Annotated in this window: 189 protein-coding genes (2 of these 189 running past the window's edge); 92 read left to right on the top strand and 97 right to left on the bottom strand. The window is 46.1% G+C overall.

Translation table 11 applies throughout. The annotated features are described in order from the left end of the window. The 3 genes from AR543_RS14620 to AR543_RS14610 all read left to right on the top strand — a co-directional run. Positions 1 to 748, top strand: the 3' end of a protein-coding gene (locus AR543_RS14620; protein ID WP_060535212.1) for an ABC transporter substrate-binding protein. The gene continues 1,013 nt to the left of window position 1, outside the view; the window shows 748 of its 1,761 coding nt (coding positions 1,014-1,761); the start codon falls outside the window, past its left edge; it ends in the stop codon at positions 746 to 748. A 15-nt stretch (positions 749 to 763) separates the two neighbouring features. Continuing rightward, a complete protein-coding gene (locus AR543_RS14615) occupies positions 764 to 1,393 on the top strand; it encodes an NUDIX hydrolase (RefSeq protein WP_060535211.1) in 630 nt (209 codons plus the stop codon). Positions 1,394 to 1,607: 214 nt separating this feature from the next. Then, complete coding sequence (locus tag AR543_RS14610; protein ID WP_060535210.1) at positions 1,608 to 2,123, top strand: hypothetical protein; 516 nt, start codon at positions 1,608 to 1,610, stop codon at positions 2,121 to 2,123. Positions 2,124 to 2,294: 171 nt separating this feature from the next. Here AR543_RS14610 and AR543_RS14605 read toward each other — a convergent pair whose 3' ends face one another. The 9 genes from AR543_RS14605 to AR543_RS14570 all read right to left on the bottom strand — a co-directional run bounded on the left by AR543_RS14605 (position 2,295) and on the right by AR543_RS14570 (position 9,089). Next, the gene (locus AR543_RS14605) at positions 2,295 to 2,813 is read right to left on the bottom strand and encodes a GNAT family N-acetyltransferase (RefSeq protein WP_060535209.1); all 519 of its coding nucleotides are present in this window, start codon (positions 2,811 to 2,813) and stop codon (positions 2,295 to 2,297) included. Between the two features lie 68 nt (positions 2,814 to 2,881). Beyond that, the gene (locus AR543_RS14600; RefSeq protein WP_060535208.1) at positions 2,882 to 3,373 is read right to left on the bottom strand and encodes a DedA family protein; all 492 of its coding nucleotides are present in this window, start codon (positions 3,371 to 3,373) and stop codon (positions 2,882 to 2,884) included. A gap of 6 nt (positions 3,374 to 3,379) precedes the next feature. Further along, positions 3,380 to 3,904, bottom strand: coding sequence for a CDP-diacylglycerol--serine O-phosphatidyltransferase (gene pssA, locus AR543_RS14595; protein ID WP_060535207.1), 525 nt, complete (start codon positions 3,902 to 3,904; stop codon positions 3,380 to 3,382). Positions 3,905 to 3,948: 44 nt separating this feature from the next. Then, entirely contained in the window at positions 3,949 to 4,629 is a 681-nt protein-coding gene (locus tag AR543_RS14590; protein WP_060535206.1) for a response regulator transcription factor, read from the bottom strand. 57 nt (positions 4,630 to 4,686) lie between these two features. Then, positions 4,687 to 4,896 carry an ATP-binding protein gene (locus AR543_RS24725; RefSeq protein ID WP_227871756.1) on the bottom strand — a complete coding sequence of 70 codons (210 nt, stop codon included), beginning with the start codon at positions 4,894 to 4,896 and terminating at the stop codon, positions 4,687 to 4,689. Next, positions 4,826 to 6,430: a sensor histidine kinase gene (locus tag AR543_RS14585; RefSeq protein WP_227871755.1), complete on the bottom strand. Its 1,605-nt coding sequence runs from the start codon at positions 6,428 to 6,430 to the stop codon at positions 4,826 to 4,828. The genes AR543_RS24725 and AR543_RS14585 overlap by 71 nt, the downstream gene beginning before the upstream one ends. Before the next feature lie 72 nt (positions 6,431 to 6,502). Then, positions 6,503 to 6,919 (bottom strand): phosphate-starvation-inducible protein PsiE, encoded by a 417-nt coding sequence (gene psiE / locus AR543_RS14580; protein ID WP_060536791.1) that lies wholly within the window; start codon positions 6,917 to 6,919, stop codon positions 6,503 to 6,505. A 224-nt stretch (positions 6,920 to 7,143) separates the two neighbouring features. Continuing rightward, entirely contained in the window at positions 7,144 to 8,388 is a 1,245-nt protein-coding gene (locus tag AR543_RS14575) for a sensor histidine kinase (protein ID WP_060535205.1), read from the bottom strand. Then, the gene (locus AR543_RS14570; protein ID WP_227871754.1) at positions 8,385 to 9,089 is read right to left on the bottom strand and encodes a response regulator transcription factor; all 705 of its coding nucleotides are present in this window, start codon (positions 9,087 to 9,089) and stop codon (positions 8,385 to 8,387) included. Before AR543_RS14570 ends, AR543_RS14575 begins: the two co-directional genes overlap by 4 nt. Before the next feature lie 187 nt (positions 9,090 to 9,276). Between AR543_RS14570 and AR543_RS14565 the strand changes: the two genes are divergently transcribed. The 5 genes from AR543_RS14565 (at position 9,277) to AR543_RS14545 (ending at position 16,527) form a co-directional block, all read left to right on the top strand. Next, positions 9,277 to 9,693, top strand: a complete 417-nt coding sequence (locus AR543_RS14565; protein WP_064505590.1) for a hypothetical protein — start codon at positions 9,277 to 9,279, stop codon at positions 9,691 to 9,693. A 110-nt stretch (positions 9,694 to 9,803) separates the two neighbouring features. Next, the gene (locus AR543_RS14560) at positions 9,804 to 11,543 is read left to right on the top strand and encodes an ABC transporter ATP-binding protein (protein WP_060535203.1); all 1,740 of its coding nucleotides are present in this window, start codon (positions 9,804 to 9,806) and stop codon (positions 11,541 to 11,543) included. Continuing rightward, the gene (locus tag AR543_RS14555; protein ID WP_060535202.1) at positions 11,530 to 13,374 is read left to right on the top strand and encodes an ABC transporter ATP-binding protein; all 1,845 of its coding nucleotides are present in this window, start codon (positions 11,530 to 11,532) and stop codon (positions 13,372 to 13,374) included. Before AR543_RS14560 ends, AR543_RS14555 begins: the two co-directional genes overlap by 14 nt. 72 nt (positions 13,375 to 13,446) lie before the next feature. Then, entirely contained in the window at positions 13,447 to 15,525 is a 2,079-nt protein-coding gene (locus tag AR543_RS14550; RefSeq protein WP_064505589.1) for a subtype B tannase, read from the top strand. Between the two features lie 396 nt (positions 15,526 to 15,921). Then, on the top strand, positions 15,922 to 16,527 hold the full coding sequence (locus AR543_RS14545) for a pentapeptide repeat-containing protein (protein WP_060535201.1): 606 nt from the start codon (positions 15,922 to 15,924) through the stop codon (positions 16,525 to 16,527). Positions 16,528 to 17,070: 543 nt separating this feature from the next. Here AR543_RS14545 and AR543_RS14540 read toward each other — a convergent pair. From AR543_RS14540 to AR543_RS14520, 5 genes are all read right to left on the bottom strand, one after another. Continuing rightward, on the bottom strand, positions 17,071 to 17,373 hold the full coding sequence (locus AR543_RS14540; protein ID WP_060535200.1) for a Dabb family protein: 303 nt from the start codon (positions 17,371 to 17,373) through the stop codon (positions 17,071 to 17,073). Between the two features lie 41 nt (positions 17,374 to 17,414). Further along, complete coding sequence (locus AR543_RS14535; protein ID WP_060535199.1) at positions 17,415 to 18,197, bottom strand: arylamine N-acetyltransferase family protein; 783 nt, start codon at positions 18,195 to 18,197, stop codon at positions 17,415 to 17,417. Between the two features lie 433 nt (positions 18,198 to 18,630). After that, the gene (locus AR543_RS14530) at positions 18,631 to 19,032 is read right to left on the bottom strand and encodes a cupin domain-containing protein (protein ID WP_060535198.1); all 402 of its coding nucleotides are present in this window, start codon (positions 19,030 to 19,032) and stop codon (positions 18,631 to 18,633) included. Beyond that, the gene (locus AR543_RS14525; RefSeq protein ID WP_060535197.1) at positions 19,025 to 19,372 is read right to left on the bottom strand and encodes a carboxymuconolactone decarboxylase family protein; all 348 of its coding nucleotides are present in this window, start codon (positions 19,370 to 19,372) and stop codon (positions 19,025 to 19,027) included. Before AR543_RS14525 ends, AR543_RS14530 begins: the two co-directional genes overlap by 8 nt. A 175-nt stretch (positions 19,373 to 19,547) precedes the next feature. After that, positions 19,548 to 20,459: a LysR family transcriptional regulator gene (locus tag AR543_RS14520; RefSeq protein ID WP_060535196.1), complete on the bottom strand. Its 912-nt coding sequence runs from the start codon at positions 20,457 to 20,459 to the stop codon at positions 19,548 to 19,550. Positions 20,460 to 20,639: 180 nt separating this feature from the next. On the opposite strand from AR543_RS14520, the gene AR543_RS14515 reads away from it, so the two are divergent. Both AR543_RS14515 and AR543_RS14510 read left to right on the top strand, forming a co-directional pair. Next, positions 20,640 to 21,734: an alpha/beta hydrolase gene (locus AR543_RS14515; RefSeq protein ID WP_060535195.1), complete on the top strand. Its 1,095-nt coding sequence runs from the start codon at positions 20,640 to 20,642 to the stop codon at positions 21,732 to 21,734. A gap of 126 nt (positions 21,735 to 21,860) precedes the next feature. Beyond that, a complete protein-coding gene (locus AR543_RS14510) occupies positions 21,861 to 23,033 on the top strand; it encodes an MFS transporter (RefSeq protein ID WP_060535194.1) in 1,173 nt (390 codons plus the stop codon). A 76-nt stretch (positions 23,034 to 23,109) separates the two neighbouring features. Here the strand turns inward: AR543_RS14510 and AR543_RS14505 are convergent, their stop codons facing one another. Then, positions 23,110 to 24,027 (bottom strand): AraC family transcriptional regulator, encoded by a 918-nt coding sequence (locus AR543_RS14505; protein WP_060535193.1) that lies wholly within the window; start codon positions 24,025 to 24,027, stop codon positions 23,110 to 23,112. A 169-nt stretch (positions 24,028 to 24,196) separates the two neighbouring features. Between AR543_RS14505 and AR543_RS24315 the strand changes: the two genes are divergently transcribed. Further along, positions 24,197 to 24,340 (top strand): hypothetical protein, encoded by a 144-nt coding sequence (locus AR543_RS24315; RefSeq protein ID WP_158523975.1) that lies wholly within the window; start codon positions 24,197 to 24,199, stop codon positions 24,338 to 24,340. Between the two features lie 155 nt (positions 24,341 to 24,495). After that, positions 24,496 to 25,476, top strand: coding sequence for an aldo/keto reductase (locus AR543_RS14500; RefSeq protein ID WP_060535192.1), 981 nt, complete (start codon positions 24,496 to 24,498; stop codon positions 25,474 to 25,476). A gap of 204 nt (positions 25,477 to 25,680) precedes the next feature. Here the strand turns inward: AR543_RS14500 and AR543_RS14495 are convergent, their stop codons facing one another. Further along, positions 25,681 to 26,238, bottom strand: a complete 558-nt coding sequence (locus AR543_RS14495; protein ID WP_060535191.1) for a TetR/AcrR family transcriptional regulator — start codon at positions 26,236 to 26,238, stop codon at positions 25,681 to 25,683. Positions 26,239 to 26,406: 168 nt separating this feature from the next. Here AR543_RS14495 and AR543_RS14490 point away from each other — a divergent pair, with 168 nt between their 5' ends. The 19 genes from AR543_RS14490 (at position 26,407) to AR543_RS14400 (ending at position 52,296) form a co-directional block, all read left to right on the top strand. After that, positions 26,407 to 27,090, top strand: a complete 684-nt coding sequence (locus AR543_RS14490; RefSeq protein WP_060535190.1) for an NAD(P)-dependent oxidoreductase — start codon at positions 26,407 to 26,409, stop codon at positions 27,088 to 27,090. A 733-nt stretch (positions 27,091 to 27,823) separates the two neighbouring features. Further along, positions 27,824 to 30,058, top strand: a complete 2,235-nt coding sequence (locus AR543_RS14485) for a TerD family protein (RefSeq protein ID WP_060535189.1) — start codon at positions 27,824 to 27,826, stop codon at positions 30,056 to 30,058. Between the two features lie 90 nt (positions 30,059 to 30,148). Then, positions 30,149 to 30,655, top strand: coding sequence for a HEAT repeat domain-containing protein (locus AR543_RS14480; protein WP_060535188.1), 507 nt, complete (start codon positions 30,149 to 30,151; stop codon positions 30,653 to 30,655). Positions 30,656 to 30,794: 139 nt separating this feature from the next. After that, a complete protein-coding gene (locus AR543_RS14475) occupies positions 30,795 to 31,670 on the top strand; it encodes an aldo/keto reductase (protein WP_060535187.1) in 876 nt (291 codons plus the stop codon). A gap of 289 nt (positions 31,671 to 31,959) precedes the next feature. Next, positions 31,960 to 32,520, top strand: coding sequence for a LysE family translocator (locus AR543_RS14470; RefSeq protein ID WP_335582695.1), 561 nt, complete (start codon positions 31,960 to 31,962; stop codon positions 32,518 to 32,520). A 24-nt stretch (positions 32,521 to 32,544) separates the two neighbouring features. After that, complete coding sequence (locus tag AR543_RS14465) at positions 32,545 to 33,321, top strand: AraC family transcriptional regulator (RefSeq protein ID WP_060535185.1); 777 nt, start codon at positions 32,545 to 32,547, stop codon at positions 33,319 to 33,321. Positions 33,322 to 33,406: 85 nt separating this feature from the next. Continuing rightward, positions 33,407 to 34,456 carry a serine hydrolase domain-containing protein gene (locus AR543_RS14460; RefSeq protein ID WP_060535184.1) on the top strand — a complete coding sequence of 350 codons (1,050 nt, stop codon included), beginning with the start codon at positions 33,407 to 33,409 and terminating at the stop codon, positions 34,454 to 34,456. A 296-nt stretch (positions 34,457 to 34,752) separates the two neighbouring features. Beyond that, positions 34,753 to 37,926, top strand: coding sequence for a GNAT family N-acetyltransferase (locus AR543_RS14455; protein ID WP_087071273.1), 3,174 nt, complete (start codon positions 34,753 to 34,755; stop codon positions 37,924 to 37,926). Further along, the gene (locus tag AR543_RS14450; protein WP_060535183.1) at positions 37,923 to 38,786 is read left to right on the top strand and encodes an amidohydrolase family protein; all 864 of its coding nucleotides are present in this window, start codon (positions 37,923 to 37,925) and stop codon (positions 38,784 to 38,786) included. The genes AR543_RS14455 and AR543_RS14450 overlap by 4 nt, the downstream gene beginning before the upstream one ends. A gap of 273 nt (positions 38,787 to 39,059) precedes the next feature. Further along, positions 39,060 to 39,758, top strand: a complete 699-nt coding sequence (locus tag AR543_RS14445) for a response regulator transcription factor (RefSeq protein WP_060535182.1) — start codon at positions 39,060 to 39,062, stop codon at positions 39,756 to 39,758. 2 nt (positions 39,759 to 39,760) lie between these two features. Next, positions 39,761 to 41,224 (top strand): HAMP domain-containing sensor histidine kinase, encoded by a 1,464-nt coding sequence (locus tag AR543_RS14440; RefSeq protein ID WP_060535181.1) that lies wholly within the window; start codon positions 39,761 to 39,763, stop codon positions 41,222 to 41,224. Further along, positions 41,221 to 42,366: a hypothetical protein gene (locus tag AR543_RS14435; RefSeq protein WP_060535180.1), complete on the top strand. Its 1,146-nt coding sequence runs from the start codon at positions 41,221 to 41,223 to the stop codon at positions 42,364 to 42,366. The genes AR543_RS14440 and AR543_RS14435 overlap by 4 nt, the downstream gene beginning before the upstream one ends. 262 nt (positions 42,367 to 42,628) lie before the next feature. Then, positions 42,629 to 44,461: an acyltransferase family protein gene (locus AR543_RS14430; protein WP_060535179.1), complete on the top strand. Its 1,833-nt coding sequence runs from the start codon at positions 42,629 to 42,631 to the stop codon at positions 44,459 to 44,461. Positions 44,462 to 44,488: 27 nt separating this feature from the next. After that, a complete protein-coding gene (locus AR543_RS14425) occupies positions 44,489 to 45,169 on the top strand; it encodes an SGNH/GDSL hydrolase family protein (RefSeq protein ID WP_060535178.1) in 681 nt (226 codons plus the stop codon). 54 nt (positions 45,170 to 45,223) lie between these two features. Further along, positions 45,224 to 46,237 carry an LCP family protein gene (locus tag AR543_RS14420; RefSeq protein ID WP_060535177.1) on the top strand — a complete coding sequence of 338 codons (1,014 nt, stop codon included), beginning with the start codon at positions 45,224 to 45,226 and terminating at the stop codon, positions 46,235 to 46,237. A gap of 89 nt (positions 46,238 to 46,326) precedes the next feature. Then, on the top strand, positions 46,327 to 49,143 hold the full coding sequence (locus tag AR543_RS14415; protein WP_060535176.1) for a M14 family metallopeptidase: 2,817 nt from the start codon (positions 46,327 to 46,329) through the stop codon (positions 49,141 to 49,143). 316 nt (positions 49,144 to 49,459) lie between these two features. Further along, entirely contained in the window at positions 49,460 to 50,749 is a 1,290-nt protein-coding gene (locus tag AR543_RS14410; protein ID WP_227871753.1) for a DUF418 domain-containing protein, read from the top strand. Positions 50,750 to 50,914: 165 nt separating this feature from the next. Beyond that, positions 50,915 to 51,655, top strand: coding sequence for a sulfite exporter TauE/SafE family protein (locus AR543_RS14405; RefSeq protein ID WP_060535174.1), 741 nt, complete (start codon positions 50,915 to 50,917; stop codon positions 51,653 to 51,655). 191 nt (positions 51,656 to 51,846) lie between these two features. Beyond that, complete coding sequence (locus tag AR543_RS14400) at positions 51,847 to 52,296, top strand: hypothetical protein (protein ID WP_060535173.1); 450 nt, start codon at positions 51,847 to 51,849, stop codon at positions 52,294 to 52,296. A 103-nt stretch (positions 52,297 to 52,399) separates the two neighbouring features. Here the strand turns inward: AR543_RS14400 and AR543_RS14395 are convergent, their stop codons facing one another. After that, on the bottom strand, positions 52,400 to 53,896 hold the full coding sequence (locus AR543_RS14395; RefSeq protein ID WP_060535172.1) for a glycoside hydrolase family 43 protein: 1,497 nt from the start codon (positions 53,894 to 53,896) through the stop codon (positions 52,400 to 52,402). Between the two features lie 198 nt (positions 53,897 to 54,094). Between AR543_RS14395 and AR543_RS14390 the strand changes: the two genes are divergently transcribed. The 6 genes from AR543_RS14390 to AR543_RS14365 all read left to right on the top strand — a co-directional run bounded on the left by AR543_RS14390 (position 54,095) and on the right by AR543_RS14365 (position 60,099). Continuing rightward, positions 54,095 to 55,000 (top strand): ArsR/SmtB family transcription factor, encoded by a 906-nt coding sequence (locus tag AR543_RS14390; RefSeq protein WP_060535171.1) that lies wholly within the window; start codon positions 54,095 to 54,097, stop codon positions 54,998 to 55,000. An 894-nt stretch (positions 55,001 to 55,894) separates the two neighbouring features. Continuing rightward, positions 55,895 to 56,254: a hypothetical protein gene (locus AR543_RS14385; protein ID WP_060535170.1), complete on the top strand. Its 360-nt coding sequence runs from the start codon at positions 55,895 to 55,897 to the stop codon at positions 56,252 to 56,254. A 300-nt stretch (positions 56,255 to 56,554) separates the two neighbouring features. Then, positions 56,555 to 57,028, top strand: coding sequence for a hypothetical protein (locus AR543_RS14380; protein ID WP_060535169.1), 474 nt, complete (start codon positions 56,555 to 56,557; stop codon positions 57,026 to 57,028). Between the two features lie 83 nt (positions 57,029 to 57,111). After that, positions 57,112 to 57,792 carry a response regulator transcription factor gene (locus AR543_RS14375; protein ID WP_060535168.1) on the top strand — a complete coding sequence of 227 codons (681 nt, stop codon included), beginning with the start codon at positions 57,112 to 57,114 and terminating at the stop codon, positions 57,790 to 57,792. Between the two features lie 32 nt (positions 57,793 to 57,824). Further along, entirely contained in the window at positions 57,825 to 59,576 is a 1,752-nt protein-coding gene (locus AR543_RS14370; protein WP_158523974.1) for a sensor histidine kinase, read from the top strand. Next, a complete protein-coding gene (locus AR543_RS14365; protein ID WP_060535166.1) occupies positions 59,542 to 60,099 on the top strand; it encodes a hypothetical protein in 558 nt (185 codons plus the stop codon). The genes AR543_RS14370 and AR543_RS14365 overlap by 35 nt, the downstream gene beginning before the upstream one ends. A 147-nt stretch (positions 60,100 to 60,246) precedes the next feature. Here AR543_RS14365 and exlX read toward each other — a convergent pair whose 3' ends face one another. Continuing rightward, positions 60,247 to 60,927, bottom strand: coding sequence for an expansin ExlX (gene exlX / locus AR543_RS14360; protein ID WP_087071317.1), 681 nt, complete (start codon positions 60,925 to 60,927; stop codon positions 60,247 to 60,249). 335 nt (positions 60,928 to 61,262) lie between these two features. Here exlX and AR543_RS14355 point away from each other — a divergent pair, with 335 nt between their 5' ends. The 17 genes from AR543_RS14355 to pelA all read left to right on the top strand — a co-directional run bounded on the left by AR543_RS14355 (position 61,263) and on the right by pelA (position 85,652). Then, positions 61,263 to 65,066 carry an S-layer homology domain-containing protein gene (locus AR543_RS14355; RefSeq protein ID WP_060535164.1) on the top strand — a complete coding sequence of 1,268 codons (3,804 nt, stop codon included), beginning with the start codon at positions 61,263 to 61,265 and terminating at the stop codon, positions 65,064 to 65,066. A gap of 294 nt (positions 65,067 to 65,360) precedes the next feature. Continuing rightward, a complete protein-coding gene (locus tag AR543_RS24310) occupies positions 65,361 to 65,504 on the top strand; it encodes a hypothetical protein (protein ID WP_158523973.1) in 144 nt (47 codons plus the stop codon). A gap of 219 nt (positions 65,505 to 65,723) precedes the next feature. Next, the gene (locus AR543_RS14345; RefSeq protein WP_060535162.1) at positions 65,724 to 66,092 is read left to right on the top strand and encodes a hypothetical protein; all 369 of its coding nucleotides are present in this window, start codon (positions 65,724 to 65,726) and stop codon (positions 66,090 to 66,092) included. Positions 66,093 to 66,791: 699 nt separating this feature from the next. Continuing rightward, on the top strand, positions 66,792 to 67,613 hold the full coding sequence (locus AR543_RS14340; protein ID WP_060535161.1) for a cyanophycinase: 822 nt from the start codon (positions 66,792 to 66,794) through the stop codon (positions 67,611 to 67,613). After that, a complete protein-coding gene (cphA, locus tag AR543_RS14335) occupies positions 67,606 to 70,389 on the top strand; it encodes a cyanophycin synthetase (RefSeq protein ID WP_064505588.1) in 2,784 nt (927 codons plus the stop codon). The genes AR543_RS14340 and cphA overlap by 8 nt, the downstream gene beginning before the upstream one ends. After that, positions 70,382 to 71,410, top strand: a complete 1,029-nt coding sequence (locus AR543_RS14330) for an asparaginase (protein WP_060535160.1) — start codon at positions 70,382 to 70,384, stop codon at positions 71,408 to 71,410. Before cphA ends, AR543_RS14330 begins: the two co-directional genes overlap by 8 nt. Positions 71,411 to 71,533: 123 nt before the next feature. Then, entirely contained in the window at positions 71,534 to 71,773 is a 240-nt protein-coding gene (locus AR543_RS14325; RefSeq protein WP_060535159.1) for a YkuS family protein, read from the top strand. A 113-nt stretch (positions 71,774 to 71,886) separates the two neighbouring features. Continuing rightward, a complete protein-coding gene (locus tag AR543_RS14320; protein ID WP_060535158.1) occupies positions 71,887 to 73,077 on the top strand; it encodes an alpha/beta hydrolase in 1,191 nt (396 codons plus the stop codon). Between the two features lie 31 nt (positions 73,078 to 73,108). Beyond that, entirely contained in the window at positions 73,109 to 74,056 is a 948-nt protein-coding gene (locus AR543_RS14315; protein WP_060535157.1) for an alpha/beta hydrolase, read from the top strand. A gap of 22 nt (positions 74,057 to 74,078) precedes the next feature. After that, positions 74,079 to 74,441 carry a response regulator gene (locus tag AR543_RS14310; protein ID WP_060535156.1) on the top strand — a complete coding sequence of 121 codons (363 nt, stop codon included), beginning with the start codon at positions 74,079 to 74,081 and terminating at the stop codon, positions 74,439 to 74,441. Between the two features lie 1,829 nt (positions 74,442 to 76,270). Next, on the top strand, positions 76,271 to 77,014 hold the full coding sequence (locus AR543_RS14305; RefSeq protein WP_060535155.1) for a GNAT family N-acetyltransferase: 744 nt from the start codon (positions 76,271 to 76,273) through the stop codon (positions 77,012 to 77,014). 392 nt (positions 77,015 to 77,406) lie between these two features. Beyond that, complete coding sequence (poxB, locus tag AR543_RS14300; RefSeq protein ID WP_060535154.1) at positions 77,407 to 79,137, top strand: ubiquinone-dependent pyruvate dehydrogenase; 1,731 nt, start codon at positions 77,407 to 77,409, stop codon at positions 79,135 to 79,137. 263 nt (positions 79,138 to 79,400) lie between these two features. Next, the gene (locus AR543_RS14295; RefSeq protein ID WP_060535153.1) at positions 79,401 to 80,228 is read left to right on the top strand and encodes an alpha/beta fold hydrolase; all 828 of its coding nucleotides are present in this window, start codon (positions 79,401 to 79,403) and stop codon (positions 80,226 to 80,228) included. After that, on the top strand, positions 80,228 to 80,785 hold the full coding sequence (locus AR543_RS14290) for a hypothetical protein (protein ID WP_060535152.1): 558 nt from the start codon (positions 80,228 to 80,230) through the stop codon (positions 80,783 to 80,785). The genes AR543_RS14295 and AR543_RS14290 overlap by 1 nt, the downstream gene beginning before the upstream one ends. A 392-nt stretch (positions 80,786 to 81,177) precedes the next feature. Then, entirely contained in the window at positions 81,178 to 83,019 is a 1,842-nt protein-coding gene (locus tag AR543_RS14285; protein WP_060535151.1) for a proline--tRNA ligase, read from the top strand. Between the two features lie 108 nt (positions 83,020 to 83,127). Next, positions 83,128 to 84,360 (top strand): MFS transporter, encoded by a 1,233-nt coding sequence (locus tag AR543_RS14280; RefSeq protein WP_060536790.1) that lies wholly within the window; start codon positions 83,128 to 83,130, stop codon positions 84,358 to 84,360. Positions 84,361 to 84,689: 329 nt separating this feature from the next. Continuing rightward, positions 84,690 to 85,652, top strand: a complete 963-nt coding sequence (pelA, locus tag AR543_RS14275) for a pectate lyase (RefSeq protein ID WP_060535150.1) — start codon at positions 84,690 to 84,692, stop codon at positions 85,650 to 85,652. 110 nt (positions 85,653 to 85,762) lie between these two features. Here pelA and AR543_RS14270 read toward each other — a convergent pair whose 3' ends face one another. Next, positions 85,763 to 86,578 carry a M15 family metallopeptidase gene (locus AR543_RS14270; RefSeq protein WP_060535149.1) on the bottom strand — a complete coding sequence of 272 codons (816 nt, stop codon included), beginning with the start codon at positions 86,576 to 86,578 and terminating at the stop codon, positions 85,763 to 85,765. A 250-nt stretch (positions 86,579 to 86,828) separates the two neighbouring features. Here AR543_RS14270 and AR543_RS14265 point away from each other — a divergent pair, with 250 nt between their 5' ends. Together AR543_RS14265 and AR543_RS14260 are read left to right on the top strand one after the other, a co-directional pair. After that, positions 86,829 to 87,962, top strand: coding sequence for an NAD(P)/FAD-dependent oxidoreductase (locus tag AR543_RS14265; RefSeq protein ID WP_060535148.1), 1,134 nt, complete (start codon positions 86,829 to 86,831; stop codon positions 87,960 to 87,962). Between the two features lie 311 nt (positions 87,963 to 88,273). Further along, complete coding sequence (locus AR543_RS14260) at positions 88,274 to 95,320, top strand: non-ribosomal peptide synthetase (protein WP_060535147.1); 7,047 nt, start codon at positions 88,274 to 88,276, stop codon at positions 95,318 to 95,320. Here the strand turns inward: AR543_RS14260 and AR543_RS24890 are convergent. The 3 genes from AR543_RS24890 to AR543_RS14250 form a co-directional block, all read right to left on the bottom strand. Continuing rightward, positions 95,292 to 95,417, bottom strand: coding sequence for a hypothetical protein (locus AR543_RS24890; RefSeq protein ID WP_257790503.1), 126 nt, complete (start codon positions 95,415 to 95,417; stop codon positions 95,292 to 95,294). The two genes, AR543_RS14260 and AR543_RS24890, sit on opposite strands and share 29 nt — an antisense overlap. A 255-nt stretch (positions 95,418 to 95,672) precedes the next feature. Continuing rightward, positions 95,673 to 96,137: a hypothetical protein gene (locus tag AR543_RS14255; protein ID WP_060535146.1), complete on the bottom strand. Its 465-nt coding sequence runs from the start codon at positions 96,135 to 96,137 to the stop codon at positions 95,673 to 95,675. Positions 96,138 to 96,272: 135 nt separating this feature from the next. After that, on the bottom strand, positions 96,273 to 96,737 hold the full coding sequence (locus tag AR543_RS14250) for a hypothetical protein (protein ID WP_060535145.1): 465 nt from the start codon (positions 96,735 to 96,737) through the stop codon (positions 96,273 to 96,275). Between the two features lie 292 nt (positions 96,738 to 97,029). Here AR543_RS14250 and AR543_RS14245 point away from each other — a divergent pair, with 292 nt between their 5' ends. Beyond that, positions 97,030 to 97,272, top strand: a complete 243-nt coding sequence (locus tag AR543_RS14245; protein ID WP_060535144.1) for a hypothetical protein — start codon at positions 97,030 to 97,032, stop codon at positions 97,270 to 97,272. A gap of 106 nt (positions 97,273 to 97,378) precedes the next feature. Next, the gene (locus AR543_RS14240; RefSeq protein ID WP_060535143.1) at positions 97,379 to 98,641 is read left to right on the top strand and encodes an FAD-binding protein; all 1,263 of its coding nucleotides are present in this window, start codon (positions 97,379 to 97,381) and stop codon (positions 98,639 to 98,641) included. Between the two features lie 177 nt (positions 98,642 to 98,818). On the opposite strand, the gene AR543_RS14235 is transcribed toward AR543_RS14240, so the two are convergent. Then, a complete protein-coding gene (locus tag AR543_RS14235) occupies positions 98,819 to 99,541 on the bottom strand; it encodes a PA5033 family protein (RefSeq protein WP_060535142.1) in 723 nt (240 codons plus the stop codon). 317 nt (positions 99,542 to 99,858) lie between these two features. On the opposite strand from AR543_RS14235, the gene AR543_RS14230 reads away from it, so the two are divergent. The 4 genes from AR543_RS14230 (at position 99,859) to AR543_RS14215 (ending at position 103,574) form a co-directional block, all read left to right on the top strand. Further along, positions 99,859 to 101,049: a glycine C-acetyltransferase gene (locus AR543_RS14230; RefSeq protein WP_060535141.1), complete on the top strand. Its 1,191-nt coding sequence runs from the start codon at positions 99,859 to 99,861 to the stop codon at positions 101,047 to 101,049. Between the two features lie 37 nt (positions 101,050 to 101,086). Then, positions 101,087 to 102,046: an L-threonine 3-dehydrogenase gene (locus AR543_RS14225; protein ID WP_060535140.1), complete on the top strand. Its 960-nt coding sequence runs from the start codon at positions 101,087 to 101,089 to the stop codon at positions 102,044 to 102,046. Between the two features lie 265 nt (positions 102,047 to 102,311). Then, positions 102,312 to 102,677 carry an ArsR/SmtB family transcription factor gene (locus tag AR543_RS14220; protein WP_060535139.1) on the top strand — a complete coding sequence of 122 codons (366 nt, stop codon included), beginning with the start codon at positions 102,312 to 102,314 and terminating at the stop codon, positions 102,675 to 102,677. 96 nt (positions 102,678 to 102,773) lie between these two features. After that, positions 102,774 to 103,574: an SDR family NAD(P)-dependent oxidoreductase gene (locus tag AR543_RS14215; RefSeq protein ID WP_060535138.1), complete on the top strand. Its 801-nt coding sequence runs from the start codon at positions 102,774 to 102,776 to the stop codon at positions 103,572 to 103,574. Here the strand turns inward: AR543_RS14215 and AR543_RS14210 are convergent, their stop codons facing one another. Then, positions 103,575 to 104,060 carry a nucleoside deaminase gene (locus AR543_RS14210; RefSeq protein ID WP_060535137.1) on the bottom strand — a complete coding sequence of 162 codons (486 nt, stop codon included), beginning with the start codon at positions 104,058 to 104,060 and terminating at the stop codon, positions 103,575 to 103,577. 254 nt (positions 104,061 to 104,314) lie between these two features. Here AR543_RS14210 and AR543_RS14205 point away from each other — a divergent pair, with 254 nt between their 5' ends. The 9 genes from AR543_RS14205 (at position 104,315) to AR543_RS14170 (ending at position 114,302) form a co-directional block, all read left to right on the top strand. After that, a complete protein-coding gene (locus AR543_RS14205) occupies positions 104,315 to 105,259 on the top strand; it encodes an alpha/beta hydrolase (RefSeq protein WP_335582694.1) in 945 nt (314 codons plus the stop codon). Between the two features lie 70 nt (positions 105,260 to 105,329). Further along, entirely contained in the window at positions 105,330 to 106,838 is a 1,509-nt protein-coding gene (locus AR543_RS14200) for a phytoene desaturase family protein (protein ID WP_060535136.1), read from the top strand. Further along, positions 106,825 to 108,222 (top strand): aldehyde dehydrogenase family protein, encoded by a 1,398-nt coding sequence (locus tag AR543_RS14195; protein WP_060535135.1) that lies wholly within the window; start codon positions 106,825 to 106,827, stop codon positions 108,220 to 108,222. The genes AR543_RS14200 and AR543_RS14195 overlap by 14 nt, the downstream gene beginning before the upstream one ends. Positions 108,223 to 108,273: 51 nt before the next feature. Then, complete coding sequence (locus AR543_RS24840) at positions 108,274 to 108,450, top strand: FAD-dependent oxidoreductase (protein WP_237087968.1); 177 nt, start codon at positions 108,274 to 108,276, stop codon at positions 108,448 to 108,450. Then, entirely contained in the window at positions 108,450 to 109,802 is a 1,353-nt protein-coding gene (locus tag AR543_RS14190; protein ID WP_237087967.1) for a phytoene desaturase family protein, read from the top strand. Before AR543_RS24840 ends, AR543_RS14190 begins: the two co-directional genes overlap by 1 nt. A 26-nt stretch (positions 109,803 to 109,828) precedes the next feature. Continuing rightward, a complete protein-coding gene (locus AR543_RS14185; protein ID WP_227871752.1) occupies positions 109,829 to 110,581 on the top strand; it encodes a glycosyltransferase in 753 nt (250 codons plus the stop codon). 810 nt (positions 110,582 to 111,391) lie between these two features. Continuing rightward, positions 111,392 to 111,748, top strand: coding sequence for a hypothetical protein (locus tag AR543_RS14180; protein ID WP_060535134.1), 357 nt, complete (start codon positions 111,392 to 111,394; stop codon positions 111,746 to 111,748). 294 nt (positions 111,749 to 112,042) lie between these two features. Beyond that, on the top strand, positions 112,043 to 112,975 hold the full coding sequence (locus tag AR543_RS14175) for an AraC family transcriptional regulator (RefSeq protein WP_060535133.1): 933 nt from the start codon (positions 112,043 to 112,045) through the stop codon (positions 112,973 to 112,975). 361 nt (positions 112,976 to 113,336) lie between these two features. Continuing rightward, positions 113,337 to 114,302: an SDR family oxidoreductase gene (locus tag AR543_RS14170; RefSeq protein ID WP_060535132.1), complete on the top strand. Its 966-nt coding sequence runs from the start codon at positions 113,337 to 113,339 to the stop codon at positions 114,300 to 114,302. 781 nt (positions 114,303 to 115,083) lie between these two features. Here the strand turns inward: AR543_RS14170 and AR543_RS24075 are convergent. The 8 genes from AR543_RS24075 to AR543_RS14130 all read right to left on the bottom strand — a co-directional run bounded on the left by AR543_RS24075 (position 115,084) and on the right by AR543_RS14130 (position 124,675). Continuing rightward, on the bottom strand, positions 115,084 to 115,305 hold the full coding sequence (locus AR543_RS24075; RefSeq protein ID WP_145953921.1) for a hypothetical protein: 222 nt from the start codon (positions 115,303 to 115,305) through the stop codon (positions 115,084 to 115,086). A 307-nt stretch (positions 115,306 to 115,612) separates the two neighbouring features. Further along, on the bottom strand, positions 115,613 to 116,089 hold the full coding sequence (locus AR543_RS14160) for a hypothetical protein (RefSeq protein ID WP_060535130.1): 477 nt from the start codon (positions 116,087 to 116,089) through the stop codon (positions 115,613 to 115,615). Further along, positions 116,064 to 117,515 carry a site-specific integrase gene (locus AR543_RS14155; RefSeq protein WP_060535129.1) on the bottom strand — a complete coding sequence of 484 codons (1,452 nt, stop codon included), beginning with the start codon at positions 117,513 to 117,515 and terminating at the stop codon, positions 116,064 to 116,066. The genes AR543_RS14160 and AR543_RS14155 overlap by 26 nt, the downstream gene beginning before the upstream one ends. 51 nt (positions 117,516 to 117,566) lie before the next feature. Next, a complete protein-coding gene (locus tag AR543_RS14150) occupies positions 117,567 to 118,163 on the bottom strand; it encodes a hypothetical protein (protein ID WP_060535128.1) in 597 nt (198 codons plus the stop codon). Beyond that, positions 118,163 to 119,512, bottom strand: coding sequence for a tyrosine-type recombinase/integrase (locus AR543_RS14145; RefSeq protein WP_060535127.1), 1,350 nt, complete (start codon positions 119,510 to 119,512; stop codon positions 118,163 to 118,165). The genes AR543_RS14150 and AR543_RS14145 overlap by 1 nt, the downstream gene beginning before the upstream one ends. 474 nt (positions 119,513 to 119,986) lie before the next feature. Continuing rightward, positions 119,987 to 120,817 (bottom strand): imm11 family protein, encoded by an 831-nt coding sequence (locus tag AR543_RS14140; RefSeq protein WP_060535126.1) that lies wholly within the window; start codon positions 120,815 to 120,817, stop codon positions 119,987 to 119,989. Positions 120,818 to 121,199: 382 nt separating this feature from the next. Beyond that, a complete protein-coding gene (locus tag AR543_RS14135) occupies positions 121,200 to 123,476 on the bottom strand; it encodes an ATP-binding cassette domain-containing protein (protein ID WP_060536788.1) in 2,277 nt (758 codons plus the stop codon). Positions 123,477 to 123,625: 149 nt separating this feature from the next. Beyond that, entirely contained in the window at positions 123,626 to 124,675 is a 1,050-nt protein-coding gene (locus AR543_RS14130) for a LysR family transcriptional regulator (protein WP_158523972.1), read from the bottom strand. Between AR543_RS14130 and AR543_RS14125 the strand changes: the two genes are divergently transcribed. Next, a complete protein-coding gene (locus AR543_RS14125) occupies positions 124,642 to 125,835 on the top strand; it encodes an MFS transporter (RefSeq protein ID WP_064505587.1) in 1,194 nt (397 codons plus the stop codon). The genes AR543_RS14130 and AR543_RS14125 overlap by 34 nt on opposite strands. Positions 125,836 to 125,975: 140 nt before the next feature. Here the strand turns inward: AR543_RS14125 and AR543_RS14120 are convergent, their stop codons facing one another. The 7 genes from AR543_RS14120 to AR543_RS14090 all read right to left on the bottom strand — a co-directional run bounded on the left by AR543_RS14120 (position 125,976) and on the right by AR543_RS14090 (position 134,384). After that, positions 125,976 to 127,331: a glucoamylase family protein gene (locus AR543_RS14120; RefSeq protein WP_060535123.1), complete on the bottom strand. Its 1,356-nt coding sequence runs from the start codon at positions 127,329 to 127,331 to the stop codon at positions 125,976 to 125,978. A 224-nt stretch (positions 127,332 to 127,555) separates the two neighbouring features. Beyond that, positions 127,556 to 128,239: an SOS response-associated peptidase gene (locus AR543_RS14115; RefSeq protein WP_060535122.1), complete on the bottom strand. Its 684-nt coding sequence runs from the start codon at positions 128,237 to 128,239 to the stop codon at positions 127,556 to 127,558. Between the two features lie 145 nt (positions 128,240 to 128,384). Beyond that, positions 128,385 to 129,098 (bottom strand): beta-glucanase, encoded by a 714-nt coding sequence (gene bglS / locus AR543_RS14110; RefSeq protein ID WP_060535121.1) that lies wholly within the window; start codon positions 129,096 to 129,098, stop codon positions 128,385 to 128,387. Positions 129,099 to 129,206: 108 nt separating this feature from the next. Further along, positions 129,207 to 130,883, bottom strand: a complete 1,677-nt coding sequence (locus tag AR543_RS14105) for a glycoside hydrolase family 43 protein (RefSeq protein WP_082472234.1) — start codon at positions 130,881 to 130,883, stop codon at positions 129,207 to 129,209. Positions 130,884 to 131,282: 399 nt separating this feature from the next. Next, positions 131,283 to 131,921 (bottom strand): sugar O-acetyltransferase, encoded by a 639-nt coding sequence (locus AR543_RS14100; protein WP_060535120.1) that lies wholly within the window; start codon positions 131,919 to 131,921, stop codon positions 131,283 to 131,285. Positions 131,922 to 132,104: 183 nt separating this feature from the next. Next, the gene (locus AR543_RS14095) at positions 132,105 to 133,217 is read right to left on the bottom strand and encodes a glycoside hydrolase family 88 protein (protein WP_060535119.1); all 1,113 of its coding nucleotides are present in this window, start codon (positions 133,215 to 133,217) and stop codon (positions 132,105 to 132,107) included. A 24-nt stretch (positions 133,218 to 133,241) separates the two neighbouring features. Beyond that, positions 133,242 to 134,384, bottom strand: coding sequence for a DUF2264 domain-containing protein (locus AR543_RS14090; protein ID WP_060535118.1), 1,143 nt, complete (start codon positions 134,382 to 134,384; stop codon positions 133,242 to 133,244). Between the two features lie 118 nt (positions 134,385 to 134,502). Here AR543_RS14090 and AR543_RS14085 point away from each other — a divergent pair, with 118 nt between their 5' ends. Then, a complete protein-coding gene (locus tag AR543_RS14085) occupies positions 134,503 to 135,306 on the top strand; it encodes a helix-turn-helix transcriptional regulator (RefSeq protein ID WP_060535117.1) in 804 nt (267 codons plus the stop codon). 104 nt (positions 135,307 to 135,410) lie between these two features. Further along, positions 135,411 to 136,598: a macrolide family glycosyltransferase gene (locus AR543_RS14080; RefSeq protein WP_060535116.1), complete on the top strand. Its 1,188-nt coding sequence runs from the start codon at positions 135,411 to 135,413 to the stop codon at positions 136,596 to 136,598. 183 nt (positions 136,599 to 136,781) lie between these two features. Here the strand turns inward: AR543_RS14080 and AR543_RS24920 are convergent, their stop codons facing one another. The 7 genes from AR543_RS24920 to AR543_RS14045 all read right to left on the bottom strand — a co-directional run bounded on the left by AR543_RS24920 (position 136,782) and on the right by AR543_RS14045 (position 147,938). Continuing rightward, positions 136,782 to 139,883, bottom strand: coding sequence for a rhamnogalacturonan lyase family protein (locus AR543_RS24920; RefSeq protein WP_060535115.1), 3,102 nt, complete (start codon positions 139,881 to 139,883; stop codon positions 136,782 to 136,784). Between the two features lie 477 nt (positions 139,884 to 140,360). Beyond that, entirely contained in the window at positions 140,361 to 141,599 is a 1,239-nt protein-coding gene (locus AR543_RS14070; RefSeq protein WP_060535114.1) for an extracellular solute-binding protein, read from the bottom strand. After that, complete coding sequence (locus AR543_RS14065; RefSeq protein ID WP_174703747.1) at positions 141,596 to 143,272, bottom strand: methyl-accepting chemotaxis protein; 1,677 nt, start codon at positions 143,270 to 143,272, stop codon at positions 141,596 to 141,598. The genes AR543_RS14070 and AR543_RS14065 overlap by 4 nt, the downstream gene beginning before the upstream one ends. A 431-nt stretch (positions 143,273 to 143,703) precedes the next feature. Next, positions 143,704 to 144,537: a uroporphyrinogen-III synthase gene (locus tag AR543_RS14060; RefSeq protein WP_060535112.1), complete on the bottom strand. Its 834-nt coding sequence runs from the start codon at positions 144,535 to 144,537 to the stop codon at positions 143,704 to 143,706. Beyond that, positions 144,521 to 144,895 (bottom strand): nitrite reductase (NAD(P)H) small subunit, encoded by a 375-nt coding sequence (locus tag AR543_RS14055; protein ID WP_060535111.1) that lies wholly within the window; start codon positions 144,893 to 144,895, stop codon positions 144,521 to 144,523. Before AR543_RS14055 ends, AR543_RS14060 begins: the two co-directional genes overlap by 17 nt. A 14-nt stretch (positions 144,896 to 144,909) precedes the next feature. Beyond that, on the bottom strand, positions 144,910 to 147,351 hold the full coding sequence (gene nirB, locus AR543_RS14050; protein ID WP_060535110.1) for a nitrite reductase large subunit NirB: 2,442 nt from the start codon (positions 147,349 to 147,351) through the stop codon (positions 144,910 to 144,912). A gap of 95 nt (positions 147,352 to 147,446) precedes the next feature. Continuing rightward, entirely contained in the window at positions 147,447 to 147,938 is a 492-nt protein-coding gene (locus AR543_RS14045; protein WP_060535109.1) for a DUF4188 domain-containing protein, read from the bottom strand. A gap of 290 nt (positions 147,939 to 148,228) precedes the next feature. On the opposite strand from AR543_RS14045, the gene AR543_RS14040 reads away from it, so the two are divergent. After that, positions 148,229 to 149,125 (top strand): hypothetical protein, encoded by an 897-nt coding sequence (locus AR543_RS14040; RefSeq protein ID WP_060535108.1) that lies wholly within the window; start codon positions 148,229 to 148,231, stop codon positions 149,123 to 149,125. Between the two features lie 80 nt (positions 149,126 to 149,205). Next, the gene (locus AR543_RS14035; RefSeq protein ID WP_060535107.1) at positions 149,206 to 150,435 is read left to right on the top strand and encodes a S8 family peptidase; all 1,230 of its coding nucleotides are present in this window, start codon (positions 149,206 to 149,208) and stop codon (positions 150,433 to 150,435) included. A gap of 81 nt (positions 150,436 to 150,516) precedes the next feature. Here AR543_RS14035 and AR543_RS14030 read toward each other — a convergent pair whose 3' ends face one another. Further along, on the bottom strand, positions 150,517 to 151,404 hold the full coding sequence (locus AR543_RS14030) for a LysR family transcriptional regulator (protein ID WP_060535106.1): 888 nt from the start codon (positions 151,402 to 151,404) through the stop codon (positions 150,517 to 150,519). 115 nt (positions 151,405 to 151,519) lie between these two features. Here AR543_RS14030 and AR543_RS14025 point away from each other — a divergent pair, with 115 nt between their 5' ends. Further along, positions 151,520 to 152,917: an MFS transporter gene (locus AR543_RS14025; protein WP_060535105.1), complete on the top strand. Its 1,398-nt coding sequence runs from the start codon at positions 151,520 to 151,522 to the stop codon at positions 152,915 to 152,917. Between the two features lie 73 nt (positions 152,918 to 152,990). Here AR543_RS14025 and AR543_RS14020 read toward each other — a convergent pair whose 3' ends face one another. The 4 genes from AR543_RS14020 to AR543_RS14005 all read right to left on the bottom strand — a co-directional run bounded on the left by AR543_RS14020 (position 152,991) and on the right by AR543_RS14005 (position 158,392). After that, positions 152,991 to 153,341, bottom strand: coding sequence for an MmcQ/YjbR family DNA-binding protein (locus AR543_RS14020; RefSeq protein ID WP_060535104.1), 351 nt, complete (start codon positions 153,339 to 153,341; stop codon positions 152,991 to 152,993). A gap of 291 nt (positions 153,342 to 153,632) precedes the next feature. Further along, the gene (locus tag AR543_RS14015) at positions 153,633 to 154,976 is read right to left on the bottom strand and encodes a dihydrolipoyl dehydrogenase family protein (RefSeq protein ID WP_060535103.1); all 1,344 of its coding nucleotides are present in this window, start codon (positions 154,974 to 154,976) and stop codon (positions 153,633 to 153,635) included. A gap of 195 nt (positions 154,977 to 155,171) precedes the next feature. After that, on the bottom strand, positions 155,172 to 156,032 hold the full coding sequence (locus tag AR543_RS14010) for a Cof-type HAD-IIB family hydrolase (RefSeq protein ID WP_060535102.1): 861 nt from the start codon (positions 156,030 to 156,032) through the stop codon (positions 155,172 to 155,174). Between the two features lie 350 nt (positions 156,033 to 156,382). Beyond that, positions 156,383 to 158,392, bottom strand: a complete 2,010-nt coding sequence (locus AR543_RS14005) for a TerD family protein (protein ID WP_060535101.1) — start codon at positions 158,390 to 158,392, stop codon at positions 156,383 to 156,385. A gap of 260 nt (positions 158,393 to 158,652) precedes the next feature. Here AR543_RS14005 and AR543_RS14000 point away from each other — a divergent pair, with 260 nt between their 5' ends. Beyond that, on the top strand, positions 158,653 to 159,390 hold the full coding sequence (locus AR543_RS14000) for a GTP pyrophosphokinase (RefSeq protein ID WP_174703746.1): 738 nt from the start codon (positions 158,653 to 158,655) through the stop codon (positions 159,388 to 159,390). A 224-nt stretch (positions 159,391 to 159,614) separates the two neighbouring features. On the opposite strand, the gene AR543_RS13995 is transcribed toward AR543_RS14000, so the two are convergent. Then, entirely contained in the window at positions 159,615 to 160,055 is a 441-nt protein-coding gene (locus AR543_RS13995; RefSeq protein ID WP_060535100.1) for a GNAT family N-acetyltransferase, read from the bottom strand. Positions 160,056 to 160,268: 213 nt separating this feature from the next. On the opposite strand from AR543_RS13995, the gene pdxR reads away from it, so the two are divergent. Together pdxR and AR543_RS13985 are read left to right on the top strand one after the other, a co-directional pair. Beyond that, positions 160,269 to 161,663 carry a MocR-like pyridoxine biosynthesis transcription factor PdxR gene (gene pdxR / locus AR543_RS13990; RefSeq protein WP_060535099.1) on the top strand — a complete coding sequence of 465 codons (1,395 nt, stop codon included), beginning with the start codon at positions 160,269 to 160,271 and terminating at the stop codon, positions 161,661 to 161,663. Positions 161,664 to 161,799: 136 nt separating this feature from the next. After that, the gene (locus AR543_RS13985; protein WP_060535098.1) at positions 161,800 to 162,780 is read left to right on the top strand and encodes an NAD(P)H-quinone oxidoreductase; all 981 of its coding nucleotides are present in this window, start codon (positions 161,800 to 161,802) and stop codon (positions 162,778 to 162,780) included. A gap of 236 nt (positions 162,781 to 163,016) precedes the next feature. Here AR543_RS13985 and AR543_RS13980 read toward each other — a convergent pair whose 3' ends face one another. The 3 genes from AR543_RS13980 to desA form a co-directional block, all read right to left on the bottom strand. Beyond that, positions 163,017 to 163,628 carry a response regulator transcription factor gene (locus AR543_RS13980; RefSeq protein ID WP_060535097.1) on the bottom strand — a complete coding sequence of 204 codons (612 nt, stop codon included), beginning with the start codon at positions 163,626 to 163,628 and terminating at the stop codon, positions 163,017 to 163,019. Positions 163,629 to 163,646: 18 nt separating this feature from the next. Beyond that, positions 163,647 to 164,771: a sensor histidine kinase gene (locus AR543_RS13975; protein ID WP_060536786.1), complete on the bottom strand. Its 1,125-nt coding sequence runs from the start codon at positions 164,769 to 164,771 to the stop codon at positions 163,647 to 163,649. An 84-nt stretch (positions 164,772 to 164,855) separates the two neighbouring features. Beyond that, a complete protein-coding gene (gene desA, locus AR543_RS13970) occupies positions 164,856 to 165,914 on the bottom strand; it encodes a Delta(5) desaturase DesA (RefSeq protein WP_060535096.1) in 1,059 nt (352 codons plus the stop codon). Positions 165,915 to 166,177: 263 nt separating this feature from the next. On the opposite strand from desA, the gene bla reads away from it, so the two are divergent. Further along, positions 166,178 to 167,170 (top strand): class A beta-lactamase, encoded by a 993-nt coding sequence (gene bla / locus AR543_RS13965; RefSeq protein WP_060535095.1) that lies wholly within the window; start codon positions 166,178 to 166,180, stop codon positions 167,168 to 167,170. A 78-nt stretch (positions 167,171 to 167,248) separates the two neighbouring features. Here the strand turns inward: bla and AR543_RS13960 are convergent, their stop codons facing one another. Next, positions 167,249 to 167,830, bottom strand: coding sequence for a TetR/AcrR family transcriptional regulator (locus AR543_RS13960; protein ID WP_060535094.1), 582 nt, complete (start codon positions 167,828 to 167,830; stop codon positions 167,249 to 167,251). A 249-nt stretch (positions 167,831 to 168,079) separates the two neighbouring features. Here AR543_RS13960 and AR543_RS13955 point away from each other — a divergent pair, with 249 nt between their 5' ends. Next, complete coding sequence (locus AR543_RS13955; RefSeq protein WP_082472233.1) at positions 168,080 to 169,360, top strand: MFS transporter; 1,281 nt, start codon at positions 168,080 to 168,082, stop codon at positions 169,358 to 169,360. 196 nt (positions 169,361 to 169,556) lie between these two features. On the opposite strand, the gene AR543_RS13950 is transcribed toward AR543_RS13955, so the two are convergent. From AR543_RS13950 to AR543_RS13940, 3 genes are all read right to left on the bottom strand, one after another. Further along, complete coding sequence (locus AR543_RS13950) at positions 169,557 to 170,444, bottom strand: class I SAM-dependent methyltransferase (RefSeq protein WP_060535093.1); 888 nt, start codon at positions 170,442 to 170,444, stop codon at positions 169,557 to 169,559. A gap of 30 nt (positions 170,445 to 170,474) precedes the next feature. Then, the gene (locus AR543_RS13945) at positions 170,475 to 171,380 is read right to left on the bottom strand and encodes an NAD(P)/FAD-dependent oxidoreductase (RefSeq protein WP_060535092.1); all 906 of its coding nucleotides are present in this window, start codon (positions 171,378 to 171,380) and stop codon (positions 170,475 to 170,477) included. 71 nt (positions 171,381 to 171,451) lie between these two features. Beyond that, positions 171,452 to 171,853, bottom strand: a complete 402-nt coding sequence (locus tag AR543_RS13940; protein ID WP_060535091.1) for an Rrf2 family transcriptional regulator — start codon at positions 171,851 to 171,853, stop codon at positions 171,452 to 171,454. Positions 171,854 to 172,223: 370 nt separating this feature from the next. Here AR543_RS13940 and AR543_RS13935 point away from each other — a divergent pair, with 370 nt between their 5' ends. Beyond that, on the top strand, positions 172,224 to 173,087 hold the full coding sequence (locus AR543_RS13935) for an alpha/beta fold hydrolase (protein ID WP_227871751.1): 864 nt from the start codon (positions 172,224 to 172,226) through the stop codon (positions 173,085 to 173,087). Positions 173,088 to 173,227: 140 nt separating this feature from the next. Here AR543_RS13935 and AR543_RS13930 read toward each other — a convergent pair whose 3' ends face one another. Together AR543_RS13930 and AR543_RS13925 are read right to left on the bottom strand one after the other, a co-directional pair. After that, the gene (locus AR543_RS13930) at positions 173,228 to 173,629 is read right to left on the bottom strand and encodes an NUDIX hydrolase (protein ID WP_060535089.1); all 402 of its coding nucleotides are present in this window, start codon (positions 173,627 to 173,629) and stop codon (positions 173,228 to 173,230) included. A gap of 140 nt (positions 173,630 to 173,769) precedes the next feature. Further along, positions 173,770 to 174,465, bottom strand: coding sequence for a Crp/Fnr family transcriptional regulator (locus AR543_RS13925; RefSeq protein ID WP_060535088.1), 696 nt, complete (start codon positions 174,463 to 174,465; stop codon positions 173,770 to 173,772). A gap of 258 nt (positions 174,466 to 174,723) precedes the next feature. Between AR543_RS13925 and AR543_RS13920 the strand changes: the two genes are divergently transcribed. Next, the gene (locus tag AR543_RS13920; protein ID WP_060535087.1) at positions 174,724 to 175,290 is read left to right on the top strand and encodes a GNAT family N-acetyltransferase; all 567 of its coding nucleotides are present in this window, start codon (positions 174,724 to 174,726) and stop codon (positions 175,288 to 175,290) included. Between the two features lie 111 nt (positions 175,291 to 175,401). On the opposite strand, the gene AR543_RS13915 is transcribed toward AR543_RS13920, so the two are convergent. After that, positions 175,402 to 175,830, bottom strand: coding sequence for a DMT family transporter (locus AR543_RS13915; RefSeq protein ID WP_060535086.1), 429 nt, complete (start codon positions 175,828 to 175,830; stop codon positions 175,402 to 175,404). A 106-nt stretch (positions 175,831 to 175,936) separates the two neighbouring features. Then, a complete protein-coding gene (locus AR543_RS13910; protein ID WP_227871750.1) occupies positions 175,937 to 176,587 on the bottom strand; it encodes a serine/threonine protein kinase in 651 nt (216 codons plus the stop codon). 486 nt (positions 176,588 to 177,073) lie between these two features. Here AR543_RS13910 and AR543_RS13905 point away from each other — a divergent pair, with 486 nt between their 5' ends. Both AR543_RS13905 and AR543_RS13900 read left to right on the top strand, forming a co-directional pair. Next, positions 177,074 to 177,538 carry a MarR family transcriptional regulator gene (locus tag AR543_RS13905; RefSeq protein WP_060535084.1) on the top strand — a complete coding sequence of 155 codons (465 nt, stop codon included), beginning with the start codon at positions 177,074 to 177,076 and terminating at the stop codon, positions 177,536 to 177,538. A 116-nt stretch (positions 177,539 to 177,654) separates the two neighbouring features. Then, a complete protein-coding gene (locus AR543_RS13900; RefSeq protein WP_060535083.1) occupies positions 177,655 to 178,068 on the top strand; it encodes a hypothetical protein in 414 nt (137 codons plus the stop codon). A 447-nt stretch (positions 178,069 to 178,515) separates the two neighbouring features. On the opposite strand, the gene AR543_RS13895 is transcribed toward AR543_RS13900, so the two are convergent. From AR543_RS13895 to AR543_RS13855, 9 genes are all read right to left on the bottom strand, one after another. After that, a complete protein-coding gene (locus AR543_RS13895) occupies positions 178,516 to 180,351 on the bottom strand; it encodes a UbiD family decarboxylase (protein ID WP_060535082.1) in 1,836 nt (611 codons plus the stop codon). Between the two features lie 95 nt (positions 180,352 to 180,446). Further along, the gene (locus AR543_RS13890) at positions 180,447 to 181,976 is read right to left on the bottom strand and encodes a serine hydrolase domain-containing protein (protein ID WP_060535081.1); all 1,530 of its coding nucleotides are present in this window, start codon (positions 181,974 to 181,976) and stop codon (positions 180,447 to 180,449) included. A gap of 165 nt (positions 181,977 to 182,141) precedes the next feature. Beyond that, positions 182,142 to 182,609, bottom strand: a complete 468-nt coding sequence (locus AR543_RS13885) for a DinB family protein (protein WP_060535080.1) — start codon at positions 182,607 to 182,609, stop codon at positions 182,142 to 182,144. A gap of 117 nt (positions 182,610 to 182,726) precedes the next feature. Then, positions 182,727 to 183,680 carry an MBL fold metallo-hydrolase gene (locus AR543_RS13880; protein ID WP_060535079.1) on the bottom strand — a complete coding sequence of 318 codons (954 nt, stop codon included), beginning with the start codon at positions 183,678 to 183,680 and terminating at the stop codon, positions 182,727 to 182,729. 112 nt (positions 183,681 to 183,792) lie between these two features. Next, entirely contained in the window at positions 183,793 to 184,836 is a 1,044-nt protein-coding gene (locus tag AR543_RS13875; RefSeq protein ID WP_060535078.1) for a threonine aldolase family protein, read from the bottom strand. A gap of 214 nt (positions 184,837 to 185,050) precedes the next feature. Then, a complete protein-coding gene (locus tag AR543_RS13870; RefSeq protein WP_060535077.1) occupies positions 185,051 to 185,707 on the bottom strand; it encodes an S-layer homology domain-containing protein in 657 nt (218 codons plus the stop codon). 182 nt (positions 185,708 to 185,889) lie between these two features. Beyond that, positions 185,890 to 186,618 (bottom strand): YebC/PmpR family DNA-binding transcriptional regulator, encoded by a 729-nt coding sequence (locus AR543_RS13865; RefSeq protein WP_060535076.1) that lies wholly within the window; start codon positions 186,616 to 186,618, stop codon positions 185,890 to 185,892. Between the two features lie 364 nt (positions 186,619 to 186,982). Beyond that, a complete protein-coding gene (locus AR543_RS13860) occupies positions 186,983 to 187,387 on the bottom strand; it encodes an NUDIX domain-containing protein (protein WP_060535075.1) in 405 nt (134 codons plus the stop codon). Between the two features lie 161 nt (positions 187,388 to 187,548). Then, positions 187,549 to 189,105 (bottom strand): ABC-F family ATP-binding cassette domain-containing protein, encoded by a 1,557-nt coding sequence (locus tag AR543_RS13855; RefSeq protein WP_060535074.1) that lies wholly within the window; start codon positions 189,103 to 189,105, stop codon positions 187,549 to 187,551. A 438-nt stretch (positions 189,106 to 189,543) separates the two neighbouring features. On the opposite strand from AR543_RS13855, the gene AR543_RS13850 reads away from it, so the two are divergent. From AR543_RS13850 to AR543_RS13840, 3 genes are read left to right on the top strand one after another with little or no spacing between them, the layout of a single operon-like run. Continuing rightward, entirely contained in the window at positions 189,544 to 190,011 is a 468-nt protein-coding gene (locus tag AR543_RS13850; RefSeq protein ID WP_237087966.1) for a sigma-70 family RNA polymerase sigma factor, read from the top strand. After that, a complete protein-coding gene (locus AR543_RS13845) occupies positions 190,008 to 190,382 on the top strand; it encodes a hypothetical protein (RefSeq protein ID WP_060535072.1) in 375 nt (124 codons plus the stop codon). Before AR543_RS13850 ends, AR543_RS13845 begins: the two co-directional genes overlap by 4 nt. Beyond that, positions 190,372 to 192,654, top strand: a complete 2,283-nt coding sequence (locus tag AR543_RS13840) for a hypothetical protein (RefSeq protein WP_060535071.1) — start codon at positions 190,372 to 190,374, stop codon at positions 192,652 to 192,654. The genes AR543_RS13845 and AR543_RS13840 overlap by 11 nt, the downstream gene beginning before the upstream one ends. A 183-nt stretch (positions 192,655 to 192,837) precedes the next feature. On the opposite strand, the gene AR543_RS13835 is transcribed toward AR543_RS13840, so the two are convergent. The 14 genes from AR543_RS13835 to AR543_RS13770 form a co-directional block, all read right to left on the bottom strand. Next, positions 192,838 to 194,013 (bottom strand): sugar ABC transporter permease, encoded by a 1,176-nt coding sequence (locus AR543_RS13835; protein WP_060535070.1) that lies wholly within the window; start codon positions 194,011 to 194,013, stop codon positions 192,838 to 192,840. Positions 194,014 to 194,024: 11 nt separating this feature from the next. Continuing rightward, positions 194,025 to 195,545, bottom strand: coding sequence for a sugar ABC transporter ATP-binding protein (locus AR543_RS13830; RefSeq protein ID WP_060535069.1), 1,521 nt, complete (start codon positions 195,543 to 195,545; stop codon positions 194,025 to 194,027). Between the two features lie 115 nt (positions 195,546 to 195,660). Next, positions 195,661 to 196,788, bottom strand: a complete 1,128-nt coding sequence (locus tag AR543_RS13825; protein ID WP_060535068.1) for a sugar ABC transporter substrate-binding protein — start codon at positions 196,786 to 196,788, stop codon at positions 195,661 to 195,663. Positions 196,789 to 197,022: 234 nt separating this feature from the next. Beyond that, positions 197,023 to 198,063 (bottom strand): D-xylose ABC transporter substrate-binding protein, encoded by a 1,041-nt coding sequence (xylF, locus tag AR543_RS13820; RefSeq protein ID WP_418304225.1) that lies wholly within the window; start codon positions 198,061 to 198,063, stop codon positions 197,023 to 197,025. Positions 198,064 to 198,176: 113 nt separating this feature from the next. Further along, a complete protein-coding gene (locus tag AR543_RS13815; RefSeq protein ID WP_060535066.1) occupies positions 198,177 to 199,724 on the bottom strand; it encodes a response regulator in 1,548 nt (515 codons plus the stop codon). Beyond that, positions 199,699 to 201,165 (bottom strand): sensor histidine kinase, encoded by a 1,467-nt coding sequence (locus AR543_RS13810; RefSeq protein WP_060535065.1) that lies wholly within the window; start codon positions 201,163 to 201,165, stop codon positions 199,699 to 199,701. The genes AR543_RS13815 and AR543_RS13810 overlap by 26 nt, the downstream gene beginning before the upstream one ends. After that, the gene (locus tag AR543_RS13805) at positions 201,162 to 202,142 is read right to left on the bottom strand and encodes a sugar ABC transporter substrate-binding protein (protein WP_174703745.1); all 981 of its coding nucleotides are present in this window, start codon (positions 202,140 to 202,142) and stop codon (positions 201,162 to 201,164) included. Before AR543_RS13805 ends, AR543_RS13810 begins: the two co-directional genes overlap by 4 nt. 449 nt (positions 202,143 to 202,591) lie before the next feature. Further along, the gene (cysI, locus tag AR543_RS13800) at positions 202,592 to 204,313 is read right to left on the bottom strand and encodes an assimilatory sulfite reductase (NADPH) hemoprotein subunit (protein ID WP_060535063.1); all 1,722 of its coding nucleotides are present in this window, start codon (positions 204,311 to 204,313) and stop codon (positions 202,592 to 202,594) included. Between the two features lie 36 nt (positions 204,314 to 204,349). Beyond that, positions 204,350 to 206,197, bottom strand: coding sequence for an assimilatory sulfite reductase (NADPH) flavoprotein subunit (locus tag AR543_RS13795; RefSeq protein ID WP_060535062.1), 1,848 nt, complete (start codon positions 206,195 to 206,197; stop codon positions 204,350 to 204,352). Between the two features lie 718 nt (positions 206,198 to 206,915). Beyond that, positions 206,916 to 207,755, bottom strand: a complete 840-nt coding sequence (locus AR543_RS13790; protein WP_060535061.1) for a hypothetical protein — start codon at positions 207,753 to 207,755, stop codon at positions 206,916 to 206,918. A 293-nt stretch (positions 207,756 to 208,048) separates the two neighbouring features. After that, a complete protein-coding gene (locus AR543_RS13785; RefSeq protein WP_060535060.1) occupies positions 208,049 to 208,594 on the bottom strand; it encodes a GrpB family protein in 546 nt (181 codons plus the stop codon). Positions 208,595 to 208,679: 85 nt separating this feature from the next. Further along, positions 208,680 to 209,870, bottom strand: coding sequence for an alanyl-tRNA editing protein (locus AR543_RS13780; protein ID WP_060535059.1), 1,191 nt, complete (start codon positions 209,868 to 209,870; stop codon positions 208,680 to 208,682). 81 nt (positions 209,871 to 209,951) lie between these two features. Further along, the gene (locus tag AR543_RS13775; RefSeq protein ID WP_060535058.1) at positions 209,952 to 210,407 is read right to left on the bottom strand and encodes a GNAT family N-acetyltransferase; all 456 of its coding nucleotides are present in this window, start codon (positions 210,405 to 210,407) and stop codon (positions 209,952 to 209,954) included. 240 nt (positions 210,408 to 210,647) lie between these two features. After that, the gene (locus AR543_RS13770; protein ID WP_060535057.1) at positions 210,648 to 213,467 is read right to left on the bottom strand and encodes a hypothetical protein; all 2,820 of its coding nucleotides are present in this window, start codon (positions 213,465 to 213,467) and stop codon (positions 210,648 to 210,650) included. Between the two features lie 373 nt (positions 213,468 to 213,840). On the opposite strand from AR543_RS13770, the gene AR543_RS13765 reads away from it, so the two are divergent. Further along, entirely contained in the window at positions 213,841 to 215,433 is a 1,593-nt protein-coding gene (locus AR543_RS13765; RefSeq protein ID WP_158523971.1) for a methyl-accepting chemotaxis protein, read from the top strand. Between the two features lie 188 nt (positions 215,434 to 215,621). Here the strand turns inward: AR543_RS13765 and AR543_RS13760 are convergent, their stop codons facing one another. From AR543_RS13760 to AR543_RS13745, 4 genes are all read right to left on the bottom strand, one after another. Next, on the bottom strand, positions 215,622 to 216,449 hold the full coding sequence (locus tag AR543_RS13760) for an aldo/keto reductase (protein WP_060535055.1): 828 nt from the start codon (positions 216,447 to 216,449) through the stop codon (positions 215,622 to 215,624). 208 nt (positions 216,450 to 216,657) lie between these two features. Next, entirely contained in the window at positions 216,658 to 217,686 is a 1,029-nt protein-coding gene (locus AR543_RS13755) for an acyltransferase family protein (protein ID WP_060535054.1), read from the bottom strand. A 473-nt stretch (positions 217,687 to 218,159) separates the two neighbouring features. Continuing rightward, the gene (locus AR543_RS13750; RefSeq protein WP_060535053.1) at positions 218,160 to 219,209 is read right to left on the bottom strand and encodes an LLM class flavin-dependent oxidoreductase; all 1,050 of its coding nucleotides are present in this window, start codon (positions 219,207 to 219,209) and stop codon (positions 218,160 to 218,162) included. An 85-nt stretch (positions 219,210 to 219,294) separates the two neighbouring features. After that, complete coding sequence (locus AR543_RS13745) at positions 219,295 to 220,941, bottom strand: tetratricopeptide repeat-containing diguanylate cyclase (protein ID WP_060535052.1); 1,647 nt, start codon at positions 220,939 to 220,941, stop codon at positions 219,295 to 219,297. 284 nt (positions 220,942 to 221,225) lie between these two features. Here AR543_RS13745 and coaA point away from each other — a divergent pair, with 284 nt between their 5' ends. Together coaA and AR543_RS13735 are read left to right on the top strand one after the other, a co-directional pair. Next, complete coding sequence (coaA, locus tag AR543_RS13740) at positions 221,226 to 222,155, top strand: type I pantothenate kinase (protein WP_060535051.1); 930 nt, start codon at positions 221,226 to 221,228, stop codon at positions 222,153 to 222,155. A 160-nt stretch (positions 222,156 to 222,315) separates the two neighbouring features. After that, on the top strand, positions 222,316 to 222,684 hold the full coding sequence (locus AR543_RS13735) for a DUF423 domain-containing protein (protein WP_060535050.1): 369 nt from the start codon (positions 222,316 to 222,318) through the stop codon (positions 222,682 to 222,684). 198 nt (positions 222,685 to 222,882) lie between these two features. On the opposite strand, the gene AR543_RS13730 is transcribed toward AR543_RS13735, so the two are convergent. The 7 genes from AR543_RS13730 to AR543_RS13700 form a co-directional block, all read right to left on the bottom strand. Then, a complete protein-coding gene (locus AR543_RS13730) occupies positions 222,883 to 225,699 on the bottom strand; it encodes a chitinase N-terminal domain-containing protein (protein ID WP_060535049.1) in 2,817 nt (938 codons plus the stop codon). Positions 225,700 to 225,965: 266 nt separating this feature from the next. Beyond that, positions 225,966 to 227,033 carry an AI-2E family transporter gene (locus AR543_RS13725; protein WP_060535048.1) on the bottom strand — a complete coding sequence of 356 codons (1,068 nt, stop codon included), beginning with the start codon at positions 227,031 to 227,033 and terminating at the stop codon, positions 225,966 to 225,968. A gap of 145 nt (positions 227,034 to 227,178) precedes the next feature. Continuing rightward, a complete protein-coding gene (locus AR543_RS13720; RefSeq protein ID WP_060535047.1) occupies positions 227,179 to 228,066 on the bottom strand; it encodes a fumarylacetoacetate hydrolase family protein in 888 nt (295 codons plus the stop codon). 90 nt (positions 228,067 to 228,156) lie between these two features. Further along, positions 228,157 to 228,468, bottom strand: a complete 312-nt coding sequence (locus tag AR543_RS13715) for an L-rhamnose mutarotase (RefSeq protein WP_060535046.1) — start codon at positions 228,466 to 228,468, stop codon at positions 228,157 to 228,159. 292 nt (positions 228,469 to 228,760) lie between these two features. Continuing rightward, complete coding sequence (locus AR543_RS13710) at positions 228,761 to 229,657, bottom strand: MBL fold metallo-hydrolase (RefSeq protein WP_060535045.1); 897 nt, start codon at positions 229,655 to 229,657, stop codon at positions 228,761 to 228,763. Between the two features lie 210 nt (positions 229,658 to 229,867). Further along, positions 229,868 to 230,551 carry a bacillithiol biosynthesis deacetylase BshB2 gene (bshB2, locus tag AR543_RS13705; RefSeq protein ID WP_060535044.1) on the bottom strand — a complete coding sequence of 228 codons (684 nt, stop codon included), beginning with the start codon at positions 230,549 to 230,551 and terminating at the stop codon, positions 229,868 to 229,870. Between the two features lie 20 nt (positions 230,552 to 230,571). Further along, on the bottom strand, positions 230,572 to 230,686 hold the final stretch of the coding sequence (locus AR543_RS13700) for a YojF family protein (RefSeq protein ID WP_026136063.1). 233 nt of this gene lie beyond the right edge of the window; only the last 115 of its 348 coding nucleotides appear in the window; the start codon falls outside the window, past its right edge; the stop codon is at positions 230,572 to 230,574.

Genomic DNA, 230,686 nt, shown 5'->3' with positions numbered 1-230,686 from the left:
AATGGCCAGCCGCCAGATTAATCATCCGGTGCTGGGTTGCCGCTACCTGCGGTTTGATTTTCGCAGTGCGGGTATTCAGCATCACCCCCGGTTCCGCGAATGTATTCGTCATCTGTATGATGGGAATAAAATGATGCGGGAGCTGGGTGGTGACCGGATTGCAGCAGCCTACAGCCTGCTTCCCTGGAAAAGTGCAAGCTATCGTCCCCTACAGGAAGGGTCGCTGACTGTAGCAGAGCAGCTGCTTCGACAGAGCGGGTATGATGGCAGCGAGCTGGGACTTTCTTTTCTCGATAAAAAGGAAGAGCAGATCGAAGCGCAATGGCTGCAGCAGCAGGCTGCCCGGATAGGTCTTCGCTTGCGGCTGCTTCCTTGCACCCAATCGTATGGTACGATGCTGTATGGCAGGGATAGAGGAGAAATCATGCTTGGTATGGAAATACTGGAGGATGACTGGGAATGGGATATGATCAATTTTTTTGGCAATGAAGGCAATTATCTGTACCATGCTCTGGGCCATGAGCAGCAGCTTCAGCTGAAAAGTATGCTGGAAGGCATCATGCAGCTGGAGCAGGAGCAGCGTGAAGAGATATTGGACCGGATCGAACGGCGGATGAGGGAAGAGAACTGGGTCATATATGGTAATCACCTGAATCAGCAGGCCTATTTCAATCGCAATCTGTATGGACTGCATATCGAGTCGTTCGGCTTTCCGAATCTGTCGGCGCTCTGGATCAGAAAGAAATAAAAAGGAGTGTCACACATGACCGCGATAGAGATACTTGATGTTTTTAATGAACAGATGGAAAAGACAGGTACTGCTACACGGGAGGAAGTACATGCGCAAGGATTATGGCATCAGACCTTTCATTGCTGGATCGTCTCCGGTTCTGCCGAAGCGGGATGGCAGCTACTGTTTCAGCTGCGTCATCCGGACAAGGAGACTTTTCCCGACAAGCTGGATACCTCCAGTGCCGGACATCTGATGACAGGTGAATCACCGGAGGATGGGGTACGAGAGCTGGAAGAGGAATTGGGACTATCCGTAACTTTTGCAGAGCTGACGTACTGCGGAACACACAGGGACGAGTATCGAATCTCGGAGCATTATATGGATCGGGAATTTACTCATGTCTATCTATATGTATGTGACCGCTCTCTGGAGGAATACCAGGTTCAGCATAGCGAAGTGACCGGATTATTCTGGATTGAAGCAGACTCTTTCCGGTCGCTGATTCATGGTGACTGTGATAATGTAACTGCAGAGGGAATGCTTTATCCCGCTGCAGAACAGTCTGCGACAAGAGAGCGGCGCTTGGTCACTTTGGACGATTTTACTGCCAATACCGAAGCGTATTATGATTTGTTATTTCATGCATTAGGATATAAATGAGCAAAAAACGTCTATATCATCTATGATGAAGAAGATAGCACTTCCTTTTTGGGTAAATAAAGCGCAATAAATGTAGAAATTACGGTTTTTTTCTCTATTTATCGCTAATAAATAATATACAATGGAAAATATGGGGTAAATACATCAAAGAAAAGACTCTTGATATAGTCGAGAGGCAGCAGAACTGATATCTCTTATGAAGCGGGGGTAAAACATGATTTATTTTATCAAAAAAAATAAAATGGATCAGCTGCCTGAAGACAGCAGAGAACTCGATAATTATCTTCAGCAGATGGTTCGGGATAATGAAGCGATTCTGATCGACAGAATACCGGCTGAGATGCAGATGCAGAGCATGGAGCTGCTGCTGGGCAATCCGGCATTTACACTAATTCATATTCAGGAATCTCATATTGATCGTTTTATCCGTTCACCTCTTCATGGTCATGCCAGTGAAGTATATCAGGAATCGCTGGATATCGTGACCAGTTATATACGGGATCTGCAATTCGAGATCGAAAAAGGCGCAGCAGCGCTGGCGAACTACCAACAGGGCGAAAAAGCAGGAATGGTCAAAGACAGCCTACGGCGGGCACTCAGTAATCTGGGCGAGCGCCGCGAAGTGACCAGTATGATCCTCCAGGAGCTGCATCACCGGCTGGGCAAACAGGCCGAGCGGGAGAATAGCAGACCGAGCGAGCGATTTACCGATAACGAATGGAATACTTAATCCGGAAATAGCAGAAAATTATACAAAACAGACACCGCCCGATCCTCTCTTGCAGAAGAGGTGATCGGGCGGTGTCTATTATTTTTATTTGAACATATATTCCGATTCCGAGAGATGCAAAATGAGCATGAAGTACAAATCTTTGGCATGGAATATAGATACTTATTGTAGTTAGCGACTGCGCAGCGAACCGAGCAGCAGACGCAGCGGCTGCCATGGCTGTGGATCTTCCGCAGGCTCTACATCCAATTCCATTACCTGACCAGTAAATGTACCGACATCATCCGTTTCCCCTGTAGATCTGAAGCCGAGTGATTGGGCAAAACGCCGGCCAGCTCGATCTTCCGGATGGATACTGATCATTACCTTTTCATAATGGAAGCGCTGGTGCAAATAATCCAGCAGCAGCGGGAAGAACCGGCGACCATAGCCTCTGCCCTGAAATTCGGCATCGATCATAAAGCGTTCGATCCATAGACTGTCGCTCTCCTCGCAATACCAGCCATACATCGCATAACCGACCAGCATGATACCGTCATACAGACAAACCGAAGTCGCATTGTACTCATATTTGGATTCGGCGAGCGAAAAAGCATTGCTCTCCATATACGGACGCTGGGCTTCTGTAACCTGCAGTGCAGCTGCAGCCCGCCAATTCATCCCTGTTACTTCCTTGATCATCAAACTCATGTTACCCAATCCTTCTTTCCATTCATTTTCCCCTTTTGAATGGGTTAGTATCGTAGTAGAGGTAGCAGTCAAACGACTACTTTTAACCCTACGACATATCCGATAGAAATAAATAATACTGTCCATACGACAGCACCGATGGTACAAATCAGCAAATATTTGCGGAAAGGCATAGCGCTGATTCCCGCAATATAACCTGCTGCATGGCGGACTCCCGGCACAAAGTAGGAGAAGAGCACGGTCCAAAGGCCGTAACGAACAAACCACTTCTGTACCCGGTCAAACCGCTTGGGATTCAATCCAATCCATTTGCCGTATTTGTCTAAAACCCTGAAACCAAGCTTGTTGCCTATGGTATAACTGATTAACATGCCGGCAACCGAGCCTATAAAGCTGAACAGGAGGCACATAAAATAATTTAGTACACCTGTCGAAGCCAGATAGCCGATAAAAAGCATTAATGTCTCATCCGGTATAGGCAGACCGATAATGCCAAGTGCAAGCAGTATTGTAATGGCGATATAACCGTACTGGGCGATATATTCTGCAGCCAGATCCATGCGTACTCACTTCCTCACCATTTTATTTTTGAAGGCGGGAAATGGGATGCGGCTGATCATCAGCAGTGACATAACAGCCATCAATATAATGGTCCAGTAGCTGGGCAGATCGGGGCCGGACAGGGAGGACAGTGCAAGTAGTGTCCCCGCAGCCGTAATAGGCAGTCCGGTAAATCCGTTGATCGAGCCGGATATATTAAATCGTGCCAGCCGCAGTGCGCCGCAGATCACGAACAAAATAACGGCTGCCGGACCAAGCCAGCGGTCATCGTCCAGCTGGTACAGCAGAACCAGCATAGCCGGAGCTGCACCAAACGAGATCAGATCGGCTAGAGAATCCAGCTGTTTGCCAAATTCACTCGTACAGTGGAGCAGGCGGGCAAGCAGTCCATCCAGTACATCAAAAACAGCTGCCATGGCAATCCAGATCAGTGCCAGTCGGTAATGTCCATTAACAGTGAGTAGTAGTGAAGCTGTTCCTGCACCCAGATTCAGTACAGTACACAGCGTAGGGAGCCATGTCGGGTTCATAAAATTGTTTTCCTTTCTTGGTGCAAAATGGCGGCATTTATCAATCAGGATGTCAGTTCAAACCGATACCCTGTACCAATCACGGTGCGAATATGACGCGACTCGTAGCCGAGTTTGGCGCGGAGCTTTTTGATATGGGAATCAACTACCCGGGTATCGCCTTCAAATTCAAGACCCCATACCCGGTTCAGAATAGAATCCCGGGAAATAACAATATTTTTGTTCTGAATAAGCAGCAGAAGCAGATCGTATTCTTTGGGAGTCAGTTCAATCTGCGTACCGTCGACTTCCAACCGATGAGCAAGCGTATTAAGTACGGCAGAGCCAAAAGTAATCATATGCCCCTGAGGCTGGTAATTCTCGGTTACCCGCTTCATAAGCGAGTTGGCACGGGCGATCAGCACTTTGGGACTGAAAGGCTTGGTAACATAATCGTCTGCCCCCAGTTCAAATCCGAGTACTTTATCCTGATCTGCGGATTTGGCAGTCAGCAGGATAATCGGAACTCCCGAACGGGTACGCACCTGGCGACATACTTCAAATCCATCCATCCGAGGCATCATAATATCAAGGATGACCAGTTCGGGCTGCAGTGTATCGAGCCATTCCAGTGCATCCGGGCCATTATCCGACTGATGCACTTCCCAGCCATCCTGTTCAAAGTAATCCGATACTACTTCGCGTATTCGCGCTTCATCTTCGATCAGAAGCACTTTTCGTGCCATCGTGCATCCCTCTTTCTATAAGGTAATATCCATTATCGTTCTATACCGTAAACACCTTTATCGTTCGAAAATAATGGAGAAGCAGACACCCTTCTCCCGATTGTTTACTTCATAACGGAACCCGTGCAGGTCCAGAATCTGTCGTGAAATAGATAATCCAAGGCCCGTTCCGCCGGTCTGGCGATTGCGTGAAGCTTCACCCCGATAGAATCGTTCCCAGATCTGAGCCAGCTGATCTTCCGGTATCGGTTCCCCCTTTATTTTCAACAGAAAAACGGGTAGATTGCGGATCGCTGACCATTTCGATAACGATCGTACTGCCTTCATCGGCATGACGAATCGCATTTACAATAAAATTACGGATGACCTGTTCAATCCAGTCCGGATCGGCGATAACAGGAAGTTCATTGACCGGAATAATCATAATTTCCAGCTGGCGAGCCTGTAACAGATGCACCAGTCGATCTGCGACCTTTTCGGTCAGCTCGCTGAGCATAAAGGAAGTCTTGTGCAGCCGGATCGTTCCCGATTCCAGCCGTGCCAGATCGAGCATGTCCTTGATCAGCATTTCCATTTTGTCTGCTTCTTCAATAATGACAGAGATATAATGATCCTGTTTATTGATATTAACCCCGTCCTGCAGTCCTTCCGCAAAACTTTTGACAATACTGAGCGGTGTTTTCAGTTCGTGGGAAGCATTGGTGAAAAAGCTCTGCTGCATCAACTCGATTTTTTGCTTTTGTTCCATATCCTGCTGCAACTGCTGATTGGCTTCCTGAAGCTCGCGCAGTGCCTTGTCGAGGCTGATCGACATCGTGTACATGCTGCTGGCAAGACTGCCCAGCTCATCATTTTGCCGGACAGGAGGCGGATCTGCGCTAAAGTCCAGCTTGACGATCCGCTTCGCCATAGCATTCAGTGCAATCAGCGGCCTTGTAATAATTTTGGAGAAAAACAGCGACAAAATCAGGATTAATACAAAACCGCCGATTCCCAGATAGAGATAGAACCAGCGCAGTGCTTCTGTGGTGTCGCTGATCTCCTGCAGAGATGTGAGAGCGAACAGCAGCTCCACATTCTGGTTGGAACGTTTTACTGGCTGAATCATAATCACATTGTGTGTTCCGCTCCAGGATTCCGTCCACTCATACTGCAACGGTTTCATCGCCAGCAGCTGCTCCTGCTGACTATCCGATAATGGAAAGGCACGATATAGTGCTTCCATAAGCAGCCCCTGCCGCTGGTTCCAGTTCTTGGGCGTAGGCAGTACAATCTCGGTCACTGTACCGGATATATCCGGTATATACGATGTAGTCCGTGGTTGATGTTTTTCGATTTGTTCCGGTGTAAATACGATTTGCGACTGATTTACCTGAGTGTCTGCATTTCCCCACAGATCCAGCTTGTCACCGGTACGAATATTCAGCGCCCGGAAGGAATCTTCATTCAGATTCATGTAGAGCGAGAGGGAGACAGACACTTTTTGTCCGTTGTCTTTACGAAGAACCAGGTGATATGGATCTTCCAGCACCATCTGCCCATCCATGTTGACTATAGTAAGCTGACTTTTGTTACGGTTCATAAACTGCAGTACTTCATTGGACATCTGCCTTGAATGATCCCCGGATTTTGTATAAACAGCCGCCAGCCTCTCCAGATCGTTTTCTGCTTTATTGACTTTGTGCTCTTCATAAAAATTGTTAAAAAACAATAATTGACTAAGTATAACCATCCCGTAAAAACATACGAAAAACAGGACAGTCATCAGAAAAAGTTTAAAGGTAATACTGCGATTTTTCATGAATTCTCCTTCATCTGAGCGATATTCCGGATATGGTTGCATCCTCCTAAGAATACCACTGGATTAGCGGAATTAGTGATCTTTTCGCACGACACGGGTATTGGCCAGGAATAATGAGCCAATCAGCACCAGAATAGCCATCGACCACCAGAACGTACTGAGTGCCTCTTCATGATCAACGATAATCAGTCGTACAATCGCTGTAATCCCGATATAGATAAAATAGCGCAGCGGGAAGTGGAAGTTGGACTTGAAATATTTGACGATCAAAGCGATAAATTCAAAGTACAAAAAGAAAACAAGCAGCTCATCGGTAAAAGCAAAATAACTGTCGATTTCTTCTGATGACAGAAAAACCGAAGAGAAAATACTCCATGTTTCCTTCATCAGCAGCACACTCAGCACAATCGCCATCAGAAACAAGCTGATATTCAGTACAATTTGCAGCAGTTCCGGCAGCTTGCGTGTCTGCATCATAATAAATTTCATTTTCATTGTTCATCTCTCCTGTGAGCTATTCGCCTAGCTCATTCATTAACTCATCTTATTATAAAAGAGCGGTTTGTCCTCTATGTGTCCTTTGGGGTATCCAAGGGATCAAGTTTTCCGGTTGCTCCCAGCGATCAAAAGCATAAATCATGTAAATGCAAAAAAGCCAAGACTATTGTGGAAGCTCACATTTGTCTTGGCATCAGATATATTCATTTTGGCAATCAAGCTCTTCTGAGTGTAAAAAAGAAAGTAGTGCCCTGTCCCGGCTGGCTGTTTACGTATATTTCTTCATCCAGTCCTTGTACAATTTCGTAGGCGATAGACAATCCCAATCCACTTCCATTGCCCTGATGAGCCTGGTCACTTTTGTAGAATCGTTCAAAGATAAAGGGCAGGCTTTCTCTATCAATCCCAGGCCCATTGTCGTTGATGCTGATGATGATTGTTTTGGATCGAATCTCTGCCTCCAGCGTAATAATGCCGTCTTCGTCGACAAATTTCATTGCATTATCCATCAGGATATTAATTAGCTGTGTAATTTTGTCCGGGTTGGACAATACCGGCGGAAGAGATCTGGCTTGATCACCGATGCGGAATTCAATCCCGAGCTCTTCCGCAAGAAAAGAATACCTTGATTCAATATAAGCTATCCATTTTCCGGTATCCAGTTTTTGCTTTTCCCATATGTGCTGTTGATTCTGCATGCTGGATAAATCGAGTACATCCTGAATCAGCCGCTGCAGCCGTGCACATTCAGACAGAATGATACTGTAATAGTTATGTTTTTTCTCTTCATCATGCACCATTCTATCGGCAAGCGTCTCGGTTAAAGCGCGAATCGAAGCAATTGGGGATTTAAGCTCATGACTGATATTCGCTACATAATCCCGCCGAGTCTTTTCCAGCCGCTTCATCTCTTTCAGATAGGAGGATAAAAAGTAACCAATGCAGAGGGTACACACTACCAGCATTACTGTAAATACAAGATAAAATCCATTCAGTACAGCCTGATATTCACTTGAGGGCTCCATCAGAAAAACAACTCCTGTATGCTTGCCCTGGCGCACAATCGGTACGCCGACAACAATTGAATCATTAGGCAGTCCCTTAATCTCCCGGGTAATCGCCATCTGATGGTCACGAAGAACCTGCGGAATATAACCGGTAAGAACATCCTTGAACTGCTTGGCGCTAACCTGAAACATATTTGGAGGATGCTCATTACCAAGTGAAATTTCATTACCATCAAGATCATAGGCTTTAAGAATAAATTGTCCCGAATGAATAATATCGGTTTTGCCCTTGGCAATACTGCTGGCAGCCATGGTTGCCTGGGGATACATATCCCTGAGTTTGTAATTGATAAATAAATACTTGATCACCAGCGTTCCCGCCAGCTGTCCGACAATAAAGCAAATCAGAATTGCTATATAAATGCCTCTTCGATGCGTAGTCCAGGATTTCATAGTACAGTCTCCAGTTTGTATCCCATACCGTAGATGGACTTGATCTCAAAGCCAGCGGGTTCTTTCGGGAATTTTTTGCGTATGCGCTTGATTAGATGATCGACAGCACGGGTGTCGCCGGGATAATCATATCCCCAGACTTTGTTCAGAATCTGCTCCCGTGAAAGAATTTTGCCTTTGTTATAGAGAAATAATGTAAGCAGTTCAATTTCTTTGACAGTGAATTCGATTCGTTGTTCTTCAATATATACTTCCTGTGTATTCGGGTTGATGGTCATCTTGCCAGCTTGCAGCAGCTCTGCCTGCGGCGCAGGTGCATAATGCGTGCGTTTAAGAATCGTTTTGATTCGGATGATTACTTCTCTTGGGGAAAATGGCTTGGTGATATAATCATCCGCGCCCAATTCGAGCCCGGTAATTCGATCCATTTCTTCTCCTTTGGCGCTCAGCATAATAATAGGAATAGTGCTGGACATCCGGATTTGCCGGCATACCTCCGTACCAAACAGACCTGGCAGCATAATATCAAGAATAACAAGATCAAATTTTCCTTTTTCCAGCATAAGTAGTGCTTGCTTGCCATTAAAGGCAGAAGCAAATTCCATATGCTCTGCCTGCAAATATGCGGATATACTTTCATGAACTGCAATATGATCATCGCAGATCAGAATATTCAATGGATGGTTTCTTGTCATCATCATAGCCTCCTAAACTATTACAATAGCTTTTCCTGACTATTACGTTTTATTTGAAAAATGCTCTTATTACTATTTCGTATATTCAGCTTCTCAAGTGAAATCTATATTGACAATTTTTTTGCTAGTGTATACATTTGTATACGTAAATTATGTGTATACAAATGTATACAAAAATAGGGGTGATGTAAAGATGCGTGAAGGAAAGCATGAACATAGAGGACGTTCTCATGATGAACATCGGGAAAGAAAAGGGCGTAACCCGGAAGATAAAAAGCATTTCCGTAGTGCGCAGACTTTCCGGCGCGGGCGCGCTCTGGCTTTTCTGGAAAGATTGAATATTAGACGCAATACCCTGCTGACTCAGCTGGAGCAACCGGAATACGAATCAATCCGGCAGGTGATCAGTGGTGAACTCAAAGCAACAGATACGATTATTCAGGAATTTATCCATATGTTTGAACTCGTAGAAAAGGATGAGGACATGAATCAGCCGGATCGTGACAGTCGGATCGGCAAAAATCACGAAGCGGAAGATCAGGAAAACAAAATCGAAAATCCTGTTATCCAGATAAACGAAGATACTGATCCGGAAGGAAAGGATGCGTAGATAGCCAATGAAGCGACAAGATCATATGAAGATAAATAATATCTGCTTCATAAGAACAAGCCGAGCTATATCATTGCAGACCGTAGTTCGTTTCAATAAGGGGAACAATCATGTGGAAGCTTAGGGTATTACTCAAACCCTATTGGCTCTGGTGCATACTGGCACCACTACTTATGGTGTTGGAAGTAAGCATGGATCTGCTTCAGCCAACCCTGATGGCGAGTATTGTGGATAAAGGGTTAATGAAAAATGATCTTTCACATATTATATCGACCGGGGGCATTATGTTGGGAGTTGCGCTGATTGGGTTGCTCGGTGGGGTAGGATGTACGATTTTTTCGAGTATTGCTTCCCAGAATTTTGGTAATGATCTGCGAATTCGGCTGTTTGAACATATTCAGACATTCTCCAATCGCAATCTGGATCAGCTCAAGACAGGATCGCTGATCACGCGTTTGACCAATGATGTGGTACAGATGCAGAATTTTGTCCAGCTGGTACTGCGGACAATTCGTTCTCCGCTGCTGTTGGTCGGCAGTCTGGTTATGGCGATTCGGATCAGTCCAGCACTAACGCTGATATTGCTCGTATCGGTGCCGGTGCTATTTATTATACTGTATGCGCTTATTCGTTTTTCTTTCCCTTTGTTTACAAAAATGCAGAGTAGGCTGGATGGAGTAAATACAGTACTGCAGGAAAATCTGGCAGGGATTCGGGTCATTAAGGCATTTGTACGAGCCGAACATGAGCAGCAGCGCTTCGATCGGGCTAATCAGGAATATACGGATACGGCAATTCGAGCCGTACGCCTGCTGGCACTAAATATGCCGATAATGATGCTGATTCTCAATATAAGTATTGTTGCTGTATTATGGTTCGGTGGTATACAGAGCTGGAAAGGGCAGCTGTCTGTCGGCGAATTGATCGCATTTATTAACTATGTGACCCAGCTGCTTATGTCGATGCTGATGCTGAGTAGTCGGCTGACGATGGTATCCCGTGCCAAAGTCTCCGCTGACCGTATCAATGAAGTACTGGATACACGCAGTGAAATTTCAGATGATTCTAACCAAGAAAAGGTAATGATCAGGAAAGGACAGATCGAGTTTCATAATGTTTCCTTTGCTTATGATCGGGCAGATGAGAATCTGGTGCTGGAACATATCAGCTTTACCGCCCGGCCAGGGGAGACCGTTGCTATTCTTGGTGCTACCGGTGCCGGCAAGTCGACGCTGGTAAGCCTGATTCCAAGATTATATGAGGTGAACGCAGGTTCGATTACTATTGATGATACTGATATTCGTATGATTCCAATCGACCATCTGCGAAGCCGGATTGGTCTGGTGATGCAGCAGAGCATTCTGTTCAGTGGAACCATCCGCGATAATATCCGTTATGGACGACCCGATGCCACGGAAGAAGAAGTCGAGCAGGCAGCAAGGGCTGCTGAAGCGCATTCATTCATATCCAGTCTGCCAAATGGATACGATACGCTGCTTGGACAACGCGGAATTAACCTGTCCGGTGGACAGAAGCAGCGTCTGTCTATTGCCAGAGCGCTGTTAATTCAACCGGCGATTCTGATTATGGATGACAGTACAAGTGCGCTTGATGCAGTAACCGAATCGCGGATTCGCCTACTGCTCCGACATAAAATGAAAGAAAGTACCAATATTCTGATTGCCCAGCGGGTATCATCCATTATTGATGCAGATCATATCCTGGTTCTGGATAACGGACGCATCGCAGCACAGGGTACACATCAGGAGTTGATGTCCAGCAGTGCCATTTACCGGGATATACGGCAATCCCAGCTGGGAGAAGAGGAGGTAGCCTATGTCCAGTCGTAACGCTCAATCTCCAATAGGATTGTCTGGCTCACCCGGTATGGGGAATAGACCGGTACGAGGCAATATACCCAAAGTACGTGCCAAAAATCGCTCTGCTACTCTGAAGCGATTATGGATATATTTGAACCGACAGCGTAAAGGATTGATCACCGTCTATATCTTTACCGTGCTCAATGCTATTGTTTCGCTGATCGGCCCCTATTTACTGGGTAAAATCATCGACCGGGCGATTATTCCTCACGACTGGGATATGCTGGTACGCCTGAGTCTGCTTTTGCTCGGTCTGTATCTGCTGGGAAGTTCAGTATCCTGGGTGCAAGCTTATGTGATGACGAGTGTCTCACAGTATACGGTATCCGAGCTGCGACGTGATCTATTCAGCCGGTATCAGAAGCTGCCTGTGTCATTCTTTGACACACATGCGACCGGAGAATTGATGAGCCGGGCAACCAATGATATTGATAACGTCTCCAATACGCTGAATCAGAGTGTCACCCAGCTGCTCAACAGTCTGATTACCCTAAGCGGTTCGCTTATTATCATGCTGATGCTGAATATTCCGCTGACGCTAGTGGCTATGCTAACAGTTCCGCTCGTGCTGCTCGCCACACGCCGAATTGCAGGACTCAGCCGGACATATTTTAAAAATCAGCAGCAGCATCTGGGTGAATTAAATGGATTTATCGAAGAGTCGATTGGCGGCCAGAAGGTGATCAAGCAGTATCGCAGGGAGAAAACCGAAACAGAGCGGTTCCGCGGGATCAGTAATAATCTCAATCGTGCCGGAATCAAGGCACAGATCATGTCCGGCTTCGTCGGACCAACCATGAATATGATCAGTAATCTGGATTATGCACTAATCGCGAGTATTGGTGGCTGGATGGCTTTTCATGGCATGGCTACCGTGGGGATTATTGTCAGCTTTCTGAATTATTCCAAGCAATTTGGACGACCGATAGCCGAACTTGCAGATCAGTACAATATGATTCAATCCGCGATTGCCGGAGCAGAACGTGTATTCGAGATTATGGATGAAGCATCCGAGTATTCTGAGCAGAGAGGAGTGCTTTTGGATGATATACAGGGAAGAGTCGTATTTGATAATGTGTCTTTTGGCTATACAACGAATTCCCTTAATTTGAAAGGAGTAACCTTTGAAGCTCGACCTGGCGAGAAGATTGCGCTGGTCGGTCCTACAGGTGCCGGTAAAACAACCATCATTAATCTGCTGACCCGTTTTTATGAAACGAATGAAGGAACAATCTTTATTGATGGTCATCCTATTCATGAACTAGATAAAAATGCACTGCGTAGCCAGATCGGTATGGTATTGCAGGATGCGCATGTCTTCTCGGGGACTATTCGTGAAAATATCCGCTTTGGACGACTGGAAGCGACAGATGCGGATGTGGAAGAGGCTGCGCGACAGGCCAGTGCAGAAGGCTTTATTGCCAGACTGCCGCATGGTCTTGATACCGTATTGAATGCGGAAGGCAGCAATCTGAGCCATGGGCAGCGGCAGCTGCTGACGATTGCACGGGCTATTCTCGCCAATCCGTCTATTCTGATTCTCGATGAAGCGACCAGCAGTGTAGATACACGAACCGAAATGCATATCCAGCAGGGGATGAGAGCGCTGATGCATGGACGTACCAGCTTTGTGATTGCCCACCGACTCAGCACGATTCGCGATGCAGACCGGATTCTGGTTATCCAGGATGGACAGATTGCAGAGCAGGGCAGCCATGATCAGTTGTTATCCATGGAGGGAGTCTATTACGATCTGTATCAGAGTCAGTTCAGACAAGCGATGCAAACTGATGTCTCCTGATGCCATTTTTCTGCCACAATCTTGGGGTATATTTCAGCTATACAACACATTCACAGAAAAAGGAGATAACAAATGAAAGCTCAAAAATGGTTTGCCTCTCTTCTGGTGTCGTCTATGCTGATTATGCCCTTGAATTCCATATCTGCAGCATCGGATACAACATCAGGCCAGTACAGCTTGGACTTCAGTACAGCCTCATATACACAGAAAACAATGACAGTTAATGGACAATCCATCACATTTCGTGCCTATGAAAATGTAGTTTATGTTAGCAATCCGGTAGATACCAAATATGAAATCATGAATATCTATGTACCCGAGCAATACTATGAAGGTGGAACGATCGGCAGTTACTCGGCGGATACCGCACCCATTTTCTTTCCAAATTCCATCGGCGGATATATGCCGGCTGAACCGGGCAGCCCTGGTCAGGGTATGGGAGGAGGCAATAACGCTGCCCTGCTCGCATTGTCCAAAGGCTATGTAGTCGCTTCTCCAGGAGCACGAGGTCGTACTACTCAGGACGAAAGTGGCACTTACACCGGTAAAGCGCCTGCGGCGATCGTGGATCTAAAAGCAGCTGTACGCTATCTGCGCCACAATGACAAGATCATGCCGGGTGATGCCGAGAAGATCATTTCCAATGGTACAAGTGCAGGTGGCGCCCTGTCCGCATTGCTCGGAGCAAGCGGGAATAATCCAGACTATGAGCCTTATTTGCAAGCGATCGGCGCCGCAGATGAGCGCGATGATATCTTCGCAGTATCAGCCTATACGCCAATTACAAATCTCGATAATGCAAATGCCGCATATGAGTGGGAATTTAGTGGTATCAATGATTATAGCAAGCTGGAAATCTCCACCGATACGGATTACCATATCCAGCGTAAAACAGTAAAAGGGACCCTGACTGCTGATCAGATCCAGGTCTCCAATGAACTAAGTGCCATGTTCCCTGCCTATGTCAACAGCCTGAATCTGAAAAACGCAAACGGCAATGCACTGACATTGGATGAAAATGGCGAAGGGACATTCCGGGATTATCTCAAATCATTGGTTATTTCTTCTGCGCAGAAAGCTCTCGACAGTGGGACCGATCTGTCCGACAAGAGCTGGATTACGATCTCCAATGGCAAAGTTACCGATATCAATTATGATCAGTATGTTCAATATTTGGGCCGGATGAAGACACCGGGTGCCTTTGATGCACTGGATCTGAGTGCAGGGGAGAATCAGCTGTTCGGTACAGCAACGACGGATACCCAGCATTTTACCGAATACGCCCAGGCACATAGTACAGTAGCAGACAGCACCATGGCAGATGCCACGACTATTAAGTTGATGAATCCGATGAACTATATCGGTACGGAAAGCACAGACACCTCCAAAAACTGGAGAATTCGCTTTGGCACCAAGGACAGCGATACCGCAAATGCCATATCGGCAATTCTCGCAACGACTCTGAAGAACAAAGGGTATGCGGTAGACTTTGCACTGCCGTGGGACGTACCTCATAGTGGTGACTATGATTTGCAGGAACTCTTTACCTGGATGGCTGACCTTACAGGAGGGAATGCAGTCAATTCCGGGGCAGCTTCTGACACATCTACAACAAGTACAGGAGGTACTAACGCCGGTATGCCGGGTACTCCTCCTGACGAAAATGCAGGTTCAGGCACAGATTCAGCAGTCCCAACAATATCAACTACAGCAACTTCTGTAACAGCAAGGGTCACTACAGCTGTCGTTATGGTCGCTGATCAAAAAGCGACTACAAACGGTTATAATATCAAAGGTAGCAACTATTTCCCTCTGGAAAATATGGCAGCTGTTCTCTCTAGTACCCTCAAACGCTTTGATGTGACGACAGGACAGCAGAGCAGCAAGATCCAGCTGACTTCAGGTCAGTCGTATACGGATAGCTATAATATCTCTACTCTTGCCGATTCCCAAAAAGCTGCGCCTATCCAGACAGCAGTCTATCTGGATGGCAAGCCAATATCGATCAGCGGCTATACAGTGAATGGTAATTCTTATTTTAAAATGCGGGATATCGCGAAAGCATTGAATTTTAACGTGACATGGGATTCTGCCAGCAGTACCCTTCAGTTGGATACTTCTTCCGCATATCAGGAAGAAGTGAACGGATAAGAGTAGTTGAAAAAATCAAAAAATGGATTGCAAAGATTTCGATGACCATCCAGAATAATTATTTCACAAAATGAACCACTATCCTCACCCGATCGAGACAATGTATCAATAACTGTCTTGGTCGGGCTTTGTTTATTTTAAAGATGTTTTCCTCATGCTTTATAGATTTCTCTGAAATATACGTAGTGTATAAAGCTGATAATAAATGAGATGCTCACGGAGCAAAGTCAGAGAGAAAATACGATTGACTTTGATTAGAGCTTATGCAGGGGCTTGACACCTGTATGGTATTATAGAAACGCGAATATACTGATTTCGCCAGCCATTCATGAAGGATGAAATAGAAATGAGTGATCGGCCAGTATATGCATCAGCACAGAACACAGGAGGAACAATATGTACCAGTATAGTGATCAGAAATATGACTCGGTTCGATTTGATGGGCAGGATCTGAGATATGGAGAGATTGTGCGCTGTACCTTTCAGAACTGCACATTTATGAATACAGCAATGGATGAGATTGATACCAGTCACTGCCGGTTTATCGAATGTGATTTTCGCGGGGTGACGCTGAACGGATCGATTCATACGGAGTCAGCGTTCGAGAACTGCCGGTTTGACGGAGCCAATCTGTTTGCTGCAAAATTCAGCATGTGCAAAATGACCGGTTCGGATTTTGCCGGCGCGCAGATGGATGGCATCACCCTGAGCGGTGGAGACTGGACATATACGAATCTGAGTCATACCAAACTGGGACGTCAGGATCTGAGAGGCATTCGTTTCTATGAAACGGACTTTTCCAATTCGGATCTGGCAAAGGCAGATTTGCGCGACTGTGATATGACGGGTGTCAGTCTGGCAGGGACCAAGCTGCAGGGAACAGATCTGCGTGGAGCAGTGCTGGAAGGCATTGATCTAAAGTCAATTAACGTGCAGGGAGCGAGGATGGATCGGGAGCAGGCTGTGCTGTTTATGCGGTCGTATGGTGCCAAGGTAGACTGAGGCATTTGACGCATTTAGCACATTTTGCATGTTTTGAGGGTTCGAGTTTGTTGTGGGGCGGTATTACTGCAAAGGGTTATTAAAGGGTTATGTAGGATAGAAAGAAGTGCTGGTTGGTGTTCTTGCTTCATCCACTCCAGAAAAGAATAAGAGCATGTCCTCCGGTTAAGCCTGGAGATCCTCGAATGGGTATTGGAAATGAGGATCTCCAGGCTTAAATGTCGTCCATTGCTCTTATTTCTTTTCTTGCGTTCAGTGGAGGGAAGTAGGTTTGCTTATTGTGCTTATACGCATTAGGCTGCATTTTTTGACTATTCTTTTATAAAGGATAGAATATCCAATTTAATGACGTGAACTAACTTACGCATCAAAATAAACTAAACATGCTTATTTGATAATGTGTCTTTGCAAAACCTTTGTGATTTACCTTATTTGGCTTATAGCTGGTAGTTATTTATATAAAGGCACTGCATGTATATGATTCGATAAGGATGTAATTGTATTTAAAATATCTCAGATTTCAAGCTTTTTATTCGTATCTTTCTATTCGTATAGAACTACATCAATTTCCTGAAAAGAGCGAACTTCCTTTTCCCAGCGCTCTTTTACATAGGTCACATGCGCCGGATGTTGATTGTATGCATCATATGCTGCTTGATCGGCGAATACCATGGAGAACATGTAATCATGGTCGTTTTTGCCGCTGGTTTGAAGGAAGACCTGAAATTGCTGAACACCAGGGATCTCTGCTAGCGTCTGCTTGCTTATATTCAGGAATGCCTCGGCTTGCTCATTATCCTTACCACTATGAAGCGAGAATGTTACCATATGCTTGATTGTACTCATTAGTTACTCCTCCTTATGGATGCCCAAATCAATTACATCCATTATACATCCAATTGGAAAGTATCACGCACGAGAATGGCAAATTGTTTTTCGTCAATTGTCTCTTTTTGAATATCACCATTTTTTACAACCGTATAGGAATGATCGGTTAGTGTCATGCTGCCTATCTCCGTGCAGCGGGTAATGAGCACCGACTTGTTGAATTTGGAATCAGGGTGCTGTCGGACCAATTGCTGAATATCATTTACTACTGGTTCATTAATAATATCCTCCAACCGGAAACGATAGCATATCTGCCAGTCAGGGCTTTGGTATAGCTGTTTTTGATTGAGTATACAGTATCCATCTTCATTCGTTATACTGAATTCGCCGTTACGGCTGACCACAATATCGCCATTTAAAGGAACAGCGCGCAAAGGCAAACGGATACCAAATCCATTATCGATAAGATACTGCTGATCGTTATGCTGCAGAATAATCATTATGTGCGAATTGCCCATGCTTAACCAGTCGCCAAGTGCTGCGTCGTAGACCTGCCCATGTACAAGCGATACATTCATATCTTGGGCAGATAGCACATAGTACAGCAGTGTATTTAGCTCATAACAGAGACCGCCACTACGATTCAGTAATAGCCGCTCCAGCAGCGAGTCACGGTCAATGGTATATGCATCCTCCGCAAGTAATCTTCGATTCTCAAACGGAAGTACTAGCGCCATTTGTTCCAATAATTCGTTCAATTGTTCCAACTGCATAGGTTCATTCGATAAAGCTCCTTCATCCATATGTAATCGTTTCTCAAACAGTGAAATGATTGATTTCATGTAATTTCCTCCTTTGGATTATGATTCCCATTATAAGCGTGAATTTTTTTAATATGTGAATATTCATGCAAACTACATAAACACCTCATTTTCTTATGGGAACTTATATAGCCAAACTTAATAAGCAAAGTAGGAAAATACAAGGATCAACATTAATGCTGTATGCCAGAATAGCTAACTGAAAGCTGAAGTATATTGCCGATTCTGTAGCTTTGTTGGATCTGAAAATTGAAAAGCACCAACTCCATTTGAGTTAGGTGCTTTCATGGATGATATAGTTTCACCTGAACTTATCATCTATTAACTTCTTTTTTGTAAATCATGATCGTCTTCCTCTTTTATGAAAACATTTTGAGAATAGAACTCCAAAACAGCTTGGAATCGCATAAATTTTATTAGTAACTCACGATAATTATCGCTTATCGTTGTTCTCTCATAAGGACAATTGCTTATACCATTCATCATCGACCGGTTCCAGCCATTCGGTCTGGCCAGGAGTGATTGCCAGGTGGACAAACCAGCTGTCGGCGGTAGCGCCGTGCCAGTGCTTGACGTTGGGCGGGATATTGATCACGTCGCCGGTTTTGATCCGTTGAGCATCTTTGCCTTCTTCCTGGTACCAGCCTTCGCCACCGGTGACCAGTAGTACCTGGCCGACCGTATGACTGTGCCAGTTATTGCGTGCGCCGGGTGCGAAAGTGACATTGCCGATACCTGCATTGAGCGGAGCCGGGTCGGTAAATACCATTTGCAGATAAGCGTCTCCCACAAAATAGGATTCTACTTTTTCACCGAGTGGAAAGATAGTACTGCTGCTTAGATGTTCATTACTCATGGTTGATCCCTTCTTTCTGTTCGTCTTGGTAAATCTCTTTGGCGATGTTAAATGCAGACCAGGCTTTGGGCCAGCCGGCGTAAAAAGAGAGATGAGTGATAATCTCTGCGATTTCCTCGCGGGTGACGCCGTTTGCTTTGGCTTTATGCAGATGGGGGGTTAGTTGTTCAAAATTGCCTCCGGCGATGAGGGCGGAGACGGTAATTATGCTGCGGTCGCGTGGGGATAATTCCTTTTCCCGGGACCAGATCTGTCCGAATAGAACATCATCATTCAATTCAGCAAATTGAGGTGCAAATTCGCCTAATATATCTCTGCCTGCGGTTTGTTTCTCTGCCATTCGTACTCCTCCATTCTGGATTTCTGCTATGCGGTTTATGCGGCGCATATGCTAACTATTATAGAACCGTTACATACTTGTGCAATTGTTAGATTAGCGGAATCTGTCCATTAATGAACAAAATGGAGAAAGTTGTTGATTTACGTTGTTGATTTATTTGCCCTGGATCGTCGCTTTACTTCTCTGTACGGTCCAACTTGGTAAACTGCGTTTGGACTTTTTGGAGAAAGAGATCTGCGGCTGCGGAAAATACCTGGTGCTTTTTCCAGACCATATTAAGTCCGGATTCCAATCTTGGCTCCAGCGGTCTAAAACAGAGGTTGCTGTCCGCAGAAGTATTAACTATTTTATCAAGAACGATAGCATAACCGATGCCTTCATCGACCATAATCGAAGCATTGTAAGCCAGATTATAGGTAGTAACGACATTCAACTTATCAAAATCCTCGCCAAACCAGTCCGCAAATTCATTATGGGAAAAGGTTCGTTTCATTACCTGACGGGAGCAAATGACAGGAACATTTAATAAATCAGCAGGCCGAATAACGTCTTGACGGGCGAGTGGGCTGTCTCTGCGCATGATTACACCCCACACATCGTGGACCGGAATATGGACATGATTATATTTGGATAAATCGGCAGGTTGAATAAGAATCCCGAAATCAAGCAGTCCTTTGTCGAGCCTTTCCGCCACATCATCTTCATTTCCACTGTACAGATGATACCGGATATGAGGATGAGTGGACTGCAAATTTTTGACGACCCGGGCGATCTGCCTCATGGCATCTGTCTCCCCGCCGCCGATATATACATCTCCTCCTACCGTTTCTTCCATTGAGCTGAACTCGGCTTCCAATTTGGTGACCATATCGACCAGTTCTTCTGCTCGCTTACGCAAAAGCATGCCTTCATCTGTCAGCATAATACTATGGTTGCTGCGTACAAATAATTTTTTGCCTAGTTCCTGTTCCAGATCTTTCAGCTGTCTGGATAGTGTAGGCTGCGTAATATGCAGAAAATCAGCTGCAGCTGTAATACTTCCTTCTCTGGCTATCGCAAGAAAATAGCGCAATACCCTTAGTTCCATACCGATCCCTCCCTTATAAGGGATGAGTATACCTGCATAAGATATGCCTGTAAAGCATATCTGGATATCAGATATAAGCAATAGGACATAACCGGAAATTGTTTTAGAATAGGCAGTAGAGGAGAACATACGATCTCTCAAGACATCAACTATTCAAATTGGAGAGGATGATATTTACAAATGAGAAAAAAATGGATGAGCAGTCCTTTGCTTAAACTGGCGGGATTGGGATTACTGTTGGTTACAACGGTCGGTGCAGCGGGAGCAGCAGAGGAAAAGATTGCAGCTTCGGCAACAGCACCACGTCAACAAGTTTGGGACAAGACGTTTCCTGCCAACAAGCAGGTAACGCTTCAAAAAGTCTCCTATACCAACAGACTGGGTATCAAAATAGTGGCCGATATGTATTCCCCCAAAAATATGAATAAGACACAGAAATCTGCCGCCCTGATCGTTGGCCCTCCGTTCACCGGCGTAAAGGAACAGACTGCTGGTCTGTATGCCCAGGAGATGGCGGCACGCGGTTTTGTTACGCTCGCTTTTGATCCATCTTATACAGGCGAGAGTGGTGGACAGCCGCGTAATATCGCAGTTCCGGACATTATGGTGGAAGACTTTAGCGCTGCAGTGGACTTTTTGGGAACACGTCCATTTGTGGATCGTAACCGAATCGGTGTAATCGGAGTATGTGCCAGCGGTGGATTTGCCCTCAGTGCGGCGCAGCTGGATCCACGGCTTCAGGCAATTGCGACAGTAAGCATGTACGATATGGGACGTGCTTATCGTGAAGGCATGGGATTGGCTGCGATTCCGGAAGAAAGAATGACCGAAGCGGAACGCTCCAAAGCACTTCAGGAAGCTGCCGAGCAGCGCTGGACCGAATTTGGAAGTGGAAAATCCAAATATGGCACAGGATCTGCTGTGGAAATGAAAGCTTCGCAGCAGGCGGCGGCCGCAGAATTTGCTGAATATTACGGTACTCCAAGAGGACAGCATCCCCGTTCCATGCCTTACAGCATGACCAGCACCGGAGCATTGATGAATTTCTTCCCGATGGAACAGCTCGGTCGGATTACTCCGCGTCCGCTCCTGCTGATTGCAGGCGAGAATGCGCATTCCAGATATTATAGCGACGATGCCTACCAACTGGCTGCCGAACCGAAAGAGCTCTATATTGTTCCGGGTGCAGGACATGTCGATCTGTATGACAAAAAAGAGTATATCCCGTTTAGCAAGCTGGAGTCTTTCTTTGACGAGAATTTGAAGAAGAAGTAAGAAGGAGATTCAGGCCCGCCAAGGGTTGGGGCTCCAGATCATATGCAATCAAGCGGAAGTGTGAATCCTGCGAGCCTTATAAGGATTCACACTTCCGTATTTTCAAGGAAGAAGGAATCGTATTCTATGTATAAACAAAATAAGCTGCTTATCCTGATCTTGATGATAGGCGCCTTTGGCATTATCAATACAGAAATGGGCGTTATCGGGATACTGCCCTATATTGCCGAGCGTTTTGATATTAGTGTATCAAGAGCGGGGTGGTTGGTCAGTTTGTTTGCGCTCACCGTAGCTGTCTCAGGGCCGACCATGCCGCTTTTGTTTTCAGGAATAAATGGCAAGAAAGCGATGCTGCTGGTACTCGGAGTGTTCGTAGTAAGCAATATTGTCGCCATATTTACATCGAATTTTGCAGTTGCTATGATTGCACGCGTGATTCCGGCTATTTTTCATCCTGTTTATTTTTCGGCGGCTTTTACGATAGCGGCGGAATCTGTTCACAAAAAAGAAGCGCCAAAAGCAATCTCCAAAGTCTTTATTGGCGTGTCGGCAGGTATGGTACTCGGCGTACCGATCGCGAGTTTCCTTGCCAGTGCCATTTCCTATCAAATCTCAATGTCTTTTTTCGCAATCGTCAATGCAATCGTATTTGTCGCTATTCTGGCTTTTTTCCCTTCGATGCCTGTCAAAGAAAAACTTTCGTATGGAGCCCAGCTCTCTGTATTGAAAAAGCCCGCCATATGGCTTTCGATCGGTGCGGTCATTTTGCTGAATTCGGCAGTGTTTGGAGTATACAGCTATCTAGCGGAGTATCTCGGAACGGTTACTCGGATGTCCGGCAGTTGGATCAGCATTATGCTGGCAGTATTCGGGGGAGCCAATATTATAGGCAATATCGTGGCAGGCAAGCTGCTTACGAATAATGCCAACCGATCCGTCGTTGTATTTCCTTTTGTATTGGGATTCGTTTATTTGCTATTATTGTTGTTGGGACAATTCACGGTACCGATGGCTATCATTACGGTGTTCTGGGGAATATTGGCCGGTATCGCGGGCAATATTAATCAGTACTGGATTACTTCTGCAGCACGGAAAGCGCCCGAATTTGCAAACGGTCTATTTTTGGCTTCTGTGAACCTGGGTACTACGATAGGAACAGCGGCAGGTGGACTGTTCATCTCGACATGGGGGAACCCATACGTTGTATGGGTAGGCATCCTGTCGCTGATATTAAGTGCAGTGTTCATTATGCTTAGAATCTCCCTATATGATCCGGTCAAGTCAGTGTCCAGGCAATAAAGCTGTTCCACAGCCTGCATACTCGCTATAGGATTGCACAGCTGCTTCACCTTCTGCGTTGAAGAGATGTAAGGGCTCAGGCGTTAAGAGCCTTTTCATACTGTTCCTTCAGCCGTTTAATATCGGTTCGAGGCGGAGCTCCGAACATACGAGAATATTCCCGGCTAAATTGTGACGCACTCTCGTATCCTACGCGAAAAGCCACATCTGCTGCATCCGACGATTCGGCGAGCAGCAGACGACGGGCCTCCTGCAGGCGCAGCTGCTTCTGGAACTGGAGCGGACTCATCGCGGTTACTTCCTTGAAATTGCGGTGGAAGGAAGAGACGCTCATGCTCGCCAGCTCGGCCAGCTCCTCGATACGCAGCGGCTGGTCATAATGACGGGTGATCTGCTCGATTGCGTCGCGAATCCGGTAAGTGCTGGTGCCTTCCATGGCAATCTGTGCAAGGGTAGAACCATAAGGTCCCTGCAGCAGCCGGTACAATATTTCCTTGCTGAACATCGGCGCGAGAAAAGGGATATCCTGCGGCCGATCGAGCAGCCTGGCCAGCCGCAGGACAGCATCCAGCAGATCGGAACCGATATCGCCAACGAATAATGCCCTGCTTGTATGTTGCCTTGGAACAGGAGGCAGCTCAAAGCTGTTCAGTACCTCAATGATCTCATTCTGTGTAAATTCCAGCTTAAAAGCCAGGTAAGGATTATCCGGTGCTGCCTGTATCACCTGTCCAACGACCGGAAGATCCATTGTAGCGACCAGAAAGTCGGAAGGACCGTAGTTATAGCGTTCTTTTGCCAGAAATATATCTTTGTGACCGTTCGCAATATAACAAAAGCATGGATTGTACAGGCTGTGTACAGGTTCGGTAGTGTGAGAATAACGAATAAGGAACAAGGATGGAATCCCGGTTGACTGCACTCCTTCGTGGATGCAGTGCCGCCGGATCAGATCCTTGATCTCTGACTGCTGCTTCAGCATTTGTTCGCTCATGGGTACCTCCTTTGGCAGGCAGGGATGTCTTGTTCTTTTCTCATTATAGGCACATAAAGGGGCTCATGTTAATCCACATGAGAGAATCAGGCAATCATTTAAGACAATCGAGATAACGGTATAACTTCCAGCTATTGCATAATAACTGTGAAAGAGGAGGGAGAGCCAGATGGAGAAATTCATTAAGTGGCTGGACAGAGCAATGATCCGCAGATTGACGGATATGATTGCGCTGGAGCAGGAAGCCGTCTACAGGGACATCTATAGAAATTCCCTGAATGAACTGTATACCAAATACAGTCGTACATTCTGAGCAGTACACCGTACAATTCGATTCCAGTAGTATATCATCATAATAGAACAAGCCTGCAGAAGCGTATTGCTATTAAGCGTACATCAGTAAATCAAATGTATACACATACCATCAGCTATTCTACATCACTATAATCGATCAAAGGAGTGTACAGCATGGAATATACCAAGCTTGGAAACACAGGTCTGGATGTATCGCGAATCTGTCTGGGATGTATGGGATTTGGCGACGCCAATAAATGGGTCCACCCATGGGTACTGGATGAGGAGAATAGTCGTCCGGTTATCCAAAAGGCGCTGGAGCTGGGGATTAACTTTTTTGATACAGCTAATGTCTATTCGCTGGGCGCAAGTGAAGAATATCTGGGACGCGCGCTCAAGGACTATGCCAACCGTGACGAGATTGTTATTGCCACCAAAGTATTCAGTCGCATGCATGAGGGACCGAATGGTGCAGGCCTGTCCCGCAAAGCCATCATGAGCGAGATCGACAAAAGTCTGCAGCGGCTGGGTACCGATTATGTCGATCTATATCAGATTCATCGATGGGACTATAACACACCGATCGAAGAGACGATGGAGGCGCTGCATGATCTGGTCAAAATAGGCAAGGTTCGTTATATCGGCGCTTCGGCAATGTATGCCTGGCAGTTCCAGAAAGCGCTACATGTCGCAGAAAAGAACAATTGGACCCGCTTTGTATCAATGCAGAATCACCTGAATCTACTGTACCGTGAAGAAGAACGGGAAATGCTGCCGCTGTGCCGCGAGGAAGGTATTGGTGTTATTCCGTACAGCCCACTTGCTTCCGGACGACTGACACGCGATCTGGAACAATCGACCCTGCGCTCGGAAACGGATCAGATTCAGAAGTCCAAATACGATTCCACCATGAACACCGACCGTGTGATCATTGAGCGTGTTGCTGAAATGGCCGGCCGTTACGGCGTCCCCCGTGCACAGATTGCTACAGCATGGATTCTGCAAAAAAGCCCGGTAAGCGCACCGATCATCGGAGCGACCAAAATAGCGCATCTGGAAGATGCCGTTCAGGCGCTGGATGTGAAGCTGACAGCGGAAGATGTGGCTTTTCTGGAGGAGCCGTATGTACCGCATCCCGTCGTAGGTGCTAATTAGAATAGTTGTTAGATAGGTTGCAAATAGTAAGCAGTCATCCCGATTACAAAGAGATAAAGCCGCTCCTGTTGAATGGTTACTACGCAGGATCGGCTCTTTATTACATAGCTGAATCTATTGAATAGAGCGCTCGTCTAATTGATTTTATATACTCTATGTTGTGATACAAGGCGAAAACATCTTATTTTGCCGATACCAGATCGATTATAAATTCCTTTCTAACAATGCTCCTACCCGTTGTGCCATATGGTGAGGGGAGGAAGGTTTTTCCTTTTTGAACCACGCTTCGACTACCCCTACAATAGCAGATCCAAAAAATTGAATGATCACATCTTCATCTTCACCATCGTTTAATTCTGGAGAACTTCCTTCGGTCAGGCTTTCTACACTTTTCAACTCCTGGAGGACAAATTCAAGGAATCGGCTGCGAAAAAAAGGTCCTCCTTGATTCGCGAGCATCGTGGAAAAGAACAAGTAATGACTCTCAAAGTACTCGAACCATAACAATACCGTATCAAAATAACCAGTGTTATCCTCTGATTCACAGAGCTTCCGCAGTTCGCAAATATGTTCTTCGATTAGATGATCCAGCAGATCAAATTTATCTATGTAGTGCAGATAAACCGTTCTTCGGCTAACATTTGCCCTGTCAGAAATTTCTTGGATTGTGATTTGGTCAAATTTTTTGTTGATCATCAGCTCAATAAGGGCTGTTTTTATCGCTTCTTGAGATTTGATTATTCTTCTATCTACCTTGGACACTATAAGTCACCATACTTTCCGAAATAAATTACACACTTTCAAATGATCTGTGAAGAAATACACGAATTGCGGTTATTTGGCAATTGCTGGCACATTATTTTATTGGTTATGATTATATACAGTTGTTACTTAATACACCAGTGTGTATTTTGAAGGGGGAGCTACATAATGAAGATAGCGGTAATAGGAGCAACAGGAGCGACTGGCAGGAAAGTGGTAGAGCGAGCACTTGATTCAGGACATGAAGTGATAGCCGTAGCTCGTCGGCCAGAAACCATCGCTTCCACAGTGCGTCTCAGCGTCCGACAGGGCAATGTACTTGATAGGACGAGTATTACCAACGCTTTGGCCGATACAGATGTGGTGATTAGTTGCCTGGGTCCTACAGGGAATTTTCCGCAAGGTATCGTCACATCGGAGGGAATCTCGAACATCCGTAAAAACTTTTCGCCAGGCACTACCATGTCGGTGGGGATTACGAATATTCTGGCGGCCTGCGAGAGCAAGGGAGTGAAGCGCTTTGTGATGCAGAGTGGCATTGGTCTGAGCGATGGAAAAGAACTCTCAGCATTAAATCGCCTGGCCATACATATCTCGGGTCGCATTTTCACGAAGGCGGTGGAGGATAAAGCTATTGCCGAGCGTGCAGTACAACAGAGCGGATTAGATTGGATTATTGTACGACCGCCAGCTCTCAGCGACACCGCGGCTACTTCGAAATATACAGCGGGCCCTTTGATCCGCATTTCTCCGCTAAGACCGCTTTCTTTCGCAGATTGCGCGGACTGTCTCGTGAGAGCGGCCACGAATGAGCCAACCTGGGTTAGGAAAATCGTTAATGTTGGGCGATAATGGGTTTATTTTTAACAGAATCATATGGTTAACCAGGCGTAAATCGATTTTTTGCGACTTTTGAAAGGTTTGATCACAGCATTTGACTAAATAATGAATGCTTGGCCACATTAAAAAATGAAAAAGAACGTTTTTTAGAAGCAAATGAGTAGTTTGCTTCTTTTTTACGTCGTATTTGCGAAAATGAACGAATGTAATAGATGATTTTAATGAAGGAAGAGAACAATTGTGAACAAATCAATTTTGAAATTACAACCTACAATATTTACTGAAATAAATATTTCAATATATGAAAAATTCACAATAGTAAAACAAATTATACTTAGCTACTACCTGCAAACCAGAAACATAGACGCACCAAATTTAAAAAAGAAAATTTACGCAATCCTATCTTGATAAGCAACAAAAATATGCGATAAATTATCAATATTATCTCTAGTGCAAGCTTACTATTCTAAAAAAAGCATGCTATCGCCATACTTGTGCCCTGTTCGCTGTCTTTGTAATCAACTACACTAAAGTCAACAGATAAGCCGCAGGCTATTGGAGTGCTTCCTTCTAAACACATCCCAAGTATAGCGTTCCAGCTCTCCTGCAGCTTATACGTTCATCAGTGAATTGTTAAACTATACAACTCAATCGGCTGCAGGCTATCGGAGTACTTCCTTCTAAAACATTGGACGTCAGTGTTCCGGCTCTCCTGCAGTCTCTTTTTTTAAAGGAGGTTTTACATATGAATATCCAGAATGTCGATACAGCTGCATTACTTCAGATAATGAATCCTGTTTTTCTGCGGCGTAGTCAAAAGATCATACTGCCACCTGCTGGAACGTTAACCAAACGACTGCCCGCCGATCGAAGCGTACTCGCTGCGCTGCTTAAAAATATCGAGAGTCTAGGATATACCTTTTCAGCACAACTCACCCTGGCAGCCGAATCCCTGAATCAGGAACAGATGGTTACTCTATATGAGACGATCCTGCCAGTACTGCAAAAAATACTCGGAGCACATGTACAGCATCGTCCGATGTATCCTAATTTCCCCGATGAGGTAATGGAAGCCTCTGAAGTAGAACTATATCTGAATGCAGTACTTCACTATACGCATGGTCTACTGCCAAATACAGAAGTCAAGAAACGCCCTTTGAGCCTGGATCACAAAAAGCTGAAAGTGATTGATCTTGGCACAGAGCAGCAGTTCACTCAAATGATGCGCAGTCTTGCCGGTGCCAACGGTTCATTGTCCGACGAGGACAAAGCTGATCTGGCCACTGCATTGACTTATATACCTGATATAGATGATATTCTGCCCGATGAGATTCCTTATAAGGAAAATGCCGCATGGATCGCATCCGTATTGCTGACACAGAAGCGGGCGAGCACAGAGCGATTATCCCGTTACTTCCGGACAGCAACCGATGTACTGCGTCTGGCAGCAGGATTATCGGGATTGGATACCAGTCTGTACTGGGCCAAGCGAATTCCGCAGCTAACGCAGCCTTTTCAGAATATATACAATATGAACCAGGGTATGAATGTGCAGGTGACTCCTGATCAGCAGACAGCACCCGTCTACCATTTTCGCAAATTCAAGCGGGCAGAGCGTCGTTTTCTGCTCGGATTACTGGAAAAAACATCGCAGCCACTTGAAGATATGGTATTGTACCGGGAATTGTGGAAGCGTCTCGGCGAGATTCTGCATCCTGGTGAAATGCGTAATCAGTATCCTCATGCCTTCGAGGCATTTACACGGCTGCGCCGGGAAAAACATATTCCCACATTTCGCAGTGAAGTAGAGCAGGGACTGTATCACCGGGACGCAGCAGTTATCGCGAGACTGGCTTCACGTCCAGGCGAACTCGCACGCCGACTTGACCTGCTGCTTCGTTCCCAGCCGCAGGCAGCCGAAGAGATATTGAATTCTTTTAATTCTGTGATTAGCCAGATAGCGGTACCGTTATTACTGCAGCTGATGGCTCATTTCAAGCACCGTAATGAGCATCGCGATTATCGGGTCTTTTTCCCGAAAGGCAATATGGGCAAGGCTGTTGCCATATATAATCATCTGCCGTCTCTGAATACGGCATGGTCTGCAGAAATTGTACAGCAGATTGAAAAGGAACTCCGAACACGCTTTGCAGACCGGCCGGCACTGGGCCGAGTCTATATTGATCCGGTATTGGCTAAAGTTCCGGTACCATTCTCCCAGCGATCTGCCAGTCAATCGCTTCGTCCGCTGCCACGCGGCAGCCGGGTAGCTATGCCAAGCGGAGAGACAGTACGGCTATTCTGCTGGTGGACCAATCTTCGTACGGGTGAAAAGAATCAGCGCCGAGTCGACGTCGATCTATCCCTCGTGTTAATGGATGAAGATTGGAATCCTGTCGAGACTCTCGCATTTTATAATCTCAAGGAATCGTATGGGGTACACAGCGGTGATATTACAGATGCAGGCAAAGAGGGCGCTTCCGAATTTATCGATCTGCACATCCAGGCTGTACGGGAGGCAACAAAAGCTCGCTATGCGATGATGCAGGTGGCTTGCTTTACCGGTCAGGCATTTGCCGAACTGCCGGAATGTTTTGCCGGATTCATGATGCGAACCTACAGCCAGACCGGCAAGATCTATGACCCACGCACCGTGGAGACCCGGTTCGATCTGACTGTCGAAGCCCAGCAAGCTGTTCCACTGGCGCTCGATCTGGAAAAGCGTGAAATGATCTGGATGGATGCGGTCCTCAAAAATCGAAGCTTTGCTATTACCGCCGAGCAGAACATGAGCGGCATGCAGCTGCTCGGACATGCCTTTGCCGATTTGCACAAAACAACGCTGATAGAACTATTCACGCTGCATGGCGAATCGCGCGGTACTCTGGTGGATTCCATAGAAGAAGCGGATACTGTGTTTGCTATGGAAGAGGGAATAACGCCTTATCATACGGATGTAATTCTGAGCGAATATCTTTGAGGAAAACAGTTTGGGTAATCGGGCGAAAAGTAGTCATTATCCAGAATAATTTTCTAATACATCAAACACATTCTTAAAGGAGCGATAACCATGGCTTCTGAATCTATGCGATATACCAGCTACACCAGGCGGCACATGGATATCATCCAATCTGGTGTTGAGAGTATCAGAGAATTTTTGGAAAAGGAAAGCCAGCAGGAAAAGCAGAATCTGGTGTTTTGCATGGATCGGTTTCTTGATCCTTGGTTTGGTTACGATCTTCCTTATACTGATCAGATTATTCTTTTGCTGCAGCAGCACTTATTCATAGAGGAATCTTCCGATATCCAAATGGATATTCTGGATTTGCTATGTCAATATGGTCAGCATAATCTGGATATTCTGGCACAGCATATTGGAAAGTTAGAACCGGATCTTCAAGCCGCTCCTGCAGACCCTTCCAAACTGGAGCTATTAGCCAATGCTTTATATGCACTGGGGCTTACTTATAATCGCAAATATATCCCGGTTGTCGCAGCGTATGAATCCTATGACAATCCGGTCATTCAAAAAGCTGCTATCGAAGCACTACATGAGCTACATCAGGCCAAATCATGAGGATGCCGATCAGTCATATAAAACCCCCTCGAAAAATAATCAGCCCTTTATCGATAAAAAGATGATATTAAGGGTAAATATATAATTAGGTATAGAATGGTAAGTACAGCCTAATCCAAAAACGAGGGGAGCTTTTCATATGACAACCGAAAACCTGAATGCAGCCGCTTCCGGAACGTTCAAGATTGGCGGCGATCTGGAAGTTAATCGTCTTGGTTATGGAAGTATGCAATTGACCGGCAAAGGAGTATGGGGAGATCCCAAAGATCCCGATGAAGCGGTACGTGTATTACAACGGGCGGTAGAACTGGGTGTTAATTTTATCGATACGGCAGACTCCTACGGTCCGTTTGTAGCCGAACAACTAATCCGTAAAGCGCTGCATCCCTATACAGATGGATTGATTATTGCAACCAAAGCAGGACTGACCCGTTCCGGCCCGGATGACTGGCGTCCTGTTGGCCGTCCGGAATATTTGCGGCAGCAGGCGGAACTGAGCTTGCGGAACCTGGGGCTGGAGCGAATCGATCTTTTCCAACTGCACCGCATCGACCCCAAAGTGCCGCTGGAAGAGCAGCTTGGCGAATTGGAAAAGCTGCGCCAGGAAGGCAAAATTCGCCACATCGGTCTGAGTGAGGTTGATGTAGAGCAGCTACAGGAAGCCAGCAAAATTACCAAAATTGCTTCCGTGCAAAACCTGTACAATCTATCTACCCGCAAATCAGAAGATTTACTTAACGAAGCGGAAAAACAAAATATTGCCTTTATCCCATGGTTCCCGCTCGCAACCGGTAAACTCGCCCGCGAAGGTGGTCCGCTGGACGAAATCTCCAAAAAGCTGAATGCCAAACCGGCCCAGGTCGCACTTGCCTGGCTGCTGCGCCGCTCTCCGGTCATTCTGCCGATTCCAGGCACATCGACCGTATCCCATCTGGATGAAAATATTGAAGCAGCGAATTTGCAGCTGAGCGATGAAGACTTTGCTACACTGGACAAGCTTTCTGAACAGGAATAACAGAGTTAAACCAACTATATGACCTATCTGTTTGGTCTATAGTATAGATACAAAAGTACAGATACAAAAGCCCGAATTCCGTGACATGGATTTCGGGTTTTTGTATCTGTATATCCAGCTGAAAATGATGCAAGATGGAACACCTGCTATGTTCTGTGTAAAATACTTTGCTTGATCATCCCATCTGCAATAATGTACTATAGCGATTCTCCAAAGACAGGTATAGTGATGTAAAAACACCGACAACACGCAGAGAGGGGTTTTTCATATCAGTATCCTGTCTTTTTTATTGTATTGCTTTATCGTTACCTTCACACCCGGACCGAGCAACATTATCATTCTCTCCATTTCGCAAAAGGAAGGAACTGCCCAAGCACTTCGTTACACATATGGTGCCACATTGGCATTCGGATTACTGTTAACAGCGTCGGCACTGCTCAGCGGTATACTGGCAGTCATTTTGCCCAAAATCCTGATCGGGATGCAGATGATCGGCAGCCTGTATATGCTATATCTGGCATACCAGATTTCACGCAAGTCGAAATCTTCTGCATCCAGTACATCCGATGGAATGGGTACATTTCGCTCCGGCTTTATTACCCAGTTCGTCAATCCCAAGGTGATCCTGTTTACGATGACGGTTATTCCGACCTTTATCATTCCGTATAATCCGCAGGTTACCGGACTGATGGCAGGTGTGATAGGCATTACCTGTATTGGATTTCTTGCCTATGCAACATGGGTGATGTTTGGTACAATTTTTAAACAGTTTTTGCAGCGGCATCAGCGGATCGCCAATTGGGTGATGACTCTGTTTCTGATCTATGCGGCCATCATGCTATGGATATAATTCACTGCTGAAGAGGTGATTATTGTGGAGAAGTTCATTTACAAACAATCGGCTGGTATCACGGCGCTATCTGCGAGTATTACTGATTTTACGTACAAACGCCATTCCCATCAGGAATATGCGATGGGTGTTACACTACGGGGAATCCAGCATTTTACGATGGACGGCAGTCTGCAGCTGTCTCATCAGAACGGTGTGATGCTGTTTAATCCCGAGCAGGCGCATGACGGTATGGCACATGATCGCACAGGACTGGATTATGTGATGTTGTATATCGATCCGCCACTGCTGCTAGAAGCCATGGAGAAAAAGGAAGTCATGCGCTTTGCTGCGCCGATCGTATATGATCAGACGCTCAAACAGCGGATTATCGCACTGTCGAACGCTATTTTGAGTGAAAAAGAGGAAGCTCTTTGCAGTGAGCTACTCGTGTTGCTGACAGACGGACTAGCAGAAACCAATCTATCTACCAGCTACAAGGCAGACAATGGCATGCTTCGGGCAGCCAAGCACATGATCCACGACAATCTGGAAACCGTACTGCGGCTGGAGGAAATCTGTGGAGAACTGGGATTGTCCAAATTCCAGTTTATTCGTTTCTTCAAAATGCATACGGGAATCTCGCCATATCAGTACTTTTTGAATTGCAAAATTGAACGCGCCAAGCGATTGATCGAGAAGAATCGTGATATCTACTCAGCGGTAGCAGAGTGTGGATTTGTAGATCTGGCGCATTTGAACAAGCATTTCAAAAGTGTATATGGGACAACAGCATTTGAATATATGACTCATCTTGGTTAAAGGTATTGAACCGATCCTGTCGAATGGTTATCATACAGGATTGGTTTTTTTATTTTTATTACATATGCAGAAATGAGTGAGTAACATGCACAACCTTACACAGCTTGAAGAAGTAGTAAATGTAGCTGTAGAAGAAATTGCTTTTTCAGGTTGTATTCAGTTGTACCAACATGGTCGGCTGCTACTGGAAGTTTCGTCAGAATGGCGGAATCGGGCAGAGCAGCTCCCGAATGAACGACATACACGCTTTGGGATAGCTTCAGGCTGCAAGATATTTACAGCTGTAGCGATCTGTCAGCTGATAGAGCAAGGCCGGCTGACCACAGAGACTCGGTTGCAGGATTGTTTGTCTATTCCGTTTCCTCATTTTGATCCCGAGATTACATTACATCATTTATTGACGCATACTTCGGGTATACCAGATTATTTTGATGAAGACGTTATGGATAATTTTGAAGAACTATGGAAGGATCATCCGGTATACCAAATGCGTTCACTTCAGGATTTTGTACCTTTGTTTGCTGACCAGCAGATGAAGTTCACACCAGGCGCACAATTTCACTACAACAATGCTGGCTTTATCGTACTCGGGCTGGTCGTTGAACAGCAAAGCGGCATAGATTTTACAGAATATGTACAAAAGCATATTTTTGATGCTTGCGGGATGAATAAATCAGGTTATTTTGCTGCTGATCGTCTGCCGCCCAACACAGCGCTGGGATATATCTATGACAAAGTCGGTTCTTGGCGCACGAATATCTTTTCTATTCCGGTGAGAGGTGGTGCAGATGGAGGTGCTTATACGAATGGCCCGGATATGCACAAATTCTGGCAGGGGCTGATCACTCATCAGTTGATCGGAAAGGAAATGACAGAGCGATTACTGAGCGCACATGTCCACTGTAATGATGATGAAGATTATTATGGATACGGGATATGGATGACTCGCAGAAAAGCTCAGCCTTTTAAATTTCATCTTATGGGATACGATCCAGGGGTCAGCTTCAATTCTTCCGTATATGAAGAAGATGGAATGATACTGATCATTACTTCTAATGAAGATCAGGGACCATACATAATAACCGAAGCAATAGAATCGGTGTTGTATCCGATGCATACAACAGAGATAGATTAAATATCCTTGGAGCAGGAATTCCACCTGCTCTATTATTTACAGCTGCAGGTGCAATTATCCCTATTTTTCTATATAATACAGGAAATCAAAACTTCCGAATCTTACCATGGAATAGTTTTTGATTGCGCTTACAAAAGTGGTGGTTGGATGGTCACTTATGCCGACTAATCCATCTAACAAAATTAGATAGAACTCACCTACCTAAGACACGAAAATCCAAGATCTCAAAGACCTACCTATCTAACGAACCAACCCAGTAAGTACTTCTATTTTATTGTATTGGAGGGATTGACGAGATGAATCAAGCCAACGACATCCGTATTGTAGAGTACGAACCACGCTATGCCGCTTCGATCGCGGATATGTGGAATGCCAGCCATGAGAGCTGGGGAGGCGATAGCGCCATACAAACCGAGCAGATGATTCTCAAAGAGCACCATAACAGCACCCACCTGCATGTATTTCTTGCAGTAAATGGCGAAGAGGTCGTAGGCTACTGCAGCTTTTCCCATTACAAAGAAGATGCCGGCGCACTCTATATCCCACTGCTGAATGTACGTCCGGATTATCATGGACGCAAAGTAGGCAAACGACTCGTACTGCATGCGGTACAGCAAACGATCACACTCGGTTGGCCCCGGCTGGATCTGTACACATGGCCAGGGAATGTCAAAGCCGTCCCGACCTACAAGAAAGCAGGATTCTTCTGGGAGAAACGCGATGACACAACGCATCTGATCAATCTGATTCCTTCGGTACTGCAGACACCGGCAGTCCGCCATTATTTTGACCGGATCGATTGGTATACAGACAGTACGCGAACCATTGATACAAGCCCGGATGGACGACAAGAGTATGGATTCGATTATTTTACTTATGAATGGAAAAAGGATGACATCTATCTGCGCATGGAATATGAACGTACCGGCCGTGGATTGCGTCTGATCGAGACCGAAGACTATCTGATCCAGGCATCGATTCCTGCAGCGCATCGCCTGCCGTTTGGCAGCAGTTATCCGATCCAGTACGAGATTATTAACAAGACCGGCAAGCCGCTGTCTGTTGAAGTACAAGCAAAAGGCAATCCGGCTATTGATTTTGAACTACAAGCCTCTACAGTTGTCACTTCCCGCGAAGTCATCGAAGGAAGTTTCCATATTCAACCAATCACAGAAGAGCAAAATCCATTTCAGACGCATCCGGTCGTGGAAGCGGAAGTACTTATTAATGGACTGCCTGCTGTATTCAAGATCGGTGTAGAACCCCGTTTCCCTGTACGATTGAAGCTGCAGGCACCACACCGTAATCTGTATGCAGGCGAAAAGGTTGAATTGGAGCTCAGTGTCGAAAACGAACAACATGCTGACTACACCTATTATATCGAGTGGCCAGAAAGTACACTGCTATCTTTTCAGGAATCAACTATTGCTATCGATGTTCCTGCGAACTCCCGGCGCTCGATCAAAGTATACGCAAAATTGCTGGATTACGGGATCTGGCATCATCAGATTTCTATATATAACGATACCAACCGCACCGCCAATTCCAAAGTGCTGGATCAATACATAAGCCTTGTCCTACCTGGAGTCACGAATGCTTTTGGCGGTGAGACTTCCGAAGAATGGACCATCTGTAACGGTCTATACAGCGCACGCTTGAACAAACAGAGCAATAATCTGGACCTGTACGAAGGCAATAAAATAAAGACGAAACTATATCCACCCAAGTTTGGTCTGCCCTACAGTAATGAATTTCATAAAGATCGTGCAGTGTCTGTAACTTTCCGCGAAGAAGATGCGATGATTATGGAAGCGCAGTACGAGTTCACTTCTTATTCACTGCTGCTGACTACAATAGTCAAGGTACACCGCAATGGTCTGATCAGTCGCCATCACCAGGTGCAAATGCAGGAAGATGCCGAAGCCCGTACAGAACCACTGCTTTTAAAAGAACGTTTTGATTTCTCTCTGGAAAATAGCATTCTGCCCTATCGTAATCGTTATATCCATACCTCCGAAGGACCGGATGCTGCTTCTGTTGACTATTGGGAGACCAGTGAATTCACGGAGAATTGGATATTCGCGCAGGACAAGCAATCATCGCTGGGGGTCACCTGGCCAGCTGAACTTCCACTACTGCTCGAAATATGGCAGTATGCCATTGAGCATCCTATCCATCATGCAGCTGGGGCTGTTATAGAGACTTCGCCTCTTCAGCTGGCTATCGGTACATGGAATAAATGGCAGGATTTCCGTACATTTGCGCTGCAGCAGGGGACATCAGAACGATTGTCTGCGCAACCGTCACTGGAGCTGTTCCTAAATAGCGGCAACCCATTTGCTGCCCAAGCTCCCGAATTGAACATTGTAGAGCATAAAAACACGGTATTGGATGGCCATATTTATGTCTCTTCCCACCATGGAAGTATACAAGAACAGCTGAATGTATCGGCTGAAGAAAGTGTGCAGCAGTACAGTACGCAGCTGTCCCTGCCTGCCGGGCAGGAAATGGAATTGGTTCATGTACATCTGGATATGGACACGTATGAGATTAAATATGCGCGGGCATTGTTCCCGGTACTATCATCAAACAAGGTCGACTCCCGTATTGTACAAACCGAACAGGGCGATGTTCATACCGTTCATAACGGTGTACTGCAATTTCAGGTGAATACTTCCTTTGCACCGACCCTGTTCTCGCTGCAGCATCATGGGGTGGAATGGTTGGATTCCTCGTATCCGAAGCCTGGTCCGCGTTCATGGCTGAATCCATGGTTTGGCGGTATCCATTTACAGGTGCGGGGACTGGCAGACGCGAATTTGCAGAATGAGGAACGTCAGGTCGATTTCGTAGACGTACGGGATCAGTTCGGCAATTTGTGGTCCGGTATTCGCATTACTATTCATATTCGGCATAACCTCAAATTTAAAGGATTGTCGGTGGAACAGTATTATGTGACACAGCCGGGTGTGCCGGTACTGGCAACCTTTGCCCGAATCGATCAATGCACCGGTACTTCCTTGTTCCCACTGGCTATTCAATGCTTTAACTTTTACAAAGCTAGCGAGGATCTGCTGGATACTCGTGCGCATTTTCGTAATGAAGCGGGTGAATCGGTTACCTACAAAGCAGGAAGAGTGCAGTACGATGAGCAGTCTACAAGCCAAATCATTCGTTACACTTCAGCCGAACGACAGCAGCAACTTACCTGGGTTGCACATCCAGAAGCTTCTTACAGCGGAGTATTTCTAAATACGCATTTTGCAGCAGCACTGGCGATTGACAATCTGTATCTATATGATCAGCAGCAGGCAGATAACCGGCCGCAGTTCCACATCATCTCGGATGTGCCTATTCCGGACGAGGCATTAACGGATCTGCGCAATATCCGCTTTGGTGAAGTTATACACTCATCCGGCTCCATAAATACTGCTGGCACAGATGTAGATGTAGAAAGGAGTGTAACATGAAGATTATCGATGCACATGTCCATTTTTCGGAAATCGAGTCTTTTCATGAGACTGCACGCACGCTGGCTTCAATCGACTACAGTACAGAGGGGCTGCTGGCTGAATTTGCCCGTTCCAACGTGGTTGCGGGTGTAGGCATGGGGGTTACAGAGACGAAACCCGGTGCATTCCCGGATCAAGCCGCGGCTAATCCGATGCTGCTCAATCTGAATGACCGGATGCCGGAGAATTTGTTTACCTGTGTAGGCATTAATCCGGAGACGCTGCATCTGGAAGGACAACTGGAAGCACTGGAACACTCCCTGCAGTCCGATTCGGTCGTCGGTATCAAGCTGTATGCCGGCTATTATCACTATAATGTGGGCGACGCTATCTATGATCCGGTCTATCGACTGGCTCGTCAGTACAGACTGCCGATCGTGATTCATGGCGGATTAACCTACGCGGATAGCGGCTTGCTCAAATACTCGCATCCGCTGTCGATGGAAGAGACCTTCCTGAAGTATCGGGATATTACATTCATGCTCTGCCATCTGGGCGATCCGTGGGTAATGGATACAGCTGCTTTGCTGGAAAAGAACCCTAATCTGTATGCCGATCTGTCCGGCTGGATCGTGGGCGATACCGCCAAAGTGCAGCGTCTGATGGGTGAACAGACGTATGTGGATCATTTCCGGCGTGCGATTGTATTTGCGGAAAAGTATGATCGGCTTGTATTCGGTACCGACTGGCCGTTGGTACCGCTGGACGCGTATATTGCCTTTGTGAAAAATCTGATTCCCGAGAAACATTGGGAGGATGTATTTTACCATAATGCACTGACTGTTTTTCCAAAAGTAAAACAGTGGGTGGAAGCCTGATCAGAGGGATATGGTGAATCGAAAAAAAGGAAGAAGCAAACAGGAGCGCTGCTTGTATAAGAGTCGCTCCTGTTTGCTGTGGGACGAACGGGCAAGCTTTTTTACAGATTTTTTATGGATTTATATGAGGATTTTGGCCTGTTATTTCATTCGGACAATCCTTGAATAACAAAAATGTGACAAATCTATATTTGATTGTTGGTTAAGGACTCGTTAATATAATGGACGATACCTTACAAGATGGAATGATTCAAAACAGAGACGAGGATTACGATGAACAAAGCCAAAATTCTAATTATTGAAGATGATATGCCGATTGCCGATTTGCTTTCTTATGGACTTTCGATGGAGGGATTCCAGACACGAACAGCGGGGAATGGAGCAATTGGAATGCGTGAGTTGGAGTCTTTCCAGCCGGATTTATTGCTGCTCGATTGGATGCTGCCCGACCAGAGCGGACTCGATATTTGCAAACAGGTAACGGCCAACCATAATATTCCTATTATGATGATTACCGCCAAATCCGATATTACCGATAAAATACTCGGTCTTGAATTCGGAGCAGACGATTATATTACCAAACCATTTGACCTGCGCGAAGTCGTTGCACGGATTCGTACCATTCTGCGCAGAGTCGAGCAGGCGGGCAGCCCTAATCAGGCCGAAGCTGCACCTGTTGTAATCCAATACAGGCATATCGAGATTGTCGAAGCAGAGCGGCTGGTGCAAAAAGAAGGACAGCCTGTTGAATTAACGCCCAAAGAATATGATTTGCTGCTTATGCTGATCAAGCATCAGGGCAAAACCTTTACACGTGCAGAGCTGCTTGATCTAGTATGGGGTTACCATTTTGTGGGCGACACACGTACGATAGATACGCATATCCAGCGGCTGCGCAAAAAGCTCGATGCCAACTCGCTGATTACGACCGTCTTTGGAATAGGATACAAATTTGAGAAATTGGGTGGCTGAGCATGATACGTAAAATCAGCATCAAGTTTCTGATCGGTTTTTTTCTGATTTTCTCGCTTTCGTTTGTGGTGCTTCATCAGACGGTCAAGGAGTTTATCCAGACCAGCAACCAGAATCTGGTCAGCTCCGAACTGGACGGACTCAAAAGCAACAGCAATGTCTATATCCGCCAGGCTTTTCTGATCAACCACTTCACCAGCAATGAGTTATACTTTGGAGAGATTGCCCAGGAGATTGCAAGCGATCTGACCCACACCACCGATAGCAGCGTAGGGGTATACACCGTAGAGGGCAAATTGCTCTATGCGTCAGACAAATCCCGTTTTCCTGCCCAGATGCAGAGCGATCTGCAGCAGGCAGTGAGTGGCAATACCGCCTACAGTATTACAACCGGTAATGGCAAGACTACTGTGTTATTCTCCTATCCAGTCGTTATTGACGGTTCCAAAGTAGGGATTCTTCGCTTTTACCGGGATTTCAGCTCACTTTATGAACAGACGAATCAAGTTTTGCAGGTTACCCTCTATATTGCACTGGCGATTTTTGCAGCTGCATTTCTGTTCTCCTATATTCTGTCCCGGCATATTACGATTCCCCTGACCAAGCTGACCCGCGCTTCGACCGAGGTTAAAAACGGCAATCTGGATATACGCCTGCATTTCCGGCGCAAGGACGAGATCGGTCATTTGGCTGAGAACTTCAACGACATGATCGGTCAAATTAGCAACCAGATCCATATTATCGAAAAGGATCGGGATCACCTCAAGGAGCTGCATCAGCAAGAAAAGCGATTTTTCGATAATATTACCCATGAACTGAAGACGCCGCTAACGTCCATTCTCGGCTATGCGGAGTTGATCCGGCTGAATGGTGAGAAAGACCGTGCTTTTTTTGACAAAGGCATGAATCATATCATAGAGGAAAGCAGACGTCTGCATACGATGGTACTCAAGCTCCTCGAAGTGTCGCGCAATAGCAATATGCAGCACGAGCTGGAACCTGTAGATGCGGGGATGATCCTGCAGGATGTATGTGAAACTATGACTATTCGGGCTAGGCGGTACAAGAAGGCTATTCAATACGAGATTGGTGAAGGACTGATCTGTCTGGCTCATAGTGACAGGATCAGGCAGCTATTCATCAATCTGATCGATAATGCGATCAAATATAGTCTTCCATTATCCACCGTATCTGTTCAGGCACAGCGGGAAGAGGAGACTATTCGCTTTGTATTCAGCAATCCAAGCGATCCTATCGAGACAGAGCATCTGTCGAGACTGTTCCAGCCATTTTATCCGGCACATCCCAACAGTCCCGAAGAAGGAAGTGTAGGACTGGGATTAAGCATCGTCAAAGCAATCGTGGAAGAATGTGAAGGTTCCATTTTTATTACCAGTGAGCATAACCATACAGTAGTTACTGTGGAATTAGCCGCTCTGGATATAGTAGGAAGTGAGAACAAATGATGAAATACAATTCTATTAGAACTTTGGCCGGACTGATTATTCTTATGATGTGTGTATCAGCATGCAGTGCAGAACCTCATACCGAGACGTTTGTCATGTCAAGCGGTAACGAAGTGACCAGCGTCGAACAGAGTTCCCGGCCTTTTCAGATTCACAAAATCTATCGTCTGCCTGAATCATTGACAAATACAGTGCGATTGCTTGGCTGGTCGTCTTCCGATTCGGTTGTTGTGGCTGACAGGGATATAAGTGTACTGGATCAGGGAAATGTGAAACGCCTGGTGCGTCCCTATGAGCAAAGTAAGCTGATCTCAGGACTGCCTTATGTTAATTCTCATAGTACGCTTTCTCCGAATGGGAAATATATTTCCAGCACTTCTTCGACCACTACCAAAAGCAGATTGAAACTGATCAATCTGCAGGATGGTACAGAAAAGGAAATCGCCAGCTTTAATGCATCGAACAGCTATATACAATACATTTCGTGGTCCAATAATAGTGCATATCTCAGCTATCTCGTAGAAAGAATGAATGGTCTCCAGCCGGATTATTTATATATTTATGATATGAAGACTCAAACATCCAAAAAGTACGAGCTCACAAAATCCAGGCAGGGAGATACACTGTTAAATGTAATGATTTCAAATGACGGCCGCAGCGTCCTGCTGCAGACGATTCGGGAAAATGAACACCAGCGTGTCACCCTGATCACGGGGAAAGTCTCCGGCCGCAGCGTAGATATTCAGTACGAACGCGTTGTAGGTGGCGGAGAACAAACAACCTGGCTGAGTAACGATCAGTTTGTATTTCTTGGAGTCGATGGCACCCTGTACGAGTATGATCAGCGTAATGGTGAACTCTCGGTTCTGCTTGAAAAAATACTCACCTTTAAATTCTCGCCAGATCGGAAAAATATTGCCTACACGACTTATGATGAGCAGACGATTACTTACGTAGGTAAACTACAGGGAAGAAATATACTGTACAATGAGGCCGTGTATCGTGGAATTCTGTTAAATGACATGTACTGGAGTCCGGATAATCAAAGTCTGCTGATTCAAGGACAAAAGCTGTTCGATCCTTCACTGAGTACATCGACAGAATCGGTGACCAAAGAAGCTTTTGTAATTGAACTAAAATAGGGAACAGGATGGTAGAGGTTCCCAGAAGATAAAACAAGCATCAGCCCTGTATCGGCGTTTCGCCGGAACAGGGCTTTTTGCTTTGGGCTATTTTGCGCATTTTTTGTTGGCTTCATAGCAATATGGCTTGATCTGCCAACAGTCACGAAGATATGGCGCTTGTGACAACTTGTTTACATGTCCGTCAAACTTCTGCGACATCTATTTCCTATAGTGAATAGAGTAAGAACATTAGCTCACCACAGACAAGGAAGGAACTACAATGAATGGGAAGCTTTATCCGAATCATGCAATGAAGCGTTATATGACTGGACTGGATGGTCTAAGAGCTATTTCTGTCCTTGCCGTGATCGCCTATCACCTTCATTTGAAATGGGCACAGGGCGGATTGCTCGGCGTAGAGATTTTCTTCGTCATCTCCGGTTATCTGATTACAGACCAGCTTCTGTACGAATGGAAAACGTTTGGCCGAATATCGCTTCTGCAGTTCTGGGTGAAGCGAATGAGAAGATTGCTGCCAGCCATGCTCGGTATGCTGTTGGTAGTAGCAATGTGGCTGCTCCTTACCGATCCATCCCGGTTGATATCTTTGAAGGGAGATTTTTTTACTTCCATTTTCTATATCAATAACTGGTATCTGATTTTTCATGATGTTTCCTATTTTGAAAGTTTTGGACCTCCATCGCCGATCGGTCATCTCTGGTCACTTGCGATTGAAGAGCAGTTTTATATCCTATGGCCGCTGGTACTGCTGATTGGTATATTTCTGGCACCAAGACGCGGCAAGCTGACACTGCTCATTCTGATCGGTGCCGCTGTATCAGCTGCAGCCATGGCTATCCTGTATGAACCCGGCAGTGATCCCAGCAGAGTCTATTACGGAACCGATACACGGGCATTTGCCATTCTGATCGGTGCAGCGCTCGCTGTATTATGGCCAAGCAGCAAGTTGAATTCGCATATTTCTTCGCCAGCCAGGAATGTTCTGGGCACCCTTGGCGTGATAGGGATTGCTCTGTTGCTTATACAAATTCACCAGACCAATGAGTATGATGATGCGCTGTATCCTACCGGATTCATTTATCTCTCGATCCTAACTGCCATTGTGATCGCCGTGCTCGTTCATCCGGCCAATAGGCTAGAGAAAATTATGGGTTGTCGTCCGCTCAGTTGGATCGGCAAACGTTCCTATAGTCTGTACATCTGGCATTATCCGGTGATTATCCTATCCAGTCCCGAAGTAAATACAGAAGATGTCAGCTATACACGTATTATTCTCCAGCTGGCTGTTAGTCTCGTGATGGCAGCCATTTCCTATAAATATATTGAAGAACCGATTCGCCGTAAAACGCTGCGGGGCTATCTGTACTCTATCCGCCGATCAGGCTATGGCAGTCAGCTGGGTCTGGTAGCTGCCATGATGATTACTACTGTCATTCTGGCTTCCTGGCTCATGGGCTGGCAGGGGTGGAATTCCAGCTCTTCGGCCAGCCCTGTCATAGATTCGACAATAAGCAGCCAGGAAGCTGTTCAGCCACAATCGCTGCAATATGATCCTGCGAAAGAAACGAATCAAGCAATGCCGGCAGATCCGGTTACAAAAGATTCGTCTGGCAGCGGCGAAGGCATTACAGCTATTGGAGATTCCGTCATTCTCGATGCGGCCCCTTTCCTCGAGAAAAAGCTGCCTGGCATTGTTATTGACGGCAAAGTAGGCCGACAGATGACACAGGTGGATGACGTGATAGACAGCCTGAAGTCTCAGGGTAAACTCGGACAGACGCTGATTATCGAGCTGGGTACGAATGGAGTCTTTAACGAGACCCAGCTGCGATCACTGCTGACTTCACTGCAGGACACTCGTCAAATCTATCTGGTCAATACCAGAGTCCCGCGCGACTGGCAGGATCGCGTCAATGCCAGTATACAAAAAGTGGCTGACGATTTTCACAACGTACAGGTAATCGACTGGTATACAGCTAGTGCGAATAAGGATCAATTCTTTTACCAGGATGGCGTTCATCTCAAGCCGGAGGGCGCAGAATATTACGCGTCTCTGTTGGCCGATACGCTGCAGCAGAACCATACCTACTAATACAAGAATGAAAAGGATGATAAACCTATGAATAAAAAGAAAAGAAACCGAGTATTGGGCTTACTGATTATTATGGTGGCTGCAGGAGTGTTCGGAGTGCATTGGTACGCTCAAAAGCAGTCCGCCAAGGACGGGGAAAGTCAGCAGGGTATATCCGTATACCATGTCGATTCAGTCCAGCCGATTGCCCAGAAGCGTGGACAGGCTCATGGAGGAGCTTCATCTACCTCCAGTCAGCTAACAGGCAAGGGAGTCACCATGATCGGTGATTCGGTCACTGTAGGTGTAGCTCCCTATCTCAAAGAGCAGATGCCCGATATTACTGTGGATGGTAAAGTAGGACGGCAGATGTCCCAGGCAGGCAAGGTTCTTCGCGAACTGGCAGCCCAGGGTAATCTGGGCGATCGAGTCATTATTGAATTGGGGACTAACGGCCCTTTTAGTAAAGATCAGCTGCGCAGTGTACTGCAGACACTATCCAATGCCAAGCAGGTACTGCTGGTCACGACCCGTGTTCCCAGAGGTTGGCAGGATACAGTCAATGACACGATGGAGCAGACTGCCAGTGAGTTCAAAAATGTGCAGGTAGTCGATTGGTATGCAGCGAGTCAGGGTAAAGACCAATTCTTTTACAAGGATGGCATCCATTTAAAACCGGATGGCAGCAGATATTATACCTCACTGCTCGTTCAAGCCCTAAAATCCTAAAGACAGATAACAACGATCTCCCATTATTAATAGGTCTGAAGAAAGGAAATAACCATGGAACAGAAAAAGAAGAAAAATAGAAGGCGGACATTTATCGCCCTGATCCTGATTATTATAGCAGCCAGTATCCTTTATTATTTCTTTTCAATTTATCAGGGACTGGATGGACTGAACAAAGGGGTAAATCATTCCCCGTTGACCACAATCAGTGCCGCTCAAGAAGCACCTGTCAAAGCACCCGAGTGGCTCGGTACCGAACCGGTCAATATCCTGCTGATGGGCGTGGATGCACGAGGAATTCAGAAAGGCGAAGTTCCCCGCTCCGACAGCATGATGGTCATTTCGATGGATCCGGTCAGGAAGCATATTCATGTATTCTCTATCCTGCGGGATACGTATACCGATATTCCGGGATATGACAAAAACCGGATCAATACTGCAATCACCCATGGTCCTGATACAGCCATGAAGGCAGCCAGTGAACTGCTTGGCATCCCTGTACAGTTTTATGTGTATACGGATTTTCAGGGATTCATCAAGCTGGTGGATGCCGTAGGCGGAGTAGACTTTTATGTGGAAAAAAATATGCACTATGAAAGTGCAGCCGATCATCACGAATATGATATTAATCTCAAGCAGGGCAATCAGCACTTTGACGGCAAAACGGCGCTTCAGTATGTCCGATTCCGTCATGATGCGCTATCCGATTACTCCCGGACAGAGCGTCAACGCCAATTTACCAAGGCACTGGCAGACAAATTGAAAACAACGACTTCGATTATGAAGCTGCCTTCGATCCTGGATCAGATAAGCCCCTATATCGATACCAATCTAACCGTATCGGATATGTGGAATCTGGCTTCTGTCGGATATCAGAGCACCATGAAGGGAAGCGAACAGATTCCACCGATGAAGCTGCTAAAAGAAACCTATGTTGGCCGGGCAGCTGTACTCGATATATCGAATCGCCAGGCACTCAAGCAATTTGTACAGGACACCATTACATCGGACAAGCCGGATACTGACAAAGATACCAAGAACCCCAACAAATCGGAACAACCGCTGTAATCAGCATCTCCGATCAATAAGATTGGCAGTGTCGATCTTACACTTCAGCATCCCGGTAAGGCGATTTTAATTTCAAAGGAGACAAAGCGATGACCCGAAAATTCAATATCCCGTTTTATTCCGCGCTAACTCTATCTATTAGCGTATTGATCGGCACAGCAATGCCTTATAACGCCATGGCCCAGTCTGCACAGAGCGCACAGACAATTACCCCGATGCATCCGCATCAATCAGCACCCGGTAAATCTACTGCACCAACTTTGAATATTCAGACACTGAAGCTGGACAAGCATACTGCATCCATGACCCAGAAGCGTACTTTCAAAGCAGCGTTCCGTCTCCCTCAGGGTGTTGATCCCAAAAAGGTCACCTGGACCTATGGCGGCAAACCGCTATCTGAATGGAAAAAATACAAAAATGGAAAATATGAAGGAGCTCCTTTTATTACAGCATCACCGGTTCGACTGGTAAATGGACAAGCGACAGCTGCAATTACCTTTGATCTTCCTTACGGTACAGAGAATTTGTCAGAACCTTTTCTTCAAAGACCTCTGTACAAGTCACTTATGGGTACATTCAGCCTATCTGCCACAGTAAATGGCAAAGTTATTGCCCGCACCCCCGTCAAGCTGACTCCTTACGAAAGTTATCATACGTATGAGGAGCTCAAACCGGAGATTGACGCTATCACTGCACAGGCTGCACATCAAAACAACAGGTATATTCACACTCTGTCCATCGGCAAATCCGTAGAAGGCCGGGATATTTATATGACGATTGTAGCCAGGGACAAGGCGGTAGTGGAAAAGTATCAAACGATCACTCATCCAGCAATGATGAATGATCCGGCACAGCTGCAAAAAGATATCGAGTCCGGAGCGTTTGGAGATTATCAGGTTCCTGTCTGGCTTAATAATATCCACCCCAATGAAGCGCCTGGAGTCGATTCGATCGTGAATTATTTTAAAACGGCTGCTCTGGCCAAAGAGATTACTTACAAGACCAAAACATCGGATAATCAGCCGAATACAGTGCATATGAATATGGATGATGCGCTGAATCATGTGTTTTTCCTTCTTGTCTATACGGATAATCCGGATGGCAGAGTGCATCTTGAACGCACCAATGCCGCCTATTTTGATCTGAATAGGGATAATTCTTATCAGACCCAGCCGGAGACACGCAGTGTTACCGAGCAGATTGCCAAATGGTCACCGATATCCTTTCTGGATATGCATGGATTCGACAAGAACTTTCTGATCGAGCCGGCTACACCGCCGCATGATCCGAATATCGAATATGATTTGCTGATCGACCATATGGTGCAGCAGGCCAAAGCCATGGGTGAAGCCGGTATCGCCAATACCAAATATGATTATTACCATATTCCATATGAAGAACACCGGAAAACGGTAGAAAACCCTGGCTATGTATCCAAAGGAACATCGTCTGGCTGGGATGATGCTTCTGCTGCCTATACTGCTGTATTTGCCATGCATCATGGTGCAATGGGACATACTCTGGAGATTCCAGAGACGAATGAAGATTCTACCAGCGCACTCTATTATAGCGCGGCGGCAGCAACTCATTATGTGATGGAAAACAAACAGGATCTTTTCCTCAATCAGCTCAAAATCTATGAACGAGGTATCAACAATATAGACAGCCGCACGGTAGATCCGTATCTCGTAAATGCCAAAAACAAGGTCATTGGTCGTCCGCGTCATGGTAAAGATAACTTTTTCCCGGAATATTATGTGCTGCCGATCGATAAAGCATTGCAAAAGAACCCACTGGAAACCTACCGGATGATCAAGCACTTCCTTCGTAATGGGGTGAAGGTAGAGCGTTCTATCGAACCGGTAACGACAGGAGGTCACACTTATCCGGCAGGATCATTCGTCGTGAATATGCATCAGGCAGAACATGGTATCGCGAATATGGTTCTATATGATGGAGTGGATGTATCCGATTATCCTTCTGTAGCTGGCGAGATGGTACAGGACTTTCCGGATCTGCGCGGATTCAGCAGCTACGCTGTCCGGGATATGGGAGCTTTTACAGGTAAAACATCGGCTGTAACTTCGGTATTCGTACCCGCTGCGCAAATACCTGCTCATGCTACCTATACTGTTATCCGGAATACCAATAATGATGCGATACAAGTAGTGAATCATCTGCTTGCTTCTGGTAAAAAGGTAACCATGCTAACCAGCAGCCAGTCAGGGATAGAAGCCGGTGACTTTGTAGCAGTCACCGATGATCTGAAGCCGCTTGTGTCCAAATACTATATTGATACAGCTGCATTCCAAGGTAGCAAGCCACAGGGCAAGGTGCTCAAGCCCTCTGTCGTAGCCGCTCTTGGCGAGTCTGCTTATGTACTCAAAAATCTCGGATTCAAAGTAACCGACAATCAGCAGCGTGCCGATGTACTGGTTAATACCTTTGATTCGGATAAGCTTGTAGCTGGCGGTAAGCCGTATATCGCCTATGGCAACATGGGCATGGTGAATATAAAGGACTGGATTCCCGGATTTTCCTTTGCCGGTCCGACATGGGAGCGATACGAGGGCGTATTCCGGACCGATATCAAGCAGGACAATCCGATTACTGCATCCTATGATGCTCAGGAATACTTGTACACCTTGTCCGGTTCCTATGTCACCGCCGTACCGAAAACAGCCAAAGTACTTGCAGTGATCAGCAAACAGCCTGACTTTTACAAAGGAGGCTGGTGGCCTAAGCATGATCAAGCCAAAGGCAAAATTCTTGCTTTTACCTATAAGGATAAAAATAAAAATGTAACTGTATTTGCCAATGATCTGACAAGTGACGCACATTCACAGCATCAGTTCCGCCTATTGGCCAACTCTGTATTTCATGCTGCCCCTGGTGCATCCGAATAAAGACAACCTCATAAATATAGAGAACCAGCAACCTTACTCCGGCGATCTGTCAGGGTAAGGTTGCTTTTCTGATGGCATTCGCTTGGGAGGAGTCGAGAAGAAGGAGATATTGCCGCGACCTGCATCATGAACAGTTACCGTTCCCTGCTGCCTATGACCTGCTGCCGTACCTGACGTTTGTGACATCTTGTTTACAAGTTGATCAAACTTTGGCGACATCTGCGAAGTATATTGAATGAAGAACGCACATCACGCCTGTAGCTACAGGATTAGGATGCAAGTAATGAAGTTGGAATGGAATAAGGAGGAGTTCAAGTTGTTAAGCAGTATTCAGCGGACAGACAGGTCCGTCAGAGAATATGTAGAAAACGTTGACCCATCGGGTACAGAATCAGCCAATAGGGAGCCATCCAGAGGAGATATGGTGGCGAATCAACCGAATGAAGAAGTCGTAGATAACGCGGCACCGATAAAATCGCGTTCTCGCAGCACAACCACAGTATCCAGACGAAAAGGGGCTGGACGATTGATCGCTCTGGATGCAGCCCGTGGCCTGGCTGTACTGGGGATGTATTTGCAGCATTTCGGCTCCAATTTGACTATTTCGTCTATTGTAGCAGGTAACACGACACTGCTGTTTGTATTGTGCGGAGGAATATCCTATTCCATCATGGCTCAGCGCATGATGGAAAGAGGATCGGAGCCGGTAGCGTTCCGCGCACGCATGATTGCCCGTGCGGTGTTTGTGGATATCATCGGTTACCTGCTGATTATGCTCAATACCCCGTATGGCATTATATTGCCTGCCTATGCCGCTTTGTTTGTGCTGGCGCTGTTATTGGTTAGGCGCTCGACACGTACCATTGTAACAACTGCCGTACTGTTGCTATTTTTTGCACCGCCATTAATGCTGTTTGGGATGAGCATATTTAAAGGGGCTTATCTATTGAGTGATATTGCCGGCGGCCCTATATCTGCACTTGCTTTGGCTCCTGCTTTTGTAGCGGGTATGGCTATCGGACGTATAGATCTGACTCGTATCCAAACAGGAGTATTGCTAACCATTAGTGGTATTGTGATGCTGGTAGTTGGCAAGCTGCTGGGTGCTTTTGTGCTGCCGGGTTGGAGCGCGCGCTGGGAGCAGTGGTTATTGAGTGTGATTAACTACAATGCTACACCACCGGATGAATATGCAATCTGGCCGTTTAACACCGAAATACCACTCTGGCATACGCTGTTTTTGACAGCACCACATACGGCAACGACTTTTCAGACACTGATTGGACTGGGAATGGCATTTGTTGTATTGGGTATAGCATGTCTGGTAGCACAGAAGTTTGCAGCCATTTTGATTCCGTTTGCCGCTGTAGGACGTGTAGCTTTGACAATGTATGCACTCCAATTTGTTATTGTCTGGATCTTCAGTGTACTGAAAATAGATTACAATATGCCAGGTTTGCCGCTGCATGACTTGATCATTGTACTGCTTGGTCTGCTGATCGGCTGGTTATTTTCCCGGATGCCTTCAGGTCCACTGGAGAATATGATGCGACGCTTTGATACATTGTTCAGCTCGGCAAAGCCGGTAACTACACCTGTAAAGTAACTGCTGAGCTACCAGCGAAATAAAGAGACAAAGACTCATAATACACTACCCTAAAGAGAACTCTGTGTGATATAAGAGTTCTCTTTTTTGTGTACAATAGTAGTATGATCATACAGTGCGCTATAGATTATGCTGATTATGACAACTCAACAAGAAGGAGTATATATGATTACATTACAGGCTATTTTGATAGGAGCCGGCATTATTCTGGTTGCGAGCTTTGTGCAGGGGCTGACCAGTTTTGGATTTGCATTAATCGCACTGCCGCTGCTTAGTTTGTTTATGCCGATCCAGCGAGCGGTACCGATTATCGTTATTTTGAGTATGTTGATTTGTCTCTCCGTATTCCTGTCGATTCACCGGGATGCCAATATCCGCAAAATTGCTTTGTTGATTATAGCGAGTGTAATTACAGCGCCGCTGGGTACTTTATTTCTGATTATTATAAGTGGGAATACGCTTAAGATCATCACAGGTATACTGATCACCGTGTTTGCCATTTTTCTGATCAGCGGCCGATCTATTCCGATTGCGAATGAAAAAGTGGCTTATATCTCCGCCGGTGCGATTAGCGGTGTGCTGAATGGGAGTATATCGGTCAGCGGCCCGCCCATGGCATTGATGTTATCGAATCAGGGCATGTCGAAGCAGATGTTTCGGGCAAATCTGGCTCTGGTAGGCGTGATCTTGAATGCTGTCACTACCGTCACGTTTGCCTATAGCGGATTGATCGATCAAGAGCTGAGTGTGTATCTTTTGTGGATGCTGCCGGTGATGTTTATCGGGACATGGATCGGAGCCAAAGCGGTACGACGTTTAAATGAACAAAAATTCAAAAAATACTCGCTGGGTCTGATTATACTATCGGGTATCTGGACATTACTCACAGGTCTGGGAATATTCTAAGCTCCATTTTTTTGTTGTATATATGATGTCACGAAGTCGTATCGTGTGTACGCAATATTATTTCCACTTAATTTACACAAACCATAAATTATCACATGGTTAATATGGTAAAATAAGTATAAATTCGGTTTACTTCTCTGCTGCTCCCACATCCGGAAACCGGAATTTCTCAATTATGAGGGAGGTTGATTATGAAGGGTATAAACAGGTTTTTGTTTATCGCTTTATTATTGGTGCTGTCGTTGTCCGGAAGTGGAACGGTTGGAGCAGAGGGAACAGATGCAGAGCGAGGCGTGTCTCCACAAGCAGGCATGGGAATTATTTATGAATACTATGAGCTTCAGCCGGGTGACTTGCAGTTCGCTGCGGATGTATACGCAGTTGCCGATGCATGGGTGTATATTGAAGTACACCAGCCGGAGGAAGCCAGAACTGTTATCTCCTATGAGCGGTATAGCCAGCAAAAAGGGGAATGGGTACCTGTGCATGTAGATATTGTGGAAAATGGCGAACGAGGAAGCAGTGTTAATTTTCAGCCAGAAGAGGGCACTGAAGGTCTAACTGAATATCGGGTAGCCATTTCGGCAGATTCCAGGGTGTATATCAATATAGAAGGAACCTATCAGGCGAACGAAGGATAACGAAGTATTCGAACAATCACAAAAATTAAGCCCCAGAACCTTTGTTTAAAGGTCTTGGGGCTTCTTTTCATAAAATGGATCTGTCGATATAACTACTGATTCTTCATATATATTGTATTTGGAAATTGGAAAATGTCGCCGTTGAGCCTATGCCCGACGCATACAAGCCGATAACCACACCTGTAAATCCGCCCGCTACTTCGGAAGAAAGATACTTCGTCTGCGCGCTGCCCAGCGGAATCTCCTGATCCTCTATACAAGCGAAGAATCTATATCGTTCACGTTCTGCCCGGATGATGAGTGTCACTGATTGATTATTATCCAGCGCAAAAGCTGCTTCATTCGGTATGGAGCGGATACTGCCAATCGTGAGCTGCTGGATGACCTTGCATCCCGAATCATCTCTATCCACACTCAAATCATAATGATGCTGCTCATCCATATAGAGGGTGATTCCTGCCTGTCCGGCGTGAACTTGCAAGTCACACGAGATCTCTGCATCAAAATCCTTTTGCCGGATACCGATGAAAGTAGGCGAACCCGCCTCGTTCAGCGTAGTTTCATTTCCACGCAATAAAAGTCTATTAGGCTCCAATGTATAATTGGCGAACGAAGGGTGACGAAGATAACACCAGTCAATATTCCAATCAGTATTATCAAAGGTATACAGCTTCTGTTCCGCTTGGATCAGACTGTCCGGAAGACGATCACTTTCAAATGTCATCAAAGTCGTACCTTCATGACCTGCCGTAAACCAACCCTCTTCATCAAAAGTGACCGGAGTCAAAAACACTTCGCGACCCAAGTGATGATAAGTCTGCCAGCGCCCAATCTGTCTGAATGCCAGATGCAGCAGCCACCAGTTTCCTTGACGATCTTCGATCAGATCCGCGTGGCCCACACCTTGCAGCTCATAACCACCTAGATTCCGATTGGTCAGCACCGGATTGAGTGGATAAGCTTCAAAAGGGCCATTTACCGAGTGACTGCGGGCGTATGTCTCCATATGTCCATACTCGGTGCCACCTTCTGCAGCGAGCAGGTAATAGCGGCCATTGATTTTGTACATATGCGGACTCTCAAGATACCGCCCGCCGGATCCCTGCCAGATTGTGCGACTTGGCGTCAACTTGCGCCCGGATGCAATATCAATCTGGCACTGCACAATGCCAGGAATACCCTCATCATCTTCGCCATTACTCATGAAATACACACGATCTTCTTCGAAATAAAGGTCGGGATCGATTCCGCCCTGATCTACAAATACCGGCTCCGACCATTCGCCATAAATATTATCGGTCCATATATAAAAATTCTGTCTGGTTGTGTCATTGGTTGTTGTTACATAAAAGCGCCCCTGATCGTAGCGGATTGTAGGCGCAAACACACCACCCGAGCTGCTTATCTGTTCCAGCTGAATCTGAGTAGGACGGGTCAGGCAGTGTCCGATTTGCTTCCAATTAATCAAATCCTTACTTTCAAATAAGGGAATGCCCGGAAAGTACTGAAACGAACTGCAGACGAGATAATAAGTATCGTCCACCTTGCATACACTTGGATCAGGGTAAAATCCTTTGATAACCGGATTGTTGTAACGCACGCTGTCACCTCATTGTATTGTGCTGTCTAATCGTCGAGAAGTATGGTTGTCAGATGAATTCATTCAAAGGCTGCAGCCCTTATCATTAAACACCAGCAGCAGATCACTTTCAATACATTGAGCGTTGCTTCATTAACCGAATTGAGTTAAATTCATATAAATGTGAATTCATCACTCGAGCTGAAGGGGAATATATCCATGTTAAAAACGGATGGCCAATTGCAATATCTACCTGTATATGAAGCACTAGCAAGCGAGGTCAGATGGAAGATCATGGAGTTCCTCGTGAGCAGTGAGAAAAGTGTCAAGGAAATCGCCGCCATGCTGCAGCTCAGTCCATCTATAGTAACTATGCATGTACGCAAATTGGAGGCGGCAGGAATAATAAGCAGTCGCAGGGTGCGAAGAGAGGGAGGGACCCATAAACTGTGCTTTCTTGTACAGGACAGTATTCAGATTATGCTGCCTTCCTCTTCACGCTTGAATGGCATCACAGAGCATCATATTCCGGTAGGTCATTATACCGGTTGTGAAGTGTATCCAACCTGCGGAATCGGTACGTTGGAAAAAGAACTGGGGGTATGGGATGATCCGGGTTATTTTCACGACCCTGAACGTGTACAGGCTGCTATTCTTTGGTTCGCCAAAGGGTATGTGGAATACAAGCTGCGCAATCCACTGAAGCGGGAACAGATTGTGGAACAGATCGAGATCTCGATGGAAATCGCTTCGGAAGCGCCAGGACTGAGAGACACCTGGCTGTCGGATATCACTTTTACATTCAATGGCACTCGGCTCGGTACATGGACCAGCCCGGCGGATTTCGGCAGAGCCGCACGCGGCAAATATACTCCGGAGTGGTGGCATCGGAATCTGAATCAGTACGGCTTGCTCAAGACGATTCGCATGGATAGATCGGGAACGTATATGGATGAAGAACGGATGTCGGATGTAACGATCGCTGATCTGAATTTGCAGGAATCTTATTGGACGTTGCGCTTTGCCGTGGAAGAGGATGCAGCTCACGTAGGAGGGTTAACTCTGTATGGCGCGGGATTTGGTAACCATGATCAAGATATTGTGGTTCGTACTTATTATGTATAAGAAGGACTGGATATGAAGCCGGTGAATGACGTGATAGTTCATGCAATTGCGTTGAGCGTTTGGGGCCGAGTAGCGGAGGGGATTACTGTAATAATGGGCAAAACGATAACGAAATAGATAATGATTCAACATTCATCACTTTAATCGATTGGGGAGCTACCGAAGTCTATCCAGTACCGCGTGGTGATTTGATCCGATTAATTCTGACACAGTATCGCGATGGCACACCTGACGAGGAAGGGTTCCATGCTTTTTGTGAAGGTTACGGTTTGAATGTTTCTATACTCAGAGAGACAACAAAACTACTACTGCTTCGATCGTTTGAGAAACTTAGATGGGTACTTGATTGTAGTCCAGGGCATATTAAAGAGTGTACTAAATTTGCGAAGTATTGCTTACAGTATACAGATGATTTACTGGAAGAGATACAGAGAGTGAGTAGAATCTTCGGAAAGAATTGTTTTTCTTTGCAAATAGCTAATCTTAGATCCATAGAATATCCGCCCCAAAAAATAGCGTATAATATAAATTATACGCTATTTTTGTTTTAAGGGCATATAAACATCCGTCGTGACCACTTGTTAACTTATTTTTTATTTAATAAAAATCCATTAATGTATTTTATATCCAAATTATTATTTTAATCAGTTGATTTCTTACGAGACAGATTTTATAAAATCTTTAGAATTTTTACTGTTACATTTTCTCGTTTTTTTAATTAACATATTATTAATTATGTAAACTATAAATATGTCACAAGAGCGATCCAAGCTAGTTAATCTGTTTTAGCGCTATCAGTTGGATGGATTACGGGTAAGGAGTAGAGAAAACTACTTTGTTTCTTTAACAAAGTAGTAATACGTAACTGGAAGATCAGACAAGGAGGAAAACATTATGGGTTTTAATCTTGGAGATTTGAAAGGGTTGCTTAACAATAAAGGTGAGGGTGGCAATTCATCCGGCGGAATGATGGGAATGCTAGGCAAGTTGCCTCTGGATCAGATTATTCAAAAGCTGCCGCTCGACAAACTGCTAACTCCGGAATTTATGCAAAAGCATACTCCGTTCCAATCGATCGGCGAGTTGCTACAGAAAACAGGCCTTGGCTCAACTACGGATTCTCCGGAAAAGATCAAACAGGTGCCCGCTGAACAAATGGACAGCCAGGTGAGTCAGAATACCCAGTTTGGTTCCTTACAGCAAATGCTGCAAAAAGCGGCTGAATTCTACACAGCCCGCAAAGGTGGACAATAATGGTAGAGTATAGCCATTCTACAGTAGTATAGCTAATCAGACTGGTTGCTATCGGCCGGCATGGCTTAGTATGAATTGTTTTAAATAAATCCTTTTAATCAGGTGAATGATTTTATTAGTAGGACAGCCACCTTGCCTATAATCGGTAAGGTGGCTATTTTATACCGTTAAGTTTACATAACTATTATTATGTATATAATTATTATCTTTTATACACATGATGTACACTTGAAGTACACAACGTACCTGTATAGTGATTCATGTAGACTAATTACACCAACTACAGGGAGGAACTAAATAATGAAACAAAGAATGTACAAACCAACCATTATACTCGGCGCCGCTTTACTGTCTGTATCCATGGGAAGTCAGGTATCCGCGCAGTCCGCTATTCATTCTGCAAAGCCGATCGTAGCGTCTTCTGCAGCTGTAGCCAATCCATATGCCAATGCAGGCATAGATAGCCCAGCTCAATTCCATACTTTTTTCAATCATTTAAAGTATGCTGTACAGCATAACAATAAAAAAGCTGTTGCTACTATGGTCAACTACCCGCTACGCATGAACAGCGATGGCCAAACGATGAAAATCAAAAACAAAAGCCAATTCATCCAAAAGTACAATCAGATTCTAACTCCTGAAGTCAGAAAAGCACTCTTGGTTCAAAGAGAGAAGAACCTGATTGTAAACTGGCAAGGCGTAGGACTGGAGCGGGGTGCTATCTGGATGGGATTATTTGATGGAACAATCAAAATATTCGCTGTTAATAAATAATCGGTCAGCATCCAGCTGGCTTGACATGAATTCACGACTTTATTTACGTTAAAGGCGGCAAACGAAAAAGGTGGAATAGAGAGATGAAACGAACAATACTGCTGGTAGAAGACGATATGCTAATACGTGAATTCATGACGGATTACTTTAACAGGGAGCAGTGGATTGTGATCGAAGCTGAAGACGGACGACAGGCAATGGAGCTGTTCGAGCTGCATGCTATTGATCTGGTCGTACTGGACATTATGATTCCATATATTGATGGATGGTCGGTATGCAGGCGGCTGCGGCAGCAGTCGGATGTACCGATTATCATTATTACAGCACGTACAGAGGATGATGATCAGATTATGGGCTTTGAGCTGGGAGCAGATGAGTATGTGACCAAGCCGTTCAGCCCCAAGGTGCTGGTAGCGCGGGCGAATGCACTATTGAAGCGCACCGAGGGGACGATGGGACGCGAAGATGATATGGTACGGTATGGCCAGATTCAGATTAACCGTCGCTCCCACATGGTGACTGTACAGCAGGAGCCGGTGACATTATCACCCAAAGAGTATGAACTTCTGCTATACCTGACCAAGAATAACGGCAGCGTACTGCCGCGCGATGCCATTTTGAACGCCGTATGGGGATTCGATTATTTTGGTGATCCGAGAGCTGTCGATACGCATATCAAAAAGCTGCGCGCCAAGCTGGGTGAAGAAGGCCGTTATATTCGTACCATTATTCGTACCGGTTACAAGTTTGAGTTGGAACAATGAAGAGACACAGTATCGTTAATCGTCTTTTCGTTGTGACGTCACTATTTATTCTTGTTTTTTTTGCTCTCGTCATGCTGGCCGAAGGCATATTTTTTGAACGATTTTACCAGAATTCCAAAGTGAATGGATTGAACCAGGCGGTTCATGAATTCCAGAAGCAGTACAATGAGGTGAGCAATGACTCCACTGCACGGTCAAGGCTGCTCGTACAGCTGATGAATGATCATCATGCCAGTGCCGTCCTACTCGATCGGCAGCTGCGGCAGGTAGCACTCGATCCCTTTTTTATTACTCTGAAGACTTCGTCAGGACCTGTGACATTGCGGTTTCCGGCAAATGGAACAACGCTCTCGCAGATCCCCGATCACCTGGAGCAGGGCAAATCGCTTACAGCAGACGGAATCTTCATGGACCAGCAGAATCGGGTAATGCAGGTAACCGAGTTGGAACCGCAGACGAGTACTCCGGTAGATGGAGAAACCCGGATCAAAGGTACCGTTACAGAACTGGCTATCCCACGGCAGCTGGCTTTTGATCCTTTTTACCAGTATACGCTGGTCGATAAAGCGATCAGTTATATGCAAGAGCAGTCGTATCCGTATATACAGCGTCTGGAAGCGGGCGAAAATGTAGAGCTGAACTGGCAGGATGATTGGAGTGGCGGTCGGTATGTATTGATGATTGGGCCGCTGGCTCACGATAAGGGCACAGGGCGCTATATCGCCGTGATGACTTCGATGCAGCCTGTCAATGAAGCTGTGGTCATTGTACAGCGCTACTTTGTTTTTCTCGCTCCTGTTATTGTGCTGCTGGTGCTGCTTCTGTCGCTGGTCTACTCCAGAATGATTTCTCGTCCGCTGATCCGGCTCAGTCAGACAGCCACCCGGATGGCAAGGCTTGATTTCAGAGGACCGGCCGCACTTGATTCCAGAAATGAATTTGGACAGCTGTCCCGCAGTCTGGATACACTGGCCCATAATCTGGATCATACGCTGAACCAGCTTCAGGCTTCCAATAACGCCCTGCAGACGGAAGTAAATGCCCGTGAGCACTCCGAGCAGCTGCGCAAAGAATTGGTAGGTAACATTTCCCATGAACTCAAAACACCATTGGGTATTGTCAAAGGATTTGCAGAGGGATTGCAGGATGAAGTGGCTGCCGACAAGAAAGAGCGGTACTTACAGCTGATTATCAATGAAACGGACCGGATGAACGCATTGATTATAGATATGCTGGAATTGTCCCGCTATGAGGTCCAGGCGATCAAGTTGCAGCCACAGGTTATCCGGCTAGACCGGCTGCTGGCCAAGCTGATCCCTGCATTTACCACGCAGATGGAGAGCAAGCAGCTTCATGTGCAGATCAATGGGAAGCAGGATGTTCTCCTATGGGCAGACGCCCGCAGGCTGGAGCAGGTATGGATCAATCTACTGAGTAATGCGATACGTCATGCCAGAGCCAATACCACTATTTATATCCGCACACATCAGATCTCGACGAGTGACCTGCGTATAGCTATCGAAAATAAAGGCAATCCTATTCCTGCTCCGGATCTGGACAGGCTATGGGACAAATTTTATCGTAATGATCGTGCAGAAGAGCGGCAATCGCGCAGTACGGGACTGGGACTTGCGATCGTGAAGCACATTCTGGAGCTTCATAACAGCCAATATGGTGTGCGCAATACCGAAGATGGAGTGGAGTTTTATTACACCTTACCACTCATACAGCAGGAGGAGACTGAAAATAATGAAGAAAATGACCCTTATACCGACTTGGCGTAGTACTCGCTGGCTGTCCATTATCCCGCTTGTGGTGCTGCTCGCAGCCTGCGGCACTCCCAAGACGGCATCCGAGCTCCCATCGCCCGTGTCTGCGACAGAGCCGTTCGCAGGTCCAATGACTCCCAATACCGATAAATCCGGGAATACATCAGCCGATAAAGAAAATGAACAGCCTGCCGATGATCAGGAAATCCTGATTGTTATTGATCAGGAGCCGCTTCCGCTGGTGGAGAACAATTTCAGCTTTAGCATCGTGCAGGTTCCGGAAGGGTACTCACTCTCGTCGATACAGTGGCTATCAGACAAACATCATATTACCAATACCATCGACGAGATTCTGGCTAACGGAGCGGGAGAAAGTGACGATAAGTATGGATTCTCGATCGGCGGCAGTGGCAATTTCTCTTCGTTCGTCTATCCGGCGGCGTGGAAGGGTGAAAAGGGAACGGTTATCTTCACCTTCAAAAATGAACAGGGAGATCCGAAGACCTGGAAAAAACAAGTCGTATTAAAAATAAAATAAGATTGTAACCGGATTACAACGGGATTGCACTAAAAAAGCGACTGTTCTCTTGGAAAAACAGCCGCTTTTTTAGTGTTTAGTGATAGTGAATACGGATAACTTACTACTTTTTTGACCCAGGCAGTATGCAATCAGAAAGACGACTTATCAATCCGGGAACTGCGTATGCCCGGCTACGATGTAGGCACTGGATGTACCGCTTTCCGGTAGGGCGGGAATCGTATCCGTTACGACCTTGCCGCGAATGTCAGTGATCCGTACCTTTAATGTCTGATTGCCCAGCTGTTCGCCGACAAAATGGTTATAGTCCATCTTCGGCAGGCTTACCCAGCTGCCATTTTTTTGCACTTCCAGCTTCATAACCGGATATTTGTGATTTCTCACCTGGATAGCTGCCCACCATCGGGAGCTGCCTTCCTTGATTCGATAGCTGAAATTACCGCTGATCGGTGCTTTGACGACTTTCCATTGGATATCGATTTTGCCTTTGCTCATATCACCGACTTTGGCAAATGCATTCGGAGACAGATCCAGCGCACCACTGGCACCTTCCGGATACAGATCGGTGACATATACGACTGTTTTTCCTTTCGGACCCTGTACTTCCAGATAGGCACCAGCCAGTGCTGCTTTGACGCCTCCATAGTTCATCTGTGTCGGATTGAGTGCAGTAATCTCCATATTGGCAGGAATCGGATCGAGCAGTACGGCTCCGCCGGAATAACCGGAACCGGTATAGGTGGCATAGCCTTTGTATGTATCATTCCAGGCAGCCGAGGCAGGCAGAGCAAACAGGATCAGACTGAGAGTGGCGACAATGCCGAGCATACTCCATTTACGGGTGATAGACCATTTCATCAATAGAATCCCTCCAGATCATAGAATAGGGTAAGCTGTCTCATTTTTATAAAAGGATCTTGATTCATAAAAATAAATCTATCTCCTATAGGTAGACAGCTACCGTTAACACTGTACTATATATCCACTTCGAAAACAATAAATGTCTATTTCACATAATCAGGAACTTTTGTATTCTATCGCTAAAATGACAAAGAGATTTGAGAAGATGTACGATTTTTACAGAGAAATGCTTTTATTTTTACGTTGGTATGATATGTTAGGAGCGATTATGATTTTGACTATCAAACTGGAGGATTATACATATGAAGCAATGGAAGAAAAAAGTCAGTCTGAGTGCAGCCGCAGTTATAGTAGCCTCAGCGATTGCTCCCGCAGATACAACTTTATCCGGGAGCGCTTATGCAGAGCAACTGCAGTCCGGGAATACGGTACAGGAAATCCCGGCTCCAGTTTCTGTTCAAAAAGTAAATCCGGTATCTGTTCTTGCAGATACTTATACGCTGTCGGAGATTCGACAGCTGAATACAGGCAGCAGGGTAACTGCGCGAGGCTGGATTACATACAGGGAAGACACGGGAAGCAATTACAGCAATCTGTATATTCAGGATGGAAGCGCTGGCATCGTAGTACGTGGACAGAATCTGCCAGGGGAGCCGGGGCAGGAGATCGAGACAACCGGTAAGCTGAATGAATACCGCAAGCTGCTGCAGATTGAAGCCAATGCAGCAGACACCTATATCCGGGTACAGACCCCACAGCCTGTATCTGCACGTACGATTACAGCCGCTGATTTTACAGCAGATCATCCATACGAAGGACAGCTTGTGCGGATCAACAAGGTCACGGTCACTGGCAAAAGCAGCAATAATTATACACTCCAAGACAGCAGTGGCAGCTTCACCGTATACAGCAAAAGCCCATGGCTGACTACAGGAGAATCCTATGATTCTATCACAGGGGTGATGTCACAGTATAACGACAGTATTCAGCTGATTCCGCGCTCTGCTGAGGATATTGCCGGAGCAGTACCGCCGGTAGTGGAAGCACCTATCAAATTGTCTATTCATGATATTCAGGGTGCATCCCAGCGATCTCCTTATGAAGGACGTGAGGTACGCGAGGTAGAAGGAATTGTCACGATGGTCAAAGGGAAAACGACCTTTTATATGCAGACGGAGGATGCGCTGGCTGATCAGGATGATCGCACTTCGGAAGCCATTATGGTATACAAATCTGCTCATGGCATGAAAGTGGGCGATCAGGTCCGTGTAGATGGGGTAGTCAAAGAATACAAGGAGACCGGCTACAGCGATGCCAGTGATCTGACGACTACCGAGATTGCTGCTTCGTCGATTACCCGAATCGCCGCGAATCAGCCGCTGCCGCAGCCAGTGATCATCGGGCAGGGCGGTCGTATGATTCCGGGACAGATTGCTTCTGCACAGGGATCGGCATCATTTGACCCGGCTGCCTACAGTATAGATCTGTACGAGAGTCTCGAAAGTATGCGTGTTGAATTGAATAATGCTCATATTATCGGTCCGTATACGTATGAGATTCCAGTTACAGTAGATATGCAAACCGGGTCCAATGTAACTCCGGCTGGTGGATTGGTGATCGCCAATAATCAGTTCAACCCGAATCGTCTGCTGATCAGTGAGAAGCCCAAGCAGCCAGTGAAAACAGGTGACCAGTTTGAAGGGCCTCTCTATGGAATCATGAGCTACAGCTACAGCAATTTCAAAATTCTACCGGAAAACAATCTGCCACCAATCATCAGCGGTGGGCTGAAGCGTGAAATATCGGCTCTGCATAATGGCCCGGATCAGCTGACGATTGCTTCCTTTAACGTAGAGAACTTCTGGGATGATCCGGCCAATCGGGAGAAGACCGAGCGAATCGCGCAGAATGTGGTGGAGAATCTGCATACACCTGACATTATCGGACTGATGGAGGTTCAGGACAACAATGGAGAAAAAGATGACGGAACAGCCGCTGCCGACACCAGCTTCAACGCACTTATTCGCGAGATTCGCGCAGCTGGCGGTCCGGAATACCGCTATACGAGTATAGCTCCGGAGAACAATAAAGATGGCGGGGCACCAGGAGGCAATATCCGAGTAGGCTTTCTGTATAATCCCGAACGGGTGAAGCTTGCAGAAGCAGCTGGAGGAGCAGGCGACTCTGTGACGGCCGTCACCTATGGCCTACAGGGACTGACCCATAATCCAGGACGGATAGAGCCGGGTAATGAGGCATTTGCCAACTCCCGCAAATCGCTGGCTGCCCAGTTTGTATTCCAGGGACAGCAGGTAATTGTGGTAGCCAATCACTTTAATTCCAAAGGTGGAGACCAGGCGTTATATGGCGCTGCACAGCCGCCTCAGCGAATTAGCGAAGTACAGCGAGCCAAGCAGGCAACGCTGCTGAACCGGTTCGTTCAGGATACGCTTGCTCATAACAGCAGCGCGAATATCGTGCTGGTCGGTGACTTTAATGATTATCAGTTCTCCAATACCCTGCAGATTCTCAAAGGCAATGAACTGACCAATCTGGTGGAGACACTGCCTGAGAATGAACGTTATTCCTATGTATATGAGGGGAATTCCCAGACCCTGGATCATATTCTGATGACTGCCGGTCTGGCTGCTCAGGCCAAGCTGGATATCGTACATCTTAACGCTGACTTTATGGAGGCAGACGGACGGGTAAGTGACCATGATCCGCTGCTGACGCGGATTGACTTTGCCAGTGGAGCCAATAATGACAATAAAGATCATCCGGGTCGCATCCCCGGTAATGGTACCAGCTCGGGCAGTAATGGAAATTCAGGATCAGGCGGAGATACGCAGTCCGTAACTCCAACTCTGCCCACTACAGCTGATTCTATGCCGGTTGCAGCCGGTGCATCGGCAGATGGTACAGTATTCCGCTGGTCTCTTGCATCTGCTGTAAACGCAGAGAATGGAGAAGGAACAGTGGCTGCGGCCCAATTAAGTGCAGCTTCTACTACAGCCATGCTAACGCAATCAGGCGATGCTCGTACACTGAATATCCAGCTACAGCCTCTACAGGCGGTGAATACCTATCGATTGGAATGGCAGCCGGAAGCACAGCAAATCTTGTCCAGTCAGAATCGTATTAAGCAAATTAACATTACTACGCCGGTAGGCGATTACGAAATACCGGTAGCCTGGCTGCAATCAGCGAAGATCGGCTCCCATTCTCTAGTACTGGAAATGGCAACCGATACTGCTGCCAAACAGCAGGCGCAAGATAACGGCTATAAGGTAAGAAGTGCTATAGAATATAGTCTGTATACACTGGATTCCAATCAGACCAAGCAGCCGATCGAGCAGATGGATCGTTATATCCGGCGTTCTCTGAATATAGATCGTCTGGTGCCTGGCGACCGCATTGCTGTGGTACGGGTCGGTACAGATGATGCTGGACAGAATTCGTATACTCCTGTTCCTTTTACTATACAGGACGGAGCAGTTACGCTGTTCAGTCGTAGTAACAGTACGTATGCAGTTATCGATTCGGCAGTTCAACTGAACGATGTATCCGGTCACTGGGCGCAGACAGCTATCCGCCAGCTGGCCGATCAGCGTATTATTACAGGAACTGCAAATGGATCGTTCCGGCCAAATACTGCTGTCACCCGTGCGGAGCTGGCTGCTCTTCTGGTCAGAGCTCTGGGTCTGTCGGATACGGAAGGCAGTAGCACCTCGCTTCGCGATATCGATAGTTCAGCATGGTATCGGAACAGTGTGCATGCAGCTGCTCAAGCAGGTCTGATTCAGGGCGATGCCAATGGACGATTCCGTCCGAATGCCACGATTACACGGCAGGAAATGGCTGTTATGCTGGAGCGTGCATTGAATTATACAGGGGCTCCAAGCGCCAGTGTGTCAGGCAGTCGTCCAGCTGATACTGATCGGGCAGCAGCCTGGGCGAGACCAGCAATTGCACGTCTGAGTGCCTCTGGTCTGCTGAATGGTGATGCCAGGGGACAGTTCCAGCCCGGTAAGAACTTGACCCGTGCCGAGAGTGCTGTGATCCTTCAGCGACTGTTGAATCAGTTGACCGGTACACCTAATTAATCGTATAGCAATGCAGCAGCGCAATCTCTGAACCTGAAAAGGCGAAGAGATTGCGCTTTTTATTATGCTTGCCGTCAGAGGAGTCAATCTCTAGGCGGAGGACAAGCCGAAAACAATTCATCCTTCAAGCTGATTTGTAGAACGACAAATTGTAATAACATGATAGCAGATAGACAATTCCTTTATCACAAGGAGAGGGTCAGGATGAAATGTATGAATAACGAAGAGCATTCAGACAAGACGTGTACGATGACGAAGACTGCCAGGTACTGTTTTTATATGGATTCTCTATCCATGATGAGGTCAGTAGAGCCCAATGCTGCATCGGATCGAAAGTTTTATTCCTCTATAGCCGAAGCAATAGAGGCTGAACAGCAGCAGATCGAGCAGGAATTGGAATATCTCAATTCATGGGAAAATATACTGGAATTTATCTAAAGGGACATCTCCTGAAAATGGATACAAGAAAAGATAGCGACGATGATCCTTTCTATAAACTGTCGATCCACACCAACAACTTAGGGATGTATACACATACGGATTTAAAATAAGAATACTTATCGCATAATATCAACATAACATTTATTATGTAAACTAAAAGCCTGCTGGATATCATTTTTTTTAACACATAAATATTAATCTAGAGGAGGAATTATAATGGGATTCAATCTGCACAATCTAAAAGGACTGCTGGATACAAAAAACAAAGGAACTCAGGGGTCAGGTGGCAACGGAATCATCGATCTATTGAACAAACTACCTTTGGACAAAATCATTCAGAAATTGCCCCTGGAAAAGCTGCTCACTCCCGAATTTATGCAAAAATACACATCTTTTAAATCTATAGGTGAAATGCTGCAAAAAATGGGGCTCGGCTCCAATAATGATTCTGCGACTCAGGTTATGCTGGTACCCAAGGATAAAATGGATAATCAACTGAGCCAAAATACGCAGTTCAGTTCTCTCCAGCAAATGCTGCAAAAAGCTGCTGAATTCTACGCCTCGCGCAAATCAGGCAATAAATAATTCTACACAGTCAGCCTACATTATGTTACCAAACCGTACCTTTAAATTGAAGGTACGGTTTTTGGTTATGATCAGGCTAGAGCGTTCCTAATAAGAGGGTCAGTATATAGAGAAAAAGACCAATTCAGACCAATAGTGGGACAGAATGTTGCCAAAAGAAAGAGTGATGATGAAATAAGATATTTTCCTTATTAACGATGATTTATCTACTCACACTTGAGATCAAAAATAAATTACTTTCTAAGTTTACATAATTATTTTTACGTAAACTAAGAGTGTGAAATCTATAATTAAAATTGGATCTCTGAATTCGATAATGGATACCTGGACTCAATAATGAACAATTCGAAACCCAACTTTAAACAGAGATATATCCGACCATCATCTTTCCACACTTCTTTTTTACACTTATCTCTCTACCCATAACTAGTTCACAAAAAAACAAACTTCCGTTTACACTATTTAACTAGTAACTATCGAAAAGTATACAGATTTTCAAATTTGAAAAATACAGATAAATGCTCTTAACAGCAGGCTCTATTATCATTTTGAATTTATACTTTTGGGCTTCGATAAGTTTATATTTTATTGCATAAAATAACTGTAATTTTTTGGTTATGATAACGCTATCAAGGGTAATAATCGGAGCACAACCGTACAAAGCATGTCACATACCAACTTGTAAAGGCAGGGTTCCCAGTGAAAGGTGATTTGTTGATTATAGGCGGTAAAGAGGACAAGACGGGTGCCAAAGAGATTCTTCAGCGATTTGTCGAAATGGCTGGTGGTTCAAAAGCAGTAATTGGTATTCTAACGACAGCGACTCAGTATCCTCAGGAACTTGGCGAAGAATATACAGAGCTTTTCCATTCGCTTGGTTGTGATAAAACTATACTATTTCATCTGAATACACGCGAAGGCGCAGAGCAGGACAGTCTGACCGATCAGCTTCAGGAGTGTACCGGTATATTTATAACAGGCGGCGATCAGGTACGACTCACCAGTATTCTGGGCGGAACACTTTTCTATGAGCAGCTGCGTCACCGATGGGGCCATGAAGGAATGCCGATTGGTGGCACCAGCGCAGGTGCGGCTGTTATGAGCTGCCATATGATTATGGCGGCGACCGAGACGGAGAATGAGTATATCGTAGAAATGGGCGCAGGCTTTTGTTTTGTGGAAGATGTTATTATTGACCAGCATTTTTCCCAGCGTGCACGATTTGGGCGGTTAATGACTGCAATTGCCCACAATCCTCAGGTAATGGGCATTGGTATTGATGAGAATACGGCTATTGAGGTAACTGACGACGGTGGTTGTTTTACGGTATGGGGAGAGCATTCTGTCACTGTATTCGATGGCAAAAAGCTCGATTTTGTCGATACTACCAATCATGGCGACAACCAGAATATTACTCTGTCCGGCGTTCGGCTGCATTCTCTGGCAGCCGGTTATACCTTTGACCTCAGAAATCGTGAACTGATTACTACCTTCCTGGAGGAGGAACAACAACATGAGTAACCTTATACAGATAAACAAAATCAGATATTGGTCAGGTCCCAATCAATATAATCTCAAGCCTACCATGTGGATCGAACTGGATATCGGCGAGCTGGAGCACCGCCCGTCCAATCTACTGCCTGGATTCAATGAAGCGCTGCTCTCTATTCTTCCATCCTTGGATACTCATACATGCTCCAGAGGCTATGCAGGCGGCTTTGTAGAACGGCTATATGAAGGTACCTGGATCGGACATATCATTGAACATATTACACTGGAGATTCAGCATTTGGCCGGTATCCCGGTGCGACGTGGCAAAACGATCACAGGCTCCACTCCCGGTATTTATTACGTCACCTTCGATTATCGGGAAAAAGAATCGGGTCGTACTGCTTTTGAATCTGCGGTAGCGATTGTCGAAGCCATTCTGGCAGGACAGACAGATATTCATGCAGAGCCATATATCAGCCAGGTATCAGAGCTGTATTTTAATAATAAGCTTGGTCCCAGTACAGAGGCGATCTATAATGCGGCCATGGAGCGGCGTATTCCTGTCGAACGTATTGGCACAGACAGTACACTTCGGCTCGGAACAGGCATTCGTCAGAAGAGTGTACAGGCTACTGTAACCAGCCAGACATCCTATCTGGCTGTAGAGAACAGCTGTGATAAGGAAATGACCAAGCATCTACTGGAAGCGGCCGGTCTGCCGGTTCCCCGGGGCACGGTGATCAGCACACGTTCGGAATTGGTCAAAGCTGTGATCCAGTTGGGATTCCCACTGGTGTTGAAGCCGGCGAACGGACGCCAGGGACAGGGAGTCATGACGAATTTGCAATCCGTGCTTCAATTGGAGCAGGCGTATAACTTTGTATCCCGCGAGTTTCCGGAATATACAGAGTATATTGTCGAGCGCTATTTTACAGGGCAGGATTACCGATTCACCGTGGTGGGAGGCAAATTAGTGGCAGCCAGTCTGCGCCAGCCGCCTACAGTTACCGGAGATGGAGTATCCACGATTCGCCAGTTGATTGCTATCGAGAATACCAACCCACTGCGTGGTGCAGGACATGAGAAGCCTATGAGCGAGATTCCACTGGAGCAGGCCAGGGGCTTTCTGGAGCAGGCGTCCCGTTCCCTGGATGATGTACTGCTTGAAGGAGAGACATTATGTGTAATGAGCAGTGCTAATCTGTCTACCGGGGGCTCTGCCAAGGATGTAACCGATCAGGTACATCCTTCCTATGAGCGGCTCGCTATCGAAGCAGCACAGGCGATCGGATTGGACGTAGCTGGAGTCGATATTATCAGTCCGGATATCCGTGTACCTCTGAATAGCCAGGAAGCCTGTATTCTGGAAGTAAATGCGGCTCCTGGTATTCGTATGCATCATTATCCTGCCAAAGGAACACCACGGGATGTGGGTGCCGCGATCGTCGATTATCTGTTCCCATCCAGAGAGGAAGCGGCTATTCCGCTGGTAGCAGTGACCGGAACCAATGGCAAAACGACTACGGTTCGTATCATTTCCCACCTGCTTCGAACCACCGGGCAAAAAGTCGGTATGACCTGTTCGGATGGTGTATGGGCAGGCGATGAATGCATTGACGAAGGCGATTGCAGTGGTCCGGCTAGTGCTCGCAAGATTCTCAGCCGTAACGATATTGAAGCAGCAGTACTGGAGACCGCTCGCGGAGGCATGATGCGAGAAGGGCTTGCTTTTCGGTGGTGTGATGTAGGAGTGGTCACGAATATCTCTGAAGATCATCTGGGCCAGGACGGACTGGATACATTAGAAGATCTGCGCAAACTCAAGCGCCTGATCCCCGAAGTGGTACTGCCAGGAGGCGTCTGTATTCTCAACGCGGATGACGAAGGCTGTATTGCGATGGGGGATCATACCGACGGACGGATCGTTTATTTTTCTCTTCACGAACAGAACCCGGTTATACAGGGAACTATCTATGCAGGTGGAGAAGTATGGTATCTGGCTGAAGATGGCACAATCATGTATGCAGCAGACGGACAGGTGGAGCGATTTGCCGATTCACGAGAGATTCCGGTTACCGTTGGCGGCCTTGCCAAGCATAATATCGCCAACAGCCTTGCTGCACTGGCAGCTGCCCATGCGGCAGGACTTACGCTCGATCAGCTGCGCCAGGGGATACGGACCTTTTATCCATCTGCGGAACAGAGCCGGGGGCGTTTCAATCTTACACATATCCAAGATCGCACACTGATTGCCGACTATGGTCATAACCCTGCGGGAATGTCAGCAGTCTATGAGACGGTAGCCGCTATGCCCAAGAAGCGCCTGCTTACTATCGTCTCTGCGCCTGGAGATCGAACCGATCGTTCGATTATCGAGATGGGCAAAATTATCGGTCAGCATTCCGATCTTGTTATTCTCAAAGAAGATCTGGATCTTCGGAAACGCGAACCGCTGGAGACGGCCCGACTGTTGGAGAAGGGCTGTATAGACGCCGGAATATCACAAGATCGGCTGATCACTGTTCCCAATGAATATACTGCCAGTCTGCATGCCTGGAAAATCTCGGAACCCGGTGACCTGATTCTGATGTTTTATGATAATTATGAGAATGTAGAGAAACTGCTTCATACGCTGGAGCAATCTTCTTCATCTGTAGCCGTGGACAATAGTACAAAAGTGAAAACATCTGCTGCGCCGGCTGCGGCTTCATCACCGGAAGAGTCGGAGACGATCCGTATGGCTTCTACGCCACTGCAGGCACTCACACAGTCGGTCCAGCCGGCCAAAGGACACAAGCATGGGTGACATACTGGTACATGCTATACGCGGCGATTCTGTAGAATCGGTGCATGGAGGTTCAGCCGTTGTTGTGAACGCCGGAGGACAGGTACTGTACGAAATTGGCGAACCACAGCTGCCAGTGTATTCTCGTTCCTGCATGAAGCCTGTTCAGGCTATTCCTCTGATTCTCTCGGGTGCTGCGGACAAGTATCAGCTCACCAATCGCGAGATCGCGGTATGCTGCGCCTCTCATAATGGAGAACCGATGCATATCGAGACCGTAAATGGAATGATGTCCCGAGCGGGAATAGATCTGGACCTGCTGAACTGCGGCATACATGCTCCATACAGCTTAGAAGCCTACGAGCAGCTGCTGCTCAGTGGACACAAACCGGCACCGGTGCATAACAATTGTTCCGGCAAACATGCAGGTATGCTGTTAACTGCTAAGGCCATCGGAGCGGATCTGGACAGCTATATTCACCCGGATCATCAAGTCCAGCAGAAAGTCATGGAGCAGCTCTCCATCCTATCCGGTCTGGAGGAAAGCGAGATTCCTACGGGACTGGACGGATGCGGATTACCTACCCATCTGCTGCCGCTGGAACAGCTGGCGCTCGTTTTTGCAAGACTGGCAGCGCCCCATCAGCTTCCTGCAGACACGGCTGATGCTGTTAAACGCATTATTCATGCCATGTTTGAACATCCGGAGATGATTGGCGGTACCGGAGAGTTTGATACGGTCCTGATGCAGCAGATGAAAGGAAGGGTTATCGGCAAAGTAGGAGCAGAAGGCGTATTCTGTATGGCTTTACCCGAGCATGGACTCGGTATTGCCATCAAAATTGATGATGGCAACCGCCGTGGTGCTTATCCGGCAGCTGTAGAAATTCTGGAACAGCTTCATATCCTAAACGACGAGGATCGAAGCGTGCTGGATGAATTCCGTACTCCTGTACAGCAAAATCACCGGCAGGAAGATGCCGGCAGATTGATGCCTGTATTCCAATTAAAAACAACAGATCGCATGCTTCCGTATTCATAATATGTTACCTTTCTCATGCTCTATTTCGACTGTTCAATCCCTGTATTCGTTTCATTATTGGCAAAGTTGGGGAAGCAAAGAAAGAGCGAACCTATCATATTCGAATATCAGGAGGTTATTATTATGGCTAAAATTGCAGTCGAAAAACCATTTGATGATGTAAAAGAAGCACTGGAACAAAAAGGACATCAGGTAGATTTGGTCGAGAGTGATCAGGAGCTGACAGGTTACGATCTTGGCGTAATCCGTGTCCAGAATGACGGAGATAATGACCTATATGATTTCCCGGTAGTCAGCATTGAAGGCATGTCTATCGATGAAGTGGTAGAGCGTGTAAGTGACTATGTGGAGAAAATGAAGTAATACCGGATATAAGTACTTATGAATGATACGAGGCAGGCATAACTCTATGGCAAGTAGAGAATGTCTGCCTTTTTTATAAAAAAGAGGATTCGGTTGATAAGGAGAGATCATCTATGGAAATTGGCCAACATTATCAACAGCTAATAGAAACACTGCGTATGAGTCAGCACAGGGAACAGGAAGGCTATCTGACGAAAATAATCAAATCTGTACCCGATTCGGATACTGCCGGAGCATTGGACCCCAGAGTACGAGATACGATAGAGCAGCATGCCCAGAATCTGACCCTTTTGTTACCGGAGGAAGGCTCGGAAGCAGACAAGGAATCCGGTGAATTTGACAAGCCGGAGATGTCTGCAGAGGACATCGCAGCTTTTCCTGTAGAAGAAATACGAACAGCCATGGTGCGTTCCAGTCTAGATATTACGCGTAGAGATATCCGCATCATCGAAGACACGATTCAGGGGCGAAATGGGGATATCGGCCTTCGAATCTATCGTCCGGGTACAGGAACATCCCTTCCGGCTATTGTTTATTTGCATAGCGGAGCCTTTATTGCCGGAAGCCTTGATGAATCGCGACATATTTGCAAAGCTCTGGCAGAAATGGTCCACGCCGTCGTGATTGCAGTAGATTACCGGCTCGCACCGGAGCATCCGTTTCCGGCAGGATTGATGGATAGTCTGGATGCTGTTCAATGGGCATATAGTCAGGCAGATGTACTGGGAATCCATCCAGACCAGATTGCTATAGTAGGCAGCAGTGCCGGAGGTAATCTGGCGATCGGATGCTCGGTGCTGGACCGGCAGCAGGGAACTTCATTTATCGGATTTCAGGCGCTGCTTTATCCGCCTTTGAATTCTGCGGGTGTAACGGCAGAAGATTTTCAGTGGAAGCTAAATGATCATGGCACAGAGAATAAGCGACAGCAGGATCATCGTGAGCTGACGGTAGGAGCGATTCAGGGCTATGCTTTTCTCGGCGGCAAAGTATATGATCTGTATCTTCAGCAAAAAACCAAGAAAACCGATCCTCTCGTATCTCCGCTACTGCTGGAGGATGTGAGCCAGCTGCCGGAGACGATGATCGTCACAGCCGAATTTGACTACCTGAATCACGAAGGAGAAGCTATGGCAGCCAGATTAGCTCGTGCCGGTGTCCAAACAACCTTGCTTCGCTATCAGGGGCTAGATCATGCCTTTGTGGAGAAAATCGGGTATTATCCGCAGGCAGAAGATTGCCTTGCCGAAATTGCCCATGCTATTCGGCAAAAGTGGGGAATAGAGGGCGGAGAATCTGTCTAGACCTGGTAAATAGTGAGAGGAGAGAAGCAATATGCCACTGGATCCACAAGTACAAGAATTCCTGAATCAATATAACCAGTATCAGATGCCACCTATGGATTCAATAGACCCCAAAATGATTCGTGCCATAGAACAAAGTTCAGCTCTAAAACAAATGGCCTCCCAAACCGATATATACCGGGTAGAGGATCGTACTATTCCTCTAGCGGATCGGCAGGTTCCGGTTCGCCTGTATACACCGACAGATGCCGAAGCTCATCCTGCCCTTGTTTTTTACCATGGAGGAGGCTGGGTGTTGGGAAGTCTGGATTCCCATGATGAATTATGTAGAAGGCTCGCTCGTGAAGCAGAATGTGTCGTTATCTCTGTGGACTACCGATTGGCTCCGGAACATCCTTTTCCGGCAGCTGTATGGGATGCCTATGATTCCCTGAATTATATTGCTGAACATGCGGAAGAATATGGTATTGATGCAGGGCGTATTGCGTTAAGCGGGGATAGTGCCGGCGGTAACCTGGCAGCGGTTGCCTGTATCATCGCCCGGGACAAGAGTGGACCTTCGGTCTGCTATCAGCTGTTGTTTTATCCCTCGACCGGGAATGCGACAGATACGCGTTCTTATCAGGAAAATGGTTATGGCTACCTGCTGACGGCAGATATGATGAACTGGTTCCGCAAATGTTATTTTGAACAATCGGAGGATGAGAATCATCCTTATGCTTCACCTGTACTGAGTAGTGATCTAAATGGATTGCCGCCAGCTACCATTATCACTGCAGAGTACGATCCGCTGCGAGATAGTGGGGCTGAATATGCGCGCAGGCTTCAAGAAGAAGGCGTAGAAGCCGAATATATCTGTTATGAGGGCATGATTCATGGTTTTGTTACGATGAGTCAGCTGGATCGGGCACAGGAGGCTATTCGCCAGTCTGCTGCACGACTCCGGCATGTATATCAAAATAGATATCTAAATGAATGATAATTAATGGAGGAATAAACGAATGGCTAAAATTATGGTAGTGGATGACGCTGCATTTATGAGAATGATGCTAAAAGATATGCTGGCTGGATTGGGACACGATATCGTGGCAGAAGCAGGAAACGGACTGGAAGCAGTCAAAGCTTATGAAGCTAACAAGCCTGATCTGGTGACAATGGATATCACCATGCCGGAAATGGATGGAATTGAAGCTGTGCGTTCTATCCGCAGTACAAATCCCGATGCCAAAATTATCATGTGCTCCGCGATGGGCCAACAGGCAATGATCGTAGATGCTATTCAAGCCGGTGCCAAAGACTTTATCGTCAAGCCATTTCAAAAAGATCGCGTAGAACTTGCGATTAACAAAGTACTGGGCGTATAAATCCAAACGTCAGAAAGACCCGGACATATCGCCGGGTCTTTCTGACGTCAGTATGTCTGATTATGTATACAAATATAAATCCCCTACATACTTGAATTAACAAGGCTGTAGGGGTTTAATCGTTAGTAGCAATATTCAATTGTAACCTATCCTCCTATACAACAATCCACATGCTTGACATGGTATAGACTTGCACCGATCCATGCTGCCGATTGTCCAAGCTCTGCAGTCGCAGACAACCGTTTAGCGATTGTTCATCGATTTCATTTTTTGGGAAGCTTTATCCGAAAAGCTTCGCATGTCCGTTATTCCCCTTTTCGACGGGCTGAATATACGGTTCATGGGTTTTCACCTGATTTACGGTGAAGAAAGTCCGTCCGCACATTTACAATGAATCATCCATGTCCTTGCATATGGGATGAGTTCCCACATACCACGATATCACGAAAAACGTTTTCACTGACGCTTTTCCAGCGTGAGACCGATCTAGTATGCTTCGCTAACCTGTTTCATTGGAATCCTGCTCCCTTCCTAACAAGTCAATTCAACATTGTTCGAAAATAGCATTTTCCTCTGTTCACAGCCTTTCATCATATTCAAAATGAAGAACATACTTTCATTCGTTCTACAATTCATTCATATCAAACATAAAGATTTAAAGCATTTTAAAAATTTAAATCCTCAATATTTAAAGCCTTAAAACGTTTTAAAATTTCTTGTTTCCATAAATAGTTTGAATCACATATCTTGAATCCAAAATCATCTTGATGCCGCTGTATAAATACTCAATACAGCATTTTGCATTTTCTTGATTGAAGCCTTAATACATACATCGAATACTTTAAATCGATCATACCTTATTTCCTATGAGTCCCCACATATCCACGAACTGCGAAAGATGTTTTCACGTACACCTTCCGGTGTGCAGTCGATTATAATATGCTTCGCTTACGCTATTGCATTGGAATCCTGCTCCCTTCTTAGCAAGTATTGGTCATGCTTGCTTGAAAACAGTTCATTCCGAGCCTACTTTCTGTCGTAATTTTGACTCTGTACCGCCGATTTGTTTCCCGCATACTCCAATATCCACGAAAAACGCTGTCACTACGTTTTCCTAGCGTGAAATTGTGCTAGTATGCTTCGCTACCTTTTTCCAACGGAATCCTGCTCCTTTCCCGCAAGTAGTTAAGGCTTGCTTGAAAAAGCTTCTTCCTTGTTGCTTCGTCTAACTGAGTAAGATTGATGTCCCGCATACCTGCAATCTGCGATCATGGGCATTTTCACGTATGCCAGATTGTTCTGCAGTTGAACCAGTATGCTTTGCTAACCTACTCCATTGGACGATCTCTCCTTTCCCGATAAAAAAGAATTGGAGTGAATCACCTGACAACGCCGTTAATGCTTGTTGGTGAAGCGTTGCTTGTTGGTGATGACTACATCATACTCCCGATGTCCCAAAAATGAAAACGCTATAAAATAGATTAAGCGAGTGTAAAAACGCGTGACGATCAAATATATCATTCATGCTCTAAATTCCAGCTTTTTCCTTCTTTTTCTTAGCGATTTCGTGCTGAACAGCGGAATACAGGCTAAAATCGCTTGATTTATTTTTGGTGCTTAGGGCTATGATCCTTTACATCCGTCAAATAAAAAGGGCTTCTGTGTAAAAATAAAGTAAAAACAGCCTAACAAGAGAAAAGCGCTGCAGATTGGGTAATAACTATATAACAGAAATAGAGGATGGGGCATGGCACGATATACTCATCCGCCCAATAGACCGCTGTTTTTTGCCGGATGACTGGCGACAGCAAGGAATGGAGGAATAAATAATGAAAAACCCGATCAAGGAACTAAAAGGTATTAAAGATAGCATTAACGAAGCCAAGCAGGCTATGGATGGAATCAAGTCTATTCTGAACGACGTCAAAAGCGATGTAGATGAAGCCAAGCAAAATCTGCAGCATACGATGGAGCATGCCAAAGAAACCTCACAGGAAGCCAAAGCCTCTACCGACCAGCTCAAAAGCGGACTTCAGGACAGCAAAATGGCTGTACAGGATACACGCAGCAATTTGTCTTCGGCTACCCAGGATGTAAAACAGAGTGTGACCATCGTCAAAGAGGAATTTAATACACCAGGAGGGGGCTTTGCGGCAGACGAGAACAAGATGCAGCAGGCTAATAGCGGTGGACAGGGTACACTTTCAGCTAGCCAGACGCCCGTAATGCAGCCTCCGCAGGCTACAGCTATTACACCGGCGTATGAGAACCCCGGAGCCGAATTGATCGAGGGTGGACAGCTGATCAAGGAAGGCACTGCCTTTTTCCTGAAAAAAGGAGAAGAGATTATCGGCGAGATTACGTATATTCCCGGACCGGAAAGTGATACATGGACACTTAATCATACGTACGTGAATCCTGAATACCGCGGCGGCAAAATAGCCCAGGGATTGTTGGATCAGGTCGTACAGGCAGCCAGAGCGGAAAACAAAAAGATTCTGCCAACCTGCTCTTATGCATTGGCCCAATTCAAGCGCCATTCCCAGTATGAGGATGTATGGATGCGATATTGATCTTTTTGAGACAAAGATCTTGTATGTAGATAAGAATACCTTCGTACCCCTGCATTTTCGCACATCTTTTTCTTGTTGTACTCGATATTAATGAGCTGCGTTTCATATATTGGTTATTCAAACGTCCGGATACGATCCGGGCGTTTTTTTATGAACCTGCTGACCTTATAGTTAGCAAACTCAGAATACACCAGGGCATAGTTGGGTAGGGAGCGACAGTATGAAATGGATTACATTTTATATAATGATAATTACATAATGAAAAGGATGTCTAATTTATTGGTCGGTTGTTAAGTGTAAGGTAAATAAGGGTAAAGAGACAAAGAGAAGTTTGCAAAATTTGTAGACAATTGTTGTAAAATACGAGCTGATAGATAAGGGAGGCAGACATTTTGAAAAAGACGATTGCAGATTCGGTGGTAGATACACTCGTCAAAGCCGGAGTAAAACGGATATTTGGTATTACCGGCGATTCATTAAATGCGATTATTGATGCAGTACGGCGTTCCGGCAAAATCGAATGGATTCATGTCCGGCATGAAGAGGTAGCTGCTTTTGCTGCAGGAGCCGAAGCCGAACTGAATGGCACCATAGCTGTGTGCGCAGGCAGCAGCGGACCGGGTAATCTTCATTTGATTAATGGATTGTATGATTGTTATCGCAACCGGGTACCAGTGCTTGCGATCGCAGCTCATATCCCGAGTGACGAGATTGGCAGCGGCTACTTTCAGGCGACGCATCCGGAGCTTATTTTTCAGGAGTGCAGTGATTTCTGCGAAGTTATTATGACCGAGAAACAGATGCCGCGTACACTGACTATGGCGCTTCAGACCGCTATTGCAGGGTCTACCGTATCTGTTGTTGTTCTTCCCGGCGATATTGCCAGTCTGGATGAATCGACTCATCCCGTGCCCGAACAGGTATATCATGCAGCCAAGCCGGTTGTGTTACCTTCGGAAGAAGAACTGCAGACGCTGGTACAGTATCTGAATGAAGGCAAAAAGATCACCCTCCTTTGTGGTGCAGGCTGCAAAGGTGCCCATGCAGAGTTGATGGAACTGTGCGAGAAACTGCAGTCTCCAATGGTCGTTGCGCTGCGAGGCAAGGAACATCTGGAGTACAATAATCCGTATTTTGCAGGATTAACTGGACTGATTGGGTATTCTTCCGGTTATCATGCGATGATGGATTGTGACTTGCTGCTGATGCTCGGTACCGATTTCCCTTATCGTCAGTTCTATCCGGAAGATGCGACTATCATCCAGCTGGATATCGATCCTTCCCGTCTAGGCAGACGAACCAATATAACTCTTGGATTATGCGGAGACGTCAAATCGACCGTACAGCAGATTTTGCCGCGTCTTACTACTGCACATGATTCCCGTCATTTAAGCAAATCTGCCGATCGTTATGCCAAGGTACGTGAAGAACTCGATGAGATGGCAATCAAAGGACATACCGGACCCAAAGGAATGCATCCCCAGTATTTGACTAAAGTTGTCAGCGATGCAGCAGCAGCAGATGCTATCTTTACCTGTGATGTAGGGACGCCTACCGTCTGGGCAGCCCGCTATCTGGAAATGAGCGAACAGCGCCGGTTGATTGGTTCTTTTAACCACGGCACTATGGCGAATGCCCTGCCACAGGCGATTGGATTACAGGCAGCGGAACGTGAACGTCAGGTTATTTCATTTTCCGGTGACGGAGGTCTCAGTATGCTGATGGGTGATCTGATCACACTCAAGCAGCATAATCTGCCGGTCAATGTTGTTGTTTTCAATAATAGTGCGCTCAGCTTTGTAGAGTTGGAAATGAAAGCTGGAGGCTACCTGGAATCCGGTACCGATCTGCATCAGACCGACTTTGCAGCCGTGGCAAATGCACTCGGCATCCAGGGTATCCGTGTCGAAGATCCGGAGGAGCTAGAGGATGCAGTACAACGCGCGCTGGCGCACGATGGACCTGCCCTGATCGATGTAGTAGTGAATCGTCAGGAATTGTCCATGCCGCCGACAATTACCCTGCAGCAGGCCAAAGGATTCTCTTTATGGATGGCCAAAGCCATCATGAACGGACGCGGTGATGAACTAATTGATCTGGCGAAGACCAATTTGCTTCGCTAAGGAATACGATGTGGAATACAGCAGCCTATGCAGCTGCTGTTTCTGCTTTTTTACACATTATTTTGTGTATATACAAGTCTATAAGCATACCATGGTGCAGAGCTGCACTTGTTATATGTATCGAAGCAAGCTGGATTTCTGTATTGAAGTAAGAGAGTACTTGTCTAATTTGTGTATTCATTAAAATTTGATGCAATATTTTTTTGAAATTAAGATATACTGAATTTAAATAAACATGGCTATATGTATGAAAGGAGCCTCATATGTCTACCATCCGGAGTCGAAATAATGTAAAAGTTACGGGGAACGGAAGTCAGCCCATTGTTTTTGCTCATGGTTTTGGATGTGACCAAAGTATGTGGCGGTTTGTGGCCCCTGCTTTTGAAAAAAATTACAGGGTTATCCTATTTGATCACATCGGTTCCGGAAAATCCGATTTGCTGGCGTATGATAATGATCGTCACGGACGGCTTACCGGTTATGCAGAGGATCTGCTGCAGATTTGTGATGATCTCCAGTTGGAAGATCCTATATTTGTCGGCCACTCGGTAAGCGGCATGATTGGTTTACTGGCTTCATTACGCAGACCTGATTATTTTAAACATCTGATTCTGATTGCTCCTTCACCGCGATACATCAATGATTTACCCGATTACATAGGCGGTTTTGAACAACAGGATATCGAAGAGCTTCTCTCGTTAATGCAGCAAAATCATCTGGGTTGGGCCCGTTTTCTCGCGCCGATCATTATGGGGAATCCGGGCCAGCCGGAGCTGACTGCTGAATTGCACGAGAGTTTTTGTGTGTCTGACCCGATGATCATACAGCAATTTGCCCAGATCACCTTTATGTCGGATTATCGCGCCGAGCTACAGCATGTGACGGCGCCTGCCCTTATTTTGCAATGTGATCAGGATTATATTGCTCCTCTGGAAGTAGGTGCCTATATGCATCAGCAGATGCCTCATAGCATCTTTCAATTGATGGAAGCGACCGGGCACTGTCCTCATATGAGCCATCCGGACGAGACAATTTCCCTGATCGAGGAATATCTTGCCCAGTCGGTCACGGAAATGGAGATACCCCGCTGATGAATAAGCGATTAGACCAGGTATTCTGCGGCTATATGTCGTTATCTTCCGATCATCTTATCGCTGCTGCAGACGAAAGGCTGCTTGAGCTACTTGGTTATAATCAGCATGGATTGTATGGTTGTCATTTTGAGTCGATTCTTACCCGGGCCAGCCGTATTTTTTATCAGATGTACTTTATTCCGCGTATTCGTCTAAACACCAATATCGAAGCTCTTCAGCTTGCAGTCAAGTCGGGTAACGGTGAAGCTGTTTCTTTTCTTATTAATGCGAGAATCCGGGAAAGGGAGGGAGCGGCCGTGTATGAGCTGGTCATGCTTCCTTTGCACCAGCAGATTGAATATGAAGAGCAGATTCAGAGGTTGAATCTGGAAGCCAAACGGCTGCAGACAGAGCTGGATAGGCTAAAAGAATCGGAAGAGCATTCTGCAGCGGGACAGCAAAAACTGACTCGACAGATTGAGCTGCAGGAACAAAAGAGGGAGTTAATGGAATCCCATGCCGACAATTTTAAAGCCGGTATATCGCTCTTGACAGACTCGCAGCCCATCGAGTAATCTCTATACTAACTTATTTTAGCAATAATGGAATATCGTATATTTCATGTTGTTAATCATCAATAGCTATGATCAGGACCCTTGATTCTCCCATCGCTGTACAGAGAGGAAATCCACCGGCTGCAAGGTTTCCCGCTGCGACTGAATCCGGCCCCTATCCTGTGAGCTGCAATGTTCAGGCAGAGCAAGTGACTCTGCTCTGTATGGTATTGCCGGATGCCTCCGTTAACGGCTTTAAGGATTATTTATCATGACGCGTCGCAGTGTTCTGCTTATAGCAGAACAACGCTGTTGATGATTCATAATCAAAATTAGGGTGGTACCACGACACATTCGTCCCTGACGGATGTGTCTTTTTGTTGTTTTATACTCAGTTAGGGAGGAATTCATCCATGAAACAAAGCCAGCTATTAGCCGTTACACTGCGTGAATCTCCTGGAGACGCAGAAGCAGCAAGCCATCGCCTATTGCTGCGGGCAGGATATATTCGCCAGCTTGCAGCAGGCATCTATACGTATCTGCCACTTGGACGCATTGTTCTGCGCAAGCTCGAACAGATGATTCGTGAAGAGATGGATCGGAGCGGAGCGCAGGAAGTACTGCTGCCAGCGATACAGCCTGCAGAACTGTGGCAGGAATCCGGTCGCTATGAAATGTATGGGCGGGAGCTGATCCGGTTACAGGATCGGCACAAGCGGGATTTCGTGCTCGGACCTACGCATGAAGAAGTAATAACGGATCTGGTTCGCAGCGAGATCGGTTCCTATCGTCAGCTACCGGTTATTCTGTACCAGATTCAGACCAAGTTCAGGGATGAGCGTCGTCCACGATCCGGTCTGCTGCGCGGAAGAGAGTTTCTGATGAAGGATGCCTATTCTTTTGCTATAGATGAAGCGACTATGCAGCAGTCCTACAAGATTATGTACGATGCCTACCATCACATTTTCGAGCGATGCGGACTGGATTTCCGCGCAGTGGAAGCAGACGCGGGATCTATCGGAGGACAGGGCAATACACATGAATTTATGGTTATGACAGATGCTGGAGAAGATACAATTGCTGTCTGTTCCTACTGCGGCTATGCTGCGAACCTGGAAAAGGCAGAATCTGCAGCAAGTTCATTTATTCCGGTATCTATACGTAATGAAGCAGACGAAAAAGTCCTGTCTGCTGAAGCAGCTGCATTTCCAACGATGATGGATATTCCTGCTACGGATTCGGCAACCGGCGTAATCGGAATCACAGAGGAGACAGACAGTACAGACCATGTACAGCCGGAAAAGGTCCACACTCCGGGTCTGCGTACGATTGCACAATTGACCGAGGCGCTGTCGATAACCCCGGATCGAATAATCAAAACGGTCATCTTTTTGGTCGACTCTCAGCCGATTGCTGTACTGATCCGTGGAGATGAAGAGATTAATGAAATCAAAGTCCGGAATTATCTGCAGGTCGATGAACTGGTGATGGCTGATGCAGACACGGTTCAGCGTGTAACAGGAGCTCCTGTCGGATTTGCCGGACCCTATGCGCTTGCCTCTACCGAGCTGGTCTGTCTGGCTGATTATTCTATCCTCGCCCTGAAGGATGCGATTGCTGGAGGTAATGAGGAAGATTACCATTATCTCCATGTGAATGTACAGCGTGATCTTGTACTTCGGCATATCGGCGATTTTCGCAATGTACGCGCAGGAGACAGCTGTCCACGCTGTCAGGATGGACATATCCATTTTCAGCGCGGGATCGAAGTAGGACATGTATTCCAGCTGGGAGACAAGTACAGTGCTGCAATGAATGCCACTTATACCGATTCATCTGGTCAGGATCAACCTATACAAATGGGCTGTTATGGGATTGGAGTATCCAGACTGGTTGCTGCGATCGTAGAGCAGCATCATGATGAGCAGGGAATCTGCTGGCCAGCTTCTATTGCTCCTTATCAAGTACATCTTATTCCGGTCTCGGTGAGAGATGAGCAGCAGATGAGTACGGCTCTTGAACTGTATAAGAAATTGACAGATGCTCATTGCGAAGTGCTGCTGGATGACCGGAATGAACGAGCTGGCGTGAAGTTCAAGGATTCCGATCTGATCGGTATTCCGATTCGTCTTGTTATAGGAAAAGGAGCTGCTGCAGGAGAAGTGGAATATGTGGAGCGCAGTACCGGTATTCGGGAGCTGCTGACCACCGAGCAGGCGATTCGGTGTATTCTGACAGCAGCTATCATAGAGTAGATACTATGAAATAAAATTACTTTTAATAAATGTTTTAAAAAGTCGGGGTCTGATGATATGATAGATGCTGAATCAGCAGATATTCCAAAGATGGAGGTTATTGCACCTATGGCTACACTGTTTCTGATTGTCATTTATTTATCCTTTATTAGCCTGGGTATTCCTGATTCCATGCTGGGAGCAGCCTGGCCGGTCATGCATCTGGATATTCAGGCGCCATTTGGAGCAGCCGGTACATTATCGATTATCGCATCGGTAGGTACTATCCTGTCCAGTCTGGTCAGTGGTACCTTGCTGAACAAACTGGGAACCGGATGGGTCACCCTGATCAGCTGCTGTCTGACTGCAGGGGCACTGCTCGGCTTTGCTTTTGTCCCGTCACTAACCTGGCTGGCGGTACTGGCGATTCCGCTCGGAATAGGCGCCGGAGCCGTAGACTCCGGTCTGAATCATTATGTAGCCTCCAATTACAAAGCCCATCATATGAGCTGGCTGCACTGCTTTTGGGGAGTAGGCGCTACTACAGGGCCAATCATTATGGCCTATTACATGGGAACGGAAAGCTCATGGAGAGGTGGATATCAGGCGGTAGCTATTATACAGATGGTATTGGTCGTTATCCTGCTGTTTACTCTGCCGCTCTGGAAAAAGGTAGCGGCTATTCAGCAGGAAGCCAAGCAGCGCGAGAAGCAAAATCAGTCTGGATCCGAGTTACATACAACAGATTCATCGCAGGCCACGGATCATTCTTCCGGTGATCCTGCTGCCAAAGTCAACCTGCTGCGAATTCCGGGTGTTAATTTTACACTGCTGACGTTTCTGTTCTACTGCGGGGCAGAAGCAACCGTAGGATTATGGGGAGCCAGCTTTTTCGTCGGAGCGAGAGGAGTCACTCCGGAAATGGCTGCCGGCTGGGTATCGTTATACTTTGCCGGTATTACCCTGGGACGATTGATCACGGGCTTCCTGACACTGCGTATGAGCAACCGCCGGCTAATCCTGATTGGTCAATTGGCCGCGGTAGCAGGAGGAATCCTGCTGCTCATGCCGCTGCCTCCGATTCTGCTAATGAGCGGCCTGATTCTGATCGGTGTCGGATTCGCGCCTATTTTTCCCGGATTACTGCATGAGACGCCTGCCCGCTTTGGAGAAAAGAATGCTGCGCGTCTGATGGGCTACCAGCTGGCTATGGCTTACGTAGGTATTACTATTTTGCCGCCACTGTTCGGATTGATTGCTGCTTATGTACATGTAGGCTGGTTTCCATTTGTGGTACTTGCATACATTCTGCTTATGCTGTTATTCGCAGAACGGGTCAATCAGAAGCTCAGACATGCCTAGCACGTATGGCATCAGGACAGAATAAATATCGTGATCCCATACACAGATGATATGTTGCCAAGTTGCGATTACATTATGATCAACCTCCAGTTCATCTCGATGAAGCTGGAGGTTTTTTTATATTTAAATTCCTGATTATTATATCTAAAATGTCATAAAAAGAGAATCGATATCATTGACACGAAAATGCATAATATGTAAAATTACCACATGTTTGATAACGTTTACATAATAATGTAGTGTGAGTACTTCTTCTGGAAACACACTACAGAATATCGGAATCAGACATATATTCTGTAATCTAATCTATTTGACGAGGAGAACTGATTATGCAAAAAAACAAATTATGGCTGCTGCTTCAAATCGCAAGTCTGGCAGCAATTCTGGCATTCGTACTACCAACCTTCTCTACGGTTCATGCCGCTGATGGTGACGGCACAACAGCCAGTATATCAGACATTTTGAAAAATCAGCAGGCAGATGGCGGATGGAAAAAATACTATGATGAAACCAGTGGAGACTGGGCCAAGTCAACTATCGATAACAAAGCTACATATACGGAAATTCGCCGCTTGGCCAGCGAATATACCAAAACTCGCAACAGCCAGTACTCGGCTGCAGCTGTCAAAGGCATTAACTTCCTGATCACGATGCAGTATGCCAATGGCGGATGGCCGCAGGTGTACAAAGCATCTGGATATCACCAGCATATCACGTATAACGACAACGCCATGATCAGCGTAATGACCCTGCTGGATGAAGTAGCCAACAAAAAAGGTGATTTTTCCTTTATCGACAGTACACTGGCTGGCAAAAGCAAACAGGCTGTAGACAAAGGAATCGACTGCATTCTGAAAACGCAGGTCGTATCCGGCGGCAAACTGACTGCATGGGGACAGCAGCATGATTCTGTTACCCTGAAGCCGGCGGGCGCGCGCATCTACGAAGTACCTTCCCTGAGCGCAAGCGAGAGCGCAGGTATTGTGGCTTTCCTGAAAACAAGACCTGCCACTTCCCAGATCACTGCATCGATCAAAGCAGCCGAAGACTGGTTCAAAGCAGTCAAAATTACCGGCATCCGTGTCGTGAAAACAAGCTCTGACGTAACCGTAGTCAGCGATCCAAGCGTAACGACACCGATCTGGGCACGTTTCTACGAACTGAACACCAATAAACCGATCTTTGTAGGTCGTGATGGTGTGGTCAAATACCAGCTTAAGGATATCGATCAGGAGAGACGTACCGGTTATGCCTGGTATGGCAACTGGCCTTCCAAGCTTGGAATCAATTAATCTGGATTTGTGCATTCGGATATAAAACAAAGACCTTCTTTCCATAGCGAAAGAAGGTCTTTGTTTTGAGCTACATCTTGATTTACACGTTGGGCTGCATACAGATATCGTCAGGAAGAGGTTGCTTGCTGTGCCTTGTATTCTTCCAGCGTCAGCTGTTTGCGCGATATCTCTCCTGCTATCGTTTTGCCGACATATCGCAGATGCCAGGGCTCGTACGTATAGCCGGTGATACTTTCTTTACCTTTTGGATAGCGGATAATAAATCCATAGGACGCAGCATTTTGGGCGAGCCATTTGGCTTCCTTGGTTCCGGCAAAACAGCCTGTTGCTGCGCAGCGTCCGTTCGATCCGCTCACATCGATAGCAAGTCCGGTCTCATGCTCGCTGGTACCCGGATAAGCGCTGTAAGTACGGGCTTTGGCTTCGCCATCCCGGCGTACATAGGCTTCGAAAATCGCTTTTTGGCGAGCATGGGAGCGATAAGCAGAGACGCCTGCCAGTGGTACATGATCCTGATCGGCCGCAGCAAACATCTGCTTCAGTGCAACTGCTGCTTCCTTGCGCATTTTGCGCTTTTCAATCTTTTCCTTAAATGTAAATCGTACATCGGCATAGACCAGATCTGCTGGCGTATACTTTTCCGGCAGTTTGTTCTGCTTGTTCACCAGTACATCGATCGCTTCCGGATGACTAACCGTCTTCATAGCAGTGCTGGATGTCGGATGCACAGAGACCGGCGAAGCGGAAGCATGGGCTGTGTTGGCAGGCTCTGCTGCTGTAGCAGAAGCATAAGACGCAGCAGTATGTACTCCGCTGGACACCAGGGTATCCGATTGCTGCGCTGTCATACTGTTACTGCCACATGCAGACAAAAGACATATTGTACTGATTATAGCGATCCGGATTCCTTTTTTATTTTTCATCGTACATTCTCCTTTGCAAAAAGCATCTATTCTGGATACAGTCAGGATAAGAGCAGGAGAGCAGCTCGCGCAGCGGCACTTTCCTGTCGGTTGGCTGTATCTATTGTGTCATGTCACAGTATCCATATCGTATCGGACTTGTTGCTGTCTTGTAAACATCTCCTCCGGAATTTGGCATGGATTTCATTTCGACTCATGCTAAGATAGTATAGCGTGTAACCCTAGAGAAGACAGGAAAGGAACTACCGTAATGAAGAAAGTAATTGTAATCGGAGCAGGAATTCTGGGAGCTTCGACAGCGTATCAGCTTGCCCGAGCCGGAGCGGAAGTACTTCTTATCGATCGGCAGGATCAGGGACAGGCTACCGATGCAGCAGCAGGCATTATCTGCCCATGGCTGTCCCAGCGGCGTAATCAGGCCTGGTATCGTCTCGCCAGAGGAGGGGCACAGTTCTATCCCCAGCTGATCCGCGAACTGGAACAAGAAGGAGAGACCGAGACCGGATATGCGCAAGTAGGCGCACTCAGTATTCATACCGATCCCGACAAAATCGGTAAAATGGAAGAGCGGGCACGTCTGCGCAGAGATGATGCACCGGAGATCGGGGACATTACTGTACTCGATGAAGAGCAGACATGCCAGCAATTTCCGCTCTTGCAGGCAGGTTATCAGGCGGTACAGATCAGCGGCGCAGCGCGTATTGATGGACGTGCTCTGCGGGATGCACTGATCCGTTCCGCAGTAAGAAACGGAGCCACACAGATTCACGGCGATGCTATTCTTCAGTGGGAGAGTGACCGAATTACCGGCGTGAAGGTGGGGACTGAATCCTATCATGCCGATGAAGTCGCGGTCTGTGCAGGTGCATGGGCCCATTCGCTGCTGCAGCCGCTAGGAATTGATTTCAAGGTCAGTTTCCAAAAAGCGCAGATTATGCATCTTCAGACGACGAATCAGACGGATACCGGCAGCTGGCCGGTTGTGATTCCACCTACAGATCAGTATCTGTTGGCCTTTGATGATCAGAAGATCGTGATCGGAGCTACTCATGAGAATGATATCGAAGGATATGACACGAGAATCACAGCCGGAGGCATGCAGGAGGTATTGAACAAAGGGCTGGAGCTGGCTCCGGGGCTGATGGACAGCACTTTTCAGGAAGTGCGGGTAGGCTTCCGTCCCTTTACACCGGGATTTCTGCCTGTCATCGGCAGAGTGCCGGGGTGGAAAGGGTTGCTGGCAGCTAATGGACTGGGAGCATCCGGTCTGACCGCCGGTCCTTATCTGGGCAGTCAGCTCGCCAAGCTGGCACTGGAGATGGAGCCGGATATTGCGATAGAAGATTATGATATCAGCAAAGCCATAGAGCAGCTGTCTATCTAAAACACTGATTTAATCCTGTTGGTGCTTATTGTGAAGAGTTCAGAACTTGTGATTATTTGTATATATGTGATCCAGATCAAGGAGCAGCTGCTGCGGTGGCTGCTTCTTTTTGTATCTATATACCTCAACTTCCATCTATACATCTCTTCTCGTATCGATACACATATAAATGTATGCTTAACAGGTTATTCTTTTCCATTGTATACTGATAAGGATGTTGTAATGGTAATAAAAAGAATTTTAAGAAATGTAAGGAAATTAATTTATTGCCTTACTATCCAGTTGGCTACATGCGAAGGGAGCTCTATATAATGGCGAACAAAGACAATAATCCGGGCAATAAGAACGATTCCCGGCAATTTTGGCAGGACTATTTGAAAGGGATTACAGAAACATCTATTCTGCCTCAGCGCTTGATAACGATAGGGCCTGCTCAGGATACATATACTTCCGTCCCACAGCAGCAGGAGCAGATATCCTGCTCGATGGCTCAGGAACTTACTGATTCCCTGATTGAATATGCCAGCAGCAGTGGCATAGCACTGACTACGCTTCTGCAGGCCATCTGGGGAATAGTGCTGCAGAAATATAATAACAGTGACGATGCTGTATTTGGTGTAATGTGCTCTGACAGCGATCAGAAGCATGGATACATAGAAGGACACGGATATACGGAAAAGAATGAATATCCAGCAGCACCGCTCCGCAGCATCCTGCCGGTACGCGTCACGACTTCCCGTACAACCACTTTTCAGGAATTGTGCCTGGAGATTCAGCGAGCCGGGTCGTTGATGCGCAGCTATCCATTTCACACGCTGACAGAACTGCAGCAGCTTGCAGATCTATCGCATCCTCTTGTGGATCATGTACTTGTATTTGAGCAGGGGGCTTCTGATGATGCTTGCCTGGCAGACAGCCGTGCAGATCTAGCATCTTCAGCTTTTGTATCCTCTGCACAGGAACTCATGGATACTCGTTCCTATACAGCTTCAGATCGGAATGGGGATTTGAAGCTGCATTTGGATCGTGATCTGGATTTAGATCGTAATTGGGATTGGGAAAATGACCAGCCTCGCTTTGTTATCCGCATAAGCCTGAAGCAGACGCTGCATATCTCTTTGACCTATGATCCTGCGGTATATGATCGTGATCGTATGCAGCCGGTCTGCCAGCATATTGTCCAGATCGCAGAAGCCGTTATGCAGCATCCCAATGTACCTGTGCATACGCTCTCTATGCTGACAGCAGCAGAGCGCCACCAGCTTATACATACATTTCATGCACAGGCTACAGAGATGCCTCTGCCTGCCCATCAAACAATTCATGAACAATTTGAAGAGTGTTTCCGGCAGTACCCGGATGCTGTAGCCGTTATTTTTAATGGGCAGTCATTGACCTACCGACAGCTGAATGCCCGAGCGAATCAATTGGCGCGTGTGCTACGCAGGAGAGGAGCAGGTCCGGAGCAGATTATCGGTATTATGGCTCATCATTCTCTGGAAATGTTTGTAGGTGTACTCGGTATTATCAAATCGGGTGCTGCTTATCTGCCAATAGATCCTTCGTATCCGGTTCAGCGGACAGCCTATATGCTGGAAGACAGCCGGACAGCTCTGCTGCTGATTCAGCCGGGTCTCCCTATCCCCGACTCGTATACCGGAGCGACTATTCTGCTGGATGCTTCGGTATGGGCGGAGGAAGAAGATCATAATATCGAGCCGCTGCATGATGTTCATCATCTAGCCTATGTGATTTACACCTCAGGTTCGACCGGGCAGCCCAAAGGCGTAATGATCGAGCATCGGGCACTGATTAATCTGTGCAGCTGGCATAATCATACTTTTCACACTTCTCCGGCAGATCGCAGTACCAAGTTGGCGGGTTTTGGATTTGATGCATCGGTGTGGGAGATGTTTCCGCCTTTGCTGGCTGGTATGACAGTACATATTATCGAGGAGAGAATGCGCGGGGATATTTACGCGCTGCAATCGTATTTTGCAGCGCACGAGATTACGATAGCTTTTCTACCTACCCAGCTGGCAGTTCAATTTATGGAGCTGGATCATCCGGGACTCCGTCTGCTGCTGATTGGCGGAGAACGCATCCAGCAATTCAAGCCGCAGTCGTATCAGGTAGTTAACAACTATGGTCCCACCGAAAATACAGTCGTTACGACCAGTGGCGTACTGGACTCGTTCTCTCCGGTGCTGGCAATTGGCAAGCCGGTCAGCAACCACCAGATATGGATTCTGGATCATGCCGGGCAGATGCAGCCTATCGGTGTACCCGGAGAGCTGTGTGTATCCGGAAACGGGCTGGCGCGAGGGTATTTGCACCGTCCCGAGCTGACAGCAGAGCGGTTCACTCCGCATCCTTTATTCCCGGAAGAGAGAATATATCATACCGGAGATTTGGCATGCTGGCTGCCGGATGGGCAGATTGAATATAAAGGAAGACAGGATGAACAGGTCAAGATTCGCGGTTATCGTATTGAACCCGGGGAAATCGATGTTCGGCTGATGCAGCATCCGGCTGTGCGAGAGTCCCTGACTATAGCGCGTCAGGATCAGGAGGGATATGCCTATCTGTGTGCATACATTGTCTCTGACAATACGTGGACCATGAACGAACTGCGGGAACATATTCTTCACACATTACCGGAGTACATGATTCCAGCCCATTTTATACAGATAGATCAGCTGCCTCTTACCGCTAATGGCAAAGTCAACAAATCGGCACTGCCCGAGCCACCGGCTTACTCTTCAGCGTCCTTTGTAGCTCCGGCAACAGACAATGAGATCGCGCTGGCTGCCATGTTTGAAGAGATACTGGGTGTACCGCAAATAGGCGTCCACGATCATTTTTTTGAAAAAGGAGGTCACTCTCTCAAAGCGATGACACTGGTATCCAGAATTCACAGGGAAATGAATATCGATATTCCGCTGAATGAAGTATTTTTAAAGCCAACAGTACAGGAGCTCGCTGCTTCTATCGATACTGCCGAGCAAAGTCTGTTCTACAGTATCCCCCGGGCACCAAAGCAGACCTATTATCCGGTATCCTCTGCGCAGCGGCGTATGTATATGGTGCAGCATATTCAGGATACAGCGACGACTGCCTATAATATTCCGCTTCTTTTTGAAATGAAAGGGCAGCTTGATATCCCGAGGCTAAATACAGCGCTGCAAAAGCTGATACAGCGACATGAGAGTCTGCGGACTTCTTTTCATATGATTCATGGACAGCTGATGCAGCATATTCATGAGGATATATCGTGGAATATGGAGATTAGCGAGACTATAGCAGCGGATCAGCAGAGAGTGCTGCTGTCCTTTATCCGGCCATTTCATCTATCCGAGGCTCCGCTGATGCGTGCCGGACTGTTCCGGCTTGCACATGATCATTATCTGCTCCTGCTGGATATGCATCATATTATCTCGGATGGAGTATCTACCAGTATCCTGTTCGAAGACCTGCTGAAGCTGTACCAGGGAGAAGTATTGCCATCGCTCCCCCTTCAATACAAAGATTATGCTGTCTGGCAGCAATCGGAGCCGGGCAGGTTGAAATGGCAAGAGCATAAGCGGTACTGGCTGCATCAGCTGCAGGGAGAACTGCCGGTTATAGAGCTGCCTGCGGATTATCCGCGTCCTGCTGTACAGGATTACAGAGGGGATGTATGGAAATTCCAATTGGATGAAGAGTTAAACCGTAAAATCCAGCAGCTTTGTCTGGGTCAGGGAGTCACACTCCATATGCTGCTGTTGGCTGCATTTCATCTGCTGTTATCCAAATATACCAATCAGCATGATATGATCACGGGCGCTCCAATCGCCGGACGTTCGCACGCAGATATCCAGTCCATTCCAGGTATGTTCGTCAATATGCTGGCTATGCGTACTTCACCTGAATCGGATCTGCCATTCACCGACTATCTGGCGCAGTGCAAAGAGATGATTGTGCATGCTTATACCCATAGCGATTATCCATTTGAAGAGCTGGTTGAACAGCTGGGTCTTCAAAGAGATGCAAGTCGGCATCCGCTGTTTGACGTACTGTTTGCAGTGCAGAATTTTACCAGACCGGAGTTTCAGTTACCGAATCTGGATATCCTTTCTGTCGAGCCAGGCTGGAATCCCTCCAAGTTCTCCATGAACTGGACGGTACAGGAGGGAGAGACGCTGGATATTGCCATCGAGTACAGTACCAGCCTGTTCCGGGATTCTACTATTGTGCAGATGGCAGAACACTATACCGAGCTGCTTAGACAAATTGTCGCTCATCCGCAGCGAAGCAATGGCGAGCTCAATATGCTGAGTCCTGCCGAGTATGAGCAGCTGACGATTACATTCAACCAGACTGCTGCCTCGTATCCGGGAGATCAGTGTATCCAGGAATTATTCGAACAGCAGTGCAGACTGCATCCGGAGCGGCCCGCAATCATTATGGGTGAACAGCAGCTGACCTATGCCGAGTTGAACCGGCAGGCCAATCAACTCGCTCATGCATTGATCCGTCGTGGTAGCCAACGGAATCCGGACCATACTCCGATTATCGGTCTGATTACCGACCGTTCGCCGGATATGATTATTGCCATTCTGGCTATTCTCAAAGCAGGAGCGGCCTATCTGCCTATCGATCCGACACATCCAGCAGAGCGTATCCTGCGTATGCTGTCCGACAGCGAAGCAGCATGTGTGCTGGTACAGCATCGCCAGCTGTGGGCAGATTCCGACCGCTATGAGGGCGAAGTACTCTACCTGTCGGATCAGCCCGGTCAGACAGAACCGGTATATGCTCCACCTGTAACGGCCCGGCCCGAGCATCCTGCCTATGTTATGTATACATCCGGCTCGACCGGACAGCCCAAAGGCGTCATAGTTACCCACCGGAATATTGTGAAAACAGTAATCAATAACGGTTTTCTGGACATTACACCGCAGGATCGTATTTTGCAGCTGTCCAATTATGCGTTTGACGGTTCTACATTTGATCTGTATGGAACCCTGCTGCATGGTGCGGCACTCGTCCTGGTTACCCGTGAACAGCTGCTGCATCCTGTCGCCCTGATTGATTATATGCGAAGCCAGCAGATTTCGGTCGCTCTGATGACAGTTGCACTGTTCAATACGTTGGTGGAAGTGAATCTGGAAGGTCTAACCGGTCTGCGCAAACTGCTGTTTGGAGGCGAGCAGGCTTCGCGCACTCATGTGGACAAAGCTGTACGTACACTCGGAGAGGGCGTGCTTATCAATGTCTACGGGCCTACGGAAGCGACCGTATGCGCAGCAGTATGGCCGGTTGATCGAATGCTGCTGGAGCACGGACAGCTGCCGATCGGACGCCCGATCCACAATACATCCCTGTATATTCTGAATGCAGCTGGGCAGCCGCAGCCGATCGGTATTACCGGTGAGCTCTGGATCGGTGGAGAGGGTGTATCGATGGGATATCTGCGTCGGCCGGAGCTCACAGCCGAACGATTCGTTGATAATCCGTGGATACCTGGTACACTCATGTACCGTTCGGGAGATTTGGCACGCTGGCTACCGGATGGCAATATAGATTATCAGGGACGAATCGATGAGCAGGTCAAGATCCGCGGCAACCGGATTGAGTTGGGCGAAATTGAAGCAGCACTGCTGGAGTATCCGTCTATCCAGGAAACGGTCGTTATCGCTCTTCAAAAAGACCATTCCTATTCCAGCCTGTGTGCGTATATCGTAACAGATGCAGCATGGACAACCAGTGAGCTGCGAGCTCATCTAGGCGTGCGGATACCGGACTATATGATCCCTTCGCGGTTTATCTCGCTGGATCAGCTGCCGCTGACGCCAAATGGCAAAGTAGACAAACGGGCTCTGCCTGTTCCTCATATTGATGAAGATCGCGAGAGGGTTGCTCCACGTACTGACACAGAAAATAACCTGATCCGGCTCGTAGCCGAAGTCATGGAAATGCAACCGGAACAGATCAGTATGAACGATAATCTGTTCAATATTGGCGGTCACTCGCTCAGCATTCTGAAAATTATCGGCAAAGCGCATACCATCGGCTGGAAGCTGGAGATGAAAGAATTCTATATTTATCGTTCTTTTGCCGAATTGGCGCATAAAATAGACGCAGGGGAGTCACTGCCTCCGGAAGCAGTAGAGCCATCTACATTTACTCCGGGCATTCCTGTACCTGTTCCTGCTATGTCGATCCAGAAAAGGTCCAATGCGCCGCAGTCGATCTTGCTGCTGGGAGCGACCGGCTTCCTGGGTATTCATATTCTGCATGAACTGCTGTCTACCGCTACTGCCAGAATCACCTGCCTGATTCGCGGCGAAAACGAACAGCAGGCTAGGGAACGATTGAACGGGAAGTTGCAATTTTACTTTGCCTCCCGGTATGGCCAGCATACAATAGATCACTGGATGAGTCGCATTCATGTACGTCATGGGGATATGACCGAGCATCGATGGGGCATGGACGATAGGGACATGCAGAAGCTGGGAGAATCGGTAGAGGCTGTGATTCATACAGCGGCCCTGGTAAAGCATTACGGATTCTATGAAGAGTTTGAGCGTGTGAATGTACAGGGAACCCGTTATGCAGCAGAATTTTGCCGTGATTTCCATCTGCCGCTGCACTATGTCTCAACACTGAGCGTATCAGGATCGTATGCACCGGAGAGCCGAGAAAATCTGATATTCACAGAAAAAGACCTCTATATCGGTCAGGACTATCAATCCAACGTATATCTGCGCAGCAAGTTCGAGGCCGAAGCGCTGCTGATCGAGGAAATGCGATCCGGACTGGATGTATCCATTTACCGGGTAGGGAATCTGACTGGGCGCTATACAGATGGGCAGTTCCAGGAGAATATCCAGGAGAATATGTTCTATCTTTCCCTCAAAGCACTCGCTATGCTGGGAGGAGCAGAACCTGCCATTATGCAGGAAAGGGTCGATCTCACTCCGGTGGATATCTGTGCAGCAGCGATCGTACGGCTGATGCATACTCCGGATATTCAGGATTATGTATTTCATCTGCATAATCCACACGATGTGAGCTACGGCGAGATCTGTGCAATATGGACGGAGTACGGATTCAGACAAACAGCCATGAGCCGTGAAGAAATGAAGATCCAGCAGCAAAAGCTGCAATCGACCGACCAGATGCTTGCCGGAATTGTGACGACTTTATTCGAATCAACCGAGCCGGTTAATATTCGCATCGATGTACAGCATACGCTATCTGTGCTGAATAATATCGGATTTACTTATCCCGTACCGGATAAGGAGTATTTTAGAAAGATGATACATTACGCGGTACAGAGCGGATTTATGTATTCGGAGTCTTCAATTTGTTGACAGGATCATCTACCGATTGTAGACTGCCTGACACCAGCACCAGCACCAGCACCAGCACCAGCACCAGCACCAGCACCAGCACCAGCACCAGCACCAAGATTAATAGTTAATACCAACAAATACGAACACGTCAAAGCGACCCTGATCCGATATCCAGGGTCGCTTTGATGTGTTTTGCATTTACACGGTCAAGCGTCGGGGAAAGAATCATTCCATTTTACGAAATTCGCCTTACAGAATTCGCCGACTTCTACTTGGCTGTAAGCTATCTAAACATATAACTCTACAGCAGAGCGCAATGATCTGAGCTCATTACTCCGATATCTCGTATTATCCTGCTCTTCTGAGATTATCAAGACCAGCGGTCAAACCAGTAAATATCGGTAATGATCTCCTGATCCATCGGAACTTTATACGTTTCATGCAGCCATTGCAGACTATTCATCTTGTCCTTGACCACTTTGGCCTCTTCCGGTGTGAGCTGCTTGTCAATCACTTCGATAACAATATGATCGCTCCAGAAGTCATCAAAAATGACCCGCGCCCCAATAGCGGCTTCAAGTGCTTTGTAAAAACGTACACGCGGTTCGCTTTTTCCTGCCATAATCGTCTCCATAAAATCAATCGAAAAGCGTACACTATGATAATTGATAGACTCTACCATAGGTGCAGGCTGTACCGTGGATACCTGATTGCTGGTTACAGCTGTGGAAGAGAGGACATCGGATTTTTTAATATTGGCAGCAGAAGCAGACGTTCCACCAATCGTTATAACAAGCATGGAAATGGACAGCATAAGTGCGGGCCATTTTTTCATTGTAAAGCCTCCTGTATACATGATGGTAATATCTGTTGGTGCGTAATCTCCTGAACAGAATGCAATTAATGAAATAAGAGAGTCGTACCATTTTACGTGTTATACGAATTCATTCGATGAAGCTTTATTCATTCATCAAGCCCAGCGGTCAAACCAGTAAATATCGGTAATGATCTCCTGATCCATTGGAACGTTATACGTCTCATGCAGCCATTGCAGACTATTGATCTTGTCCTTGACCACTTTGGCTTCTTCCGGCGTAAGCTCTTTGTCGATCACTTTGATAATAATATGGTCGTTCCAGAAATCATAAAAGATGACCGGTGCTCCAATAGCTCCTTCAAGCGCCTGATAAAACCGTCCACGTGGCTCACTATCTCCTGCCATGATCGTCTCCATGAAATCGATGGAGAAACGCACACTGTGGTAATTCTCGACGCCCTGATAGCGTGAAGACTGTACAGCGGCAGCCTGATGGCTGTTTGGAGCAGTAGAAGAAACAGCGTTCGATTTCTCGACCTCGGCGGCAGAAGCAGAAGCGGTGCCGAGACTTATAGCAAGCAGAGAAACAGACAACACAAGAGCAGACCACTTTTTCATTGTAAAACCTCCTGTATAAGTGATGGTAATGTCCAAAGCCATATGTATGTATTCAATATATTTGTAGTGTAGGTATATGAGTTTGGATACACCTAGAGTATATATCAATTCATTTTTCTTTAATATGCTTTAATTGTAAAATTATAGTATTAATTCTGAATATATAATGAACAGCTCTAATTTAAAGAAGATACACAGCCAGATAGAGACCATCAAGAGAGGACTCCAGCTGGTCGATAGAGTCCAGGATTTGCTACAATAGATCCGACACTTTATATAGAGAAGAGGATGTATGGTGAAGAAAAGATATGTGGAACATACGATTATTTCCAGTGAGAAAAAAGATGATTTTGGCAGGCAGCTGGCAGGTGTAATCGTAGACTATCAGAACAAAGGTCTCGAATGCGAAATTCAATATTCTTTGGCAGGTGTGCCTTTGCGCGAAGTTGGCGAGTGGGAAGTAACGGTTACCTCGGCATTGATCTACAGTGCACTGGTTCTCGGTTACCGTACAGAACAGGGCGTATCCTCCTAGAAATGATACTCTTAAAATTGGATATTCTGGATTTACATCCAAAAAGTTTGTTATATTAAATAGATCAAGATGACAATATTATATTTCCAATACGGGAGGGTGCCACGTGAGCTATCAAAACTGGGCCGGTAACTATACATACGGCGCGACTGAACTGATCTACCCTGAAAATATGGAACATCTGCAGCAGCTCGTAAAGGAACATCCAAAAATCAAAGTACTCGGCAGTGGCCATACCTTTAACGCAATTACAGATACAGATCATGTATTTATATCGCTTCGGAAGTGGAATCGTATATTGAAATTGAATAAGGAAAAGGAGACAGTAACCGTAGAAGGCGGAGCGACATATGGCGAGCTTTGTGCACAGCTAAGTGAAACCGGTTACGCGCTTCATAATCTGGCATCACTGCCGCATATTACGGTAGCAGGTGCGGTAGCAACATCGACGCATGGCTCGGGTAGCCATAATGTAAGTCTATCTGCCGCCGTAGAAAGCATCGAACTGATAGACGCGAGCGGGGAAGTGCATACATTCAACCGCGGAGATGAGGAGTTTGCCGGTGTGGCGGTTCATCTCGGTGCGCTTGGTATTATCACCAAGCTGACGCTGAAGGTGGTACCTGCCTATACAATAAAACAATTTGTTTATGAGAATCTGCCCGTAGCGCAGCTGAAAGATCATGCGGAGGATATTTTTGCAAGCGCTTATAGTGTAAGTCTGTTTACCGATTGGCAGCAGCCCCGATTCCATCAGGTATGGACGAAAAGTATGGAGTCGGATGGAGCAAGCTATGAAGGACGTACGGATTTCTATGGAGCAACACCTGCGAAAGTTCCTTTGCATCCATTGCCGGATATGCATGCGGAAAATTGTACAGAACAGCTCGGTAAGCCCGGAATGTGGCATGAGCGGCTTGCGCATTTCAAAATGGAATTTACACCGAGTGCCGGCAAGGAATTGCAGAGCGAATATCTGATGTCATTTGAACATGTCTATGAGGCGAGTCTGGCTGTACATGAGCTGCGGGAGCATCTGGCACCTGTACTGTTTGTGAGTGAGGTTCGTACGATCGCTGCAGACGATTTGTGGATGAGTCCTTTTTATAATCAGCCATCCGTAGCTTTTCATTTTACCTGGAGAGATGATTGGCAGGCAGTTGAGCGTGTACTCCCCTTTATTGAGAAAGCGCTGGCGCCGTTCCATGCACGTCCGCATTGGGGCAAATTATTTACGGTTCCGGCTGAACAGCTGCAGCAGCAATTTGACAAGCTGCCGAAATTCCGGGAATTGATCGAGAAGTATGATCCGCAGGGTAAATTCAGCAATGCATTTTTGGATAAGTATATTCGTAACAGAACGCAATAGAGCGAGTGAATGATGCGAATCTATATATTTCATCTAAAGTCTAACTGGCATAGCTGGTCTGCCAAATCCAGTGAGATCCGCTCCTGATAACTATCTAACACAAAAAACGCCCAACCTGAACTTCATTGGTTGGGCGTTTTTGCATACCTTTTGCATACATTTAGAGGAACCACGTATTTATATACCTAAATTTGTTTTGAGTCGATCATTGATCGCAAAAGTACCTGCGGAAGTGGAATAGATAATCTCGTTTCCTGCTACATTGTCCTGATTATAAATACCTGCAAGTGTCCAATTGGCAGGCATAGCATAAGAGTTGGTTATTCCTGTATTCTCATGGAAAATCTTAATACCGCCGACAACTCCCATATTCAGTGCAATTTCACTACCGGCTACACCATCCAGATCGGTAATTCCTCCAGAGATCAGAATCCAATTGTTGCCGATATTATAGTCTTTCATAGTTTTAGTGTTATCATGCACGAATCTCAGGGTTCCATTAACGTTAAAGACTAACTCGGCTCCCGGAATACCGTCTGTATCTGCAATACCTCCATTTAGAAGCCACCAATTCCCTCCAAGGGAATACGTACTCATGGTCTGCGAAGCATCGTGTATAATTTTCAAAGTACCGTTTACATTAAAGATAAGATCGGTTCCTGGAACTCCATCTGTATCGCCCGTACCCATAAAGAACCAGTTTTGCGTGAGTGGGTATGTACGCGTTTTACCGTTGGCTTCTTTGATCGTAATGGTGAAGCCACTATTGTAAACGGTCTCAATCGATCCATCGCCATTCGTATCCCATCCACCCATCACAATATCGGCTGCATGACTCGTAGGTAGATACGTACAAAACAGGGTAGCAGATATAAGCAGGCTCCATATTCTTTTTTTCATTAAGCATTCCTCCAATAGTAAAAGTGGTGTGTACAAAGATAATCATTCGATCTTTTATACTTAAATTCCTTCTTATGGATAATTTTAGTTCATTTATTTTTCGGTATTCCTGAAATGGATTTAGTGGCGGTTGCTTCCAGAAAGGGTGAAAGCAATCGCTATATTTTTTATGGGTATTTTTAATTTTGTCCGTCATATGTGTACAAAAAATAAAAAAGATGATACATTGAAATTAGTATATATCCTTTCATAACAAGGTTTCTGATTAAAAAATATGTCTCTCTCACAAGGACATATGTATACCGGGGAGGAATGGGATGTCGAGCCAAGCATTAGAGCAATTTTTAAGTTCAAACATTGAAGATCTAAAGAAGAAGGGTCTATATAATGTTATCGACACGCTGCAGGGTGCAAATGGTCCTGTGATTCGTATTGGTGGAAAGTCTCTAATCAATCTGTCCTCTAATAACTATTTGGGTTTGGCAACGGATCCTCGTTTGATTGATGCTTCTGTTAAGGCGTCGCAAACATATGGGGCCGGCGCAGGAGCTGTGAGAACCATTAATGGCACGATGGATCTTCATATTGAGCTTGAAGAAAAACTGGCCCATTTCAAAAAAACAGAAGCCGTTATCGTGTATCAATCGGGATTCAACTGCAATATGGCTGCTATATCCGCGGTCATGGACCAGCATGATGCTATTTTATCCGATGAGCTGAACCATGCTTCGATTATTGATGGGTGCCGTCTGTCGAGAGCCAAGGTGATTCGCTTCAAGCATTCGGATATGGATGATTTAAGACAGCAGGCAAAAGCTGCCAAGGAATCCGGTCTGTACCAAAAAGTTATGGTTATCACCGACGGGGTTTTCTCTATGGATGGTGATATCGCCAAGCTGCCTGAAATCGTGGACATCGCAGAAGAATTCGATTTGATTACTTATGTGGATGATGCACACGGTTCGGGCGTTCTCGGATCTGGTGCGGGAACGGTGAAGCATTTTGGATTGTCTGACCGCATTGACTTTCAAATCGGTACACTTTCCAAGGCGATTGGCGTTGTCGGCGGTTATGTAGCAGGTAAAAAACAACTGATCGAGTGGTTGAAGCTGAGAAGCCGTCCGTTTTTGTTCTCGACATCGTTACCGCCGGCTGCAGTCGCTTCTTGTATCGCATCTGTCGACATTTTGATGAACGACAAAGAGTTGATCGAGAAGCTGTGGGAGAACGGTGATTATTTGAAAAATGGTTTGAGCCGGCTTGGATATAATATAGGACAAAGCGAAACGCCGATCACACCCTGTATCATTGGCGATGAGGTAACCACTCAACAGTTCAGCAAACGGCTCTATGAAGAAAGCGTTTACGCCAAGGCAATCGTGTTTCCAACAGTTCCAAAAGGAACCGGAAGAATACGTAATATGCCAACAGCTGCCCATACCAGGGAGATGCTGGACCAGGTCATCTCCGTTTATGAGCAAGTTGGCAAGGAAATGAAGCTGATTTAGCCACATTCGCGAGAGTATATTTCGGGAGGAATGTCTTGTGAACAAGATTTTGGTAACTGGAGCACTGGGCCAGATCGGTTCTGAGTTGGTTGTTAAATTACGCGAGATTTATGGTGCGGATCACGTTATTGCTACGGATCTCAGGTCTTCCGCCCATGAAATTACCCGATCCGGACCATTCGAGCTGCTGGATGTAACGAATGGTCAGTCAATGTTCGAAATTGCCAAGCGGTACGAAGTGGATACCGTTATCCATTTGGCTGCACTGCTGTCGGCTACGGCAGAAGAGAAACCGTTGCTTGCCTGGAATTTGAATATGGGCGGATTGATGAACGCTCTTGAAGTATCCAGAGTGCTGGGCTGCCAATTTTTCACGCCAAGTTCTATTGGAGCTTTTGGCCCTTCGACTCCGAAGGACAATACTCCGCAGGATACGATCCAGAGACCCAATACGATGTATGGCGTGAACAAAGTGTCCGGCGAACTGCTCTGTGATTATTATTTTCACAAATATGGTCTGGATACCAGAGGACTGCGATTCCCGGGTCTGATATCTTATATGACGCCTCCGGGTGGAGGGACGACAGATTACGCGGTGGAAATTTATTACGCTGCCATTACGTCTGGTCGCTATACCTCTTATATCGCCAAGGATTCAAATATGGATATGATGTATATGCCAGATGCCCTGGATGCCATCATCAACTTAATGGAAGCGGATTCATGCCGATTAACGCATCGGAACTCATTTAATGTTACCGCAATGAGTGTAGATCCAGAGGCGATTGCTGCAGCTATTCGGGAGGAGTTGCCCGGTTTTATTCTCGATTATGACGTTGATCCGAAGAGACAGGCGATTGCCGATAGCTGGCCGCATTCCATTGATGCGACAGCAGCGAAAACAGAGTGGGGATTTCAGGCTCGTTACGATTTGAAGGCTATGACAAAGGATATGCTTTCAAAGCTAAGTGAGAGACAACTGCTTCGCAAGGCTTAAAGTCGTTGGGAATTCGCTATGCAAATCGAGTAGACGTACAAAAGAAGCTGAATTAAGAGGTTTGGTGTTGCGTGGACCTGTTAGTACAGCTTTTTTGTTTATCCTTTCGCTCAAGCCTGTTTCTGATCTGTAGTTCAGCAGATAAAGAGTAAAGGATAAGCTTGGTCTGTCATTTGAGTGGGATTTCAGGGTTGCTTTCTCTGTCGCAATTCATTATAGTAATCAAGTAATCAAATATTTAATCATTCCAAACAGGCGGGATACCATGAAAGAATACGGCGAGCAGGATGAACTGCTGGAACAAAAGAAAGCTCTAATACAGGAAATTCGCAAGTCTACCGATATTTTCAAAGCGATGGCAGATCCGATCCGACAGGATATTCTGATGATGTTCATGATATCCAAACGAATGAATGTGGCACAGGTGGTCGCACAATCTCCCTTGTCCAGACCCGCTGTATCCCATCATTTGCGCATTTTGAAGCAGGCTGGAATTCTATATTCCATCAAAGAAAAAACAGAAGTATATTACCATTTGTCTTTTGATGATGCCGTTATCAAGCAGCTTCAATCTATCATTCAGGCTGCCGAAAAGGTTATCCATCATCCGGACAAAAATATATCGGAGTAACAAAATTGGCTTTCTTGCAGAAATGAAAGAGAGTCATTTTTTTGAATATAATGATTAAGAGTTTGATTATTTGATCATAATAAAGGAGGATATGAAATGAACTATTCACAAAAAACAGCACTTGTCACTGGAGCTTCTTCGGGAATCGGTGAAGTATTCGCTCATGAGCTTGCCCAAAAAGGATGCGATCTCGTATTGGTAGCTCGCTCGGAGGAGAAACTTCAACAGATCGCTGCTAATCTTCAGAATACTTTTTCTATTCGTGTTACTGTCATTTCTACCGATCTCTCCATAATCGGCGCAGATGATTATATCAAAGGAGAAATCGATAGACTTGGGTTGTCGGTGGATATTCTTATCAATAATGCAGGATTTGGCACACTGGGTCGATTCGATGAGATTCCTCTGGAACGGATCAGACAGGAGATGCAGCTGAATATGTTGTCTTTAACAGGATTGACACAGCAGTTTCTGGGAGAGTTGAAGGAGCGTAGAGAGGGAGTAATTGTAAACGTAGCTTCTCTAACAGCCTTTCAGCCTGTACCCTATATGGCCGTATACGCAGCTACCAAAGCTTATGTCCTTTCTTTTACGGAGGCCTTGTGGGCGGAATATCACAACAGTGGTGTACGGATTATGGCGCTATGCCCGGGCGAGACCAAAAGCTCCTTTCATATCACGTCCGGTTCGGAGCATCTGACCAGCAAGCGAATGGAACCGATCGATGTCGTCCATGCAGCCTTTCGAGCCATTGATAAAGATTGCAGCAGCGTCATTGCAGGACGTGGCAATTATATCATGGCTCAGCTCCCCAGATGGCTGCCACGTAACACAGTTGTTCGGCTTATGAAACGTGTATTTCAACCAGCTTTGTCTGCTATTGAACACAACTTATGACTACTGCTTCTGTTGGTTATGCATCTGACGGTGCAGTAGATATACTTTTTCAGCCAGTTCGGGAACCGGTCCATCTACCGGCGTATCGCGAATGACCTGCTCGATGGACAGCGTATGTACCCGGGAAGGCTCGTCATTCCACTCGGCAAGCCACTGTTCCAGCTGTGCAGATGAACTTGCATAGACGATACGTCCCAGTCCTACCCAGCCATGGGCAGCAGCGCACATAGCGCAATGCTCGCCTGATGTGTATACCGTTGCGCGTGCACGTTCTTCTGGTGTCATATGAGCAGCTGCCCAACGGGCCAGAGCAAATTCGGGATGCTGCGTATCATCTCCTCCGGCAATACGATTATAATCTTCTGCGAGCACCCTGCCGTCTTCTGATACCAGAATAGAACCAAATGGAGCATTGCCGCCATTCAGTGCTTCTTCAGCGAGTTCAATACAGCGCTCTAAATAACGTAAATCCTGATGGGTAATCATGAGATAACCTCCTGTTTCAAATAAGCTATTTTTCAGTTATTAATCTTTTTTCGTTGAAAGCGACCATAACTAAGGTGACATCTGTTTTTTTTCTAAAATAGTTTGGACAGCTTCACTCTTTTTGCAAATCGTAACTAATATTAAGATATTCTTCAAAAAAAAGTGACGTCAAACGCTGATTAATCAGTATTTGACGCTTTTTTTTAAAAGTTAGTACATTTAAAGGAAAAAAGGGTAATAGCATTAGAGAACTAATGCTAGAAACGATTCATTTTCAGTTTAAACGGTTAAAAAGCGAGGTTATCCTAATGTTCACCCATACGGCTGCAAGGTTACTTCGTCTTTTCCCCAATCAGGCGAAAAAGACGCCCATGCTCCCCTTCGAGCCAGTGAAGGAAAAAAAAGAGATGAAAGTAGAGACATCTGTAAAACTTACGGATATTTCCTTCTATTATCCCTCGGAAACCACACTGAAAAAACTCCCGTTGTATATTAATTTTCACGGGGGAGCGTTCATCATGCACGACAAGGAGATGGACGATCCGTACTGCCGTTACCTGGCCAACCGGACGGCATGCATCATTGCGAATGTAGAGTACGCAAAAGCGCCGGAGTATCCTTTTCCCAATCCAGTCGAACAAGTCTATGAAGTGTTTCGATGGATCCAGAGCAGAGCCGACGATTTGAACATTGACACGAAAAAAATGATGGTCGGCGGACAAAGCTCGGGAGCCAATCTGGCCGCTGCGCTCTGTCTCTATTTGGAGGAAAAAAAGGAAAAGCAACCGCTGCTACAAGTGCTGTCATGCCCGATGCTGGATTTTGCGACTCCGCATGCCAACAAGCCGGAAACGGACAAATGGCGGGCACGATATCCCCAGGCCGCTCACTTTTTGAACATGTGCTACGTCCCGGAAAAAGGTCAAGCAGAACATCCTCTCGCTTCTCCGGTTCGCGCTGTCGTAAGCGAACATTTGGCACCCGCCCTTATTCTCATCGCAGAACATGATGCTTTCAGGCCAGAAGCGGAATGTTATGCGGAGAAATTAAAGGAAGCTGGGGTACATATTGAGGAAAAAGTATTCAAAGACTGCAAACACGCTTTTACTCACCTGGGTCCAAAAGAAAAAGCGGAGGAAGCCTGGGAATTGATCGCACGTAAAATCAGAGAAACGGCGAATGAGCGGTATGCAGAATAAAGTAAGGCATATGCCGGCTTGGCGCAACAATGAACACCATTCTTGATTGATGGAAGGAGAAACAATACAAGTGAAAACGACAAACAAAAACGTAGTGGTTATCGGAGGCGGACTTGGAGGACTGTCAGCTGCCATTTCGCTGGCACAGGCAGGATATGAGGTATCTTTATATGAAAAAAACAATCACATCGGAGGAAAATTGAACCGACTGGATCAGGACGGTTTCGGTTTTGATTTGGGACCGTCTATTCTGACAATGCCTCAAGTGTTTGAGAATTTGTTTGTTGCCAGCGGCAAATCGATGAAGGACTATGTGCAGATCGAAAAGCTGAATCATCAATGGCGTTCCTTTTTCCCTGACGGAAATATCATCGACTTATATGAAAATCTGCAGGATATGCAGGAGAAGAACGATTCCCTGAGCGAAAAAGACATGCGCGAGTATCAGAATCTGCTTGAATATTCCAAAAAGATCTACAATATGACGGACAAAACCTATTTTAAACATGGTGTAGATAGCACAAGAGAAATTATGAAACATACGAGCCTGTTTGGTGCGTTAAGAAATTTCGATTTGTTCTCTACTGTTCATGGAGCAATCGACAAGCGAATCAGCAATAAACAATTGCGCGATATGCTGTCCTACTTTATCAAATATGTGGGTTCGTCGCCTTACGACGCACCGGCCGTTTTGAATATGATGATTTACATGCAGCATGATCAGGGACTATGGTATGTACCCGGCGGATTGAATAAGCTGGCAGACGGTTTGGTGAAGCTGGCTGAAGAAGTGGGCGTTCATTTCCATCTCGGGACACCAATCGTCAAACTCGAAAAAAACAACGATGAAATCACGGGAGCTTTTTTGGAAGACGGAACAAAGCTGACTGCGGATTATTATGTTTCCAATATGGAGGTCATCCCGGTTTACGAACGCTTACTGGACGAAGACAACCGCTTTGTAGACAAATTAAAGAAAAAATTCGAGCCAGCCAGTTCGGGTCTCGTATTGCATTTGGGCGTGAAAAAAAGCTATCCTCAGCTTCGCCATCATAATTTCTTTTTCGCAGAAAATATGAAGCAGCAAATGCAGTCCATTTTCCATGAACATACCCTGCCAGAGGATCCGGTTATTTATTTGGTTAATGTCAATAAAACTGATCCGTCGCAGGCTCCTGAGGGACATGAAAATATCAAAGTATTGCCCCATATTCCTTACATACGGGATCAGAAACCGTTCACTCAGCAGGACTATGAGCAATTTGCCGAGCGAGTACTGATCAAACTGGAAAAAATGGGCTTAGATGATTTGCGAGCCAATATCGTGACCAGAGATATGTGGACACCGGAAGATATCAGAAAAACGTATGGCTCTGACCGCGGTGCTATTTACGGAACGGTATCAAATCGTAAAAAAAATAAAGGATTCAAACATGCAAAACAAAGTGAACGCTATAACAATCTCTATTTTGTAGGCGGTACGGTAAATCCGGGAGGCGGAATGCCTATGGTTACGTTAAGCGGCCAGCTTGTCAGCAAAAAAATCGTACAAAGGGATGTTTCCCATGTCGGACAATGAAAATCGTTTTCTGCAGACCTTGCCTGAAAGGCAGCGAGAAGAACTGCTGCGCCAAGGCAGCCCTTCAAGCGAGATGCGCAAAAAACAGCTTTTAAAGCTGAAAAACATCATTGTAGAGCGCGAAAAAGAACTGACCGATGCGCTTTTTTCCGATTTGGGCAAGCCGGCATTTGAATCTTTTTCCTCGGAGCTTGCTGTTTTGCTGAACGAAATCGATTATGTGTGCAAGCATTTGAACAGATGGAACCGATCAACGAGCGCTCGGTATCTTAAATTAGGCTATGTGGAAGTTTTTCGTAAAAAAAGACATCCGCACGGGAGCGTACTGATCATCGGTTCGTGGAATTATCCGGTTCAGCTCACCTTGATGCCTGTGATCGGGGCTATCGCAGGAGGGAACTCCTGCATTATCAAACCGTCCGAATATGCGCCGGCAACGGCTGAACTGCTCAAAGAAATCATTAACCAAGCATTTCCGCTTGAACAACTGCATGTGGTAACAGGAGATTCGAAAATCGCCAGCCAGCTGACTTCTGCTCCGTTTGATTTGATTTTTTTCACTGGAAGCGGGCAAACCGGCAAGCTGGTTGCCGATCAGGCAGCCAAGCAGCTTACGCCAGTGATTCTGGAACTTGGCGGGAAAAATCCGTGTATCCTTGACGAAACAGGCTTTTCTTCAGCCACTGTCAGGGATATCGTATGGGGAAAATTCCTCAATGCCGGCCAAACTTGTATTGCGCCGGATACTCTTTTTGTCCATCGTTCCGTTTACGAAAAAACGCTGGATGAAATTTCTACCGTACTTTCCGACTTCTATGGGGAGCAGCCTCAGACCAGTGGAGACTATGGCAGAATCTGTACTGATGCCCATTTTCAAAAAGTAGTAGATTTTATCGGGCAGGGTACCGTTCGGCATGGCGGCGCATATGATTCAGCTGACCGGTTTATTGCTCCAACGGTGTTAACGGATATCGAGCCGGGAAGCCCAGTCCTGGAAGAAGAAATTTTCGGTCCGGTTCTTCCAGTCATTCCCTATACTGATTTGAATTCATTATTATCCAGTGGCAGTCTGCAGCGTGATGCGCTTACAGGATACATATTCAGCACTGATAAACGTCGAATTGAGCAGTTTAACGGATACATGCGCTCCTCGACGATCAGTGTCAATCAAGTGATCCATCATGCTGCGAGTCCCCATATCGCATTTGGAGGAGTCGGCCAAAGCGGATATGGGGCTTATCATGGCAAAGCTGGTTTTTTGGCTTTTAGCTATGAAAAAACGAGTGTTCGAACGTATCATTACCTACGCTTTTCGGGCAAATTCCCGCCTTATTCCGAGCGAAACATGAAAGCATTGAAGAAGTTGAGAAAGCGGATTCTGTAAACAAACCGGTATCCGTGCAAAGAAAACAGGATGCGGAAATGAGGATTTTGTATGAATAAAAAGGTGATCGTCATCGGAAGCGGGGTGGCAGGCCTTGCCACTGCCATAAGGCTGCAGGTTGCGGGCTATCAGGTTGAAATTTATGAAAAAGGCTCGACGCCTGGCGGCAAAATGAATCGGATTGAGCTGGGGGGGGCTATACATTCGATTTGGGGCCGAGCATCGTGATGATGCCGGAAATCTACCGGGAAATCTTCGAAATGTGCGGCCGCGACCCGGATGATTATATTCCTATGGAAAAATTGGATCCGATCTATCGGGCTTATTTCAGCGATATTCCTGACGAACCTTTTGATATCTCCTCCGACATGATTAAGCTGACCAAAACGATCGAAGCGATTAGCGAAGAAGATACAGCCGGCTTTTTTCGGTATTTGCATGAAATTTACCAAAAATTTATTATTGCCAAACATTATATTCTTTCCAGACCTTTCCGCAAAAGGAGTGACTTTTATAACCTCCCGATGCTCAAGAAAGCTTTAAAGCTGAAGCCTTATGATACGGCGGATAAATTTGTCGGCCGGTATATCAAGAATAAACGGCTGAGACAGATGATTAGCTTTCAAACGTTATATATCGGCATTTCTCCTCTAACCAGTCCTTCTTTTTATACGATGATTCCGATGCTTCAATTTTTGTACGGAGTATGGTTTATTAAGGGCGGAATGTATACGATGGCTTTGTCGATGGAAAGACTCTTCAAAGAGCTGGGAGGAGTCATTCATTACGGCCAAGCAGTACAAGAGATCTCCATTCACAATCAAAAAGCAGAAGGGATTGTCGTAGACGGACAAAACATTTCTTCGGATTATGTGGTTTGTAATGCAGACTTCCCGTATGCGATCAAGCATCTGGTACAAGACAAGTCTTCTAAAGGACAGTATACGGATGAGAAAGTCGACAGTATGCAGTACTCTTGTTCCTGTTTTCTGCTGTATCTCGGTATGAACCGAAAGTATGAAGAAACAGACCATGTGCATAATTTTATTTTCAATGAGGATCTGGATCAGAATCTTAACGATATTTTTGACGGAAAAAAACTGACGAATGCTTCTTTTTATGTATACATTGCGTCAAAAGCAGATCCATCGCTTGCTCCTGAAGGGAAAGACGGGTTGTATATCCTGATGCCTGTATCGAATGCCGCAACATCCAATTATAAATGGGATGAGGAGACTATCGCTTATTATCGCGGTTACATTTTGAATGAATTGAAAAAGATTCGTGGTTTTGAAAATGTGGACAATGAGATTGTAACCGAAACCCATATCACGCCACTGGATTTCAGTTCCAAGTTCAATGCGTATAATGGCGCTACATTTGGTTTGCAGCCCATTTTAAAACAAAGCAACCATTATCGACCGCAAAGCAAAGCGAGCGATTGTGAAAACCTGTACTTTACCGGAAGCAGTACGCATCCCGGTGCCGGCGTTCCGATTGTGCTCTTGTCAGCCAAAATTGCCGCTCAGGAATTGATCCAGGACGATACGGGCGAGCTGTTTGATTATTCGGTGAAATAAAAAAGGGGGCGAATGTTATAACGGCTTTGGACATTATCAAACTGGCGATTGGATTCGCGGCAGTTATAGCTGGTTGCCTCATGTTCTGGTCGCTACCAGTGCCTTTTTCCTCTTCCAGAACTGCAAAAGGTCTACCGTTTCTGTCTATTATTATTCCCGCCAGAAATGAAGAAGAACGGATTGTACCTTTACTGCGATCCCTGCAGGAGCAACGATTCAACTCATTCGAAATTCTGGTAGTGGATGACGATTCATCGGACAAGACTGTTGCTGTAGCAGAGAGTTTTGGTGCAAAGGTGCTGCGAAACGAAGGAGCGGGAAAATCCTCAGCCTGCTGGTACGGCGCCGAACAGGCCCAAGGAAGCTGGTTGTTATTTTTGGACGCAGATACCAAATTCGAAAGCGCAAACGGTCTAAGTCATCTGCTTCAGTTCTATCAGGAAAAGGGAGCCAGAGGCATTACGGCGCTGCAGCCTTTTCATACGGTGGAGCGCTTGTATGAACATCTTTCTGTTATTTTTAACATTATCGTTGTAACCGGGATGAACCTGTTTACCGTTTGGGGTTCGCGGTTTAAAACGGCGGGTTCGTTCGGTCCGTGCATTTTATGCAATCGTGATGATTATTTTTTGTCCGGCGGGCATAAAAAAATCGAAGGAGCTATTATGGATGATCTGGCACTGGGGGAGGCGTTTCTTGAACAGAACCTTCCTGTTCGCTGCCGGGGGGAAAGGGTATTATATCTCTGCGCATGTATCCCGAAGGCATTGGCAGTCTGATTGAGGGCTGGTGTAAAAGTTTTGCCGTCGGTTCCAAATCGACGCATCCGGTTGTCATGTTCATGGTCATCTTATGGATATCCGGCAGTTTCATTGCTGCATCCGCTCTAATCTCTTCCCTGATGGGATGGAATCCTGCCGCGATCCTGTTGAGCGGGATATTATATGTCCTGTATGCCATTCAGACAGGATGGTTTGCCGGCAGAGTCGGGGACTTCAAAAAAGCGATTTTTCTTGTTTACCCGATATGGTTTGCGTTTTTTATAGGCATCTATCTATATTCCTTTATCAGGGTGAATGTTTTCCGTTCCGTAAGTTGGAAAGGTCGTAAAATCAAAGTCTGAATACTGCGTGATGTAAGCTATTATTAAATCAAGTTTTTGGGAGACCTCTTGTGCATTTTTAAACTGACAAGAGGTCTTTTTATATAATGAACATAACAATTGATCCAACTTGGATTGGATGTGGAGCAGAATTGAACAATGATAATATGCATTGAAAGGTACAAAATTGAGCGTGGAGAGCGTAATATCTCTTTAAATACTTCACAAAAAAATTAGTAGCTTTACATATTACACCTTCAAAGTTATTTGAAAACTATGATAATAAACAAACATTTTCTGTACGGCATCAGCAGGCTCGTTAGCGCCTATACTTGGTTCTCCGCTGATTACAAGGGCAAGGAAGTATGGAACATTAATCACGCCAGAGGGACAGCGTAGAGAGCCTAAAATGAAAGGGATTGATGCGATGACGGCTAACTGTCGATATTTTATCCGGTCTAATTAATAAAGAAATAGAGGTGTGAATATGCGCAGACGAGCTCTGAAATGGACACTGGCGATCGGTGCACTATTCGTTATTTATATGAGTACAGAACTGTTTCTGATGTACCAGGTGAAACCAACGATATATTCTACCGCCAAGCGATGGGCAGCGCACGCGCCAGAAATTGAAGCGTACGGGCAAAAGTGGGCGTACGTTGATACGGTAGATATAGGCACATCTACGTTAACCAAGTTTACGGAAGGGGAAGGACCCTACAAAGAACAAATGTATTACTTTCCAGGAAGGCCCGTTCGTCCTGCATTTATTTTCGTACACAAAACAGGGACTGAGTATTATAAATACCACCTTCCTACATTTATCTTTTTCCATGGCGTTTAAAATATATCAGTAAAAAAGAGAGCTCTTAAAGAGCTATCTTTTTTGCATCTCAAGCATTATTCAATTGTAGCTAGCAAAATTAATGGGCAACCTGATATGGAGAATGTTGGCGTCGAGCACTATAGTGAGGATATTCTGCAAAAACTGGCGGCAGCTGAAGATCCACCAGACATTCGGTAGTCTTTTCGTTTATTGCGTCAAATCCTCTAAAGAGTTTGGCGCTTTTTTATTCATAAGATCGGAATATGGTAAGATGAAAATCAAATCTAGCCGATAGGAGCTGCATACTGGATCATGAACAAATGGAGCGAACATTCACCGGGACACAAGCAAGAACAGGCACGGGAGGAAACGGCCCGTTTGGCCCGACTGATTGATTCACATATGACGCAGGATGGCACCTCCGCCGCGCGTATTCCTGGATTATATTTCAACCGTTATTCACAGCCGGAACCGTCTGATTATATGCATACCATGTATTGGCCAACCATAGGAATCGCAGCACAAGGCAAAAAAATCATTAAAATCGGCGAGGAAACGGCCGAATATTTTGGCGCCCAATTGCTGGTCATTCCGGTAGCCTTGCCTGTAGCCATCCGGACAGTGCAGGCAAGTCCATTCGAACCATTCTTGGCTGTAGGCTTTTATCTTGATCCGAATAAAATTGCCGCGCTCGTCCCGAAAGTTTACCCGGACGGACTGCCTATAATGGAAAACCGGAGTGCAGCCTATGTATTGGAAGCCGAACCAGCGCTGATCGCTTCTATGTCTCGCTTGGTAGCATGCCTGGACGATTTCGATGATAACGGACTGCTGCTCTCGCTGGCCGAAGACGAAATTTTTATCCGTCTGCTGCGCAGTCCAATCGGGATTTACGTAGCAGAAACGGTACTAGCCGGATCGAGCATACAGCGCGTTGCTAAAGCCATTGACTGGCTGCAGAACCATTTTACTGAGTCGTTCAAAATTGCTGAGCTGGCGGATATGGTCCATCTTAGCGAGTCATCGTTCCGAGAACATTTCAAGTCGGTCACCGCGGTAAGTCCACTGCAGTATCAGAAAGCACTCCGTCTACAGGAAGCCCGGCGATTGATGCTTTCCGGGGAACGGGATGCGATTACCGCCTGCCGGTTAGTCGGTTACGTGAGCGATTCGCAGTTCAGCCGTGATTACAGCCGTTTTTTCGGTAGTCCGCCGAGTCGAGACATCGCCAAATGGAGACAGTAGTCGCTATTTGTCAGCTTAGCCTATAAGTATTCGCCTAAGGAAAGAAATGATTCCCCTAAGTCTATCATTTTCTATAGATCTTGTCGGTTACTCTAAAAAGACCTGCTGTCCTCTGGGTGGCAGGTCTTTTTGGCGCAGCCAATGCAGTTAACGTTCGATTCATTCAACGTCTCGAATCAGGCAAGAAGAAGCGTGGAATAGTCAAACTTTCTATCGACTTTCCTTCTAAAATAGTAAATAACATGTACCATATTCAGAATCTTTAGCTTCAACAGGAAGATAGGGAATGTTCCAGCACAAAAGACTCCAACGAATCAAAGAGTTCAATCGAAAAATCTTCACCATACAAGGAGGAAATATAATGCGTATTCTAGTAACGGGAGCAAGTGGATTTATCGGTTCAGCTGTTATTCGCGAACTGATCGAAAATGGACACGAAACGATTGGTCTTGTTCGTTCGCAGGAGGCGGCCGAACGCCTGACTTCGATCGGTGCGACAGTGATTCGAGGTTCTGTCGAGGATACCGCACTTTTACGCAAAGCCGCAACCGAAGCAGATGCGGTAATCCATACCGCGTTTTTTCATAAATTTTCGCATGCCGGACTGTCTACACGTCTGCGTATTGCACTTGGAGGGGCTCCCAGTCAGGCGGCTACTCGGTTCATGGCTGCGGCTATCCATATGGAGCGGCGTGCGATCGAAACGTTCGGCGCAGCACTGTCCGCAAAACAAGGGGCACTCGTCATTACTATGCCGACGATGACGCTTACTGCGGGAAGATTGGCAAGGGAAGAAGACGAGGGCGATCTTTACTCGGTTGGTGGCGGCCGAGTGGCCTCGGAGAAAGCTCTGCTGATTCAGGCAGAAAAGGGGATTCGCACTTCCATAGTGCGCTTACCGCCGATCGTATACGGAGAAGGAGACCAGGGCGGACTGCTGCCTTCGCTCATTAAAATCGCACGTTCCAAAAAGAAGTCCGTTTTTATCGAGAAAGGTACCAACCGCTGGCCTTCCGTACACCGGCTCGATGCAGCCCGGTTATTCAGACTGGCTGTAGAACAAGGAACTCCAGGAGCCCGATTTCATGCAATTGCTGATGAAGGAATTCCTTTTGCGGATATTGCAGAATGGATCGGCCTGGAAAGCGATCTGCCGATCCATTCTATTAAAGCGGATCAAGCTGCAGTCCATTTCGGTTGGCTGAGTACATTTGCTGCTGCAGACAATCCTGTATCCTCGATAATTACAAGTGAGCGGCTGGGATGGAAGGCGAAGCACCCGGGTCTGCTGGACGAAATAAAGAAGGGATATTATTTCGGGAAATAAGGAGGATGCAACATCAAAATAACCATTCACTTTTTTCCAAAATAAGGAAATCAAACTCTTAAAGAAATTTTTTTAAAAATGAGACGAGGATCATGAGAAAGTTCATTTTTATTAAGCTATCTAAGGAATTGCCAGACATGCTAAATCGACTGCAATTTTCACTAGAATCAATAGATGAATTAAAGTAAATAATAAATAATTATTTAAATAAAATAACTGTAGTAACTAATAAAATTAAATAAACCTTATGTAGTCATCATAAAATAAATTGCACAGGGTTTATTTAATTTAGATATTGAAAGCATCAAACAGCCGCAATAAAAGAATTAAGATTAGCAATTATTAAATAATAAAAAACTAGCAGGATATACAATATATAAGTAATAACTATGGATATAAATTAGGATAAAACATGAGTGTCTTCAAATACGTTAGACATGTGCACAAAAGTCGTATTTTGACTAAATGTCTGTTTTTGGTGATTTACCATGTATAAAAAGTTCCCGGTATTCTTTTCAGCTCTGCTTTGGTTTCATACGACGTAATCTGCTCATGCGCATCCTCCTTACTGATCTCAATACAACAATCCTACTTACAGGAAAATGTAAGTAGGATTGCATCTAATCTTTCTAAACATCTTTAAGACATACTACGTTTCTAAATCAAATATTGAGGACATAAAGCAACTTGCCAAGATCATCCTTTTTTTGATTGATGGAATCAATATTGTAGTCAATGGTTTCTATCGATTCCCCCCAGATACTTTGTGTGCCATTGCATTTCAAGATAGATTTTTCGCCTGGATGTACCAATTCACTTCATTTATAAAAGTAATGACAGTATCATTAACATATTCAGGAACCTCTACTCTGATTTTAGTTACTTTGTCAACTGGAGAGAAATATTTTGAATCAATCATCCTACCTGAGTATAACGCTGCGATCGAATTTTGATATGAAATCCCTGCTTGAGTTGTTGGCCCACTATATTCAGCAATTGCCACATTTCTCCTCTTTTCGCGTCTTTTTTAAACAGTTGAACCTTATCTCTTCAATTCGGGTTTATTCGTTTAGATTGGAGTTAACTATGCTTATATGGTTCCATTATTATATGCAAAAAATCACTCAATCTACATTTAAACTTTAATCGTTTTTCCGAGAAATCTGGCTCTCGAACGTCTTCTTATGCTTTTAAATGTTATTTTTTGCCCATCTCCTTTAGCTAGACCTATAGACGTTCTGATTGATTAGACTAGATATAAACAAATAAACAAGTACTCTCCTATCTATCTTGAGTACTTATTTATTTGCTTAATCTTTAAATTTAGAAAATTGTTCTTTGATCCACATTTGATTCTGTGATGCTATATGATTTTCCGCATGAATCAAGAGTTCAATCAATTCACTTTTAGTATATTTTTCGTACCTTTTTTGTAAGTTTGTCTTGTAACGATTTAACTTTATTTCATGATATTTTCGGTTTTGTAATTCAGTAAGAAATTGTCCATTTAATTTTTTATTTGCAACATGTCTTTTACAGTTCTGTTTATAGTAATCATATAATTTAGTGTTACTTTTAACAGAATTTGGATGAATGCCTTTACCTGTTGAGTCAAATTTCTTAGAGACTTCTGAAATGTTACGATAAGAAATACGCCCCTTTTTTTCTTTCAACTCATCTATAGCTTGTTTTCCAAGTATAAATGCACGTTCACTTCTTTCAATATATATCGAAGTCAAGCTGGCATTTTTTTGTTTAATTCTATTTAACTTCGATATTTGGTTCATAATACTCATCCTTTTCAAATCGTTCAATAAGACTGATTTCTTTGAGTTCAATTTTAGCGTTTTTTTGATAAGTCTTTAATTGACGTACTGCCATTACCCAACCTAGATTATTAAATCTTTCTTTACTTACTTCTGCCCAATCATGTGCCTCTTCGATTTCGTGTTTACTTTCTGGTAAAGGAACTTTAGCCGCACATCCTATACAAGCCATTTTAACAGGACAGACACCATCGAGCGTACAAACTCCCCCAATCACTTTAGATACAGTACCCACTTTCTCTTTATATTCTTGATATATTTCTTGCAGTTCTTCAGGACCGCGAACAACTTCTTTTTGAATATCTATATAAGAAGCCCAGTTTTCATGCATGGTATCAAGTAAGGAGCTACCTTGTTGCCCAGTGGGAGCAGAATAGTACTCAGTTACAGATTCATCTCTTTGATGAAGTACTCGGCGAATAATATCGATAGGTAACTTTTCTGTTTGTGCAGCATGCGTAGCAAAAGCATGCCGTAGCAGATGAGTGGTTAGAATGACTGGTTTTCCTTCTTGCGTTTCAATTGAAAGTCCATGCGTCAAAAATCGAATGATAGCATTGAGTGTAAAGTGATTAATATGAGATCCCTCATATTGAAATACAAACTTTTTATCCTTAATCAACTCTTTTCTTGCAGTAACACTATACGAAACGATTGGTAAATTTTTTGAACTGTAATGGTTTTTTAATTCTTCAATAATAAAAGCTAGCGATTTAAATATATTTTCTGGCATATAGTAGTTTTCTTCTATTATTCTTCCTTTTGGTATCAATCGAAAAATATAACTTTTTTTAGTTGGTACAATACCTTTATCTTCAATGATTATGCAACACTCTTTATCGTAACTAATTTGTAGTAGTTCATTTAATCTTGCTCCTGAGGAGCATTGAACGTCGATAGCGAACATAGCAAACATGCACGCTATATAAATTGGTTCGACATTAATTAAAAAGCTACTTTTTTTGAACATTTTGAAAAAATTATTTTGTCTAGTTAGTTGAAATCCTTGCGTTAATACTCCTTTATTTCTTGATTGAAAAGGATGCATAGATTCTAGAAGGTCATAACCTCTACTTTCAAAGAATAGCTCCCCTTCTTTTTTTCTTTCTGGACTGCATAAATTAGACCAGGCGCCTAGAAAGCGATTTTGAATAATCTCAAAAAACCACAAACCGTCTCCCTGAGAGTTATCTATTAGGCTTTCAGCTTTAATAAATTCAATGTAATAATAATTTGTATCTACTATCTCTTCTTCAGTTCTATTTAATTTCTTTAACCCCATATTACGATGCAATGTGAAATACAATTTCTCATTTAAAAATTCACTTTCTGTATAGCTAAAACTCAACGGTAATGTTTCTAAACCACTCTCGACTTTTTTAATCATTTTAATCGTGATTTCACGCAGGCGCTTGATTTGATTCCATCGAAAATGGCTTTACGCTCTAATTGAAGGCAATAAAGGAGCTACAGCTGAAGTTTGATCTTTCCTTTTCTTATGAGCTTTATCGATTGCTTGTTGTCTAACTTTAAAATCATTATGATCAAAAGCGAATTCGGGCAATATATATGAAGATATATTTTGGAGTTCCTCTTCGGTAAGCTTTTCGCGAATCCATTTGGAAATATTATAGTAAAACGTTTTGTAATGAGAAACAAAGTTGCTTCTTTGTCTATCAGTTAAAGTAATGCAAATTTCAGAATTAATTAACCCAATAATGTGATGATCGCGTAATTCCTTAACCGCCTTCAACTCGTAAGCTTCAAATACATCCCTAAATCTTGCATGTAAAGAAGAAATCATATTATTAATAGAAATTGGATTTAATTTCCGATTAGTCGTACTAAGCACTGCAAGAGCAAAATGATTGACCCAGGGGAATCTCACTACATTTTTTGTCAGATACTTAATGTTAAGGAGATGAACTTCATTCCACAAATAATTGTTAGAGGAATTTTTTAAGTACAATATATCAGGAGAAACTTTTCCATTTAACATTTGATACCATTCAAATTGAGTTATATCTTGGCTCATTAATTTTCCATCCCCTCTATAAATTCTGCTATCCAGCTATCTTCGATATTAAAACTATCAACTTCAACCGTTTTCTTCTGTAATATAGATAACGGTTCAGCGTGAAACATAGTATCTAACATTTGAATATGCATATCTCGAAATCTTGCTTCATTAAAAAAGTGCTCATATGCATCTATCGTCTTAGCATCTTTCCATTTCATATACTGAATTAGCTCTTTCTTTTTGAGTTCTACTTCTTGTTTATTTTCTGTCGATTCATAAATACAACGCATCATGTTTGTTACAAACCAATGCCTTGCTTTATGCGGATTCATTTTTAATCCTAGATGCTCGACTATCTTATTCCAGTTATAATAAAATGCATTGTAGTTGTATGGTTTTCCTTGACGAGTTAAAAAAAGCATCTCGTTCTCTTCGATATTTTTAAACGTGTTTTGATTTTTAGAATGTAGCCTACGATCTTCTCGCACATATTTTTTTAGCAGTTTTAAGGTGTCAGAGCTAAAACGTATATATTTTATTCTTTTACCGTAACTACCTTTATTTAAGGTACTCATCTCATAAAGACTTGTCCGATTATTATAATCTTTAAAAATCAATTCCAGAATCTCATTAATTCTAGCACCTGTTTCAAACAAAAGTCGTACTATAACTATATCTCTTAGTCCACAATTTAGCTCTTCAGCGGCTCTATACATTTTCAGAGGAAGATCAATATCAGCTATTGTTACAGGAATCCATTCCTGTCCACTAAGTTTAAAATATGAATCAGACTGTTCCCGAAATGATTTCGAGTAAGGTTCTTCCGTACCAGCTTCTTTTGAAAGACGTGGTCTCCCTTCACGCTGACTTTTAGGGATTAGCTTCTTTAATTCATATTTTTCGTCAATTAAAGGATTATTGTGGTAATACATTCGTAAATAAATCATTGATCTGTAGTAAGCTTTAATAGCGGCAAGGAAATGATTGATCGATGAGGAGTTTTTATTAGCTAAGGTAATAACTTGATAATGATCTCTACTTCTAATTTTACAATTCATATTTTGAACTAAAAATAACTCGATTTTAAAACGTACTTTATGAGGTTCGTCACTCCAAAAAACCTTAGGATTAATACTACTCTCAGCGTCAAGCCATTCTAAAAATCGTTCAATCTGTTTTACATATGATATTACTGTTTTTCTACTCATCTTATTGATTTGGTAGTGATAAAACTCTGTTAGAGGAATAAATGGCTGGTGTTTATAGAAAGAAATGAGTGAATATTTACTTTCAACTTCCTCAGGCTTAAATAAATGATAGTACGACTTGGGTATTTTACTTCCCCCTCTTATATGATGTGACATATTATGTTTCTTGAAAGCTATAATAATGGATATTTAGAAATAAATCTACTAAATATTACATTGTATTTTGTACATATGTATATATCCTATTTTATTTTACTTACTATTGCAGAATTTGATCTGCTTTCACTACTTCAATTTCTATGCAGTCATATTGTCTTGTACATTCTTAACTATATATTTTCAATTGAATCTAAAAAGTCATCGTCTACTCAAGATAAACTGAATCCTTTTTGCATACCCGATGTTAAACTCTATAAAAAAATAAATGCAGGACGATTGAACCGGCCAGGAATGTAATACATCTGATCTTTATGTTCTCCTTCCCCTTTTCTAGGATTGTTTTTAATAACTAGTCACTTTGGACAGATCATATAGTAATTTTGCTGTCCAGATTTATTTTGGGCACATTTCGTGTATCATAATCTCCGTCTTCAAAGAAACTCCCACTTAATTATATATAATTACAGATTGTTATTTTTCTACTTCTTTCCAATTTAAATCTAGCAAAATCGGCGGTATATAAATGGGACTAAAAAATTCATAATTGAGATCATCTTTTAGTCTTCCAATAATTAATTCTCCTCGTTGATCTTTTTTAATCTTCCAATCTCTACTAATTATTCCATTGTCTTGGGATAGAAGTTTTATAGCTTCGTTCCAATTTAACCATATGCCTGGCTGGCTATTTATTTCTTCTACATAAGAATTAAATTTCGATTGGGTTTCGCTTTCTTGAGATTTTATTTCCTCAATATTTATCTCTGACTTCCATACTTCTAGAAAATTAATTCCTTTTAGTTTATTCTCTAATATTAGAGATCGAAATTCATCCGAGACATAAACACCCTTCGCTTCTTGTCCTGGCAACTTAAAAATATGGCGTTTATCTGTATTAGTTAGCAGCTTTTCATCAAAATATAATTTTTCATATTTCTGTACAACACCATCATCAATAATACTTGGTACAGAATGCGTATGATCAATACAATCGAAGACATTAATAACATTTACTAAATAGAAAAGATGTTTTTCATGTTGTGCTGGCAAAAACTCTACTAAATCTTTAATAAGAGATTCTATAATTTCCTTGGTTTTATCATTCACAACGGGGATATAGGGCAAGTATATAGCAAAGTTATGATACTTATAGGTTTTACGATACGTTTTTAATGGATATTGTGTCCATTCAATAGGCATCGCTTGTCCTCTAAAATTATAAAATTCATATTGTAAATACTTATCATTATCGGCTGCCATTAATTGAATACTGTCTTTATGATGTTCTAATTTCCAGATTTTCATTTTAACCTCCTAAATTAGTTACCTCAGATTTTTCGAAATCAGTTTACTTGTAAGCAGCTCTGTTCTAATTTCATCCATAGCTTTACATACACTTATGTAATTTTCTTTAAGAGTAGCAGTGAGGTTATATAATCTCTACATCTGCTTTACCACATATCCAAAATTGTACTCTTAAAGTTCTGATTTTATAAGACTGAAATATAATTATAAAAGAGTGAGCATGTTTACACAAAATAAAAAGAAAACAAGATGCAACGCCTTCTCGTGCTGCACCTTGTTTTCTTGCATAAAATTGTTTGAATACGTAGAGTTTATGGAAGTATATTTGATTTGAAAAGTTGAATAATATTTATTCTTTTACAAATGCTCCGCTACCAGCCAACTAGCCATTCGATTGCTCTACCAATGCCCGGAGATACTGCCCAGTCAACGATTCATCGCACTTCATCAAATCTGCAGGCGTTCCGCTGAATACGACTTGTCCGCCTTCATGGCCGCCGCCAGGTCCCAGATCGATGACCCAATCAGCCAGTGCGATCATCTCCAGGCGATGCTCTACGATGATCACCGTATTGCCTTTGTTGACCAACTGATCAAATAATGTAATCAACCGCTGGATATCATGATGATGCAGTCCGGTAGACGGCTCATCCAGCACGTAGATGTTCCCTTTTTTGTGTATCTCGCTCGCCAGTTTCAATCTCTGATTCTCTCCCCCGGAAAAGGTACTCGTAGACTGACCGAGCGTCATATAGCCAAGGCCCACCTCCTGCAGGCTGTTCAACCGGGTTATGATCTTCTTCTCCGAGAAAAAGGTTAATGCCTGCTCAATAGTAAGCGCTAGTACCTCTTGAATATTTTTCCCCGAATATTTATAGCTCAATGCTTTGGGATTGAAGCGTCCTCCTCTGCATTCTTCACAAACGATAGATACGGCATCGGCAAAAGCTACTTCTGGCTTGATTTCGCCTGTGCCTTTACATACTGGACATGCCCCTTTGGAATTGGAGCTGAACCACTCCGGACCCACCCCATTTTCTTTGGCGAATTGTTTGCGTATCTCATCCATGATGCCCGTATAGGTTGCTGGCGTTGATCGGGATGAAGTACCGATCGCTTTCTGGTCAATCACGATGGCTTCCGGATAACGGGAGACGAATTCTTTGCGAATCAAGCTGCTTTTGCCGGAGCCTGCTACCCCGCTGACAGCAGTTAGTACTCCTTTAGGTATAGAGACGGAGATTCCTTTTAGATTATTAACAGTAGCATGATCGATCCGGAATTCATCGGTCCATGAGCGAGGCGACGAATTGGGAGTCACCGGCTCGCGCAGCGCCCGTGCTGTCTGTGTATCGGCCTTTTTGAGTGAGTCCACCGAACCCTGGAATACCAGCTGTCCGCCGCGATTGCCTGCTTTGGGTCCCAGCTCGATAACTTCATCTGCCAATTCGATCATGCTACGACTATGCTCCACTACAATGATCAGATTATGCTTGTCTCGCAGCTTGACCAGTAACGCAGCAATTCGCTTGGCATCGTCGGGATGAAGTCCGGCCGTAGGTTCATCAAAAATATACGTAATGTTGCTTAGATTACTTCCCAGATGACGTATCATTTTCAGGCGCTGCACTTCTCCTCCGGAAAGTGTATCCGTTTTGCGTGACAGCGTCAGGTATCCGAGCCCCACCTCAACCATATGTTCCAGAATATTAACGATTTGTCCGGCGATCGAAGCGCCTACCGGATTATGGATATTTTGAAGGACAGCCAACAATTCGCTTGCCTGCATATCATAGTAATCTGCAATATTATAACCATTGATTCTGGATGCCAGTGCATTGGGATTCAGTCCTGTGCCCTGACAGGCAGAGCAAGGGCGTGACTCGACATGCGATGCTATCTCATCCTGCAGACTCTTTTTCAACTTGGATATATCCCGGTTCAGATACAATCTGTGAAAGCGCGGAATTACTCCTTCATAGTCCACTCTGTCCGATTGACCGGTATTATTGGACATAAACTCGATTTTCAGTGGTTGGTCGGTTCCTTCTCGAAGGATCGACCACTCCTGATCACTAAAGTCTTTTAACTTTTTGTTGGAATCCAAAAACGGGTTGTCCAGATACAATCGGCTTTGCCAGCCGGCAGCAAATTGACTGAACTGGATTCCGCCTTCCTGAATCGTTTTCTCCTGATCAAACAGGCTCTCTTCATTCAGTTCCAGACGTACCCCAAGACCGGTACAGATCGGACACATGCCCAGCGGATGGTTAAAGGAATACGCTGTAGCTGCCCCTGCGCTTGGCTCTCCTACACGCGAGAAAAGCAGACGGATTAATGGAGCTGCATCCGTAGCCGTCCCTACCGTAGAACGCGTATTGGTCCCCAGCGGTTTTTGATCCACCACGATAGATGGCGTCAGATTCTGAATATATTCTACGGCAGGACGCTCATAATGCGGCATTCTATTTCTTAAATAAAGAGGATAGGAAGCCTGCCACTGCCTGCTGCTCTCTACAGCAATCGTATCAAAAGCCAGCGAGCTTTTGCCTGAACCGGATACGCCGACGAACACGACCAGCTGCTCCTTTGGTATGGTTAGATCAATATGTTTTAGATTGTTTTCGGATGCGCCTACAATTTGTATTGCGTCGTACATTCTTTTAGATGTCATGTTCTTCTCACCCTGCTTTCCAGTCGTATTGGTCATATGAGTTATTCATAATAATTACTGTTTTTGGTATAGATCACTTCAGACAGTCTGGCCAAAACACCTACCGTAGCTCTTCCAGTCTTTTTAAATCCGCTTTACGAGTGGCTTTTGTCTGCCGCAGCATCTTCATGCTGATCAGCGAAAAGTGTGCATGCCGTCTCGATAAAGACATTTGTGGCTCTGGATATATCCTTTATATCCGGCACAGCGATATTAATGTTCCTGAACATATAAGGTTCCAGGTCACGGATAGCTATGTGTTCGGGCAAGGAAGAAATAGCTCCCTTGGTTGTAATAGTAATGCCTAACTCTTCTTGTATCATGCTCAGTGCGGTATCCAGGTGATCGACTACAAATCGTATGTTGGGCTTGATATTATATTCTTTAAATAATGCATCCACCTGTGCTTCATATCCTCCTCGTCCAAGAATAATCTGCTCTTTTTGCAAATCAGGAATAGTAATCGATTCTTGTTGATAAAGCGGATGCTTAAGAGACATAACAACAATCAATTGATCTTTTATCAGTGGAATAATATCAAAGTCATGATCGGGAGGAATAGTAATGCCTACATCAATAACTCTTGTTTGCAGCCAATCCTTGACTTGATCGACACTGCCTTCGGAGAGCTGAACTTCAAGACCGGGATGCTTTTGCTCTATCAGACGTATAATCTTGGGAATAAATCGTGTACAGGCTGTCGGATATGCTCCAACATGAACCTTTCCAATCTCCAATCCTCGTTCAGCCGCAATCAATTCATCCACCTTTTTTAACTCGCTCAATACGTTTCGAAACAGTATCAATATCTGCTCTCCAACCTCGGTGAATACCAATCCATTTTTGCGATTTCTTTTGATCAGCTTTGTGCCCAGTTCACTTTCTACACTCGCTACAATACGACTCACTGCTGGCTGGGTCATATGCAGCTCTTCCCCGGCCTTGGTAAAGCTTCCAGTTTCCGAAATTTTGACGATCAGTCGAATTTGCATTTCGTTCCATACCATTTTTGATATCTCCTTTATAACAAATATGCATTTTATCATATGTAAAATGTAATGTAACATAAAAGGAAATCTTACATCAAGAATGTAATGGAGGGTATTATCGTATGACAAGTCGTTACACATTGTTTCTTTGCGCACTGATTCTGGCTGCATTCAATCTTAGACCAGGAATTACTTCGATTAGTCCGGTTTTGCAGGGGATAACCAGAGATTTGGGGATGAGTTCCACCTCAGCCAGTCTGCTAACTTCTATTCCTTTGTTATGTATCGGGTTTTGCTCGCTGTTCGCTGGTCGTCTTGCTCATCGATACCAATCTGAGAAAATCATTACTCTTTTTATAGGGTGTATTGGTATAGCTACATTTTTGCGTTTTTTCACCAATTCGCCGTGGTATCTGCTGCTCACTTCTCTACTGATCGGTGCCGGCATCGGTATCGTAAGCCCGTTAATCTCCGGATTTATTAAACGGTATTTTCCGACAAGCGTAGCGCCGATGATCGGTGTTTACTCTACCTCCATGGTAGTAGGTGCTTCCATATCGATCGGTATGACTACGCCGCTGCAGCACTGGTTTCACGACTCTTGGAAAATCGGTCTGGGATTCTGGTGTGTACTCGCCCTTATAGCTATTCCACTATGGTATACAGTAATCAGACATCCTTATACAGCCAAACAAGAAACCGTTCAAACCCAACCAGCTTCTTTGCCACTCCAAAATAAACAGGCTTGGCTGTTAACGTCGTTTGTAGGTATTGTTATTTTGCTGTTTTATTGCTTTACTGCCTGGCTACCGGCAATTGTCGAGGAAAAAGGATATGCTGCTTCCTATGCTGGGATGATCGGTACTATATCCATGATTGCCCAACTGCCTGCTACTCTATTGCTGCCTGTTCTTTTGAGAGTTATTCCCGGCAGACGATTCTGGATTACCTTTTTCACTTTGAGTGAGATCGCCGGGTTGGCGGTATTATGTTTTACCGATATTACGCCTATTGTTGCAAGTGTGTGCCTGGGTATTGGCGGAGGCGGACTGGTCTCCCTCACTCTGCTGCTACCAATTGATAAAACAAATTCAGCGATGGAAGCCAGCACCTGGTCAGCTATGACCCAAGCGATCGGCTATATGATCGGTGCAATAGGTCCGATTGTGATTGGATTGCTGTATGATTACACAGGCAGCTTTGTACCCACTCTGTATCTGCTTATTGCAGTTGGATTCGTAGTTATCGTACTGGGCTGGAAACTGACCCAACCGGAATCATCCCAACTAGAGGAGCAGACTGTTTATCAAACCTGATATATGATTGGTATAGGTTGGATCACTATATTACAAAAAAGCAGCCGCATATATGAGCCGGCTGCTTTTGATGTATATTTTGGTGCAATTTTTTTGATTATATTGAACGAAATTCCAATTATTCGAAATTCAAATCCGTTTTATCTAATCGAGAAAACTTCTTTCTTCAGCAATGCTTCTGGTTTCTTGCCGATCGGGTCCTTATGGAAGTAATCACGGATGACTCCATCCTCCAGGTAGTTGGCGATCGAGATCATAATCATTCCCTGATCAAGCGCAAGATATGCTTTGGCAAGCTCGCCGGTCTCGACATTAACAGAATCGTAGAATCCGTATTTACCGGCCATTTTCAATTTTTGCAGCGCTTTGATGTTCTTCTGTGCCGCTTCCGGGGCATATTCAAGCGCGAGGAAGGTAGCATGGGCCGTTACAGTGGAACTGTCCTTGTACCCCGAAGTTCCAAGCGGTGTTGCTGCAAATTCGCTATAGCCTGTTGGTGTCGCCGAAGGGGAGAATCCCCATGCCGGGTATCCTTTTTCCTTGGCGTATTCAATTTGCAGTTGGACATGGCGCTTGTTGTTCAATCCTAATGCTTTGGTACCCAGTTCTTTTTCTTTGATCACCATACCCGGCATCAAGGCTTCAAACATGCTTCCTCCCCAGCTGGGTACGAACTTGGTCCCTTTGTAGACATAACTTCCTTCAAAAACATCTACTCCATCATATTGGACAGTTTTCCCCTGAGGAATCTGGGATTGCCAATCGTATTCTGCTGGCATCGTGCGATACATTTTCCACCAATGCTCTTTGGGAACATCGCCTTTACCGATAGCAATATAGCTGGCTACACGAGGTTCGGTATAAAACGTTCCGTAATAGTGCTCGGTCAGCTCTCCTTTGGCTACATCATATCCGCCGCGGAATTGACCGACCTCTGGATCGTATAGTGGTGTATAGTTCATGTTATCGACCAGCTTGCTCGTTTGTCCGTGCAGCTCCGAGTAGGCTTGACCTACAACGATCAGACCCGCTGACAGCCAGCCATTATCGACCTGGGAGATAAATTGTCCCCAGTCTTTTTTGAGTGAGCCATCCTCTGTGTTATACCAGTTATAGAAGAGCCCATTCCATTTATCCAGCTTTTCCAGAGTGTTCAGCGTCGTTTGTATACGCGATACAGCTTCTTTTTTGCTGATTAACCCCATTTGCTGTGCAGATACGGTACTCATCATGTACATGGCAATATTGGTAGGTGATGTGCGTTTGGCTTCTTCTGTTCCTTTGCCGGTCGTTCTTACCTCATCGTAGGTGAGACCCGTAGTAGGATCTGTATAGTCGGCAAAATATTTGAACGTCTTTTTTGCAATCGCTTTCAATTGTTTGTTGAATGCGGCTTTTTTTGGAGAAGTCTGCGCTGCAGTTACCATGGGAGCTGCCGTCAGGTTAATCAGCAGGCAAACAGCCAGCAAACAACAAAATAAAGTCGATTTTTTCATTATTTATCTCCCTTCAAATAAAGTTGAAACGTTTCGACATTATGATAGCATGAGTTATCCGTCGGGTAAATCATAAATTGATACCGCTTTCAAAATTGGAGATGCTTATTGCTTCTTAAAGTTAGATGTACCAGTGAAAAAAGATAAAAAAAACGCTCTTTAAAGCGTTCCTTTTTTTATAGCTTTTTAACTTTACCCTGCATAGCTGTACGTTTCCAAAATCTTCACTTTGAATTTAGCGGAATCTCATCAATCAGGTGATTACTGATATTTTTGACGTTTCCTACCTCTTTGCTGACCGGATATTTGATCATTTCCTCCGCAGAGTAAGGAACCAAAAACTGCTGCAGGTGTTCTTTATCTGTCATTTGCGGATCAAGCCATGTATCCAGCGCTTCCGGTGCCAAAATAACCGGCATACGATTATGCACCTCTGCTGCGAGTGTATTCGGTTCGGTAGTAATGATTGTACAGCTGCGGATCAGTTCGCCATCTTCCGGCGACTCCCATTCATCATAGAGTCCAGCAAAAGCAAAAGGCTCTCTGGACTGCAGTTGAAAACGATAAGGCTGCTTATCCTCTACTTCCTTCTTCCACTCGTAAAATCCATCTGCCACAATACCTACCCGGTGCCGGGCAATCAATGAACGGAATGAAGCCTTGGTCGCAAGGGTCTCTGCCCGTGCATTGATCATCTTGTATCCGATCTTCGCCTCTTTGGCCCAGGATGGAATCAGACCCCAACGGAAGCCATCCAGAATTCGTTCATCCTGCTGCTGCCTGATCACAGCGATATCCTGTCCAGGAGCAATATTGGTCCTTGCTTGAAGAACATACTCCACTTTCGCAATATCAAAAGAATGACGAATCTGATCCAGGTCGGTCAGCAGTGTAAAACGTCCACACATAACGGTAACCTCCTTCAAAATACGTATAAGAATGAGTACCCTTTATGCCGGATTAATCAACCAATATAGAAAAGACAGCCACTAAGGGCTGCCTTTTGTGTGACGATGATCGTATAGCGTAGAGATTATACATGAATGCTGCCGATTAATTACCGGTATATTTTACCCAGTCATACTCCGCATACAGTGGATTTGCTCCATTATAGGAACCCAGCCACTCATCCACACCGGCGCCATTCCACAGATTCATCATGATCTGACCGGGTGTCTTGGGAATATTGGCAGTTGCCGTGTGCTTCAGTACGCCGTCTACATACCATTTGATCGAACCGGGTTGCCAGTCAAAAGCATACGTATGGAAGCCGGCAGAAGCGTCAAATCCCAGATTGATCACTTTCTCGTGTCCACCTACTCCGTTAGTGTAGTAGTTGAACTGTACCTTGGTAGTATCTTTGCCGAGGAACTCGATATCGATCTCATCCCACTGTGTACCATTGGCAGGACCGGTATACGTGAAGAAAGACGATACAATGCCTGTATTTTTGGCAGGCTTCATGCTGACTTCATACTTGCCATATCCGTATTTGTTGGTTGTACGATATTCGCCACAGTCGAATTTGTTCTGGGCAGAGCTGGTCAGACCCAGCTTGAGTTTGCCATCGCTTGTAAAATTGGCATTGTTCGCGCGCCATGTACAGTTGAACATATTCCCGTTGGAGTAGCCATCGGCTTTTTGCCATGTGCTCGGGTTAAAATACGTCAACGGCTCCCAGAATATCGTTGCTGCAAAAGTACTTGTCGAAAAGAATAACGAAATGACGATGGTTGTCACCAGTGTAATCAGCGATTTTTTGTTCATAGGAAACCTCCATTTTGGTGTTTTACTATTTGGCACAAACGAAATTCTATCGAACCACCTCGTCCAGTCCGGAACTGGATTGATCATCGCCGAATCTCGGTTCTGATCTTATTCACTTTGAGTTTCTTGAGTCTCTAGATTTTCTTGGGCATTTGGAGCTTCTGGTGTTAACTCATTTGAGCTGGATTCCGATTGGTTCTGCTCCGGCTCCGCCTGAATAGATGCAGCTGGTTCTTCATTCAATTCTGTCAGACCTGCATTCGATGCAAACTGCCATGCATCCAGATTAAACAGATTGCCGCTTCCACCGGTAAATACCAGATACAGATCATGGACGCCGGTCACATTATTGATGCTGCCCTGTACTTCTCTCCAGTTCTGCATGCCTCCTGTAGCAGGTACTTTGACGGTGCCAACCAGAGGACCTGTCGCACTGTCCAGCCGTACTTCGATATTGCCGCCTGTATTGGCAGCTACGATTGCTTTGAATGATCTTGCTCCTGTCGAGCCAAAGTCGGCTTTGCCTACAGCAATCCAGTCTCCATTGTTGATATTGTTTACATTCAGATTGTTGAATGGTCCGCCGCCAGCCTGCGTTGGTTCAGTGTTAATACCTGCTTGCCAACCGATCGTCTCTGCTTCTACCCGTACATATGGATTAAGCGTAGAGACCTGAGGGACACCCTTCATATTGGCCTGCACTTCAGCAATACTGCCGTCGGCATTATGGAACAGCTTGTTGATATGCGGGGAGCGATATCCTTTTCCCTGTCCAATCTGTGCTTTGCTCACGGTCTGGGCATGATACACTACATACCATTCATTTTTAAAATTAAATACGGCATGATGGTTGTTACCGCCTACTCCGAAGAAAGAGTAAGGATTTTTCAGGAAATGTCCTTTGTACGTAAATGGTCCCATCGGGTTATCGCTGACCATATAACCGATTTCACCCGCCGGAAATTGTGACGGATGGGTACCGGCAAAATTGATGCAGTAAGAGTAATAATATTTGCCGTTATATTTGTGGATACCGGAATCCTCGAATAAATACGGAGCATCGATGGTTTGCGCATTGCCGCTTATGCTGGTCATATCGGCTCCCAAGCGGACGACTCGGGCTGTTTTGGGATTGGCAATAGAGGCAGGGTCGGATTCATTGGGAATACCGCCGCCGATGTACAGATAGCCGTTACCGTCGTCATTGACCAGTACAGCCGGGTCAAACAGCCAGGTCACCCCGGACATTCCGGGAGTATTATGAGTCAGCAGCGCTTTGCCGAGTGGATCGGTCCAGGGACCAATTGGACTGTCGGCTGTCAATACTCCAATGCCTGCTCCTCCATTAGCGAAATACAGGAAGAACTTGTCTTTGCCATTTATTCTTTTGTAAGCCACTGCCGGAGCCCAGGAGTTGGACGCCCACTTGGCTATGCCTCTGCCTCCATTTTTATTGTTTGCGCCAGCCACAGGAATCGTGCCATGGTCGGTCCAGTTCACCATATCTGCTGAAGAGACGACCTGAATACGATCCAGTGCGCTGAAGTCATTTTCTTTAATCGAGCCGTCACTGTTGTATACATACGTGTCACTGGACATATATACATACACTCTGCCGTTATATACCAGCGAGTAAGGGTCAGCTCCCAATTTGTGATCCATCAGAGGGTTTGAATTGCCGGGCAGCTTGGCCAGCGACCGATTCGCCGCCTCCGCATGGTAAGAAGAAAGCGTAGTAAAGACTAAAGCAAAAGCAAGAAGTAAAGCCAGACATTTTCGAATCATTCTGTAACCTCCATTTCATAATGATAACGCTTACAATAAATCTATATATAAGTATTTTCCAAAAGGAAAACACCCTATACCCATGATCAAAATATGCCTGCGCATAAATATGTAATAAAATTGAATTTAATGGATTTTGTTTCTAAAAAATAATAACATGCTCTCTTCTATCATGACATATCAAAAAAACGATCTTCCTCTCGCTGTGCCAAAGTACATTAAAAGCTGCAGCTGTAACTTTTGCATGAACGATTATATCAAGGATATAGAAAAATCCCTCTGCACCTGATAGGCAACAAAGGGATTGGGATAAAATCGATCAGCTAAATCAAAATCGATACTTCTTGTCAAAACAATAAACAGGTGACATTGAAAACGTTCGTGAGATAAAAGCTTCTGCTACTCCTCAACCTGGCAATCTGCCAAAATATCCGGCTTGAAGCGCATACTATCCTCTGATGTAATACTACGAATAACTTTGCACGGAACACCGGCTGCCAACGAATATGGCGGTATATCGCGGGTCACTACACTCCCTGCACCGATCACGCATCCGTCCCCAATCGTAACACCTCCACACACGGTTACATTGGCAGACAGCCATACATCATTACCGATTGTCACCGGTTTGGCATAACAGAGGGAACGGGCTTCGCCATGCTGATCGAGCATCTGCCGGCGTTCCGAAGCAATAAGCGGATGTACCGGCGTCACAATCGTAACATTCGGTCCAAAGCTGGTATAACTACCGATCGTTACTCTGGCGTCATCCTGAACCGTCAAATTATAATTGGCAAAAAAGTGACTGCCGATCTCGGTGTGAATCCCGTAATGAAAAAAAACAGGTCCCTGCAAAAAGCATTTTTCACCCCTGCCGCCCAGAAGCTGCTGCAGGATCTCTTCCCGCTCTTCTACCTGATCCTCGTAAGTATGACTATACTGCTGGCTGAGCCTATGTGCTTTGGCTTTGATTTTTCTCAGATCCGGATGGCCTGGATTAAACAGTCGTCCATCAAAAATACGCTCTTCTTCTGTCATCCTCGTTTCTCCTTGCCGTTTGTGACTTTATGGTCGATACGATGAACAGCACGGCATTGGCCTGCCGATGTACTGTCTTTTTATTGTAGTGGATTGTCTTGTATTCGCATACAAGCAGTTTACGCTCATTCCATACATACTATTTTGGACAGCATTTAGACAGGGTTCAACAGAAAGTTGGGTTTACCAGAAGCGCTCTTTATACCCCTTCAACAGCGATAGTCCTTCTGCAAAGTAATAGTCTCCATAGATCAGGGGTACGTCCACATTTTGCTTCTCCGGGAAATGACTGGTCCCGTGTAAAATAAGTCCTTCCTCTGTATCCGATTCCCATGTGCCATACTGACTGTATAACGAGTGCAGAATTTTCTCGCCGCTCTCACGATACATTCTTGCCTCCAATTCGCCTACCTGTTCTGCCAGCAGCAGCAGTCCACATGCTGCACATGCTCCGGCAGAAGAATCGCGCAAGGCAGACGTTCCTTCCGGTGAACGGAAATCCCAATAAGGGACATGATCCTCCAGCAGATTCGCTATAAAGAAATGAGCAGTTTGTTTGGCTGCATTCAGATACGCCGGATTGCCGGTATAGTGATAGCTTAGACTCATCCCGTAAATGGCCCACGCCGTACCGCGCGACCATGCCGAGTCTGGTGCATAGCCCTGCCCGCCTTTTACTTCCAGCTTGTCCCCGGTCTCCGGATCAAAAACAACAATATGGGATACCGATCCATCTGCCCTGTAAAAATGCTGCAGCACCGTATCGGCATGCCGGATAGCGATATGCTTGTACCGTGGATCACCTGTAATCCCGGATGCCCAATGCAGCAGCGGCAGATTCATCAGGCAATCGATAATGGCCCATCCTTCCATGCCTGCACCATTCCAGGCACGAATAAAGTTCCCCTGCGCATTAAATCGAGCCGCCAGAAGATTGGCTGCCAGTAGCGCTCTCCGCTTGGAATCTTCGGCTCCCAGAATACGATACCGGGCGCCGCTCGTCAGTGTCCACATAAAGCCGATATCATGATCGACTTTACTGGCATCTGTCAGCAACTGATCCAGCTGACGTTCGCAGGATTCTGCGGATACTCGTAATTCTTCGTCACGAGTATCTCTATATAGCAGCCACAACAAGCCTGGCCAAAAGCCCGCGGTCCACCAAGCAGCCGGCTCCAGCTTGTACGCTCCGTTTATACTGGCATGAGGGAATTGATCTCCTATGCGCTGATGAACTCTTTTCACCTTGTTTTTTGTCTGCTCCCACGCTTCCTGTACCCAATCGGCTTGTATCATTATTTTATACTCCTCTCGTGAATATCATTGCTGCATAAGACTCGGTATAGCGGTATCGATAGGAAAAGATTTACCAGACCATGCTTTTTGCGATGTCCACTGTGCCTGTCCCTGCCAGAATTCGTGTTCCGGAGAAAGGCCCAGCGCGAGGAAGACAGTCGTACACAGATACAGACTGCCTGTCGTGATATAGCCCTCTCCGATCTCCGGCTGACTCCCTGCAAATCCAATCTGCAGCCAGCCGATGTCATCAAATGTACCAGGCATCTGAGTCTGCCGGCGAATAACGGCAGTAAGTGCACAGCGTACCTGGGCTGGCTGCAGTTCGGCCGGAAGCTCCTGCCTCAGCGCCATCAGGGACAAATGCTGAAACGCACCAAATCGATACGCAAGCGACCGGCCTATCGGCGGGTAGGTTCCTTCCGGCGAAATCAGCCGTTCCAGCACAGCTGCATAACGTACAGCACGATGTTGCACAGGAAGACGCAGCGCATCCCAATCGTCAAACTGGTCGCCGGCCACCTGCAATATATCCACGAGCATCGGCTGAATCACAAAGCTGTTGTAATAATCCCAGTGAAACTGAGGCCCATCTCCGTATATGCCGTCTCCCTTGTACCACTGTTCATGCTGCCGGATGGCATAATCCACACGCATCCGATCCCATGTCTCCACGCCCATTCGAAGCAGCGCTGTCTCAATCATGGCGCTGAACAGCAGCCAGTTACTGAAGACAGGACGAATCCTGCGCGTCGACAGCAAAGCCGTGATTAATTGTGCTCTGGTCTTGTCTGGCAGCTGCTCATACAGCTCCCGGGGAGCACGAATAATCGCATGCGCCAAAAAAGCTGTATCCACCAGAGGCTGTCCACCCCGGATGAAGTTCATATATTCGCTGGAATCCGGGTCTACAGCAGCTTCTATCGCTTTTCGCGCCAGTACTGCCATTTCTGCCCGCTGTTGTCCTTCATCTCCGGTACGTGGGCCGTGTTCTAGCCATGGAGAGATACCAGTGAGGGTCCGTCCCAGTGCTTCAAGACAGGCATAATCGGATCGGTTCTGTACGCCAGGCATATCCCGGCTCAATCGATATTCCGACAAAGCATGAAGAACAGGATGGGCAATCCGAATCAGTGTCTCCACCCAGTACTTTCTATCTTCCGACATGAAGTATCCTCCTTGAATCTGCTTGTTGTGTCATAAAAAAGTATAGAGAATTGTAACCGCTATCACAATAAACTATAATGATCAAAAACTGACCGATCGTGCTGGGAGGCGTATAGAGATGCTGACATTACTATCCTGTGGATACCGTACTGTTCATCACGAAGGGATTATCAGAAACCGTCCGGAGGGATCAGGGAACTATACTTTTATATTTTTCAACAGCAAAACGGAAGTCAAGCTGCGCGATGAGCGCATGGTGATCGAGAAAAATACATTTATCTTTTTCCGTCCGGATACGCCTTATTTCTACCGTGAACTGGAAAGTCCGTTTATCAACGATTGGTTTCACTGCAGCGGCGAGAATCTGTCCGAATTTCTCGCAGATCTGCCCTTTCCGCTGGATACGCCTACAACAGCATCCGATCCACTACTGATTTCTCGCTGCATGATGGAGCTTCAGCATGTTCACCGGCTTAACGGGCCGCTGCGTGAGGAGATTATCGATTGCGATCTGCGATCTTTTTTTATGAAATTGGCCGATTTGCTTCAGCGAACGGCTTCTTATCCGCTGCATCGTTATTATGCTCCCCTGGCGGAGCTACGTAATGATCTGTACCGATCTCCGAGGCAGAATATCTCGGTTACACAGCTGGCAGAGATGCTGGGGATGAGCAAATCCCATTTTCAGCATATGTACAAGCAGCTGTTTGGCTGTTCCGTCATGACAGATATTATTAACGGGAGGATGGAACAAGCGAAGTATTTGCTGGATCACAGCGAAATGTCGGTTACACAAATTGCGGATACCTGCGGTTATGAGAACGATACCCATTTTATGCGTCAATTCAAAAAGTTTGTCGGCAGTTCACCGAGAACATATCGATTCCGCAGCGTATACAAACCGGATACGCTGGATCGTTGAATCTATATATTTTTATAATTTTGCATATCTGATAATTACTGGTATCATAAATAGATTGATTATGGATATACATTCGACTACTTACTGAACAGGAGTGATATCAGATGCTGCGCATTTTATTTGTAAATTTCCCTGCGGAAGGTCATGTGAATCCGACCATCGGCTTAACCCAAGCTTTTACAGCACGTGGCGATGAGGTTCACTACATTACTACCGAGAAATATCAGGAAAGAGTGGAGGCGGCAGGTGCTATCGTTCATCTGCATCCGGATCTGGTCCGCACCGCTTCGATCGACACATCCAATCGGGAAAGTATTAATGAATTTATGAAGATTCATATCCGTACGTCACTCGATATTCTGGAGATCGCCCGGCAGCTGGCAGATACAATGACATTTGATCTGGTGCTGTATGATCGGTTTGGAGCAGGCGAACTGGTACGGGATATGCTGAATATTCCGGGAATTTCTTCTTCTCCCTCCTTCCTGATCTCGAACACGCATATGGCGACCAATCTGTTCCGTCAAAATGCCGAGTCACCAGGTGCACCAGATCCATTTGTGGCAGAGTCTCTGTCACTAATGAAAGAAAAATACGGTGTCGCTCCAAAAGAAATGGTGCAATTTATGAATAATTCGGGAGCGCTAAATATTGTGTATACAAGCCGGTACTTCCAGCCTAATGGCGATCAGTTCGAAGAACAGAATCTATTTATTGGTCCGAGCTTCCCTGAACGCAAAGGCTCGCATGCGTTTCCGCTGGAGCAGCTCACCGATCAGAAAGTACTGTATATTTCCATGGGCACCGTGCTGAGTCATATTGAAGAATTTTTCAATACCTGTATCGAAGCCTTTGCTGATTTTGAGGGTATAGTAGTGATCGCTGCCGGAGAAAAAGCCGATCTGACCCGGATCAAGCCTGCTCCTGCCAACTTCATTATCTCCTCGTATGTACCTCAGCTCGACGTACTGCGCTATACCGATGTGTTTATTACTCATGGCGGAATGAACAGTGTAAATGAAGGGATTCATTTTGAAGTTCCGCTTGTTGTACTCCCTCAGGACAAGGACCAGCCGATGGTTGCCCAGCGATTGACCGAGCTGCAGGCCGGTTACCGGATCACCAAAGATCAGATCAGTGCAGCGTCCCTACAGACAGCTGTTCAGGAAGTGTTATCCAACCCGGTCTACCAGCAAGGGGTACAGAAAATCAATCAGAGCTTCCAGCAATGCGGCGGTACCGATGAAGCGCTTCGCCATATTGATGCCTATCTTCAGCAGGTAAAAGCATAAGCGATATAAGAGTGTATATGTAATGGCTGAATATTCGATATAACAAGATTCGCTTAATCTGATGTGTGGATATGTTGGCTTCATACAATAAGGCGTACCTGAGTCGTTCATCAGGTACGCCTTATTTGCGAAGTCATATACATGGCTACGACATTCGTATTTATTACTACCACGATACTTCGTCTATGACTTGCTTCCCCATTGAATAACACGAATATTGGACGGTTCAGGCTGCTCCATACCGGTTCCCAGATAATAGCCCGTATGCGGAGGCTGGTTATAGCCTGTATTTTGCCAGGCAATTCCCAGACGGTAGACCGCATCATGCATCAGTGTGACGAATCGGTAATTGGTCTGTTCGGTCGTGGAATAGAGGTGCAGCTCGGTACTGTCGGCATTGCGCAGTACCAATTCTTCACGCCAGTCACCCAGTATATCTGCCTGTAGTGCCGGATTGCCCTTGGTATCATTATTAGACAGATTACCGGTAAATGTAATCAGATTACGCAAGCGCTCATTGGTATAATCCCATTTATCAATCTTCGGCACACCCTGGCGAACAGGCTCTGTAGTGAAATGATGATCCAGCAGTTCACGGCTCAGATCTCCATCCCACCAGATTGCAAAGTTGGAGGAAGGAATACGGCTGGCGATTTTCTCTCCTGATGCTGTAAATAGACCACCTGTTGCACTATTCCACTCTCCATCAATAGCCCACATCTCGGCTCCCGGATACCTTGGGTCGATATCTGCGCTCAATCCGCGTCCGACATCAATCCCCAGCTGTGGCTGTCCCCAGAGAACACGGCCTGTTCGGACATCTTTGAGATCCGCGGAATAGGCAGCATTCGTATTCTCCTGGACCGCCCATTCTTCCAGACCGAGACGCTGAGGATTAAGATCGCTGACATGCATCGCATCACCATGTCCCAGTCCGCTTACCCATAACCCTGATCCATTGTGGTCGATAGCCGCAGCGCCTGTAATAATTTCGTCCTTGCCATCATTGTCTACATCGGCGACAGACAGTTGGTGATTCCCCTGTCCGGCATATTTCTCATTCCCTGGTGTACTGGAATCAAAAGTCCAGCGCTTGGTCAGCTTGCCATCTCTCCAGTCATAAGCGACCAGAACCATACGGGTGTAATAACCACGCTGCATAACCAGACTTGGTCGTTCGCCATCCAGATAGGCGATCGTCGCCAGAAAGCGGTCAACCCGGTTGCCATAGCTATCTCCCCATGAAGCCACATCTCCGCGTGCCGGTTCATAATTTTCGGTAACAAGTTCGCGGCCTGTTATTCCTTCAAAGATCGAGAAATATTCGGGACCACTCAGAATATAACCGCTCTCATTGGCATAACGAGCATTGGCATTACCGATAACTTTGCCCTGTCCGTCCACTGTTCCATCTGCTGTGCGGAAAGCCACTTCGGCTCTGCCATCACCGTCCAGATCGTATGCCATCATATCGAGATAATGGGCACCAGAGCGAATATTGGGTCCCAGGGCAACCCGCCACAGGAAAGTGCCATCCAGTTTGTAGGCATCTACCAGTGTGCTGCCGGTATGGCCACTCTGTGAATTATCCTTGGCGTTAGATGGGATCCATTTGAGAATAATCTCGTATTGTCCGTCTCCATCCAGATCTGCAGTCGTTGCATCGTTGGCGCTGTAGGAATAGACTTCGCCGGTAACTGTTTTGCCATCTGCCGGTTTACGCAGCGGAATACTCAGATGATCGCTGCTCCAGACTTTGGCCGTCTCGGATTTTTTGGGTCCTACTTTGCCGCCTACTGCCTGTACATAATACGTCGACTGGCGGTTACCACCTGCATCCAGAAAGTTCGTGGTGCTGCGGATCGGGTCGGTGTTTACTTTTTTGCCATCCCGATAGAGGTCAAATCCAATAGAATCCGGATCGGTACCGAGCAGGCGCCAGCTCACATAAATACCACCGGCTTTGGGGATAGCCACCAATCCTCGATTCAGATATTCCATCTGAAGAGGCGGCAGTTGGACAGGCGTCTCCTGGAGGGTGACTCCTGCTGATTCGCTGCCATCTTCAAAAGCAGCTTTGACAACAAAGGTATACGTTGTATTGTTTTTCAGCTTATCAATTGTAGATATATAGGTGCCGCGTGCGACTGTATCCACCAGCTTGAGCTTCTGATTTTTTTGTGCCTGATAAATATGGGCTTCGGTATAAGTAGGATCAATCGTCTCTTCCCAACCGATCTTGACCTTGCCATTATGAGCTTCCGAAGTGACATACCGAAGATCGGGATATTGCTCCAGTCGGGTCACATTCAGTGTATACGTACGAGAAATGTCCGTATACGTGTCGGATATGACACGAATCGGAATCGTAGTCGATAATCCATCCAGCGTAAACGGTATGGAAGCGCCGCTAGTGGCCGGACGATCTCCGACATTCAGCTGTACCTTGTCGGCATCACTCGCTGTAGCTGCAATATCGAGCGTATTCACAGAATACGGAACTTCCATCTGGTACTGGAGCACCGATGGATCAAAACCAGGAGTTAATCCTGGTGTAAAATCCTGCGCTTTTACCTGTAAGTTGCTCAGATTCAGGTCCAGATTGGTAACGTGTGCATTTGCGAGCTGAATAGTGCCACCGTCTCGTCCCAGATAGAATCCGACGCTGCTGATTCGAGCTACTTTATTACGGAATGCTTCCTGCCACTCGGCTATAATACGGCCTGTCGACAGATCGGTAATAGTTGTCTTATACGTCTGGCCAGGGATGTTAATAACATATTGAAGTCGATACCAGGTAGACGGATCATAGGCAATGCGATTCGCAGAAAATGTACCCTGTATACTGCCTGATCCGATACCGGTATTTACTGCTGCAGCACTGGTCGCATTGATTTTGCCGTCCATCATATACAGGGAACCACCATTCTGACCCGGTATACGAATATCGAATTCGGCAACCATACCGCCGGTTTGTGCAGCAAAACGCTGGCCGATATAGGAAGAACCGGAAGATGTATTTTTTATATCCGCATACGTGATTCCGGTGACGGTTTCTTTGACGATACGGACAACAGGTGCAGCGCCTTCCTTGCCCCATGCGTTACCGCTGCCTATAGTAAAAGATCCTGACGGATAGCGACCAAAATCTTCATTCACTAATACGGTATTTTCTGCCTGCACAGAAGCCGGAACAGCAGGATATACGAGTGACAGAATGATGATCATAATAAGAGTTCTGGACCATATCTGTCTGCTTAACTGCTTGCGTTTATAAAAATGCATGAATTAAATCCCTCCCTGAATCTGATATATTCATACAAGAGTGCATTACCATAATTTATTGAAGCGCTTTCAAAACACCTCCTGTATATTGATGTGGTCAGTATGTCACCTGAATCCATATAGAGTCTAGCAGTTTCACAACGACAAGAAAACGGCTAATTTGTTCATAAAGGCGTTTATTCTGAATTATCATTTATTTACTGTCTATTCCTTCGGTATTCTCATATGTAAAAATAAGGGATTTATCCCATATCGCTATATTCTACTACGGATATGCGCTGTACCTGTCCCTTACACAGGATAAAAGCTGCCGAGAAGCTGCAATTTATCAAGTGTTCCAAGCGCGTAATGATGAGTCTGTCCAAAACGACATACCAAAAAAGCCGTGAGCATGTTCACGGCTTCTGGTATTTTTTTTTGCCAAGTACATCTGTTATATAAACAGATGGTTGAGTTCCTTTTTATTCATTACTTTCCCTATTTGATATTGAGCATTAGCTTCCATGCTTCCTCGATCTTGTGTACACCTGCTGCCACTGATTCTTTGCCAAGCAGGATATTCGTAAGATTAGGAGTGAAATCATTAAACATCTGCGAACCTTCCGGGATCAACGGTCTTGCTTTGGCAACGTCTACCTGGGCTTTGAATCCCTGAATAATCGGATCATTCGCCAGCTTCTGATCATCATAGACACTCTTCTGCGTAGGCAGTGTTCTCAGTGTCTGTGATTGGAGCAGCTGGGTATCTGCACTGGTTAGATACTTGATAAGCTCATAGGATTCCTTGGGATAGCTGCTGTATTTGGAGACGACAAAGCTGTGTCCGCCTATTGGAGAACCCTGTCCTTTGGGTCCTGCTGGAATCTGGGCAATTCCCAGATTATCGGCATCCTTGAACTCTTTACCATTCAGAAGCTCCAGAATCGCCCATGGACCATTGATAATCATGGCGGATTTCCCATCGGTAAAGTCCTTCATCATTCTGCTGTAGGAATCGTTGAAATCCGGGTATTTCTGTGTGACACCCTGCTGTTTGAGCTGAAGCATAAACGAGAACGCCTTTATGGAATCAGCTGAAGTCACTTCGATCTGGCGATCATCGCTGATTGTTCCTCCACCGAATGCCCATAGATAAGGCAGCGCATAATAGGAGTCATTATTCAGATAGATACCATACCGATCGCCTGTCGATACTTTCCGGGCGATCTGCAGCAGTTCATCCATAGTGGCCGGTGGAGAAGCATAGCCGGCTTCCTGCAAAATGCGCTTGTTATACAGAAGCGCTGGCGCTTCCAGTACCGAAGGCAATCCATACAGATTCCCCTGATATTCGTCGGATTTCAGCGCCGATTCTACATAACCGGATTTGTCATTTGCATTAGCCAGCTGATCAAGCGGATATAAAAGATCCAGATCTGCAAATTCCGGTATCCAGCTGTTGTCCGCGCGGAATACATCGACCTGCTCATTACTCAGCAGCGCAGATTTGAATTGGTTGGACGCTGCCCCAAAATCGACAGATGCCAGAGTGACTTTGATATGCGGATGCTCTGCCTGAAATGCATCTATCCTTTTTTGCAGAAATTCGGTCTGCGCTCCTTTGTCGGTAGTCGTCCAGAATGTCAGAGCTACGTCTTCGGTCTTGGCATTGGAACAGGAGGCCAGCGTAAATGTCATTAGTACAGCACTTATAAGCAATAGTATTTTTGTTCTCATTGTCCGTTTTCCTCTTTTGCCAGTTTGAATTTGCCGATCAGATCACTCAATTCTTCGGCCAGACTGGCCAGAGCTGCCGATGAAGCAGAGATTTCTTCCATCGAAGCCAGCTGTTCTTCGGTCGAAGCAGCAATACTGTGGGTACTGGATGCATTCTCCCTGGCGATTCCGGATATCTGATCCATAGTAACAACCATCTTTTCTGTATCTTCCTTGATATACGTCGTAGAGTGCGTAACTCCCTCTATATCCTGCTCTACCTGCTGGATGAGCTGCATAATGCCTTCAAAGGAATGGCCTGCCACTTCGATCAACTGGATTCCTTTTTGTACTTCCATCGTTCCATGAGTCATTTCTTCCTTGGCAATTCCTGCTTCACTCTGTATACCGTTGATCAGGGAAGCAATCTGGTTCGCAGAATCTTTGGACTGCTCGGCCAGCTTGCGCACCTCTCCGGCAACTACAGCAAATCCTTTGCCCTGTTCACCAGCGCGTGCTGCTTCGATGCTCGCATTAAGTGCCAGCAATTCGGTCTGCTTGGTAATCTGCATAATGAGCTGGATGGCCTGTCCAATCTGAATCGCCTGGTTGTTCAGTCCGGCTACGATCCGGTCGAGCTTGCTATTGCTTTCTTCAATAACACGTACCTGTTGAATCGCATTGACCAGATCCAGTTTACCCTGGGCAGCTGTGGTCGAGGTGGTATGGACGGTATTCAGCACTGTCTGGTTATTGGCCGAGATCTGCTGTACATTATTGGACAGCTGATTGATCACCTGCATATCGTTATCGATATGATTGGCCTGCTTCTCGGTTCCTGCTGTAATATCCTGCATAATTACAGCGATATGCTCGGTCGCTGTGCTCGTCTGCTCTGCGCTGGACTGAAGCTGAGCGGAAGATGCAGCCACCTGCATCGACACATCTCCGGCACTGCTGATGACCGAGCGCAGCGATTGGGTCATGGTATTGAATGCTGCTGCCAGATCGGTCAGTTCATCTTTGCCTTTAAAATGAAGTTCTTCTACCGATAGATCGCCCTGGGCCACGGTAATAGCTGATTCCTTTAGCAGTCGGATACGGCGGATCAGATAGTTAGACAGCAAAAAGGCAATAGCCAGCGACAGCAGTGTAGCAGCTGCAGCCATCACGATATTCACCATCAGACTGGTCTGACTCGTATTCGCAATCTGCTCCTTGTATTGTTGAACCTTGGCTTCTTCTTCCTTGACAAATGATAATAGCGAGAAAGCTACCGGGTCGAATGAACGCCGGGTAAAACGTTCCTGCGCAATTGTCAGATTGCCTGCTTCTCTCAGGCTCATAATATCTTCCGCGTTTTGCTGATATGTGTTCCAATGGGCTTCAAACTGCTGAATATTGTCTGAGGCTTCGCCCTTAGTAAGTATTTTCATATGCTGAACCATTTTTTTGACCGATTCGGTATCGGCCTGATAACGACTTTTAAAATTGTCTTTCAGATGATCGGGTGCAAGCAGATAATGGGCACCATCATCATTCGCCATACGCGCAAACAAATTAAGCATCTGGGCATTTTCCAGACGCTCCTGCGCCAGCATAATATGGCTGGTTAACTGGGTGATTCGCTGGGTCATCATATTGGAGACGATTACAGTCACCAGTAAAAGCAAAATAATACACGCAAAACTCAAATATAACTTCCATCGCATTGAAAAAGACAAAGAATTTCCCCCGCTCCTGTTGAATAAACAACTAAATAGTCAAACTACGTAGTATATCGACAGTAATCTACATAAAATGAAGATAAAATACATGAACTGTAATATATTATTTATACCACTTAATTAATAATCTAAAGTTACCCATCATTATAAAGCATTTTTTCTGACATATTAGTATCTATGACTGCAGATAACTACCGGATACATAACATTTTATGTACGCCTATATTATGGAGTAAGGAAAAGCGAGCATTGGTTTACGCTGGATATCTTTCATTTCCATAAAAATACCCTCTGTCTATTGAACAGAGGGTAACGCTTATATTTAGCTGCAGCTGTCTATCTGTACTCTATCCTCACGGCTCATCCATATACAATGAAATACCTGATAGTATAGATGTCTATTCCTCATTTTTCTCAACGGACTGCTCTTCAAAAAAATGGGCAATCTCGACGATCATCGCCCCCATTCGTTCCAGTTCCGGTACGACAATACGTGTGATGCCTTCTTCGCGCAAAGCATCCGCAGTAACTTTGCCTACAGCTGCGGCCAGTACATGATGATTAAATGTATCTTGAAGTGCTTCTTGCTGTCCATGCTCTTTGGCATAGTCGAACAGGTAATTAACCTGCACCTGGGTAGTAAAGCTAACCGCATCAACCTGATGCTGGAGCAGTTCATCGGTTAGCTGCGCCAGTATCTCCCTGTCCGGCGCCTGATAGCGATAAGGCAGTACGGCCTGTACTTTCATCCCCGGCTCACTACTGATAAAGTCGTGCAGCTGGGACGTTAATTCTCCATGAAGCTGCAGCCACACCTGACAGCCATTAAAATCAAAAGCATTCAGCTTGTCGATCATATTGGCGATTGTCCCGTCATCTGCGCTAACAACTGGATGCACACCGGATTTTTTGAGATAAGCCTTGGTGCGGTAACCGCGACAGGCTACTTTGGCTTTTTGCAGGCGTTCTTCAAACAGAGGTAGAATACCTTGCCGTTCTGCCGATTTGTAGATCGCTTCATAGCCGATACCGGTTGTGAAAATAATCCAGTCCGCCCCCTGCTCTGTCAGCTGCCGGACGTCCTTATCGATTTCGGCAGGATCAGCGGGCACCAATCCCTGTAAAGAACGAACCCGTGCTTTTCCTCCCCTGCGCTCAATCACTTCTGCCATATCTTCCGGAATTTTGGAACCGGTGATCACGATCGTTTTGCCTTCAAGTTCTTTGGTCATTGTCTGATTCGCCTCCACTCTTTGGAATACCGATATGCACGCGTTCCCCGCTCAGCAGCACCGGATAGGTAGTTACCTGACCGGTATCGGGATCGAGTACCTGTCCATCGGTCATTCGGATGCGCCAGTCGCAGATAGGATCGAAAAGAATATGTTCTGAGACCATTCCTTCAACGAGTGTACCGCCTTTGGGGCCCGGGCTTTTATTTTCCAGGGCATACAGGGCACCGTCGGATGTTTTGAACAGGGCAATTTCCTGTTCACCGATGATGACTCGTCTGCCTACCCTTTCCATAAAATCATCTATGCTGCCCACCTCATAATACGTATAATTCGGATCTGCTGCAGATGAAGACATCGATACACGCCTCCTTAGGATTGGGTCGTCGAAATCCGCACATCGTCAAACATTTTCTCGCGCAGGTTCTGATTATCCAGAATCTCATTCCACGGCTCCTGCACCTGACTCAGCGCCAGCTCGATTCGCTCGACCAGAGCATAGCGGCTGTCCAGGTCATTAACAACGACATCCATCACTTTTGGCAGACCGATTCTCTCAATCCAGTCCGAGGTTCGCTCCAGGTATTTGCCGGTCTCGCGGTAATACTGGATAAAAGCAGCTATAATCTCCAGCAGCTCTTCGTCTGTTTTTACTTTGCAAAGCAGCTCTGCCAGCCGTGCCTTGATTCCTCCGTTACCGCCGACATAAATTTCCCATGCTCCTTCATTACCGACGATCCCGATATCTTTGGTAGAAGATTCGGCACAGTTACGCGGACAGCCGTTAACCGCCATTTTGAACTTGGCCGGCATATCGAGTCGTTCGAATCGCTTCTCGATCAGCACTCCCATCGTAATCGAATCCTTGGTACCGAATCGACAGAATTGGGAACCGACACAGGTTTTTACAGTACGTAGCGCTTTGGCATAGGCGTACCCTGACGGCATTCCCAGGTCTCTCCAGATGTTGGGCAGATCTTCTTTTTTGATTCCGAGCAGATCGAGACGCTGTCCACCGGTGACTTTGACCATTTTCACATTATATTTAACAGCGATATCCGCAATCAGGCGCAGATCTTCGGGTGTGGTTACACCGCCATACATGCGGGGAACGACACCGAATGTACCATCTTTTTGGATATTGGCATGCATGCGTTCATTTACAAAACGGGAATCCCGCTCATCTACATGCTCAGCCGGCCAGATCATGCCCAGATAATAATTGAGTGCCGGTCGGCATTTGGAGCAGCCTTCTTTGTTGTTCCACTCCAGTGCATAGCGAACCTCCTGCGAGGTGATAAGTCCTTTTTCCTTGATCTCGCGTACGACTTCATCACGGCTGAGTGACGTACAGGAACAGATCGTTTCCTTTTTGGCAGCAGCAGAGTCATACTGATCACCCAGCACATACTGCAGAATCTGCTCAATAACAGGACGGCAGCCGCCGCAGGAACGACAGGCACTGGTCGTAGACTTGATCTCATCTACCGTCGTCAGCCCATTTTCTGTAATCGCATCGACAATTCGTTTTTTACTGACACCATTGCAACCGCATACAATCTCTTCGTCTGCCAGATCGGCGACTGTATTCTCTGTATCGGGTGCGCCCTGTCCTACTATGGCGGTATGAATTGCTTCAGTCATCACTGCGCCGGTACGAATCCACTGCTGCAGCCGCGACGCTTCACGTCCATCGCCGACCAGGATTCCACCGACGATGCGCCCTCCGCGCATAAGTACTTTTTTGTAAATTCGCCGCCAGTCATCATGCATCCGCACGACGGCCAGGTCTTCGTTATCCATAAATTCACCCGCCGAGAACACATCCACGCCCGAGATCTTAAGCTGGGTCGATACGACCGAGCCTTCATATGGCGATGTCTCAATATCGCATAGATGCTTGGCCAGTACAGCTCCCTGTTCAAACAAAGGAGCTACCAGACCGTAGGAGATTCCGCGGTGTTCGTTACATTCGCCTACTGCATACACATCGGGTGCTGAAGTACGCATATAATCATCGACCAGAATCCCGCGATTCACCGCGAGTCCCGCAGACTGAGCCAGTTCGATATTAGGCTTGATTCCTGCTGCCATGACGACAAACTCGGCTTCCAGTTCGGTTCCGTCTGCAAATCGTATTCCACTGACGCGCTCATCTCCAAGAAATTCAGCAGTTTGTTTGCCTGTCGCAAACTTGAGACCCTGGCTCTCTAGCTCGGCCTGCAGCATATGCGAAGCTACCGGGTCCAGCTGACGTTCCATCAATTCTTTGAACAAATGGACTACGGTCACATCCATTCCCAGCTTGAGCAGTCCTTTGGCTGCTTCCAGACCAAGCAGTCCTCCTCCGATCACAGCCGCTTTGCGGTATAGATCTGCTGCATGGAGCATTTGCTCGCAATCGGCAATATCACGGAATCCCACAATGCCCTGCTTGTCCACTCCCGGTACCGGCAGCATAAATGGACGCGAGCCGGTAGCAATCACCAGCCGGTCATAAGCGACAACCATCCCATTGCTGGCCTGTACTGTTTTGGATCCGGTATCTATAGCGGTTACCTGGGTTCCTGTGTACAGCTCGATTCCATGCGCATCATACCAGTCGCGATCATTCAAAATGATCTCTTCGATCGATTTGCTTTTTTCCAGTACGTAAGACAGCTGAATCCGATTGTAATTGGGATACGGCTCACTCCCAAATACCGTAATCTGATACATCTGTGGAGACAGCTTGAGAATATGCTCCACCGTGTTAATACCAGCCATACCATTTCCGACAATTACCAGCCTTTTCTTCCCATCCAGGTTTGTCATGTGTCGGCCTCCTTGTTGAGACAAGAATTCAGTTCAACCATTATTAACCTTCCAGTTTACTGTAAAATCAATCCGGTTACACTGCAATCGTATCGTTATGATGAATGGTCTGATTTATCCGTTGTCATGCGCTCTCTTGAAGTCTCTCGTCCTGCAGATACAGGTTTTAGCCGGCCTGCTTTACCCAGTCCAGAGGGGGGCATATTAATATAAATAGATTCATAGGCGCCTGCCTCTACCGCGTAGGTTTCATGATAAATCCCCACCGCTTCCCCCGCTCTGGCTTTGCGATTGAAGTCCTGCCACGCTTGTAGATGCTTGGCTCCACCGCGTGCATACTGCTCCAATTGTTCGTAGGAACGCCAGTACTGCACTATCGATAATCCACGTCCGGAGATAAAATAAGACGCGTCCAGAAAGCCCAAATCTTTATTCGCGTATAGTTCACTCAGCATAGGTCCCATCGATTGCATAACCGGCAGCCACCGATGAACAGCCAGCCATTTATTGATCCGCACTCCGATAATGAATACGACAAAGGAACCTTCGATTTCCGCTGTTTGACGACCCTTTATTATTGGACTCATCTTAATTATTGCTCCTTTATCCGGCTGGATTGTTAGTAATTACATATATTTTCTGGTTGATCGATTGCAGTTACAGACTTACCAACCAACTTTTCTATAAAGTATAACATTCCCTTGTGTAATTTCCGTTAAATATTATATTAGATTCCAGTAAAAGGAATATTCGTTTATAAGAACATATCAGTCACCTACTGGAAACAGACCCGTATGGCAGCTGCATCGTTAGGCAGCCAGGGTATATCATCTACGCTTATGCATCATACTAATAGGGGAACGAGGGGATAGTATCGATGAGAGCAAGTCGCATCCTGAAAAAAGCAGCACAATTCGCACGCAAGCCCGTTGTACAGGTTACGGGTGCAGTTGCATTAATCGCCATTTGTTTTCTGGCTCCGGCAGATATGATTTCTGCCCCTGAAGGCAGCGCCTATTTTGCAGAGAAGACAGCAGACTCCACTTCGGAGGATGACAGTAACATCATCCAAATTCCAACCGATCCTCCGACTATTGTGTCCCAACTTCCAGAAGCCGAAGATCCAGCAGGTGTCAGTTATGTCACCGGTGATATGGTCAGCAATGAGCCTGGTGGAAGACTGCCGATTAGTATAGCCGTAGAGAGACAAGTCAGCGATTCAGCCTGGCTGAAAGACAAGCTTACTATCGGCCCCAAAGAAGCGGCACTGACTGCAGATATGCTGCGCAAAGATGGCGGAACTATCGGCATCTTCGGTATGCCGCCTGCGGAAAAGAAACAGGTAGGAGATCTTTACTTTGTATTCAGGCAGCGGGCAGCAGAGCTATTCTCCGTATCTCATCAGGGTGTATTCATTTATGCATTGTACGGGCAGCTGATGCTCCCGCCTGATACCGTATCAACTCTGATCGGGGATTTGAATATACACCTTCATACCGATCACGGTGCCGCCAAGCCAGATGGCGCCCAGGGTACACCGATGGAATTCATTAATGATTTTCCTCAGGGAGGTATCTGGCTGAACTTGCCGGTAGAGAACCGCGATATCGACGAAAACGACCTGACACGGCTGAAGATTCATGCTACTTATCCAAACGGTCAAAAAGAATATCTGTCTGCCGAGCTTACGCATTACGATGATGAATATCCATATGGAATGAAATTTGAAGCCAAGCAAAATGCTATCTACACTGTCGTGCTGCCGGGTATCTGATCTGAAAAGACTTCATTAATGCTGGGAAAGCCTGTTTGCCGGATCGTCAGGCAGGCTTTGACAAGGAGAGTTATGATCCCATGACACTGACCATTCACACTGTATTCAAAAAAATGATATTGTTATCAGCATTAACTGCTGTTCCGCTTGCATATACTCTTCTTGGCTATTCTGCACAGCCGCTAACAGCTATCCTCGCTTCTCAAGATGGGACAGGACGTTATCTGGTTAGCTACAGCAACGAGAATGGCAAAGAGACACTCTCCCGACTCGCCGGCACAGCTACCCATTCCCACATGATTAATCTTGATTATCTGAGTATGGTAGCGATTACCCTGACTCCAGCTCAAAAAAGCGAGCTATCCCGGCAGCAGGGCATTTCACACATTGAACCAAGCGTCAAATATACGAATGCTATTCAGAGCAATTCGGTACAATCCGTCAGTGTGACCAAAGGAGAACAGGCTTCATGGGGATATCAGACCGTAGATGCCGAGATTGGATTCCAGAAACAATATACTGGAAAAAATGTAAAAGTAGCAATTCTGGATACCGGCATCTCGCCGCATTCCGATCTGAAAATAGCAAGCGGCATATCCACAGTCGATTATACGTCCGAATATACGGATGATAACGGACACGGCACTTTTGTCGCAGGAGTCATCGGCGCATTGAATAATGGCAAAGGATTGATCGGACAAGCGCCTGATGCCCAGCTGTACGCCGTGAAAATTCTAGATAAGCAGGGAAGTGGAACGACAGAGGATCTCGCCGAAGGATTGAACTGGGCGATTCAGCAAAATGTAGATATTATCAATATGTCTATTTCTTTTCCACAAGCTTCGCCTGCTGTCGAACAGATGCTGCAATCTGCCCATGGCAAAGGGATACTCATGATCGCTTCTGCCGGAAATCATGGTACCGCCGATGCTGCTGCCGATACAGTCGAGTACCCTGCACGCTCCCCTGAGGTGATGGGTATTCTTACCGTGGACAGTCAGTTGGAACGAGCTGATTTCTCCGCTTCCGGCAGTGAAGCCGATGTAGCTGCACCCGGTGTATCTATTATCAGTACAGCCAACAATGGCAAGTACGAGCTGCGTGACGGTACCTCTGTCTCTGCTCCTTTTGTTAGCGGACTGGCTGCTGTACTAAAAGAAGCGTATCCGAACAGCACCAACGAACAGATTCGTCAGGCAATTAGCTCGACTGCTGTTGATCTGGGCGTGCCTGGCAAAGATAATCTGTATGGATACGGCATGATCTCCTATCAGCACTTATTCGACTCCACTTCTCCACTGGGTAAATAGAACAATGCAATACAGCAGATTGCAGTACAGCCAAACAGACCCTATTCAACAGATGGAATAGGGTCTGTTTGGCTGTATACACTACTCTATTGACTGGTTCACCGTCTCAAAATAATCCACTACAATCTGGCGAAACTCCAGGGCAGCCTGCGAAATATAGCGATTCCGATTCCATAACAGCGCAATCTCCCTGCTCAATTCATTATGCTGCAAAGCCAGATAATGGATAGGCTCGTACGGATCTTTCGCAGTTCCCGGCATAAAAGCAATACCTATTCCCATCGCCACCAGAGTACCGAGTCTGGCGGGCTCGTCTCCTTCATAGACATACCTGGGTACAAATCCGGCAGATTGACAAGCGGCATCGACCTGATTACGTATACCGTAGCCTGTTCGAACTCCTACAAATGATTCTTCTGCAAGTTCATTCAGGGAAACACGCTTTCGTTCACACAACGGATGCCCTTTGGGAACAGCAACCAGAATCGGATCATTATATACAATCTGGCATTCAATATTTTCCCCATATACCGGTGGCGATGAGAGGCAAAAGTCCACTTCACCCTGCTCAAGCAATGCCGTCATCTCCTGCAGGGCTAGCATCTGTACATGAAATTGAATATCCGGTCGTTGCTGGCGGAATGTTTTCAGAATACCAGGCAATGTGCTTGCTGTAGTTACTGCCAGTTCAAGCGTGATGGATTGGCGATGAGCCAAATCCCTGATTTCCCGTTTCCCCTGTTCTAATTCCAATAATGCCTTTTCAGTACGCTGAAGGAATCGCTGTCCGGCTTCATTCAACCGCAAATTTCTCCCGGTCCGATCAAATAAAGGCACGCCCAGATCTTCTTCCAGCCGCTGAATTGTCTTGCTAAGCGAAGATTGGGTGACATGCAGATGCCGGGCCGCTTCGGTCATATGCTCTATCCGTGCTACAGTCACAAAGTATTGCAGCTGAAGCAGCTCCATAGGCTCACCTCCATTCATTCCTTGTAGTCAATGAGATCATAACATAAAAGGCGTTGGAGTAAATGAATCACCTCTCTTATGATGAAATTATCGTATTCAGAGGAGGAGTTATATAATGAGCAAGCGCAGCTGGTGGTTAATGATTTCGATCGGATTGGGTATTATGCTGAATCCATTGAACTCGTCGATGGTTGCTGTAGCTATTCCCAACTTGCAGCATACGTTTCAATTGAATTACACTGCCGTAAGCTGGATTATTTTTGCCTTTTATATTGCCAGTGCGGTTACCCAGCCGGTGATGGGCAGAGCCAGTGATTTGTTTGGCCGCCGGAAAATATTTCTGGCCGGGCTTTTGGTCTCTTTTATCGTCTCACTATGTGCTCCGTTATCGATAAGCTTTGGCTGGCTGATTGTATTCCGCATTGTACAATCTATCGGCACCAGCATGATGGTAGCCGTTGGCATGGCCATTGTGCGTATTCATATCACAGAGAAGCAGTCCACCGCTCTGTCGGTATTATCGATTTTTTTGTCCGGAGCAGCAGCGATAGGACCTTTTATCGGGGGATTATTAATGTACTGGTGGGACTGGCGAGCGATTTTTCTGGGAAATATTCCATTTGTGATCGCCAGCATGCTATTGGCCTGGAAAGTGATTCCGGACGACAAAGCATCGATACCTAAGGCAGACCGGCTGACACTTGGCAAATGGATGATCCGAATAGATGCAGCAGGCATCTTTCTTTTTACCCTGGGTCTGGTTGCTCTGCTGCTGGGAGTATTGTCTGCCCAATCCTCACATAGCTTATCTGTATATTCGTTTACGGTCGGACTGGCAGGTATTATTCTATTGGCAGCATTTATATGGCATGAGCGGCGAGCGGCATCTCCTTTTATTCCTTTGCGTATATTTGCTCGTCATCCTGCAATGACATGGGTTAATATCGAATTTGTGGTTGTTAATCTTATCTTTTATGCTGTATTTTTCGGGCTGCCCTCTTATCTGCAGATTGTACGGCATATCAGCGAATTGAATACAGGAATCCTGATGCTCAGTCTGGGAATATGCTCGCTGCTGGTCTCTCCTGTGGCCGGACGATGGATTGACCGCTCAGGACCAGGCCCTGCTTTACTCTTCTCTGCGATGTTCATGACACTGGGTTCTATAGGACTGGTTGCTCTGGGTCCTGATTCGGGCATGATCGGTATCTGTATGGCGCTAGGTGCTTTTGGCATCAGTAATGGGCTGAATAATGTTGGTATGCAGGCAGCTTTGTTTGCAGCTTCGCCCAAGGAGATCATTGGTGTAGCATCAGGGCTGTTCAGTACCTCCCGATATATAGGCACCATTTTGTCTTCCCTGCTGATCAGCATTGTAGCGGGAACACAATTTACCTTTGCAGGATTTCGACTGTTGGGTGTAATCCTGACCATTGCTGCTGTTCTGCTCGTATGTATGCAATGGCAGCGGTACAAGAGACATCAGCATATCAGTTCTGATACTCTCTCTTGAGAAAAGAAAGTCTGCTTCCCCGTCTCCCTGCTGCATAGCAGATAAAAAAGACACTGACTATTTTCTTGCCGGGTTAATCCTGTGATTTTTTCTTGCGGATTTTCGGCTGTGTGAGGTGATAGCTGTGTTCCACCATATCCTGGATCTCTTCCAGCGGAATCTCGCCTTCCAGATTCACAGTGTTCCAGTGCTCCTTGTTCATATGATATCCAGGCTGTACATCCGTATACAGGGTACGCAGAAAATCTGCCTTGAGCGGATCACATTTCAGATTCACACATAGATGACCATGACGCTGGAAAATAAGCGCAAATGACTTTTTATTGCCTTTATGCCGCATCACTGTCCATGTCTCATCAAACGGATAATCTTTGTACACTCCCGGATATGATAAACAATATTCGATGAATTGCTCTTCGTTCATTAGTAACCTCCTCTAGGCTTTACTGCTGTAAGATCCATTTATTCAGCATACAGGAAATTTCTATAGTCGGGCAATACGAGGACAGAGAATGAACGAAGAAACCGCCTGTACCTGTCCTGCCTAAAATTGTCTGTGCTTCAAACAAAACAAGCCAATTCCCTTGGCCCCAGGGAATCGGCTTGTTCGTTTAGAGAATACTTCGTATTAAAAAAGCACAGGAGCTGCCATTTGAACATAGATCTCTTATTTAATCAACCTTACTTAACCAACGATACTGTAAATCCTGATTTGTTATTTGGCCTGATGCAAATAGCTTGGAATCATTGTCTCAAAGGATGGGAAAGCATAAATAAGTTTGTCCGCATCTTCGGCTGTCAGACCCAGCGTAATCACAGGAGTCAGACTGTTGATGATCTCTAGCGCTTCCTGGCTGTAGGCTGCTGCACCGACCAGCTTTTGCTCCTGATTATAGATCAGTGTCAGATGGGCTTCGGTATCATTGCGTCCGGCAAAGTCCCACTGCTTACCCAGCTCGATCGGTTTGACTGTATACTCTTCTGATTGTTCCGCTTCTTCGATACTGATACCGATCTGGGCGATTCTCGGTACTGTAAAAGCAATCGTAGCAATAGGCGGATACTTAATTGGAGCATTGATCATACCCATCAGCGAACCGGCCAGGTATTTGGCTTCAAATACGGCTGTTGGTGTCAGGCGCGGCTGCGTTTTGTCAAGAATATCGCCTGTCGCATAGATATGTGGCTGTGATGTCTGCAGACGATCATTAACTACAATGCCGTGTTTATTATATTCTACACCAGCCGCTTCCAGATTCAGCTGATCTGCATTTGGCACACGACCAGTTGCGTTAATAACCAGACCTGCCGTTAGCTGCAGTCCCTTCTCCGTAGTAACTGTCAGCTCACTGCCCTGCTGCTCTACAGCAGTCACATGATCGTTGAAATGGAATTGAATACCGTCTTGTTTCATTTTTTCGATCAATTTATTGGCATAAGGCTGCGGAAATCCATTAAGTATATGATCCGAAGATTGAACAACATGTACTTCAGCCCCCGTTTTGACCGAGATCGAAGCCAGCTCCATCGATACATAACCGGCACCGATAAACACGATGCGTTCTGGCAATTCCGGCAAGTACAGGAACTCGTTGCTGGTCTGCATATACTCTTCTCCCGGTATACCGAGTGTAGCCGGACGGTGACCCGCAGCGATTACGATATTCTCTGCTGCATACTGCTCGTTGTTTACTTCAACCGTATGGTCATCAACGAAGCGGGCTTCTCCACGAATAATTTCGATACCGGCCTGCTTCAGATTTTGCTCCATTTTATCCGGCAGTGCTCCGAGAATTTTGTTTTTATGATCCATCAGCTTTTGCCAGTCCAGCTTGAATTCGCTGGTTAGTCCAGCTGCACCGAATAGCTCTGCATCTTCCATTACTTTGATCGGTCCATCCAGAATAATCTTGGGGTTACATCCGTAGTTGGTACATACGCCCAGAATTTTATCCCGTTCAATCATGGCTATTTTTTTGCCCGATTGGCTAAGCGGCAATGCTGCATTCCATGCTCCCTGTCCACTTCCAATAAAGATAATATCGAATTGTTTAGTCATAATGATCCTCCTGTTTTCTGCGAATTATTGTCCTGAATAATAGTTTTAATTAGTAGCGCGTGATTAATTAATACTACAAATGATTTTGTACCATCTATTTACTATTACCCAATAACAAAGGATTACCACAGCTTTGAAGAGGATCAATTTTATGAACGCCCGTTATCGTTTACTTTGTTGCCTTACAGGAAGGGATTATTTACAGTCGGTCAAACCGTATTTAACAAAGCTTTTATATAATCCATCCTGCTCGAGTGTATCGGTAATATCGTCTGCGATCTCCAGTAACCCGGGTCTCGCATTACCCATGGCAATTCCAATTGCGCAGTATTCCAGCATCTCGGCATCGTTCATTCCATCCCCGATAGCTATAGTCTGTTCACGGGACAATTGCAGATGATCCAGCAGATCGGCGATAGCTATCGCTTTATGTATACCGGGAATCATCAGCTCTCCGCTATTTGGGCCAAACATAGGCACTGTACATTGGATCACTTCGAATTTACCTTCGAACTCTTCACGGATCTGTTCGAATGGCAATGGGCTATCCAGAAAACATACCTTGTTAACATCGTCCTTATATAGATTGGATTCGCCGTAGGTGAGCCCGGCAATAAACGGATGCGGCATCTGTTCCATACGCTGCCTGGCGGCAGGGTCATTCTGAACATCTCCATAGATCAGCTGTTCCAGCTGAGGTCTGAGACCGGCACTCGCATACAGCGCGGCATTGGATTCCAGATAAAACTGGATACCATGCCGGTCAAAAAAATCCACCATATGACGTACATCTTCCGGTTGTACCTTTTTGTGGTATAGCACTTCATTTTCAATCTCTACATATCCCCCGCCTGCTCCAATCAATCCATCAAAACCGATATCCCAGATCGAATCATAGATTTCCGCCTTGGATCTTCCTGTACAGAGAAACAGCAGATGATTATTCTCCCGGGCTTGTCTGCAGGCTAATGCAGCGGATTCGGGTACATGCCCATTATCATCGACCAGCGTACCGTCAATATCGATAAATACAATTTTACGATCCGTATTATTCATAAGTTACCAGCTCCCTGATTTTGAAATATATTCGCGCCTTTTCTCTGCCCAGTTAACGAACAATAGGACTGTGTTTATTAAATAGCACATCGCCGAGAACAGCTATAAGAACAGCTTTCTACCCTATTGGTGAGTACTCTATTCGTACTGGAAGTACTTTGCACTTACTGGAAATGCTCTGCTCTTATTGTGAGTGGATCTACTTCTCACTTTAATCGTTGAAACGGGTTACATGTCAAATCATCTTCTCTCTCCTCTCACCACATATCAGAAGCAAAAAAAAGCTGCCGGAATTGAACCCGGCAGCTTTTTTATTCGGTTTATTTACATCTGCTTGCTAGGGAAGTCCTCTATTCTTCTACAACCAGTCCGTACATTTTGCAGGCTTCTTCCAAGCCACCCACAAAATACTTGTCAGAGGTTGTAAAAGCCCACTCTCCATCAATTTTGCGGAATTGACCCAGCACCAGCGTATCACATACGGCACTAGGCATATATTCAAATGTATGGTACAGATCCAGCTCATTATCGATAATCAGCTCGACCCGCTGTTTGTAGGCATCCAGAGAACCGATAATAATGATCCGCTGACAGTGATCCGGCAGGAGTGACAGATTCAGATACATCAGCTTTTCCCATGTTGTATCATTAATAAGACGTATACATCCACTGGCATGCTCGGGTTGATTGTAGAAGACCAGATCATCATCTCCCAGACACCGGTCATGCTCGTCCACGAGAAAGGCAGAGATATCGATATCAATCTCATCCTCGGATTCCTGTTTGGACAGCTTGAGCTTCAGCTCATGATTCGGCGAGACACCAATACGCGAACGAAGACGATCCTCGATCTTTTTTAGCTGCGTTTTATCCCAGATTTCCACCTGCAGCTGTTCAGCCAGCTGGAGAGCTGCACGGCTAAAGTAATTGGTAGCTACTACCATGTATCGTGTGCAGTTATACATCTGTGCACCTGCATACACTTCCTGAATCGCCTTGATCGGCACTACATTGTTAAAGCATTTGAGCTGTACCGCTGTCCGAATGCCTGCTTTGGTAATAATGAGGTCTACCCCATAATCCGGAGCATACGGATCACTGGTCGGCATGTCAACTTCATATCCGAGTTTGGTAAACAGATCCTGCATATGATATTCAAATGATCTGCCATCCAGTGCAATATCCTCGATAATACCTGGAGTGAAATCATAGCTCTCTGTCAGATCACTGATTCCGTACTGTGCTCCGATTTTCTCCATACCGGCATTATAGCCATTACCGATCGCATGGAACCGCCATTCTCCTTTGTACATATAGAGCGCGCCCAGCTCCAGCGCGGTGTTCTCCTGGCAGACGCTCATGTCTATAGAATAACGAAGAATCTCCCGGTTATCGTAGGTCAGCATGCGGATATACAGCTGCTCCGGCGCTCCACCTGGCATCACCAGGGTAAACAGCACTTTGTCCTGGCTGGCCTGTTCAATAGCAGATAGATTAATCATATACTGCTCCATGTCCTCTGTCGGCAGCTCCCTGCTGTCAATATGCGTCATGCCGATTGTAGATTTATTACCGAAAAAAGTAATATTTTCTGCATCCAGCAGCTTGTCATTGGTTAGCAGCATCGCAGTGCTGAGACACTCTTCTCCAAACGTTTTCCAGCCGACGCCGATTTTGATATTCATCTGCTCTACAGGTAATTTGGCACCTTTGATAATAGAAACAGAGCCTGACAGATCTTCGGTCCGGCTGATACGTACCCGCCCGCTCAGAGGCAGATCGGTTTTATTGACATATTGGGAGAACCGATTTAGTACTTTTCGATACAATACAGATGTAGCCAGACTGGATATTTTGGGAGCATGGGTAAGGTTTATATTTTTGGGCAGTGTACCTTCGCAGCGCAGCGGATAGCCTTTGATAGATACAAAGTTCCAGAACAGATGCGGCGCATGCATCGATTGAATAACCGATACATAGGGCGTAATCTCTTCATCGGTAAACCAGATAATATGAGTCAGCTCGCTCGTATGGAACAGATCAGAGAACAAATCGACCTTTTCATTCGCAGATGCGTCCTGTCCATAGATATTGTTTTTGGTATATTTAGGTGCACTTTTCTCGTTAAATTCCGGTAAACGGTAAAATTCTCCGCCCAGCTGTGCCAGTACCTGAATATCTCCATACATGGACAGCGGTGAGAATTTGTTGAATACGGTCTGCATATTGTTGCGTTTCATATATCGCTGCAGACTTTCCATTGTGTTGATAATAAAAATGTACTTGATTTTGGCTCCATCGACATCCTGGCGAGTTAGATAGGATTGGTACGATGCTCTGTAATTACGGACGGAACTCATGACATGACCCCTTTATTCTCTTTTTATGCCTCTGTATGATACTGTTCATCAATAAAAAAGCGAATCTTTCTGCTGATCGACAGAGAAAGATTCGCTCCTCATATGGTAGATTTTAACACTTGAAGCAATGATGGGGAATACAAATTTATCCATATTCATTTTATAGCGGTTCTATTTGTTTAGTAAACTTTCTTTTTGACTATTATTTAGGCATACTAAGTATATAAGGTTTTATGTTATTACGAGTACAGGAGAGAATTATGGAAAATCAGCTGGAACAGTTAAAGTTAATACGCAATAATATTACACGCTTTATGATGATGTATGAATTCGCCCTAAAAGAACTCACTACAAAAATCGAGATTCTGAACGATGAATTTCATGTACTGCATGAATATAACCCAATTGAGCATATCAAATCACGGATCAAATCTCCCGAAAGTATTATGAAAAAACTGCAGCGCAAAGGCTATGCCCAAAGTCTGTCGGATATTAAGGAGACTGTCCGGGATATTGCCGGACTGCGTATCACCTGCTCCTTTACCGAGGATATTTACCGGGTATGCGAGATGCTGACTAATCAGGCAGACATCCGCGTTATCGAAGTCAAGGATTACATCCGAAACCCCAAGTCCAACGGTTATCGCAGCCTGCATATGATTATTCAGGTACCTGTATTTATGTCCGATCGGCAGGAAGATGTCTATGTGGAAGTACAGATCCGCACAATCGCCATGGATTTCTGGGCAAGTCTGGAACACAAAATCTTTTACAAATATGAAGGTGCTGTACCGGAGCATCTGCTGAAAGAGCTCAAGGATGCTGCAGATTCCGCTACCGCTCTGGATTACAAAATGGAGCGGCTGCATCATGAAGTCCAATCGATCAAATCGGTTGACAAAACAGATCCGGAATATGAACTGGTTCAGAAGCTGACAGATAACAATCAGCTGAACATTCCGGAAGCGCTGATGAGACTGGTTAATCCATCTCTTTAATTGCCTTGTGCCGTCAGAGAACCATCATCCATTTATTCATGCATGATAGGGATGATGTAGTGTTCATGATCCATATTATTTCTATAATCAATATCTCTATAATCAATATCGCAATATCCATGATCACCATGGTGCATTGCATACAAGCTGCAATAAAAGTCCGCATTCGCTATATCGTCGAAGCGGACTTTTTATTGTTCCAACTTTTATTGACCTATATCCTTTTAGATCGTTTTTACATAATGGTCATATTGTCTATCCAACTCCATACCGGCACTTTCATATAATGCTTTGGCTGCGCGATTATCGACATGTGTCTGCAGGATCACCCTTGTGGCTCCCATCGTTCCGGCAAATGCAAAAGCATGCTCCAGCAGAGCACGACCTGCCCCTTTTCCCCGATACTCTGGTGTGACAAACAAATCATTCAGTACATAAATAGGCCGAATACCGATCGAAGTAAACGATGGGTACAGCTGGGTAAAAGCGGTTGCCTGTTCTCCATCGTATGCGATAAATATAATCGACTCTTTTCTGGTCATCCGCTCCTCAATAAATGCACTGCAAGCTGCCCGGTCGCTATCCTGTCCATAAAATACCCGGTATTGATCAAACAGGGAAGTTACATCCTCCAAATGCTGCAAATCCGCTTTTATAATATTCATTATTCGCTCCTTTTCCGGCTGGTTCAGCCTTTTATTATTCAATATGTTTGGCAAATGGCCTGACTGTTCTGTACAGTCGATGTGGTTTCTTATATAGTATTTATAATTTCTGACATGAATAAAAGGTACAAAATAGATCTATAAAGCATGTCAGATGGTAAAAGCTTGAATAGTAGAAGCCTAAATAACTGCCAAAGAAAGAAGGCTGTGACCATGAACGAACTATTGATTCACCTTGATCATACCCGCTCCAAATACATACAGATCTATCACTTTATCCGCTCGCTGATTGAAGAAGGACAACTAGAGAAACATACCGCTCTGCCTTCGATCCGTCAGTTGGCCCAGCAGTTGGGAGTTAGTCGTAACACCACACTTAATGCTTATGAACAACTGCTGGCAGAAGGATATATCCGCAGCGAGCCCAAAAAAGGATACTATGTAGAGCCTGTCGAGGAACCTTTATCTCCTATCGACAGAACATTCTCTCCGGTAGACATACCAGCGTTAGTGAAATCCAACGTACTGATCGACTTTCGGATTGGCAGCGTGGATGGTCAGGTATTTCCCGTGAAAAAATGGCGAAATTGTGCCAACTACGTGCTGCAGCAAGCACACATCTATACTTATGGGCATTATCAGGGAGAACCTGAACTGAGACAGCAAATTGCTCTCTATCTGCTGCAATCCCGGGGCATTCGCACCTCGATGGATCAGGTAATTATAGGCAGCGGTACGCAGCAGCTGCTTCTCCAGCTTTCCATCCTGCTGAAGAGGAATGGCTATCACTCCCTGGCTGTAGAAGATCCCGGCTATGACGGGGCACGTACGATTTTTCATATGCAGGATTTGCAGACAGAACCGATCCCGTTAACGTCCAAAGGAATAGATATCTCGCAGCTCAAGCAAAGTCTATCCCGAATCGCCTATGTTACTCCTTCCCATCAGTTTCCTACCGGAGCCATACTGCCGGCAGCAGAACGTTATCAGCTGTTGAAGTGGGCCGAGGAACGGCAAGGTTATATTATCGAAGATGATTACGACAGTGAATTTCGTTACCGGCATCAACCTATTCCTGCTCTTGCTTCCCTTCAGCAGGATGCAGCCGTCATCTATCTGGGTACCTTTTCCAAAGGATTCCTGCCGTCGATTCGATTAAGTTATATGCTGCTGCCTCCTGCCCTGATGGAGCAGTACAGACAGATGTTTAGCTTTGTGGAGCAATCCGCGTCGGTTCTTCATCAGCAGACGATGGCTTCCTTTATGGAGCAAGGATACTGGAGCGCTCATATACGTAGAATGCGAGCAATCTATCGCCGCAAAATGCATGTGCTCGTCACAGCACTGCAGGAATCATTTGGTACAGAGATTCGGATTATCGGCGCTCATTCGGGGTTGTATCTTCTCGTGGAGGTGCAACAGTCCTGTAGTGAAGAAGAGCTGATCGATCAGGCACTGTATCATGGCGTAAAGGTATATCCGACGAATCGTTATTATTCCTCTTCAGTTATCGAACGAAGGCCCACCGTTCAGCTTGGGTTCAGCAATCTAACTACAGAGCAGATCGTCACCGGTGTTCAACTGTTACAACAGGCATGGATAAAATAGCCGGGATCTGTGTATATAATGATTATCGTGTTTGAGCAATTATCCCTACAGGCGCAAGATATATCATTTATCAAGTAAATAGTGTAAAATTAATTGTTGTACTATCTATTTCGCGAAAATAAAGGAGTGTACTGATATGAAAGCCATTATTGTCGAACAACAGGAAAATGCCAACGGGCTGAAGCTTACGGACCTCCCTGCTCCTGTACCTGCTCCCGGTGAGCTGCTGGTCAAGGTTCATGCCGCAGCAATTAACCGTACTGATATTGTGACTCGTGAAGGCAAGTCCGGCTATGCAACCAATCCGATCCTTGGTGTCGAGATCGCCGGTGTAGTAGAAAAGGTTGAAGGAGAATCGCAATATAGCCCCGGCGATCGGGTGATGGGTCTGGTCAATGGCGGAGGTTATGCCGAATATGCGGTAATGCCGGCAGACCGGGCGATAAAGGTTCCTTCTACGTATACATTTGAACAGGCGGTAGCAGTACCGGAAGTATTCCTGACCGCATACCAGACGCTGTACTGGATCGGACGTCTACAGCCAGGCGAATCGGTCCTTATCCATGCAGGCGCCAGCGGTGTCGGTACAGCAGCGATCCAGCTCGCCAAAAAACTCAGTAATGCCCAGGTAATCGTAACAGCGGGCTCCCAGGAAAAGCTGGACTTCTGCCGCGATCTGGGTGCGGATGTGCTGATCAATTACAAACAGCAATCTTTTGAAGAAGAAGTGCTTCAGGCGACAGGTGGACAAGGGGTAGATCTGATTCTCGACTTTGTCGGCGCCGATTACTGGGACAAAAACCTCGCTAGTATCAAAAAAGAAGGCCGCTGGGTATTGATCGGCATTCTGGGCGGCATTCAGGTAGAGCAGGTCAATCTGTTCGCACTGATGTCCAAATGCGTTCAGCTCACCGGTACTCTTCTCACGCCAAGAAGCGACGAATATAAAGCCCGCTTGACCGCTGATTTTATGCGCGATGTGTTCCCTCATATGGAAAAAGGAGAAATCCAGCCTATTGTTGATACTGTATTCCCGCTGGCGCAGGCCATGGAAGCCCAGCAGCATATGGAAGCCAATCGCAATATCGGCAAAATTATTCTCAAGGTAGTCGAATAAGACTTGCTCCCGAAAAAATGAATTAGCCAAACACAGAATGATTATTAAATAGAGGATTACCAAAAAGAAGATCACCAAAAAGCTGCAGATCAGGTCGAGTCCTGTATCTGCAGCTTTTTTCTGTCCAGCTATAGGAGAAATAAAAATTCACAGTGTCTTTATCCAGCTAAAGACTCTATCATCGCCAAACCGATCCTATATTACCGCAAAAAAACAGTGAATTTCAGTAGCGAAATTCACTGTGATTTGAACCAGCCTTTTTCCTTGAAATGCTTGATTGCTTCGATCCGATTGCTCACATTAAGTTTGTCCATAATAATCGACACATAATTGCGCACCGTGCCGGTTGTAATAAAAAGTTCGTTCGATATTTCTTTGGTATTTTTGCCGTCTGCAATAAGTTCCAGTACGGCTTTTTCCCGTTCGGTCAGCGGATTTTTCTCGCCATGATAACCATCGTCAATCAGCTCGGAAGCATAGATTTTGCGACCGGCCATAACCATGCGAATCGTATGAGCCAATTCTTCAATAGGGCTGTCCTTGAGCAGATATCCCTGTATGTCTGCTTTGAGCGCTCGTTCAAAATATCCGGTTCGGGCAAAGGTCGTGAGAATAATAACTTTGCAATTGCTGGTGTTTTTAAGTTCTTCTGCGGCATCGAGACCGCTTTTGGCAGGCATCTCGATGTCCATGATACAGATATCCGGCTGCAGACGGTGTACCAGCTGAACGGCCTCTTCCCCATTCGTTGCTTTGCCGATGACAGTAATATCATCTTCCAGATCCAGCAGAGAAGCGAGTGCGCCGAGCAGCATGCGTTGATCTTCAGCAATGACGATCTTAATCATATCCATGCCCTTCTTTCTTTATAACTGTCGTTGTACCGCATTCGGCACGGTAATTTGCAGTGTTGTTCCTTCAGCTGATGTAATAGACAGATTGCCATTCACAAATTCAAGCCGTTCCTTCATCCCTCTTAGTCCATTGCCGGAATAACGCTTGGACTTCAAGTTAATACCGACTCCATTATCTTTTACCGTTAGTATGAGTTCGGTCGGGCTGGACTCAATCATGATGTCGCAGACAGTAGCTTCACTGTGCTTGATAACATTGTTGATCGCTTCCTTGAGACACATGCCAAGTACATTTTCTGCAATCAGGGATACATCATGCAGATCATCATTCTGCGACAAGTGAAGCTCGACATCTGCCACTTCCAGAATTTGCCGTGCCCGGAATAATTCATCTTCAAGACGAGTACCACGCATCTGGGTAACCAGCTCACGCACTTCCTTGAGAGCAGTACGGGCTGTTTGCCGTACATCGAGCATCTCCTGTTCAGCTTGCTGTGGCTTGCTCTCCATCAGCTTGTAGGCCAGTTCGCTTTTCAGACCGATCAGCGACAATTTTTGTCCGAGTGTGTCATGCAGATCACGGGCAATCCGCTGACGCTCTTCGAGCTTTACCAGCTCGGAGATTTTGCGATTGGCATCTTCCAGTTGACCCTGCAAATGATCCTGACGGGTCTTATTGTGTGCCTGAATCGGAACAAGAATTACAGCGATCACATTGATCATAACCAGAGGCAACTGTCCGATAAACTCCGTCGTATCCGATACCAGACTAATATAACTGAGTCCAAGCGTACTGAGTAGATTGATAATGTATAATACAAAAAATCCCACTTTGTTATGCACGGCTCCCAGAAAAAAAGACAGGAACAGGGAGAAATAAATAAAACCGAAGTTCAGTCCCATAATGACCGAGAGCGCAATCTGTATCCCAAACCATACATAAATCTGCCGCCCTTTGACAATCAGGGACAGCAGATTGGCGGTGAAGAATACCAGGATCAGGATAACTCCGAATACAAAGCCCATGATCGAGAATTTGTCGTAGATAAAGTAGAACGGTAGTATAAAAAACAGCAGCCATATGTACAGGTTAATGCCGCCTGTACTTTTGCGAAAGAGTTCCTGCAGTTTATTCATCCGGGTCACTTTTGCTTATCACCATTGCTTTCTTGCAGTTTTCCGGTGAAAAGGATATTCCCGATTCACCGGTCTACTTCTATTTTACTTCAAATCCATCTGAACTGCAGCAGATGGTTTCGGTTCATTAATGATTCGCTGATTCTGTCTTTCCTGCTGTTTGAACTGGCGGAAGCTGATAAATTTCTTGCCTTCCTCATCCCACAGACGGAAACGAATCGATTTGAAGCTGGTTTTGAGTGTAATCGTGGTCGCTTTTTGCAGCGGCGGCGTTGCATTATGTGCATCTTCCAGATAATAGTTCGGTACACGAGGGCTCAGATGATGCACATGGTGGAATCCAATATTACCTGTGAACCATTGCAGTACGAGCGGCAATTGATAGTAAGAGCTGCCTTCTACTGCCGCCTGTACATAAGACCACTCGTCTTCTTTTTCAAAATACGAATCTTCAAATGTATGTTGTACATAGAATAACCAGATACCAAGCATCGTTGCGATGTAGAAGATAGGCAGCTGAATCATGACAAAAGCTTTCCAGCCTACCAGCAGGCACAGTCCGGTATACAGGGCCACGATCAGGATGTTGATCAGATACGTATTCAGACGTTCTGTACGTTTCGCGCCGCGACGGTTAAAACGCTGTTGGATCAGGAATACTGCGATAGGGCCAATACCGAACAGTACGAACGGATTGCGATACAGACGATAGCTCAGACGTGTATACCATGGTGCTTCAGCGTATTCGTTGACGGTAAGTGTCCAGATATCGCCGGTTCCACGCTTGTCCAGGTTGCTGCTGGTTGCATGATGAATCGAGTGACTTTGCTTCCACTGCATGTAGGGAGTCAGCGTGATTACACCGGTAATTGTCCCGATAATATTATTCAGCTGACGATTTTTGAAGAACGAACCATGACAGCAATCATGGAAAATAATGAATGTGCGGATAACGAACAGCCCAGCCACAATAGTAATCGGAATCGTCAACCAGTAGGATACAGACAAACTCCAATAGGCGGCGAACCAGAGTATAATTAAGGGAAGTATAGTCGTAATCAATTGCATAATACTTTTGTTGGAATCATTTTTTTCAAAGGGAGCAACTTCTTTTTTTAATTGTTTGATGGAAGACATAATCATTTCTCCTTCGTGGGTGTAGTGACCCATAGATAGATGCAATGTACATAGCAACTTTCCTTATATCTTCATTGTATCGTCATCAGGTGTTGGGATGAAGTCATAAGTGTCAGTAGTACACCATGACACTTGTCATGTATTTTGCTCTATGAAGCGCCTGACAGCTTTGTCAGATTCATTTCATTGTTCCATTTCAAAAAAATGCTTATGCTTACGAAGGGTTCTACATTCTATCTATAATCACACCCAAAAAGGAGCGTTTCATCATGAAAAAACAATTAATCTCCCGTCTTCACAAACAACCTCGCCGTACAGCGTATGCCGCTCTGGCACTAATTACTCTGACAGGTGTACTACTATCAGATATTCCGGCAACCCATTATACCGAGGCGGCAGCACTGCCTGCTGCAGGTCATGCCATGGTAACCACTGCTGCTGTAACCGGGCAGCCTTCTATCGCTGCCAAGCACTCTACTGCATCGCTTGCATCCCGTTTCCGCGCGCTGGAACAGCAGCATCAGGCACGTCTAGGCGTATATGCCATAGATACGGGCACAGGCAAGGTTGTCGCTTACCGTCATAATGAACGGTTTGCTTTTGCTTCTACATACAAGGCGCTGGCTGCCGCCGCTGTATTGCAGCAGAACTCCATTGCCGATCTGGACCGGGTAATCACCTATTCCGCAGATGATCTGGTAGAGTACTCCCCGGTCACCGAAAAACATGTGGATACCGGCATGACACTTCGGGAAATCTGCGAAGCAGCTATCCAGTACAGTGATAATACCGCCGGTAACATTCTGTTCCAGGAATTGAATGGACCGGCCGGCTTCCAGCAAACTCTGCGGCAGCTGGAAGATCGTACAACCCGCTCGGAACGAATCGAGCCCGAGCTGAATGCAGCCGTCCCCGGTGATGCGAGAGATACCAGCACGCCGAGAGCGCTGGTCAGAGATCTGCGTCTGTTCACAACCGGCAAAGTACTCAGTCAGGATAAGCGCCAGCTGTTGGCAGAATGGATGAAAGGCAATACGACCGGGAATGACCTGATTCGTGCAGCCGTACCCAAAGGCTGGGTGGTAGGAGACAAAACAGGCAGCGCCTCCTACGGTACGCGCAATGATATTGCGGTGGTCTGGCCACCGGGCCGGGCGCCGATTATTATCGCAGTGCTGACCGGTCATACCGACAAGGAAGCCAAAGCGGATAACGAACTCGTTGCAAAAGCAGCTAAAATCGCACTGGATACCATGAAATAAACAAAGAGCAACCAGCCGGTACATGATAATCACCGGCTGGTTGCTCTTTGTTCTGTATATATCGATTCTATGGCTAGCCTATTCCATAACGACCATGATTGCCGCAATAGACTGCTCTACCCAGGAAGCTTCCGGTTTTCCTTTCAGAATAACCGTCAGTCCGATCATATGCAGCATTAACGTTTTGGAGACGGCTTCCACATTCATCTCTGCTCCCAGCTCTCCCGATACAACTCCCCGATTCAAGTATTCCTGAAATACAGCCACTAGATACATTTGATGCTCCCGGGTCAATATCTTAAAGCGCGGATCATGCGGAGCCAGTTCCACCAGCGTATTGATACAAAAACAACCACGACTATGCTCTCTCACTGTCGCATCGTGTACAAGCTGTTCAAACAAGTAGCGAAATGATGCTCGTACACTCTTCTGCTGCTGCAATCTGCTACGGATTAGCTGGGCATGCTGCTGATTATAGCGGCGCAGTGCAGACTCAAACAATGACTTCTTATCTCCAAAGGCCGCATAGATGCTAGGTTTTTGAATTCCCATTATTTCTGCCAGTTCATTCATGGAAGCAGCTTCGTATCCTTTATCCCAAAAAAGCTGCATCGCATTATCCAGTGCAGCTTCCTTATCAAACTCACGCGGTCTGGCCATATAATCACATTCCCTTTTATTTTATGTACCGATCGTTATTCAATAAAAGGATAACTTATTCCCTTTATCCCGTCAATAAACAAACGTTCATGAATATTCTCACTCCAATAGTATTGTTTGTATAATAAGGAATTTGGCTTATTGGAAAGTAAAAGAAGATCTATAAAGCTATTGACATACAGATTCAAACCAACTATCATTCTCGCTATATTATGTACCAATCGGTAAATAATTATAAAGGGGTGTACTATGAAATCTGATCTGCCAATCAACTGTTCCACGAACCAAACGTTACATAATGTTCCATCGTCCAATGCTGACAATATTGATGAGGAGCTAATACCATCCGATTCCTTTTCTATTCGCAGTGCGGGGTTATCACGACAAACCGTATTGCTGTTTGCTGTAGCCTGCGGTGTATCGGTAGCCAGTATCTATTATGCCCACCCACTGCTTGATGCGTTTTCGCTTCAATTTGGCATACCTGCTTCCCTGCTTGGTATGGTTATCACCATCACCCAAATCTGTTACGCACTAGGATTATTCTTTCTTGTACCACTTGGCGACCGGATCAATCGGCGAGGGCTTATCATTGTTCAGATGTCTTTATCTGTAGTTAGTTTGTTGATCGTCGGTCTCGCTCAAAGTGAATGGATGCTGTTTGCCGGATTGGGAGCTGTTGGAATGCTCGCTGTTGTCGCCCAGACACTCGTTGCCGCTGCAGCCCATCTATCGGATTCTGCAGAGCGTGGACGCAATGTTGGTCTGGTAACCAGCGGTATTGTGATCGGTATTTTGCTGGCGCGTACCTTTGCCGGCATAATGACAGATCTCGCTGGCTGGCGTTCTGTCTATCTTGTGTCTGCAGTGCTGCTGGCTGTGATCACCGGATTGCTATACCGTATTTTCCCGACTATACAGACGCCTTCCTCTACTGTTTCCTATGGACATCTTCTTCTGTCCACTCTGCAGTTATACAGAACAAGTACACTGCTGCGGGTAAGAGGTCTGCTGGCTCTGCTGGTGTTCGGTGCGTTTAGTACGTTATGGACAGCTCTGGTGCTACCACTGAGTCAGCCGCCGCATAATCTGAGCCATACTGGAATTGGTGCATTGGGTATTGCCGGTATCGCGGGCGCACTTGCTGCTGCTCGTGCAGGCAAGCAGGCAGACCGCGGCTATGGGCAGCGCACGACAGCTATTGCGCTTCTCTTGCTGATTCTATCCTGGATATTCATTTCCTGGATCGATCATACTCTGCTTGCCCTGCTGACAGGTATCATCTTGCTGGATCTGGCTGTTCAGGCAGTGCATGTTACCAACCAGACGATGATACTTACGGCTCATCCGGATGCAGGTAGCCGGCTGACAGGCGCATATATGATTTTTTATTCGATTGGCAGTGCGACAGGTTCTCTTGCTTCCACCCAGATGTATGACCATTACGGATGGACTGGGGTATGTGTACTCGGTGCCGTTTTCAGTATCAGTGCTTTTATCGTTTGGTTGGTAACCAGACGGTACAGCTAATTACAATCAGCTGCATGATTGTAATATTGTTGAAGTATGCTGCGGTGTGTACAGGACACGTCTACGATAGAATATGCCAAAAGCTGCCGTTTATACAGAACGGCAGCCTTTTAGTAGATATAGCATTGTCTATTCAGCATGGTACATCTAACCCTGTATATCCAATGCTCCAATATTGCAGTCTACCTGCTCCTATTCAGTGCATCTTCTGATCACGCAGACGAATCAATACTTTGCCAAAGCGTCCGCCCTGCTGTATCTCTGCGATCGGTTCGGTATAAGTGGCTCGTACATACTGTTCAGCTTCCCGGAGTGCATCCGGATCGGCAGGCAGACCGGCGAATAACAGCCAGCCGCGCAGATTGCTGATCATGTGCTCCACAGACATCCGGATCGTTTCATTCTCGTGAGTAACCAGTGCCTGAAAAGAATAGCCGTATATACTCAGCAGCTGGATAATATAAGCCATATCCGATCCATGTACGGTCTCATCGGCTATGCCCAGAACCGGGCGCAGTTCATCGATGATGCTGAGTTCCCGGGGACCGGCTATGGTGCTGATATAACAGAACTGACTGGCCGCGCGGATCGCTTGTTCTACCCTGTCCCAACCGAATATTGCCGGGCACATGGATGCAAAGACCAGATCATACTTGCCTTCCCAGCCTTGCTGCTGCACATCAACATCTTCAAAAGGCTGCTGGACAATCTCGACATGATTTGTGAGGTTAGCTGGAATACTTTCGCGCAGCAAGCCTGCCAGATGTACGGAAGGCTCTACCGCCGTAACAAAAGCCCCCTGTTCTGCAAAAGGAATACTGAACACACCGGATGCCGCACCAATATCCAGAATCGACGCATTGGCGAAAGATACTCCCTGCGCCTCAATCCAGTCCATGATGCGCTTGGACCGGCGTCGTCCTTCTTCACTAAAAGCTTTCTGATGAAAATTGTGTGCTCTCGCGGCTTCGTCAAAAGCACTGACCGGCTCAATACCGGATCGCAGCATACGATTAACTCCTGCTTCAGGATCATTGATCCAGGCTTTTTTCCATTCTTCGGGGTCAAACAGGGAATGATTCATAGTGTTCTCCTTTGTATTCCATACTGGTACTCATGAGCCGAATGTCTCTTCCGTCAATTCCATATTGATATGCACCGCGATCAGGCTGCCAGCAGCCGCTGACATAATCAGCTGTGAAGAGCCGCCGGATGCAGCTTCACCTGCTGCGAACAAGCCGGGAATACTGCTTCTCCCTGTCTCATTCGTCTGAATGCCTCCCAGCTCGCTCTTCTCATAATTCAGTTCTTCACAGAATCCAGCTTGCGGAACCCAGGCCGGAGTAATAAAACCGCCGGTTCGACTGATCCGCGATCCATCTGCGAATTCTACCTGCTCCAGCTTGCCATTTTGACCGTGAAAAGCTACAACCTTCTGCTCTGTGACGATGATGCCGCGGGAAGTCAGCTGCTGCTTCTGTTCATCGGTCAGTGTAGAACTGCCATGCGTGCAGATCACCAGATCCTGGCTCCATCCGTATAGCAGTTTGGCCAGATGATAGATTCTCTCATGATCAGACACTACAATCAGCGGCTGATCGCGCAGCTCCCATCCATCGCAGTAAGGGCAGTTAAACAGACTGCTGCCATACATTTCGGTTACACCGGTAATATCGGGAAGGATTTCTTGGAGACCGGTTGTAACCAGTATTTTGCGGGCATGGACAGGTTCGCCGGTATTCGCTGTAATCTCGAATCCTTCTGCAGTACGGCGTACCGAAGATACCTTCCTGCCATGATGCTCTACCGATGGATAGCGCAGCACTTCCTCATATGCGATTCGGCGGAATTCAGCTGGCGTTACTCCATCCTGTGTCAGAAATCCGTGAGAAGCATGGGTTACTGCATTACGCGGCTGATTATTATCGAATAAAGCTACAGTTCGCCTCGCTCTTCCCAGAACAAGTGCAGCATTGAGTCCTGCCGGTCCTCCGCCGATAATGGCACAATCGTAGATCATGCTTATTCCTCCTTTTAAATAGATATAAAAGACTCTTAATATCTATGATTAGCGTATAAAATGCTGCGGTTCTAATGAACCGACGGCATTTTGGCAGCGAGTGATGACAGCTTCTGGTTTTGCAGATAGGTCTCCATTTCGTTCTCGGCCTGAATCATAACCTGTTGTACCAGACATTCCGGCCCATGATCCAGCCCGCATTCGAAAAAGGAAGAGGTTCCTTCGATGGCATGAATCACATTAAGAAAAGAAAACTCTTCCCAATTCCGCTTGAGTCGGTATCCTCCATGGGCTCCCGAAGAAGATTCAATCATATTGGCTTTGACCAGCTTGGTCAGAATTTTGGATAAATAGGTCGGTGAGACATTCAGCTTATCAGCCAATGTCTGTACGCCAACGAGTCTTGCAGGAGTGACTGCTGCCAGATAGAGCATAGCATGCAGTGCATAATCGGTTGCTTTGGAGAATTTCATAGAGAATCGTCCACCTTTATTACAGACTTTATTCATCCATGATAGCTCTTATTTAACCAAAGCGCAATCTGCTCTACAGGTTACAGCTTTGATTCCCATACAGACTTTGCACTACCATATGCCGGTATATCATCACAAATTGCCAACTTATCATGAAAGAATAATAACTCACGAAAGAACAACGTTAATCATAGACTTTATGGGTCTATAATATACTCGATGATTGCGAGTGTCAATCTTTTTATTCAGAGAATATTGCTGATATTAGGATCACTGTCCCTATTTGGTTAAAAGATATCATTGACCTTTTGGATCAGCTACTATGTTGAAGCCTGCATAGGGCAGCTATACTATTTGATTTCGAGGAGAGATGACGATGTTATTCGATGGATTCCAACAGACCACCATTCATACCAGTGAAATGAGTACCCGCGTGCGTTATGGAGGCGATGGTCCGCCGCTGCTCCTGCTGCATGGACATCCCCAGACGCATATGATGTGGCATGCGGTCGCTCCCCTGCTCGCCCGGGATTTTACAGTGATTATGCCGGATCTGCGCGGTTATGGAGATAGCTCCAAACCTCCTACTGACGACCAACATTATCCGTATTCCAAAAGAGCCATGGCGCAGGATCAGATCGAGATTATGAAGCAGCTCGGTTACGAGCAATTTGCTGTTGTCGGTCATGATCGCGGAGGGCGCTGCGCATACCGACTCGCTCTGGATCATCCGCAGGCTGTTCGCAAGCTGGCGGTGCTCGATATTATCCCTACCCTGGAGGCTTATCGCCGAACGGACAAGGATTTTGCGATGGGATACTGGCACTGGTTTTTCCTCTCTCAGCCGCATGATCTACCGGAAAGACTGATCGGAGCCAACCCGGAGAATTACTATTTTCACGGTAATCATGATCTGTTCCATCCAGAAGCACTGGCGGATTATCTGCATCATATCTACCAACCGGAGACCATTCATGCGATGTGCGAAGACTACCGTGCCGGAGCAACCATAGATTGCGAGATCGACGCAGCAGACATGGGTCAGCGTAAAATTCAGTGTCCTGTACTGGCCCTCTGGGGAGAAAAGGGCAATCTGCCCGGTTGGTACGATGTACTAGGAATCTGGCAGGATTGGGCAGAGAATGTGCAGGGACAGAGCATTAACAGTGGTCATTATCTGCCAGAGGAAGCTCCCGAAGAGACGTATCAGGCTCTGTATGCTTTTCTGAAATGATCCTGGATCTGCTATAAATACCAAAATCCCCTCTACTGCGTCTCATGTCCCTACATTTGCCGGTTGGGCAAAAGCAGAAACGGAACGTGCAGAGGGGATTTTTTCTTTTATAGTCAACAAAGACCAGTCAAAACGCTACGTTATACGATCAGGCCCCGCTTATGCAAATCTTCCATAATTAAACGGGTAGCTGCCGATACCTGTTCAATATCCTTGTATCCCAGCCATGCTGTGGTCTCGATCTCGCTCGCTGGCTGAATCGTTCCTTCGTATTCTCCTGTATAACAGGACATGCGCACAACGGTATCTGCGCTTTTGCTGTCTGCTGCCGCTTCGAATACGCCAAAGGAAGATACCGATGCCGGATGAATACGTACAGACAACTCCTCCTCTACTTCACGAATGAGCGTTTCTTCATCACTCTCGCCTGTTTCCCTTTTACCGCCGGGGATATAATATAGTGCTTTTCCTTTGGAGCGTGCGCACAGAATGCGCTGATCCTGTATATGTATCCAGGCAATTTTATCGATAATGGTAGTCATTGGGATTCTCCTTTATGATGTGATATGAAGCATGACGCCGAATCAAATATAACTGTAGATGTAAATGTAGACAAGGATCGTTTACAATAGAATATCCACCTAATCTGGCACATTTGGCATTCAGATTGATCAACCGCTATCTAGAACACGGCAGCACCCGCCAGTTGGTAGAGCGCGGGACGATTCAGGATGGCAATGCTGCCTCTTTTGCGAACGATCCATCCTTCTGTACAGAACTGCCCAATCACCCGGTTCAGATGCCGATAGCTGGTACCGATCAGATTAGCGATATCCGTCAGGTTATAATCAGCCGGATGACCGGTTATCAGCACCGGATTCTGTTCGGTAGTTACAGATAATAGATAACTTGCAAGCCGGGTCTCGACCGGATGCATCAGATTGAAGCTCATTGAATCGGACTTGATCCTGAACTTGGAAGTAATAATCTTCAGCAGAAACTGCAGTAGCGGCGGATGATCCTGTCCGTATCGATACAGCCATTGATACGGGATACCCAGCGCTTCTACCTGTGTAACTGCCTCTACGGTATTCATATTTTCGATTTTCTCGATATATTCAATGTCTCCGATCATCTCGGGCGGTGTTTTAAAAGAAAGCACCAGCGTCCGTCCTTCCGGTGAAGTAGTGGAGGTTTTGGTCATTCCTTTGACCAGTACATAGAGCATCTCGGATTGTCCTCCCTGTCGGCAAATCTCCTCACCCGGTTCAAACAGATACAGAGATACATGCGGCAGCAGAGGTTCATGAAATACATCCTGAATATCGAATTGCTCCAAATAATCGGCCAGCTGCTGCCGATTCTGATTCTCCTGCATCCTGATCCTCCTTTCATAACAGATATTAATATATGGCCGCGTACTCTCCTGACTATTATACCGAATATAACAGATACAATGATTAGGACATATGTCCTTCATTATCATCACCAAGACGTTAGATTTGTAGAACAGCGTGGTAAGGAATATCATATACAGACAGCTACAAACAGCGATACAGTCAGTCTGCCTTATGTATTGATAGCGGCCTATCATTCTTATGAACCTGATTCGCAAAATTATTGGAGGCTAATAGCAATGACATTAACACTAACCACATATCATGCCTGGGACCAGGAACTCTGGGATCAGATACGTCCCATTTATACCGAAGCTTTTGTGCATGGCGCCAAGCCGGAGAAAATTCTCAAAGCCATGCTGGATCGCGGAATTGCTTTTCTGCATGCAGGCTGGGATGAAGGTGAACTGGTCGCTATGGCAGTAACCGGATTGAGCGGCCCGGCCGAAGCGCAGAATCTGATTATTGATTATATGGCGATTCGTCATGATCGGCGTGGTCGGGGCGAAGGCAAAGTGTTCTTTGGCCTGTTGCGTGACTGGGCCATAGAGCAGCACCATATCCATGCGATTATTATTGAAGCAGAGGCGGAAGACACTGCCGAGAACCGGGAACGGATTGTATTCTGGGAGAAATGCGGCTTTATCGCTACGGATTATGTGCATCATTATATCTGGATTCCGGAGACATACCGTGCGCTGGTACTGCCCATTGCACCAGGACTGGTCATCCATGATGATGGACAATCCCTGTTTAGGCAGATTACTTCTTTTCACGAGAAATCATTTCTCAAAAGTAAAGCGTGAGACAGATGTGCAGTTGCTACTATGAATGCGGATGGGAACCAAATAAAAAAGCAGAGCCTTGTTTGCAGGCTCTGCTTTTTCTGTGTACCATTTTCATACTATTCCGGCTGCTCAGCTGAGACGCAGTATAATAACTCCCGCAATCATTATGCCGATCCCGATAAACTGGGGCAAATGCATAGACTTCCTGACCGTATCGAACCAGCCTCTGGAATCAATAGCAAATGTCAGACACAGCTGCGAAATCAGGACAGCCGAGACCGTAAGCGTCGCGCCGACCAAATGGATCGCCGTAATATTGCTGAATACGATAATCGCGGCAAAAGCGCCTCCCAGCAAATAAAGCGGCTTGACCTCGCGAAATCCGCGCCAGTTCCCGCCACGCATACATACAAGAATCAGCCCGGCCAGAATAAATCCACCCAGCTGATTGATCATAACCGCTTTCCACGTTCCGATATCCTGTCCTACCCGCGAATTCACTACGCTCTGCAGAGCAAGAAACACACCGGCCAGAATGGAAAATAACAAACCTTTCATCTTCTGTTCCTCCTTGATTGGGTCCTTGCTCATTATACCGATAACTTGGCATTTCGTCGTTAGGACATATGTCTCGATAATCATAAGACCCGACAATCGGCAGAAATCAGGAACGAAGTGCTGCGGCTGCAGTTCTGTTTTTGTATCGACGATAGATCTGGTATCCTTTGCGTACTCCCTCCAGTACAAATCCGGGCAAAGGAAACACAAAACGTGAAGCGATCGGCCAGTAGAATTTGTAATAGGCCTTTTTAAAATCCGACCACATCCGGCAATCTTCCTGCTTGGAGAAATCGGAGATGTCCACGATCAATCCGCGTCCATTGGCGATCATAACATTTTTACCATGCACATCATGGGGACGCAGGTTGCGGGAGACCGCATAATCCAGCGCAAGATCGATATCCCTGATCGCCTGCGGCGGAATGCGGATACCTTTTTTCATACACTCATATAATGTTGTGCCTTGCAGCTTTTGCAGAATCAGAAAGTTATCGCCTGCATAATAACAGCGGGAATAGGCCGGATGAGTACCAAGCAGTCGGTACACCTCCGCTTCTTCCTGAAGTCCCTGTTTGCCGTATGCATAGACCTTGACTGCATAATCCGCGTAATCCGGATGATAAAAAACAGCTGCATAATTGCCTGCACCGAGCAGCACCCACGGCTTGGGATAATAGCGCACCTGAATAGGTTCCATAGGATGAATACTTTCGATAATAATCTGTTTTAGAAAATGCTCTGTTACTTGCTTCAACAACTGCTCCATCATGACACTCCCTGTATTGAATATTGGACCCGCTATATGATTTCCGGGGTTATGTATACGATTAAATATCTGTTTATATATACTGCTATTCTGACATAAGGTTACAACTACAGGCCATAATTTATTTGTCGGCAGACAGGAATAGTGTTATTAGTCTTTTTCTGTCCAACCAGCTGGAGGTTGGGCTAGAGAATATCAATAGGACATAAAGTGACCCTATTTATATGAATGGATATCTGTAGATAAGTAGCTAGCAGATCATGATCAAGCCGCATAGCTATCCTGAACAATAACAAGCCAGCTTGCCTATCCATCCATGGTCTGATCATGTGGATAAGCAAGCTGGTTTGTTTCATTTATATAGTTAACGCGCTGGCAGGAACGACAAATGAATATAATTAACACGATTGACAGACTAATAGTTAACTGGTAAACTAAAATTATTAACCGGTTAATTATTAGGAGGATATCTTGATGAATACTATGCAAAAGCAAGCATTTCAAGCAGTGGAGCAGCTATTACTCAAGCGTGAGCAAAATGTGCAGCGGCAACAGCAGCTGGCCGAACAAATGGCAACAGAAATGGAAGTGTCCTCTCACAGATGGACAATTACCCAGCTACATTTACTATCGATTTTGCAGACACAGGGTCAGGTCAATAATATGTATCTGGCTGAGCAATTACGTATTTCACGACCAGCTGTTACCAAGGCGACAGCGATTCTGCTCAAGCATGAGCTGATTCGAGAAGTACGAAGACCTGACAATCTGAAAGAGGTCTATTACACCCTTACACCAGCAGGTGAGCAGCTCGCTACAATTCATGAGCGGCTGCATAATCGTTTGTTGGAGCAATACGAGCAGCTGTTCAGTCAGTTTGATGAGTCCGAATTGACGACGATTATCCGATTTTTGCATGCGTGGGCGTCGTATATATAATGACTTTAATTGTAATGCTTCGATAGCGTTGATATCTGCTGCTTCACCTGCTTGCACCCGAACATGGCGAATAAAGCGCAAGAATAATATCTTTTATATCAATGGAGGATCACACAATGAACAAGCAATTAAGCAAATCCGAAGCACTGACATTTTTAAATAAAATGTATCGCGATGTAGTTATTGGTATGGATGACACATGTATTGAACAGTATTTTGTCCCTGAATATGTACAGGTTACCGATGGCGTACGTAGTAATCTGGATGAATTCAAGCATCATGTTCGTATGCTACGTCAAGAGGTACAGTCGATTAAGATTTCACCGTTTACGCATTATACCTATGACGAGCCTATACAAACAGCTACCCTCCGCTACATTGTTGATGTAGTGAAGAAGGGTGGCAAACGTGGTCAGGTAGAGCTGATAGCGATTTTTGAGTTACAGGGTGAGCAGATATTACGTTGTCATGAGCTATCGTCTCCACTGGATCAAGGTGCCGATTTTAAAGACATTGCGAGCTTGAGTTAATTGAAATCTTCTTTTTTGCTGCTGTCTCTCTGGGCGCAGCCGAAGCATAGTGCTTCTTCCACCGCATCCAGGTAAAGGAGCACGCCATCCACAGCCTTGATACTGACAGCGATCCAGCAATAAGCGGTATCGTCATGATGCTGATCTAGCTATTCACGCTATGCTGCTCGTAAGGTGATCGGTAAAATGGATTCTGTGTACATGTGGGGTGGCTTCTTTCCGTAATTGGTACAGGTTTAATCTGGCTGGCATTGGATCATGCTTGCTGCGGCTGCTGATACAGATACAGAATAGAGTACAAAAAAGAACAGCTACACAACACGGCAGCTGTTCTTTTTCCTATCACGGATATCCATGTCTTGGCGATTGCTGGATATCGTTCATTTTCCACAATGCATTCTTGTCCTCATTCCGGCTATGACTCCCTGTCTGGATCGTGCAGGCAGATTATTTCAGTTTGATCTCGCTCAGACTGCCTCCACTGGCAAACAGTCGCTCGATCTTCTGCTCGACAGCCGGATCCGGTACAAGCGGTGGGGCCTGATGCGGCTTGACCCGTGCATCAATAATCATATTGTCGCAGCCCCAGTGCTTGTTCTCATAGAAGCTGTTTGTTCCATAAATATCGTGGGACGGATTACTGCGGGTAAAGGTCACCCACAGGAAATTGCTGAGTGTCTCGCTTACCATTGTGCTATCATCACACAAAATAATCATGGGTACAGAGGCGAGTGTTCCTCTGGCTTCCAGACTCGCACAAATATCAGCCAGTTCCTGGCGGGCAGCCGCATAATCGGTGAACGGCATACTTTGTACCGCAATTACACCCGGCATAACAAGACGCGGATTGAACAGTGTACGCAGATGCTGAAGCTCTTCCGGCACTTCGCGGCACAGATCACGCCGTTTGTCCCCATAAGCGGCAAAGATAACTTTACTGCCGGTATTGAGTCCTGTCCCTGAATAATCCAGGGTATCAATTGTCGTATTGGTCTGGAAATGAATATCCCGGTGCAGATCCATCCGCTCCAGAATATACCCGATAAAGTCTGCTTCCCGATGCGTATCCAGCGGAATCTGATCCTCTGCTGTAATAAATAGATACTTGGCCAGACTCACCTGGCCGGTGCCCAGAATCCGGTTGGCAATTGTCAGAATCTCAGCCGGCTGCTTGACCTTTTGATACGGAGTATAGCGCTCGCTGCCGATCGCAAACAGCAGCGGATGCACACCAGCGGCATCGACGGCATGCACTTCCTTGACTCCCGGAATCTCCTGTTTGACGGCATCGCCGGTCAGTTCGTGAATCAATTCACCGAATACGGTATCTTCCTGCGGCGGACGCCCCACAACGGTAAACGGCCAGATTGCATCATGACGGGCAAATACTTTGTGTACTTTCATTACTGGAAAAGGATGAGCCAGACTGTAATAGCCCAGATGGTCACCAAATGGACCTTCCGGCTTGGTAGCATCCGGATAAATCTCGCCGGTAATTACAAAATCGGCGTCATTGCTGACACAATACCCGTCAATATAGCTGTAATTGAAACGGCGACCGGCGAGCAGTCCGGCAAAAGTCATCTCGCTCAGCCCTTCGGGCAGCGGCATGACAGCAGATAATGTATGTGCCGGAGGACCGCCGATAAAAATACTTACTTTGAGTGGTTGTCCCAGTTTGTTAGCTTTGGACTGATGGACTCCGATACCGCGATGAATCTGGTAATGCAGGCCAATTTCCCGATTCAGTTCATAGTCATTGCCGTTTAGCTGGATACGGTACATCCCCAGATTGGAATTCATAATGCCCGGCTTGTCCGGATCTTCGCTGTATACCTGAGGCAACGTCACAAAAGCTCCGCCATCCATCGGCCAATGCTGGATTAGCGGAAGATCGCTGATCTGGATTTCCTGCGCCGTTACCGGCAGCCCGTTTGCTTTTTTGGAAGGCAGTGCTTTAAAGGCAGCAAGTCCATTTTTCATATTACCAAAAGGATTTTTCAGCGCCTTCATCGGATCACTGCGCAGGGCGATAATATTCTCGGTAGATGCCCACGTACTGCGGAAAATAAACCGGCTGCGCTCCATTGTACCGAATATATTGGATGCTGCACGAAATCGAGTTCCTTTTACATTTTCAAATAATAATGCCGGACCGCCGGCTTCGTATACTTTCAGATGAATCGCAGCCATCTCCAGATGAGGGTCCACTTCTTCCTTGATTCGGATCAGATGACCATTGCGTTCCAGATCCATCAGGCACTCTTGCAGGTTGCTGTACATAGATTTATCTCCATTCATGATCGGCTGGTATTTGGATAATGCACGTATGGTACCATTATAGTCGCATTTTCACATGGAGACAAAAGGCGGTTTCGTTACGGATAGGAACGTCTGATGCTTCGGGAATGACCTTTATGTCGAGCCAGCCATATCAACTTCAGTATGCCAAGGAGTATCCAGAGAACCAGACCTGCCAGAAAAGCATGTCCCATGCCAGGCAGGAACAGCAGAATCACTGGCCAGGATACCAATGCTATCCCGGCATACCAGATCAATAAGGCAGGCAGTGCAATCTGAAGCAGTATAATCAGAATGATGCGCAGGATAGAATATCCTCTGCTTGCAGATGGACGTAATCCTTTTTGGAACAGCCGCACCAGCCTCCAGATCAATAGCAATACCAACACTACGCTCAGCAGATTAATAATCATGTATATGGCAGAAGTCCCCGCACTTCTGCCTACCGGTTCAGGAGATTCATGATGAATAATCTGCTGAATACCGGTCAGAATACCTTCATAGGATGCTGAATCCAGGTAGTCCAGTGAATTGGTCAGTACAACGATTCCGTATTCTCCATCGATCATCATTTTGGAATAACTATTTTCCGTAGAGCCATTATGAGAAATCGTACTGCTTTCCACTACCCATCCCATAGCATAGTGAGCCCCTTCGCCCATATCTGAAGCAGGTGCATGCATAGCTGCTATACTTGCCGGGGACAACAGCCGATTGCTGCCGAACTGTCCTTTGTTCATCTGGGCTATCAGAAAATGGGCCATATCCTCTGCACTGGACATCAGATAGCCGGAAGGCACTGTGCCGCTATGCTCCAGCTGCGCAGTCGGCAGCATCCAGCCCAGAATAGGCTGGTATCCCTGATATTCTTCTCCTGCAAGCTGTGCCTGCTGCCGGGATGCATAGCTGTGCGACATATTAAGCGGCTGGAAGATATGACTGCTGATATAGTCTTCATACGTTTGCCCGGATATGGCTTCCACGATACCGCCGAGAATATTATAGTTCAGATTGGAATACTCAAATGTATGACCTGGTGTAGATTGAGGACTGACATTTTGGAGACTTCGAATATGCTGCTCCAACGACCCTGATCCCTGGGTTATTGCCTTGATTCCATCCACTTGTGGCAATCCGCTCGTCTGATGCAGAAGATCAGCGATCGTTATTTGCTGTAAAGCCTGTTCATCTGCCAGACGGAACCAGGGTAGGTACTGCTGTACTGGATCATCCAGCCTGATCTTTTTTTGCTCGGCCAGTTGCATAATGGCTGCAGCCGTAACTGTCTTACTCATGGAGCCTATTACAAAAGAAGTAGTTGGTGTAACCGGCTTGCCTGCACGATCAGCTTTGCCATATCCTTTGGCATATATCATTTTCTTGCCATGAACGATGGCTATCGATGCTCCGGGGATATGCAATTTTCTCATCGTCTGCTGCATAAACTGATCTACCTCTGCCGGTGAAAAGGACGCATTCTGTTTCGGTGCAGCATCCGTCTTACCGGCATAGGGTAACAGAACTCCACCTATCAAGGTAAAAACAAGAAGTGTGAACAGCATAAATACTTGTACAGAATGCTTTACGAAATGATAGGGCTTATTCATTTTTTCAATTCCTTTTTATGTAGGTTGATGTAACTGCTTAAATAGCTTATTTGCTTAAATGCATATAAAAAAGGCAAGTCGGTGCATCCGCTTGCCTTTTTGTTGTGTATCTGCTTACTGTCTGTTTAGTAATGATATATCCTGTAAAGATACTTGCTTGCTCGATCAGCCCTGCTTGAGCAGGCGGCTCATTGCATTGATCATCCCGCTATGGGAAGACTCATGGGACAGGTTCAGTTCCAGCAGATCATTAATAACTTTGGCACCTGCAAAATTATCGGCTTTGCCTACAGGTGTATCAAGTTGGTCTGCGAATACTTCACGAAGCTGTTCAGGCTGCTCATTGAGTACCTTTATTATTTCATCCCATGCCGGCGGTTCGCCATTCCATTCTGCCGGTTTGGTACCCGGTCCGAAGAATTCGGAATACGCTTTGGGAAGTTTTGGTTCTTTGCCGGCAAAGCCATATACAATACCGTCTGTTACAGTGACGATATGGCCGATCTGCCAGTGGAGATTGTTATTGAATCCCTGTGGGACCGTTGTTCTGTGCTCTTCCGGAAGATTCTCAAAATATTTTTGAATATTCTGACGGTTTCTTGCTGTCCATGTAAAAATAAATGAGTTTGACATAATTACCTCCTGAAAATAAGTATGCGTCCTCTCCTATCTTACCCCTTGGCCGGGAGCATTGTCCAACGAGCCTCCTGTTTACCGCAGAATAAGCAGTAGAATTCCAGACGGTTCATACTACATTTTCCTGAAATACACCCTGTCATTATGCACAAACGAATCTGCAAAGCCTTCCTGCTGCAAATACATAAGCCGTGACAATGCTGTATAGAATTCAAGCAGCTCCTGGGTGCCGGTATGACGGTGTCCATATAGTTCCCGGCAGAGCTGACCAGCTGTTTTGCCTTCCTTGTCCATCATGCCCAGCAGCTGTTGCATACGAAAATGATGGGCATTGCGCACATCGCGGATACGCTGGCCCAGATCATGGATAATATGCTCATGTCCAGGCAATACGAGTTCTGCCGGATATTCCTTGATCTGATCCAGAGAGCGGAAATATTCTTCGAGCGGACTATTGTCCTCTTCTGTCCAGCAGGGCACCATCGGAGCCGTATCTGCAAATACCATATCGGCACATAGCAGTATACGCAGCTCTGCATTCCAGAAGCAGAAGTGATCCCAGGCATGTCCCGGTGTATGGATCGCTTCATATTCCTGATCGCCTAGCATCAGTTTGTCCCGATGTCCATACAGCTGATCCGGTTCCAGAAAGCTGCCACCCATATGGCGATAGAATTGCTTGGCAGACACTTCAGGTCCGTCATATTTGATGTTAAAGGCGTACGGAGTAAGATCATCTTCGGAGAATTGCAGCCACTGTTCATGATACATCTTCATGCGTTCATAGCCGATCTTGGAATAGATGATCGGTACGCCAATTTCCTGCCGAAACCAGCTGGCCAGCCCAATATGATCCGGATGTCCATGAGTAATCACGACTTTCTCGATGATCAGTCCATTCTCGATCAGCTGCTGCCATTCCCGGCGGGTGGCTTCATCATTCACTCCGGTGTCGACCACCGTATAGCCTTTGGTTCCTTCAAACAAATAACTATTCACTTTCCCCTCTCCCAGAGGCAGGGAAAGACGGAATACATGATCTGCCAGTCTGACGAGTCGCTTAACCATAAGTTCTCCTTCGTGATGAAGTAGTCGGATACACACCGGTGCATCATCTGCGCGGCGGTATCATGGAACGTAAAGTGTACGAATTACCCTATGATTTTGGATGAGAAACGTTTTATTTGCTAACAGCTGCTCCGCTAATTGCCAGCAGTTCTTCTGCAAATGCCTGTACATCTTCCTCGGCTGTCGCCCAGGAGGTGACCAGGCGGATTACGCTGTGTGTGTCACTTGTTTTCTCCCAGTGACTGAACAGATAACGGGATCGCAGCTGCTCGAGTACCTCATTCGGCAGAATCGGGAACAGCTGATTCGTATTCGAATCAATCATAAAGGAGTATCCCGCTTCGGTGATTGCCTGCTTGAGTAGAGCAGCCATCGCATTGGCATGAGCCGCAATCCGGAAGTATAATTGATCGCGGAACAGCTCGGCAAATTGGATGCCCAGCAGTCGGCCTTTGGCGAGCATGGCTCCATTTTGCTTGATGTGATGGCGAAAATCCTGCTGCAACGCCGGATTCACGAGTACAAGTGCTTCGCCGAACAGTGCTCCATTTTTCGTACCACCGATATAAAAGGCATCTGTTAGTCTTGCCAGATCCGGTAGTGTCACATCATTTCCCGGGGCAGTCAGTGCAGAGCCTAGACGCGCGCCATCCAGGAAAAAGTACATGTGATGGCTGCGGCAGTAGGCAGACAGTTCTTCCAGCTCTTGCAGGCTGTAAAATGTGCCAATTTCAGTGGAATTGGACACATATACCATCCGCGGCTTGACCATATGCTCGGAGTTGTGCGCCGCCCGAATGCGTTCGGCCAGTTCCGGTGTGAGCTTGCCCTGGGATGCAGGAATCGTGAGTACTTTGTGACCCGAGGCTTCGATCGCACCCGTCTCATGGTCCACTACATGACCGGTCAGCGCAGTAATAACTGCTTCGTGCGGACGCAAAGCCGAAGAGATCAGCACGCGATTAGCCTGTGTGCCGCCAACCAGAAAATGTACCTGTGCGTGATCCGACTGTACGGCTTCACGAATCCGGTCTGCTGCAAGCGCACAGTATTCATCCAATCCATAGCCTATAGTCGACACCAGATTGGTATCCTGCAGTGCCTGCATAATAGCAGGATGGGCACCCTCGCTGTAATCATTCAAAAAGCTGATCATCGTATGTCACCTCGGTAAAATATTGTCGATGCAATGGTTATGCTTTCTCCATTGTAGTATACGAACCAAAGGATAACCAGCCGGAAATGCAGCTGCAGGTAATAAGCACTTTTAAGACAAGACGAAGAGAAACCGCTGACAACGGAGTACGGACTCTCCATTGGGTAGCGGTCTGGTCATATTATGAAGAAAGCGTGCAAAGCAGCATGATCTGTTAAGAAGTCTGGTCAGCGTTGGTAGTTCCTTTTTGCTCCATTAGCTTCAGACTGTGAGCCAGCCACTGCGCTGCATCCCAGCGAGTGATCGCCGACTGTGGATGGAAAGTTCCGTCTCCATTCAGCTCAGCGATCTGATAATGCAGCATACGCTGTACAGCTCCTTGCAGCTCCGGCTTCAGCTGGTTATTATCTTTAATCGTCACCGGTTCGAGTTTAATCATTGGGAAGTTGCCTTTACTTTCCAGCGTCTTCATGAGCAGACCGGCGAATTCCTCACGTGTAATCGCAGCACCGGGGTGCACGTCCTGTGGCAGCTTCACATCATTATAATAACTATTAACTAACGCATCCGCGTACCAGGCATCATCTTTTGCATTTTTGTACATATCTGTCGGTACAGGCATTTTGATAAAGCGAATCGTATCCAGATTCAGATCAAATGCGTTCACCAGCATCGTAACTGCCTGTGCATAGCTCAAATCTTTTTCCGGTGCAAAATGGTTTCCGTCTATACCACTGAGCACTCCCTGCTGCTGCAGCTCCTGAATCACCTGGCCTTGCGCGTTATTCACATCATCGAATGCCATAGCACTATGGAGACTCGCACTACAAAGCAGCAGAGCCATTGATGTTGTTATGATTAATTTTTTCACATGTATCGCCTCCTGTATGCTTACCAGACGAGAATACGCTTCCAAATGTTGCTGACAGCAAAATACGACTATATACCAAAAAGCAGCACAACCAGATCGTCTCCGGTCGTGCTACTTTTTGAATAGAATGGTTGCAAGGCTTCGCATCCAGGTCGATGCAAAATACAGCCTGCTGGTATATCTTATTGCTCGTCTGCAAATTCGACGTTGTGGTAGACCTGCTGCACATCTTCCAGATCTTCCAGCGCATCGATCAGCTTGTCGAATTGAGCTTCGGCTTCCGCATTCGGCAGAGTTACAAAGGTTTGTGGCAGCATCGTCAATTCAGCGACTGTAAAGTCTTCGATACCTGCGCCTTTGAATGCTTCCTGTACAGCATGGAATTGATCCGGCTCGGCATAGACGATAACGGACTCGTCTTCCTGCACGATATCACGCGCATCCACATCTGCGTCCATCAGGATCTCCAGTACTTCTTCTTCGCTTTTACCGGCTACACCGATAACGGCTGTTGAATCGAACATGTACGCTACAGAACCGGCTACACCCATGTTGCCACCATTTTTGTTAAAGGCGGAACGAACTTCCGGAGCGGTACGGTTTACGTTGTTCGTCAGTGCATCGACGATGATCATCGCTCCGTTTGGACCAAAACCTTCGTAGCGCAGTTCGGAATACTGCTCGTCTCCGCTACCTTTGGCTTTATCCAGCGCGCGATCAATGATCGCTTTGGGTACGTTATATGTTTTTGCACGCTCCAGCACGACTTTTAGAGCACTGTTGGATACGGGATCAGGTTCACCCTTTTTCGCTGCTACATAGATCTCCACACCGAACTTGGCATAGATTCGGCTGGTATTGGCGTCTTTATTGGCTTTTTTTTCCTTGATATTATTCCACTTACGGCCCATATAATTCGCTCTCTTTCTAATTGTGAATTTATACGCTACTTATTATAACCTGTTTTGGAGGTTAATGAAAATATTTCGCTCATTTTGGCGTATTCGTTGGTGGTCAGGGTGAAAGAAACAGTTGGTAGGGTATGGTGTATAGAGACTACGCTGCGAAAAGGGATCCTGCCGGCGGCCTCCGATTAAGAATGGATATCTGTAAGGATTGTTGATGGCGGTAGATATCCATTCTTAAATGTCGGCCTCTGGCAGGATTCCCTTTTCTCCGCTCTGTGCTGAGAGATGGTAGTATGGTATCTATCTATTTACTTTATTACTTTTGATTTTTCAATAGTTTCTGGGCGATGGGTACAAAAGGATACTTTTATATAAGCTGCTGTTGCGTAAGCAGCAGGGCCTGGGCAGAGAACATAGCGATATTGGGCGGCAGGTTGGTTAATGGGAACCATTTCATATCCAATAATTTATCCGGCTCGCGGTTGATGGCTGTGCCGGTGGTTGTGCGGGTGCTATAGATGAGTGACAGGATATGCTGCTCGTTAGATTCGCTGATCAGCTCGGAGGTGCATATCAGTTCTCCGGGTTCGATACAGAGATTCACTTCTTCCTGGACTTCGCGGATCACGGCCTGCTGGAGGGTTTCGTAGGGATCTACTTTGCCTCCAGGGATACTCCATTTACCTGCTTCCGGTTCCTTACCGCGCAGAATCAGTAGCACTTCGTTTTGTTCGTTGAGTATGACGGCTCCGACGCCGATGACGATAGACATGGATTAATCTCCTTTTTCTATTGATAAAGAATATGTAGATGAGTATAAAACAAAATCCTGTCTGAACAGAAATCAGACAGGATTGGAGATACAGCAAAGTCATTGTACAGCTAATGATTGCCACTGCGTATACCTGCAATCATTGCTATATTTGGCTAATATTAGAATACTTTGGTCGTCCAGGATTCGCAGTTCCACGTCTCGGTCACGATGTCCTTGTAGAATTCCGGTTCGTGAGAGATCATCAGAATGCTGCCTTTGTAGGCTTGCAGCGCGCGTTTCAGTTCGTCCTTAGCATCAACGTCCAAGTGGTTGGTCGGCTCATCGAGCACGAGAATGTTGGTCTCGCGATTAATCAGCTTGCACAGGCGGACTTTGGCTTTTTCGCCACCGCTCAGTACTGCGATCTTGCTCTCGATGTGTTTGGTAGTCAGGCCGCATTTGGCCAGAGCTGCACGTACTTCGAATTGGGAGTACGACGGGAACTCGTTCCAGATCTCTTCGATACAGGAATTGTAGTTATCCGACTTCATTTCCTGTTCGAAATAACCGATCAGCTGGTGCTCACCACGCTCTACCGTACCGGACAATGCCTGAATTTCACCGAGGATGCTGCGCAGCAGTGTCGTTTTACCGATACCGTTGGCACCAACCAGTGCAATTTTCTGACCGCGTTCCATACGCAGATCCAGCGGACGGGACAGCGGCTCATTATAACCAATCACCAAATCCTTGGTCTCGAAAATCAGCTTGCCGGCTGTACGACCGACTTTGAAGTTGAACTGTGGTTTTGGTCTTTCCTGTGCCAGTTCGATCACTTCCATTTTGTCGAGCTTCTTCTGGCGAGACATCGCCATATTACGGGTTGCGACACTCGCCTTATTGCGTGCCACAAAGTCCTTGAGCTGGGAAATTTCCTGCTGCTGACGCTTGAACGCAGATTCCAGCTGCTGTTTCTTCATCTCATAGACTTCCAAGAAATAATCATAGTCCCCAACATAACGGTTCAATTCCTGATTTTCCATATGGTAAATAATGTTAATAACACTATTTAGGAAAGGAATATCGTGAGAAATCAGAATAAAAGCATTCTCGTATTCCTGCAGGTAACGAGTCAGCCATGTAATATGCACTTCATCCAGATAGTTGGTCGGCTCATCGAGCAGCAGAATATCGGGTTTCTCGAGCAGCAGCTTGGTCAGCAGTACTTTGGTACGCTGTCCACCAGACAGATCGTTGACATCTTTGTCCAGACCAATATCGGTAAGACCCAGACCACGTGCGGTCTCGTCAATCTTGGCATCGATCAGATAGAAATCCTGTGCAGTCAGTGTATCCTGGATCGTACCAACCTGCTCCAGCAAATCTTCCAGTTCTTCGGGAGTCACATCGCCCATTTTGCCGTACATATCGTTCATTTCCTGCTCCATATCGAGCAGGTACTGGAATGCACTTTTCAGTACATCGCGAATCGTCATGCCTTTTTCCAGCACAGCATGCTGATCCAGATAACCAACACGCATACGCTTGGACCATTCTACTTTGCCTTCGTCCGGCTGCAATTTGCCGGTAATAATATTCATAAAGGTGGATTTACCTTCGCCGTTGGCGCCGATTAGTCCAATATGCTCGCCTTTTAGCAGACGGAAAGATACATCTTTAAAAATAGCCCGGTCACCAAAGCCGTGGCTGAGTTTTTCTACATTTAATATGCTCATTCATTACACCTTTTCTGTTAGACTTTTTCCTTTATTCCTACAGCCCCATCGGGGCAGTAAGCTCATCCTGTCTTATTATAGAGATTATTAGCGTACAACTCAACGGAATTATTCAAAAATGAAAAGCTTATTTTACAGGAATTATCGGCAGTAAGCTATCTGAATTGAATAATATGCCTGCAGGTATACCGAGTTTTCGGAATACAATTCTGTCAGTCATTAGAGAATGGAAGACGCTATGATGGTTTGGAAATAAAATGGGAAGCAGATACAATGGGGAACGGGAAAATGATTAATTTTGCATTTCATGCAACCTCTACACCATAGCACGCATCCTAGTCTATAAAGGGGGAGTTTCATCTGGACATTGTCGATAGACTGAAGAACAGGGATGAGACTGCTCTTCGTCTGTTAATGAATGAATATGGAGATACATTGATGCGGATAGCTTTTCTGCTGGTCCGGGATCGGCAGGCTGCCGAGGAAGCTGTACAGGATACCTTTATTCAGGCTTACCGCCGTATCGGGCAGCTGCAGGACGCCAGCAAATTGAAAAGCTGGCTTATACGCATTGTCATCAACCGCTGCCGAATGAAGCAGCGTACCTGGAGCTGGCGCAATATTTTCCCTGGCGGCGGAGCCGAAGAATTGCCGGATGCGGAATTAACCGGGTCTGCAGGAGCGGACGAGCTTGTTATGAAATACATAGATCAACATCATTTGGTTCAGGCAGTACAGCAGCTTGACTATATGTATCGCGAATGTATTGTACTTTACTATTTTCAGGAAATGAGTATACAGGAGATCGCCGATCAGCTGAAAAGCAAGGAAAATACGATCAAATCAAGACTGGCCCGAGGACGCAGTCAGCTGCGCCGCCTGTTGGAGGAGGATAAACAACCATGACAGCCGATCATTCACCGAATCAAGAGCAGCAGTATATCCGGCAGCAGCTGGAGCAGGAACTGCAATCAATTCAATTCCATGGACATGATGATGTACTTCATCAGACTCATCCGGAGAGCCTACGCTCCCGAATACATGCCCTGTGGAATTATGAATTTGAGCTATCGCTACGACCCATAGGTATTACAGGCGCTCTAGCTGCTGCCACTTTTGCAGCTTGTCTGATCCTATTTAATAATAATCCGAATCCACCTGCGCAAGATCCGGCAAATCCGTCTTCCTCGGATTCGCAGCGGCAACTTATACAAATAGGCGGCAATACGTACTGGCAGGATCAATATGAACAGGCGGTGAAGCATTATGAGAGTTAGATTTAAAGTAAAACATATCGTATTATATGTCCTATTGCCTCTCCTACTGATCTCGTCTACCGCCTATGTATTAATGATGCCGCAGGTTTCCTCCTGGCTACATGGCCGGACCAATCAATCGCTGGCTGAACAGCGATCCGAATTACTGGAAGATCTGGCCAAAGCCTCTGCTCCGGAACGAATAAATATCATTCGTGAAAAGGTGATCGGCAGCGGCAGCAGCTACACGCCGTTTGCTTTTGATGTCTATATCGGTTCCAACTCCAGTCAATGGGGAGATAGCTCGGAATCTGATTCTCCTCTGAAGCCGACAGAACGAATCGATCTGCTGAATGAATACATTACTCAATCTGTGCCTGGCTATGAGCTGGAAGAAGCGTCGCAGCAGCTTGTTTTCCTGTATGATTCCCTTGGACAACAGAAACAAGCCGATCAGGCACTTCAACAAGCCATGGCCAAATTCCCTACGCCATCCGAGCAGCGCAGTCAGCTTGCTGTCCTGCAGGCAAATCGTCTTCTCAACGAAGGAGATCAAGATAGAGCCAAACAAGCTTTTGAGAAGATTCATCCAGAGACCCTGGACGAAAATACTAATCTGAAAGCCGAATGGGCACTACTGCATGCCCGTCTGCTATATATCGACCACAAGGCAGACCAGGCACTCGTTGTACTGACAGATGCTATCAAGGAATTAAAGGAAAACAGTTCCTCTTCCGGAAGTGATCCAGCGAATGTCTCAGGTTATACTCCATTAATCCGAATGCAACAAACGATACAGGCAGCTATCCAGCACCATGAATACGCAGCAGGTACCGTGCAAGGAACATTGAAACATAGCGATGGCACCCCTGTTGCCGGAGCGGGTATATTTCTGATTGCCGAAGGTGATCTAAACTCCTATTCCTCCAATGCATCTGATTCCGGTCCTTATCATACGATGACAGATGCCCAGGGACGTTATGCTTTTCATGCGGTTATGCCTGGATTCTATCAGCTGCGGCTGGGTCTTTCCTTTCAACAGGTCGATGGCTGGACCTGGCAGATTCCTGCTGATCCGTGGATTCATGTAAATCAGGGCAAACAACTGCAGCAGAATCTAATACTGCAGCCATTGATCCAGCTCAAACAGCCGGTGAACGACCAGATCATTACAGATGATCGCATCACTTTCAGTTGGCAGCCTGTGCAGGGTGCAGCCTATTATGAACTCGAAGGCGGTATACAGCTACCAAAGGGAAGTTCACGAAGTGTGGTAAAAGGAAATATCCGTACTCCTTCCACAACGATTACAGCCGAAGAGCTCTACAGAATGTCGATGGGATTCTCCTATGGATCTTCGGGAAATTTTGAATCGGTTGTACCGGAGTCTATTCTGTCTTTTATGAATCCGAATGTCCGATTGTCATGGAATGTGATAGCTTACGACTCGAATGGGCAATTGATCAGTCAAAGCAACGGGTATCGATTGACTCGTGAAAGTATGGGTTCCCTTCCCTTTTTCTATCTGAAAAACCGGACTTTAACGACAGCTGACCGGATACTGTTGGACAAAAAGCCGGAAGATGCTCTGGCCGCTTACCGCGAGGCTCTAGCTGCCAATCCACAGGATGTTCATGCGCTTCGTATGCTTACCCGTATGCTGAGTACCAGGCAGTCCATTATGGAGAATACAGCGGATAATGATGAATATATCGAGCTGATGCAGCGTCTGCTGCTCCTTTCTCCGAGCAGTCAGGATGCTTCTGTTCTGACAGATTATTATTACCGGCAGCAGGATTGGACAGCATACAACAAGTATCTTGAGCTGTATCTTACGCTGAGTGATAAGGAGGTCACTGGAAATAAAACGGCACTAAGCTCTTATGAACGATCTACGTATGCGGTCGCCCTGATGGGGCAAAACAAGCTGCAGGAAGCCGATCGGCAGTTCAAACTGGCGATGCAGCAAGATCCTGACCACCGGTTTGTTGGAAGTTATATTGCGAACCGGCTGTATATGGATCGTACGCTGGAGAGTGCGCTCACGCTGGCAGAACAATATCCTCAGCATGAGTCCGAACAAACCGCCTATTTTTGGACCAATCTTCTACAGGATATGCAGGCAGAACGTACCCACTACTCAAATAGCGATCTGTACGATCAGGAATTGCAGCAAAAGCTGGGATGGTATGTACAGGGAAAAGAAGACCGTCTGAAGCAGTGGACTTCTCACCCTACTACCCATACACCGATTTTGCAGAAGTTTATGAAGGCTCTGCTGGAAGTGAGATAATAAAATCCATTAGTATCATGTTCAACATATACAATCGATAAATATACCAAAACAGGAGCATCGCGGATTTATCGCTGTGCTCCTGTTTGTGTATACCATGATAGAGTTTCACCATTGGCAAAGTCATGTGTTCGGATCGTATGATAGATTTTGTCCAGCACATACCCGACACATTCCGAATGATTAACCTCTCTTCTTACGGGTCATAACATCGAAGATAACAGCGAGTGCGAGTACACCGCCACGGATCATGTACTGATACGAGATTCCTACACCAAGCAGGTTCATCCCGCTGGAAAGGGAAGCCATAACCAGGGCACCGATGATAGAGCCGGTTACTTTACCCACGCCGCCTGCTGCGGATACACCACCAACATAGGCAGCAGCAATCGCATCAAGCTCGAACAGCGTACCTGCTGTTGTAGTTGCAGATTGTAGACGGGAAGTATACAAAATACCGGACAATGCAGACAGCATACCCATAGAACCGAAGACGATATAAGTGATCTTCTTTACGTTAATCCCGCTCAAGTGTGCTGCTTCGGGATTACTACCTACTGCATAGATATGACGACCAAGCACAGTCCGAGTGGTCAGGAAATGATAAATGATAACAACTGCCAATGTAATCACAACGGTCCAGGAGAAACCGTTATATCCTGCCAGAATCCATGTTACATAAGCGATGATAGCGGATACAAATAACATTTTAACAACAAAGATCTGGTTGGATACAACTTCGAACTTGTACTTGATCTTCTGTCTGCGCTTGCTGGCTTCCGAATAAATAAAGAACAGAATAGTAATGGCTCCGATAATCAGCGCCAGCAGATTCAGACCGCCGATCTGTGCGATAGCTGGCAGATAGCCATTACCAATCGCATTGAAATTGTCGTCTTTGACGATGATTGTACCTGTTTTCTCGGTCACTTGCAGCAGCGCGCCGCGGAAAATCAGCATCGCAGCCAGAGAAGATACGAACGATGGAATACCGATCGAAGCAACCAATACACCATTGAACATACCGATAACAATACCGAGTACCAGAATAATCGGAATCGTCAGGTAAAACGGCATCCCCATCTGGGAAAGCATAATCGCTGCAATCGCTCCCATAAAACCGGCTGCAAAGCCGACCGAGAGATCGATATGCCGGATAACGATAACAAGGGTCATACCGACTGCGAGTACGGCAATATATCCTGTAGCATCCAGCAAGTTACTGATATTACGGGAGGACATAAACAGACCATCCGTCATAATCGAGAACGTCAGCATAATAACGAACAATGCGATATACATACCATAATCGCGGATATTTACTTTGAGCAGTGATCTTGCCTCAGTAAAGAAATTCACGGCTTAGCCCCCTATTGTGTAGCAAAGTGCATTATTTTTTCCTGATCGGCTTCTTCGGCCGTCAGCTCACCTTTGATCTTGCCTTCAGCCATAATATAGATCCGGTCACTCATACCGAGTACTTCCCCCAGCTCGGAGGAGATCATAATAATACTCATGCCTTCGCTGATCAGCTTGTTCATAATCGTGTAGATTTCAAACTTGGCTCCAACATCGATTCCGCGTGTTGGCTCATCCAAAATGAGCAGCTTCGGTCCTACAAACAACCATTTGCCGAGCGACACTTTTTGCTGATTCCCACCGCTTAGATTGCCCACCGTCTGTTCAATCGAGGAGGCTTTGATATACATGGAGTTTTTGTAGCCGCTCGCTACCTGAACCTCTTCATTCTCGTTCACTACACCACCGGGAGAGATATGTTTGAGGTTGGCCACCGTTACATTATTTTTGATATCCTGAATAAGGAATAGTCCATCGCCTTTGCGATCTTCGGTGACATAGGCGATACCCGCCTGAATAGCGTCGCTGGTATGCTTGAATGATCTTGTTTTGCCGTCAACCTGCAGCTCACCTTCGAGCTTGTAGTTTTTGGGATTGCCAAAGACACTGAGAGCGAATTCGGTACGTCCCGAGCCCATCAAGCCGGCGATACCGATAATTTCGCCTTTATTGACATGCATGTCTACATTTTTGACGACATGACGACCAAGTTCCTGATCATAGGCACTCCAGTTTTTCACTTCCAGAATTGGGCTGCCAAACTTTTTGTCCGGACGTTTTGGATAGATATCTTCGATATCCCGGCCGACCATATTTTTGATAATCGTCGCTTCCGTAATCTCGCCTTTGGCACCATCCAGTGTACAGATCGTTTTACCATCACGCAGCACGGTGGCTTTGTCTGCGATCGAGATCACTTCTTTGAGTTTGTGGGAAATCATAATACAGGTAATGCCCTGATCCCGCAGATCCCTCAGCAGCTCAAGCAGATTCTCACTGTCATTTTCATTCAGTGCCGCTGTTGGCTCATCCAGAATAAGCAGCTTTACATCTTTGCTGAGTGCTTTGGCGATTTCGACCAGTTGCTGCTTGCCGACGCCCAGCTCGCGAATCGGCGTCTCCGGATTCACGTTCAGCTTGACCTTTTGCAGCATTTCCCTGGATTTGATAATCGTCTCGTTCCAGTCAATAAGTCCTCCGCGCTTCACTTCATTACCGGCAAAAATATTCTCATAGACACTCAGGTCCGGGAAAAGAGCCAGCTCCTGATAAATGATGACAATGCCTGTTTTGACACTGTCACTGATCCGGCTGAAGTTCATCACATTGCCCTCATAAATGATATCGCCTTCGTACGTACCATACGGATAGACTCCGCTCAATACTTTCATCAGCGTTGATTTGCCTGCACCATTTTCGCCGATCAGACAGTGAATTTCACCTTTAGCGACCTGAAAGTTTACGTCGGATAAAGCTTTTACACCGGTGAAGCTTTTGGAGATGTTGCGCATTTCCAGAATATTCTCGCTCACTGCTGTTCCTCCTTGCCTGCTCTTACGCACGGTTCATCTTTACCGGCACGCGAATGGCAAGACAGGAACATGATACTGTCCCTGTCTTACCACCAGCGTTTGGATAGGCTTATGCTTACAGACCTGTAAAGTCTTCCGCTTTGTAGTAGCCGGAATCGATCAGTTCTTTTTGCACATTGTCTTTGTCGACTACGATAACGTCGGTTTGTTTGGCTTTAACATCTACAGTGCCGTTATTGTAAGAGCCTGTCGTTTCCGGCGTTTTGCCTTCCAGTACTTCTACCGCCATACCCATTGCATCTTTGACCAGTGTACGAACATCTTTGAATACGGTCATGGATTGTTTTTTGTCGATGATATACTGGATAGAAGCCTGCTCGGCATCCTGGCCGGTAATAACATAACTCTTGATTGTAGAGTCGGCAGAGAATACATCGGCAATAGAGCGTGCTGTACCATCATTTGGTGCCAGAATTGCGATATCGCCTTTCATGTCATCCGATACGGCTGTCAGGTGAGTCTGGGCTTTATTTTTCGCTTCGTTTGGATCCCAGTTGGTTGTTACCTGACCGATAATTGCACCGAGCTGGTCACGGGACAGCTCTTTGGTGTCTTTCAGTGCTGCTGCTTCAGAGGAATTGGCAATTTTGAATGTGCCATCAGCAATTTTCGGTTGCAGTACTTCCCATGCGCCCTGGAAGAACAGGAATGCGTTGTTATCCGAGGATGCACCAGCATACAGGTAAAGCGGTACGCCGGAACCCTTGGCATGATCTACCAGGTATTGTCCTTGAGCTGCACCGACTGCGAGGCTATCGAACGTTACATAGTAGTCAACAGCATCGGTATCTGTGATCAGACGATCGTAGGAGATAACAGTAATGCCTTCTTTTTTGGCGGATTCAACAGCGGCTGCGGCAGCTGCTCCATCCTGAGGGCAAATGATCAATACTTTGATTCCTTTGCTGATCAGTGTTTCTACATTCTCTTTTTCTTTGGCAGATGAACCCTGACTGAACAGAATTTCTGTGGAATAGTTGGTGCCGGAGAGTGCATCTTTGAAGCGTTGCTCATCCTGTACCCATCTCGGTTCGTCTTTGGTCGGGAGGACGATACCAACGCTGACTGCGCTGCTGCTTCCACTGCCGCCAGTTCCATTAGCTCCGCCGCTGCATGCCGAGACCAGAACAGTTACCATCATAATAACGAGCAAAAGTGCCATGCCTTTGAAGTTTTTTCTCAATTGAATAACCCCTCTCAATCGTATCTGTCTTCTTACAGGACTAATCATATCACTGCTTTTATGCTATGTAAGCGCTTAACTATAGTACTCTTTTGCAATCATCTGTACTTTTTTATCCTGCCGTTATTCAGGCTGAAATAAGCAAACATCCCTGTACTACGCTGGTATGCGCGGTACAGGGATAAAATAAGATCTAATTTATCCGATGTTATAAAAATCGGCGTTGTTATGCGGTTATTGTACCGGTCCGTAAATCTCTTCACGGGAATGGAAATGATCCCGGATCATGGTCTGATCCAGATTGGATGCATCTACTGCAATCGGCTGGAGCAATACTGCAGGCACTTCGGTCTTGCCATTATTTACTTTTTGCCGGGTATCAATCTTCTCGCCGCGAGCCAGACGAATAGCCATATCCGCTGTCGTACCGGCCAGCTGCTGAAGAGGTTTATAGACAGTCATCGTCTGGGTTCCCTTGATAATGCGACGGGCTGCAGCAAGATCGCCGTCCTGACCAGCGACCGGAATCTGTCCAGCCATTCCTTTTTCCGCAAGGGCCTCGATCGCTCCGCCAGCGGTAGCATCATTGGCTACAATAACGGCATCCACCCGATTGCGGTTGGCCTGAAGCGCCTGCTGCATATTGGCTTTGGCATAGGCAGGCTGCCAGTCTTTGGACCACTGATCATACACTACCTGAATATCGCCACGTTCAATCAGGGGCTGCAAAATATCGAATACTCCTTTTTTGAACAGATGGGCGTTATTATCCGTATTCGCTCCGCCAATATATACATATTTTCCTTTGGGAACCTGCTTGATGATCGCACGGGCCTGCAGACGTCCTACTTCTTCATTATCAAAGGAAACATACAGATCTACATCGGCATTTTTCACCAGCCGATCATAGGACAGCACTTTGATGCCTGCATGATGTGCTTTCTGGATAAGCGCAGCGGCGGCTTCGGCATTATGCGGTACAATAACCAGCACATCGATCCCCTGCTGGATCATCTTCTCCGCCTGAACCATCTGACGTGCGTCATCCCCGTCTGCCGATTGGATGATTACTTCTGCGCCCCGCTGCTCTGCTGCTTGGCGGAACAGCTCACGGTCTTTTTTCCAGCGCTCTTCTACCAGGGTATCCATAACAAAGCCGATGCGGATCGTTTTGCTTTTGTGGTCTCCTGCATTTTCCGATTGGCTGCTGGAGCCTGTGGATGGAGATGCCGGCGTTCCTGCTCCTGATTGATGATTGGAAGAAGTCGATTTCATCGATAACGAACCGGCATTTGTCGACTCGGATGGCTGGGTTGTACCGGAATGACTGCAGGCAGAGAGCAGCATACCTAATAGAATCAAAAGCAGAAGTCTGCTGTCTCTATATCTCATGATGAACCACCCAGCAGTGTTTTTCGATATTCTGTCGGTGAGACCTCACACATTTTTTTGAATACCTTACTAAAATAATTGGGATCATGATAGCCCACTTCAAAAGTGATTTCCTTCATACTGCGCATCGGATCACTCATCAGCTTTTTGGCTTTGAGAATCCGGCATTCTGTCAGAAAATCAATATAGTTGATACCCAGCTGTTCTTTGAATAATTTGCTGATATAAAAAGGACTGAGTTCAAACTTCTGTCCAATCCCTTCCAGAGAAATGTCTTCGTGGGAATGTTCTGTAATATATTGCTTGATCTGCCGAATCGTATCCGGCTTGATCCGCTCCAGATGCTCCTGATAGCTCTGTTCCAGATGATTCAGGATATGACCGGTCTCGATACGCAGCTGACGATAATCCTGCGCTTCAAAAGAATACATCGGCGTCGTTATCTCTACACCGATCTCGGTCAACACCCGGGAGGCAATCCAGATCCGCTCCAAAATTCGCTGCTGAGCCTGCAAACGGCTGGTGCCTCTGTTCTCATACTGCCGCAACAGATCCAGTGTTTCTTCGCGGATACGTTCCCATTCTCCCAGACGCACCTGTTCAAAAAAGCGCTGTTCCCAGCTTCGGCCGGCATGCACATGCTCCTGATGCGCTGTATCCGCCGCCGTAACATCGGTATAAAATCGATATTTGACCGGAAGCGATATATCCATCGTAGCGATCAGTGCCTGTTGATAGGATTGGCGTACCTCTGCAAGTGATTCATACGTATTGCCAATACCGACAAACCAGCCTTGCCGATCATCCACACCTGCCGCCGATAACAGATCACGCGCAAGTGCAGAAGCCTGGGCACGAAAAGAAGTACCCGGTTTGCGAAAAGCGATTACCGGAATCTGCCGCCCGTATAATGCGCCTACCCAGCCGCTCCCCGTGTAACTGATCTTGGCTTTGATTGCACCATAAGCCTGCTCCTGGCCGGGAGGCAGCAGAACAGCAAGCGCGAACTTCTCACTGGCTGTATCAACTCCGAGCCAGCGTACCAATTCATCCGAATGAACCTGATGTACATGGTCAAATAGCAGCTGGGTTACGATATCGGCTTCAATAACCGGCATCATTTTCTGGAGTGCATCATTGCGGAGTTCACTTTGCTCACGATCCTTACGCTCCTGAATAATCTGTTCCAGCACTTTCTGTACGGTAGCTACGATCTCGCCAGCCTTGCTGGGCTTGAGCAGATAGTCCTTCACCCCCAGCTTGATCGCCCGCCGCGCATATTCAAACGTATCATAAGCCGTAACCATAATAACCTTGATATCCGGAAAAGCCATTCCAATATGTTCTGTCGTCTCCAGACCGTCCATACCCGGCATCCGAATATCCATCAGGATCAGGTCCGGCCTAAATTCCTCAGCCATACGGATAGCGATTTTGCCATTTTGGGCCTGCTCGATAATCAGATCGGTGAAGCTTTTTTGCAGAATCGCTTGCAGTCCTTCCCGTCCGACCTGCTCGTCATCCACGATTAGCAGCTTCATCATGTGCTGTATTTCTCCCCTTTTTCGGTAAATTCAAAATAACGGTAGTTCCTTTACCCGGACTGCTTATAATTTCTATTACATCGTCGGTTCCGTAAAACAGTCGCAGCCGCTGAATAACATTGTTGAATCCTATACCGGTAGAATGTCCTTCATTTTCGAGAGGATATTCATCCAGTATCTGCTGTATTTTCTCCGGACTCATACCGGGGCCATCATCTGCTATCCGGACCTGCACTTGTTCACCAAGGTCCTGTATGCTGATACGGATCGTTCCTCCATTTTCATCAGGCTCGACCGCATGAATGATAGCGTTCTCAATAATCGGTTGAAGAGTGAGGCCGGGGATCGGAACATGCAGGCAGCTGTCATCAATATCAGTCTCTACATGGAGCCGATCGGTGAACCGTGCTTTTTGGATCTCCATATACTGCTGGATAACATTGACCTCGTTATACAGCGTAACCGAGCGGTCGAGACGTTTGAGATTGTAGCGCAGCAATCCGGCTACACTCACCAGCAGATCACTCGTTTCCTCGGCACCTTCAAGAAAAGCTTTTTTGGACAAGGTATCCAGTATATTGAACAGAAAATGGGGATTGATCTGACTCTGCAGACTGCGAAGCTGGCTTTCCTTGAGCAGGAGTTTGCTGCGCTGAAGCTCGCTTTCCAGCTGTGCGTTCTGCTGAATCTCCAGGATCAGGTTGTTGATATTGATACGCATATGCTCGAACATCCGGGCCAGAAATGAGATTTCGTCTGTGGAGTTCACTTTGACTTGCAGATCAAACCGTCCTTTGGCCAGTTCCTGGGCTGCACGAGTCAGCTGCTGGATCGGATGGGTAATACTCAGCGAGAACCAGTAAGTAAATAACAGCAGAATAAACGTAATCGTCAGCAAAATCAGCACACCCAGCTGCTTGAATTCGTTGGACTGCTTGATCATCTGACGGTAGGATTGTTCATACGTATGAATATCCTTGTCCAGCAGGGTCAATGTCATTTCCGAGATATATCTGGAAATGCGTGTAGCTTCGGCAAAAGCATTCACGGAATCTTCGGTTTCTTTTTCCGAATGGAACATCACCGAGCGGTCGGTCGCTTCAATCAAACTATCCACCAGATTCATATAACTGGTCAAAGCAAAATCATTTTGTTCATTGCGCAGCATACCTACCGACCACTGCACATTTTTTAGTTGATGCTCCCTGCTGCGCAGACTGCTCAAATTCCCCTCGGTAGGCGTGAGCCGGTAATTATTGAGCGAGGTAATCAGCTGCTGGCTCGCTGTCGTCACTTCGTTCATCCGTAGATAACGCTGCAGAATATCATTATACTGCTCCTGCGTTTTCTGATTATAGTAAGTCAGCGTGATCCAGATCACCGCCATAATAAACATAACGACTGCAGTCAGTGTCCATATTTTCCGCTGAATACCGATCATTGCACATCCACCGGTTGTATAATTCGTATGCTGGTAAAGAAACCCTTGGTATTAAGCGGGATTTCTTCTCCTTTGAGCCACCGGGTCATCATTTGTACACTCATCTTGCCCATAGTATCCGGTGACTGCTCAATCACTCCATCCAGCTTGCCCTTGCGCAGCAGGGACAGGATATCGGGATGATCATCAAATGAATAGATGTGATATGGAGCAATCTGCGAACGCCGCTCAATCTCCTGGACCATTGCGCTGGTCAGATTGGCATCTATAGATATGAATGCGTTTACATCAGGGAAGCGATTTAAACCATCCTGTGTCGCTGCAATCACCTTTTCTTTTTGATTGGAAGTCTGAATATAGTGAGTCTGGATAAGCGGATAGTTATGCAATACTTCCATCACTCCTTTTACCCGCTGCTGCTGGTCGTACTCTTCGCGATCATTGCCGAGCAAAATAACGTTTCCTTTTTCGCCCATATCTTTGATCATTTGCCGGGCAATAGTGCGTCCTGCCATGATGGGATCAGATCCTACATAAGTCTTGCGCATACTATCGGTCATCGGAACATCACTCGCCACCGTAATAATCGGAATGCCGTAAAAAGCAGCCTTGATTTTGGTCATTTCTTGAAAAGGCTCAGTGTCCAGTCCCTGAACAATAATACCGTCCATCCGGGAATCAATCGCAATCTCGATTTGTTTAAGAAAATCGTTCTGATCTTCTCCATAGCTTCCCCATACTTCCAGCGTGGCTCCCTGCTGTGAAGCTTCTTTCTTGGCACTCTCTCCGATTTTATCCCAAAATGGTGTACTCAAATCATGAGTAATAAGTACAAGACGATACTGGGATGTTTTTTTTGCTGCAGATTGTGGCAACTGCTGCTGATCGGATTGTACCATTCGTACTACAGTAGCAATCGTAAAACAAAGCAAAATGATGCAAACCGAGCCAAGTGCCAAGCTGATTCTTTTATGCAAGCCAATCATTCCTTTTTCATAGAGGTTCATTTTTGTATAAGGATTGCCGAATTTTGCGATTTTGCCAGAGCAGGTGTTTATACTCTAACAAATCCTTTATCGGTTGGGTAGAAATTTTTTACCAGTATAATTTATAACAGATACTAAGGTATAGAGTAAGGCGTATTTATAATCAATATTAAGATACAGGGTGAGAATCCGAATATCGTAGACTCCCAGAATAGATAATCGGTAACAGAAAAATAGGATATTGCTGCTCTTCCTTATGTAGAGTTACCTGTGTATCATGCTGCCTGTCATGTATACGTAATTGAGCTGCGAATAACTACGATTCAGGAAACGATGTTGCTCTAAAACCAAAAACACCAAAAGACCCGATGTCTGTATAGACACGGGTCTCTCGGGAAGCCGAAACTTGCTGGCATATAGCTATCTACTATAAAAGTGGATCAGGCGTGGAATTGCCGTCCGTCATAGACAGCATCCACATAACCGGCACGGATTACAAAGTCTCCAAAATGCTCGCCTTCGTTACGCTCGGCTGCATAGCGGCCAAAGATCGGCTGTAGGGTGGACAGAATCTCATCCTCATTGATATTTTCCTTGTACATCTTGTTCAGGCGGCTGCCGTCAAAGCTGCCTCCAAGATACATATTATAGCGTCCTGGTGCTTTCCCGATAAAGGACAGTTCTGCCAGTGCCGGACGTGCACAGCCATTCGGACAGCCGGTCATGCGGATTACAATATCCTCGTTACGCAGACCGACAGCGTCCAGTTGATTTTCCAGCTTGGTCATTAGTTCTGGTAAATAGCGTTCCGCTTCGGCCATCGCCATTCCACAGGTTGGCAGTGCTACACAGGCCATCGAATTACGACGCAGTGCCGAGTAATGTGCACCATCGGTCAGATGGTAACGAGCAATCAGCGCTTCAATGGTTTTCTTCTTCGCGCTGGTGATACCACCGATCACCAGATTCTGGTTCGGCGTCAGACGGAAATCACCCGTGTGTACTTTGGCAATCTCGCGCAAACCAGTCATCAGCTGATAATCGCCATCATCCATAATGCGTCCATTCTCGATAAATAGGGTTAGCAGCCATTTGCCATCAGCCCCTTTGACCCAACCATAACGATCACCATTATGGTCAAATTGGAATGGGCGTGCTTCCTGCAGCTGCCAGCCAAGACGTTCATGCAGTTCGGCCACGAGCCAGTCCAGTCCGCGATCATCGATTGTGTATTTGAAGCGCGCATGTTTGCGCACTGCGCGGTCGCCGTAGTCACGCTGAATCGTTACTACTTTCTCGGCGACATCAATCATCTGGTCCGGTGTAATAAAGCCGATCACTTTGGATACCTGCGGATACGTCTTGTCATCCCCGTGGGTCATCCCCATACCACCGCCTACGGCTACGTTGAAGCCCTGCAGCAGACCATTTTCCACGATAGCGATAAAGCCCAGATCCTGGGAAAATACATCTACATCGTTGGAAGGCGGTACAGCAATACCAATCTTAAATTTACGCGGTAGATAGACTGCTCCGTAGATCGGTTCCTGTTCTACACCATCACGGCTATCAATGACTTTTTCTTCATCCAGCCAGATCTCATGATAAGCGCGGGTACGCGGATCGAGATGTGTACTTACTTTGCAGGCCCAGTCATATACCTGTGCATGTACAGCGGATTGATCCGGATTGGTGTTGCACATGACGTTACGGTTCACGTCGCCGCAGGCTGCAAGGGTGCTCAGCAGCGCATCATTAACTTCGCGAATCGTATTTTTGAGATTCCATTTGAGTACGCCATGCAACTGGAACGATTGGCGTGTGGTCAAGCGGATCGTATTGTTGCCGTATTTATGAGAGATATCGTCCATCATCAGCCACTGGGCCGGAGTCACGATACCACCGGAAGCACGTACGCGCAGCATGAACTGATACGCAGGCTCCAACTTTTGCTTTTTCCGTTCATTGCGTAGATCGCGGTCATCTTGCATATAACTGCCGTGATGCTTCATAAGACGATTATCATCCTCGGGAATAGAGCCGGTGATTGGATCTTTCAGCGTCTCCTCAAGGCTACCGCGCAGGTATTGACTATTACGCTTGATGTCCTCTACATCACTGTGCGGAGCATCATGCGGCGGATATTTTTCATACTGGACCATTTTGTGTTCTCCTCTCGTAATCGCCGGGATTCCCCATTAATATACATCCCGCTGATAACGTTTTTGCTGCAGCATATTACTCATATATTCAGCCGCTGCTTCCTGGCTCAGGTTACCTTCCTGAACAAGAATCTTTTCCAGGGTCAGATGCACATCGTTCGCCATGTTCTTCTCATCACCACAGACATAGACGATCGCACCTTCCTGAATCCATTCATACAGTTCGCGGCTTCTCTCCATCATACGGTGCTGAACATAGACCTTCTGATCGGTATCCCGGGAAAAGGCTACATCCATACGTGTTAGTACGCCATCTTTGAGCCAGCGCTGCCATTCGGTCTGATACAGGAAATCGGTCGCAAAGTGCTGATCTCCGAAGAACAACCAGCTCTTGCCTTCTGCTCCGGTCTCTTCACGTTCCATCATAAAGGCACGGAACGGCGCTACTCCGGTACCCGGACCGATCATAATAATCGGTGTGGAAGCGTCATGAGGCAGCTTGAAATTCTCGTTATGCTGAATATAAACCGGAAGTGTATCTCCTGCCTCCAGACGTTCTGCCAGATGTACGGAACATACACCATAACGCTGACGTCCGTGCTGTTCATATTCCACTTTGCGAACCGTCAGATGTACTTCATCCGGTGCAGCCTGCATACTGCTTGAAATGGAATATAGACGTGAAGGCATCTTGCGCAGTAGGGACAGGAATTCATCGGCCGGAATACCTTTCAGGCTATAATCCTGAACCAGATCCAGCAGATCGCGTCCATACAGATAGTTACGCAGATCCTGCTCGCGACCTTCTTCGAGCAGATCGTACAGCTGTTCATGATCAGCGAGTCCGGCTACTTTTTCGAGCAGCGGTTTGGTTAGTACGCTGATCTCATAGTGACGCAGTAGCGCATCCCGTACACTCAGATGATCACCATTTTTATTAATAACGATCGATTCATTGCCGTCCCACTCCATCGCCTGAATCAATTCGTCAACGAGCAGCGGATGATTCTCCGGATACACACCCAGACTGTCGCCGGGCTCATACTGAAGACCCGATCCTTCGAGGGACAGTTCAACATGGCGCGTCTCCCGGCTGGAGCCGCGTCCGTTCAGATTGAGATTCTCCAGCACTTCTGCCGGGAATGGACGGGTACGGGAATAAGGTGACTCGGCGGCAGCTTCAGTCGTGTCCGTTGTTCCAGATACAGCTGCTGCTCCCGCCACTGTCGCTGAAGATTGGGCTTGTCCCAGAGAGGACAGTACCTGATCAATCCATTCAGCAGCCTGTTCTTCAAAGTCTACATCGCAATCGGCACGTGCTACGATACGTTCTGCGCCCAATTCTTCCAGGCGCTTATCAAAGTCCTTGGCGGTCTGACAGAAAAATTCATAGGATGTGTCACCCAGACCAAGAACAGCATATTTGGCATCTGCCAGCTGTGGTGCACGTTTGCTGTGCAGGAATTCATAGAAAGGAATAGCATTATCCGGCGGATCGCCTTCTCCCTGTGTGCTAACGAGAACCAGCAGGTTTTGGACCTTTTTGAGGTTATTCGGTTTGTAATCGCCCATGGACGAGAGCGTTACATCAAATCCCTGGGAAGTCAGCTGCTGTGCCAGCTTTTTGGACAATCCCTGGGCATTGCCTGTTTGTGAGCCAAACAGTACAGTCACTTCTTTGGATACGGAAGGTACTGCCTGTACATTTGCCGCAGTGTCTACGGCTGGTACTTGAACAGTCGAAGTGCTTGCACCTGTCTGAATACCTGCTGTCAGGTATCCACTTAGCCAGATTCGCTGCGTATCAGTCATTGTCGGCAGCAGGCGATTCAGCAGCTCGGCCTGCTCCGGTGTAAAAGGACTATTACTTACTTGAAGTTCCAACGATATCCACCCCATCATTTAGCATGACAACATGCTAATCCCTAGTATAGTGCTCAGATTAATTTTACTTCTTTGAACTTATCATAGTGCAAGAAATGGGTCAATTAGAATGCCTTATAGGTCTTATCAGTTCTGCTGATGATTGAGATCAGATGAGGCTTTATTGTACATATATACGGATAAAATAGATGGATATGAGTTTTTTTCGGTTTTTGTTGCTTCTGAGGCTCAGATATGGTTAAGTATCCTCTTTTTTCTTTCTTTGTTGATATAGTGCGATGAATGTTGCTTTGTTGCGTGGTGTCTAAGTAGTTTTTTTTTATTATTGTGAATTTTTCATGTGTTGAAATTATCATTTAAATAAATAGGATGGTTGGAATTTTAAAATTTATTGGATTTTAGATCCTCTTCCAAATCATCACTTATTAAAGTTATTTTTTTAATTTTTTCTTAAAATCTCTTATGTATATCATCAAATTTTGTTGTCTATGCTAGACGTAGTGCGATTAATTGCATTATTTATAAACAACTTTTAAAAGTGTTATTTATATAAATTAAAGATCTTTTTTCTTTTAGTAATCATCAACCCATAATAAAAAGCACTTCTATCGGTTTGTAAGATACCCACGTTGGGTTTTCCTGCAAAGCGATACGAAGTGCTTTTGTTTCAATCTATTTTATTATCAAGCTATTAGTAATGAGATATCTGTAGTACTGCTTATTTTACATAAACGCTAAATTCATAATTAACTTCGTGGTCTTTGTCCCATTGCGCGCTTACGTTATAGATGTAGTATCCGGGCTGGGCAGGCAGTTTATATTGGCCGTTGGTTATTTCGCGTTTTGCATAGTTCTGACCTTTTTTCAGAGACAGTGTTACTTTGGTCGGCTTGCCGGCTGTCGTAATCGACAACACAGACGACTTGGGCAGCTTCGGGGCAGCTTTTTTCATTGCTGCATTGATGGTCTGCGGGTCGAATCCGATACCTGCTACGACTCCTTCGTTACCATCAGACCAGATTCCTGTCCATGTGCTTCCTTCATACTGAAGATCCAATGGAGTGGAACCATGCTTGACTACAAGCTGGTCACCAGTAAAAGTCAGTTCTGATTTGGGAGTAAAAAAATTTCGCAGAATATCTGCATATTCCACTGTTGTCTCATAGCCGTGAGATTGGCCGTTTTTGTTCGATACGATCAAGGCAGATGTACCTTTCTCGTTACCGAGTGCGAGCATATATTTCTCTTTGCTTCCATCCTTTTTGTGGACCGTAATTTCATATTCTGCCTTATAATTCAGCTGTCCTTCCAGATCTGTACTTCTAACGATAGCCTGCTGGAATATTTCTATGATGGTCGCGTCTGTATAAGTACGGGCTATACATGGGAAAGCATGTTTAACCGGTAGACAGGTGACCTGCACGGATGCGGTAGCTTCGACGATTTTCTGCAATTGTTCTGGTGTGGCCGGGCTTGCATGGGTAGTAAATGGCAGGAGTGATAACCCCAAGCAGGCCATTAGCAGAAGCCCAGCCACCTTTTGGAAAATAGCTTTCATTCATTTCATCCTCATTTCTCTTTTATGTATTTACTGTTAAATTATAGAATAAATAAGCTGCAGAGTCACTATCATTTCGTACAGGCAGCCTGACTTGATGCCGAACTACCTGTACATTTTGCTGGGCTACTATACATTTGGTATTTGTATTTAGGCCGATAGTGCTGTTTATTATTTGTTTTTTGAATAAACGCTTTTCTGAACCTAATATAGAGATATCCCGATACTTGCTACAGATCATTCGACTGAAACGTGTCTTTTGAACCTTGCCTTTTAAGCACGCTGACCTGTTATTACTCTGCGTTTCTCAACTGAAATATATGCTGGATATAAGCTTCTTTATGAGCCGTGTACTCCTGAATGCCTTCCGCATTCTGTCCAGTAAATGATTTCTTAACAGCCTCATATTCTTGACGGGCAGCTGCATGGGTATTCATATAATCCCTGAAAAACAGCATATCTTTCCAGTGTTCGCTATCATACGGAAGCATATGAATAAAATGCGTTTTGATCTCAAAGGAAGAATCACGAAAGCGGGCAAACACAATCTCGTCCGGACGCTCTACCTTCAATCGATAAAATCCGATACTGCGCAGTGAATCTTCATACTCACTTGCTTCCGTCTCCAGCTGTGTCACCCCTATCGCAATATCCAGAACCGGCTTGGCCTGAATGTCCTGAATAGCTGTGCTGCCAATATGCTGGATCAACTGCTCCTGCAGCTGTGGAATAGCGTTATGGATCTTCTGCCGCATTCGCTGGAATTCCTCTACCCAGCCAGGATGATGTGGAACGAGACGTACTTCGTTACGGGCAAGGCCAAGTGGTGGATGCTTCATCTCACTCTCCCCTTTCCATTATGCTAACGACACCGCCTATCATGGAGCATAATAACATAAGGTAGCATGATTATAATTCGGCTCATTATTGGGAAAGCTGAACAGACGCATATTCATAAAACCTCAGCAAGTCTTCTTCATTCGTAAATCCGCCCTGTGCAGACTGATCATTACCGCCGCCTTTTCCGTCAAAAGAAGCCAGATGTTCTTTGAAAAAAGCTCCGCAACGCAGTTCGCTCTGTTCATGACGTGCAAGCAGAATTTTGCGATCCTGTTTGGTAGCCAGCAATACATTGTGCTGCTGTCCTATCAGCAGCTCACTCGCAATACGCTGTAGATCCTGCAAAGATTTATTGTCAAATATATACGTCAGTACCGATGAATGGGCTGCTTCTGCCTCTCTGATTAGCTGCTCTGCCAAATACCGGCTATTTTCGCGACGCAGCTGTTCGATCTCTGCTTTGAGTCCCTGCTGCTCTTCTTCCCATTTGTGGAAACGCTCCACGACATCCTTGCGTCCTGTATTAAAACGGCTGGTGAATACATCAAGGGTAGCAAGTGCTTCCTGGTAATCCGCGAGCGCACGATAACCATATTTGAAAAATAGACGTACATGCCCTTTTTGCTTCTCGGCACGATAAAGTTTGAGGATTCCCAGTTCACCGGTACGCGCCACATGAGTACCACCGCAGGCATTATGTTCTACTCCTTCAATTTCGACAATACGGATATGCTCTGTTACCTTGGGCATCTTCACCAGTGTGAGCCGGGACAGCTCTTCTTCATTAACAAAATAGCTATGTACCGGCAGATTTTGATAAATATACGCATTGACCTTCTGCTCCAGCTCCATCATTTCCATAGTAGAGAACGAGGAGCGATCAATATCAATCGTGGCATAATCTTCGCCCATATGAAAGCTGAGAGTAGGCGCACTCCACTCTTGCAGGCAAATAGCTGATAGCAGATGCTGTCCTGTATGCTGCTGCATATGATCGAATCGGCGCTGCCAGTCGATTTGGCAATGTATTGCACTACCTATCTCCAATCCGCCCAACTGCTCGATCTGGTGAACAATCTGCTGCTCCCGTCGCTGCACGTCAAGCACGCGTACGTTGCCAATCATGCCAGTGTCGCTCGGCTGTCCCCCTCCTTCAGGATAAAAAGCCGTCTCTGCGAGACAGATATAATACCGCCCCTGGTGCTCATAGGCTTCGGTAATGACTGTATCCCAGCTGGTTGTATAGGCCGACTCGTAATATAGTGTATTCATCATATCGTTTCCTTTCCAAATACGGATTGTGTAGGTTAGTTATTGGAGCTATCGTTCCCTGGTGTAAAGCGATGTGGACAGGTATCAGATATTCTCCTGTTCTATCAGACTCTTTACCATTATACGATGCGGAATACCAATCTCGGTAAAAGGTTCTCCTGTGATCTGATACGCCAGCTTCTCATAAAAGGGGATCGCTACCTGCCGGGCATGCAGCATAATATCACAGTATCCTTCTTCGCGAGCGGTATGCTCGGCATAGTGAACCAGCTTGCGTCCTATATTCTGACCGCGCAGTGCCGGATCGACAGCGACCTGCTTCATTTGCAGTGTACGCGAATCAATCGGTTTTAGCAGCAGAACACCTACTACCTTATTATCGTACAGAGCAATAATATGAGTCGCATACGCTTCCCCTTCTAGATTCTCGTTCCATAGGCTCATGCCGAGCGGCTGACGGAGCACACGGTCTCTCAGTTCAAGTGATTGTTGATACAGCGGATCATCCGTCGGGACGTTCTGGATATTTATTTCGCTCATAGTTAACTCCTCCAATTCACTATTTTTTATTTTTCAGGTAGTGAAATACAATTAGGTATGTATGAAGCAGTTAATCATATCTGTCCAAGAAGATCAAGACAAAAGGCAGACCCCAAGGTCTGCCTCACTGCTCACTGCTCACTGCTCACTGCTCACTGCTCACTGCTCACTGCTCACTGCTCACTGCTCACTGCTCACAAATGTGCCCTATTGCATTTTGAATGTCAAGCCGATTGGGCGTTATGCCAGTTTGATCTCCACTTCGGAAGGTACTTTGGTCAGCAGCCTGATTTCTCCACGTATCCCGCAATTTACAAAATGATAATTTTCTCCACGGGTACACACCGGAGCATCCGGATCATCCGCAAAATTCCGGATGCCTTTGTACTGATCCGGACTGACGAGATGACGATCACCATCGATATGCAGATGCGGACCATAACGGTTATATGTGCTGGGAATGAGCTCAACGGCTATTTGGAGCCGGAGCTGCTTGGGATCATTGGCATAAGTCCCAGGCTTTTCCGCCGGATTTCGATCTTCTTTTTGCGATTGCCTGATAGCCTGCATAGGCAGAGGAACCTGCCAATCCGGTGCCCAGCACCAGCCTGCCAGTTCACCATTAATTCGTATACAGGCAGTATCTGCATCCACATCGGTCAGCTGCACATATAGTTCCTCTGTTGCTATATCCAGACGGTCTGCATCGATAGACACTGTAGTCGTCATCTCAACAGGCTCTGTATAAAAAGGATACCCTGATTGAACAATCGATTGCGGATTCAGCATTAACGCTTGCCCTGACTGAGGATTCGGCATTCCAACAAGGCGCAGAGGCCCCGAAGTATAACATTGTCTCTTATCTTTATCCCGATACGGCGAATCACTGTATACCAAAAAATTCCCTTCCAAAAACGCGACCGGATCTGGCTCTGCAGCAACTTTTGTTTGTATGGTGATATGCAGATGATTTTGCTTCTCAACCAGCTGTGCCGGAATACTGTAACGAAAAGGCGGCTGCGATAGTGGGCTTCCCTCTGTAAGCTCCACATTAATATCCTGATCATTGATCCTAACAGCCAGCGGCTGATCCAGTAATACCAGTTGGATATCGGCAGGCTGATCAGTTATTGAATCATGATCTATCGGTATATCGATACTCCACCATCCCTCGCCTTTGTCTTCCCAGTAGATCGTATAATTATTGGAAGCAGGCAGGCTCATGCTCCATAATGACTGTTCGGGAACACGTGCATCCAGCCGGACATTATCAGCACGTTTTTTATCCGCCCCATCCGCTGCAATGGGAATGGAAGCATGTGCTGTATGACTGCTGTTTCTTTGATCCAGATCGGCAGGCAGATGAGCAGGATTGATCAATTCCACACCAGCTGCAATCATGCGTTCTATCATTGTAGGCTCATCACCGTTCCCTGATGACTGCCACACACATCCTTCTGCTGGCATTACCCTGGAATATCGGCGCTCTCCGATACGTACGCTGCCATTTTCGAGCATGCCGGTTTCTTCCAAAACACGTTCCTCGGTAAACTCATAATGAATGCCTGCTTGATGACAATATTCTACCAGCTGCATAAAGGTATTGCTGATCCTGCCTGCTGGTGTATCCGGTACTCCGGCACCATCGTGTACGTTAATTACCATCGCGTCTGCCGGATGAAAAGAAGCCATTACTCCACGCGTAGGTGTAACAATGAGCAGTTCAGGCTCTTTACTGCGCAGATCAGGCAAGTACCTGGTCTGTTCGCGAATCGATTGCAGCACCTGCGGAAAAACCTTATGCCAGCTGAGGTGCAGTGGCATCGAAGGCGGCCAGTCATGTACAGCCTGTGAGCTCAATTCATATTGACTGAGATGCAGAACGAACTGGCGCACTCCATGTCCGGCCAGCCAGAGGATGTACCGGGAAAATGTCTCTGGTGTTACTCCCCAGCCGCTGCCGCCATGCGCTTCAGCCAGACATCCGCTTCTTCCTTGTTGGACAGCGATTGAATGTACCATCCGTGGATAGAAATCATTACCGGGATAACGTTCCAGAGCATCGATTCCCGGCAAGGTAAGACCCTGCAATACACTGAAGCAGGAACCGCTGTGTACGAGTTGAAAAAAGGGATTTTCTTCGCCTTTCAAGTGGCCGGTAAACAGCTTGCCGTGACGATCGCACCATTCGGCAATCGGACGGTAGTATCCTTCGACCAGTGCATCAGTCAGCAATTCCCAGTAGCGAATGCGCAGCTGCTGCACCTTTTCACTTAGACCATTCTGTTCTTTACTGCCTGGAGCAGCACCATACGTATAGGAATAAAGCCTGCTAGGAATGTCCTGTCTTTCTGGAGATGTCCGCTTGGTAGCAACGCTCCTGTCTACCCCATATCCCGCTCCTTCCGAAGTCAGCGCTTCAGATTCCGTGTTTTCCTTGTCTATAAATAACAGCGGCAGCAAAGGCTCCAATGCTTCTCCATAACGCTGCATATAACGCTCCGGCAGCTCTCGATGCCATGGTACCGCTCCTTTTTCCACAGAAACGCTGTGGCCATCCAGAAAACCAACCTCATCTGTAAAAAATCCGGTTACATATTCAAACGCCTCCGGCTGCAATCCTGTACGATACCCTTCATGGGTAATTGCGATAAAAGTATCTGTTGCTTCCCGATCCAGTGAAGACACCGCGGACCGGGCATGTACTTCTACATGATGTCTACTTGTATCTGTTTTGTACTCCAACCACTCGCAGGTTAACTGCGGATGCCGGGCAATCACTTGACCACCGGCCGTCCCGGAAGGCCATCCATTCTCATCATATATCCAGAACTCCATCCCTATCGAGCGGGCATGCAGGATGACCTCTGACAGAATATCCAGATACACCTGACTCATATAGGCTGGCTGATCCGGATAATAACGCGGGTGAAATACAACGCCTTCAATACCGGATTGCTGCAATTCATCCAGCTGACGAATCAGCCGGTTAGCATTCAGACTATCATTAATAGACCAAAAGACCAGAAACTGTAACCGATTCTCTTCCAGAACAATCACTCCTTTATACCGGATAAATCAAAAGCTGCCGGCATCGTCTACTTTCTGACTCCAGTATAGGAATACCAAACAAACGACAAAAGGAGATTTTTATGGATAAATTTGAAAATTTTACAGATCCTACACGCTATGTAACTTGTATTCTTTTGCGTAAATATGTAAATTAGTTCTAAAGGATGATATATATTCTAAAAAAGGAGTCCGATATTATGTTTATAATGCCCATATTATCTAATCTTATAAACAAAGGTGGACGATGAATTTGAAAATGAACATTATGAATAAAATCCTTTTGGGCTATATTATTATAGTACTTTTTTTTGCGGCAACAATCGTAATTGTGCATTCCCGGATTAATTCTCTGGAGAAAAGCATGAATTTTGTTGCAAGTCACGATATGCAGGTTCATGATCTGGCCAATCAGATGAAGCTTAATGTCGTGGATATGGAAACAGGACAGCGCGGCTTTGTGATTACAGGCGAAGATGGATATCTCGCTCCATATAATGATGGTAAAACCAAATGGGTACAAAACTATAATGCATTGTATCCGCTGCTCGCAGACAATCCAACGCAGCAGAAAAACCTGAATGCTATCAAAGCCCGGATCGAAAATTGGATAAATGTTGCAGGAGAGCCGGTTATCGAGCTCAAGCGTGCGAATAACACAGCTGCCTTGAACCAGTTTTTTGTCACGGACCCAGGCAAAACTGATATGGATGCTTTCCGCCAACAATTAAATACATTCCTTGATACAGAGACACAGTTAACGATCAAGCGTGTAGAAGGTATTCACTCCAGTAACATCAATCTGAAGATCCTGCTTTATTCCCTGCTCGCTGCTGTTACTCTGCTGTCTATTATAATCGGTACATTCATCTCTCGCAGAATCAGCAAAAACGTCAAAGCTGTTACTGCGACAATTGATGATATTGCTTCCTCTGGCGGTGATCTGACACGCCGGATTGAAGTAAAAAGCAATGATGAAATGAAAGACCTGGGAGAAGCAACCAATGCACTTCTTAGCAGCCTTCAGCAGATTATCGGTGAAATTAAAACAAATACTCTGCAGCTTGCTGAAGCATCCGTTCAGCTGGAAAAAGGAGCTTTTGAAAATTCACGCTCTGCCGCCGAAGTTGCTCAATCGATTCAGCGAGTATCCGAGGGTGCCGAGAATCAGGTGTCTCGTACAGAAGATATCTCTGCTGTCATGGAGCAATCTATCGCCGGTCTCGATGTTGTCGCCGGTACGACCCATGAAGTAGCCGGTCTTGCCAAAACGACCAAAGACCTCGCTTCTGTCGGTGAAGATAAAATCCATCGCAGTGTAAGCAGCGTAGAAGGCATGGCACATGCTTTCAAAGAAATTCAGAGCAGTGTACGGGAATTGGCAGATCGTTCACGTGAAATTCTGTCTATCACAGGCTATATTTCCGAGACATCCAATCAGACCAACCTGCTGGCACTTAATGCTGCAATTGAAGCAGCGAGAGCTGGAGAACATGGTCTGGGATTCAGCGTCGTGGCTGACGAGATTCGTAAACTGGCTGATCAATCTTCCCGTTCCACCAAAGAAATCAGTACTATTATCACTTCAATGACCACGGGTATTCAGGGTATTGTACAGCTGGTGACCGACAGTGCCAGCAATGTGGAGGAAGGGGTATCCTCCCTTAACGAAGCCGGTGATACTTTTGGTACCATCGTGGCCCAGATTGACTCGCTAAATGCACAGATTACCGATGTAGCCGCTTCGGTTGAACAAATGTCCAAAGGTACCCAGTCTGTCGGTTCGGCTCTGCAGGAGATCACGCGAATTACCGAAGAAACGGCTGCCTTTACCGAGGAAGTCTCTTCGATGACAGAAGCACAGACTACTTCTCTCATGCAGATGACAGCAACTACCGAACAACTCAAAGAAATGTCTACTTCTCTGGAGACCGTAGTCAATCAATTCAAAATTTAAAAAAATATCATTATTCAATGCTGCTTGTTAAGCTTGATAATTTCATAAAAAAAGACCGTTACACACAAATGCTGCTTGTTACGCTTGATAATTTCATAAAAAAAGACCGTTACACACAGAGTGTACGGTCTTTTTTTGCGATTGCATATCTGACAAGAGGTAGCTTATCCTCCCTATCATTAGCTGATTTAGAAATCAAAATTATCCGGATCAGCTCCGAAGCGCTGGTTCTGATTCAGATCATCGATTTGCTTCATATCTTCGGCAGATAATTCAAAATCAAAAATATCGGCATTTTGCACAATCCGCTCCTGCTTAATGGACTTGGGAATCGTTACGATACCGCTTTGCAGATCCCAACGCAGCAGCACCTGTGCGATCGATTTGCCATATTTTTCGCCAATGCTCTGCAGAACTTCATTATCCAGCAGCCTTCCCTGAGCCAGAGGCGCCCATGCTTCGATCTGAACCCCCTGCTCTTTGCAGTAATTGCGCAGTTCAACCTGACTCAGCAATGGATGCAGCTCCACCTGATTCACGACAGGACGTACTTTTGCATCAGCAAGCAGATCTTCCAGATGATGAATCTGGAAATTGGATACGCCGATCGCACGAACCTTGCCGTCCTCGTGCAGTTTCTCCAGTGCTCTCCATGTATCTTTATATTTGCCTTTGACTGGCCAGTGCACCAGATACAGGTCTACATATTCAAGACCCAGCTTGGTCAGACTCTGTTCAAAAGCCTGCAGCGTGCTCTCATAACCCTGATCCGAATTCCATACTTTGGTTGTCACAAACAGTTCTTCACGCGGTACGCCGGATTCGCGGATCGCCTGGCCTACTCCATCTTCATTCTGATAAAGTGCCGCCGTATCAATACTGCGATAGCCCGCTTCAATCGCCCATTTGACCGAGCTTACGACTTCATCACCATTTTCCACCTTGTAGACGCCCAGTCCAAACCATGGCATCTGAACACCATTCGATAACTGAACCGTAGATTGCAAATTTTGCATGACTGTTGTTCCTCCTGTGTGTATGATGATTGCCTTTCTGATTATAACGTATTACCGGATTCAAATTAAATGAAACAAATACAGATTTGCTTGTTCAATTTTTAGATCAGTGAATGCAGCGATCAGTAAAACCATGTCTCAGTAATCAATCAGTATGCAGCTTGTAGTAGACATCCATACGAACGCCTATCATACTTGCCATACTATTTTACCCGTGTTCTGTCTGCCCTTCCCGGCTGGAACGTCCAGGGTGGCGCTTGAAAATCCGGCGCGCACGCGGTTCGATCAGCCAGCGCAGCCATGTGCGAATACTGCCCAGCGACAGAATCACCGTAATCGCTATCCCGATCACAATCAGCAGCAGCTTGCTGGCGGCAGAATCCAGCACTTCATACAATCCGCCTGCGGTCAGTGCCATCACAATAAACCCATGCAGCAGATACGTATACAGTGTATTCATACCCATTCCCGACACCCATGGAATACTGCGTCGCGGCACAAGACTCAGTACAGCACCGCCAATCAGTACCGCGAGCGCATACACACCGATGCGGTATATACCTGCACTCCACTCATTGTGTCCAAGCGTTTCATACGAGAAGCTGCCATAGAACCATTCCTTGCGATACAGCTGCGAATACAGAACGATCATGACAAAGGCTGCTCCCAGTACAGCCGTTGATACAATCCGCATCCCTCGGGTATGCAGCCTGCTGATCATCGACTTATCCAGATAGTAACCCAGCAGGAAAAAAGGGAAAAAGACGATTGTCCGTGAGACACTGGCATAATATTGAGCATCATTGGCATAGCCGGCCAGTAAAGCTACAGCTACTACAATCGGCAGTGCATACCGGATGCGAATAATATACGGCATTGCCACTTTCCACAAAATCATGCTAAAGAAAAACCACATCAACCAATACGGGGTGAAATAGGAAAATACCAACTCTGGCCGATCATAGATCCAGTAATCGAATAAGGAATACAATGTCTCAAATACCAGATACGGAATCACCAGCCTGCTGATCACCTTGTTCAGATAATCACCGGTACCGATATTTTTGGCAAAATAGCCGGACACCAGAACAAACATTGGAATATGAAAAGAATAAATGAATAAATACAGCGGTCGCAGCAACGGATCATCATATAACGGCTCAATCAGATGACCGATCACGACCAGCAGAATCAGCAGGAATTTGACGTTATCAAAATAAGCGTCCCTCTTGGTCACACTCTACACTCCCTTCACAAAGAGGACCCTGATCGAAGCGGTCTTTTTTTGTACGATGCTGGAGAGGGAATTTGTATACAACTTGCAGGTGTAGCAAAATATTTGACAGTTTGACAGTTATGGGGACTTATACCCGCACCTATACGACATGAACCCCTATTATATCAATCTGTCTTACAGATATTCAACGCGCCGCTGTTCGTCTGAGACTGGAGTAAAGGATAGATAAATTGTACCGAAGAAGTCATATCGAGAAGATGGTACCAAGGATATAGAGTCTGAGATACTGACGTGAAGATGCTGACTGAAAGACAGAGATTCGAAGATACAGACCAAAAAAAACCGGCATTGCCTGTAATGCGCAATGCCGGTTTTTGGTAATTCATTGATATGCTATTTTTAATGGTTTGGATTGGTTATTGATATACCGCTGTCTCAAAACTTTTATTGATCGGCAGCCTGCTTTGTATTAATTAAAGGGACTGCACCGATTTGCGGATTCCTGCTGCTTCACTAATAATCTCATACGAACGCAGACGAGCCTGATGATCGTAGATCATACTTGTAATAATCAGCTCATTGACTCCAGTGTCTGCTACATACTGCTCCAGACCTTTTTTGATCGTCTCTGGTCCACCTTTGATCGTGGAACGCAGCTGCTTCTCGACCGCGGCCTGCTCGTATTCCGACCATTTGCCCCTCATATCCGCAGGCGGCTGAATCTGGCCGGTACGTCCACGGATAATATTAAGGAACTGCTGCTGCATCGTGGTGCTGAGCCATTCTGCTTCTTCATCTGTATCTGCAGCAATTGCATTTACGCCAAGCATGGCATACGGTTCTTTTAACACATCGGACGGCGTAAAATACTCCCGATAGATACGCAGTGCACGCTGTGTATAATCCGGCGAGAAATGTCCTGCAAACGCAAACGGCAAGCCTTTTTGCGCAGCCAGACGGGCACTGAAATCACTGGATCCCAACAGCCAGATCGGGATCGATAATCCTTCTCCCGGTACGGCGCGTACCGGTGCATGATATGACGTTGAAGAAGCATCAAAGAACCGGGTAAGCTCGTCCAGCAATTCTGGGAAATCCTCTCCGCTGTTAATATCACGGCGCAGCGCCTGTGTCGTGCGACGATCGCTGCCTGGAGCACGTCCCAAGCCCAGATCAATTCGTCCGGGATACAGGGATTCCAGTGTTCCAAATTGCTCGGCAATTACGAGCGGCGCATGATTGGGCAGCATAATGCCGCCGGAGCCTACGCGAATCGTAGAAGTTCCTCCTGCCAGATAGCCGATTACGACCGATGTGGCAGAGCTGGCGATTCCCGGCATATTGTGATGCTCGGCTACCCAGTAACGATTGTATCCCCACTTCTCGGCATGCTGGGCGAGATCCAGACTGTTGCGCAGCGCATCGGATGCAGTCGCACCCGCGTTGATCGGTGCCAGATCCAGCACCGATAGTGTTATATGATCAGGAGCAGCCCCCTGAGATGATGAATAATGATCAGACATAGATATGCCTCCTTCTTGGAAATAGTAGAGGTTCAATATACTATTATCCGCTTTTCGGGCCCAAATTGCCAGCCAATCTCTTACTTTAGAGGGAATCACCCACGACACGGTTGCGGCCGGAATGCTTGGCTTCATACAGACGGTGATCCGCGATCGCCAGCAGCTCTGTCCGGTCTATAGCGATACCTGCCATCGTACTCACGCCCAGGCTAGCTGTCACCGGCAGACTCCCGGTAATCGGACTCCAATCTGCCGAATGAATAGCCTGACGTAGACGATTGGCCTGCTTCATCCCCTGGGCAGCATCCGTATCCGGCAGAATCGCCAGAAATTCCTCACCACCGATACGGGCGAGCGCCGATGAAGGCGGTACGGTCAATGTCAGGATTTTCGCCAGATGCACCAGCACCGTATCCCCTACCTGATGAGACAGTGTATCATTAATGGTTTTGAAATGATCCAGATCTATCAAAATAGCCGTTACCGATCTTCCTTGAGCAAAAGAGTCCTCCAGCAGCTCATCGATATAAGGCTCGATATACCTGCGATTATGCAGCCCGGTCAGCGGATCGCGCAGAGCCAGCTCACGGAACAGCTCGCTATCCCGGCGTGCCTCCTCCGCATCAAACGTAATCTGCATAATGCGCGCCCGCGCTTCCCTTTCCGTCGAACGAAGCTTCTCTCCTGCTTCATGGTAGCGCTTGTGCTCTTCGTAAGCATTGCGATAGTCTCCTGCTGCTGCGTACAGCTCGGATTGCTGGAGCATGGCACGTACCATTAATCCGGGAAGACCATGCTCATGGCACAGATGCCTTGCTTCATCCAGTGTGGATTGTGCTTGCGCCAGTTTGCCCTGCAGCCGCTGCGCTTCGGCAGCAGTAAGCAGACATTCCGGTAGCACCATCAGATCGCCAAGCTTGCGGCTGAGTGGATTGTTAATAACCGGCTCCAGTGTCTGTTCTGCCTGGGCAGGATGACCCAGCAGAATTTCGACCTGGGCAATTGTATCCAGCTGTGAAGCACCCAGTTCTACATTTTTCCGTTTGGCCAGTTCGCGCAATTTGTGGACGAGCTGATAAGATTCTTCGGCCTGTCCCATTTCATAGCGGGTATATGCCATATTATTCAGTGCGAACATCAGCAGCTGCGTATCATCCATCAGGGTAGCCAGCATCAATACTTCCTGGAACCGGCGCTCCGAATCATCGTAGGCTCCTACTTCATCCAGCGTGAGCGCCAGCATCATCAGATGATCGGCACGCGTAGAAGGCGGAGCGGTATCCGGCAGTTCACGGAGTCCGGCTATCGCATGCTGAAGAGCACTCTCATTATCTCCAATCCGCCGATAGAACCCAGCAATCAGGCGATGGCTACGCGCGAGAATATGCGCATGTTCATGCTCTTCGGCCCATTGGTGGATATGGAACATAATGCGTCCCGCTTCCGCTACCTTACCCTGCCGGGCCATAACATCCGACTGGATCAAACGGGTACGCTGACTTAATTGTTCATCATCCAGTGCTTCAACCAGAATAAGCGCTTTTTGCACAGCTGCAACGGCTGCGTTCGTATTGCGATATGGCATAAGCTCCAGTGTATCCAGCATTTCGGCAAATTGCTCTGCTGTACAACTGTCCATATCATCTATATTGAGATTATTTATATTTTTATCATTGCTAAAATGAGTATAGCTGCGAACCGGAACAAAATGTCGATTAACGGATTTGGTCAAGATAATCCCTCCCCTATCACAAGCAAAGACACCAGCCTGTTATGTATCTGTCTTTTCTATATCTGGTTATATAGTCTATAGTCCTAATTTGTATGTAATCTATATTAACACTGCTTATACCTAAAATCTTTAGCAAACTTGTAACTAACCATAAATAATTTAGCGAGAAATTTCTAATACTCTTTACCCAAATTGTAGGAGCTTACCTCATTATACGAAGAAATGAGGTTTTTATGCGCCAAATTTGTTACACTAGAAATAAAAAAGTCAGAAAGTGAGAGCACATGAAACGTTATTCGCCATACATCGAGTTCGATCGCAAGGAATGGGCTTCCTTGAGAGATCATCATACCCCACTACCATTAACCGAACGAGAACTTGAACAGCTGAGAGGATTGAATGAGCATGTTTCTCTGCAGGAAGTGGAAGAGGTCTATTTACCGTTAACCCACCTTATCCACTTGTATGTGGGCGCTTCTCAGCAGCTTCACCAGCTCACGACTACTTTTCTCAAGAAAAAAGCCCGCAAAACCCCGTTTATTATCGGGATCGCCGGCAGCGTGGCCGTTGGCAAAAGTACTACAGCCCGCCTGCTGCAGACCCTGCTGTCCCGCTGGGACACTCACCGCAGAGTCGATCTGGTAACGACCGATGGATTCCTGTATCCCAAAGCAGATCTAGAAGAAAAAGGAATTATGAACCGAAAAGGTTTCCCGGAAAGTTATGATATTAAGCGGCTGATGGAGTTTATGGGAGATATCAAATCGGGCAAGCCTGATGTGAGAGCACCCAAATACTCGCATTTGACCTATGATAGAATTCCCGATGAAGAGAGTATTATCAATAACCCCGATATTCTGATTGTCGAGGGTATCAATGTGCTGCAGGTGAAAAAGCAGTCGCCTCTCTTTGTCAGCGACTTTTTCGACTTTTCCATCTTTATCGATGCAGATGAATCGAATATTGCCCGCTGGTATGTAGAGCGCTTTCAATTACTGCGCCAGACGGTATTCCAGAACCCAGATTCCTATTTCCATAATCGATTTGGCCACCTGACGGCAAACGAAGCCGAAGAAGCCGCCCAGCATACCTGGAAGACTATTAATGCCAAAAATCTGCATGAAAATATCCTGCCGACCAAAGGCCGGGCTCAGCTGATCCTGCGCAAAGAAGCGGATCACAGCATCCAGAATATTTTCCTGCGCAAACTTTAACCATATTCGGATAGGATCTGCTATCTGCTATCTGCTATCTGCTATCTGCTATCTGCTATCTGCTATCTGCTATCTGCTATCTGCTATCTGCTATCTGCTATCTGCTATCTGCTATCTGCTATCTGCTATCTTTTAAATTTTATTGACGGAGGAACGTATCTTGCAATCCATTCTTGTAATCGGAAGTATCATGATGTTTCTTGCGGTAGCGCTGGGAGCATTCGGCGCTCACGCACTCAAAGCCAAGCTCTCGCCGGATATGATGAAAATATACGAAACCGGTATTCAATATCATATTGCCCATAGTCTGGGTATGCTGATTATTGGATCGCTGGCACAGAATTTCCTGCACGGACAAAGTCTTGCAGTTGCTGCTGGCTGGTGTCTGTTCGCCGGTATCATTCTGTTCTCCGGCAGTTTGTACGCACTCAGCCTGAGCGGTATACGCAAGCTCGGAGCGATTACTCCGCTTGGCGGGCTGCTGTTCCTGGCCGGCTGGGTACTGCTGCTGGTATCTATACTATCCTGACCGACAGATTGATTATTGTTGATATTGGGATCTACCCGGATATTATGTATTTCTGCACATCTATACGATACTATTAAGATTATTCATATGTGATCTATAAAAAACCCCCGAATCTCCTGCTGCAGCTAGCTGCGGCAATAGGATTCGGGGCTTTTTGTGTTGGATCACGTTTTTATCTTTTCGTTGTCTTTACTTTATTTAACGAATAACGCGAACTGTCATTTCTTCGCTGCGGGTAACCCCGGCAGCATTCACCAGTTCGGCTGTATATACATACTCTCCCGGTGCACGATTGGTTAATGCACTGATCGCATTTTGCGCCTGTGGAGTCGCTGCTTTCAGTGATTGGGTATCAATCAATTTACCGTTTTCATACAGACGATATTCGGAAGCGTTGGTTCCCCACCACATATTCATGGTAATGGAGTAGCTGCCGTCACCGTCCCAATTATCGTTCGACAGTACCGGCTTGCCCGGTGCGGCGTCTTTGACCTCGACTTTTAGCGGCTGGCTCTTGGTCGTGCCGTAGCTATTGGTCAATTCAAGTACATAAGTGTAGGTTCCGTTTGTTTTGCCCTGGATATCCTGTGTCAGTACCTGGGCAGTCGGAGATTGATCAGTCAGCTTGCCTTCACCGATCAGTTGGTCATTTTCATACAACTTGTAGGACGATCCGTTATTGCCCCACCACATATTCATGGTAATACGGTAATCGCCGTCACGCAGCCCTGTATCCTGGCCGTTATTATCGGACAATACCGGTGTACCCGGAACGCCTGTAGCCAGTGGATCTTTGACTGGTGGAGTCGGTTCGGTTGGCTCTGTCGGTTGAGCAGCCGTAATGTCTGCGCTACTTCTTGGCTTCAACTGGAAGCTATCTTTGAAAATAGCAGCGATACCGCTGATATCCACCTTATCGCCAGTCTGATAAGGAAAATCCGCCTGTGTCAATCCGGTACGTCCATCCACACGTACATGTGTTTTTACTGCATTGGATGTATAAACGTCACTGGTTACATCAAATTCAAATGATCCAGCTGGTGTTGCACTGACAATATTGCTGACCGTTACATTTTTCAGCTGAACCAGCTGTCCCTGATTGTAGGCATCTACAGTCACGGCAGCAGCAGGCTGAGGCAGCGAGGTCGTGCCTGTTTTCTCGATCGCAATCAGATCGGTCAGTTCCAGCTCGGAATTATAGACAGTTGTCGGAGCTGTAATCTGAACAACGTCCCCTGGTGCGAAGCCGCTCTGATTCTGATAGACATAGATTCCGCCTGTCTCATCCTGCATATAGAACGCCTGTCCGCCAAATGATCCCGGTGTCGACGTTACGACACCTTTTATCGTTACGACGGTTCCCGGCGCTTGAGTACGGGCATTCTTGATATCGGTTAGTGTAGGAATCTGAACTCCGCCATTATCTGCCGGTAGCGGCTCCGCCGGTACATTGGCAATATTCACCGGCGTAGTCAGCAGGTTGCTGCCATTTTGACGCAGACGCAGGCTTGCTGTACCTGTCGTACCCGGCTTGATGCGGATCGTCAGGTCTTTGATCGCATGGCCTTTGCTGTCTGCAGTCAGGCTGTATGTGGAGCTGTATCCATAAGATGCAGGCCATGTACCATCTGCATTCTGGATCTGGGCAACCTGGCTGCCACCTGTCACAAAAATACCGGTACTGAAGCCTGTCACGGTACTATTCGGCGTCAGGTCATCCGCTACGATGCGCAGCTGGAACTCTTCTGCGTTAGGGAGCTGAGCCTGATGCACAAAGCTGTAAGTCGGATTGGATACGCTTACCGTACTGCCATAGGAGCCTGGTTTAAAAGTCGAAGCATCCCACCAGTTATATCCGGCTGCCGGTGCGGACCATGGTTCTGCCTGCGGCTCTGTCGATGTCTGCGGCGTCTCGATGGCCAGCAGTGGTGTTGGCTGATCCAGTACCAGACCTTCCACCTGATCCAGACGGGTATAATTCTCATCTGTGGACAGCCAGTTTACAGTGTTAACCAGCAGCTTGGCATCATCTACTTCCTTGAAGCCATCATAGGTCGTTTTCTTGGTGCCTGTCTCTTCACGCAGATATTTCGGCGTCGCATCTTCTACCGGAGAAGAATCCCCGATAAATGCCGCTTTGCCCTGTCCCAGTTTGGAGACAGCTACATATGGTCCTTCTGCTACTCCACCCCCATTGTAGACGCCCTGGTCTACTGCGTTGCCCCAGGCTTCTTTGGTTTCCGGCAGATAGACAATCCCTTTGGCTTTGGCAGGATCGGTAATCGCCAGCGTGGAGCCTGCATGCATCGCTACACTGCTAACCCCTTTTGTAATACCAAATGCCTGATCGGGAGCGACTACATTAGTCGCATTGATATCACCGAGTGCATTATAGCGGAAACGAATACCAAAGTTGTCGGACAGCCAATCCGAGCTGACGACATCCTTCATGGCTGCCGAATTGCGTTCTGCTTCGGACATGCCTTTGGCAGGATCTTCCCATGCTCCGCGGCGGTAACCATTGATCGATTCGGAGCCATCCCAGCGGTTTTTGTTACGGTCGGCATTATAATGATCGCCGATAAAGAAAATACTGCCGCCGCTCTCCACATACTGCTCCATGGCAGCCTGTTCACTTGTTTTAAAAGGAATATTCGGCTCAGCGATAACAAATACATCGTACGGACTCAAATCGCTGTATGTAAATGACACGGTCTTGCGCAGCTCTTTGACATCATACCCGTCATTTGCCAGTCCGTTGGCAAAATCCGAGAATCCGCCGTCAATTACCCAATCCGCTGCGCCGGATGTCTGACCATGTGTATTGTCAAAAAGTACTTTTTTGCCTGCATTGGCATTAACGACCTTGGCAGCGATAAATGGTGCCGGATCACTGGCAGTTTCTGCGTGAACCGTCATCTCTTCTCCGCCAAACGCCATCTGCAGCGGCCACGCCAGCGATACTGCCAGCAGTGTTTTCAATCCTTTGGACCTTAGTCCGTTCCATGTAACCATAAGTTGCCCCCTGTATCCAAAATAATATGTAACGGCAATATCTTACCATGGAAATATATGCAAAAGTCATGAATTTTGTAAAATAAAAACTTATTTATTTATATACCAAATTATTCCTATTTTTATTGTGCATTTTCCATATAAAATCCATATAAATAAAGAAGCTTTCCCGAATTATTACGGGTAAGCTTCTTTATAGTGTGTATGAATAACCTGATGGACAGCTTTCGTCTTGTCGAAAGTAACAATCAATGGAGCCAGGCTATTTACTCCGGCAGACGGGTGACCGATTTCTCTTCTTTCGGCGGACCTGCTTTGCCACGATTCACACCGATCAGATCCAGGAAGAAGACAAATAAAGGTATACCGATAATCAATCCCCACGGCCCGATAAAGTGCTCGGAGAAGATCAGAATAACAAAGGTATAAAATACGGGCAGATTCGTTTTACTGGACATCAGCTTGGGATTCAGCAGATACGCTTCGATCGCATGAATAATCAGGATCAGGATTACCAGATACAGCACATACTTGATTCCACCTACGCTCAGCGCTGTAAGGCTAAGCGGTATAAGAGAAATAAATACGCCTGCTACTGGTACCAGCCCCAGTACGAATACAATAACTGCCAGCCCGATTAGATTAGGGAATCCCATCACCCATAGCGCTGCAATCGTCAAGACCGTATTGATAAACGATATTAGCAGCTGTGCTTCAATAACTTTGCCAAATGTGTTCAAAAACATTTTGCCAAAATATCCTACTTCCTTGAAAAACCAGCTCAGTTTACTATCCTGAAAGGAAGCGGTAAATCGGGCAATATGCGAACGATCCAGTAAAAAGAACAAGCTCAACAGCATCGCAATAAATAACTGCGAACCAATTTGGCTAATCTTGAGCAGCACCGTAAATCCAGGACCAATAAAATGTCCTACATTTTCTAATACCTGCTCAATATTCAGTGTGCGCAGAAATTCTACAATATAGTGATTCCACTTGCTCTCCTGCGGATGCATATATACATCCTGTATCATTCCATATACCTGCACCACCTGTGTACTGACCGTCGGTACCATGCGATAGACCCCCCAGCCAATCACACCGATCAGTACAATATAGACAAGCGGCAGTACGAAAAACGGCGATACATTGGGAATGACCCGGCGGAACAGCTTCATCACACCGTTATACAGGCTGCCAATCAATATAGTTAGCAGCAGAGTCATCAGAATAATATTCATCATGCTGGCCATTGAATAAATGATCAGCACAAGGATCAATAACACTATAATTCGTCTGATCCCCTCATGGTTAAGCCACTCTCTTACCTTCATCCACAGACCTCATCTCTATTTATGTCCACTCCTTCCATAATAACGTGTTTGGGCTTCGGTGTCACCGCGCGCATGTAAAAGCACTGTTAATTATAGCGATCCAGCAGAAATGGAAATGGCATGTTAGCCTATATTTTCACTTTATTTAACGAATAAATGTATTGGTGAGACGTCCCAGCCGGTCGATCTCGATCGTCACCCGGTCACCTGCAGCGAGCCATTGGCGCTCTGTCTCGGGCAATCCCATAATCACGCCTTCCGGTGTACCGGTCAGAATTATATCTCCCGGTCGAAGTGTCATATGCCGGGATAAGTAATGAATCAGCTCGTCACAATGGAAAATCATATCCGAGGTATTCGAGTTCTGAACCTGTCTGTCGTTCACATAAGCGCGGATGCCCAGCTGATTCGGATCGCCTACCTCGTCAGTTGTTACTAGATAAGGTCCTATTGGAGCAAAGCCTGCACCTGTCTTGCCAAGCAGCCATTGACTCGTTCGCATCTGCAGATCACGAGCAGACAGATCATTCGCTGCGCAGTAACCAAATACATAATCCAGTGCATGCTCCCTGCTCACATTCTCGGCAGTCTGTCCAATCACGATGCACAGCTCTGCTTCATAATCCAGCTGTTCTGCAGTCTCGGGAATACGAATATCTGCCAGATGCGCAGTAACTGAATCCGAGAACTTGCTGAATACTACCGGCGTCTCCGGTTCGGGCATATTTGTCTCGGCCGCGTGCTTGCGATAGTTCAGACCGATGCAGATAATTTTGCCCGGATGCGGTATGCAGGGAAGCCATTGAATCTGGTCTTCTGCCAGCAGCTGATTCTTATATTCGGATTCATGATGATGAAGCAGATGTTCGATGCTGGTATGCAGCATTTTGGTTTCTACCAGTTCCATAACGTTGCGAGGAAGTCTTATCCCATCCGGCAAAACATTTTCCAGTACATGCAGCGGCAGAATACCCGTTTCCAGTCGAATCCCGAGCTGGTTCTGTCCTTCAACCTGATAATGAACATATTTCATCACAAATACACCTCCAACATTCATGATGACATGCCAGAGGTGCTTATACAACTTTATAAAAGGCAAAGAGGGTGTTATATTGTGTATATTTTACGAATGATAATGGAATACTTCCGGAATGAGTGCGGATGTAGTTCCTTGTGCATTTACAATCAGCAGATCGGACATATACGCCTGCCAGCGTTGGTTGGCTTCATGACTGGCCAGTTGTGCCTGCGCCTGCTCATAATTCTCGACTTCCATATAGGCAAATAATGTTCCTTCATGAAGGAAAATGCTGTATGTACGGATGCCCACTTCTCCAAAAGCCTGAAGCAATTCCGGATATACGGCTTCATGACGACGGATATACTCTGTATGGTCTTCCGGCCGGATATTCAGTACAAATGATACTCTTTGCATGATCATACGCTCCTCTGATTATGAGTTATGTACAGCTGACAGACGGTATCGAGATAGTGCTCACATGATTCGACTGTCCTGCTTAGATTGTAAGCGCTATCCTCGATAAAATCAAAACCCTGCCTCACATTCAATATCCTTCTTCAAAAGAAAAGGCCGCCAGACGGCAGCCTTGTTCAATGATCCTAAACTTCTACGACAATTCCATAATAAAGTATTCATTTATGCCGGTATTTTCATGCTTTCATGATTTTATTTCCTGCTATTATGCTATTATGATACCGCAGAACGTTTATACATCTGTCAGATCGCGGTCATCATCGCCCAGTCCAGGTGGTTCATTGGTAGGGTGATCCACGTATTTACCATGTGAAGGCTTTGCCCATTCATCAAAATGCGCTGCCAGACGCGGTAATCCTTCTGTTAGATCCGGCCCCATCATCGGCTGTCCATGCCCGGTCAACGCATGCTGCGGACGCAGGGACGCCAGACGCTCTACAGACTCGCGTGCTGCTGTCCAATCGGTGGTCGCATATCTCGGCGGTCCGCACAGTTCGCGCTTCTGAATCATGCTGTCCCACAGCTTGTCCTGATCTACTGTGATAAAAGCATCTCCTGCGATCAATGTTCCATCCTCTTCGCGGAACAGCGATATATGGCCGGGTGCATGGCCGGGCGTATGAATCCAGCGCCACTGGGACAAACCGGGTACACTGTGATCAGCCGGCAGATTATGAATATACGGCTGCAGATCAATCGGTTGATTCGGGAATACAGCAGACAAACGGGAATTAAGTCCACCCTCTACACCCGGATCATAGCTCGGATACTTGGATTGTCCGGTCAGGAAAGGCATTTCCATCGGATGGGCATAGACAGGTACATCCCACTTCTGAGCCAGTTCCACAGCCGAACCTGCATGATCAAAATGACCATGTGTCAAAATAATCGCTGTTGGCCGTGCGCCTGTGCCAAATCGCTCATTGGCTACTTTGACAATTTTGTCTGCGGACTGTGGCAAGCCTGTGTCCACCAGTACCCATTCTCGCAGACTGCCCGGAATGCCGATAAACGCTACATTTACAAATTGCAGAGTCAGACCATACACATCGGGACGCAGCTCCACCTCATCCCCGCTTCCTACTGTTGTCATCGGAATTTTTAGATTCTTCATCGGATTCTCTGCCATCTTAATCTCCTCCTCGTATGATAATCATTCATACCTTACTCTTACCCAATATGAAGAGGAATTAAGTAATTCAGCGAACAAAAAGCCGGACTCCTCTATAATTAGAGAACATCCGGCTATAAAAGTACGTATTAATTATACAGAATAAAATAATATCGACAGGTACACGATCAGCTTCTGCCAACTGTTATACCTATACTATTCAACCTGTCAGGCGTTCGGGAACTCGCGGAATGTCCAGAAACGCTCACGACTAAAGCGCTCGCGCAGTTCACGATCCATCTTTTTGCTTTTGCCCAGCTCACCTGGTGAAGGGAATTGGGAACGATGAGCATGGATCGAATCCAGCTTGTTCTGTAGGAAATCGCCTACATCGTTCTCGGTATCCGGGAATCCGATCTCATCGGTACAATTGCGGGAGAACGCCATAGTATACAGAGGCGGACGTTCCGATTCCGGCAGACGTCCCATCGCCCGTACAACAGCTGCACCGGTCGCATCATGATCCGGATGGACGCTATAACCCGGATAGAAAGTGAATACTGCAGAAGGCTTAAGTTCGGTCAGCAGATCAAGGATCGTACCATCCAGTACCTGTCTGTCTTCAAATTCGATCGTTTTGTCATGGAAGCCCATCATGCGCAGATCCTGAATACCGATCGCTTCAACCGACTTTTTCAGTTCGCCTTCACGAATACGAGGCAGATCTACTCGATTGGTAAAAGGAGGCGTCCCCATATTGCGTCCCATTTCGCCCAGTGTCAGGCAGGCATAAGTGACCTGACCGCCGCCAGCGATATGCTTGGCGAGCGTGCCCGACAGGCTGTAGCACTCATCATCCGGATGAGGCAGGACGACGAGAACGCGTGAATTGGCAGGAATAGTCATCATCATTGGTTTCATCTCCTCGTTCATTAAAAAGGTTCCTTGCTCAGCTGCAGAGCGACGACCAGCTTGCCCTGGGTATCATGCCCTGCCAGGATCAGCCGCTCCGAATCACTCTCTTCGTAGTGGGTCAGTCCTTCGGAA

Origin of the sequence: Paenibacillus bovis (assembly GCF_001421015.2) — a bacterium.
GTDB lineage: Bacteria > Bacillota > Bacilli > Paenibacillales > Paenibacillaceae > Saccharibacillus > Saccharibacillus bovis.
The sequence above is the reverse complement of the archived record's forward strand: the minus strand, read 5'-3'. Positions and strand labels throughout refer to the sequence as shown.

Bases quoted from the DNA above. Each gene is read 5' to 3' on its own strand.
- AR543_RS14305 (WP_060535155.1), top strand. From the start codon at position 76,271: ATGAAAAACCCGATCAAGGAACTAAAAGGTATTAAAGATAGCATTAAC.
- AR543_RS14515 (WP_060535195.1), top strand. From the start codon at position 20,640: ATGAGAAAAAAATGGATGAGCAGTCCTTTGCTTAAACTGGCGGGATTG.
- AR543_RS14280 (WP_060536790.1), top strand. From the start codon at position 83,128: ATGGCTACACTGTTTCTGATTGTCATTTATTTATCCTTTATTAGCCTG.
- AR543_RS14355 (WP_060535164.1), top strand. From the start codon at position 61,263: ATGAAGCAATGGAAGAAAAAAGTCAGTCTGAGTGCAGCCGCAGTTATA.
- AR543_RS14615 (WP_060535211.1), top strand. From the start codon at position 764: ATGACCGCGATAGAGATACTTGATGTTTTTAATGAACAGATGGAAAAG.
- AR543_RS14400 (WP_060535173.1), top strand. From the start codon at position 51,847: ATGAAGGGTATAAACAGGTTTTTGTTTATCGCTTTATTATTGGTGCTG.
- AR543_RS13860 (WP_060535075.1), bottom strand. From the start codon at position 187,387: ATGTCTATCGTCATCGGCGTCGGAGCCGTCATACTCAACGAACAAAAC.
- AR543_RS13955 (WP_082472233.1), top strand. From the start codon at position 168,080: ATGAAATCTGATCTGCCAATCAACTGTTCCACGAACCAAACGTTACAT.
- AR543_RS14585 (WP_227871755.1), bottom strand. From the start codon at position 6,430: ATGAAAAATCGCAGTATTACCTTTAAACTTTTTCTGATGACTGTCCTG.
- AR543_RS14175 (WP_060535133.1), top strand. From the start codon at position 112,043: ATGAACAAATGGAGCGAACATTCACCGGGACACAAGCAAGAACAGGCA.
- AR543_RS14170 (WP_060535132.1), top strand. From the start codon at position 113,337: ATGCGTATTCTAGTAACGGGAGCAAGTGGATTTATCGGTTCAGCTGTT.
- AR543_RS13855 (WP_060535074.1), bottom strand. From the start codon at position 189,105: ATGAGCATATTAAATGTAGAAAAACTCAGCCACGGCTTTGGTGACCGG.
- AR543_RS14540 (WP_060535200.1), bottom strand. From the start codon at position 17,373: ATGAGTACAATCAAGCATATGGTAACATTCTCGCTTCATAGTGGTAAG.
- AR543_RS14570 (WP_227871754.1), bottom strand. From the start codon at position 9,089: ATGATGATGACAAGAAACCATCCATTGAATATTCTGATCTGCGATGAT.
- AR543_RS14435 (WP_060535180.1), top strand. From the start codon at position 41,221: ATGATGAAATACAATTCTATTAGAACTTTGGCCGGACTGATTATTCTT.
- nirB (WP_060535110.1), bottom strand. From the start codon at position 147,351: ATGACAAACCTGGATGGGAAGAAAAGGCTGGTAATTGTCGGAAATGGT.
- AR543_RS13975 (WP_060536786.1), bottom strand. From the start codon at position 164,771: ATGAATAAACTGCAGGAACTCTTTCGCAAAAGTACAGGCGGCATTAAC.
- AR543_RS14380 (WP_060535169.1), top strand. From the start codon at position 56,555: ATGAAACAAAGAATGTACAAACCAACCATTATACTCGGCGCCGCTTTA.
- AR543_RS13720 (WP_060535047.1), bottom strand. From the start codon at position 228,066: ATGAAATATGTTCATTATCAGGTTGAAGGACAGAACCAGCTCGGGATT.
- AR543_RS13935 (WP_227871751.1), top strand. From the start codon at position 172,224: ATGACGATGTTATTCGATGGATTCCAACAGACCACCATTCATACCAGT.
- AR543_RS14550 (WP_064505589.1), top strand. From the start codon at position 13,447: ATGAAAGCTCAAAAATGGTTTGCCTCTCTTCTGGTGTCGTCTATGCTG.
- AR543_RS14310 (WP_060535156.1), top strand. From the start codon at position 74,079: ATGGCTAAAATTATGGTAGTGGATGACGCTGCATTTATGAGAATGATG.
- AR543_RS14315 (WP_060535157.1), top strand. From the start codon at position 73,109: ATGCCACTGGATCCACAAGTACAAGAATTCCTGAATCAATATAACCAG.
- AR543_RS14000 (WP_174703746.1), top strand. From the start codon at position 158,653: ATGGAAAATCAGCTGGAACAGTTAAAGTTAATACGCAATAATATTACA.
- AR543_RS14030 (WP_060535106.1), bottom strand. From the start codon at position 151,404: ATGGAGCTGCTTCAGCTGCAATACTTTGTGACTGTAGCACGGATAGAG.
- AR543_RS14590 (WP_060535206.1), bottom strand. From the start codon at position 4,629: ATGGCACGAAAAGTGCTTCTGATCGAAGATGAAGCGCGAATACGCGAA.
- AR543_RS14485 (WP_060535189.1), top strand. From the start codon at position 27,824: ATGAATATCCAGAATGTCGATACAGCTGCATTACTTCAGATAATGAAT.
- AR543_RS13945 (WP_060535092.1), bottom strand. From the start codon at position 171,380: ATGATCTACGATTGTGCCATTATCGGCGGAGGACCGGCAGGACTCAAT.
- AR543_RS14290 (WP_060535152.1), top strand. From the start codon at position 80,228: ATGAATAAGCGATTAGACCAGGTATTCTGCGGCTATATGTCGTTATCT.
- AR543_RS13790 (WP_060535061.1), bottom strand. From the start codon at position 207,755: ATGAAAGCTATTTTCCAAAAGGTGGCTGGGCTTCTGCTAATGGCCTGC.
- AR543_RS13980 (WP_060535097.1), bottom strand. From the start codon at position 163,628: ATGATTAAGATCGTCATTGCTGAAGATCAACGCATGCTGCTCGGCGCA.
- bshB2 (WP_060535044.1), bottom strand. From the start codon at position 230,551: ATGATGATGACTATTCCTGCCAATTCACGCGTTCTCGTCGTCCTGCCT.
- AR543_RS14195 (WP_060535135.1), top strand. From the start codon at position 106,825: ATGTCGGACAATGAAAATCGTTTTCTGCAGACCTTGCCTGAAAGGCAG.
- AR543_RS14005 (WP_060535101.1), bottom strand. From the start codon at position 158,392: ATGAGTTCCGTCCGTAATTACAGAGCATCGTACCAATCCTATCTAACT.
- AR543_RS14510 (WP_060535194.1), top strand. From the start codon at position 21,861: ATGTATAAACAAAATAAGCTGCTTATCCTGATCTTGATGATAGGCGCC.
- AR543_RS13960 (WP_060535094.1), bottom strand. From the start codon at position 167,830: ATGGCCAGACCGCGTGAGTTTGATAAGGAAGCTGCACTGGATAATGCG.
- AR543_RS14010 (WP_060535102.1), bottom strand. From the start codon at position 156,032: ATGAATAATACGGATCGTAAAATTGTATTTATCGATATTGACGGTACG.
- xylF (WP_418304225.1), bottom strand. From the start codon at position 198,063: ATGAAATCGACTTCTTCCAATCATCAATCAGGAGCAGGAACGCCGGCA.
- AR543_RS13775 (WP_060535058.1), bottom strand. From the start codon at position 210,407: ATGAGCGAAATAAATATCCAGAACGTCCCGACGGATGATCCGCTGTAT.
- AR543_RS14295 (WP_060535153.1), top strand. From the start codon at position 79,401: ATGTCTACCATCCGGAGTCGAAATAATGTAAAAGTTACGGGGAACGGA.
- AR543_RS14575 (WP_060535205.1), bottom strand. From the start codon at position 8,388: ATGAAATCCTGGACTACGCATCGAAGAGGCATTTATATAGCAATTCTG.
- AR543_RS14365 (WP_060535166.1), top strand. From the start codon at position 59,542: ATGAAGAAAATGACCCTTATACCGACTTGGCGTAGTACTCGCTGGCTG.
- AR543_RS14535 (WP_060535199.1), bottom strand. From the start codon at position 18,197: ATGAAATCAATCATTTCACTGTTTGAGAAACGATTACATATGGATGAA.
- AR543_RS14425 (WP_060535178.1), top strand. From the start codon at position 44,489: ATGAATAAAAAGAAAAGAAACCGAGTATTGGGCTTACTGATTATTATG.
- AR543_RS13940 (WP_060535091.1), bottom strand. From the start codon at position 171,853: ATGAAATTCTCCAAAGCAACCGATTATGCACTGCATGCTATGCTCTAT.
- AR543_RS13880 (WP_060535079.1), bottom strand. From the start codon at position 183,680: ATGGTTAAGCGACTCGTCAGACTGGCAGATCATGTATTCCGTCTTTCC.
- AR543_RS13930 (WP_060535089.1), bottom strand. From the start codon at position 173,629: ATGACTACCATTATCGATAAAATTGCCTGGATACATATACAGGATCAG.
- AR543_RS14555 (WP_060535202.1), top strand. From the start codon at position 11,530: ATGTCCAGTCGTAACGCTCAATCTCCAATAGGATTGTCTGGCTCACCC.
- AR543_RS14150 (WP_060535128.1), bottom strand. From the start codon at position 118,163: ATGAGCCAAGATATAACTCAATTTGAATGGTATCAAATGTTAAATGGA.
- AR543_RS13780 (WP_060535059.1), bottom strand. From the start codon at position 209,870: ATGATGAATACACTATATTACGAGTCGGCCTATACAACCAGCTGGGAT.
- AR543_RS24920 (WP_060535115.1), bottom strand. From the start codon at position 139,883: ATGCATTTTTATAAACGCAAGCAGTTAAGCAGACAGATATGGTCCAGA.
- AR543_RS13925 (WP_060535088.1), bottom strand. From the start codon at position 174,465: ATGCAGGAGAATCAGAATCGGCAGCAGCTGGCCGATTATTTGGAGCAA.
- AR543_RS14330 (WP_060535160.1), top strand. From the start codon at position 70,382: ATGGGTGACATACTGGTACATGCTATACGCGGCGATTCTGTAGAATCG.
- AR543_RS14210 (WP_060535137.1), bottom strand. From the start codon at position 104,060: ATGATTACCCATCAGGATTTACGTTATTTAGAGCGCTGTATTGAACTC.
- AR543_RS13895 (WP_060535082.1), bottom strand. From the start codon at position 180,351: ATGTACAGCAACCTGCAAGAGTGCCTGATGGATCTGGAACGCAATGGT.
- AR543_RS14070 (WP_060535114.1), bottom strand. From the start codon at position 141,599: ATGAGAACAAAAATACTATTGCTTATAAGTGCTGTACTAATGACATTT.
- AR543_RS14205 (WP_335582694.1), top strand. From the start codon at position 104,315: ATGCTAGAAACGATTCATTTTCAGTTTAAACGGTTAAAAAGCGAGGTT.
- AR543_RS14385 (WP_060535170.1), top strand. From the start codon at position 55,895: ATGGGTTTTAATCTTGGAGATTTGAAAGGGTTGCTTAACAATAAAGGT.
- AR543_RS14230 (WP_060535141.1), top strand. From the start codon at position 99,859: ATGTCGAGCCAAGCATTAGAGCAATTTTTAAGTTCAAACATTGAAGAT.
- cphA (WP_064505588.1), top strand. From the start codon at position 67,606: ATGAGTAACCTTATACAGATAAACAAAATCAGATATTGGTCAGGTCCC.
- AR543_RS13875 (WP_060535078.1), bottom strand. From the start codon at position 184,836: ATGATCAGCTTTTTGAATGATTACAGCGAGGGTGCCCATCCTGCTATT.
- AR543_RS24310 (WP_158523973.1), top strand. From the start codon at position 65,361: ATGATGAGGTCAGTAGAGCCCAATGCTGCATCGGATCGAAAGTTTTAT.
- AR543_RS13765 (WP_158523971.1), top strand. From the start codon at position 213,841: ATGAATTTTGTTGCAAGTCACGATATGCAGGTTCATGATCTGGCCAAT.
- AR543_RS14480 (WP_060535188.1), top strand. From the start codon at position 30,149: ATGGCTTCTGAATCTATGCGATATACCAGCTACACCAGGCGGCACATG.
- AR543_RS14055 (WP_060535111.1), bottom strand. From the start codon at position 144,895: ATGTCTTCATCTGCAGCAGATCCGAATTATACGTATTATGAGGTGGGC.
- AR543_RS14180 (WP_060535134.1), top strand. From the start codon at position 111,392: ATGCGCAGACGAGCTCTGAAATGGACACTGGCGATCGGTGCACTATTC.
- AR543_RS14085 (WP_060535117.1), top strand. From the start codon at position 134,503: ATGCTGACATTACTATCCTGTGGATACCGTACTGTTCATCACGAAGGG.
- AR543_RS14520 (WP_060535196.1), bottom strand. From the start codon at position 20,459: ATGGAACTAAGGGTATTGCGCTATTTTCTTGCGATAGCCAGAGAAGGA.
- AR543_RS13750 (WP_060535053.1), bottom strand. From the start codon at position 219,209: ATGTCTGATCATTATTCATCATCTCAGGGGGCTGCTCCTGATCATATA.
- AR543_RS14115 (WP_060535122.1), bottom strand. From the start codon at position 128,239: ATGTGTGGACGTTTTACACTGCTGACCGACCTGGATCAGATTCGTCAT.
- AR543_RS14265 (WP_060535148.1), top strand. From the start codon at position 86,829: ATGAAGAAAGTAATTGTAATCGGAGCAGGAATTCTGGGAGCTTCGACA.
- AR543_RS14455 (WP_087071273.1), top strand. From the start codon at position 34,753: ATGAATCAAGCCAACGACATCCGTATTGTAGAGTACGAACCACGCTAT.
- AR543_RS14155 (WP_060535129.1), bottom strand. From the start codon at position 117,515: ATGATTAAAAAAGTCGAGAGTGGTTTAGAAACATTACCGTTGAGTTTT.
- AR543_RS14490 (WP_060535190.1), top strand. From the start codon at position 26,407: ATGAAGATAGCGGTAATAGGAGCAACAGGAGCGACTGGCAGGAAAGTG.
- AR543_RS14530 (WP_060535198.1), bottom strand. From the start codon at position 19,032: ATGAGTAATGAACATCTAAGCAGCAGTACTATCTTTCCACTCGGTGAA.
- AR543_RS14405 (WP_060535174.1), top strand. From the start codon at position 50,915: ATGATTACATTACAGGCTATTTTGATAGGAGCCGGCATTATTCTGGTT.
- AR543_RS14525 (WP_060535197.1), bottom strand. From the start codon at position 19,372: ATGGCAGAGAAACAAACCGCAGGCAGAGATATATTAGGCGAATTTGCA.
- bla (WP_060535095.1), top strand. From the start codon at position 166,178: ATGAAAAAACAATTAATCTCCCGTCTTCACAAACAACCTCGCCGTACA.
- AR543_RS14145 (WP_060535127.1), bottom strand. From the start codon at position 119,512: ATGTCACATCATATAAGAGGGGGAAGTAAAATACCCAAGTCGTACTAT.
- AR543_RS13905 (WP_060535084.1), top strand. From the start codon at position 177,074: ATGAATACTATGCAAAAGCAAGCATTTCAAGCAGTGGAGCAGCTATTA.
- pdxR (WP_060535099.1), top strand. From the start codon at position 160,269: ATGAACGAACTATTGATTCACCTTGATCATACCCGCTCCAAATACATA.
- AR543_RS13845 (WP_060535072.1), top strand. From the start codon at position 190,008: ATGACAGCCGATCATTCACCGAATCAAGAGCAGCAGTATATCCGGCAG.
- AR543_RS14325 (WP_060535159.1), top strand. From the start codon at position 71,534: ATGGCTAAAATTGCAGTCGAAAAACCATTTGATGATGTAAAAGAAGCA.
- AR543_RS14430 (WP_060535179.1), top strand. From the start codon at position 42,629: ATGAATGGGAAGCTTTATCCGAATCATGCAATGAAGCGTTATATGACT.
- AR543_RS13995 (WP_060535100.1), bottom strand. From the start codon at position 160,055: ATGAATATTATAAAAGCGGATTTGCAGCATTTGGAGGATGTAACTTCC.
- AR543_RS14440 (WP_060535181.1), top strand. From the start codon at position 39,761: ATGATACGTAAAATCAGCATCAAGTTTCTGATCGGTTTTTTTCTGATT.
- AR543_RS14255 (WP_060535146.1), bottom strand. From the start codon at position 96,137: ATGAAAAAATGGCCCGCACTTATGCTGTCCATTTCCATGCTTGTTATA.
- AR543_RS14375 (WP_060535168.1), top strand. From the start codon at position 57,112: ATGAAACGAACAATACTGCTGGTAGAAGACGATATGCTAATACGTGAA.
- AR543_RS13715 (WP_060535046.1), bottom strand. From the start codon at position 228,468: ATGCAAAGAGTATCATTTGTACTGAATATCCGGCCGGAAGACCATACA.
- AR543_RS14505 (WP_060535193.1), bottom strand. From the start codon at position 24,027: ATGAGCGAACAAATGCTGAAGCAGCAGTCAGAGATCAAGGATCTGATC.
- AR543_RS14040 (WP_060535108.1), top strand. From the start codon at position 148,229: ATGAGAGCAAGTCGCATCCTGAAAAAAGCAGCACAATTCGCACGCAAG.
- AR543_RS13710 (WP_060535045.1), bottom strand. From the start codon at position 229,657: ATGGCAGAGAATCCGATGAAGAATCTAAAAATTCCGATGACAACAGTA.
- exlX (WP_087071317.1), bottom strand. From the start codon at position 60,927: ATGCTCGGCATTGTCGCCACTCTCAGTCTGATCCTGTTTGCTCTGCCT.
- AR543_RS14140 (WP_060535126.1), bottom strand. From the start codon at position 120,817: ATGAAAATCTGGAAATTAGAACATCATAAAGACAGTATTCAATTAATG.
- AR543_RS14420 (WP_060535177.1), top strand. From the start codon at position 45,224: ATGGAACAGAAAAAGAAGAAAAATAGAAGGCGGACATTTATCGCCCTG.
- AR543_RS14015 (WP_060535103.1), bottom strand. From the start codon at position 154,976: ATGACTAAACAATTCGATATTATCTTTATTGGAAGTGGACAGGGAGCA.
- AR543_RS14475 (WP_060535187.1), top strand. From the start codon at position 30,795: ATGACAACCGAAAACCTGAATGCAGCCGCTTCCGGAACGTTCAAGATT.
- AR543_RS14545 (WP_060535201.1), top strand. From the start codon at position 15,922: ATGTACCAGTATAGTGATCAGAAATATGACTCGGTTCGATTTGATGGG.
- AR543_RS13890 (WP_060535081.1), bottom strand. From the start codon at position 181,976: ATGAATAAGCCCTATCATTTCGTAAAGCATTCTGTACAAGTATTTATG.
- AR543_RS14235 (WP_060535142.1), bottom strand. From the start codon at position 99,541: ATGAAAAAAAGAATATGGAGCCTGCTTATATCTGCTACCCTGTTTTGT.
- AR543_RS14450 (WP_060535183.1), top strand. From the start codon at position 37,923: ATGAAGATTATCGATGCACATGTCCATTTTTCGGAAATCGAGTCTTTT.
- AR543_RS24840 (WP_237087968.1), top strand. From the start codon at position 108,274: ATGAATAAAAAGGTGATCGTCATCGGAAGCGGGGTGGCAGGCCTTGCC.
- AR543_RS14060 (WP_060535112.1), bottom strand. From the start codon at position 144,537: ATGACCAAAGAACTTGAAGGCAAAACGATCGTGATCACCGGTTCCAAA.
- bglS (WP_060535121.1), bottom strand. From the start codon at position 129,098: ATGAACAAAAAATCGCTGATTACACTGGTGACAACCATCGTCATTTCG.
- AR543_RS14100 (WP_060535120.1), bottom strand. From the start codon at position 131,921: ATGACAGAAGAAGAGCGTATTTTTGATGGACGACTGTTTAATCCAGGC.
- AR543_RS14160 (WP_060535130.1), bottom strand. From the start codon at position 116,089: ATGAACCAAATATCGAAGTTAAATAGAATTAAACAAAAAAATGCCAGC.
- AR543_RS14390 (WP_060535171.1), top strand. From the start codon at position 54,095: ATGTTAAAAACGGATGGCCAATTGCAATATCTACCTGTATATGAAGCA.
- AR543_RS13730 (WP_060535049.1), bottom strand. From the start codon at position 225,699: ATGGTTACATGGAACGGACTAAGGTCCAAAGGATTGAAAACACTGCTG.
- AR543_RS13915 (WP_060535086.1), bottom strand. From the start codon at position 175,830: ATGAAAGGTTTGTTATTTTCCATTCTGGCCGGTGTGTTTCTTGCTCTG.
- AR543_RS14610 (WP_060535210.1), top strand. From the start codon at position 1,608: ATGATTTATTTTATCAAAAAAAATAAAATGGATCAGCTGCCTGAAGAC.
- cysI (WP_060535063.1), bottom strand. From the start codon at position 204,313: ATGGTCCAGTATGAAAAATATCCGCCGCATGATGCTCCGCACAGTGAT.
- AR543_RS14125 (WP_064505587.1), top strand. From the start codon at position 124,642: ATGACAAGTCGTTACACATTGTTTCTTTGCGCACTGATTCTGGCTGCA.
- AR543_RS13885 (WP_060535080.1), bottom strand. From the start codon at position 182,609: ATGTCAAACTCATTTATTTTTACATGGACAGCAAGAAACCGTCAGAAT.
- AR543_RS14090 (WP_060535118.1), bottom strand. From the start codon at position 134,384: ATGTCGGAAGATAGAAAGTACTGGGTGGAGACACTGATTCGGATTGCC.
- AR543_RS14345 (WP_060535162.1), top strand. From the start codon at position 65,724: ATGGGATTCAATCTGCACAATCTAAAAGGACTGCTGGATACAAAAAAC.
- AR543_RS14605 (WP_060535209.1), bottom strand. From the start codon at position 2,813: ATGAGTTTGATGATCAAGGAAGTAACAGGGATGAATTGGCGGGCTGCA.
- AR543_RS14460 (WP_060535184.1), top strand. From the start codon at position 33,407: ATGCACAACCTTACACAGCTTGAAGAAGTAGTAAATGTAGCTGTAGAA.
- AR543_RS14445 (WP_060535182.1), top strand. From the start codon at position 39,060: ATGAACAAAGCCAAAATTCTAATTATTGAAGATGATATGCCGATTGCC.
- AR543_RS24315 (WP_158523975.1), top strand. From the start codon at position 24,197: ATGGAGAAATTCATTAAGTGGCTGGACAGAGCAATGATCCGCAGATTG.
- AR543_RS14500 (WP_060535192.1), top strand. From the start codon at position 24,496: ATGGAATATACCAAGCTTGGAAACACAGGTCTGGATGTATCGCGAATC.
- AR543_RS14250 (WP_060535145.1), bottom strand. From the start codon at position 96,737: ATGAAAAAGTGGTCTGCTCTTGTGTTGTCTGTTTCTCTGCTTGCTATA.
- AR543_RS14560 (WP_060535203.1), top strand. From the start codon at position 9,804: ATGTGGAAGCTTAGGGTATTACTCAAACCCTATTGGCTCTGGTGCATA.
- AR543_RS13760 (WP_060535055.1), bottom strand. From the start codon at position 216,449: ATGCAAAATTTGCAATCTACGGTTCAGTTATCGAATGGTGTTCAGATG.
- AR543_RS13725 (WP_060535048.1), bottom strand. From the start codon at position 227,033: ATGAAGGTAAGAGAGTGGCTTAACCATGAGGGGATCAGACGAATTATA.
- AR543_RS14080 (WP_060535116.1), top strand. From the start codon at position 135,411: ATGCTGCGCATTTTATTTGTAAATTTCCCTGCGGAAGGTCATGTGAAT.
- AR543_RS13985 (WP_060535098.1), top strand. From the start codon at position 161,800: ATGAAAGCCATTATTGTCGAACAACAGGAAAATGCCAACGGGCTGAAG.
- coaA (WP_060535051.1), top strand. From the start codon at position 221,226: ATGAAACGTTATTCGCCATACATCGAGTTCGATCGCAAGGAATGGGCT.
- AR543_RS14215 (WP_060535138.1), top strand. From the start codon at position 102,774: ATGAACTATTCACAAAAAACAGCACTTGTCACTGGAGCTTCTTCGGGA.
- AR543_RS13840 (WP_060535071.1), top strand. From the start codon at position 190,372: ATGAGAGTTAGATTTAAAGTAAAACATATCGTATTATATGTCCTATTG.
- AR543_RS14565 (WP_064505590.1), top strand. From the start codon at position 9,277: ATGCGTGAAGGAAAGCATGAACATAGAGGACGTTCTCATGATGAACAT.
- AR543_RS14025 (WP_060535105.1), top strand. From the start codon at position 151,520: ATGAGCAAGCGCAGCTGGTGGTTAATGATTTCGATCGGATTGGGTATT.
- AR543_RS13950 (WP_060535093.1), bottom strand. From the start codon at position 170,444: ATGAATCATTCCCTGTTTGACCCCGAAGAATGGAAAAAAGCCTGGATC.
- AR543_RS14320 (WP_060535158.1), top strand. From the start codon at position 71,887: ATGGAAATTGGCCAACATTATCAACAGCTAATAGAAACACTGCGTATG.
- AR543_RS13785 (WP_060535060.1), bottom strand. From the start codon at position 208,594: ATGAAGCATCCACCACTTGGCCTTGCCCGTAACGAAGTACGTCTCGTT.
- AR543_RS14020 (WP_060535104.1), bottom strand. From the start codon at position 153,341: ATGAACGAAGAGCAATTCATCGAATATTGTTTATCATATCCGGGAGTG.
- AR543_RS14415 (WP_060535176.1), top strand. From the start codon at position 46,327: ATGACCCGAAAATTCAATATCCCGTTTTATTCCGCGCTAACTCTATCT.
- AR543_RS13815 (WP_060535066.1), bottom strand. From the start codon at position 199,724: ATGATGAAGCTGCTAATCGTGGATGACGAGCAGGTCGGACGGGAAGGA.
- AR543_RS14245 (WP_060535144.1), top strand. From the start codon at position 97,030: ATGGTGAAGAAAAGATATGTGGAACATACGATTATTTCCAGTGAGAAA.
- AR543_RS13900 (WP_060535083.1), top strand. From the start codon at position 177,655: ATGAACAAGCAATTAAGCAAATCCGAAGCACTGACATTTTTAAATAAA.
- AR543_RS13920 (WP_060535087.1), top strand. From the start codon at position 174,724: ATGACATTAACACTAACCACATATCATGCCTGGGACCAGGAACTCTGG.
- AR543_RS14600 (WP_060535208.1), bottom strand. From the start codon at position 3,373: ATGGATCTGGCTGCAGAATATATCGCCCAGTACGGTTATATCGCCATT.
- AR543_RS14035 (WP_060535107.1), top strand. From the start codon at position 149,206: ATGACACTGACCATTCACACTGTATTCAAAAAAATGATATTGTTATCA.
- psiE (WP_060536791.1), bottom strand. From the start codon at position 6,919: ATGAAATTTATTATGATGCAGACACGCAAGCTGCCGGAACTGCTGCAA.
- AR543_RS14135 (WP_060536788.1), bottom strand. From the start codon at position 123,476: ATGTACGACGCAATACAAATTGTAGGCGCATCCGAAAACAATCTAAAA.
- AR543_RS14270 (WP_060535149.1), bottom strand. From the start codon at position 86,578: ATGAAAAATAAAAAAGGAATCCGGATCGCTATAATCAGTACAATATGT.
- AR543_RS14095 (WP_060535119.1), bottom strand. From the start codon at position 133,217: ATGATACAAGCCGATTGGGTACAGGAAGCGTGGGAGCAGACAAAAAAC.
- AR543_RS14220 (WP_060535139.1), top strand. From the start codon at position 102,312: ATGAAAGAATACGGCGAGCAGGATGAACTGCTGGAACAAAAGAAAGCT.
- AR543_RS14105 (WP_082472234.1), bottom strand. From the start codon at position 130,883: ATGATTCGAAAATGTCTGGCTTTACTTCTTGCTTTTGCTTTAGTCTTT.
- pelA (WP_060535150.1), top strand. From the start codon at position 84,690: ATGCAAAAAAACAAATTATGGCTGCTGCTTCAAATCGCAAGTCTGGCA.
- AR543_RS13810 (WP_060535065.1), bottom strand. From the start codon at position 201,165: ATGATCGGTATTCAGCGGAAAATATGGACACTGACTGCAGTCGTTATG.
- AR543_RS14285 (WP_060535151.1), top strand. From the start codon at position 81,178: ATGAAACAAAGCCAGCTATTAGCCGTTACACTGCGTGAATCTCCTGGA.
- AR543_RS14045 (WP_060535109.1), bottom strand. From the start codon at position 147,938: ATGAGTCCAATAATAAAGGGTCGTCAAACAGCGGAAATCGAAGGTTCC.
- AR543_RS13850 (WP_237087966.1), top strand. From the start codon at position 189,544: ATGCGGATAGCTTTTCTGCTGGTCCGGGATCGGCAGGCTGCCGAGGAA.
- AR543_RS13865 (WP_060535076.1), bottom strand. From the start codon at position 186,618: ATGGGCCGTAAGTGGAATAATATCAAGGAAAAAAAAGCCAATAAAGAC.
- AR543_RS14120 (WP_060535123.1), bottom strand. From the start codon at position 127,331: ATGAAAAAATCGACTTTATTTTGTTGTTTGCTGGCTGTTTGCCTGCTG.
- desA (WP_060535096.1), bottom strand. From the start codon at position 165,914: ATGATTATGTCTTCCATCAAACAATTAAAAAAAGAAGTTGCTCCCTTT.
- AR543_RS14260 (WP_060535147.1), top strand. From the start codon at position 88,274: ATGGCGAACAAAGACAATAATCCGGGCAATAAGAACGATTCCCGGCAA.
- pssA (WP_060535207.1), bottom strand. From the start codon at position 3,904: ATGAACCCGACATGGCTCCCTACGCTGTGTACTGTACTGAATCTGGGT.
- AR543_RS14190 (WP_237087967.1), top strand. From the start codon at position 108,450: ATGATGCCGGAAATCTACCGGGAAATCTTCGAAATGTGCGGCCGCGAC.